We start from the raw sequence: 230,686 nt of genomic DNA on the forward strand, positions 1-230,686 counted from the left end.
GGGACGGCGGCATCGCGTACCTCTTCGTCTCGCCGGACGGCGCCGAGGGCCGCTTCCTGTGGCAATGCTGATTCAGGGCTGATCGAGTTCCTGGTAGCGCAGCGCCATCAGGATGTCGGCGCGGACCAGGGCGGCCGGGGCGTCCGCCTCCAGGGCGTCGGTGATCTGTTTCAGCCGGTAGGCGACGGTGTTCTCATGCAGGCGCAGTTCGGTCGCGGTGATGCGGGTGGAGAGGCCGGAGTGCAGGTAGGCGCGGAGGGTCTCCACCAGGTGGGGCCGGCCGAGCAGCGGGCCCAGGGCGCTCTGCACCACCTGGCGGGCGTCCAGCGGGTTCTCCAGCAGCAGCACGTCGGCGACGACGGTGCCGAACTCGACCACGCCGAGGCGGCCCGCGTGCCGGCCGGCGGAGAGGGCGGCCATCGCCTCGCGGCAGGAGCCGGCCACCTCGCCGAAGCGGGGGCGGGGCAGGCCGACGCCGATCACCATCTCGTCGCGGCGGACGACCCGGTTGAGGGCGGCGATCAGGCCGGGCACCTCCGGGGTGACGATCACCGCCACGTCGTCGCGGGCGCCGGCCACGGTACGGCTGGGCAGGATCGGCCGCAGAGCGTCCAGGACGAGCCTCTGGGCGCGGGGCAGCAGGTGCGACCCGTGGACGGCCAGGGCCCGATGTTCGGCCTGGACGGCGACCCCGACGAGGCGGGCCCGTTCCTCGATGACCTGCGGGTCGAGGCGTTCCGCGCCGGTCAGCCGGGACACCAGGTCGGTGGCGATCTGTTCCAGGTGGCCGGCGACCTCGGTGCGGGCCCGCCGGTACGCCTCGGTGGACGCCGAGATCATCGCGTCGACCGCGGCGGCCAGGTCCCTGGACGACTGCCGGTGCTCGTCCGCGGTCATCGGCGCGTCGACCGTCGCCAGCCAGGAGAAGACCTCACGTTCGGCGCGGTGCCAGGAGGTGACCACGGCTTCGATCGGCACGCCCTGGATGGCGCGGCGTTCGCCCAGCCCGGCGGCGGTGGCCAGTTCGTCCCCGGCGGGCGGGCGGCGTTCGGCGACGCAGATCAGCAGGGTCCGCATGTTCGGGGTGATCGTGCCGACCAGGTCGTCGAGGTCCATGCGGTCCTCGTCATATCCCGGTAACTGCCGCCACACGTCGGTGACCAGGACCCGTGCCAGATCGGTAACACGGCTGAGAAGAAGGTGTGCTCGTTGTGGCACATCCACAATAAGTCGCCGCCCATCTTCTCGTTCACCTGGGTATTTTCGGTCGTGGGACGCCTCGATTATGTGGTGAATCGCTAACCGCGACCAGCCCGGCTATCAGGAGAGCGCGATGCCCGACGACAGGACCCTCGTGGCGGACATGGACGACCATGCCCTCGAAGCCGTACCGGCCTCGCAGCGCAAACCACTGCTGCAGCTGATCGTGGTGCAGGTCGGCTGGAACATCAGTGTGAGCAGTTTCCTGGTCGGCGGCGTGGTCGGCGCCGGCACCACGTTCGGCGAGGGGATGGCCGCGATCGGCGTGGGCAACCTGGTGCTGGCCGTGGTGGCGTCGCTGATCGGCATCATCGGTTTCCGAACCGGCCTGACCAGCTATCTCGCGTCCCGTGCGGTGTTCGGGCGGTCCGGCTCGGTGGTCGTCTCGATCGTGCTCGGCGTGATCGCGATGGGTTTCATCGGTGTGCTGATGGACACCTGGGGCGGCGCGGTCCACAAGCTGATCCCGGCGATCCCGTCGTCGGTGTTCGTCATCGGGTTCGCCCTGGCGATCCTCACCACCGCGATCTTCGGGTTCAAGGGACTGCACAAGTTCTCGATGGTCGCCGTGCCGGTGCAGGTGGCGATCGGCCTGTTCGCACTGTTCCGGATCGGGAGCCTGGAGGGCGGATTCGGTGCGGTCTTCGACGCCTCCCCGGCGGCGTCGATCGGGTTCTCGGCGGCGGTCAGTTCGGTCATCGCCACCTGGGTCACCGGTGCGGCTCTGGTCTCCGACGTGCAGCGGTACGCCCTCAAGGCCCGCGACGTGGTGATCTCCTGCGTGCTCAGCTTCGTGGTCGGCGTCGGCATCTTCGAGGTCATCGCGACGGTCTCGGCGATGAAGGTCGGCAACAGCAACTTCGTGGTCGTCATGCAGGGTCTGGGCCTGCTCGCCCCGGCCGCGGTGCTGCTCTTCCTGGCGCTGTGGAACACCGCCGACAACAACATCTACAGTGCCTCGCTGGCCTTCACCTCCGCGTCGAACCTGGTCAAGCTGAAGATCTCCAAGCCGGTGTGGACCGTCGTCGCCGTGGTGATCGCGGTGGCCATCGCCTTCCTCGGGGTGGCCGGCCAGTTCGGCAGGTTCCTCACCGTGATCGGCGTGGTGGTGCCGCCGTTCGCCGGCCTGCTGATCGCGCACTTCTGGATCCTCGAACGCCGGGTCGAGAACGTGCTCAAGGACCTGCCGGCGGTGCGCTGGGAGGCCGTCGTCTGCTGGATCGCCGCCGCGCTGCTCGCCTACTACACCGACTTCCTGCTGGCCAACGCGATCGAGGGCCTGGTCGCCGGGTTCGTTCTTCACACCCTTGCCGGAATGGCACTCAAGAAGAAGGTCGCCGCCTGATGCGCTACGGACTGGGAGTGCCGACCGGCACCGAGGGCCTGATGTACGCCGTCCCGTACGCCGACATCGACCAGGCGGTCGAACTCGCGATCAAGGCCGAGGAGTACGGGTTCGAGTCGGTGTGGGGCAACGACCACATCACCACCCAGCGGTACGTGCGGGACGGTTTCGACACCCCGCCGCGCTACTACGACCCGTTCGCCTACTTCAGCTATGTCGCCGCCGTCACCGAACGGATCCGGCTGGCTACCGCGATCATGGTGCTGCCGTTCCGCAACCCGGTGGTCGCCGCCAAGCAGGTCGCGACCCTGGACCACCTGTCGCACGGCCGGGCGGTCCTCGGGGTCGGGATCGGCGCGTACCGCGAGGAGTTCCAGGCGATGGCGCCCGGCACCCCGCTGCACCGCGGCGAGCACGCCGAGGAGGCGATCGTCGCGCTCCGCAGGCTGTTCACCGAGCGACGGGCCGGTTTCGACGGCAAGTGGGTGAAGTTCGACGACGTGGAGAGCTACCCGAAACCGGTGCAGACACCGCTGCCGATCCTGTCCGGCGGGAACGCCCCGGGCAGCCGGTCCCGTGCCGCCCGGCTGGCCGACGGATGGCTGCCGGCCTGCCTGTCACCGGCCGAGGTGGCGAGCGGCCTCGGCCTGATCCGGGCGGAGGCCGAGCAGCACGGACGTACCCTCGGTGACGATTTCGACGTGGCTCTTCAGGTGTGTGTGAGCGTGGCGCCCACCCGGGAGGAGGCGTGGCGGCGGTTCGAGTCGTCGCAGCTCTTCCACCACCTGGTGTCGCTGTCCAAGACCACGTTGAAGGACCAGGGCGTCGACGACCTGATCTCGCGCAACCTGATCGGTACGCCGCAGGACATCATCGAGCAGGTCGAGCAGTACCGCGAGGCCGGCGTCACCACGATGGCCGCGCTGTTGTTCGCCGCCGGTTCGGTCGGCGAGACCATCGACATGATGGCCGGATTCGGTCAGGAGGTGATCGCCCGGTGAGCGCCGCGCTGATCACGGCCGCCCTGGCGACGGCGGTGCTGCCGGAACGCCCGCAGGTCGATCTCACCGCCCTGGCCGCCGAGCGCCTGGCCCGGCTGCGGGCCGAGCTGGCGGCCGCGCCCTGCGACGCGATCGTGCTGACCGAGTCCGAGAGTGTCCTCTACGCGACCGGCTACCGCAGCATGCCCGGTCAGGTCTTCCGGGCACACCGGATCGCCGCGGTGGTCACCGCCGACGACCTCTGGCTGGTCTGCGCCGCCTCCGACGCGCCCGCCGCCGCGGCCGCCGGGATCCCGGTCGATCGGATAGTCCCTTTCGGTCGCTTCTACGTCGAGGCCGGCACCGGGGAGGCGGATCACGCGGCGATCACCCGGATGGCGGACCGCCATCCGGATCTGGAGACGGCGGTCCGCGAGGTGGTCGCCCGCCTGCGTCCCGGGACGCGCGTCGCCCACGAGAACGAGACCGGCGTGGCCTCCGCGGCCCGGTCCGTCAAACTGCCGGGCGAGGTGCGTCTTCTGGGGTACGCCGCGCGGCTGAGCGAATCCGCCGTCACCGCCGCGCTGGCCGTGGCCGGCCCCGGCACCACCGAACGCGAGCTGGCCGCGGTCATCGCCGCCACCATGGTCGCCGGCGGTGGTGATCCCCGGTTCGTGGTGGCCACCACCGGCCCGAACAGCGCCCTCGCCGACGTGGTGCCGACGTCGCGCGCGTGGCAGCCGGGCGAGACGGCCCGGTTCGACGTCGGGTGCGTGGTCGACGGCTACTGGTCGGACATCGGGCGGACCGCCGTGCTGGGCGAGCCGGACGACCGCCAGCGCCGGGTGTACGCCGCCGTGCACGCCGGCGAGCAGGCACAGCTGGACGCGGCCCGGCCCGGGATCAGCGCCACCGCACTGTTCAGGCTCGGACTCGAGGGCACCGCGGCGGGCGTGCCGAGCTATCGGCGCCAGCACTGCGGGCACGGCATCGGGCTAGCCGTCTACGAGCCGCCGATCATCGCGCCCGGCGTCGACGTCGCGCTGCGACCGGGGATGACGTTCTGTTTCGAGACGCCGTACTACGAGCTGGGCTGGGGCGGGATGATGGTCGAGGACACCGTGGTGATCACCGAGGACGGACACACGATGCTCTGCGCGGGCTCCCGCGAGCTGACCGTGGTGCCGGCATGAGCGCCTACACCGGGGAACTGCGCTGCGTCCGCTGCGGTGCGGGATATCCCGACCCGTCGATCGGGTTGATCGGCGCCGGCTGTCCGGCCTGCGCGGCCGAGGGGAGCCCGGCCAACGTGCTTCCCGCGTACCGGATGACGGGTCTGACCGGTGTCCCGACCGTGACCGGCGCGCCGGGGATCTTCCGGCACCGGGCCCTGCTGCCCCTGGCCGACGCGACGGTGCCGGTGAGTCTCGGCGAGGGCGGCACGCCGGTGGTCCCGCTGCCCGGGCTGGCCGAGGGGCTCGGACTGGGCGGGGTGTGGGTGAAGGACGAGAGCCGCAACCCGACCTGGTCCTACAAGGACCGGCTGGCCGCGGTGGCCACCACCAAGGCGGTCGAGGTGGGCGCGGAGACCGTGGTGGTGGCCAGCACCGGCAACCACGGCGCGGCGATCGCGGCCTACGCGGCCCGGGCCGGACTGCGCTGCGTGGTGCTGACCATCGCCTCGGTGCCGGCCACGATGAAGACGCTGATGCAGGCCTACGGCGCGCGGGTGGTCGCCCTGCCCCGGCCGGTGGATCGCTGGCATCTGATGCGCGAGCTGGTCGCCGCACGCGGGTGGATGGCCATGTCGGGGTACGCGGACCCGCCGGCCGGCTCGCACCCGTTCGGCGTCGACGGCTACAAGACGATCGCCTACGAGCTGGTGGAACAGTTGCCGTCGGTGCCCGACGTCGTGGTCGTCCCGGTGGCCTACGGCGACGGGCTGGCCGGCATCGGCCGCGGCTTCGCCGACCTGGTAGCACTCGGGGTGATCGGAAAGGTGCCGCGACTGCTCGTCGCGGAGCCGTTCGGCCCGCTCGCGGCTGCAATGGGATCGGGGGAACCGGTGGCCGTCCGGCCGTCGGTGGCGTTCTCCACCGCCTCACCGTTCTGGACCTGGCAGAGCCGGGCGGCGGTAGAGGCGTCCGGCGGGGCCGCGGTGGCCACCCCGGACGACGAGGAGATCATGGCGGCACAGCTGGAACTGGCCCGGCACGCCGGGATGTACCTGGAGGCGTCGAGCATCACCGCCGTGGTGGCCCTGCGGAAGGCGGTGGCCGCCGGGCTGGTGGCGCCGTCCGAGACCGCGGTGGTCATCGGGACGTCCACCGGGCTCAAGGACGTCGGCGCCACGGCGGCCCGGCTGACCGACGTGCCGGTGATCGAGCCGTCTCCCGCCGACCTGGACCGGGTGCTGTCGTTCTCGGGTGGGGCGGTGTCGTGAGGCTCGCGTTCTCGATCTCCGGCCGGCGGGACTCGGCGGGGGCGGTCCGGGCCGCGGTGGCCGCCGAGGAGGCCGGGTTCAACGACGTCTGGCTGACCGAGGACTACTTTGAGCGGGGTGCGTTCGCGCTGGCCGGAGCGGTGGCCGCCCACACCTCGCGGGTCCGGGTGGGCATCGGGGTGGTCAACCCGTGGACGCGGCATCCGGTGCTGACCGCCATGGAGTTCGCCACCCTCGACGAGCTCAGCGGCGGCCGGGCGGTGCTGGGACTGGGCGCCAGCAACGCCCACTGGATGACCGACAACCTGGGGATTCCGTTCGACAGGCCGCTGGCACGGACGCTGGAGGCTCTGTCCGTCATCCGGCAGGTGCTGACCGGACGGCACGTCACCTTCGACGGGGACTTCCATCAGGTGGACACCGGGCTGTCCTTCACCCCGGTCCGGCCGGACCCGCCGATCGTGCTCGGCGTCAAGGGGCCCCGGGCGGTGGCCCGGGGTGGTGCGGTCGCCGACGGGCTACTGCTGTCGATCCTGGCCGGGCCGGGATACGTGCGATGGGTGCGCTCGCAGGTCGGTGCCGGCACCGAGATCTCCGCCTACATAGGGGTTTCGGTGGACCCGGATCCGGCTGTGGCCCGGGACCGGATCCGGCCGATGGCGGCGCAGTACCTCGGTGTGCACGGCGACCACGTGATCACCCGGGAAGCAGGGGTGGACCCGGCGCTCGCCGCCTGGCTGCGGGCGGGATGGCTGGCCGGGGCGCCCCGGGCCGACCTGGTCAGTGACGCGCTGCTCGACGAGGTGGTGATCGCCGGTGACGTGGCCGGGGCCGCTCGTGGGCTCGAACGGTGGGCCGCGGCGGGGCTGGACGTGGCGGTGATTCGGGACGATCCGGCGGTCGACCCGGTCGAGACGTTGCGGGTGGCCCGGGAGATCGCCTGATCTCGGTCTCTACCGCTTGTCGACTGCCGGGTGACGAACACGCCCCGGGCCGGCTCCGCCGCCGACAGCCCGGGCCCTGGCCGAGCAGGTCCAGGCAGGAGAACTGCGGAACGGGCAGTCCCAGCGGTCGCAGCCCGGGCTTCAACCAGTTCTTCCTCTCCGGTCCAGCGGGCCCGAACGAGCGGACTGTTCGGCCTGAATAGCCAACCGTCGTGTTTGATCCGTCGGGGATGGCGTTGACGCTGGTCCGGGACGCGGTGTTCACCTCCACGGTGGCCTGCGTCCCGGCCCTGCTGTTGATCACGTTCCTGTTCACCCGGTGAACCGTTTCATGCGCCGGGCAGAGCTTGTGTCCGGACCGTTGCGGAGGGTGTTGAAAAATCGATTTTGATCTACTCTCGGAGGTGTGAGAACGCAGACGGGAGTGATCACCAGATGAGTTCGCCCGAGGCCGGCCCCTCCGCCGGCCGGCGCCCGACCGTTCAACCGAGATTCGCTTCCGAGCGGGAACTCCGGCGCATGGTCCGCGATATCCTGGGACGTTTCGATATCGGTGTCGACGAGAATCTCTTCACCGCCGGACTGAATTCACTTCAAGTGATCACCTTGACCGCCAGAATTCGATCCCGGTTCGGCGTACGTATCAGTCTGGCTGATGTGGTGCGGGCGCCGACCATCGCGGGGATCGCATTCACCCTGCGCGGAGACATCGCCCCGGCCGCCGACGCCGGCATTCTGGTCGCATTGCAGGTCGCCGCGGGTTCCGTGCCGTTGTACTGCGCTCATCCGATCGGCGGCAGCGTCATCCGGTATTTCGCACTGGCCGCCGCGATCGGCGCTGAACAGGCGTTGTACGGTCTGCAGGCGACCGGGCTCGCCGGGGGGCGGCCGCATCGTGATATCTCCGAGATTGCGCGGGCCGCCGCCGACGCCATGATGTCGCTGACCCCGGACGGTCCGTTCCGGATTCTCGGTTTCTCGTTCGGCGGTGTCGTTTCCGTGGAGATTGCGAGAATCATTCGTCAGCGTACCGGGCAGGCCCCGCTCATCATCATCGTCGATGCGGATGCTTCCATGGCCGGTCAGCCGTCCGATTCCGTCGCCGAGGCCACCGACCGCCTGGCGCGGACGCTCCTCGACAACGGTTCGGAGCGGATACCCCGCGGGCGTACCCTGACCCTCCCGGACCTGCATCGACAAGCTGTCGAGGCGGGTTTGGTAGACGTTTCCTATCCCATCGAGAAATTCGCTGTACTGCGCGACACCCTGGCGGGAAATCTGGAGGCACTCGCGCGCCACGACATCGAACACTATCCGGGCCGGTTGTTCGTCATCCGCGGGAACGAACCGGTGACCGATCCGGCTCTGGGGTGGCGGCGGCTGGCGGACGAGGTCGAGGTCCGCCAGGTGGATCTGCCACATTCCCTCCTTCTGGACGAGCGGGGTTCCCGGCGCATCGCGGACATCGTCCGGCCCCTGCTGAGTGGGGCGGCGGGGGCGTCACCCCTCTCGTGACGAGGCCTCGGGTTCCGCGGCATTCGGTGGATCGGACGGGCTGCCGCCGGACAGCTGCTCCCCGGATGTCTTCGGCCACGGCTTGGCCAGCAGGGCCAGCGTCACCACCACGGTGACGAGGGCGGTCGTGGCGATGGCGGTCGCGGGTTCCGTCACCTGCGCCAGACCTCCGACCATGATGGCGCACAGGGCCTGCATCGTGCTCTGGCCGCTGCCCACCACGCCCATCGCCTGTCCCAGCATCGGTTTCGGTACCAGCGAAACGAAGCGTTCCTGCAGGGAGAGGATGCCGGCGTAGCCGAACGAGGCTACGAAGGCTATCCCGGTGGCCACCGCCAGATTCGGGTGCAACACGAATACCAGATACGGGCACGCGAGCAGGAGGAAGAGCGGCATCGTCAGCCGGGTGCGCGTCTCGGGGCTCGTCCATCGGCCGATGGTCAGGTCGCCGATGAGCATCCCGACCGCGGCGGCGGTCAGGAGGGCACCGGCAGCCTTGCCGCCGTACGGGACGAACATCGACTCGACCCCGACGATGAGGCTGGCGGGCAGCCACAACGCCAGCAGAAGGCGCCGGATCGACGACGAGCTGAACAGTGTCCGGTTGCCGGCCCAGGTGGCGGCCAGGGAGGCACGCCCGGTTGCTCGTGGTTCCCGGTCTTGGAGGCGGAGCCGGAAGACGAGCGAGGCGGCGAAGCCCACGCCCGCCGCGGTCCACAGGGCGCCGATCGGGCTGACCAGTGCGAGGACGATACCGCCGACCGCGTACCCGACGATCTGCATGCTACCGATGCCGACGTTGAGCAGCGAACGGCCCAGGACGTAGGCCTCCTCCGGCAACACGTCCACGACCAGGGCGTTGCTGATCGCCCCCGCCACCGGGTCTCCGAACCCCAGGATCATGAGCAGCGCCAGCATCGCCCAGAGTGGCAGGACGCCGGTCGCCATCAGGACGAGAGCGGTGGCGTGCACGGCCGACCAGGTGGCCAGCGCGGTCCGTGGTCGCAGCCGGTCGGCCACGGACAGCAACGTCATCGCGCCGAGCGCCTGAGGCAGGAAGCCTCCGAGGTATGCGACCGCGGCGAGCAGGGGTGACCCGGTCTTCGCGTACACCAGTGCCGCCAAGCCTAAGGTCTCCATCATCTTGGCGATGACCGTTGCCGAGGTGGCGGTGAAGAGTACGCGGAATTCGCGGATGGCCAGGATCTGACGATAGGTTGTCATCGATCAAACCTCACGTTCTGTCTGCGGCGGCTCCTTTGCCGCGGCGAGCGAAGGTCAGTGGTGGCGTTCCGCGGCGGCGATCGCGAGCGCCCGTACGGCGGCACGATCGATCTTGCCGCTCGGCAGCCGGGGCATCATATCGACGATTGCGAAACTCCGTGGGATGAGGTGCTTGGGAACCCGGCTGAGCAGGAACCGGCGCATGTCGCGGACGTCGGCCACGGTGCCGGGTGCGGGCACCAGCACCGCGACGAGTACGCGATTCAGCGGATCGTCGCCCACCGTGGTCACAGCGACGGCGGACACCTCAGGTGACGTACCCAGGACCGCTTCTATCTCGCCCGGTTCGATCCGGACCCCACGGATCTTGACCTGTTCGTCCGCGCGACCGACGAAGTGATAGATGCCGTCGGCGTCCCTTCGCAGGATGTCGCCCGTACGGTAGCTGCGACTGCGCCCCGGCCCGTCCAGGCCGGCGAAACGCTGGGCGGTGAGGTCGGGCCGGCCCAGGTAGCCGTTGGCGACGAGTTCCCCGGTGACTGTCAGCTCACCCTCGGCGCCGTCGTCCACGGTTGCCCCGTCGCGGTCGACGAGCGTGAGCCGAGCACCCCGTACCGGGGTGCCGACCGACGGAAGACGCGGCCAGGAGCGGTAATCGGTGTCCAACCGGTGACGCAGGACGGCATGGGTCTCGGTCGGCCCGTACTGATTGACCAGTGTGGCACCGGTTCCCTCGAACAGCGCGATGATCTCATCGGTGCACTGCAGTTGTTCTCCGGCCGACACCACCTCCCGCAGAGTGCTGCCGCGCAGGGCGTCTCGGTTCCCGAAGGCGGCCAGCAGTTGCAACGCGATGAACGGTACGAAGATCCGCTCAACTCGGTGTTCGGCGATGACGCGGGACAGCAGATCCGGATCGTTGCGGACGCTGACGTCCGGGCAGACGACGGTTCCGCCGGCGAGCAGGGTGGAGAAAACCTCCTGGAACGACACGTCGAACGAGGCAGGCGCGAACTGGAGCGTGCGGGTGGGTCCGCGACCGTCCAAGATCGAGTCCGCCACCTGCCAGCGAGCCAGGGAGATGAACGAGTCCTCCCGGTACATCACGCCCTTAGGCTGCCCGGTCGACCCTGAGGTGTACAGCAGGTATGACAGTCGGCTCTCAGGGCGTGGCACGCGCCGGCCCAGGAGATCGACGGAGGGCGGCCGGTCGGGGATGCCGTCCAGGTCGATGATCGCGCGGATGGGGAGATCGGCCGGCAGATGCCCGAGTGTACGAGCGTTGCCGACGAGAACCTCCAGTCCGGCGTCCCCGGCGATGAAGGCCAGCCGTGCCGGCGGGTACGAGTGATCCAGCGGTACCGGCACGGCGTCGGCGAGCAGCACGCCCAGGAACACCACGACGACGTCGACGGACCCCTCGACGGCGATGCCGACGCGGTCCTGGCTGTCGACCCCGGTCGCAATGAGTCGCTCGGCCAGCATCGAAGCTCGTTGCCAGAGACGGTCGTAGGTGAGGGTGGTGTTCCCGTCCATTACCGCGAGTTCCGGGCCGTGCCGGCGGACCTGCGCCCGTACCAGGCTCGGGATACCGGCATCGGCCTGGAGGTGTGTAGTCACGAGCAGCCACCTTCGTCGGAGTTCAGGATGGTGAGAGTGGTTCGGTCACCGGGGTGGACCGGTTCGGGACCAGCCCCGTCATCGGCCGGCCCGCCGCGGCCGGCGTCACCGATCGCATGACGCCGGACCTGCTGCTCGGTCATTCCCATGAAGTGCACGACGATCTCGTGATTCGTGGAGGTGACCGCCGCGACCGCCCCGGTCCGGTAATAGAGGTCGACGACCCGTTCCGTCGGCCGGAGATCCGGGTCCCGATCAGCACGCAGGTCGCTGTGGATCCTCGGCACGTCGTGGTCGAGCCGGATACCGTGCCGGACGTGGTAGGTCTCCCCGTACAGCTCGATCACGGGAAGGTCGTCGGCGCGGGCGTCGCCCGCGCCGCCGAGATAGACCGGCTGGGTCACCAGGTCGTACCGGAAGACGTCGTCCAGCAGGGGCGTCATCGCAGTGGGCAACCGTGGTCGGATGGACTCCTGCCACCAGACCTGGAGCAACCGACGGCCCGCCGGGTCGGTGTACAGGTAGGTGATCGCCGCGCCGAACGCCGCGGTGCCACCCATCGCCGTTGCGGCGTGGGATCGCAGCGGGGCCGCGGCCGGATGCGCCGTCTCGACGATCCACGTGTCCAGGTCGAGCAGGACCTGTGACTGGGTGAGCCCGGCCAACTGCCGGAGCGGCAACCAGATGTACCGCAGAACCGCGTTCTCGGCGATCACCCGAGCCCAGAACAGGAATCGCTGCATCTGCCGGTTCTCCGCGAACGTCATGGTGTGGTGCGCCAGTACGTACTCGAAGTCGTCGTGGTCACCCCGAACCGAGGTGATGCCGTATTCTTTCTTCTTCTCGAAGTAGTCGGTGTTCGGCAACAGCATGATCGGATACACCGCGATCCGCGAGACACGCCGGGAGAGCCGGTCGTAGCCCTCCATGAACGACTTCACCGTTTCGCCGGGAGCACCCCAGAGGAGTTCGGCGTAGCAGTCCAGGCCCTCCCGGTCCAGCCAGGCCGACAGTTCCTCCCAATCGTTCAGCTTCATGTTGCGCCGGTTCATGCTGTCGAGCGCCCGTTCGTCCAGAGTCTGTAGAGCGAGCGTGAAGGAGCTGCGCATGCCGGCCTCCTTCATGCGCTTGACGATGCGGTAGAAGGTCTTCGACTTGTTCTTCGCCCACGAGGTCTCCAGCGCCCGGGGGAAACCGAACCGTTCTCTGGTCTCGATCAATGCCTCGACGAAGTCGACATCCCCCGGCAGCAGGCCGAAGTTGGCGTCACACGCCACCACGGTGTGCACCTTCAGGCGACCGAACACCTCCAACTCTCGGCGGAGCCGGTCCAGCGAGAACGCACGGATCTTCTGCCCGACGGCGCCACCCCAATAACAGAAGGCACATTTGTACGGGCAGCCGCGATTGGTCTCCATCAGTGCTACGTCGTAACGGAAGGCGCCGTGTTCGTCGGTGAGATCGATTGCTCCGGTCAGTACCGGAGACGCGATGACCTCAAGGTCTTCGATGCGATCACGATCGGCTGTCGTGACGGTGGTCCCCTCGTGCTGGAAGGAGATCCCGTCGACGTGGTGCAGAGCCCGGCGGTCGTCACCACGGATGCGGGCACTCAGCAGATCGCGAAAGGTCAGCTCACCCTCTCCGTTGACGACCACGTCGACCTCCGGGAACATGCGGAACACACGTTCTGCCTGCCCGGCGACATGAGTTCCGCCGAAGATGACCCAGCCGTCCGGGTTGAGCTGCCGGAAAGAGGCGGCGAGCGCCCCGAAGGCTCGGTAGTTCCAGCCGAGCACCGAGAATGCAATCACGTCAGGCGTACCGTCGGAGAACAATTCGTTCGCCATCGCGGAATTGGTCGTCCCTCCGCGGAAATTCTTGATGTCGATGCTGGCCGAGCGCCGAACGAGATCATCGGTGAGGGCGGTCGCCTTCAGGTATCCGGATGCCAGTGGCATGGACTCCAGGGGCATGTCCCAGACGCCTTGCTGTACCAGGAAGACGCTGATATTCGCACTGTCGTGTGATGCCGGATCAGCCATGCGGATTCCCCCATGCGAAAGAGCAGGTTGACGGAAGGTGACGGAAGCGGTGCGAGGGCCTATGCCGCGACGACCACGAGGCGGGTCCGCCGGCCGAGGGGGCGGCCGTCCAGCCCGCCGAAGACGGACACCTCCCGGAACCCGGCACGGACGAGCATCCGGTCCAGCTCGGACGGGGTGTAGACGCGGATACGGCTCACCGATCGGTGTCCGTCCGTTCGGTCGAGAAGCGACATGTGCATCCATCCTGAGTGAACATCCCAGGTGGTTTCTCCGGCCTGCCCGGCAACGTCCGTCCGATTCTCGGCGGCCAGTTCGCTGATCACCCGGTCACGGTGCGTGGTGTCCATGACCAGCCGGCCCCCGGGCCGGAGCACACGCTGGAATTCATCCAGAACCGCCTGGTCGCCGTCGTCGCCGCAGAAACCGAACGAGGTGAACAGGTTGAGGACGGTGTCGAACGTGCCTGCCCGGAAGGGCAGGTCGCGGTAGTCGGCCCGGACCCATTGGACACCGGCCGGTGCGTGGACGGCCCGAGCGGCGTCCAGCATGTCCTGGGACGAGTCCACGCCCGTCACATGGTGACCGGAGGCTGCCAGCGCGCGACTGTGCCGGCCCGCGCCGCAGGGGGCATCGAGCACATCGCCGTCCGGCGGAGTCCCGGCCAGCGTGACCGCGCCGTCCACCTGGGCCGTCGCGAGCTCGTTGGTATGGGTCTTCTGGTATGCCCTCAGATAGTGGGCCACGTCGGCGGAGGTCCATGCGGATCCTGGCCGGCTCGTACCTTCGGTGCGACTGGGCACATCGGCGCCTTCCGATCGGGGTGAGTGTGACTACTCCTCAGCGAGCATCGGCGGGACGGGCGGTGTCGATCAGGCGGGCCATGGTGCCGAGCGTGGGTTCGGCCAGAAAATCGCGTAGGGAGAGGCGTACACCGAAGGCCCGTCCGGCCAGTGCGAGCGCCTGTGCCGCGCCGAGGGAGTCGCCACCCAGCCGGAAGAAGTCCGCCTGCTCCGGAACCGGTTCTATGCCGAGAATGCCGGTCCAGATCGCGCCGAGCCGGATCCGTACCGGATCGACGGGAATCCGATCGACCGTCTCCGCCCCCGTCCCGATTCGTTCCGGGGTGACGGTGGCGGCGAGGCGGGGCCGGTCGAGTTTCCCACTCGGCAACCGGGGAAGTTCATCGATCGGCAGCACTACCCGAGGCCGCATGTAGACCGGCAACTCGGCGTCGAGTTCCTCCTGGAGTCGCGTGGACAGGGCGGCCGGTACGAGCGTGCCGTCCGGTACCACGAATGCCGCGAGCGCGGCGCGGCCCGCGTGACCGTCGAATCGCACCACGGCGACGTCCCGGACGCCCGGTACCCGGCGGAGGGTCGACTCGACCTCGCCCAGTTCGATGCGGTGTCCGCTGATCTTGACCTGGTCGTCGGCCCGGCCGCGGAGCGACAGCATCGCCTCAGCGGACCAGACGGCCGAGTCGCCGGTGATGTACGCGCGTTCACGGGGGGAGTGGGGAACGAGGTCCGTGCGGAACAGGAGAGCGGTCTGATCCGGCCGGTTGAGGTAACCCTCCGCGATGCCGGTCCCACCGAGCACCAGCATTCCGGGCGTGGCGGGTGGGCATGGTCGATTCCATTCGTCCAGTACCCAAGCCCGGACATGGCGCATCGGCCGGCCGATCGAGACCGGCCCTCCGTGCTCCACCCGCCAGCCGGTGGCCCAGATGGTCGCCTCGGTCGGGCCGTACCAGTTCCAGGCCTGCTCCGCGATCGTGAGCAGCCGGTCCCGTACCTCGGCGCTCATCGTCTCCCCGCCGCACAGGGCGGCTCGTAGCCGGCGAGCCGGTGGGTCGAGGACGGCCCAGACACTCGGAGTCGCCTGGACCACGTCCACCTCCTCCCGGTCGATCAGCCCACCCAGGCTCGCCGGATCCTGGACCTGCTCGTCGTCGGCCATCACCACGGTCGCCCCCGTGACCAGGGGAAGGAGAATCTCGATCAGAGAGATGTCGAACGTGGTCGTGGTCGATGCGAGCATCCGTTCGCCCGCGGTCATGCCGGTCAGCCGGGCCATCTCCGCCATCACCTCGGCGAGGGCGCGATGCCCGACCAGCACACCTTTGGGGCGCCCGGTCGACCCGGACGTATACATGATGTAAGCGGCACCGTCCAGGCGTGACTCATCGACGGGTGGTGCCGGGCCGGCGGTCGCCACCGCGTCGATCAGAAGCGCTCGCGCACCCAGCTGGTGCGCGGACGTAGCGGAACAGAGAACGCGGCGTGCTCCCGCATCGGCGAGGACGGCGGTGAGCCGGGCGCTCGGCCAATCCCGGTCGAGGGGGAGGTAGACCCCGCCGGCCAGCAGGATGCCGAACAGAGCCGACACGAGGTACCGATCGCGTTCCGCGCAGACGCCGACGACATCACCGGGTCGCACACCATCCTCTCGCAGGCGGTGGCAGATCCGCCGGGCCTGCGTGAGGAACTGCCAATAGGTGAGGGTGCCGTCCCGATCCCGGACGGCCACCCGGCCGGGCGTGCGCATGGCGTCCCGAGTGATCGTGGCGGCCAGGGTCCGGGCCGGTTCGGTACGGACGACGTCGTCGTCCGGCCGTCCGGTGGCGACCCACCGCTCGTCCGGCAGCAGGATCGGCAGAGCCGAGAGTGGTGTGTCCGGATCCGCGACCGCGGCGGCCAGCAGCGTGACATACCGGTCGCAGAGACGGTCCAATTCCGGGCGGGCGATGGTGCGGCTGTCGAGACGCACGGCGATCGCCGTGCCGCTCTCCTCCATCTGTACGGCCAGACCGTAGAGAGTGTGCGGTATGTCGACGGGGAATGCCTCGACCTCCACGCCGGGCAGGCTCAGCCGTCCTCCCGGATCGCGCCGATGGGTGAACACCACGTCGGTGAGGGACACACCGTTACCGTCCCCGGCCGTCCGTACCACCCGCAGGACGTCTGCCAGGGGAACCGCCCGGTGTGCCAGAACCTCATCACACCGGCCTTCCACCTGGGCCGCCAGCTCCCGGAAGGTCGGGTCTTCCCGCACGGTGACGCGGATCGGGGCGACATTGGTGAGAAAGGCCACCGTCTGGTCGACGCCGGCCCGGGCCCGGTCGGCGAACGGCATACCGATCACGAAGTCCCGGCTGTTCGCCCAGCGCGCGAGGAGGGCGGCGCAGGCGGTCAGAAATACCTTGGCGTTCGTGAGCCGGTGGACGCGGGCGAAGAGACGGACGTCCTCCGTCAGCACGGCCGGCAGAGCCCGCAGCAAGGTGGACCCACCGAACCCGTCCGGCGTGGGAGTGGACGGCAGATCGAACGAGGTCGGTACACCGTCGAGTCGGTGTCGCCAGTGATCCAGCGCGGTCTGCCAAGCCGGGGTATCCCTCTCGGACAGACATTCCCCGATCAGTTCCCGCAGCGGTCGCCTGACCTGCGGTTTCGGCGGCGAACCGGCGACCACGGCCCGGTAGGCATCAGCAAGTTGCTGCTCTACGAGACCGAGCGACCAGGCATCCGCGACGATGTGGTGCAGGACCATGACGAGTACGTTCTCGTCCGGCCCCATCTGCAGCAGCGTGGAACGGAACAGCGGACCGGTACTCAGGTCGAAAGGCTCCTCGACCAGCCGTTCGACCGCGGCGGTGACATCCGTGCAGTCCGCCGGGCCGGCGATCCGCAGCAGGTCGCTGTCGGGAGGAAGGATGCGGAGCGACGGTCGGCCGTCCCGGTCGTCGAACACGCTGCGCAGTGATTCGTGCGAGGCCACCACCGTGTCCACGGCGGCGGCCAGCGCCGTGACGTCCAGCCGACCCGTCAACCGCCACACGGAGACGACGTGCAGCGCCGTTCGGGAGCCCTCATACCGGTCAAGGTGCCAGATCTCGTGCTGTGTCGGCAGGACCGGTTCGGCGTACTCCGGGTCAGCCACGGCCGGGAACCCTGGAGGCCAGAAGACGTGCCTGATCGGCCACCGTTCGGTGGGTCCTCAGCTCGATCACCGTGACCGGATGTCCACGCTGGGCGAATGCGCCGATCAGCCGCATGAGATGCAGCGAGTCGCCACCCAGGTCGGCGAAGTCGTCGGTGCGGCCGACCGTGGCGATGCCGAGAACAGCGCCCCACAGATCGGCGACGATCCGTTCCCAGGGCGTGGCCGGTGCCGATCCGGCCGGCGTCTGCGGCGTCCCGGTGGTCAGAAGTCGGCGGTCCACCTTGCCGGTCGCCCCGGTGGGAAGCTCGTTCCAGATCACGATGCGGGTGGGCACCATCACCTCCGGGAGCCGCTCGGCCAGGTGACGCCGAAGTTCGCCGAGGGTGACCTCGTCGGCGGCGACGTGAGCTGTCAGCCGACTGCCCTCCGGGTCGTTCGCCACCGTCACGACCGCCTGCCGGACGCTGGGATGGGCCGACAGGGCCTGTTCCACCTCTTCCAGTTCGACGCGTACGCCGTGCAGCTTCACCTGGCTGTCCGCCCGGCCGTGGAACTCGAGCTCTCCGTCCTGGCGGTACCGGCCTCGATCTCCGGTCCGGTAGTACCTCCCATCGGAGGCATCGACGACGAAGCGTTCCGCGGTCAGTTCCGGCGCGCCGAGGTAGCCGCGGGCGACGCACGCACCGCCGATCCAGATCTCGCCCTGTGTGCCGGCCGGCACCACGTGACCGGCCGCGTCCCGTACCTCCACCGTGTAGCCGGGCAGAGGCCGTCCGATCGGGATCGGGCCCGCGCCGTCCGGGTCGCAGCGGTGAAGGGTGGTGTAGACCGCGGTCTCGGTCGGGCCGTAGCCGTTCCAGACCTGGCAACCGCCGTCGGTCAGTTCCCGGACCAGGCTCTGCGGCAGGACTTCTCCTCCGCTGAGTACGAGGGCCGGACCGGTCCAGCCCACCTCGGTCAGCAGGCGGAGCTTCGTCGGTGTCGCCTCCACCACGGTCACGGCTGTTCGGCGGATACGGTCGCGGACCCGAACCGGATCCCGGGCCTCGACGTCACCGACCAGTTCGATGCGTGCTCCGAGGGTCAACGGCAGGACCAGCTCGGCGAACCCCATGTCGAAGACGACGGTGCTCCATGCCAGCACGACCGCCTCCGCGGTCAGCCCGACGCGGTCGACCAGTCCGCGTACCAGGTTGACGAGTTGCGCGTGTTCGAGCGCCACGCCCTTCGGCGCTCCGGTGGATCCCGAGGTGTAGAGAACGTACGCGAGCTGATCGGGAGCCGGACCGTCCGTCCTCGGTGTCGGCGGTGCGGTGCCCGCCCAGTTCGTTGCGGACACGTCCACCACCGTGCCGGCGAAACCCGGCAGCCCGGCCGGTGTGCCGAGAAGCAGGTCCACTCCGGCGGCGGTCAGAATCCGTGCGTTGCGGGCGGCCGGGTGACCGGGGTCGAGCGGCACGACGGCCGCACCGGCCTCCAGAACAGCGTGGATCGCCACCACCAGGTCCGCGGTGCGGGGGAGGAGGACGCCGACCCGCGCCTCGGGCCCGATCCCGGCCGCGCGGAGCGTCGCGGCCAGGATTCCGATCCGGTGGTCCAGTTCCCGGTACGTGAACGTGCTCTCGGGGGTGGCGATGGCGGGCCGGTCCGGGTGGTCGGCGCGAGCCCGCCGGAGCATGTCCACGAGTGTCTTCGGCGTTGCCGGCGCGGGATCCGGCCGGTGCACGGCCGGCTCGTCGAATCCGGTCACCATCGATGCCAGAATGGCTAGAAAATCCGCTACGAAACGTTGTGCACCGGCAGCCGGCCAACGATCGGGGTGGAACTGGAACAGCAGCCTCTGGTCTGTCGTACCGGCGTCCGCGGCGACCTCCACCAGGAGCGGCACACTGGTGTAGACCTCGTTCGTCGCGGATCCCTGCTCGACCAGACCGCGCCGGACCAGGTCGTCGATGCCGTGATAATCGGCGAACGTACAGATGTTCTCGATCTCCACGCCCGTTGCCGCCTGGATGTCGGCTGTTGCCAGTCCGCGATACGGGTAGACCGCCTTCTCCGCGGCGGCGACCGCGTTCGCCGTCATCTCCCATGATCCGGTGAGCGGAATCCGCAGCGGCACGGTGTTGAGGTAAAGGCCGGCTGCGGCGTCACCGCCGGTCCGTTCCGGCCGTGAGTGAACGACAAGGCCGATCAACACCTCGTCGGCGTCCGGCTCGAGGCGGCCGAGAGCCACCGCATGAGCCGCGCGATAGAGCGTCTTCACCGGAACGCCGCGGTCGTGGGCGATCCGGAGCAGACCGTCCGTGACGTCGGTGGGGATGGGCACGGCGACTGTGGTCGGCTCACCACCTGCAGGCGGTTCGACCGGGGACGGTATCCGGCCGGACGGCGCACCGTCCAGGTATCCGGACCAGAACCGGGTCGTCGCCGGATCCTCCCGGGCGGCCCGTTCGGCGGCGACGTACTCGCCGAACGGCGGTGGGGGATCGATGTCGGCCTCGGCCTCCGTGCTGTACCGCTCCACGAGTTCGGTCAGTAGGGCCCAGTTGCTCCAACCGTCGAGCAGGACATGATGCACGCTGCAGGTGAGCAAAAAGGAGTCGGCGGTGAGGGCGTCCGCCCGCCACCGGATCACCGGTACGTCGTGCCAGTCCAGCTTGACCGCCTGTTCCTCGGCCAGCACCCGTTCCCGGCGGTCCCCGATCGGTTCCGTGGTGAGACCGAAGACGCTGAGCGGAGGCTTCGCGGTGCGGTGAACCAGTATGAGCGGTACCGAGAAGTGTTCGATGTCGAACGACGACCGCAGTGCGGCATGCCGGTCGGAGAGGATGGTCAGGCAGTGCAGAAGCCGCTCCCCGTCCATCGGACGCCGGACGACGACGCTGCTGACACTGTGATACGAGTCGGGTGCCGACCCCTCGCTGTGGAACAACATGCCCAGTTGCAGTGCGGTCATCGGATACGCGTCGACCACGTCCGGCCCGAGCCGGCTCCGGTCGTCGCCGGAGAGTTGTGACAACGGCTGGTATTCCGGTTCGGTCGACCGGGCGTCCGCGATCAGACCGTCGGCCAGGACCCGGATGGTCCCAGCCTCGAGCAGCTGCCGGACGCTGATCGACAGTCCCCGCTCCCGTGCGATCGCCACCGCCTGGATGGCAAGAATGGAGTCGCCGCCGATCACGTAGAAGTCGTCGTCCGGTCCCACGACGTCGAGGTCGAGGACCTCACACCAGATGTCGATCAGGGCGGCTTGTGCGTCGAAGGCGGTCACCGGCGGTCACCCGTGGCACCGGTCGGCTCGAGGATCCGCGCGACGGCGGTGGATACGTCCTCGAGGGGATCCGGGGCGTCGGCACCCGCCACGATGTCCGGCAACCAGGCGAGTGACTCAGCTGCGAGCGGGCCCACCAGGTAGGTCGGCGCGGTGACCGGCCGGGCGGCGGTGGTGATCTGCGCGGCGAGGAAGCAGAGCCAGTCGACGTACCTGCCGACGATGTCGTGGGCGACGGTCTTCGCGGTCTCCTCGTCGAGGTCGAGACCGGCTACCCGCTGCATGGCCACCGTATGGAACTTCTCGTCGAGGAAGGCGGACAGCCGGGACGGAGATGCGTCGCCGGGCAGGCCGGCCACGACGGCTCGGGCGAGTTCCTCGTCGCCGCCCAGCCGCCCGACGAGCGCAGCGGCCTCTTCGCCCAGCAGTTCCGGTGTGACCTGTAGCGGGTCCACGATCAGGAGGGCCCCCGGGGGCCGTCCGGCGTCGCTCAGCGCGGCTGCGAGAGAGATGGTGAAGTTTGCCCCCGAACACTGGCCCAGCAGGATGGGGCGTGCGGGCACCCGGTCGAGGATCGACTCCGCTACGGACCGGGCGTTCCGGGCGAGGAGATCCGTGCCGCTCCGCCAGGACAGGCTGAGCGGGTCCACCACGCAGGCCCGGGAAACATAGTCGGTTACCCCTGACAATAGCTCGTCCAACGGGCGTCCTACCCCGACGGAGCCGAAATCAACGGCAACGACGTCATTGAATCCAACGTCGTTGCCGGGTCTGACCTCGGAGTTGAGTCCTGGCATCCGACGGCTCCCCGCTCGAGTTTCATCCTGTCACACGCCGACGATTGATACATACACTCATATCAAACCTCTGAGTGATCGTCTAACCCTTGTAAGGCCTTGCATGTCATCGACGCTCATGCGTAAGCTCGGCGGCGGTGGATCTTCGTGCTTCGCTGTGAAGTGACTCATCCGTTGAACCGGGACTCACCTGACGCGGGGGATTCTGAAAATGGTGTCAGTCCAAGATCTTGGCGAGAAGAAATTTATTCGAGACGTTCTCTCAAGTCACGCTTCAACAGCCTGTGCGGATGCACTGGAAGACTGCGTGGTGATCGATCCGGCAGCGTTGTTCGCTCTTGACGGATCTCCGCTGATCGTCTATTCGATCGACCATCCATCACCGATTGACCGACCGATTCCGGCCGGAATGGAACGTCGTTTCCAAGGCCGCTGGATCGCCGCGTGCACCGCTAACGACGTACTGGCGATGGGCGCGCGCCCCCGTGGGTTCGCACTGGATCTGGCGGTGCCGGGAGCCACCGACGTCCGCGAGGTGGACGAGCTGTGCGCGGGTATCACCGATGTGCTGGACGAGTACGGAGCACGGTTCGAGGGCGGTAACACGGACGTCAATCCGCACCTTGGCACGGTCGCCATGTGCTGGGGAACGGTCGGCGCGGCCGGCGTGATCCGGCGGCGCGGTGCCCGGCCCGGTGACTATCTGGCGGTGACCACCGAACTCGGGCTCGGCTGGGCCAGTTACTTGTTACGCAAACAAGGCGGATGGGACCGGCTCGACGCGGATTCGCAACGGAGACTGGCCGATTACAACCTGATGCCCCTGGCGCCGCACCAGGCGATCGTCGATACCGCCGAGCGGGCACCCGGGGCGATAACCTCCGGGATGGATCTCAGTGACGGCCTCGTCGAATTCCTCTACACCATCATCCGAACTCCCGGTCTCGGCGTCCGCGTCGAGCAGCATCGGATACCCGAACCGCCGCTGTTGACGGCCTGCGCCCAGGCCCTCGGGGTGCCGGCCGCCGCGCTTGCCGTCGAGTACGGCTTCGACATGCCACGAGCACACGGATACACCGTCGCGCCACACCGCTGGGATGAGGTCGCGAGCATCTTCGCCGGGCACGGCACCCCGCTGTTCCGCATCGGTGAGGTCACCGCTGATCCTGAGGTGACCTGGTGCGGCGTGGACACGGCACCCCGCCCGCTCGAGCGGCTGTGGGACGACAAGGCGCGGCGCGGTGACGCCATCAGTGACTGGACAGCCATGGTGGACAAGAACGCCTGGTGACGCGGCGAGGAGGAAGTCATGGCCGGAAGAAGTGATCTGGCGATTCTGGGGGGACGTCCGGTACTGGAGAAGGCGCCGCCGTTCGTCTGGCCGCCGGTTCGTCCCGCGGACGCGGAAATCGTCGCCGACATGGTCCTGCGGGGTGAGCTGTCCTACTACGGCAGGGAGGGGCAGGTCCGCGAACTGGAGGATCGGTTCCGGGACTACCTCGGTGTCCGCCACGCCCTCGCCACCTCGTCGGGCACGACCGCGCTCCATTCAGCGTACTTCGGGCTCGGCCTTCGCCCGGGTGACGAGGTGCTAGCACCCACCTACACGTTCCTGGCCACGGTCATGCCGTTGCTGGTGGCGAACGCGGTGCCGGTGCTGGTCGACGCGGAGCCGGACACCGGCAACCTCGATCCGGTCGATCTGGAGGCGAGGATCACCGAACGTACCCGGGCTGTGGTGGTGACCCACATGGCCGGTAACCCGGTGGACATGCACCGGGTGCTCGATGTCGCCAGGCGGCATCGTCTCAAGGTCATCGAGGACTGTTCACACGCGCACGGCGCCGAGTACGACAATCGCAAGGCCGGAACCTTCGGCGACGTCGCGGTGTTCAGTCTCCAGGGCAAGAAGCTGGTCTCCGCGGGTCAGGGCGGCATTCTCGTCACGAATGACCAGGAGATCTTCGAGCGAGCTGTCCTTCTCGGTCACTTCAACGTCCGCTCGATGCAGGACGTGCACAGCCCGGCGTACCGCGACTACGCCTTCACCGGACTCGGCCTCAACTACCGCATGCACGCTCTCGCCGCGGCGCTCGCCGTCACCCAGATGGATCGTCTCGAGGAGTACATCGCCGGCCGGCGGCACAACATGGGACTCCTGTCCGAGCGGCTCGAGAAGACGCCCGGCATCGTTCCGCCCACGATGGGACGGCTCGTCACCCGGCACGTCTACTACGGGTACCGGCCTCTGTACCGGGCCGCTGATCTCGGTGACCTGCCCATCGACGTGTACGTCGACGCGGTTCGTGCCGAGGGTGTGCCGTTGGAACGCTACGTCAGCAGCCCCCCGCTGCATCTGTTGCCCATCTTCGGCGCGCAGGAGCCACCGCTGATCACACATGGTGTGCCGGAACAGTTCGCGGTCGGCGGACAACGCCGGTCGTACCGGCCCGGTGATCTGCCGGTTAGTGAGGGGTACGCCGACGTGACGCTGTCCCTGCCGACGTACACCGAGCCGGACGACGGTCTGATGGAGGCCTTCGGCGAGGCTTTTCGTAAGGTGGCGGATCATGCCGACGATCTGCATGCCTTGGCGTGTGAAGACCGGGACGACCGGTGACGGTGACGCTGAGCCCGGTTCACACGGGCGACACCCCGATCGCCACGTGCCACTGGCAGGGCATCGCGAACATCGTCGCGGCATCCGGGATGCCCGACGCGGAACGCATGATGTGTCCGTCATGGGGCGCCCGGTGGAAGGGCGACGGCGTCCTGTACGGCGGCGGGCGCTGGCCTATCCTGGTGGCGGATCTCTTCGCGGTCCGGGTGGGGCAGTACTCGTTCGCCGCATCGAGTGACAGTGACCGGTGTGAACAGAACGAGCTGGCGGCCGGCCGGCCGGTGGTGGCCGAGATCGACGCCTACTTCGTACCGTCGCCCTACCACCGCACCGAACACGTCGTGCACACCGTGGTGGTTCTCTCGCGAAGTCCGGTCGGCGCCACCATCCTGGACACCACGAACAACCCGGTACCGGTCACGGTCGCGCCGGCCGATTACCGTCTGATGCGCGATCATCCCTGCGTGGGCCGTGTCGAACCCCGGAAGATCTACACGGTCGATCACGGAACCCCGCGGATGCCCACACCGGTTCAGGTGCTCACGGCGGTGAGCCGCGACATGGCGGCGCAGGCCGATGCCGATCTCCGGCATCTGGCGGTGTTCCTGGACTGGGCCGAGCACACCTCGGACCCGGTGAACGTCTGCCGGGTGGCGGCGGAACGTCACGCAGCGGCTCGCCTGTTCGAGGCTCTGGCCGATGCCGGCGTCGAGGCCGCCGTACCGGTGTCGGCAGCCCTCCGTGACCTCGCCCAGCAGTGGTACACCACACACGTGCTCACGACGCACCCACGGGCGGGAGAGTTCCGGCATCGACAGAGAACCCTGCGGTTGCTCCGGGCGCTCACCGAGAGGGAACGTGATCTCCACGGGCTTCTCCGCGACGTGGTGACGCGATGACGGCCGCACTCGACCCGCCGGTGGTGGCCATCGGCACGGACGTCCTCGGGATCGCCGGAGTGGGCGCGTCTCTCGACCGTTTCGGCGATCGGTACCTACGGCACGTCTACACCTCGGAGGAGATCCGAGCCTGTGAGGCGAAGGGCGTCTTCCGCGGTACGGCGTACGCCGCACGGTTCGCCGCGAAAGAGGCTGTCATCAAGGTCCTGGGCAGCACGGAGGTCTCGTTCCGTGAGGTGGAGATCGATCTCCGTGAGGGGGAGACCGGCCGAGAACCGACCGGGGGCGTCCGGGTCCAGCTGCACCGGAGAGCGGCGGTCCATGCCGAGCGGTGCGCGATAGCGACCATTCAGGTCTGTGTCGGCTACGGCCGGGAGTACGCGATGGCGACGGCGATCGGGTTCGCCGCCGCCCCGGCCGAGGCCGCGCGAGAAGGGAGCAGCTCGTGACCCACCCCGATCACTGCCGGGTACGCCTGCTGGAACAGGAAGAGGTCACCGTCCCGCGGATCAGGGAGATCTACCGGATCGAACAGCAGGCGGGCCGGGTCCGCAATCTCACCCGGGCGACCGCACACTCCGCCGCCGTCTGGCAGACCACCACCAAGGCCCTGCAGATCTACGACGCGTTGCGCTGCGTCGATCGCCGACTGGTCGATCTGCTGTGTCTCTACACATCGCTGCTCAACGGCTGCGACTACTGCGTGGACGACGCTGCCGGCGAGGCGTTGCGGCAAGGATGGCAACCCGGCGAATTGCTGGCGCTGGGAGAGAAACACGCGGACGTCTATCCGGCCGCCACCGTGGCGGCGCTGCGATATGCCGCCGTACTGGTCAAGGGCGGGGACGCCGTTGACGAGGATCTACTCGTCGAGCTCCGGCGGCATTTCAGCTCCGACGAGGCTCTCGTCGAGCTCACGGCTGTTCTGTCGATGAAGAACTTCTGGAATCGATTCGCCACCGCCCTTCGTATTCCACCCGAGGGAAAATGTGCCGATCCGGCACTCAGGCAGTCACTGTTCGACCTGAGTAGGACGCTGGCAGATTGAGGAATCCCATGCGTGACGAACTCCGACAGGTGCTCGACGAATACGCGTTGTTGACAGTCAGCGCGGCGAGCCTCGATCCGCACGACAATCTGTACGAGAAAGGAATGACATCACACGCTAGCGTCAACGTCATGCTGGCATTGGAAGAACGGTTCGACATCGAGTTCCCCGACTACATGCTCACCCGCGCCGCATTCGCCACGATCGCCGACATCGAGCGTTCGGTGGCGGAATTGCTGGGTGTGAACTCGTGATGATCGACAGCGTGGCCCGCGAGGTCGCCGGGATTGCCGCCGAACATGCGGACGACGTCGACCGGCTGGCCCGCTTTCCGTCCGAGGCGATCGGGGCACTGCGCGAAGCCGGCTTGCTCTATGCCGGTGTCTCACTGCGTGAGCTGGTCGCGATCACCGAGACGCTGGGCGCGGCGTGCGCGTCCACCGCGATGACGTTCGCCATGCATCACATCCAGCTTGCATGTCTGCTCCGGCACGGCGAATCGGAAGGGTTGCGCCGATTCACGGAACAGGCGTCCGGAGAGAGGTGGTTGCTGGCGTCGGCCACCTCGGAGGCCGGCGTCGGCGGCGACATCCGTACCAGCATCGCCGCGCTGATCGTGGAGGGCGACGGATACCGGGTGGACAAGAAGGCGTCCACGATCTCCTACGGTGCCCACGCCGATGCCGTTCTCGCCACGGCGCGGCGTCATCCGGACGCGGCTCCCGGCGACCAGGTCCTGGTCGTGGTACCGGTCGGGGGGAGCCGGATGGAGCAGTTGAGCGACTGGGACACGCTCGGGATGCGTGGCACGTGCAGCGCGGGGTTCCGGTTGACGGCCCTGGTGCCCACCGTTAACGTCTTCCCCCACCCGTTCGACCGGATCCTGCGCGAGACGATGCTTCCGTTCTCGCACATACTGTGGGCGGCATGCTGGGTGGGCATAGCCGGATCGGCGCTCTCCCGGGCACGCGTGTTCCTCCGGCGTAGGGAACGCGCGAAGCCCGGGGCCGCCTCCGCGGCGACCGCCCGCCTGGCCCGCGCCTACGGCAGGCTGCAGATGGCCGGGTCGATGGTCGCCGCCGCGGCCGAACAGTTCGATCGGAAGGCGGGCGATCGCCCGGAGCGATGGAGCACGGATCTGCAGCTTGCCAATGTCAAGGTCGCGGTATCCGAGATCGCCGGTGAGGTCACCTTCGAAGCGCTCACCGTCTGTGGGATAGCCGGCTATCAGGAACGCGGACCGGCCAGCATCGCCCGTCATTTGCGCGACGTCCTGTCCGCCCCGATGATGGTGGCCAACGAGCGCCTTCTCGCCACCGGTGCCGGGCTGCTGATGAGCCACAAGGAGGAGGCGCCGATCCTCGGATCGGGCGCGGTGGACCGGGTATGACGCCGGTCCGTACCGACGGAGTCACCGAGACTGAGCCGACGGCGTGGGAGCTGTGCTGGTCGGCACCGGGAGCGTATCCGGACCCCGGATCGCTGCCCACCGAACAGCGGTGGCTCCCGGCCCAGGTGCCCGGAACCGTCGCATCAAGCGCACGGCTCTGGAGCCCCGCCGATGTCCCCGCCGAGACCGCCGACCCCGATCGGTACGACTGGTGGTACCGATGCGGGTTCCGGGCGGACCCGCCGGACGGCGCCATGCTCTCCCTGCATCTCGACGGTCTCGCGACGATCGCCGACGTCTGGCTCAACGGGGTTCACCTGGGACACGGCGAGAACATGTTCCTGGCACACCGGCTCGATGCGGGGGGCGGTCTCGATCCCATCGGCAACGAGCTCGTCATCCGGTTCTCGGCACTGGCGCCGCGGCTCGCCGAGCGCCGGCCACGGCCACGTTGGCGTACCCGGCTGGTGGCAGAGCAGAGTCTGCGCTGGTTCCGGACCACGATGCTGGGCCGTATCCCGGCCTGGTCACGGGGCCCCGCACCGGTCGGCCCCTGGCGCCCGGTCCGGCTGGTCGCCGCGCGGTATCTGGGAGTGACACGGGCGGCGGTGTCGACCGGTTGGGACGGCGTCACCGGGTCTCTCCGGGTCGACCTGTCGTTGCGGCCCGGACCCGCCCGGCAGGTGGTGGTCGCGCACCTGTTCTGCAACGGCCAGGAGTGGCCGATGACCCTGACCGGTCCGGAAGCCATGGCCGATGTGACTGTTGCCGGTGTCCAGCCCTGGATGCCGCATACACACGGCACACCTATGCTCTACCCGGTCAGGGTGGCCGTCGGGTTGAGCGACGGGACGACGGTCGGCATCGACCTGCCGGCCACCGGGTTCCGGACGGTGGACAGCGCGGGCGGCCCCGGCGATCTCGCACTGCGGGTCAACGGCGTCCCGATCTTCTTCCGTGGCGCGTGCTGGACGCCGATCGACCCGGCCGCGCTGACGGCTTCTCCGGGCGACTACCGGACGGCTCTGGAGCAGTTGCGCGACGCGGGTGCGAACATGATCCGAATCTGTGGGCCGATGTACTACGAGTCGGACGATTTCTATGCCTGCTGTGACGAACTGGGCATCGCCGTCTGGCAGGACTTCATGTTCGCCAACATGGACTATCCGTTCCAGGACGACGGCTTCGCCCGCGGCGCCGGCCAGGAAGCCGGACACCAGCTCGACCGGTTGGGTGGTCACCCCTGTCTGACGGTGCTCTGCGGCAACAGTGAGGTCAGTCAGCAGGCGGCGATGCTCGGGCTGCCGCGGGAACGCTGGGCGCCCCCGTGGTTCGAGAAGGACCTGCGGGATCTCTGCCGGGAACGGGTTCCGGCGGTCCACTACTGGCCGTCCAGCCCGAGCGGCGGGTCACTGCCGATGCACCCTTCGGCCGGTGACGCCCACTATCAGGGTGTCGGCGCGTACCTGCGTGACCCGAGCGACGCGGAGATCTGTGGCGTGCGGTTCGCCAGCGAGACGCTGGCCTTCGCCAACGTGCCGGAACCGGCCGCGTTGACCGGTCTGCGGAGGGCCGGTGAGCTGAGCGTGCAGAGCCCGTCGTGGAAGGCGGCGAGTCCCCGCGACCGCGGGGTCGGCTGGGACTTCGACGATATTCGCGATCATTACCTCGGCATGCTGTTCGGCGTCGATCCGATGCGGGTCCGCTACGACAGCGTGGACCGCTATCTGGATCTGGCCCGGGTCACCACCGGCGAGCTGATGCACCGGGTCTTCGTGGCGTGGCGTACCGGAGGCGGGCAGTGCCGGGGCGGTCTGGTGTGGTTCTGGCGCGACCTCGTTCTCGGCTCGGGCTGGGGCGTGGTGGACGCCGACGGACGCCCCAAGGCCGCCTACCACTATCTGCGCCGGGCCTGGCGACCGCTCACGGTGTTCCTGGTCGATGCCGGCCTCAACGGGATTCAGGCCAGGATCGTCAACGACGGTGACGAAGCGCAGGAGGTGGTGCTCCGGATCGCTGTGTACCCGGTGCGTGGCACGGTCCCGATCACCGCGGTGACCACCCTCGCTGTCGAGGCGGCCTCGGTGCGAACGGTGGCGGTGGAGGAACTGCTGGACGGCTTTCGCGACCTCAACCACGCGTACGCCTTCGGCCCGATCGGCTACGACGCGGTGCTCGCCGAACTGGCCGGTCCCGCTTCACCGGAGACGGCGTTCGCGGAGGATGTGTACCTGCCTGGTGGGCTCACCGCGCACGAGACCTTGGACCTGGAGCTGACCGCGACCGTCACCACCGGTCCTCACGGGCCGGTGGTGTGCCTGTCGGCCTCCCGGACCGCCCACGCGGTTCATCTCGACGTTCCCGGCTACACCCCGGACGACAACTACTTCCACCTGGTACCGGGCCGGCGACGACAGGTCTCCCTGCACCGGGACGAACGACATCCGGTCGGTCACGGCACGGTGGGCGCTCTGAACGCCGTGACCCGCACGGCTCTGGTCCTCGAGGAGAACCACGACGAAGGGCGGTACCTCAGGTGACCGGTACGACATCACGACGTATTGCGGCATCGATACCGGAAGGCTTCCCCCCGGCACTTCGCGATCACGGTCTCCTGGTGCCGACCGGCGACGGTCTGTTCGGGTGGGGCGCGGAGTTGGAGGAGGTCTTCACCGGGCTGGACCGGTTGTTGACCCGGGTCGGCCGTGATGCCGGCACCCGGGTCCTCCGATTTCCGCCGATGATCAGCCGGGAGGTGTTCGAGCAGAGCGAGTTCGGCCAGTCCTTCCCGCAGCTCTTCGGTACCGTTCACGCCTTCGCCGGTGACGACCGGGACCACGTGATGCTCAGTCGGGCGATGGCGGAGAGGACGGCTTGGCCGGATGTCGTCCGGCCCACGCGGTACGTGCTGACACCGGCCGCGTGTTATCCGGTGTATCCGCAGTATGCCGGGCGACCCGATGCCGACGCGGTGGTGGACACCAGCAGCTACTGCTTCCGGCACGAGCCGTCCGAGGAGGTCGGCCGGCTCGTGGCCTTCCGTCAGCGGGAGTTCGTCCGGATCGGCACATCGCGCGACGTCGACGCCTGGTTCGGTAGCTGGCGCGACCGTGCCCTCACGGTGATCCGGTCGCTCGGCCTCGTCGCCCGCTGCGAGCCCGCCGCCGACCCGTTCTTCGGCCGGGGCGCGCGGTTGCTGGCGAGCGGCCAGCGGGAACAGGGGCTCAAGTACGAGATCATCACAGAGATCGACGGGCACCCGGTGGCGGTCGCGTCCTGCAACAACCACCGGGACCATTTCGGCCGGACGTTCGGCATCGAGGCCTCCGGCGGTGAGGTGGCCGCCACCTCGTGCATCGGCTTCGGGCAGGAGCGCATCGCCTTCGCGCTGGCCTCCGCCTTCGGGCCCGACCTCACCGGCTGGCCGTCGGAGACCCGGGATGCTCTGTGGGGGTGAGCCGCGGCGACACGGTGCACGTCGTCTACCAGATGGGCAAGGTCGGTTCCTCCAGCCTGTACGAGTCGTTGCGCGCTGCGGGTGTGCCCAACCTCTACAAGATCCACTACCTTTCCGACCAGGGGATCGAGCGGGCTCAACGGTTGTATGCCGGATTCCGTACCGAGGTGGGTGTCCCTCATCTGGCGGCCTCGCGGGAGCTCCGGGAGCTTCGGCGATCACGCCCGGATGTGCGCTGGACCGTCTTCACCCTGGTCCGCGAGGTGATCGCCCGGGACGTCTCGGCATACGTCCAGATGGTTGACCTTCTCAACCCCGCCCTGGTCGACGGGCCCGAGCCGGATGTCGGGCGGATCGCCCGTGGCGCCGCGGCCCAGTTCCTCGGCTTCGACGAGCGACGTAACTACACCTGCCGGTGGTTTGCCGATGAACTCGGCGCGGTGTTCGGTGTGGACGTCTTCGATCACGCCTTCGATCACGCCCGAGGGTGGCAATGGATCCGGACGGCGGGTGTGGACCTGATACTTCTCCGGACCGAGGACCTCACCCGGGTCCTGTCCGAGGCTACGACGGTGGCCGTGGACGTTCCGGTGGCACCGGTGTACGCCAGTGCACGGTCACCCGAGAAGTTGCAGGCCGCGTATGAGGTGAACACCTATCGCCGGGTCCTCGACCGGGTTCGGATTCCGGAGAGGACGTGCCGCCGGGTGTATGACGCGAAGTATGCGCGGCACTTCTACACCGATCAGGAGATCGACGCGTTCACCGACCGGTGGACCAAGCGACAGGAAGGCTGAACGGACATGGACGACGAGCTGAATCAGCGCCTGGAGGATGTGCTTCGCATACATCTTCCGGCGATCGAACCGGACCAGGAGGTGCCGGGTGAGGTCCCGCTCGTCAAGCTGGGACTGGACTCGTTGCGTGCCGTCAACCTGGTGCTCGACCTCGAGGACACCTTCGGCGTGGAGTTCCCGGACGCGATGTTGTCCGAGAGCACGTTCTCGACCCGCCGGTCCCTTCTCGAGAACCTGCACGTGTTGCTCTCCGGTGAGGGGGCGCAGGCGGCATGACCCCACCGACTACGCCTGGCCCGGAGTGGGAACTCCTCGAGATGCTGTGCCGTGAGACGGATCCCGGCGTCCGTACCGCTGAAGTGGGCCGGCTGATCGGCGGTGGCCTGCGCTGGGGTGAAGTGTTCGACCATGCTCTGCGGCACAAGATGCTGCCGATGCTCGCCCACGAGATCGCCGAGTCTGGAATCACCCAGGGTGTCCCGATCCGGGTCCTCGAACACCTGCACAGCGTGCTTGCGGTGAACCGCTACCGCCGCCGGGTGTGGTACGCCGAACTGGGCCGGGTCGCCGAGGCCTTCGCTTCGCGAGGGCTGCCGACCGTGGCACGTAAAGGCGCTGCCTACGAGTCCACGGTCTATCACGGGAACGGCAGCAGGTGGATCGGCGACCTCGACCTGCTGGTGCGGCAGTCGGACGGCCCCGCGGTGACCCAGGTTCTCGAGGAACTCGGATACCAGTGTGGTCTGTTCGACTTCCGCCGTGAGGTCGTCGTCCCGTTCGACCGTGCCGAGCTGATCAAGTACCGGCTGAACCCCGATCATCTCCCGCAGTACACGTTCGTGACCGGTGATCCGCTTGTCCCGATCATCGAGGTCGACTGCGCGACCAGCCTGACCTGGGCCCGGTCTCCCTACCAGGTCGACGTCGACGAGGTGTTGGCCGCCCGGACCGAGGTGACTGTCGACGTCCCGCCCCAGCTTCGGGTGCCGTGCGCTCAGCCGGTCCATCAGTTTCTCGATACGGTGCTGCACCTGTTCCGGGAGGCGTGGTTCGACTGGTGGCTGGAGAAGGAGCAGGACGTCGACCTGATGAAGTTCGGCGACGTCATCCGGCTGTCCCGCCGCTATGCGGACGATCTCGACGGAGGCCGCTTCGTCGAGGTGGTGGAACGGTACGACGTGGTGCAACCGGTGTGCTGGGTGTTCGAGCATCTCGACCGGACGTTCGGCACCGGTCTGATCGATCGATTCGGGCTGGCCGGCCGGGTGAGCGACACCTTCCTGGCCAGTGCGGCGGCGACCGGCGCGGAGGTGGCGGTCTGGGGCGCCGACATGCGTACCCGGTTGTTCGCCCGGGACCGCCGCCCCCTGATGGCCCGGACCTGACACGATCGAGACCTGAGGAGGCGTCACGTGTGGGACTCCGCCCGCCGTCACCTGCGGGAGCAGCTGCGGCTCGAGCGCGGCCTGCCGTCGTTGCCGGGCGAATCGGTGTGCGGACCGATACCTCTGTCGGCGACCCAGATGCGGATGTGGCATCGGGAGCTCACCACTGCCGACGGTCGGTTCGCCAACAACGTGGCCGCACCCGTCGTCCTTCTGGGCGTGCTCGACCGCCCGGCCCTCGAGTACGCCGTCGAGCGGGTGGTGCGCCGGCACAACGCTTTGCGGACGGCCTTCGAGGAAACTCCTGAGGGGCCACGACAGCGGGTCCGGACCGTGGGTGGGGGCGGGCGGATCACGTACGAGGATCTGAGCGGCGGTTCCCCGGAGATGGTGGACCGCCGTCTGGCCGCGACCGTGACCGAGCGTTTCGATTTGACCGCGGGTGTTCCGTTCCGGGTGGTGGTGTTCCGGCGGCGTCCCGACGACCACATCATGCTGGTCGTCGGACATCACCTGGTGCTCGACGGGCGGTCGTTGAGCGTGATCCTGGTCGAGGTGGCCCGCTGTTACACGGAGTATCTCGACGGCGGCCCGGTCCGGGACGACCGGCCGATCGTCCAGCTGGACCAGTTCGTTCGCTGGCAGGGCGACTGGATGCGGTCCGCGGCTGCGGTGCCCTACGAGCGGTACTGGCGGTCGGTGCTCGCCGACCCGGCTTTCCGGCGATTCGGGGCCCATCCGTTCCGTCGGCCTTCGGCGGACGACCACTCCGGTGGGCGCGTCGTGTGCCGTGTCTCCGCCGAGGTGGCCGCCCGGGTGGACGGATTCGCCGCCGCCGAGGGGGTTTCGTCGATATCCGTCTATCTTGCTGCTTACCAGGCGGTGATGGAGGGCTGTCTGGGGCAACGGCACGTGGTCGTCGGCATTCCCGCGGTCAATCGGGGCCGCGCCGAGCTGGCCGACATGGTCGGGCTGCTCGCCAACGTCCTGCCGGTGGCCGTGGTGGAGCCGGCGTCGCGGACCCTGCGATCGGCTGTGTGCCTGGCGGAGAGAAGTGTTGCGGCTGCCTATGTCCATCAAGCCATGCCGATCGAGCACATGACACCCCGGGAGATGCCGTTGCTCGATCCGGCCGAGTCACCGATCGACACCTTCTTTGCCGCGTATCGTCAGGCCGTCCCCGAACCGGTGCTGATGACAGGACTGGAACTGGGCCCATGGCCGCAGCTGCGGGCTAAGGACACCGAAACGCCGGTGATGATGACGGTGTTCATCGATGACGACGGAGCCGACGTCCGCCTCGGGTACGGCGAGTGGGCCCTCAGCGAGTCCGCGGCCCACGACCTGTTGGCCGTATACACCGCGCTGATGGACGCGGGTACACGACGTCCGGACGTCACGCTGGCAAGCCTGCTCGGCACAGTGGGCGCGCCGTGACCGGGCCCGCCGTCCATCCGTCCTTCACCGGTGTCCACCGCAACCATGCTCTGCACCGTGATCCGGACGGCGAGTGGATCGATGCGAACTGCTACACCGACGTCTGGGTCGAACTGCTGCACGGGCTGGGGCTGGATCCGTATCCGGTCCTCGTCGCCGCGCTTCGTCTGGATTTCGAGGGCGATCAGTGGACCTTCTTCAAACCTGCGGTGGCCGACCTGCAGATGCTGTACGGCATCGACGTGATCGAGTTGGCGCCGTACGGGTCGTTGGCCGAACAGGCGGGCCGGCACCTGCGCCGCGGGGATATCATGATCATGGAAGCCGACGCCTATCACCTGCCCGACACCCCGACCACGTACCATCGGACGCACAGCAAGACCACCGTGGCCGTCGTCGCTGTCGACCTGCCCGCCCGTACCGCCCGCTATCTCCACAACGCGGACTGCTTCACGGTGTACGACGAGGACTTCGACGGCCTCTTCCGGCTCGGCGTGGGCGAGCCGCCCGCCGGGCACTTGCCGCCCTATCTCGAACTGGTCAAACTGAATCGGGTACGGCGCCGGCCGGAAGCCGAACTCCGTGCGCTGGCCGGAGGGCTCGCCCTCGAGGCCGGCGGCGCACCGGACCGGGCGGAGGCGATGTCGCGGTTCGTCACCGCCTTCGACGACGAGATCCGTCGTATCGTTGCGGCCGGCCAGACCGGATTCGGTGACTATGCATTCGTCACTCTGCGGCAACTCGGCGCCGGGTGCGCTTTGGCAGCGAAATTCCTCCGATGGCTGGGAGCGGCGGCTCCCGGTGACCCGGAACTGATCGCGGAGGCGTGCGACTCCATATCCCGATGTGCGAAGCGACTCATCATGAAGTCAGCGAGGGCAACGGCCACCGGGCGACGACTCGACGGAACGGCCACCTATGCGGAAATCGTCGCTGCGTGGCACCGAATGTTGATCAATACCGAAAGGAATGTTCGTGAATCAACGACCGATGCTCAGTGATGTCGGCGAGAAGGGATTGATCCGGACGGTTCTCGCCGACTATGCGACAACAGCCCGTGAGAATCAGATCGACGACTGTGTCGTGATCGAACTGAGCGAACGTCTCGGCATTCCCGGACTGCCTAACATCGTCTACTCCATTGATCACCCAGGGCTTATCGACCGGCCGCTTCCACCGAATTCCACCTGGCGATTCCGTGGCCGTTGGGCCGCGGCGTGCACCTGCAACGACGTGATAGCGATGGGCGCCCAGCCGCAGGGGTTCGCGCTCGACCTGGCGTTGCCGAAAGACATCGCCATCGACGACGTGCGGGATTTCTATCAGGGCATGACGGATGTACTCACCGAATACGGTGTGGTCATCGAGGGCGGCAACATCGACGCCAACGACCGTTTCGAGACGGCCGCGATGTGCTGGGGAACGGTCTCACCGGAGGGGATGATCCGCAGGGAGGGCGCCCGGGCCGGTGACGTCGTCGCCGTCACCACGCCCATCGGGTTGGGCTGGGCCAGTCATCTCCTGCACCGCAACGGCCGGTTCGCGGAGCTGTCGCCGGCGATTCGTGCGGAATTGGAGGAGTACAACCTGATGCCCCTCGGTCCTGCCGAGGCGGTGCGGGAGACGGTACGGATGCTACCGGGCGAGATCACCTCCGGTATGGACCTCACCGACGGCCTGATCGAATTCCTGGACACCATACGAGTGCGCAACGGTCTCGGGGCGGTGATCGATGCCCGATCGGTGCCGGTGCCTCCGGCCCTGGCCGAGTGCGCGGCGCTGCTCGGCGTACCCCCGCAGGTGTTGTGCCTGGAGTACGGATTCGACACACCGCGGATGCATGGATACACGGTGCGGGCCGCGAGTTGGGAGAAGGTCAGTGAGATCTTCGCCCGATGCGGATGGCCGCTGTACCGCATCGGGGAGGTGACCGTCGAACCTCGTCTTTCCTGGCGCCGCCTCGACGGGACGGTGCTGGACCTGCCCCGGCTGTGGTGGGATCCCTACGGCGAGGCCGACATCGTAGGCCGGTGGACGTCCGACATCGTCCGCGCCTTGAGCGAAGCCTGACCGTCGGCCCAGAGCGCGTCCGTGGGCAGGCTCTTGCGGCCCGCCCACGCCAGGATCCGCTCCCGGGCCCGGCCGACGTTGATCGACGCGGAAGGGGCCTGGACGGCGTGCTCCCAGTCGGCCAGGCTCACGTCTCCGGCGAGCAGGGCTGCCTGGGTCCGCAGGAAATGCGGGCTCAGAGGGCGCGTGACCGGGTAGAACCGTCGTCCGGAGACGGTTTCGAGGACGAGGTAACCATCCAGTTCACCGGCCAGTTCAGCGAGGTCGGACCAGGACTCCCAGCCGGTTTGCTGGCTCAGCGTCAGGTGATCGGCGAGATCGCCGGGGAGAGGGAGGACGTGCACGTGTGCGTGATGGCAGATCTGCTCGTGCGGGTTCCGGCGGACGCAGTGACCGGTGCGGCCGTGTTCGAACATCGCGAAGGCGCCGTACTCGGCCAGGTACAGGTCGCGCGCCCACGCGGAGGCCTCCTCCAACCGGGCGCTCACCCGGTCGGACAGATCGGCGGCCGAGGGGAAGTGTTCCACCGAGCAGATCAGCGCATGTCCCTCCACGATCGGGGCCGGGTCCAGAAGCATCCACAGGTCGGAACTTCGCCAGAGGGTCAGGTCGGACTGCTGACAGAACACACAGGATGCCGAGAACTGGGTCAAGGCACCTCACTCCCCTTTCGCGAGGTCGGCCACCGCACCGATCGTCGTGTCGATGTCGGCCTCACTCGTCAGATGTGACAGGGCGAACCGCACCGTTCCGCCGTCGATGGTGGTCAGGGTCCGGTGAGCGGCGGGTGCGCAGTGCAGGCCCGCTCGGACCAGTACGTCGTACCGCTCCTCGAGGAGCATGGCGGCGGTGCCAGGCGGCAGCCCGTCGAAGGTAGCGGACACCACCGGCACCGGCGCCTCCGTCGACGGCCAGTCCCGCAGCCGGATGCCGGGCAGCGCCCGGAGCCCGTCGGCCAGCCTGTCTCGAAGAACCCGTTCCCGGGACGCGAGGTTCGCGATGCCTTCGCCGAGGATGTACTGGACGCCGGCTCTGAGGCCCGCGATGCCGACGCCGTTGGGCGTCCCGGACTCGAGGGCGTAAGGCAGCCATCGCGGTTGACGGGGCAGCTCGGAACGGCCTCCGGTGCCGCCGTGCAGGAGCGGCCGGACGGTGACCCGAGGGGAGACGTGCATTCCACCGGTGCCTTGCGGCCCGAACAGCCCTTTGTGGCCGGCGAAGACGACAACCTCGGCGTCCGCGGCCTGGACGGGCAGGTGGCCGGCGCTCTGGCTGGCGTCGAGCACCAACGGGACGCCGTGCCTCGTCGTGATGTCATGGATCGAGGTGACGGGCAGGACTGTGCCGGTCACGTTCGAGGCGTGGGATACGACGACGAGGCTTACGCCGCCACGCCGGAGTTCGTCCTCCAGGCGGTTCAGGTCGAGGGGACAGTCAGGTGCCGGCGGGACGACCGTGGTGGTCACTCCGGTCTCGGCCAGGGCGTGGAGTGGCCGTACTACCGAGTTGTGTTCGAAGGCCGAGGTCAGGCATCGGGTGTCGGGCTGGACCAGGCCGGCGATGGCGATGTTGAGCGCGGTGGTCGCATTGGCGGTGAAGACGACCCGGTCGGGCTGGCCGGCGTGGAGGAGTCCCGCGACGGCTTCACGCGCCGCCCAGATCTCCTGCTCGGCGGCCTGAGCCAGGCGGTGCCCCGAACGTCCTGGGTTGCCGGCTCGCTCCAGATAGTCGGTCATCGCGGCCAGTACGGTGGGCGGCTTCGGATGTGATGTCGCGGCGTAGTCGAGATAGATCACTTCATCAACGTCCCGAGAGGCTCGTGACCTGCCCGTACGCGTCAGCGACGATTGCCTGCGCTGCCGCGTCCAGCGGTACGAGACCGGGCTCGGACCGATTCATCGTCTGTGTCGCACCGGCGAGCATCAGCGCCCGGGTGACCTGGAAGTCCTGCGGGGAGATCGGTTCGCCGGGGAGGTGGAAGTTCGTCGGGAACCCGCCCGCGACCAACACCTGCCGGCTGGTCGGCCCGACCGCGTAGTGGTTGAGCCAGGGCTGGTCCGCCGTCCCGCCCGAGCCGGGCAGGATCGCCGCAGCGGTGCGGTATCGCCACACGGCGAACTCGATGTCCGACGACGCCCCGTTCACCAGGACCAGCGGACGGGTGACCGCGGCGAGGTCGCCGGCATCGAGAATGGGACTGCCCGTGCAACCGATCAGCACGTCGACCTCGTCGAACAGTGCGTCGCGCTCGAGCACCCGGCGACCGTCCGCGCGTGCCGCGGCGAGGTTCTGCGCGGCGGTGTCGTGGACCACGACCGCGTGGTCCGCGGAGAGCAGCCCGGCGAGCCGGGCACCCATCCGGCCGTACCCGACGATGCCGATCCGTTCGGGACGATGGTTCAAAGCCGTCAAGGCCATCGACAGGCCGTCCACCATCGAGGCGGTGACCAGCGGGCCCTCGAGATCCGCCTTGGCGGCCGATCGGGCGACGTCCACGACAGGGAAGGGTGGTGCCGCTGCTTCGGTCCATCTCGCCCCGCGGGTCGTCTGCTCCACGACGTGGACCCGCGACAGGAGATCGGCGTCCCCGGTCTGCAGCAGGGCCTTCGTCGCTACGGCGCCCTCGTCGATGACGAGCAGGCCGGTTCCGGCGCCTAGCCGGGGGCGGAGTTCCGCGATCGTGCTGGTGACCTGAGCCGCGAGCTCGTCCTCGTAGCTGTGCAGTGGATCGGCCATCCGGAGCGGGTCGACCACCCGGGCACCGGCGGCCCGGAGGGCCTCCACGGCCGGGAGTCTCGTCGAGTACGACTTGCCGACCACGGTGACCGATGCGGGGTCGGCGCCGCCGCACCGCAGCCCGGCGAGGAGCGCGAGCATCGAGCTGTGTACATGCTGTACGGCGAGCACGAGACACTTCTGGAACGGTTGATCCTCGGGCAAGCGCAATTCACGGACAACCGCATTGATGACAGGAAAATCCTTGACCGCGACCGTTGTGCTCATTCGACAACGTCTTCCACTGTGGTGGCTGCGGTTAATGAGATGTGCAACAACGGTATAGTGCTGCCGATCGCCACGGCTGTCCCCCCGTAGAAGCGACTCATTCCGGTCTCGGGAGCGAACCTGTCCCAAGGCTGAATGGCCAAATGGCTTGGAACCTTGGTCAGACTAGCACACATAGGATGCACTCGATCTAGGTCCGAGTGTCGATTTTTAAGTTGATCATGAAATGACCGACGTCTACCAGTGTCTTAACCACAGTTCTGGTCCGTCCTCGCGCGTGCGTCAGGAGTGGATCTCGGTCGTGGGCCGGCCGCCCCGCTCCGAGAACTGCGGTTCAATATTTGACGACAACCGCTTTTATTGAGTGTCGTCAACGCTTAGCATGGTCCGGGACGCTCGGCCGAGTAATAGTTGCCGAGACGGCCTAATGGGGGAGTGGACGACGATATGTCGGTGCACGAGTCGATACATGTGGCCGTTCGTGGGTTTCCGGGTCGGGTGGCGGTCGAGTGCTCCGACGCCGAACTGACCTACGCCGAGTTGTGGCACGAGGCAGGTGTGTTCGCGGCGGCGCTGGCCGCGTTGGAGGTCGGCCCGGGCGAGCCGGTGGGCATCGCGCTGCGGCGCGGCCTTCCTCTTCTTCCGGCCCTGCTCGGAGTCTGGCGGGCAGGCGGCTGCTACGTCCCGCTGGACGCGGCGGCCCCGTGTATACGAAATGAACGGATCCTCGCGGAGACGGCCCGCCACGGCCTTCGCTGGGTGTTGGTCGACGACGACGACACGGTGGCGGAGATGAACCTCACCGTGACGCGCAAGGTCGTTCTAGCCGGGGCCCGCTCGTCCGTGCAAGCCTGTCTGATCACCGAGCCGGACGGCGTCGGCCGCCCGGCCCGCGACCTGGCTTACATCATGTACACCTCGGGGAGTACCGGCCAGCCCAAGGGCACCATGGTCACGCACGACAACGTGGTGGCCTTCCTCGCGGCGACGGAACAGGCTATCGGCGCGGTCGACGACGAGGTGACCCTGGCGACGACGGCGCTGACCTTCGACATCTCGGTTCTCGAACTCTTCTGGCCGCTGACAGCGGGGCGCCGGGTGAATCTGCTGGACACCTTCGCCGCACTCGACACCGGCCGGCTTGCGGCGCTGCTCGGGACCGGGCAGCCGACCCTCCTGCAGGTGACGCCGTCCACTGCGGAACTGGTGACACTGCCGTCTCGGCCGAATCGGATTCGCGTGCTGGTCGGCGGCGAGGCACTGCCCGCCGCCACCGCTGCCCGCCTGATCCGGCGTTGTGACCAGCTTTACAACATGTACGGGCCGACCGAAGCGACGGTCTGGTTCACTGCACATCAGGTGCGGCCCGGCGACGAGTTGACCGACCCGGTGAGCATCGGCCGCCCGCTTCCCGGCTGTGAGGTGCGGGTTCTCGACGATCACGGCGACTTGGTGGCCGACGGGGAGGTCGGCGAGCTGTGCCTTCTGGGTCCGCAGGTCGCGGCGGGTTATCTGGACGCCGGCGAGACGTCGAACGCCCGTTTCGGCGTGGACGCGGTCACCGGCCAGCTGTCATACCTGACCGGTGACCTGGTGTGCCGCCGGGCGGACGGCACCCTTGACTTCCGGGGCCGGATCGACAGTCAGGTGAAGATCGCCGGAAACCGGGTGGAGCTCGGCGAGATCGAGGCGGCCATCCGGGAACATCCGGCGGTCAAGGGCGCCGCGGTCACCGTCGGCGGTGCCGCGTCCGCACCTACGCTGTGGGCATTCGTGCAAGTCACCCGCCCGGACGCGGGGAGCGATGCGGAACCGCACACCGGCACTCTGCTGATGGACTGGCTGCGTCTCTTCGAGAACGAGTTCACCGAGATGCCGGAGCCAGACGAGGACGCGGAGCCGGATTTCGGCCTGTGGCGTAGCTTCTTCGACGGTGCACCGATCAGCAAGGCGGAGATGACCGAGTGGCTCGAGGCCTCCGCCGACCTGCTCCGTGGTGTGGGCGCCCGCCGGGTTCTCGACATCGGGTGCGGCACCGGTGACATGTTCTACGCGATCGGCGATGAGCTGGACCGTTACGTGGGAGTGGAGCCGACGCCGGCCGCGATTCCACGACTGCGCCGGATGTTCGCGTCCCGGTCGGACAAAGCGTCCTTCGTCCGGGGCTTCGCCCACGAACTGCGGTCTGCCCATGTCGAGGCCGCGATCGTCCGGGGTTTCACCGTCGACGGAGCACTGCGGTCACCGGACTGCGCGGTGATCAACTCGGTGATCCAGTACTTTCCGTCCCTCGGCTATCTCACCGATGTCCTCACCCAGGGGCTCGGTCTGCTCTCCCCCCGCGGTTCATTGGTGGTCGCCGACGTCCGCAGCCTGCCACTGCTGCCTCTGCTGATGGCCCGTGCCGGTGTCCGTCACGATCGGATGAGCGCCGGCCGCCGGTTGGCCACCAGCACCGAACTCTGTGTCGATCCACGATTCTTCGCCGTGTGGGCCGCGCAGCAGGAGGAACCGGTCGCCGTCTGGGTCCAGCCCAAGCTCCTGACAGCGCACAACGAGATCGCCGATTTTCGTTACGACGTGACGTTGACCAGGGGCACCCCGTTCACCGGGAGCTACCGGATCACCGACTACGTGGCGGCGGGCGGTACCGTGGACGCGGTGGCGTCGTGGGCGGCCGATGCGGCCCGGCGTGGTGCCACGGCTGCGCTGCGCGGCATCCCGAACGCCCGTCTGACACCCGAGACCGGCCGGTCCGGAACACCGATCGCGCCGGTCGACCTCCGGAACGCCGTCGCCGCGTGGCCGGGGACAGCCGTCGCGCTCGACCCGTCGGATCTCGACGGAGGCGCCTTGCTGATCGCCTACCACCCGGATGGCCGGCACGACTGGGCGGCGCTGGCTCGCGACTGCCCCGAACCCGATCTCTTCGCCACCCGTCCATGGATGGCGGTGGCCGAGGAGATGATGGGTTCGGAGATCTGGTCCTTCCTGGCGGCGCGGCTCCCGGCACACATGATTCCGGCCAGGGTTCGGGTGGTCGACCAGCTCCCGTTGACCACGAGCGGAAAGGTCGACCGAGCGGGTCTGTCGCAGGGGCCGCCGACCGGCACCGACGTGACGGGGGCGGCGCACGCGCTCGCCGCCCCGAACACCGGGATGCGGGACTCCCCGCTGGAGTTGGTGATCGAGCTGTTGGGCGGGCTGCTCGACGTTCCGGTCGAGCCGGACGACGACTTCCTTCGGCTCGGTGGCTCCTCGCTCGACGCGGCCCGGCTCGCGGGACTGCTCTGGTCACGGTGGGGGTGGTCGATCACCCCCGGTCAGGTGCTCCGGGCCCGGACCCCGCGTGCGGTCGCCGGTCTCTCGCCGGACGGCGGGCGGGCCGGCCGTCCCGAACTCCCCGATGTCCGCGCCCAGCGGAGGTCCACACCCGAGCTCTCGATCGGGCAACGTGCCATCCTAGCCCAGACCTACCTCGACATCGCCGGCAATGAGCGGATGACAGTGGTCCTTCGTTGGCTGTTCGAGGGGGATCCGGACCCCCGGCGGGTCAGGGCCGCCATTGACCGCGTGGTGGAGAGGCATCCGATCCTGCGGACCACCATCTCACCGACCGGCGCGACGACGGTGCTGCCCGGCACCGAGCCCTGCGACCTGACGGCTGTCCCGCTGGAGCGGGCTCCGGCGGACTGGCCGGATCTGCTGGTACGGCCCTTCGAGCTGGCGGCTGAACCACCGGCCCGGTGGATCCTGCGCCGAACGGGACCGGAGGCCATCGAGGTCTACGGGGTCGTGCACCACATCAGTGTCGACGATTCCGCGATCCGCACCCTGCATGATCACTTCGTGACGGCGTACACGACCGGGGCGGTCGGCGCGGGTGACGCCGCTGCCTTCAGGCCGGCGGCGGCGTTGCTCGCCGAGAGGCGGCTCCAGATGGAGCGGGCAGCCGGTGATCGCGCCTTCTGGTCCGCGCGACGGGGAACCTTCGACGATTGCCAGGGTCTTCCGAGGCCACCGGCGGGCCGCTCCGGGAATCGGCGGACCTCCCGGCACGTCGAGAGCGGCGCCAGCCTGCTGGAGGCACGGGCACGAGCCGTCTCGGTGACGCCGTACACCGTCTTCATCGCGGCCATCGGACAGGCGATGAGTTCCGTTCTGCACGGAAGACCGGTTCTGGCCGGTGTGCCGATGTCAAGCCGGGAGATGGCCGGCGGCCACGGTGAGCTCGGTTGTTTCGCCGGGATGGTCCCGCTGGGGTTGCGGCCCGGGGACGACGCCGTGGCCTATCAGCGTCAGGTGGCGGACGAACTCATCCTCGCGCTTGATCACGGGCTGCTGCCGCTGGCGGAGATCACCAGGCTTGCCGCCCTGCCCACCAGAGGCTGGAACGAGGTGCCGTTCGGTTTTGTCTGTGAGCTCGAGCCGATGCCCGAACCGGTCACGGCGGGCGGGAGCCGGATCACGCTGACCATCCAGACACCCGAACGGCAGCTGTACCCGGTGAACCTGCGGGGCGAGATCGTCGGGAAGGACCTCGTCCTGCACCTCGACGTCGAGGGCGGCCTGCTGGACGACCGATCGGCCGCGAACGTGCTGAACCGGGTGGTCTCGGTCATCGAGCACGACGCGTGGCAGTGACCGCGTGGACGACTGATAACGGAGGAGGCGGCGTGGCGTCAGTCGGGCTCGTCGAATTACCGGCCCTCAAACTCGTTGACGAGAATGGGCTCAACTGGACAGCCTTCCGCAAGACGGAACCGTTGGCCAGCAAGCAGATCCTGGCCGCGCTTCTGGACGCGGCGGGATTCGACACAGCGATCGTCAACATGAAACAGGCCGACGACGCCTACGAGTACGGGCAGGTCCGATGGCGCTCGCGGATGATGTCCAAGATCGCCGTCGGGGCGTCGGTCAAGTCGCTGGACCCGGCCCGGTTCGACGTGTGGGGAGTGACTGTCAACTATCTTCAGGAGCGGGATCCCGCCCTGGAGGTGGTCGCCTTCCTGCACGCCGGGGGTGCGAAGGTCGTGGTCGGCGGTTCCGAGGCGCTAGGTAATCCCCGGCTCTACCTGGATGCCGGTGCGGATGCCGTGGTGATGGACAAGTCGGGTGCTGCCAACATCGACGTGCTCCGGTATGTGCTGGGTCAGCCGGTAGAACGACTCACCGGGGTGATGCTTCCGGACGGAACCGTCCACAAGAATCGACGGCCGCCGATGGATCCGCACGATTGGCCGTTGCCGAAACCGTGGATGGTCTCGCAGACCCTGGGAACCAGCTATTGGGAGGCGCCGATCGGTGACGAGCTCAAACCGGTCGCCGGGGTGATGCTCGATGTCGGCTGCGACCGCCATTGCAGCTTCTGCCAGACACCGACCTATCGCATCGGTTACCGGGCCTCGGGCCCGGAACGGGCACACGACTGGCTGGCGGCGCAGCGGAACGCCGGTGCCAAGTCCGTCATCATCCTGTCCGACCAGTTCCTCGGCCGGGTGTTGTGGCCGAACGGGCGCGACGACGTCCTCGCCATCCTTCGGGACGCCCGTGAACAACAGCTCCCCATCCTGTGGGGCAACGGTATCGAGCTCGGCAAGGCGACGCTGGGCCGTGGCAAGCGCGGCGGCGACCGCCGGCCCGACCTGGAGATGGTCGAGGCCGTGTGGGGGTGGGACGGCCGGGTCGGCTGCGCCCAGGCGTACATCCCGGCCGAGCGTCCGCTGCTCGGCCAGGAATCGTACGAGAAGCTGCTGCCTTGGCAGGAGCACGCGGCGATGATGCGCGCCATCGTGCGAGCAGGGGTGCCGGACATCAACTACGGCGTGATCGTAGGGTTGCCGAGCGACAGCCACGCCACCATGGAGACGCTGCTGGACTCGGTGGGCCGGCTGAGGGACGAACTCCGGGACATCAACCCCGATCTGCGGTTCCGGATCACCCCGTACGCGATCCGTCCGCTTCCGGGAACACCGCAGGCGTCCGAGCTCGAACGGGCCGGGCTGGTGCGGTTCACCGACCCGGCGATCGTCGGCGGCTTCTGGACCGCTTGCGCAGACACCCTCAACATGAGCTACGAGGAGGTCTCGGACTGGCAGATCCGGCTGGTGACCGAGCTTAACGAGCCGGAGCCCGACTGGCAGGGCATCACCGGCCTGCAGGCCGCTCTCGCCTGATCACGGTCGAGGGCGACGGGCCCGTACCACCAGGAAGATGGGCACCGTCCCCCGAGCAGGGTCCGCGTCGAGCCAGTGGGGTGGAGGGAGGGGCTCGGCCAGTCGGTCCACGATCAAACCGTGATCGACCAGTGCGTTGAGATAGGTCGAAAGCGTGCGGTGGTTGGCCCCCACGGCTTGCCGGATCTTGGAGGAGGCCGCCTCGCTCCGCCACCACCCCTCGGTGTGGTATCCGGTCTGCGGCGCCCACGAACTGGACCGACCGGATCCCCAGCCCGGGAAGCACGGGTGCAGGATGGAGAAGACCAGCGCGCCGCCGGGCCGCAACGCACCCACGGTGCCGTCCAGCATACCGTCCAGATCATCGATGTCGGACAGCCCGAAGTTGCAGACGACCATGTCGAAGGAGCCCACCACCTCGGCGGCGTCACCGACGTGGTACTCGATGCCCAGTGGCTCGGCCGCCTCCTGTTTCCTCGCCCGCTCGACCAGCGTGGCGGAGAGGTCGACACCGGTGGGACGGGCGCCCCGCCGGGCAAGCTCGCGGGTGATCCGGCCGTGGCCGCAGGCCACGTCGAGTATGTCCAGTCCGTCGACCTGGCCGGCCAGGTCGAGAAGCCCGGCGGTGCCACCGTCGGTGACTTTCTCACCGACCTCGGCGATGTAGAGATCTGCGGCCTCGTCATATCGAGCTGTGGAGGTCATGGGCCGATCCTATCCATCGATCATGATGATGACCATGAAAGGCTGTGGTCCCGCCGGGCCGGACAGCGTTCCGGGTACGCTGTCCGGCGCCGGTGCGGACGGCACCGTCGTCTTCTGGGACGCCTACGCGTTCCTGCACGAGGTGGAGGTGCTGTGTGGGCAGGTGGGCGAGCTGACCGCCGAGGAGTGGCAGGCGAACGCGGCCTGGGAGACGCCGGTGCCGATCTGTTCCTAGGGCTCCGCGGGTGGGGCGGGGAGAGTGAACCAGACCGAGGTGCCCTCCTCGACCTCGAGGTCCAGCCAGATCTGGCCACCGTGGTACTCGATGATCTTCTTGACGATGGCCAGGCCGATGCCGGTGCCCTCGTAGGCCTCGCGCGGATGCAGCCGCTGGAAGATGACGAACACCTTGTCGGCGAACTCGGCCTCGATGCCGATGCCGTTGTCGCGGACGTTGACCCGCCACATGTCGCCGTCGCGGTCCGCCGTGACGGTGACGACCGGCGGCACGTCCGGTCGGCGGAACTTCAGCGAGTTGCCGATCAGGTTGACGAAGACCGTGGTGAGCAGCGGCTCCTCGCCGTGCACGGTGGGCAGGCCCGACCACCGGATGTCGGCTTCACCGTCCCGCTGCTGCGCGACCACCGCGAGGGTACGACCGAGGTCCACGTTCACGAACCCGGTGGTCAGCCGGCCGATCCGGGAGAAGGCCAGCAGATCCGTGATGAGGCGCTGCATCCGCTGGGCGCCGTCGACGGCGAAGGCGATGTACTGGTCGGCGCGGTCGTCGATCTGCCCGGCGTAGCGGCGCTGCAGCAGCTGGCAGAAGCTGGCCACCTTGCGCAGCGGCTCCTGCAGGTCGTGCGAGGCGACGTAGGCGAACTGTTCCAGGTCCCGGTTGGAGCGGGCCAGTTCGGCGGCCTTCAGCTCCAGTTCCTCCTTGGCGGCCACCACCTGTTCGCGGGCCTCGGTGACCTCGGTCAGTTCGGTGGCGATCCGCCGGCGCATGCCGTCCACGTCACCGGCGAGACTGCGCAGCTCCGGCGACCCGGAACTGAGGATCTCGCGGCCGTAGTCGCCGCCGGCCACCGACCGGACCTGCATCGCCAGGTCCACCACCGGGCGGGTGATCAGCCGGTTGATCAGCAGCAGCATCAGGCCACCGACCACGACCACGATCACCGCGGCGGCGATCTCCAGAGCCACGAGCACCGCTCCGGTACGCCTGGCGTCGTCCGCCGCCTGGTTGCGCAGCACCAGGATGTCCAGCTGCAGCTGGTCCACCGACGCCCGCAGCGTGTCGAAACGGGCGGTGCCGACCGCCTCGTCGACCCCTCCGGCGCCGGAGGCCGTCGCGGCGAACACCGGCTCGGCGACGCTGGTGCGCCACTCGAGTGCTCTGGTGCGTACCGTGGAGAGGTCCTGATCGATGGCCGCCAGGCCGCCGGTGGCGTTCAGGGTCTCGATCTGCTTCAGCAGCCGCTGCTCGTCGGCGACGCCCCGCTCGTAGGGTTCCAGATTGTTCGGTGAGCGGCTCAGCGCATAGCCGCGCACACCGGTCTCCTGGTCCAGGTAGGCGGCGTAGAGCTGCTGCCCGGCCACCCGCATCGGCCCGGTCTTCTCCAGGATCACGTCGAGGTTCCGGTTGCTGTCGGCGGTGGCGACGGCGGCGAGGACACCGATCCCGGTCAGCATCAGACCGGCCACCGTGAACAGCACCGCGACTCGGCGCCGCAGCGTCCAGGTGCGCAGATGCAACCAGGTCATATTCTCTTGTCTCCTCGCCGGAACCCGCATCGGTCCGTCGGTTATACCAGCGGTATGGTCGGGCGGCGAGTTGACGTCCCAGTCCGGCCTGTCTGGCGGCTCGCGGCTTTCCACGCCGTTGGAGTCTCCGTTCTGATGACAGGCCTTTCACATTTCCGTGCCCTTTTCCTGGTGCCCGGCGCTTTACGCTTCTTCCTTCCCGCCGCCCTGGCCCGCTGGGGCGTGGCGATGACCGGCCTCGCCGTGTTCTGGACGGTGCAGGGCACGGCCGGTTCGTTCGGCCGGGCCGGCGCCGCCACCGGTGCGTTCGCCGTCGCCGATGCGCTGGTGGGACCGCAGGTCGGTCGCCTGATCGACCGCTGTGGACAGTTCCGGGTCGTCCCGGTGACGACTGTGGTGTTCGTCATGGCCGCCGTCGCCCTGGTGATGTCACCCGGATGGGCGGCGGTCGGCGTGGCCGCCGTCGTCGGCGCGACGGCCCCACCGGTGGGTGCGCTGGCCGCCGCGCGCTGGCGGTGCCTGCTGGACGGCACCGGGACGGTCCCGGTGGCGATGTCCCTGGAAGCGGTCCTCAACGAGCTGACGTTCCTGGTCGGACCGGTGCTGGTCACCGCCCTCAGCGCGACGGTCGTGCCGTGGGCGGGCCTGGCGGTGGCCGTGACCCTGGTGGCGGGCGGTGTCGCCGGACTGATCACCGCACGTGTCAGCGAGCCGGACCCGGGCGGCATGTCGCCGGGGATGATCGTGGACCGCCGGCTGCTGAACCGGCACTTCCTGGTGTTGTTCGCCGCGAACCTCGCGCTGGGTTTCTTCTTCGGCGGCATCGGGGTGGGGGTGACCGCTTTTGCCCTCGCCCACGACGCGGGCGCGCTCGCCGGCGTGATCACGGCGGCCGGCGGGGTGGTCAGCATGATCGTGGGGATGGTCATGCGGCCCCGGTCGCCGCTGCCGGCCGGTGTGGTGCTCACCGCCGGGTGCGTGGCGCTCGCGGCGGCTCCCGGCCTGCCGGCCATGATCATCGGGTACGCGCTGGTCGGCGGCGCGGTGTGCCTGGTGGTGGTGCCGCTGTCGGTGCGGCTGCAGCAGGTGACCGCCGCCGCGGTCTACACGCAGGCGATGACCTGGATCAACTCGGCGAGCGCCCTGGGACTGGCGGTCGCGGCCCCGCTGGTCGGCGTGGCCGTCGAGCGACACGGCTGGCCGGCCGGATTCCTGACGCTGGCGGCGCTGACCGCATGTCTCCCGCTGGCATCGGTGTTCATGGTCGACGATGAATCGCATGGCAGACCATGACGAGGTGCTCGACCGGATCCGGCGCGGCCACCTCTACACCGAGTCCGAGGCGTCCTTCCAGGATCCGCTGCGCCGCGCCGACCTGATCTTCGAGTACAACAGCACCCGGCCCGGCGACGCGGACCGGCGCCGGGCGCTGCTGGAGCGGATCCTCGGGTCGGCCGGCGAGCGGACCGTGCTGCTCTCCCCGTTCCACGCCGGGTTCGGCAGCAACGTGCACCTCGGCGACGACTTCTTCGGCAACGTCAACCTGACCTTCGTCGACGACGTCGAGATCCGGATCGGTCACGGCGTGATGATCGCCCCGAGCGTCACGCTGACCACCACCGGACATCCGATCCACCCGGCACTGCGGGAGGACTTCCGGCGGTTCTCCCGGCCGATCACCATCGAGGACAGGGTGTGGATCGGCAGCAACGTGGTGGTCCTGCCCGGCGTCACGATCGGGTACGGCGCGGTGATCGGTGCGGGCAGCGTGGTGAGCCGGGACGTGCCGCCGATGACGGTCGCCTACGGCACGCCGTGCCGGGTGGTCCGCGAGATCACCGACGCCGATTCCGCTCCCGCCAGCGGTGAAATTCGGTAGAATTCGGGCAACTTTCTGGGTGGGGGATGACTATGAACGGCGTCGACAGGCGGGCGATGCTGCACATGGCCGCTGGGGTGACCGGGGCCGGGGCGCTGCTGGCCGGATGCGGCTCGGACTCCGGCACCGAGTCGGAGACGACGGCCAGCACGACCACCGGAGCGACGGCCACGACCACGGCGACGGCGTCGGCCGCAGCGACAGCGAGCGCGGCGGCCGGCAGCGACAGCGAGGTCATCACCGCCGCCGCCGACGTCCCGGTCAAGGGCGGCGTGATCACCACCGATTACGTGGTGACGCAGCCAGAGGCCGGGACGTACAAGGCGTTCAGCAACATCTGCACCCATCAGGGGTGCGTGGTCTCCTCGGTCGCCGACAACACGATCACCTGTAAGTGCCACAACAGCACGTTCTCCAGCTCGACCGGCGAACCGACCGGCGGCCCGGCGACGAAGGCACTGGCCGAGATCAGCGTCGAGGAGTCCGGCGGCAACATCGTCAAGGCCTGAGGGTGCGCGGGCCTTCTGCCGAAGTCGGGCGAGAGTGCTGCCGCTTCGGTGGCAGGTAAAATCCTGCTCGGAAGGGTGATCTTTTTCCATCGGATGGGCTGCGCACATATATTTCGATGCGTGGCCGGATACCGGACGGATTGTGGGGCAGGGGACAGTCTTGGGTACCGCCTTGCGTCGTGTTGTCCGTCGGGGACGTGTCGGCCGTGACGCTCCGGGAGTGCGTGGAGACCCGGTGGGAACGTTCATGGCGTAAGGACCCGAAGGCGTGAACGTCAATCGCGGGTATGTTCGCCGTCTGGTCCTGACTTGCGGGCAGGTTGCCGCCCTTGACGAGCAGGGTCATGCCGCGCGGGCGATGTGGAACCTGTTGCACGCCTGGTGGACGTGGGGTGGAAGGAACCGCCGGTCGGCTCTGAAGCAGGCCGATGAGGCGATCCGGCAGGCCCGTAAGGACATCGGCTGGCTGGCCGTTCTCCCGGCTCAGGCCGCGCAGCAGGTCCTGAAGACGTATGTCACGGCGTGGAGGAACTGCTGGAAAGGCCGGGCGTGCGCCCCGCAGTTCAAGAGCCGCATCCGGTCCCGGATGGCGGTGGATGTCCCGCAGGGCGGCGAACTCGCCGTGACCCGCCTGTCCCGGCATGTCGGTCAGGTCAGGATTCCGAAGATCGGCGTCGTCCGGTTCCGTTGGTCCGGTCCGATTCCCGGCGCCGGACGAGAGCGGGGCCGGATCACCGGTGCCCGGATCGTCAAAGACGTCCTCGGCTGGCACATCGTGTTCCGCACCGAGGTCGAGTCGCCGGTGCCCGCCCGGCACGAAGGCCCTGCGGTCGGTATCGACCGGGGCATCAACGTCGCTCTGGCCTTATCGGACGGTGAGGACCAGACCCACGGTGCGTGGATCAGGCCGAAGGAAGCCGAACGGCTGCTCAGGCTGGAACGCAAAGCGGCCAGGCAGAACCGGGAACGTAGTAAGCCGTTCGAAAAGACGTCGAACAGGCTGCGCCGTACGTACGGCCAGATCGCCGGGGCCCGCGCGAGAATCAAGCGCCGCCGCAGCGACTGGCAGCACAAGACCACCACCACGATCGCACAGCGATACGGCATCGTGGTGGTGGAGGACCTGCGGGTCTCCACCATGGTCCGTTCCGCGAAGGGGACCACCCTGACTCAGGGCGTCAATGTACGGCAGAAGGCCGGGCTGAACCGATCGATGTTGAACGAGGCGCACGCCCGAACGGTGGAGATGCTGACATACAAACTGGTGGAACGGGGCGGGCAGTTGTTGAAGGTCCCGCCCGCGTACACGTCGCAGACGTGTTCGGCGTGCGGACATCGAGATCGGCAGTCCCGTAAGGGTGTGGCGTTCGTCTGCACGTCATGCGGCTGGGCCGGTCACGCCGATACGAACGCCGCCGTGAACATCGTGAACGCGGCAGGGCTTGCCGTGTCGGGACGCGGAGCCTGCGAAGTTGCGGGCTGTGAAACGTCAACCACCCAGAGCGCGGCTGACCGTCTTTGGGTATCTGCCCTCTCCCGGGGACAGAGGAGGTCATTCGAAGGACGATGTCGACGTCGACGCGACGTTGATCAGCAGCAGGGTGAGGCCGAGGGTGACCGGCCACAGGATCAGGCCGGCGTAGGCGCCCACCGAAGTGTCCGCCCGCCCGGACCGCCGGTGCCAGGCGCCCAGGATCAGGCAGGCCAGCAGTGCCCCGCCGAGGAACGCGCCGGCCGCGACCGGGTTCGGGACGAGCAGGAGGCCGGCGGCGGCCACGATCCAGATGGCCAGTGCCTGGGTCATGCCCAGGGGAACGCTCTGTTGCATCGGCCCACCCTACGAACCGTGTCAAAACCATGTCAGGATGCTGACATGACTTCTGGGGTGGGCGATCTCGATCTGTCGGTGGGGTACGCGTTGAAGCAGGCCGCGGCGGCCCTGCGGACCGCGATGGACGCGGAGCTGCGGCCGCTGGGACTGTCCGTTCCGCAGTATTCCTGCCTGGAGCTGCTCGGGCAGCGACCGGGTCTGTCCGCGGCCGAGCTGGCGCGGGGCGTGTTCGTCACCCGGCAGTCGATGCACGCGCTGCTGCTCGGTCTGGAGGAGCGCGGCCTGCTGGCCCGGGCGTCGTCCGCCCCGCAGGGCCGGGCGCTGCCGACCCGGCTCACCGATGCCGGCCGGGAGGTCCTCACCGAGGCCAGCCGGACGGTCGCCGCGGTCGAGCGCCGGATGACCGAGGCGTTGAGCGACGGCGGCAGGGAGCGCCTGCAGGCTGATCTGGCGGCGTGCGTGCGGGCACTGAGTTGACGATGTCAGGATCCTGACATAGCGTGGTGCATGTCAGGATCCTGACATACGTACGTCTGAGGAGATCACCATGGCCGTCACCGGACTCGACTTCTACTCCCTGCAGGCCCGCGACCTGGAGGCGACCGCCGCCTTCTACGAGAAGCACCTGGGCCTGCGCCGCGCACCGGTCAGCCCGCCGCACGCCGTGGTCTTCGCGACCGAGCCGATCCCGTTCGCGGTCCGCGAGCCGGTCCCCGGCACCGACCTCGCGGCGGGGCAGCCGGGCCTCGGCGTCGCCCTCTGGCTGCACGCCGACAACGCCCAGGAACTGCACGACGACCTGGCTGCGGCCGGGGTCCGGATCGTCACCGCCCCGATCGACGGACCGTTCGGCCGCACCTTCACCTTCGAAGACCTCAACGGGTACGCGGTGACCGTCCACGACAAGCGCTGAACCGGCCCGGGCCCGGGGTGGCGCCGCCCGCCCTCGGCTCGTCCTCGTCGGGCCGCGTGGCGTCCACGGTGACGGCGCCGGCGTGGCCCGGCGCCGCCCGTCGTGCTCAGCTGTGGTCGACCGCCGCCTGCTGGACCGGCAGCGCCGCGACGTAGCGCGTCATGAACGCGTCGAAGCCGGCCACGTCGGCCGCGTCCGGCGCCACGGTGTCCAGGCGGGCGTCCGCGAACACCGCGGTGGTGAGGAAGTCGTCCAGGCTCTGGCCCGCGGAGCGCTGCGTGACGAAACCGGCGAGCACCGCGATGCCCCACGCGCCGCCCTCGGCGGCCAGGTCACCCACCGACACCGGGGTGTCGATCGCGGCGGCCAGCAGTCTCTGCGCGACGCCCTCGGTCTTGAACAGGCCGCCGTGCGCGAACATCCGGTCCAGCTGCACGTTCTCCGACTTCTGCAGCACGTCCATGCCGATGCGCAGGGTCGCCAGGGCGGCGTACAGCTGCACCCGCATGAAGGAGGCCAGGCTCAGCGTGCTGCCCGGCTCGCGCAGGAACAGCGGACGGCCCTCGTGCAGCTTGGTGATCGGCTCGCCGGACAGGTTGTTGAACGCCATCAGGCCGCCGCCGTCGGGGGCACCGTTCAGCGCCGCCTTGAACAGGGTCTCGAAGACGGTGCCGCTGTCCTGCTCGATGCCCAGCGCCGCGGTGAACTCGGCGAACAGGCCGGCCCACGCGTTCAGCTCGCTGGCGCCGTTGTTGCAGTGCACCATCGCCACCAGGTCACCGGCCGGCGTGGTCACCAGGTCGATCTCCGGGTGCACCCGGCTCAGCTCGCCGTCCAGCACGATCATGGCGAAGATGCTGGTGCCGGCGCTGACGTTGCCGGTGCGGCGTGCCACCGAGTTGGTCGCCACCATGCCGGTGCCGGCGTCACCCTCCGGCGGGCACATGGTCGCGCCCGGCGCCAGCGTGCCGCTCGGGTCGAGCAGCGCGGCACCCGCCGCGGTCAGCTCACCGGCCGCCTCACCCGCGGGCAGCACGGCGGGCAGCAGCTCGGCCAGCTTGTGCGGCACCCGCCCGGCGGCCAGCTCGTCGAACTGCGCGAGCATCCGCGCGTCGTACGTGCCGGTGGCGATGTCGATCGGGAACACGCCGCTGGCGTCGCCGACACCGAGCACCTGGCGGCCGCTGAGCTTCCAGTGCACGTACCCGGCGAGGGTGGTGAGGTGGGCGATCCGGCCCAGGTGCTCCTCGCCGTTCAGCACGGCCTGGTGCAGGTGCGCGATGCTCCACCGGTGCGGGATGTTGAACCCGAACAGGCCGCTCAGCTCCTCGGACGCCGCACCGGTGTTGGTGTTGCGCCAGGTGCGGAACGGGGTGAGGATCTCGCCCTCGGCGTCGAACGCGAGGTAGCCGTGCATCATCGCGGAGACGCCGAGCGCGCCGACGGTCCGCAGCGCGACGCCGTGCTTGGCCTGCACGTCGGCGGCGAGCGCGGCGAAACAGCCCTGCAGACCCTCCCAGACCGCCTCCAGAGAGTAGGTCCAGACCCGGTCGACGAATTGGTTCTCCCAGTCGTGACTGCCGACCGCGATCGCCTCGTGGCCGGGGCCGGTCAGGACGGCCTTGATCCGGGTCGACCCCAGCTCGATCCCGAGGGCGGTCCGGCCCTGTTCGATGGCCTCACGCACACCGGTTTCTGTGTCAGTCATCGTCATGTTGTACCGCACCCGGTCAGAAGTGATCCTTCGGGATCACCGCGTGCACCCCGACGGTGCGGTCCACGACCTGGGAGACCTGGAAATCGGCGGCCGCGGACAGGTACGCGTACGCGATCGCCCGGTGCATGCCGAGGTCGTGCTCGAGGAAGTCGAGGGCGTTGACCACCGCCCGCCGCATCGCCACGTCGAGGTCGGTGCCCTGTCCGCCGCCCAGCGAGCCGTCCGGGTCGGAAAGCCCGATCGGCACCCAGGCGTCCGGCGTCTCGGCGAACGGGTACCCGAACGCCACCGACGGCGCGCCCTTGCGGCCCCTCTTGACCACCGTCAGCCGGTAGGTGGCCCGCAGCGACCCCTCCATCGCGGTCAGCGCCACCTCGCCGTTACCCATCGCCATGTGCGGGTCGCCGACGTAGAACAGCGCCCCTTCGGCGAAGACCGGCAGATAGAAGGTGGCGCCCCGGCCCAGCAGGTTGATGTCGATGTTGCCGCCGCCGAGGGTGGGCGGGATCGAGTTGAGGGCCGGGTCGGTCAGTCCGGGCGCGTCGGTGAAGGCCACCCCCATCATCCCCATGAACGGGTTCAGCGGGAACGCGGCGCCGGGCAGGACGCCGGTGAGCGCGCCCTTGCGTGTGGTGCGGACCGGGGTGAAGACCGAGACGTTGCCGTAGCGGCGGGGGTCGCCGGTCGCCCGGCCGTCCGACTCCACCGGCGGCATGATGTCGGCCTCGGTGATCCCGGCGGGCACCGCGCCGCCGGCCAGGCGGGGGAGGGCGCCCTTGCCGTGGCGGCTGGAGATGACGCCGTACGGCACGCGGGGCAGTGCCGACAACACCTCGATCTTGAGTACGTCGCCCGGCGCGGCGCCGTCCACGTGGATCGGCCCGGTGACCACGTGCGGCCCGTCGACGTCGAAGTTCCGCGTCGTCCGGTCGTAGTCACGGGCGATCGCGATCGCGTCGGTGAGCACGCTGTCCCGGTTCACGCCCTGCCGCCGGAACCACTCGACCGGGTCGCGGCCCTGGTCCTCGAGGATGCCCTCGTGCGAGACGGTGTCGACGGTGACGGTCTCGCCGGACCGCATCCGCAGGACCGGCGCGCTGCCGGTGGACGGCACGTATCCCCAGCGCACCTCGTCCGGCCGGGACCGCAGGTAGTGCTTGCCGTCGATCGGTCCCTTCCCGGGTTGCAGGATCCCGGCGCTCCGGCCGCCGGCGATCGCCGGTCCGGACCCCGCGGTGACGCCGGCACCGAGCGCCGCGACAGCCGTGATGAGGGTACGCCGCCCGAGCGCCGCCACCAGTGCATCCTTGATCTTGTCCATGCCCGTCAGTCCTAAGGTGACCGTGTGTCGCCCGCGTCGCGCGTCGATGACGAGCCGGTGAACCGGGTGGACGGCCGTCCATATGTGAAATTGATTTCCATGAAGGCTGGCGTCCGTAACATTTCGCGGGCAAACTCCATGATCGGATCGACCTGCGGCGATGACCATTCTGGATGGTCGGCGGCGGGGAGAGCTCTGTCCTGAGGGAGGCGCGCGGCGCCCGGCCCGCGCCACCGCGCCCGGCCGGACGCCGGCGTGCGGCATGGAGGAGGCAGCCCGCGTGGGCTCAGTTAATTTCAGCAGGCGGCTCGCCGCCATGGCCGGCATCGGCGTCCTGATGGGCGTCACCGGTGTCGGCAGCGTTCCGGGGGCGGCTGCCGCCCCGGGGCTCCGGGATGCGTTCGAGCCGGTCCCGGCCGGATCCAAGATCACGAACCTGCCGGCCGGGATGCGGGACCGTCAGGTCACCGTGATGGTGGAGCTGGACGCGGACCCGGTGGCGGTGGTCGACGCCGAGGCGGCGACGCCGCTGACGACCGCCCAGAAGAAGCAGCGCCGGGACCGGATCCGTGCGGACCAGGCGCCGGTCGAGAAGAAGGCCCGCCAGCTCGGCGGCACCGTGCTCGGCGCGTACCAGCACGCGTACAACGGCATCAAGGTCCGGGTCGCCGCCGGTGAGCTGGCGACGCTCGCCGCGGCGCCCGGCGTGGTCGAGGTGCACGCGCTGCAGCTGGTCAAGCCGGACAACACCCGGGGTGTGCCGATGATCGGCGCGCCGGCGGTGTGGAGCGCCCCGGACAACCTCCGCGGTGAGGGCATCAAGGTCGCGGTGCTGGACACCGGCATCGACTACACGCACGCCGACTTCGGCGGTCCGGGCACCTCCGCGGCGTACGAGACCGCGCACGCCACCGAGACCGCGGCGGCCGACCCGGCGCTGTTCGGCCCGAAGGCCCCGAAGGTCAAGGGCGGCATCGACCTGGTCGGTGACAGCTACAACGCCGACCCGGCCAGCGCGTCGTACCAGCCGGTGCCGAAGCCGGACGCGAACCCGCTGGACTGCGGCGGCCACGGCACCCACGTGGCCGGCACCATCGGCGGTTACGGGGTGCTCGGCGACGGGTCCACGTACCGGGGCGCGTACGACACCACCACGATCAACGCCCAGTCCTGGCTGGTCGGGCCGGGCGTCGCGCCGAAGGCGGACCTGTACGCGGTCCGCGTCTTCGGCTGCGACGGCTCCACCGACATGACGGTGGACGCCATCGAGTGGGCCGTCGCCAACGACATGGACGTCATCAACATGTCGCTCGGTTCGCCGTTCGGCACCGCGGACGCCCCGGAGTCGGTCGCCGCGGACAACGCCTCCAAGGACGGCGTGATCGTCGTCGCGTCGGCCGGCAACTCGGGCCCGGCGCCGTACATCACCGGCAGCCCGGCCGCCTCGACCAGCACGATCAGTGTGGCGGCCAGCGACCCGACCCCGGCGTTCCCGGGCGCCACGCTCGGCGGCCTGGGTCTGAACGCGATCAACGCCAACGGCGCCACCTTCGCCGACGGCCTGTCCGCGCCGATCAAGGTGGTCGGCAACGGCGCCGGTGGCATCGCGCTGGGCTGCAGCACCGCGGAGTTCGCCGCGGCCGGGGTGTCCGGGGCGATCGCCGTGGTCGCCCGCGGCACCTGCGCCCGGGTCGCCAAGGCGATCTACGGTCAGGCCGCCGGCGCGGTCGCGGTGATCCAGGTGAACAACGTGGATGCGCTGCCGCCGTACGAGGGCCCGATCGCCACCAACCCGGACACCGGTGAGGCGGCGATCGTCACCATCCCGTTCCTGGGTGTGCCGTCGACGGCGGCCGCCGCGCTGCTCGCCGCGGACGGCTCGACGATCACGCTGGACAACCTGAACCTGGAGAACCCGGGCTACAAGGGCACCGCGAGCTTCTCCTCGGGTGGCGCGCGGACCGGTGACAGCTGGCTCAAGCCGGACGTCACCGCCCCGGGTGTCAGCATCTTCTCGGCCGCGGTCGGCACCGGCAACGGCACGGTCGGCATGTCCGGCACGTCGATGGCGGCCCCGAACACCGCCGGTCAGGCGGCCCTGGTCAAGCAGGCCCACCCGGACTGGCGCAAGGTCGAGTACTGGAAGGCGGCGATCGTCAACACCGCCGACCCGGCGGGCGTCTCCGACTACACCACGCGGGTCGACGGCGCGGGCCTGATCCAGGCGCCCGGTGCGGTGAACACCCAGGTCGTCGCGCTCGGCGACAAGGGCACGTCCACGCTGAACTACGGCTTCGCCGAGCTGGACAAGAACTACACCAAGCGCAAGGTCGTCAAGGTCAAGAACCTGGGCAAGGCCAAGCAGACCTTCACCGTCTCGGCGACGCTGCCGTCCGGCAGTGCGCACAAGGTCAAGCTGTCCAAGACCACCGTGACGCTGGCCGGCAAGGGCGAGACCGAGGTCGGCGTGACCCTCGAGGTGCCGGCCGCGACCGCGGGCGACGCCAGTGCCTTCCGGGACGTCGCCGGCCTGATCACGCTCACCCCGGTGGGCAAGGCCAACGACGGTGTCGCGTTGCGGGTGCCGTACTACCTGGTGCCGCAGGCCGTGTCGAAGATCAGCACGGCGGTGGACGCGAACGCGCTCAGCCGCAAGGGTTCGGCCACCGCGACGGTGACCAACAAGAAGGGCGTGGTCGCCGGCTCCGCCGACGTGTTCGCCTGGGGCCTGTCCGACGGTCGGGACGCGGCCGGTGCGGCGGACCTGAAGGCGGTCGGTGTGCAGAGCCTGCCCGCCGACGGTGCCGTCTCCTTCGCGATCAGCACCCACAACCGGCTGTCGAACGCCGCCCGCAACGAGTTCGACGTGTACGTGGACGTCGACGGCGACAAGACGGACGACTACCTGGTCGTCGGCGCGGACTACGGCCTGCTGACCACCGGGGACCTGACCGGTGAGCTGGTCACCGCGGTGTTCGACCTGCGGACCGGCGGCGGCACGCTGGAGTTCTACGCCGATGCCCCGTACGACAGCAGCACGATCGTGCTGCCGGTGCTGGTCTCGCAGCTCTGCGAGGACGGCTCGCCGTGCCTGTCGGCGGACAACCCGCGTCTGACGTACCACGTGGAGAGCGTCGGCATCGTCGACGGCAACGACGACGTGATCGCCGGGTCGGCGAGCTTCAACGCGTTCGCGCCGGCGATCACCACCGGCGCGGTCGGTGAGGTGGCGCCGAACCGCAGCGCCACCCAGAAGATCACGCTGAACCGTGCCGAGTTCGCCACGACTCGGGCCCTGGGCCTGATGGTCGTCAGCCACGACAACGCCAGTGCCACCGAGGCTCAGCTGATCCCGGTGCGCTGACCCGCGGCGTCACGAGACGCGGCCCGGAACCGTTTAACGGTTCCGGGCCGCTTTTCGTATGTTCCGGACATGTGACAGGGGCTTAAAGATTTATAGCCATCAATTGAAGTGACAAGCTCAAGCACCTATCGTCAGCGGAACGTTCCCCAACGTTACATCGAGGAGTCTCAATGTCCGAGCGTTTCGCCCCGATCGTGTGGCCCCTGTTCCGCGCCACGGTCGGCCTGCTGTTCGCCTGTCACGGGCTCGCCAGCCTCTTCGGCGTCCTGGGCGGCAGCCGCGGCACCGGCGAGCCGGTCCCGGTCGGCACCTGGCCCGGCTGGTACGCCGCCGTGATCCAGCTCGTCTGCGGCCTGCTCGTGCTGGCCGGACTCCTCACCCGCCCCGCGGCGCTGCTCGCGTCCGGCTCGATGGCCTACGCCTACTTCGTCGTGCACCAGCCGGACGGCCTGATGCCGATCCAGAACGGCGGGGTCAACGCCGCCCTCTACGCCTGGGCGTTCCTCGCCGTCGCCGCCCTCGGCGCCGGGCAGTGGTCACTCGACGCGCTGATCGCCCGCCGCCGCGGCGCCACGCCGGACAGCGCACGCGAGCCGAACATCACCCCGGCGGTGTCCAGCAAGGTCTGACCCGGCGCCGGTCCCGGCCGGTGCCGCCACTGGCGCCTGCTTTTCGCGTACGCGACGAAGAGCGCGCGTGACGCACCGGCCCGGGCCACCGTGGAACGACACGGACATCAATCCTCCGCGGGGAAATTCCCGGAAGCAACTATCATGGCCGCCATGGCTTCCTTCAACGACACGGTGATCGAGAACTTCCGCGCCAACGACGGCGTGCTCGGCGAGTACTGGGAGGGCAAGACCACCCTCCTGCTGCACACCCCCGGCCGCAAATCGGGCAAGAACTTCGTCAACCCGCTCGTCGCGGCCCCCGACGGTGACACCTACCTGCTGTGCGGCAGCGCCGCCGGTGCGCCCGCCGACCCGCAGTGGGTCGCCAACCTGGAAGCCCTCGAGGGCCCGGTCACCATCGAACTCGGCGCCGAGACCCTGACAGCCGGCCACAAGGTCGTCCGCCCCGGCGACGAGGGCTGGGAGCGGCTCTACGGCGTGTGGCGCGAGTACTGGCCGGCCGCCGCCGAGTACGAGACCAAGACCGACCGCAAGTTCCCGGTCGTCGTGATCACCCCCAACCGCTGACGTGACACCGCGCGGTGAGCCGGCCCACCCGGCTCACCGCGATGAACCCGCCGGGTGCACGCGCCCGTACAGTCCGGTGTCCGGCACTTTCCCGGATCTCGTACCGTGAATCATGGGTTTCCTGAATTCGGCCGGGAAACTGCCGATCTGCGGTACCACAGGGCCGGACGGGAGGTGCGTGTGCCGATCGAGGTACTCCGATTGCCGCTGCGGCACGGCGATCCGTCGGCGCCGGTCCGGCACCTGGTCCGTGACCTGCTCGACCCGTGGTGCCCGCCGGAAGCACTCGGCGACGTCCTGGCCGTCGTCTCGGAACTCGTGCACAACGTCACCCGGCACACCCCCGGCGGCGGCGAACTGGTCCTCACCGTCGCGGCGGGCGACCTGCTGATCGAGGTTACCGACGGCGACACCGCCCTGCCCGTCGCCCGGCCACCCGACCCGCGCCGCATCGGCGGCCGCGGCCTGCTGCTGGTCGCCGGACTCGCCCGGGAATGGGGCGCCCGCCCGATCCTGGACGGCAAAGTGGTGTGGGCACGACTCCCGCTGCCCGGCGTCTGCGGTTCCGGAACCGCCGCCTGACGGTTGTTACTCTTCAACCGTTCTCTCGACGGCGAGAGGCCGGCCGGGAGGGAAACAAGTGCAGCAGAACGGTGACCTCGACCGGCTCGACGCCGTGACCCGCACCGGCCTCAGCGCGACACCCGACCCGATGTTCGACCGTTTCGCCGACATGGTCCGCGCCATCCTGCGGGTCCCGGTGGCCCTGGTCTCCCTGGTCCAGCACGACCGGCAGGTCTTCCCCGGCGCCCGCGGCCTCGCCGAACCCTGGCTCGGCCGCCGCCAGACCCCGCTGTCCCACTCGTTCTGCCGCCACGTCGTGGCCACCGCGGAACCCCTCGTGGTCACCGACGCCCGCACCGACCCGCGCGTCGCCGGCAACCTGGCCATCACCGACCTGTCCGTGGTCGGCTACGCCGGGATGCCCCTCACCGACACCGACGGGCACGTCCTCGGCTCCCTGTGCGCCATCGACACCGCACCCCGGCAGTGGACCGGCGCCGAACTGGACCTGCTCGCCGACCTCGCCGCGGCCTGCTCGGACAGCCTGCGCCTGCGGATCGCCACCAGCGCCGCCCTGCACCGGGCGCGGGCCGCGGCGGACGTGGTCGACCGCAGCCAACTCCTGCTGCGAGCCAGCGTCACACTGGCCGACACCAGCACCGTCACCGACGTCGTCCAGGCCGTCCGCGACCTGATGACCAGCACCCTGGACCCGGACTACGTCGGCGTGTCCCTGCTCGACGACGACGGGCGCGTCGGCCTGCGATCCGGCGAACTACTACCGGAAGCGGTCGCGGACCGCTGGCACCGGTACCCGGGCACGGCCGCCACGCCGTCGGCGCTCGCAGCCCGCACCGGCCGGCCGATCCTGCTGCCCGACCTCACCACAGTCGCCGCACTGACCCCGGACGCCGCCGGCACCTTCCGCGAGATGGGCTGGCAGTCCGGCGCAGCCCTGCCACTACCCGGCCCGGCCGGACCGGTCGGCGCGCTGACCTTCGTGTGGAAACAGCCCCGCCGGCTCGACGAAGCCGACCAGGCGGTCCTCGCCGCCCTCGCCGGATACGTCGCGCACGCCCTGCACCGCGCCGACTACCTGCACTCCCGGGAACAGGTCGGCGAACAACTCCAGCGCGCACTACTCAGCGACATCCCGGCGGCACCGCCGTTCGAACTGGCCGCCCGGTACGAACCGGCCGCCCGCGGCGAACACGTCGGCGGCGACTGGTACGACGCGGTCCGGCTCGCCGACGACCACCTCGCCCTGGTCGTCGGCGACGTGGCCGGCCACGACATGCACGCCGCGGCGCGCATGGGACAGATGCGCAGCATGCTCCGGGCGTACATCGCCGACCGGCACGAACCGCCGTCCGCCCTGCTGCGCCGCCTCGACGGGGCCATGCAGATCCTCGGCGACCGGACCCCGGCCACGGCGATCCTCGCGTACGTGCAGCCCGGCCGCACCGGACACCGGGTGCAATGGGCCAACGCCGGGCACCCGGTGCCACTGCTCGTCGAAGCGGACGGGACAGTCAGCCCACTGCACGGCCGGGACGTGATGCTCGGGGTGGTACGCCACACCCCGCGGAACAACCACAGCCACGACCTGCCGGCGGGCGCGACCCTGCTGCTCTACACCGACGGACTGGTCGAGAACCGGACCGAGGTCCTCGACGACCGGATCGACCAGCTGGGCGGGGCGTTACGGGGACTCGCGGGAGCGCCGCTGCCGGAACTGCTCGACGAAGTGCTCACCCGGTTCGCCGGAGACGACCACGAGGACGACGTCGCGTTGCTCGCCCTGCGTACCCCCGGCTGATCGTTTTCCGCCCTCTTCGCCAACCTGAGCGCGGCGCTACCGGCGGCGCGTTACGGTCCCAGGGTGGTCACACCGGAACAGGCCCGGCCCGCCCCGGAGATGGTGGACCTCGCCTCCTGGACAGTCGGCGACGCCACCGGTCTGAGCAGCATGCGGGCGTCCCTGTTCGAAGCGGTGACCGGGCAGGTCATGGCCTCCAGCTTCACCCTCGGCGGGGTGGCCGACCGGATGGTGCTGGTCGCCTCGGAACTCGCCACCCACATGCTGAGCAGCGGGACACCGCCGGCCACCGTCCGCCTCTGCCGCGACGGCGCCGACTTCGTGCTGGACGTCGCCGCCGGTCAGTCACCACCCCCACCCACCACCGGTCCCACCGTCTGTGATGCGTGCGGTGCGGTCGGGGCGGACTTCGCGCCGGACATCGCCCACCGGGCCGTCCGGGAACCACCACGCCCCGAGCCCCCCGACGCCCCCGCCGAGAGCCGCCTCTGGCTCCGGCTCGCCCAGCGGCTCTCCACCCGGGTCGGCGCGTACACGACCGGCGACACCCGGCACGTGTGGGCCCTGTTCGAACCGGAACCCGCCACGGAGCAGGCCGGCCGCCCGTGACCCCACCCCTCGGCGCCACCGGCACCGTCGTCGACCATCGCACCCTCATCGCACCCGCCCGGCTGGCGGCCGTAGCGGGCGCCCGCGACAGCCTCCCCACCATGCCGGTGTCCCCGGACACCATCGCCCGGATGGCCGCCCGTCTGCTCGGCGCGCCGATGGCGGTCTGGTCCCTCGTCGACGGCGACGCCGAGGAACCGCTCGGCACGTACGGCGTACCCGAACGCTGGTTCGGCCCCGGCCCGCTGCCGCTGACCCGGCTCGTCGGCGCCACGGTCGTGTCGGCGAACCGCCCCCTGATCGTCGCCGACGCCGCCGGAACCCTGCCCGGCCACCCCCTGATCCGCGACCACGGCATCCGCGCACTGCTGGCGGTGCCGGTTCGCGACCGGACCGGCACCCCACTGGGATCGTTGACCGTGCTCGGCACCCGCCCCCACCCGTGGACCGACGCCGACCTGCGGATGCTCACCGAACTGGAAAGCCTCCGACAATCGGCGGAACGCCCGGACCACTCCGCCGAGGCGGCACTGCACCGGGTGGAACAATTCCGGGCCTGCCACCGCCGGGTGGACGCCGCGATGCGGGCAGGCGTGGCCACCACCCGCGCCGTGCCGGAGATGCTGGCCGCGGTCGGCGCCACCCTGGGCTGGCCGGCCGCGGAACTCTTCCTGGTCGACGAGGCAGCCGGCGAACTGTGGTCCGCCGGCAGCTGGAGCGCGGCCACCCCCGCGCCGGACGGGCTCTTCGACCACCGCCCGGTCCGCGGACGCGGGGCGACCGGGCGGGCCTGGGAAGACGGCGTACCCGTCTGGATCCCCCGACTGACCGAGATCATCGCCCGGGGTACGGCGTACGAGCGGGACCGCGCCCGGATCTGCCTCGGCCACGGCATCAGCACCGTCGTGGCGGTGCCGGTCCGGGACAGCCACGACGTGGTCGGTGTACTGACCTGCTACGCCGGGGCGGCGGAGAACGACGAAGACCTGCTGGTCGTACTCCTCGAAGGGGTCGCCGCACAGATCGGCGCCTTCGTGACGTTGCGCCGTGCGGAAAGCCTGTCCCGGGAACTGGCCCGCGTCCAGAACGACTTCGTCTCCCTGGTCAGCCACGAGATCCGCACCCCGCTGGCGGCCATCACGGCGCACGTCGGCATCCTCGCCGAGGACTCCGCCGACTTCGACCCGGACAGCCGCGTCCTGATCGAGGCGATGGCCCGCAACGTGGGAGAGTTGCACACCATCGTGGGTACGCTGCTGGACCTGGCCGGACTCGAATCGGGTCACCTGCCCCTGGCCGCCCAGCCCGTGGACCTCACCACGCTGGTGACCACTGCCGCCGGGCAGGCCGGATCTTCTACCGCCGGGCAGGATGCGGTGGTGTCCGGTGGCGGTGGCGCGTCGGGGGAGCCGGCCCGCCTCTTCGTCGCGGTGTCGGGCGTGGTGTCGGGCACGGGCGTGGTGTCGGGCGCGGTGGCGGGCATGGTGTCGGACTCGGCGTCTGGCGCGGTCTCGGGTGTGGCGTCGGGCGCGGTCTCGGGCGTGGCGTCGGGCGCGGTCTCGGGCGTGGAATCGGGTGCGGTCTCGGGTGCGGTCTCGGGCGCGGGGGAGACCGGCCGGCTGGCCGTCGCGACGCCGGACACGAGGGCCGGCCGACTGGTCGTCGCGGCCGGGCCGGACATGGTGGTGGTCGGAGACGAGCGACGGCTACGGCAGGTGATCGACCAGTTGCTCGCCAACGCGATCCGTTACAACCGTCCCGGAGGCAGCGTCCGCCTGACCCTGACCGGCGACCGCGATGCCGTGGAGTTGCAGGTCAGCGACGAGGGCATCGGCATACCGGCGGCCGAGCGGGACCGGGTCTTCGACCGTTTCTTCCGAGGCGGCGCTGTCCGTCACCAGGGGGTCGAGGGCTCCGGCCTGGGCCTGAGCATCGTCCGCACGATAGTACGGCTGCACAACGGAACCATCACCTTCCACGACAACCAGCCGGCCGGCACCCGAGTGGTGGTCCGCATCCCACGAGGCCCTGCCTCTCAATAACCGCCCGAGGCACCCCAGCACTCAACAACACCCCCCGCCGAATCCGGTAACCGCCTGCGGCAGCATTCAGTAACCGCCTGCGGTAGCGTTCAGTAACGGTATCGGCAGCGTCCAGTAACGGCGTGCGTCAGCGTCGAGGCAGCATCGAGTAACGGCATGCGGTAGCTTCGAGTAACTCCATGCATCACGTCCAGTAATGGCTTGTGTCAGCGTTGAGTAACGGCCCCGTCCGAGTGGAGTCCAGCAACCGCCCGCGGCAGCACTCAGCAACCGTCCTGTAGGTACCCGATCTCCGCCCCGATCTCCGCCCCGGTCACCGCCCCGGTCACCGCCCAGCCGGCACTCGATGATCGATCGCCAACGCAGAACCCGGTGATCATTTCGGCGGCACCCGTTGATCGCCCAGGCGGAGCCCGGCAACGGTTGTAGCTCCTCCAGCGACGGCGGTGACCGCACCCGATCAAGGCACCGGGAGCACCTACAACCCCAAATGAGACGGTGCCAGCCCCCAAAACCGCGCTCGGGTGCGCCCACCCATCTGCCGGGCGCTGGCAGCACCCGATCAAGGCATCGGGGGTACCCGCCGTCCCCAAAGTGCCGGTGACCGCACCCAGTGCCTTGATCGGGTGCGCCAGCCACGAAGAACGGAGGTGACCGCACCCGATCAAGGGATCGGGAACGGTCACCGTCTCGAAGGGGATGGTGACGATCCGCGAAACCTTGATCGGGTGCGGTCACCGTCCTGGCGGGCGGTGGGCTCACCCAGTTCGCTGTCGGGTGCGCCCGCCTCCTCAAAGTGCTGGTGGCCGCACCCGATCAAGGCGTTGGGGGTGCCTACCATCCTCAAAGTGCTGGTGGGCGTCCCCGAAACCTTGATCGGGTGCGGGTGCCGTCTTGGCGGGTGGTGTTGGTACCCAGTGTGGTGATCGGGTGCGTTTGTCGTGGTGAGCGGTGGTGGCTGCTCCCGATCATGAGACTGGGTGCGCTTACCGTCCCGAAGGGGATGGCGACGGTCCGCGAAACCTTGATCGGGTGCGGGTGCCGTCTTGGCGGGTGGTGTTGGCACCCAGTGTGGTGATCGGGTGCGGGTGGTGTTGGCACCCAGTGTGGTGATCGGGTGCGGGCGCCGTCGCGGTGGGTGGTGGGTGCGCCCGATTCGCTTTCGGGTGCGGTCGCCGTCTTCGAGGTGCTGGTGGGTGCACCCGGTGTCTTGATCGGGTGGGGTTGCCGTCCTGGCGAGGGAGTCACTGCACCCGATCATGGTTTTGGGGGCGGCTGCCGGCGGGGTGAGTGGTAGGAGCACCCGATGACGCTTCGGGTGTGTTCGCCAGCCCGGAGGCAGCGATGGGGACACCCGTTCACGGGACCGGGTGTGGGTGCCGTCTTGCGGGAGGGCCCGAGGGGCCTGCGTCGCTGGCAGGACCGTGTCGGGCTACCGGGGGCACGGTGGGGCGTGACTGGCGGGGGCTACTGGCGGAGCGGGAGTCCCGCGGCCTGGTAGATGTCGTCTATCAGGGACATCGTGGTCACCGAGTCGGAGGGTGGGGTCAAGTTTGCGGGGGAGCCGTTGACCGCGGCGGCGAATGCCCGCAACTGATGCGTGTAGGAGGAGGGGCCGGTGAACTTCTCGTGGACGCGGCGGCCCGCCAAGGTCAGCGTGAAGCGGTGGAACAGGTGGGGCAGGATGTAGTTGTCGACTACGAGGGAACCGCGGTCGCCCAGGACCCGGGCCCTCATGCTCAGGATCGTTGTCGACCATATCGAGGTGCGGATCAGGCCGGTTGCGCCGTCGCCCAGGTCGAGACGGGCGTCCATCGCCCGGTCGATGCGGGGTTCGGACCTCAGGGTGCGGGCGCGGGCGCCTGTCACCCGGGGTGTGTTCGGGGAGAGCAGGCGCAGGCAGTGGACGGCGTAGCAGCCCGCGTCCATGAGGGCGCCGCCGGCCAGCCCGTAGTCGTAGCGGATGTCGGAGAACGACGGCAGTGGGAAGCACATCGACGTTTCGACGCGGCGGATCCGGCCCAGTTCGCCGCCGTGCACGATCGCGGCCATCCGGGCGGCCAGCGGGTGGTAGCGGTAGTGGAATGCTTCCATCACGACCAGCCCGCTGTCGGTTGCCGCGGCGGCGACCGCGCGGGCTTGGGCGGCGTTCGCGGTGGACGGCTTTTCGACCAGTACGTGTTTGCCGGCCGACAGCGCGGCGAGGGTCCACCGCGCGTGCCGGCCGTTCGGCAGCGGGATGTAGACGGCGTCCAGGGTGTCGTCGGCGAGCAGGTCGTCGTAGGTTTCGTGGATGACCGGGATGCCGTTTTTCCCGGCGAACGCGGTGGCTCTCATGCGCAGGCGGGCGGCGATCGCGGCTACTTCGACGCCGGGGACGTCCCGGGCCGGGCGGATCAGGGCGGCCGGGGCGATGCGGGCCGCGCCCAGCACACCGATCCTCATGGTGACGATCCTACGACTGCGGGTAGTCGACGTAGGCGAACCGCGCGCCGTCCGGCGACCAACTGTTGACGTTGATGGTGCCTTGACCGCCCGGGAGGGTGACCAGGGTGCGCGGGTGGCGCCAGTCGCCGCGGGTGACGAGGCGTAGTTCGACGGTCAGGTCGGCCGGGTGTCCCCGGGTGCCGGGCGGGTAGCTGAGGTAGACGACCGCGTCTCCGGCCGGCGGCAGGTGCGGGAACCAGTTGACCCGGTCGTCGGTGGTCAACTGTTCGAGGCCGGTGCCGTCGGGGTGGATTCGGGCGATCTGCGCGTTCGGCGAGAACCGTTCGGTGTTGAAGTAGATCCAGTCGCCGTCGGGGGAGTATTCGGGTCCGTCGTCCGGGCCCGGTCCGGTGGTCAGCGGCGTGTTGCCGGTGCCGTCGGCGCCGATGGTCCACAGCGTGCCGGAGGACCAGGCGCCGGGGGTGAGCCCGACGTAGGCGAGGGTCGTCCCGTCGGGGCTGATCCCGTGCAGGAAGTGCATCCACTGCGAGGCACTGGTGATCTTTGTGGCGGCGCCGCCGGTCAGGGGTGCCCGGTAGAGGTGGCCGTCGTTGGCGGACAGGAACACGTCGTCGCCGTAGACCACGTGGTCGTTGTTCAGTTCCGGCACGTCCGGCAGCGGGATCTGCCGGGGCGGCGCGGATCCGTCGGCGGGCAGGTTCCAGAGCAGGCCGTCACCGTTGACGATCAGGTTCCCGCTCGGCGTCCAGTTCGGGGCCTCGAAAAGCACGGTGCTGCTCGTGTGCAGGATCTTCTGAAGACCGGTGCTCATCTCGTACGAGATGACTCGGCATTCCTGGCCGGCGGCGAGTGTGCGGGCGTGACCCATCATCGTGCTCCGATCTGTCGGCGGGCTTCGTCGATGGTCGCGAGGATGCTGACGGTCTCGTCGTGGGTGTGCAGGGGGGATTCCTGCCGTCCCTCGCCGACATACCGGGCGAGCGCGGTGGCCTCCCAGCTCAGCCCGCCGAAGAACGTGATGCCGGTCGGGTCGGTCCAGGTGATCGTCTCGGCGAGGTAGTCGTTGGGGGCGAGCCTGAACCCGCCGGGCACGTGGAACGGGGTGGCGATCTCGATGCGGGCCTCGGAGCCGGCGATCAGGGCTGCCGCCGGTGTCCGGGTCTGCAGGGACGTCGTCAGTACCGACGGTTCACCGGTGCCGTGGTCGGCGAGCAGGATGGCGTGTGCGTCCACGCCGGTGCTGGTGAGACCGCCGGACGTGACGAACGATCGCGGGGTGCCGCGCACCATCGAGTCCAGCTGGATCGGATAGATGCCCATGTCGAGCAGCGCCCCGCCGCCCAGGTCCGGGCGGAACAGCCGTCCGTGCGGGTCCGGGGCGACGGCCTGTCCGAGGTCGGCGTGCACGGTACGGATGTCGCCGAGCACCCCGTCCCGCAGGAGTTCCCCGATCACCAGGGCCTGCGGCTGGTAGCGGCTCCACATCGCCTCCATCAGGAACACCCCGGCGGCGCGGGCCGCCGCGACGAGGGTCCGCGCGTCGGCGGCGCTGGTGGCGAGCGGCTTCTCCATCAGCACGTGCTTGCCGGCCGCGATGGCGCGCAGTCCCTGGGCGAGGTGTTCCCCGGGCGGCGACGCCACGTAGACGACGTCGACGCCCGGGTCCTCGATGAGCGCGTCCTCGGTGCCGTGGGCGCGGTCGATGCCGTGCTGCCCGGCGAACTGCCGGGCCCGTTCGTCGCTGCGGGAGCCGACGGCGGCCACCTTCTGCGCGGTGTGCGCCTGGACGGCATGGGCGAATTCGCCGGCGATCCAGCCGGTGCCGAGGATTCCCCAGCGCAGGACGGGTTCACCGGCGCCGGGAGTGAAGAAGGTGGGTTCGGGCAGCAGCACGGGTGTTCTCCTAGTATTCGGGGAAGTGCTTGCGGACCTGGGCGACTACGCCGGCGGCCTGTTCCCAGGGGTCGCCGAGCACGCCTTCCCATTCGACGCCGAACGGCCCGCGGTAGCCCGCGTCCCGGACCAGCGTCAGGGCCCGGTCCAGGTCGAGCAGCGGGGTGCCGTCGCTCGCCGGGTCGAACGCCTTGGCGTGCACCGCCGCGGCGTGCGGGGCGAGCCGGGCGATCCGCTCGTACACCGGGGTGGTGTCCAGCCCGGTGTCCGGCACGTCGGCGCCGGCGAACCGGCCGTGCGACACCCCGACGAGCGGGTCGAAGTTGCCGAGGTCGAGCAGGATCCCGAGCCGGTCCGCGCCGACCTCGGCGCGCAGTTCGAGGAGGAAGTCCGGGTCGGACGACACGCCGCCGTGGTTCTCCACCAACAGCTGCAGATTCTTCGATGCAGCCGTGTCGGCCAGCCGATCAAGCACCCTGGAAAGCGATAAATCCGGATCCGTTCCTAGATTCACCCGCGCCGCCGAGGACCCCAACCGGGCGGCGACGTCCAGCCAGTACTCGACCCGGTCGGCGTCCGCCCTCCGCGTCGCCTCGTTCCCGGCACCGAGATCACCCACGTCGATGGGCATCCCGGTCACTTCAACATCATTCTCATCGAGTACGTCTTTGAGCCGGCTGATCCTGGCGGGGCTGCTGTCGGCGAGCTGGAGCTGACAGATCTCCACCGCGCTCACCCCGAACCTCGGCCGGACCGCCGCGACGAACTCCTCCAGGGTGTGCGCTGCCGGCATCGGGATCTCCAGCGGGGCCAGTTCCCCGTCCGGGCCGCGCTTCTCCATCACCAGGGGACCGAGACGCTGGAAGAGGCTGAAACTGGAGACGGCGAGCGTACTCATGAGAGCTCCTTGATCCGGGCGTTGCGCCACCGGCACTGCGCGCCCTTGCCCCAGCGGGCGTCGCCGAACATCGCGTCGTTGTCGTGCACCTCGAGGGCGAGGTGGCCGCGGTCGCCGAGCAGGCCGTGGATCGCCTGCGGGTCGTAGTCCGGCCACACCAGGGCCGCGGTGTCCAGCTCGGCGATCTTCAGGCCGTTCACCCAGGTGGTGATGGTCGGCATCGGTCCCACACAGCGGATCCGCAGCTCGTTCCAGTCGCCCCACCGCCACACCTTCAGGAAGTCCTGGACGTCGGCGGCGTAGCTGAGCGCGGCTCGCTTCTCACGGGTGACCGGTTCGGCCGAGGTCGCCGGGTCGTCGGCGCGCAGTCCGATCGGTGTGCTGTTCTCGTCGAGCACCGCGTCGACCGCGAACGGGACGGCGAAGAAGTTGGCCAGCCCGTTGCCGAAGAAGCCGCCGATGCCGCCGGACGGCCGGTGGTCGCAGAGCACCTGGAAACCCTCCCAGGTGTCGCGCTGCCGGCGCAGCATGATGCCGGTGTCGGCGGGCCAGTCCGGGCGGGCCTCGATCACGAGTTCGAAGTCGCCGTAGGTCTGCTCGCTGAGCAGGTAGCCGCCGTATCCGGGGGTGCCCTGCTCGCCGATGACGACACCGTCCTCGACGTACCAGCGGGCGGGGTGCTTCTCCGGCTCGACCGGGGGCTCGATGTTCCACTGCTTGAAGAGGTCCTCCAGCGGCGGGCCGCCGGGGTAGGACGTCCCGTAGACCCGCGGGATCGCCCGCCAGCCGGCCAGGCTGTGGCCGTCGAACAGGTCGACGAAGTCGGACATCGTTCCTCCTACTTGGCGTTCTTGACCGGGCCGAGGACCAGGGCGCCGGCGATCGCGAAGACGGTGCCGGCGATGAACACCGCCGGGTAGTTGTCGCCGCCGGCGCCGATGGCCAGGAAGACCGGGGCGAGGATCGGGGCGAGGGATTGCGGCAGGCTGTTGGCGATCTGGAAGACGCCCATGCCCTTGGCGGCCTCCTCGTTGCTGGGCAGCACGGCTGCGGCGAGGGCGATGTCGACCGCGTAGTACAGGCCCTGGCCCAGGCTGACCAGCGCGGCGCCGACCATGAACTGGGTGAAGTCGTGCGAGAAGCCGATCACGAGCAGGCCGGCGCCGGCGATCAGGGCGGCGACGAAGACGAACGGCTTACGGCGGGAGAACCGGTCGGAGAGCCAGCCGCCGAGCAGCGACACGATCACGGTGATGATCGCGGTGACGAATGTGGAGAAGAACACGAACCGGGCCAGTTCGCCGGCGCCCACCTTAAGATGATCAGTGAGGAAGTAAGCCTGGTACGTCATGAAGAACGCCGTGCCGAGGAAGAGCAGAAACCTGCTGAGGAAGGCCCAGCCGAAGTCGCGGTGCTGGACCGGGTTGATCCAGAAGGACAGGGCGAGGTCCTTGAGGCGGAACGCGGGGACGGCGTTCCGGTCGGCCGGCGAGTCCTTGAAGGTGGCGAGGAACATCCCGAGGGCGATCGGGATGAACAGCCACGGCACCAGGAACATCGCGACCGTGTTGCCGGACGTGAACTGGGTGATGAAGGTGCCGACCAGCATCGCCACGGTGACCGAGAGGCCGAGCAGGCCGGACATGATGCCGCGCTGACGTTCCGGGACGACGTCCGGCATGACCGCGTTGAGGGCGGCCTGGTTGGCGTTCGAGCCCACCTGGCAGATCAGCCAGCCGGCGCCGAAGACAACCATGTTCGGCGAGAACGCCATGATCACCAGGCCGAGCAGCAGCAGGCCGGCGCCGACGATCATCCACAGTTTGCGCTTGCCGATCCGGGCGGTGGTCCGGTCCGAGACGGCACCCCAGATCGGGGCGGCCAGCATCGCGCCCAGCGCGCCGATGGACAGGACCGTGCCGAGCTGCGCGGCCTTCTGCGCCGGGGTGGTGATGTCGGCGACCCGGATCGCGATCGTCACGACGACCGGGGTCAGGATGCCGATCCACGCCGCCACCTGGGCGAACCAGTAGACGAACATGAACCAGGGGGTGACCGGGTCCTGGTGGCCGGTGGTGGTCTTCACGGGTGTGTCATTGGCTATCGATGTCACCGGGGGCTCCTATGAGGGACGCGACCGTGCGAAGGTCGGCGAGGAAGCAGGAGAGGACGTCCGGGGTGGCGACGCCCTGGGTGTACGCCTGATGAGCGCGCCGCCACGCGTACCGGTCGGCGCTCTCGTAGTGGGTGGGGAGAGTGGTCGCGCCGTCCGGCCGGGTGACGGTGGCCAGGACCGGGCGGGCGTCGGAACCGTCGGGTACGGTGAGTGCGGCGACCGTGTCCGTGGTGAAGAACTGCAGCGTATGGGTGGCCGGGCGGGCCGTGGTCAGCGCGACGGTGAGGCCGAGCGGGACGCGGCGGCCGCCGATCAGGCCGGTGCCGTCGGCGAGGGCACTGCCGGCGGTGGTGCGGAGGTGGTCGAAGCGAAGGTCGGTGACACCGGTGACGCGCAGCAGGCGGACCGCGTGCAGGATCGCGGTGTTCAGGTCGTCGCCGTGTTCGAAAGCGGTCACCAGGATCGAGTCGGCGGCGAAGGCCGGGAGGCTCGCGAGACCGGGGGCCCCGCTGAACGGCTCGGCGAGGGTGATGCGGCCGGTGAGCGAAGCATCGGTTGTCTTGGTGAATACAGGGTCGAAAACCAGAATGTCGGAAAAATCATGAGAAAACCACTCGGTACTGCCGTCCAGAACGGTCAATTCTGGAGAAGCGGCAGGGGAGTACCAATCCGGGAGGGTGGCGGCTACCCGGTGGGCGCGATCGGCCACGGAGTCCTGGGCGGTCCAGCGGAGAGTCATGCGGTGGCCCCTACGGCGATGTCTACGGCGAAGGAGATGTCGTCCAGGACCTCGTCGAGCGGGGGCAGGGGCGCGCCGGTGGCCAGCGCTCTCCATTCGGCTTCATAACCGTTCATCGGGTACGGGCCGAATACCCTGACGCCGGATTTATCCGCCAATGTGGCGACTGCGGAACCCGCGTGGACGAACGACGGGGTGAAGTCGACGTGCAGGGACGCGTCCGCGGAGACCGCCTCGAAGGTCCACCGGGGCTGCCAGTGCGGCTGCATCAGACCGTGCAACTCGACGACCGTGTCGGGGGTGCTGAGGTTTATCGCGTACCCGAAAGGCTCCAGGAACCGGGCCGAGAAAAGCGACGGACGCCGGGGTAGAAAAGCGCGGACCAGGGGCAGGTCGTGGATGGCCAGCCCCAGCACGGCGGCCTCGAGCATCGCGCGGCGGGCGGCGTCGTCCAGTTCGCCCATCGCGAACGCCGGCCGGGGCAGCAACTGCGTCGCGGCGTCCTCGAAGCGGTCGTTGAACGGCAGCACGATGCTGGACCGGACGGTGTGCGCCGCGAAGAGGTGCGGCTTGACGGCGGTCCACGCCGGATCGTGGACGTGCATGGCGCCGACGGCGAGCCGGACACCCGCGTTCGCGGCCTCCCGGATGGCCGCGATGCCCTCGGGCGAGGAGGCGAGCGGCTTCTCGCACAGGATGGTCCGCTTGCCGGCCCGGATCGCCGCGACCACCTGCGCCGCGTGGAACTCCGGCGGGCTGCAGATCGCCACGATGTCCACCGACGTATCGGCGAGCAGATCACTTTCGGACGTGGTGGCACGGGCACCCGCACGGGCGGCGACCGCGGCGGCGGTCTGCGGGTTCACGTCCATCACCACGCGGGTTTCGAGCCTGTCGCGCAGCCGGGCGAGGGTCGGCAGATGGATGGTCTGCACCACCGCCCCGGCGCCGAGGAAACCGACGCCGAGCGGGCGGGCGCTCATCCGCGGACCGCGCAGAACGGCTGGGTGGTCAGCCAGTCCCAGGACGCCCGGGTGCTCTCCACCGGCGTGGCCAGGTGCGGCACGTCGACCTCGAGGATCGTCCAGCCGGACCAGTCCGCGGGCAGGGCGGCGAACACCGCGGCGAAGTCGATCGAGCCGCGGCCGGGTTCGATCCAGACGTGATGCTTCAGGGTGGCCGACATGTAGTCGGCGCCGCTCTCCAGCGCCGCCGCGCGTCCGGCCGGGTCGACGTCCTTGACGTGCAGGGCGATGATCCGGTCGGCGTAGTCGGCGATCACCGTCTCCGGGGTGGCGCCGGCCCAGCGCAGGTGGCCGGTGTCCGGGCCGAAACCGAGCGGGCTGCCGGCCGTGGCGTCCAGCACCGCGCGGGTCTCCTCCTCGGTCTCCACCAGCGAGCCGACGTGCGGGTGCAGGCCGTACCGGACACCGATCGCGGCCGCGGCCTCGGTGGCCGCCGCCATGCCCTCGGCGATGATCGCGCTGATCTGCGGGTCGCCGCCGGCGCCGACGGCCGGCGCGGCGATCCGCTCCGGGACCAGGTCGTTGGCGATGAACGCGGTGGAAAGGCCCAGCTCCACGTGCGCCTCGGCGTGCCGGCGGATGCCCTCGACCGCGGCGGCGTGCTGCCGGCGGTCGTGGAACGCGGCGGAGAAGTAGCCGGGGGCGAAGCCCATGCCGGCCTCGTCGAAGTAGGTGCGGTACTCCGCGGTCGGCATCCCCTCGGGGATCTCCACGGTCATCGACCGGAAGCCGACACCGCGCACGTCACGCAGCGCCGTCCGGATCACGTCGGGGTTCAGCAGGTAACCCATGTCGCCGAGGATCCAGGGCAACGGGTTGACGCCCAGCCGGGAAATGGTGGCCATCGGTTTCTCCAAAGGGGTGTCAAGCGACGAGTAGGGGGCGAAGCGTGCGGTAGGCGACCTCGAGTCCGGTTTCGATCTTCGGTTCGGTGCCGCCCCAGACGGGGTCCTCGTGCTCGACGGAGAGCACGCCGTCGAAGCCGCCCTCGTAGAGCGTGTCGACGACGCGGACCCAGTCGACCTGGCCGAGGCCGGGCACCCGGTACCGCCACCAGCCGGTGTCCCACGGGTCCTCGCGGACGACGGCCTTGCCGGGCCAGCCGTACCGGTTGCGTTTCTCCGGGAACAGCTGGATGTCCTTGGCCTGGGCGTGCGCGACCCTGTCCACGTACGGGCGCAGCGCCTCGACCGGGTCGATGCCCATCCACACCAGGTGCGACGGGTCGTAGTTGAGGTAAAGGCCGATCGAGAACATCCACTCCCAGAGCTCCGGGGAGTACGCGAGGTTGCCGGGGTATCCGTCCGGGTGCCAGCCCTCCATCACGCAGTTCTCGATGACGAGCTTGACGCCCCGCTCGCCGGCCCGGTCGACCAGCGGGGCGAACACCCGTTCGGCCTCGCGCAGGTTCTCGGCGACGCTCTGCCCGGGGTGCCGTCCGACGAACGTGCCGACGGTCGGCACGCCCAGCTCGGCCGCGGCGTCGATCAGTTTCAGCACGTGGGCGTTGACCGCGGCCCGCTCGGCCGGGTCCGGATGCAGGTTGTTGTCGTAGAACGCCAGCGACGACAGGGTCAGCCCGTGTCCCGCGAACAGATCTTTGATCTCATCGGTACGCAGCGCGTCCGGGTCGACGTGGGTGGCGGTGAACGGGCGGTCGCCCAGGTTCGGCCAGGCCGCCACCTCGAGGGCCTCGTACCCGTGTCCGGCCGCCCAGCTCACGATGTCGGAGAGCGTCCGGTCCGGCAGGCACGCGGTCAGGAATCCGAGCTTCATCAGGGGACCTCCACCCAGTTACCGGTCTTCGCGGCGTCCAGCACCGCGTTGGTGATCGTCGCGGCGCGCAGGCCGTCGGTGAACGTCGGCAGGCCGTCGACCGCCTCGCCGCGGACCGCGCGGTGCACGTCGCCGACGAACGCGGTGAAACAGTCCTGGTAGCCCATCGGGTGCCCGACCGGGATCGGGTTGTACGGGGCGGCGTCCGGGTGGGACGCCTCGGCGCCTCGCGGAACGATCCTGCTCTCGGCACGGCCCCCGACCCACAGGGAATCCGGATTCTCCTGGTCGAACTGCAGGGACGCGGTGTCGCCCTCGACGGAGAACCACAGCCGGTTCTTGCGGCCGGGGGAGACCTGGCTGATCACGGCCGAGCCGAGGACCCCCCGGTCCGTCTCGAACATCAGCGTGCCGCCGTCCTCGGTGAGCACCGGACCGCCCGGGCGGTCGATGGTGAACAGCTTCGCGGTGAGCCGGGCGATCCGCTGGCCGGTGACGAACTCGATCAGGTCGCACCAGTGCACCCCGATGTCGCCGAACGCCCGCGAGCTGCCGCTGGTCGCCGGGTCCACCCGCCAGTTGCTCTCCTGCGGGCGGGACAGCCAGTCCTGCAGGTAGGTGCCGTGCAGCAGGCGCAGGTCGCCGGCCTCGCCGTGGGCCACCCGGGCCCGGGCGTCGCGGACCGCGCCGTAGAAGCGGTAGACGAACGGGACCGCGGCGACCGCGCCGGCCGCGCCGGCCTGCTGTTCCAGTGCCGCGGCCGAGCCGAGGTCCATGGCCAGCGGCTTCTCGCAGATCACGTGCTTGCCGGCGGCGATCACCGCGGCGGCGATCTCGGCGTGCAGGTGGTTGGGGGTGCAGACGTGCACGATGTCGACCGCGGGGTCGTCCAGGACTTCGCGCCAGTCGGTGACGCCGCGGTCGGCGGCCAGCCGGCCGGCGGCGCTGCTTGCGGTCGCGGCGTCCCGGGTGACCACCGCGACCAGGTCACCGCCGGCGGCGCGGACGGCCCGGGCGTGGATCTCACCGATCATGCCGATGCCCACGATCGCTGATCCGAGTCGTCGTTTCATGGCACTCTCCGAACTCTGTTTCCGGCTCGTTTCGCTCCGGTGCGGCAAACTTATGTGCGCGAGATCCATAAGTCAATGCTCTGGGAACCTGGAGTGGGAGGTGGGGAACAATGGGGGAGTGTCCGTTCTCGATCCCCGCTTGACGACGCTCTCCGCGGTCCTCGACCTGGTACGCACGGGACGAGCCGCGACCCGCCCCGAACTGGAGACACTCACCGGGCTCGGCCGCAAACTGGTCGCCCAGCGGGTCGGCGAACTGATCGAGGCCGGGCTGCTCCGCGAGGACTCGTTCGGGCCCTCCACCGGCGGCCGGGCGCCGCGCCGGTTGCGGTTCGCGGCGGACGCCGGGTGCCTGCTGGTCGCCCACTACGGCGCGACCGGCGTCGGCGTCGGCATCGCCGACCTGTCCGGCGCCGTCGTCGATCTGGTGCACCGCGACCACCACATCGCCGACGGCCCCGAACCGGCCCTGGCCCTGGCCGTGGATCTCTGGGAGATGCTCCTCGAGCGCCGTGCGCAGAAGCCGCCGGTCTGGGGCGTGGGCATCGGGGTGCCCGGGCCGGTCGAGTTCTCCACCGCCCGCCCGGTGTCGCCGCCGATCATGCCGGGCTGGCACGAGTTCGACATCCGCGACCGCGTCCACCAGCGCTTCGAGGTGCCGGTCTGGGTCGACAACGACGTGAACGCGATGGCCCTGGGCGAGTTGCGGGCCGGCGAGGCACGCGGCGTCCAGGACTTCCTCTACCTCAAGATCGGATCCGGTATCGGTGCCGGCCTGGTCTCCCGGGGCAGCCTGCACCGCGGGGCTCAGGGCGTGGCCGGCGACGTCGGGCACACCGCCACTCGCGAGCAGCGCGGCGTGATCTGCCGCTGCGGCAAGACCGACTGCCTGGAGGCGGTGGCCGGCGGCGCGGCCCTGATCGCCTCGGCGGGCAGGAGCGGCATCCTCGCCCGGCGCCTCGCGGAGAGGGGGCGGCTCGCCGTCGACGACCTGCGCTACGCGGCCGAGCACGGCGACCCGGAGATCATCGCCCTGCTCACCCGGTCCGGCCGCCTCGTCGGCGAGATGCTGGCCAGCGTGGTCAACCTGTTCAACCCGTCCCTGGTGATCGTCGGCGGGCACGTGGCCGAGGTGGGTGACGCCCTCCTGGCCGGGGTGCGCCAGACCGTCTACGAGCGGTCGCTTCCCCTGGCCACCCGTGACCTGCGGATCGTCCGCTCCATGCACAGCGACGTGGTCGGCGTGACCGGCTCCGCCTTCACCGCCATCGACGAACTGTTCGCCCCGGCCGCCCTGAGCCAGTGGATGGACCGGGGCTCCCCGGCGGGCCTGCGCTCGCTCTGATTTCGCCTTTACGTAATTACGTTATGGTGGGTGGATGAGCGATGACGACCGTCTCGCCGCGCTCGAAGCACGCGTGGCAGCCCTCGAGAAGAAGATCCAGCACGCCGCCACCCCCGACCCCGACACCTTCTGGGCACTCGAAGGACTCATCGAGCGGGTCGGCGACCCCGGCGCGGTGATGATCACCGGGCATGCCGCCCTGCCCGACGGCCGCGTCGCCCGGTGGCAGGAGGGCGCCGCCGTCGCCGAACTCCTCGACTCCGACTGGTCGCCGCACGCCGCCGTGCTCGCCGCCCTCGCCCACCCGGCCCGGATCGGCCTGCTCGCCCGGGTGCTCCAGGGCGCCTGCACCGCGCAGGAGCTGGTGCGGATCGACGGCATGGGCACCAGCGGCCAGGTCTATCACCACCTGCGCCAGCTCGTCGCCGCCGGCTGGCTGCACACCGTCGGCGGGGGACGTTACGAGGTGCCGGTCGCCCGCGTCATCCCCCTGCTCACCACGATCCTGGGAGCCCGCCGATGAAACGCGCCATCGCCCGCCTGCAGACCTGGTGGCTGCGGCTGTTCGTCCTGACCGTCGTCGCCACGATCGTTCTGGACGTGCCCCGGCCGTACGACCTGATGGCGGCCGCCGTTCCGTTCGTGCTCGCCTTCGTCCGCGCGCCCCGGTCGGAGCGCCCGCCGGTCGACCTCGCACCGCCCGTCCGGGGCCGCTGGGTGGCGATCAACAGCCCCGGCTCGGCCGTCCCGAGCCATGGCGTCAAGGCCTACGGGCAGATGTACGCGGTCGACCTCCTCCAGGCGTCCGCCGACGCCCCGGCGAAGGTCGGCTGGTCGGTGCGTACCCAGGCGCCGGAGACCTTCGCGTGTTTCGGCGAGCCGGTGCACGCCATGGCGCCGGGCGCCGTGGTCCACGCGTCGGGGACCCAGCGCGACCACCGCAGCCGCGACACCTGGCCCACCCTGCTCTGGATGATGATCGTCGAGGCGTTCGTCCGCGAGTTGGGCGGCGCCGCCCGCATCCTCGGCAACCACGTGATCGTCGAGCATGCGGACGGCACCTGTGCGGCCTACGCCCACCTGCGCCGGGGCTCGGTCCGGGTGCGCGCCGGCGACCGGGTGGCCGCCGGCGAGCAGCTGGCCGAGGTGGGCAACACCGGCAACACCTCCGAACCGCACCTGCACGTGCAGTTGATGGACGACCCGCGGCCGGTGGCGGCGGCCGGCGTCCCGATGCGCTGGCCGGACCTCACCGTCGACGACGGCGAGACCGATCCGCGCTGGTCCACCGGTGATCCGAAACCCACCGCCATGTCCGGCTTCCCCCGTAACGGCCAGCTCTTCGACGCCGGAACAAGCCGTTGCCACCCCGGCCCCGAGGTGCCATAGTCCACTCAAGACGCCGTACGGGGGAGCTGATCGATGAGTGCTGACGTGCCACCACGTGTCCAGGCCCGGGCCACGGAACTCGGTTTCGATCCGCTGGTGGCCCGGATCCGCCACCCCAACGGCGGCGTCTACGCGGCCATCTACGCCGGCTATCTCCTGTTCGCCGTCGGCCTGGTGCTGGCCGGCGTCGCGGGGCTGGTCACCGGCAACAGCCGCCTCGACGATCCGGGTTTCTGGCTGGTCTCCGCCCCGATCCTTGTGCTCAGCGCCGCGGCGGCCGTCTGGCTCTACCGCGGCATGGTCGGCTCGGTCACCCGGCGTGCCTTCTACCTCTACCCGCAGGGCTATCTGTACGTCGCCCCCTCCGGCCGGGTGGCCCGCGAGAGCCGGTGGGACGGCGTCGCGATGATAGAGGGCATGGAGGGGGTCGCACTCCAGGTGCAGGTCGCCGGGCGCCGCACGGTGTTCGTGATCAAGCACTTCAGTGGGCGGTCGATCCGGTTCACCGAGCGGCACGGGCGGGAGGTGCTCGGCCCGATGGCGTACGAGTTGCGCCAGGCGGCCGCGGCGGCCAGCCGGGACAGTGGGACTGTGCTCTGACTCGTACCCTATGAAAGGTCTCTGCTCCAGGCGGTGAGGGCGGGGACGCAGCGCTCGGCGAACGACTCGTAGTCGGCCGGGGTGTTGTAGGCGTGGGCCGAGAGCCGCAGATAGCCCTGTCCGCCGAAGGTGGAGAAGGCGCACTCGGCGTTCAACTCGTCCAGGACGCGGGCGCGCAGGGCGTCGGGAGCGCCCGGTGCCGCGCCCAGCGAACCCGGGAGGCGGATCAGGCGCATCGGCCCGGTCGGCATGCCGACGTCGACGGCGTGGTCCTCACCGGTGATCGCGGTGAACGCGGATGCCACCAGCGCGGCGGCGTCCGATGCCACCTTTTCCGTGTATTTCCGGACCTGATCCCAGCCCCAGAGTCCCTCGATCTCCGCCAGCGCGCGCGGAGCCACCAACTGGGCCGTGGCGTCCAGCGTGCCCTGGGTGTCGAAACGGGACGGGAACGGCTCCGGCGAACCCCACGAGTCGATCGTCGGGAAGAGGTCTCGACCGTCCTTCGTGACCAGGACCGCGGCGCCGGGCGGGGCGCAGGCGAACTTGTGCAGGTTGCCCACCCAGTAGTCGCAGTCCAGCCCGTCGAGGGGCCGGTCGATCAGGGCCGGCACGTGCGCGCCGTCGACCAGGACCGAGATGCCCCGCTTGCGGGCGGCGGCGCTGATCGCGGCGACCGGCAGGAAACGGGCGGTCGGCGAGGTGACGTGGTCGATCACCACGAGGGCGGTCCGTGCGGTGAACCTGTCGATCACCGCCGCGGCCGCCTCCTCGGGGCCGGCGGCCAGCGGGACGCGTGCCCGCCGCAGCGGCCCCCGCCGTTCGGCGCCCATCACGACCGCGCCGTACCCGTGGTCGGTCACCAGGATCTCGCCGCCCGTGGGGAGGTTCAGGCTCTGGAAGACCGCGCTCGCCCCCGCGCTGGCGTTCGGCACCAGGGCCAGGGTCCCGGCCGGGACGCCGAGGAAGTCGGCGATCGGGGTACGCGCGGATGCCACCCGGGACGGCAGGCCGGCGAACCAGCGGACCGGGGCCGCGTTCATCTCGGCGCGCAGGGCGTCCTGGGTGGCGAGCACGCGGGCCGGTGCGGCGCCGAACGAACCGTGGTTGAGGTGCAGGAGGTCGTCGCTGAGGGGCCAGGCGGCGCGGGCCGGACGCCCGTCGGGAAGAAGAAGCACGGTGAAATGTTACAGGCAGGCTACCGACGTGAGTTGATTGCACCCTTTGTCCAGGTAAAAGACCGAACTTGCCGCGAGTGGCCGCGAACTATTCCCTGCCGGTGAAAGCATGTGACATAGTACAGCGGTGTTCACCACTCCTCAGGTTCTCATCGTCGGGGCCGGCATCGTCGGCGCGGCGATCGCCCGGGTCATGGCCCGGGCCGACTGCGACGTCGTCGTGGTCGACCGGGGTGCCACCGCGGGCGGCACGTCCGCGAGCGGGGAGGGCAACATCCTCGTCTCCGACAAGGGGCCGGGCGCCGAGCTGCGCCTGACCCAGCGCTCCCTGCGGTCCTGGGAGACGATCCGGGCCGAGCTGCACCACGAGCTTCCCGGCGACTTCCCCGGTCTGGAGCTCGACTACAAGGGCGGCCTGGTGGTGGCCACCACCGACGCCGGCGCGAAGGCCCTGCTGGAGTTCGCCGAGACCCAGCGCGACGCCGGCGTGATCGCCGAGGTCGTCGACGACGCCCGGGCCCACGAGCTGGAGCCCGACCTGACCCGCGACCTCACCGCCGCCGTCTTCTATCCCGAGGACGCCCAGGTCCAGCCGGTGATCGCCACCGAGGCGCTGCTGGCCGCGGCCCGCCACCACGGCGCGCGGATCCGCCAGCAGGTCGAGGTCACCGGCGGCATCGTCGAGAAGGGACGCCTGGTCGGCGTCGAGACCACCGCCGGACCGCTGCGCGCCGACCTGGTGATCGTGGCCGCCGGTCCCTGGTCGGGTGCGGTCGCCGAGCGGCTCGGGGTCAGCCTGCCGGTCCGGCCGCGCCGCGGCACCGTCCTGGTCACCTCGCGGATGCCGCACCGGATCCACCGCAAGGTCTACGACGCCGACTACGTGGGCGCGGTCGGCTCCGGCTCGGCGGACCTGCAGGTCTCCAGCGTCGTCGAGTCCACCGCGGCCGGCACCGTCCTGATCGGCTCGTCCCGCGAGCGCCGCGGGTTCGACGAGCGGATCGAGGCGCGGGTGCTCGGCGCCCTGGCGTCCAAGGCGCTGCTGCTCTTCCCCTTCCTGGCCGACGCCCAGGTGATGCGGGCGTACGGGGGGTTTCGCCCGTTCGTGCCGGACCACCTGCCGATCATCGGGCCGGACCCGCGGCTGCCCGGCCTGTGGCACGCTACCGGGCACGAGGGCGCCGGCATCGGCCTGAGCCTGGCGACGGCCCACCTGCTGGCCGAGCTGATCTTCGAATCCACTGAGGGCAACGAGTTCCGGCTGGACCGGCCCGGCCTGGAGGGGGAGCTGTGAGCATCCACGTGAACGTGGCCGGGGAGCAGGTCGAGGCGCAGGTGGGCCAGACCGTCGCCGGCGTGCTGATGTCCGGGGGCCGGATCTCCTGGCGGACCAGCCGCAGCGGGCAGCCGCGCGGGGTGTTCTGCGGCATCGGCGTCTGCTTCGACTGCCTGGTCGTGGTCAACGACCTGCGGGACGTCCGCGCCTGCCAGCGCCGTGTCGTGGACGGCGACCGGATCGAGTTCCAGGAGGACGACCATGCCTGAGGGCTCGGCGACAACGGTCGTGGTGATCGGTGGCGGGCCGGCCGGGATGGCCGCGACCCTCGCCGCGCGCCGCCGGGGTGCCCGGGTCGTCCTGATCGAGGCCGGTGACGACGTCGGCGGGCAGTACTGGCGGCACCTGCCGGAGACCCGCGCCACCGCCGACGAGCACACGTTCCACCACGGCTGGGAGAGGTTCCGGACCATGCGGTCCGCGATCGTGACCGACCCCGAGGTGGAGTTGATCCTCAACGGGCACGTCTGGTCGGTGGATCGCCGCGACGGGCGCCCGCCGCTGGTGCACGTGATGATCGGCGCGGCCGACGGTCGACGCCGCCAGGCGCGAACGTTCGACCCCTCGTCCCTGGTCATCGCCACCGGGGCGCACGAGCGGACCCTGCCGTTCCCCGGCTGGGATCTGCCCGGCGTGTTCACCGCGGGCGCGGCCCAGGCCCTGGCCAAGGGCGAGCGGGTCGCGGTCGGCACGAACGTGCTGGTCGCCGGGGCGGGCCCCTTCCTGCTGCCGGTGGTGTCCAGCCTGCTGAAGGTCGGTGCGACGGTGGCCGGCGTGGTCGAGGCGGCCGGCTGGCCGCAGATCACCCGCGGTTGGGGCGCTCGTCCCTGGCGGTTGGCGAAAGCGAGCGCCAAAGGTGTCGAGCTAAAGGGATATATCGCCGAGATGGCGAAAAATCGGATTCCTTACACCGTGGGGTCCGCCGTGATCGCCGCGCACGGCATCGACCGTGTGGAAGAGGTCGTTGTCGCGCGGCTGACCCCCGACTGGTCCCCGATCCCCGGCACCGAGAAGACGATCACCGTGGACGCCGTCTGCGTCAGCCACGGCTTCGTCCCCCGGACCGAACTGGCGATCACCGCCGGCTGTGCCCTCGACAAGGACACGGTGAAAACTGATCAGAACCAGCGGACCACCGTGCCCGGAGTGTTCACCGCCGGCGAACTGACCGGCATCGGCGGCGTCGACCTGGCGCTCGCCGAGGGCGAGATCGCCGGAGCCGTGGCCGCCGGCGGCGCACCCCCGCCCGCCGCCGTCCGGAAACGGAAGACCTTCCGGGAGTTCGCCGGCCGGCTGGACGCCGCGCACGGCATCCGTCCCGGGTGGCAGACCTGGGTGGACGACACCACGCTGGTCTGCCGCTGCGAGGACGTCACCGCCGGAGAGCTCCGCGACACCGCCCGGATGACCGGGTCCCGCGGACTGCGCTCCCTCAAACTCACCACCCGCGCGGGCCTGGGCATCTGCCAGGGCCGCACCTGCGGACGCGCCGTCGAGGACATCCTCGCGGCGGCCGTGGGACCGGACGGCCTGCTCGACGCCGGCCGGACCGCACATCGCCCCCTCGCGGTTCCCCTCAGACTGGGGGAACTCGCCACCACCGGAGAGGACGCCGGATGAGCCCCGAGCCCACCGATCTTCGCGGAGTCATCGTCGCCACCGCGCTGCCCTACAAGGAGAACCCGTCCGCGCCGGCCGGTCTCGAGGTCGACTACGACAAGTTCGCCGAACACTGCGACTGGCTGATCAGCAACGGCTGCCGCGGCGTCGGGCCGAACGGCTCGCTCGGCGAGTACTCGTCGCTGACCGATGCGGAGCGCCGCAAGGTCATCCAGGTCGCCGTCGAGACGGTCGCCGGCCGGGGCGTCGTCGTCGCCGGTGTGCACGGTCCGGGCTGGCACCAGGCCAAGCACTGGGCCGAACTGGCCGCCGAGGACGGTGCGGACGGTCTGCTCGCGCTGCCGCCGACGATGTACCGGGCGAGCAACACCCAGGTCGTCGAGCACTACGCGAAGCTCAGCGAGGTCGGCCTGCCGATCATGATCTACAACAACCCGATCGACACCAAGGTCGACCTGGTGCCCGAGCTGGTCGCCGAGATCGCCCAGCTGCCGAACATCTCCGCGATCAAGGAGTTCAGCGGCGACGTCCGCCGGCTCTTCGAGATCAAGGAGAAGTGCGACATCGACGTCGTCGCGGGCGCCGACGACGTGCTGTTCGAGCTGATGGCCGACGGTGCGGTCGGCTGGTTCGCCGGTTTCCCGAACGTCTTCCCGCGCGAGTCGGTGGAGATCTACGAGCACATGCTGGCCGGCCGGTTCGTCGAGGCCCGCGAGCTGTACAAGCACCTGGTCGCGGTGTTCCGCTGGGACTCCCGGGTCGAGTTCGTGCAGGCCATCAAGCTGAGCATGGACATCGTCGGCCGGTACGGCGGCCCGTGCCGTCCGCCGCGCGGACCGCTGACGCCGGAGCACACCGCCCAGGTCACCGCGGACACCGAGCGGGCGGTCGCCGCTCTCGAGGCGTACCGAGCGGTGGCGGTCTGACATGCGGGCGGCGCGGCTGTTCTCCGCCGTCGACTCGCACACCGAGGGGATGCCGACGCGGGTCGTGACCGGCGGTTTCGGCGTCATCCCCGGGGCGACCATGAACGAGAAGCGGCTGCACTTCATCGAGCACCTGGATCATCTGCGCCGCCTGCTCGTCACCGAACCCCGCGGGCACGCGGCGATGAGCGGGGCGATCCTGCAGCCGCCGACACGCCCGGACGCCGACTTCGGCGTGCTCTACATCGAGGTGTCCGGGCTGCTGCCGATGTGCGGGCACGGCACCATCGGGGTGGCCACCGTGCTGGTGGAGACCGGCATGGTCGAGGTGGTCGAGCCGGTCACCACGATCCGGCTGGACACCCCGGCCGGCCTGGTGATCGCCAAGGTCGCGGTCACCGACGGGCACGCCGACAGCGTCACGCTGGAGAACGTCCCGTCGTACTGCGAGCGCCTCGACGTGACCGTGGACGTGCCCGGGTACGGCACCGTCCCGTACAGCCTGGCGTTCGGCGGGAACTTCTACGCCATGGTCGAGCTGGACGCGCTCGGCCTGCCGTTCGACCGGTCTCACCAGGACGAGATCCTCAAGGCCGGTCTGGCGATCATGGACGCGATCAACACGACCGCGCCGCCGAAGCACCCGAGCATCGACGGCGTGGACCAGTGCCACCACGTCGAGTTCCTCGCACCCGGTTCGGACGCCACGCTGTCCCGGCACGCGATGGCGATCCACCCGGGCTGGTTCGACCGTTCGCCGTGCGGCACCGGCACCTCGGCGCGGATGGCCGAGCTGCACGCCCGCGGTGAGCTGCCGCTCGGCGTGGATTTCGTCAACGAGTCCTTCATCGGCAGCCGGTTCACCGGCCGGCTGGTGGGGGAGACCACCGTGGGCGACATCCCGGCGGTGCTGCCCACCATCACCGGCCGGGCGTGGATCACCGGGATCGGGCAGTACATGCTTGATCCGACCGATCCGTACCCGGCGGGTTTCGAGTTCTGAAGGAGTCCTCATGACGATCGCGGCTGCGCACGCCGCCCGTGTCCCGATGCGCCGGTCCACCCCGGAGCAGCGGGCGGACTGGCTGGAAGCGGTGGCGGCGGCGCTGGACGCCGCGGCCGAGGAGCTGATCGGCATCGCGGCGGGGGAGACCCACCTGCCGCTGCCGCGGCTGACCGGCGAGCTCAAGCGGACCACCTTCCAGGCACGCCTGTTCGCGCAGGGCCTGCGGTCCGGCGAGCTTCTTCCGGTACGCGTGGACCCGGCCGACCCGGACTGGGGCATGGGCCCGCGTCCCGACCTGCGCCGGACCGTCGTGCCGATCGGTCCCGTGCTGATCTTCGCGGCGAGCAACTTCCCGTTCGCGTTCAGCGTGTTCGGCGGTGACACCGTCTCGGCGCTGGCCGCGGGCTGCCCGGTGGTGGTCAAGGCCCACCCCGGCCACCCGCTGCTCTCGCGTCGCACGGCTTCGCTCGTGACCGGGGCGCTTGTCGAGGCGGGCGCTCCGGCGGGCGCGTTCGCGCTGATCGAGGGCGTGGAGGCATCCCTCGACGCGCTGCGCGACCCGCGGATCAAGGCGGTCGGTTTCACCGGTTCGACCAAGGGCGGCCGGGCGCTGTTCGACATCGCCGCGGCCCGTCCCGAGCCGATCCCGTTCTACGGCGAGCTGGGCAGCGTCAACCCGGTGGTGGTCACCCCGGCCGCGTGGGCCGAGCGGGGTGCCGCGGTGGCCGAGGGCTGGGTCGGGTCGCTCACCCTGGGCGCCGGGCAGTTCTGCACCAACCCGGGCGTGGTGCTGGTGCCGGACCCGGAGGGCTTCCTCAAGGCGGTCGACCTGCCGGTTCCCGGCCGGATGCTCACCCCGGGCATCGAGGAGGGCTTCGCCTCGGCGGTGGTCCAGGTCGGTTCCCATGCCGGGGTACGGGTGGCGGCCGAAGGTCCCGCCAACGACCAGGGTGTGCGGTCCACCGTGCTGAGCGTGGACGCCGGCGACGTGATCGCCGACCCGGGAGTGCTGGACGTCGAGATGTTCGGCCCGGCCGGGCTGGTGGTCGGTTACGCGTCCCAGGACGAGCTGCTGGCGGTGCTGCGGCAGGTGCCCGGCCAGCTCACCGGCACGATCCAGGGCCACACCTCGGGCGACGACCCGGTGGCGGTGGAGGCGGCCGACGTGCTCGCCGAGACGGCCGGCCGGATCGTCTGGAACGACTGGCCGACCGGGGTGACGGTGTCCGGCGCGCAGCAGCACGGCGGTCCGTACCCGGCGAGCACCTCGCCGGCGTCGACGTCGGTCGGGCTGGCCGCGATCACCCGGTGGCAGCGGCCGGTCGCGTTCCAGGGCGCGCCGGATTCGGTCCTGCCGCCGGAGTTGCGGAACCACTGAGTGCCGTACTCTGTGGTCCCTGAACGCTTCTGCGCAGTGTGACATTTTATAGAGGAGGGGTCGCCGGTGAGTTCGTCGGTCATCGGGCCGGTCGATGTGGGCGTGAGCCTGCGGGGCACCGTCGAGGATGCGGTCGCGGCCGCGATCGTCTCCGGCGAGCTCGCGCCGGGCACCCTGGTGACCGCGCCGACGCTTGCCGCGCGGTTCGGCGTGTCCGCCACGCCGGTCCGCGAGGCCATGCTCAACCTGCAGAAACGCGGGTTCGTCGACGTGGTGCGCAACAAGGGTTTCCGGGTCACCGACGTCAGTGAACAGGACCTGTGGGAGATCGTGCGGATCCGGCAACAGCTGGAGAGCCCGCCGATGCGCGAGATCGCCCGCACCCTGCAGCCGGAGCAGGCCGCCGAGCTGCGGGTCAAGGCGCAGGTCATCGTGGACGCCGCGGCGGCCGCCGACCTGTCCGGATATCTGGCGGCGGACCTGGACTTCCACCTGCGCCTGCTCGAGCTGCACGGCAACCGCCGGCTGGTCGAGCTGGTCAGGGACCTGCGTCAGCAGACCCGGATGATCGGGCTGGCCGACATGATCGGCACGGCCGAGCTGGCCCGGTCGGCGGCCGAGCACCACAGCCTGATCGACCTGCTCGAAGCGCGGGACGGCCGGGGTGCCGAAACACTGATGAACGCGCATATCGGGCACGTCCTGGGCTGGTGGAGCGGTCGCGCCGAGGACTGAAAGAGCTGCTCACAAGGCCGGTCGCCAGCGTGGTGACCGGCCTTTTCGCTGCCCTGGCATGTCCGCGCCGAAGAAATATGATCTCCAGTTTGTAAAAAGTTGCTCGGGACCTTTCCCATGCGATGTGTGACATACTACTGTTCCCTCAAGTGACCGGGGTCGCAATGAACCGGCACTGCCGCAGGTCGGCGATATGACCGCCGCGGACGGTCCGACCCCGCATGGTGCGCACACCGTTCGCCGTCACGGCGAACGCCTGACTGCGCCCTCTGAGGAAGGCAGAACCTCTTGAAACGAACCACACCCCGGATGGCCCTGGCTGGGCTGACCGTTTCCGTTCTCGCCCTGCAGGCATGTTCCGGCGGCGGCTCCGCCTCCACCAGCAGCAGCTCGGCCGGTGGCACCGCGGTGAAGGGCGGCACGGTCACCGTCCTGCAGAACACCGACTTCTCCTACCTCGACCCGGCCCGCGGCTTCGACGGCGGCGTCAACGCCTTCTACCGGCTGGTCTACCGCACGCTGATCACCAAGGCCGCGAACGACGCCGCCGACCCCAACGCCATGGTCCCCGACCTGGCGCAAAGCCTCGGCGAGGTGTCGGCGGACGGGCTGACCTGGACGTACAAGCTCAAGGCAGGCGTCAAGTTCGACACCGGCGCGGCGATCACGTCCCAGGACGTCAAGTTCGGCATCAGCCGCGAGTGGGACCCGGAGATCGGCATCGGCGCGCCGTACCTGCGGCAGCTGCTCGCCGCCCCGGACACCTACCAGGGCCCGTACAAGTCCGGCGAGAACCCGGCCATCGAGACGCCGGACGACACGACGATCGTCTTCAAGCTCAAGGCGCCGTTCCCGGAGTTCGACGCGGTGCTCTCGATGCCGAGCGCGGTGCCGTTCCCGGTCGGCACCGGCGCGGGCAACGAGTTCATCAACGACATCGTCTCGTCCGGCCCGTACGACCTGGACACCTTCACCCCGGGCAGCGCGATCAAGCTCAAGCGCAACCCGAACTGGGACGCCGCCACGGACACCGAGCGCAAGGCGTACCCCGACGCCTGGAATTTCGCCATCGGCATCGACGGCGCGACCATCGACGAGCGGCTGATCGCCGGCCAGGGCGCCGACGTCAACGCCCTCGCCGGCTCGGTGCAGACCGCCACCATCGCCCGGCTGCAGACCCCGCAACTGGCGGACCGCGTGGTCAAGGCGCCGTCCACCTGTCTGACCTACGTCGGCCTGAACACCACCAAGAAGAACCTGAGCGACGTCCGGGTCCGTCAGGCGATCAACCTGGCGGCCGACAAGACCACGCTGCTCAACGCGACCGGCGGCACCCAGTTCGCCACCATCGCCTCGACGATCATCCCGTCGAACGTCTCCGGGCACGCCGACTACGACCTGTACCCGAGCACCGGCAACACCGGTGACATCGAGAAGGCCAAGGCGCTGCTCACCGAGGCCGGTGTGCCGAACGGCTTCACGATGACCCTGGACATCCGCAACCGCCCGGCGGCCCAGGCCCAGGGCGAGGCGCTGCAGCAGAGCCTCAAGCGGGTCGGCATCGACGTGAAGCTCAACGTCATCGACGCGGCCACCTACTACGAGACGATCGGCACCCCGTCGCAGCAGAACGACGCCGCGATCACCGGCTGGTGCCCGGACTGGGCGTCCAGCGCCTCGACGTTCCTGCCGCCGCTGTTCGACGGCCGGCAGATCACCGCGAAGGGCAACCAGAACCTCGCCCAGCTCAACGACGCCACGATCAACGCCGAGATCGACCGGATCAAGGCGCTCACCGACCTGACCGAGGCCAACAAGGCCTGGGGCGAGCTGGACAAGAAGATCATGGAGCTGGCGCCGATCGTCCCGGTCAACGTCGAGAACCGGATCTACCTGCCCGGGTCGAACATCGCCGGCCTGGTGGCGCCGCAGGGCGACCAGGACTACGGCATCGTCGGTCTCAAGGACGCGTCGAAGGGCTGACCTGACCGTGTCGATATCGTCCACCGAACTGGAAGCCGCGGGAGCGCCGGAGACCGGCGCCCTCGTGGCGGCCACGGACCCCCGGCGCAGCGTGTGGCACACCCTGCTGCGCGACCCGTCGGCCATCGCCTGCCTCGTCTACATCGGGCTCGTCATCGTGATGGCGCTCGCCGCGCCACTCATCGTCAAGGTCAGCGGCTGGGACCCGTACGAGTTCGACCAGACCGCCATCGACCCGAACCTGGGCGGCATCCCGCTCGGGTCGTGGGGTGGCATCTCCGCGGAGCACTGGCTCGGCGTTGAGCCGCAGAGCGGCCGGGACATCTTCGCCCGGATCGTCTACGGCGCCCGCGCCTCGATGCTCATCGCGGTGAGCGCGACGGCGCTGACGACAGTGCTCGGGGTCGTGTTCGGCCTGCTCGCCGGATACTTCGGTGGACGGACCGACATGGTGATCTCGCGGTTCATGGAGTTCCTGATGGCGTTCCCCGCCCTGATCTTCATGATCGCGGTGCTCTCCGCGCTGCCCGCCGACAACCGGCAGTACCTGCTGGTGCTGGTCATCTCGGTGTTCGGCTGGCCGTACCTGGCCCGGATCGTACGGGCGCAGACCATGTCGCTGAAACAGCGCGAGTTCGTCGAGGCGGCCCGCGCGTCGGGCGCCTCGCGGACCCGGCTGGTCTTCACCGAGATCCTGCCGAACCTGCGCTCCACCATCCTGGTGATGGTCACCCTGGCGGTGCCCGGCTACATCGGCACCGAGGCGGGGCTCTCCTTCCTCGGCGTCGGCGTGGTGCCGCCCACCCCCTCCTGGGGACAGATGATCTCCAGCTCGGTGAGCTGGTACTCGGTCGTCCCCACCTACTTCCTGGTGCCGGGCACGTTCCTGGCCCTGCTCGTGCTCTCCTTCATGGTCCTGGGTGACCGTGTGCGGTCAGCCGTCGACCCCGGAGGCCGCTGATGGCGCGTTACCTCGTCCACCGGGTGTTCGGGATGCTCGTCGTCCTGTTCCTGGTGAGTCTCTTCACCTACATGGTCTTCTTCCTGCTCGCGCCGGATCCGGCGGTGCAGATCTGCGGCAAGACCTGCACCCCGGAGCGGATCGACCAGATCCGCGCCAACCTCAGCCTCGACGATCCGTTCCTGGTGCAGTTCCTGCACTTCCTGCAGGGCCTGTTCCTGGGCCGGGACTACGGCACCGGCGCGTCCGCGGTGCACTGCTCGGCGCCGTGCCTCGGTTACTCGTTCCAGAGCGCGCAGAGCGTCACCGACATGATCGTGCAGCGCCTGCCGGTCACCGCGGTCGTTGCGATCGGCGCGGCGGTGCTCTGGCTGCTCGCCGGCGTCGTCGGTGGCCTGATCAGTGCGGTCCGCGAGGGCCGGTTCACCGACAAGTTCATCACCTCGCTGACCCTGGGCGGCATGTCCGTGCCGAACTACGTGCTGGCCCTGGTCCTGCAGTACGTCTTCGTCGTCTGGCTGCAGTGGCTGCCGTTCCCGCAAGCCGTCCCGTTCGCCGACGACCCGGCACAGTGGTTCCTCAACTTCATCCTGCCGTGGACGGTGCTTGCCGTCGGGTACGCCTCCTCGTACACCCGCCTGACCCGGGCCAACGTGATCGACACCCTGGGCGAGAACTTCGTCCGGACCGCCCGCGCCAAGGGGCTGCGCCCGGACCTGGTGTGGCGGCGGCACGCGCTGCGCCCGGCGCTCACCCCGATCGTCACCATCGCCGGGATGGACTTCGCCGGCCTGCTCGGCGGCGCGCTGATCACCGAGTCGGTCTTCGGCATCAACGGTGTCGGCAAGCTGGCCGCCGACTCGATCACCAAGAACGACCAGCCGGTGATCATGGCGGTCACGCTGCTTGCCGCATTCTTCGTGGTGGTCGGCAACATGGCCGTCGACCTCCTATACTCGGCGATCGACCCGCGGGTCCGGGTGGGAGCGGCATCATGAGCCTTCTCAGCGTGAAAGACCTGACCGTCACGTTCGGCGACACCGCCGTGGTCGGCGGGATCGGCTTCGAGCTGCCGCGGGGCGGATCGCTCGGCATCGTCGGCGAGTCCGGCTCCGGCAAGTCGATGACCAGCCTGGCCGTGATGGGCCTGCTGCCCAAGGGCGCGACCCGCGGCGGCAGCATCGTCTTCGACGGCACCGACCTGTGTGCCCTGACCGAACGCCGGATGCGGGCGATCCGAGGCGACCGGATCGCGATGATCTTCCAGGACCCGCTGTCGTCGCTGAACCCGTACTACACGGTCGGCACGCAGATCGCCGAGGCGTACCGGTCGCACCGCTCCGGGGTCAGCCGCCGGGCCGCCCGCAAGGTCGCGGTCGAAGCGATGGAACGGGTGCACATCAAGGAGGCCGGGCGGCGCGTCGACGACTACCCGCACCAGTTCTCCGGCGGCATGCGCCAGCGCGTGATGATCGCGATGGCGCTCAGCACCGAACCCGAACTGATCATCGCGGACGAGCCGACCACCGCCCTGGACGTCACCGTGCAGGCGCAGATCCTCGACCTGCTCGCCGAGGTACGCCGGGACACCGGCGCCGCCCTCATCATGATCACGCACGATCTGGCAGTGGTCAGCGAGGTCGCCGACACCGTCGTGGTGATGCGCCACGGCGACGTGGTGGAGACCGGCAGCACCGAGCAGATCTTCTCGGATCCGCAGCATCCGTACACACAGGCGCTCCTCGACGCGGTGCCGCGCATCGATGATGAGATCGGTGACCTTCGCTTGCTCTCCGGAGGTGAGGCATGACCGGCGAACCGCTGCTGCGGGCCCGAGACCTGGTCAAACAGTTCCCGGTGGCGGGCACCGCCGGACTGTTGCGGCCGGCCCGGCTGTTCACCGCGGTCGACGGCGTCTCGTTCGACCTGCACGCCGGGCAGACCCTGGCCCTGGTCGGCGAGTCCGGCTCCGGCAAGTCGACCACCGCGCGGCTGGCCGCCCGGCTGATCGACGTCACCTCCGGCACCGTCCACCTCGAGGGCCGGGACATCACCGCGCTGCCCGAGAAGGACCTCGGCGAGGTGCGCAGCACGATCCAGGTGGTGTTCCAGGACCCCTTCTCGTCGCTGAACCCCCGGCACACGGTGGAACGCATCGTCACCGCGCCGCTGATCTACCAGAAGCGGCAGATCCCCGGCGGCTCCCGCGCGTTCGCCCAGGCCCTGCTGGAGCGGGTCGGCCTCGACCCGGACTGGGTCGGCCGGTACCCCGCCCAGTTCTCCGGCGGGCAGGCCCAGCGGATCGGCATCGCCCGCGCCCTCGCCGTCGGGCCGCGTGTGCTCGTCTGCGACGAGGCGGTCTCCGCGCTCGACGTGTCGGTCCAGGCGCAGATCATCAACCTGCTGCGCGACCTGCAACGCGAAGAGGGCTTCGGCTGCCTGTTCATCGCGCATGATCTGGCCGTGGTCCGGCAGATCGCCACCTCGGTCGCGGTCATGACAGCCGGCAAGGTCGTCGAGGCGGGGGAGCGGGACGCGGTCTTCGGCGACCCGCAGCACGAGTACACCCGCAGACTGCTGGCGGCGGTCCCGCGGATCCGCCCCGAGTGGGAGGCCGCGCGGCGGCGGAAGGCGGCAACCCGATGACCGTGGAATACCCGATCCCGGGCGCCTGGGTCCGCGAGTTCACCGTGCCCGTCCCGCTGGACTGGGACGACGAGACGGCCGGGACGATCGAGGTCTTCGTCCGGGAACTGTCCGACCCGGACCGCCGGCACGACGACCTGCCGCTGCTGACCTATCTGCAGGGCGGGCCGGGCGGGGCGAACCCACGCCCGCTCGCCGTGGACGGGTGGCTCGGTGAGGCGCTGCCGGACTACCGCGTCGTGATGGTGGACCAACGCGGCACCGGCCGCAGCACCCCGGTCGACGGCGAGGTGATCGCCGCATTCCCGACCGGCGCCACGGCCGCCTCCTACCTGCTCAAGTTCCGCGCCGACTCCATCGTGCGGGATCTCGAGCACGTCAGGCGTACCCGATATGGGGCTCAGAAATGGGCGACGCTGGCCCAGAGTTACGGCGGCTGGCTGACCCTCACCTACCTCTCGGTCGCGCCGGAGGCGCTGACCGCCTGCTACGTCTGCGGCGGCATCCCCGGCACCCCGCCCGACCCGGACGAGGTCTACCGGCGCACCTTCACCCGGGCCGCCGCCAAGACCGCCGGGTTCTACGCCCGCTACCCGCAGGACGTCGACACCGTGGCGGCCATCGCCGACCGGCTCGCCGACGGTGACGTGCTGCTGCCGGACGGCTCGCCGTTGTCGGTCCGCCGCTTCCAGACCCTCGGCGGCGACCTCGGCTTCGGCCCCGGCCACCTGCGCCTGCACTGGCTGATCTCGGAGGCGTTCCACCCCGCCGGCCACCTGACCGGCGGCTTCCTCGAGACGGTCCTGACGAAGACCTCGAACGCGTCGAACCCGCTGTTCTGGACCCTGCAGGAGAGCATCTACGGCGACGGCGCCAACGGCCCGTTCCGCTGGTCCGCGCAGCGCGAACGCGACCGCCGGCCCGAGTTCGGCACTGACCGCCGTCCGCTGCTGTTCACCGCCGAGATGGCCTTCCCGTGGATGTTCCAGGAGGTCAGGGCGTTGCGCCCGTTCGCCGCCGCGATGGCCGAACTGGCCGCGCTCCAGACCTGGACACCGCTCTACGACACCCGGCGGCTGGCGGACAACGACGTCCCGCTGGCCGCCGCGGTCTACTTCGACGACGTCTTCGTCGACGAGGGACTGCAACGCGACACCCTCGCCCGTCTCGGCAACAGCCAGGCCTGGGTGACCAACGAGTTCGAGCACGACGGCATCGGCAGCGGCCGGGTCTTCACCCGCCTGCGAGCGATGGTCCGTGATCGAGGAGGAGAACGACGGTGACGCAGCCCCGCCCGGCCTGGGCCGGAACCAAGCCGCCCCGCCTTGCCGACGACAGCCCCGGCTTCCTGGCCGCGATCGGTCAGGGCTGGGCGACCCGCGACGTGCCCGCGCCGGTGGACACCGAGGCCGCGAAGGCCGCCGCCGACCACCGGGAACGGCTCAGCGCGGCCCTGCCCGGCGAGACGATCGTGCTCGCCGCCGGCAGCGCGAAGAACCGCAACGGCGACGCCGACTACGCGTTCCGTGCCGACAGCGACTTCGTCTGGGCGACGTCGTGCCAGGTCGAGGGCTCGGTGCTGGTGATGACGCCGCGGTCCGGCGGCCACGACGCGGTCCTCTACATGCCACCGCCGGCGCGTCCGGGGGAGCGCGACTTCTTCGCCAGCGCCGCGTACGGCGAACTGTGGGTGGGACCGTCGGCCGGACTGGACGCCTGGTCGTCGGCGCTGGACCTGCCGGTGCGGGCGCGGGACGCGTACGCCGAGCCGTCCTCCTTCGTCACCGGCACCCCGGTCGTCTCCGACCTGCGCATGATCAAGGACGACTGGGAGATCGGCCAGATGCGGGCGGCGATCGACGCCACCGTGGGCGGGTTCGCCGCGGTCGCCGCCGAGGTGCCCCGCGCGATGACCGACGGCCTCGGCGAGCGCTGGCTGCAGGGCACCTTCGACCGGCACGCCCGGACGTTCGGCAACGGCCCCGGGTACAGCACCATCGTCGGCTCCGGGCCGCACGCCCCGATCCTGCACTGGGTGCGCTGCGACGGGCCGATCCTGCCCGGCGAGACGCTGCTGCTGGACATGGGCGTCGAGGCCCGGTCGCTGTACACCGCGGACGTCACCCGCACGATCCCAGTCGGCGGGGGATTCACCCCCGCGCAGCGCCAGGTGCATGATCTGGTCGAGGCCGCCCATCGGGCGGGCATGGATGCTGTACGCCCCGGAGCCCCGTACTCGGACTTCCACTTCGCCTCGATGGAGGTCCTGGCGAAGGGTCTCGCCGACTGGGGCCTGCTGCCGGTCTCGGTGGACGAGGCGCTCGCCCCGACCGGGCAGCAGCACCGGCGCTACATCGTCTGCGGCGTCGGCCACCATCTGGGACTCGACGTGCACGACTGCGGCAGTTCGGTCTACGAGAAGTACCAGGGCGCCACGCTGCGTGAGGGCATGGTGCTCACCGTGGAGCCGGGGATCTACTTCCACGCCCACGACGAGACGGTTCCGCCGGAGCTGCGCGGTATCGGAGTGCGGATCGAGGACGACCTGCTGGTTACCTTGAGTGGCCATGAGGTACTGTCCGGCGCGTTGCCGATCGATGCGGCCGGCCTGGAACAGTGGACCCTGGAGCAGACTCGATGACCGCTACGCCCGCCATACCCGGCGCTGTGAAAGCACGACCGTTCGCCTTGAGTGATGTCGCTCTGCGTGACGGAGTGCATTCCCGGGCCCAGGATCAGATGCTGCACCTGGCCCGGGTGTACCCCGTGGACCGGGTGCTCGCCGTGTTCCGGGCCAACGCGGGTCTCGACACCCTCGGGGCGCTGCCCCCGGGCAACTGGGAGGACTTCGGCCACCTCGAGGAGGAGCCGTGGTCCGGGTCGGACTATCCGGGGGCGGGCGTCGCGCAGACCGCTTCGTTGCTGCGCGGACACTATGCCGGACATTTCCTATCCATGCTGGCCATGGCCCATGCCGCCACCGGCGAGGAGATATTCCGGGAGAAGTCGGACTTGATGGTCGCCGGGCTGGCCGAGGTGCAGGAGGCGCTGGCGGCCACCGGGCGCTTCAGCCATCCCGGCTTCCTCGCCGCCTACGGCGAGTGGCAGTTCACCCGGCTCGAGGACCTCGCGCCGTACGGCGAGATCTGGGCGCCCTGGTACACCTGCCACAAGATCATGGCCGGGCTGCTCGACGCCCACCAGCACACCGGCAGCAAGCAGGCCCTCGACGTGGTGACGAGGATGGGCCACTGGGCGGCGCGGAGCATCCTCGCCGTCGACCCCACCCGGCGCCAGCGCATGTGGTCGCTCTACATCGCCGGCGAGTACGGCGGCATGAACGAGAGCCTGACCGTCCTGCACCGGATCACCGGTGAACAGACGTTCCTCGACGCCGCCGCGGCCTTCGAGATGGACGACTGGCTGGCCGGCGCGGTCGCCGGGCACGACGTGCTCGACGGCATGCACGCCAACCAGCACCTGCCGATGCTCGTCGGTCACCTCGCCCAGTACGAGGTCACCGGCGACCGGCGGTACCTGGACGCGGTGCTGAACCTGTGGGACCAGATCGTCCCGGGCCGCACCTTCGCCCACGGCGGCACCGGCGAAGGCGAACTGTGGGGACCGGCCGGCGCGGTGGCCCGGTTCATCGGCCGCCGCAACGCCGAGTCGTGCGCCACGTACAACCTGCTCAAGATCGCCCGTGGGCTGTTCACCCACACCCTGGACGCCAAGTACGCCGACTACGCCGAACGGGCGTCGCTGAACCACATGGTCGGCTCCCGCGCCGACGTCGTCTCGGACACCAGCCCCGAGGTCGTCTACATGTACCCGGTCGACCCCGGCGCGGTCCGCGAATACGACAACGTGGGCACCTGCTGCGGCGGCACCGGCCTCGAGACGCACGTCAAGCACCAGGAGTCGGTCTGGTTCTCGGCGCCCGGCGAGCTCTACGTCCTGCAGTACGTCCCGTCCGTCCTGACCTGGGCCGACGTCGACGGTGACGTGGTGCTGGAGACCCGGTACCCGCGCGACGGCCACATCACCCTGACCATCGGCTTCACCGCCACGATCGCCCTGCACCTGCGCATCCCTCCGTGGGCGCGGGACCGGGCCGTGGTCCTGCTCAACGGACTGTCCCGGCGCAGCACCGTGGACGACAAGGGCTTCGTGACCATCCACCGGGAGTTCCACGCCGGGGACACCGTCTCGCTGATCCTGCCGATGCCGCTGCGCCTGGTCCCCACCCCGGACGACGCGTCCCTGGTCAGCCTGGAACACGGGCCGACCCTGCTACTCGCCCGCGACGACGCCACCACCACCCTGTCGGTGGCGCCGGCCGGCTCGCGGCTGCTGGACGGCAGCATCACCGGGGTCACCGTCGAGGACGACCTGGTCACGGTTCTCGGCCACACCTTCGAACCGGCCTGGTCCGGCGGCGACCACCGCTACCACGCGTACCTGCGGCTCGACGACGCGGACATCAGGTTCCTGGGCAGCGACCCGGGCGTGCCGAACCGGCGCGACCAGGACGGCTGGTCGTTCCTCGGCGCGCTCTGGGGCGACGGCGGGTACCCCACCGTCGAGGAGTTCTTCCTCGCCGTCCACCGGCACGTGGTCCGCGCCGCCCGCAACGGCCTGCTCAGCCGGGCCGAGGCCGAAGCGGTGCTGCTCGCCGCCTCGGAGAGCACCCTCGACGGGTCGGACGTCCGCCGCAAGGGTCTCGTGCAGCGCACGCTGCCGCCGGGCGGACCGGGCGCGACCGAACGCCGGGCCCTGCCCGGGGTGACCATCTGGGAGTCGCCGGAGGGCGGCGACCTGGTCATCTGGGAGCTGCCGCCGGACGCGGGCGCGGAGTCCGCGGCGCCGGTGATCCGCATCGACGTGACCGGGTCGCGGGCGTCGTCCGGCTGGTACACCTCGCTGCCGTCGTGCACAATCACCGTGGTGTCGGCGGGGGCGGGCGTCGCCTCCCTGGAGATCTCCCTCGCCGACGGCGAATGGCGGGCCGTGGACGGTCCGGTGGCCCTCGGGGCGGACGGCCGACACCTGCTGCGTGCCCGCGCCACCGACGTGTCCGGCCGGACCGTGCACACCGCCCGCGAGATCGACGTCGACACCGTCCCGCCGACGGTGTCGGCCCGGGTCCGGTCGCTGGGCCGCAGCGTCGAGGTGACCCTGGACGCGACCGACGAGGTGTCCGGCGTGGACCGCATCCAGTGGCGGACGGCCGAGACGTTCTGGGGCGTGTTCCAGGAGCCGTTCACGCGGGCCCTGCACGCCGAGCCGCAGACGCTTGAATTCACCGCCACCGACCGGGCGGGCAACACCACGCCGGTCCAGACGGTGACACTTCCCGCGCTGACCGACTGAGTCGTCTATCCGGGTGCGCCGGCTGTCCTTTCGAGGGCGGCCGGCGCACCCTTTTGTTGCCATTGTCATCCTGGTAGCAGCCGACATACTGGCCGGTGTGAATTGCGTTTTCTGTGATCTCGTGGCGGGGCGGGCCCCTGCCAGATGGGTGGGCCGCGAGGAGGGAGCCGCCGCTTTCCTGACGCTCCCGGAGCGGGCTCTAGCTCCAGGACATACCTTGGTCATCCCCACCGAGCACGCCGTGGGCCTCCAAGACGTGAGTCCTCAAGCGCTGATGCGCGTGATGGCGCTCGTCCAGAAGGTTGCGCACGCCATGGCGGTGGGCTTGGGCGCAGCCGGGGTCAACGTACTCAACGCCAGCGGCCCCGGCTCCGAGCAGTCGGTGCCGCACCTGCATTTTCACGTGGTCCCCAGGTGGCCGGACGATGGCTTCACCACGTGGCCGAGGGAACGGTCCCGTCGAATCATCACTGGCGATCCAGGCGCCGCCCTGGCAGCCGCTGTAGGGATCTTGCCGTCGGCTGAGTGACTGTCTCCGCAGCTGGCGCGAGTACCGGTCAGCTGATTTCCAGGACCGGATCACTTGGCCGCTTTCACACCCTGGGAGTCCATGATGGTGGCGCCCGGGTGGGGCCACCGGCCGCCAAGCACATCGCCGAGCGTAGAACCGGCTCTACCTTGATCTCTGAGATAGCGAGACAGGCACCTACGGGGTTCCTGTTACAACGGTTGCCCTTACAGCAGCTCGGCGAGGAGCTTCTCCGGGCGCAGTGCGTGGTAGGTGGCCTCGTCCGACGTGCCGAACGTGATGGTGGCCTTCGCCGGGTCGTCGACGAGGGTGGCGCCGCGGGCCCGGACGTGCCGCTGCGCCAGGTCGTCGATGCTGACCTTGGTGTTGCGGCGGCCGACGACCGCGGAGACCAGCGTGGCGATGTCGTGCCCGGTGCCCTCGACGCTGGACCGCGGATAGCCGTTGACGTACACGTCCACGTAGAGGATCTCGTCGGCCCGCAGGTCGAGCAGCATCGGCACGGCGTACCGCTTGCCGCCGGTCAGGGCGAACGCGTTCGCCACGGTGGCCGGATCGAACACCCGGTGCTCCCGGGACGCCTCGTCGCGCAGCATCCATCCGGCCGACGCCTCGGCGAGCGCGTCGAACGTGGCCCCGGCGTAGCGGTAGATCACCGGCACCAGGTAGCGCCAGCGCTTCTGACGGCCCACCTCGGCGGCCTTGGCCAGGTCGACGTCGAGGAACTCCTCGGCGCCGTCCGGGGCGGACGTGAGGTCACCGGAGTGGACCATCGGCCCGTTGCTCAGGTTGGTCCAGGAGACCTGGTCGACGACCCGGAAGTCCGCGTCGAGCGCGATGCAGGACAGATCCAGGTCGGTGGTCACACCGTCCTCCCGCCAGTGCACGAACAGCCGTGCCACCTTCGCCTCGCCGATCGGCAGGCGGCTGCCCCGCTCGACCTGCACCAGGCCCTGCGCCGTGGACCGCAGCTGGTCCGGCAGCAGAAGACGGTCGAGGCCGGGCTCGACGAACACGGTCTCCGCGGACCAGTCGCCCTTCGCCGCGATCTGTGCGTCCGCCGCCGCGTCGACCGCGGCGAGCAGTTCGGCCTTGAAGTCCGCGGGCACGGCGAGATGCCCGGCCGGGCGGGCGATCGGCAGCGACGAGCCGTCCTTGCCGAAAACCACCCGGGGGTACGTGTGACCGTTGTCAGCGAGCTGCGCGCGGGCCGCGAGCAGCACCCGCAGCGGAATCCGCTCCCCGGCGCCGGTGATCGCGGCGATCAGCGCCGCCCGCTTCTCCGCCGTGGTGACGCGCTTGCCGACGCCGCGCTCGCCGGCAGCAGTGGCGTGCTTGCCGCCGGCCGCGGCGTGCTCGGCGGGGGAAGCGGCTGCGGTCAGGGCGGCCAGGCGGCGCAGTCCGCGACCGAGCAGGCCCGGCGCCTCGGCCGCGGCCAGGTCCACCGCCGCGATGAAGTCGTCGGCGAGCAGCCGCTCGAACCGGGACGGGAACGAGGTGTGGTCGTGACGGCTGTCCCGCAGCCGGGCGAACGTCTCGCGGACCCGGGGCGCCCGGAACTCGCCCACGTGCAGGCCCCGGTCGACGGCCAGCCACAGGCCCCGCTTGCGGAACACGTCACCCAGCCGATCACTGGCCTCCAGGGTGTTCACCACGACCCGGCGGTCGCCGCGGGACAGGCGCGGGAAACGGACCGGCTCGGTCAGGCTGATGTCGCCGCCGGTCAGCCGGGCGAACAGCCGCAGCAGGTCGTCCGGGGTGGCGCCAGTGGCCGGCAGGCTCGGCCGGTCGAGCGCCCAGAGCAGCTCGAACAGCAGGGTGCGGTTCTCCCGGAAGCGGACGTCGGCGAACTCCACACCGTCCACCCCGAGACGCTTCGCCAGCACCCCGAGATCGTTCTGCACGTCCTCGCGCAGCGACGCGGCACTGGTGAAACAGCCCCGCATCCAGGCGCGCAGGCGCGTCTCCAACTCGGTCGCGCCCACCAGCCGCACGGTCAGCCACTCGATGCGACTGTCCCGGGGCAGCATCTCCTGGGCCCGGCGGTCGGCACGGGCCCGCTCGGTGTCCTGCGGGATCGAGGAGGCCGGCCACCAGCCGATGTCACTGAAGTCCAGCGCCTCCTGCCAGGCCTTCTCGTCGGGGGTGCCGATCACGCGGACCCGGGCCACCAGGAACCGGAAGATCGCGTCGTCGAAGGCGGGCAGCTTGTCCGGGAACCCGGCGAACAGCGGCGCGAACGGCGTGGTCTGCCCGCGCCGGGCCCGGACGTGCCGGATCAGGTCGCGATGCGGCCCGGCCAGCCCGTCGGTGATCGCCCCCGGATTGGCGAACCGGACGCCCACGTGCGCGAACTCGGCGAGCAGCGGCGCGGACACGGCCGGCGTGGCGGTGCCGTCCGGTGTGACGACGAGTCCCAGCCGGTCGAATCCGATGCGCTCCAGCGCGTCCACGAGTGCCCCTCCAGGGTCTTGAGAATGACGATCGGCGCCGCGCAGCGACGCCGAAGTGAGGAGAGTGCCCGGGCGTGGATTCTTAAGAGGAAGTCGTCGAAGTATGCCCAGGCTAGGCCTCGTGCCGGAATCCTAACGGCGCGCTCACCGCCGGCGCACCCGGATTATCCGGGCCCGGATCGCGGCGACAGCGGAATGAGAATCGGCGCCGCATCGCGGCGCCGATGTGAGGAGAATGCCCAGGCGATTTCCCCAAGAAGTGTCGAAGTATGCCCAGGCTAGGCCTCTGACAGCGATCCTACTCCGCCGTCCCCGGCCGGTCGAACCCGATCCACTCTCCCTCGGAGACGACCTCGACGACCCCGTCGACGACCGTGATGGCGGTCTGCTCGTCGATCGCGTAGGAGGCGACGTCCAGCCCGGCAGCCCACCGCCGTGCGTGCTCCGGCTGGTTGGTGGGGAAGAGGTTCAGGTGCGGGAAGATCGAGAAATCGACCACGCCGAGGGTACGGTCGTCGGCCGCCCCCGCCCACTCGACGAAGTAGTCACCGATCCGGGGCGTCAGCACCATGCTCCCGGCGCTCACCCCCACCCACACCGTGTCGTCCAGTTCGGGTAGAAGGCCGGCGAGCCCGGACTCCCGCATCCAGTGCCCCAGGTAGGTGGCGTCACCGCCGTCGACCAGCAGCACGTCGGCTTCTTCGACCCACGGGACCCACCGTTGCGCGCCGATCGTCGGCAGCGCGGTGAGTTCGAGCAGCCCGAGAGAGGCCCAGCCGAGCCCGCTGTGGTTCTTCCAGCCGTCGCCGGCGGCGACGAACCCGCGAGCCGACTCCGGCCCGCACATCGGATGCCCCCACTGCGCGGTCGGGATGCACAGCGCCCGGCTCTCGCCGATCGGTTTGCCGAGCATGTCGACGAGGGCGGCCCGGATGCTCGGGTTGGTGACCCCGCCGGACGTGAGCAACAGCTTCACAACGCCTCCGCAGTCGAGCTCATGAACGCCTCATCGTAGGCCGGTCCGGGCCGCCCACGACGTGTTCGAGCGGTCGAGTGGTCCCGGCGCACCGGTTCGGCAGAAGACCACTTCCGGGGTCCCCGCGCCGCTGGACCCGGAGGGAATCGCGCTGCCGGCGGGTCCTGCCCGCGAGGTGGCGGCGTGAGCCGGTGGCCGATCGCCGGGGATACGGCGTCGCCGCCGCGGTCATCGACGACTGGCCGCCGCCCGAGTGGTCAGGAGGCGGGCTGCGGGGCGGCGGCCGGGCTGCGGTAACCGGTGGTGCCCACCGCGCGTACCCCGAACAGGACGTTGTCCTTGGAGATGTCGACCGTGACCGTGGTGACCTTGCCGACCGGCTTGGTGTGTTCCCAATCCGGTGCTGTCGTCTCGCGCCACACGATCTCGTAGCCCGCCAGTCCCGGCTCGGTGCTGGGCTGCCAGCGCAGGGTGGTCTCGTTCGTCAGCCGGGTCGTGTCGATGACCACGCCGCGTGGGGTGCCCGGCGCCTGCGACAGCGACCATATCGCCGCGGCGTTCACCCTCGCCACCCTGGTGATGTAGGCGAAGTCGCAGAATTCGACGAGGTCGCCGTACTGGACGCCGTCGACCTCGCGGACGTCCTGGTGTTCGTGGGCGAAGTTCTCGCGCGGCTCGGTGAAGCGGGCGGCCGGGTAGCCGCGCAGCAGGAACGACACGTGGTCGCTGCCGCGCAGGTAGCGGTCGCGGCGCCACACCACGCGGACGTCCATGCCGGCCGGCCCGGTCACCGACGGGACGAAACGGCCGAGTTGGCGCGACGGGCCGTCGTTCTCGCCGCCGATGCTGCGGCGTACGTTCGCCTCGGCCGGGGTCTCCGCCGTGGGCACGCCCTCGACGAACAGGCGGACGGTGCGCGGGTCGGGCCGGCTGCCGTCGCGAGGGTCGCCGGTGCCGACGATGTCGTTGCTGAACATGGCCTGGATGTCGGCGTCCGTGTCCTTGAAGCTCTGCGCCAGGTGGTCCGAGCCGTACAGGCCCTGTTCCTCGCCGGCCACCGCGGCCAGCACGATGGTGGCGTCCGGGGCTCTGCGGGACAGCACCCGGGCCAGTTCCAGCACCACCGCGACGCCGGACGCGTCGTCGTCGGCGCCCGGGGCGTCGCTGACCGCGTCCAGGACGTCCGAGGCCCGCGAGTCGTAGTGCCCGGTCACCACGTAGATCCGGGACGGTGTGACCCGGCCGGGGATGGTGGCGACCACGTTGGTGATGGTGGTGGGGACCGGGATGCGGGGCGACACCGGCTGCACGAACGACTGGAGTGCGACGGTCGTCGGGGTGTTCTCCGCGTACCCCCGGAGCTGTTGGAAGATCCAGTCCCGGGCGGCGCCGATGCCGCGGACCGGGTCGGTCTGCGAGGAGAGGGTGTGCCGGGTGCCGAAGCCGGCCAGGGTGCGGACCGTCGCCTCGATCCGGGCCGGGTCGATCTCCGCGAGGATCCCCCGCAGGCCGGGTGCCGCGGCGGCGGGGGCGGGGGACAGCGCGGCGGCTGCCGGGAGAGCCAGGACCACACGCCTCTTCATAGACGAAACTCTATGTGGTACGCGAGGGGCCTGTCGAGTGATCGACGGCGAAGGGCCTGCCTACGATGCATGTCATGATCACTGGGGCGTTCGGCCGGGCCGGCGCGCGGGCCGGGGCGGCGGTGGCCCGGCGCGACGGCGCTGACGCGGTCGCCGGACCGCCCGGCACACCGCGGCGGCCTCCGGGGTGTGCCGGCCGGGCGGCGGTGATCTCGCCGAGGTTCGGATCGGGGCGGCCGGGTCCTCTGACCAGGCGCGACGGCGCGGTGATCCCGGTCCGGACGTGACCCGCCGATCTACACAGGACGTTGACAGGTGACGGGTTCCGGTATTAAGTCACCGCTGATATCTTACGGTTGCTTTTCGAGATGCATTCCCCACTCGAAACCCGAACGATTCCATTCTTGATGCTGGAGCAACACTGTGACCGCTGTGCCCGGCTGACGCCCGCTGTTTCCTCAGGACGCTGTTACAAGCTGATACACAAGAGGGCACAGCATTGAGGAATTCCCTTTCCGCCGACATGGCATTCCGTTCCGACGCCCAGCAACTCGCCGTCGTCACCCCCAACAGAATGATGACGTTGTGGAACACCGCCGACCCGGCCGAGCCGCGCCGCCTCGGCCGGTTCCGCTATGGCCGTGGCATCTACGCCGCGGCCTGGAACCCGGTCGCGGTGAGCCTGCTCGCCACCGCGTCGGTCGACGGCATGACCACGGTCTGGCGGTTCCTCGACGACCGCCAGCCGGAGCAACTGGCCGCCTGGCAGTCACCGGTGACCGCCCAGCACATCGGCTGGTCGCCGGCCGGCCAGTGGGTGTTCAGCGTGGCGCCGTCCGGGGTGGCCAGCGTGTGGGACATGCGCAGCTCGTACAACGTGGGCCAGGCCGACCTGACCGGCGGCCGGCAGGTGGTCGCGGTCTACGGGGTGGACGACACCATCGTGGTGATCGCCGAGGACGGCTGGGCCCGCTGGTGGAGCCCCCGGACCCGGACCGGCGAATGGGTACGCCTCACCGGCGCCCCCGTCCGGGCCTGCGCCCACGCCGGGGGTCTGCTCGTGGTCACCGGCGTGGACGGCACGCTCGCCTGCTTCGACGCGCGCCTCGACCCGGCCGGGGAACTGCGGGTCGACCACACCCAGACGTACGCGGTGGCCTGCACCGGTGACGGTCGTCTCGTCATCGCGTTCGGCTCCGGGAACGTGGTGGCGATCGGATCCGACGGCGACATCCTGTGGCAGCTCGACGCCGGGCCGCTGACCATGGTGGGAGTCGCCATCGCCGGGGATCTGGTGGCGATCGGGAGCGGCACCGCCCGGCCGTACCTGGTGTCGCTCGCCACGGGCGCGGCCCTCGGCGGCACCGGGTCCGGGCTGTGATGATCATCGGGGCGGGAATACCGCGGGGAGGCGCAACAGCTCACCTGAGGGTCCGCCCCGTACCGACAAGGAGCCCGCACTGATGGAGTACGCGGAAGCAGCGCTGTCCGACGCCGAGGCCGTACGCCTGCTCGGCGCCGACGGCGACGAGCTGGAGGACCTCTGCGCCCGGGCCGACGCGCTGCGCCGTGAACTGGCCGGCGACGACCTCACCTTCGTGGTCAACCGCAACCTCGACACCGCGAAGGTGGGCGCCGGCACCGACGAGTCCCGCGCCCGCCTCGCCGCGCTCGCCCGGGAGGCCGTCGCCCTCGGCGCCACCGAGATCTGCGTGCAGGGCCCGCTGCCGGCCGGCGCCCCCGACGACGGATACCTCGACCTGATCCGGACCCTGCACACCGCCGCCCCGAGCCTGCACCTGCACGCCTTCCGCGCCCCCGAGTTCGCCGACGCCGCCGCACGCCAGGGCGTCACCGTCGCCGCGTTCCTGCGCCAGGCCCGCGACGCCGGCCTGGGTTCGGTGCCCGGCACCGCCGCGAAGATCCTCGACGACGACGTGCGGGCCCGGCTCAACGGCGGCCCGGACATGCCCGTCACCCGCTGGGTCGAGCTGATCACCACCGCGCACGAGGCCGGCCTCACCTCCACGGCGACCATGCTCTACGGCCACGTCGAGACACCCGCCCAGCAGGTCGCCCACCTGCGGCTGCTCGCCGGGATCGCCGCGACGACCGGCGGTTTCACCGAGTTCATCGCGATGCCCGCCCCGGGCTTCCCCCACCCTGATCTGGTACGCGAGACGCGCGCACTGACCGCCGTCGCCCGGATCCTGCTGGCCGGACGGATCGCCAACATCCAGGCCCCGTGGCCGAAACTCGGTACCGGTCTCGCCGTGCGGCTGCTGCGCGGCGGTGCGAACGACCTCGGCGGCCTGCTCCTCGACGGTGACCTCGACCCGTCCGCCGGCCAGGAACAGGGCATCACCCTGACCCGTGACGAGGTGACCCGGATCGCGGCCGGGCTCGGCCGCCCGGTCCGCCAGCGCACCACCCGGTACGGACGGGTGGAAGCCGCCGCATGACCGACGTGGACGTCGTGGTGGTCGGTGCGGGACTCGCCGGGATCGGCGCGGCGATCGCGCTGGCCGGCCGCGGCGAATCGTTCGTCGTGCTGGAACGGGCCACGGAGGTCGGCGGCACCTGGCGGGACAACACCTACCCCGGGGTGGCCTGCGACGTGCCGTCCCACCTGTACGCCTTCGCCCACTCACCGAACCCGGCCTGGTCCCGCCGGTTCGCCCCGGGCCACGAGATCCAGTCCTATCTGCGCGCTCTGGCCGCCCGCCCGGGCGTCGCCCCGCACCTGCGACTGGACCACGAGGTGCTGTCCGCGGAGTACGACGGTCTCTGGACGGTCACCACCAACCGGGGCGTGTTCCGCAGCCGGGTGCTGGTGCTGGCCGCCGGCCGGCTGACCGAACCGCGAATCCCGGACGTGCCGGGACTCGCCGGCTTCGACGGCCCGGTGTTCCACTCCGCGCGCTGGGACCACGGCGCCGACCTGGCGGGCAAACGGGTCGGCGTCGTCGGCACCGGCGCCTCCGCCATCCAGATCATCCCGGAACTGGCCGGTCACGCGTCGCGGCTGACGGTGTTCGCGCGCAGCGCCCCCTACGTGGTGCCGCGCAACGACCACGCCCTGGACTCGACCGCCGACCCGGCCGCGATCACCCGCATCCGCGAGGAGATCTTCACCGACATGGAACGGGGCATCGCCGCCCGCCGCCGCGAACAGACGGCACTGGACGCGTTGCGTACCCTCGCCCTGGACCATCTGGAATCCCAGGTCCCGGACCCGGAACTGCGCAAACGGCTGATCCCGGATTACGAGGTCGGCTGCAAGCGGGTCCTGCTGTCGGACACGTTCTACCCCGCCCTGGGCCGGCCGGACGTCGACCTGACCGGCGCCCTGGACCGTCTCGAGGGCCGGGTCGCGGTGTCCGCCGACGGCAGCCGCACCGCACTCGACGCCCTGGTGCTGGCCACCGGCTTCCACTCCACGCAGCAGCCGTACGCGCACCGCGTCACCGGCCGCGACGGCCTGCGCCTGTCCCAGGCGTGGGAACAGGGCATGGTGTCACACGCGTCGACGGTCGTGCACGGGTTCCCGAACATGTTCGTGCTGGACGGCCCGAACGCGAGCCTGGGCCACAACTCGGCGGTCCACGTGATCGAGAGTCAGCTGTCGTACCTGACCGGCGCCCTGGACCACCTGGCCGGTCACGACGGCCCGCTGGAGGTCACGGCGCGGGCGCAGGACGCCTACACCCGCTCGATCGACGCGATGGCGGCCGGCACGGTGTGGCTGCGCGGCGGCTGCACCAGCTGGTACGTGGACTCCCGCAGCGGACGCCTCACCCTGCTGTGGCCGGGCACCGCGTCGGCGTTCCGTGCCCGCAACGGCCGGTTCGACCCCGAGCCGTTCCGCTGATGAGATGCCCCGTCCCCATCGCCCGCGCGGACGGGAGCGACATCGGTCCGTGAGTCCACCCGGTCAGGCGTAACTCTTGACGATCGTCACCGTCTCCTTCCAGTCCGCGACGTAGAAGTGGTGCTCCGGGCAGGAGACGATGCCGCGTTTGCGGACCTCGGTGTGGGTCAGCGGGCCGAGGAACACGATGCCCACGATCGGGGTCGCCGCGTGCGCGTTTCGTTCGCAGAGGCGCCGGCCCAGGGCGAGGTTGTCGTCGATGACGATCACCTGTCCCGGGCCGGTGGTGAGGAGACGCTCCAACTCGCCGGTCTTCCAGTCGACGGTGCGCGCGCGATCCACACTCTCCGGCCGGGCGACGACCGGTGCCACGGGGAACCCGAGCCGTCGCAGGTCCGCGGCGGTCGCCGCCGCGACCGGGGCCGGGCGGGTGGTCAGGTAGCAGCCGACCCGCACACCGGGCAGATCGCCGAGACTCGTCAGCGCCTCCACGGCGCCGTCGATGGGGTCGAGCCCGGAGTTGAACTCGGGGTCCGCCCGGAGAGTGTCCGCGAACACCGAGAACGCGGGGTAGTCCGGATGCGCCGCCAGATAGTTGTCCCATCCGCCGGCCGGCTCCACCTGCGACGACGCGATGTCCCAGCCGAACCGGCGGTTCACCCGTTCGGCCCATCGCGGCAACGGGTTCAGCAGTGTCTCGTCGATGTCGACGACCAGGTTGACCCCCGCGGGGGTCGCGTCGCGGTGGCCGCTCATGGATGGCCCTCCCTCAGGTAGGCGGTCGGTTTGATCTGTCCGAAGTACTTGCCGTGATACGGCCGTTCACAGGGCGCCGACAGACGGTGGACGAAGATCTGGCAGAACCGGATTCCCGGCCGGATGACCACCGGCCGGGAATTCAGATTGGTGACCTCCAGCGTGATGGTGTGATCGGAACCGGGGTCGACATGACCATCACCGTTGTGCACCTGGATCCCGGCCCGTGCGATGTCCCCTTTTGTTTCGAGGAATCCCTGATAGCCGTTCGGCATCCTGATGCGTTCGAGTGTTCGGGCCAGGACGAAAGCCCCTGGGGCCAGGCGGAATCCGGCGTCCGCGTCGATCTCGAATTCCTCGGTCTCCGGGTCGGACCGGCCCAATTCGATGACCTCGCAGCGGTACGTCACGAGAGTGGGCCCGAGCCGCAGGTCGATGCTGGTGGGGCCGATGGCGTCATCGTCGAACGGGTCAATCGACAACTCTCCAGACTTCACCAGGTCACGCAGTTGCCAATCCGGAAGAATCATGAATCCGGCTCGCCGATGATTGCGGATTCGTCGAGATTCCGTGCCGAGCTTAAAGTATCCGGATGGTCGGATCCAAGGACCCGCTGCCGCCGCGAAAGAGTGTCCTCGTCCATCTTCCGGGCTTCGCCGGTCAACCCCAGCAGACGCAGATCAGCGGCGAGACTGTGCGCCGATTCCAGCGTGTCGGGGTGCTCCTCACCGAGGACCCGGCGGCGTCGTTCCAGGGTGTCCTCGTCCCTGAGTCGCGCCTCACCCACAAGGCCGAGAAACCGGAGATCGTGGGCAAGGTTATGGGCGGAGAGAAAAGTGTACGGATGGTCCTCGCCGAGGATCCGTCTCCGCAGGGACAGGATCTCCTCGTCCATCCGGCGCGCCTCGTCCACCCGGCCCAGGAGCCGTAACCCCTCGGCGAGGTTGTTGGCGGAACTGAGCGTGTCCGGGTGCTCCTCGCCGAGGACCCGGCGGCGCCGGGCCAGGGTGTCCTCGTCCATCTGCCGGGCCTCCTCGACCAGACCGAGACGGCGCAGGTCGATGGCGAGGCTGTGTGCCGAGGCGAGGGTGGTCGGGTGGTCGTCACCGAGCCGGTTCCGGCGCCGCTTCAGCGTGTCCTCGTCGACCTCCCGGGCCTTGACGTAGGCGCCCAGTACCCGGTGGATGACCCCGAGGTTGGTCGCGGCCACCAGGACGTACTCGTCGTCCCGGGAGTACCGGCCCGACCAGGCGGCGTACAGCTGCTCCACGATGGCCAGCGCAGTTCGCGCGTCGCCGCGGGCATGCAGATGCCACACCGCCTCGCACGCCAGTAACCTGATGGCGTCACTCGTCGTGGTGTCGGGTCCGATGGCCAGGATGTGCGCCATCAGCTGACTCCACCGCGGCCAATTCGACGGCACGCGGGGATTGCCCGGATTGCCGAGGGCGAGCACCCCCTCCGCCGCGGCCCGCCCGGCGGCCCGGCCGGCCTCGCCCAGGTCGTCGCGGATCACCGCCTGGGTGAGACGGTGCATGACCACCGAGTCCCCGCCGATCTGCAGCAGCCCGAGACCGGCCGCACGGGCGAGGCATTCCCGTAGCGCCAGCGGGTCGCCCGCGACCTGGCCGAGCTGTTCGCTGACCACCTCGGCCCCCGCAGCCAGCAGCCACAGGGGTAGCGGTTCCGGGCCCATCATGGCGAGCAGGGAGACCAACGGCCCGCCGGCCGGATCGGCCTCGGCCAGATGCGCGACCGACACGTGCACGGTTGCGGCGAGTGAGCCCGGATAGCCGACCGGTGCGCGAGTGGCCAGGATCCGGGACGCCGCCGACCCGAGCATGGCGAGATACTCGGTCGCGGGCATGCCGGTGCCGCTCATCACCCCGACCGCCTGGGCCAGCGCCAGCGGCAGATCGCCCAGCGCGTCCGCCAGCCGGTCCGCGTCGCCGGCGCCCAGACCGGGCACGTGGTCCTGCAGCAGGGCCGTCGATTCGGCGCGGTCGAAGACGTTCACCGGCAGCGGCACGGCGACACCGACCCATTCCGGACTGCGCGAGGTGATCACCAGGTCGCCCGGTCCCTGCGGGAGCCAGTCCAGCACGTCGGCCACGAAGGGGACGTTGTCGAAGACCATCAGCCATCGGGCCCGGCTGCGGAGCAGTCCGCGTGCTGCCTGGACCGCGGCCGGTGTGGGCGCGCCCGCGTCGGCGACTCCCGCGGCGACCGCGAACGCGGCAAGTTGTTCGCCGATCAGGTCGGGACGCTCGGCGTTGATCCACCACACCAGGTCGTAGTCGTCGGCGAAGCGATGGGCGTACTCGGTCGCCAGCAGCGTCTTGCCGACGCCGCCCCAGCCGTGCAGGGCGTGCACGGCGGTGCGGTGACCGCTGCGCAGTGACCTCCGCAGCCGGATCAGGAGATCGTCGCGGCCAGTGAAGGTCACGGACCGTGCAGGTACGTTCCACACCGCCGGCAGCACACCGGGGACGCGGACGGCCCGGTCGTCTCCCGGGAACGGCACCCTGGCCGGGGTGCCGCCGGCCTGGGCGACGGCATCCACCAGCACCCGGGCGGCCCGGTCGTCGTCGAGACCGAACAGGTCGTGCCGGATCAGCGGCCGCCAGAACGGGGGCGGTACGACGTCCTCGATCCGGAGCGGGACGATGCGTTTCTTGGCGGCGGAGGCGGCCCGGAGCTCGCGGATGGCGTACCCGTCCGGTTCGAAGTAGGCCGCCGACCAGAGGGAGAGGATCACGTCGGCCCGTTCCAGGGCGCCCTCGATGCGGGCCAGGAAGTCGTCGCCCGCGGGCCAGTCGCGACTGTCCAGTTCGACCCGGTAGCCCGCCTTGTCGAGCAGCCAGGTCGCCCATTCCGCCCAGGAACGGTCGCGTCCGGCGTGACTGACAAAGATCGTGACCCTGGATTCCATCACACCGACAGTGTGCGGCCGGAGCAGCGGACGTGCCTAGCGCTGATCGATCTGCATCAGTGAGTGCACGGTGTGGTCATGAGTGGTGGTGATTCGGACCGGCCACTGCCACCGAGCTGTGGGCGGTTGTTCCGGGCTGTGAAGGCGGCTGCGGGTGGTGTATCGCATCTACGCGGTCGCCGGCGAGACGGCGAGCTTCTCCTGGCTGTCGAGGGCTACTACTCCGACCGCGCGGAGGAGATCGCGGTCCGGCTCGCTGCGGCGCTGGGCACGCGGGTTCAGGGCGTCGACGAGGACTGATCGTGCTTGGTCGTGCTTGACCGTGCTTGATCTGGCTTTGATAGTGCGCCGGTGGCTTCGACCGTGCGTCAGTGGCGGAGCAGGCCGGTCACCGGGATCGGGTCGACGTGACCGGTGGCCGGCTTCTCGCGCGCCAGAGCCAGGCCGATGTCGACGAGCGACGACCGGGCGAGCCGTTCGACGGCGTCGAGCGGCGTCCACACCGACTCGGAGGTCTCCCCGTTGGGTTCGGGCCGCAGCTCACCCTCGACGATCCGAACCTGGTAGAACACGCCGACGCTGTGCAGATCGGGTCCGCCGTAAAGGCGTTCGGCGGACCGCACGACGCGGGCGTCCACACCGAGGAGACGCTCGGCGACACCGGTGCAGCCGGTCTCCTCGGCGACCTCCCTGATGACCGCGTCGACGGGATCCTCACCGTGCTCGACGCCGCCACCCGGCAGCGTCCAGTGCGTGTCCCCTTTCGGCGACACGTAATGCGCGAGCAGCACACGATCGCGATCAAGACAGATGCCGTACGCGGCAAGCCGGAACTCCGTCGTCACCCCGGTGAGAATGGTCCAGAACGCGGACCCTCGTCAACGCGGGCTCGCCGCTCGCCGCAATCGGCCCGCCTGATCGCGAGGGCCGCAGCACAAAGTCCCTGTTCGGCGTGTGGGTGGACCGTGGACGACGGCCGGTGGCTCCGGGCGGTGCCCGGCTCGGCCGTCGTCTGCGGTTCCTGCCCTCGTCGACTGCGGCGGACTCGGGTCACGCCGACAGCGGCCGATGACGAATGACCGGGTAAGCGTCGGAGATGGCATCCCATGACCATGGATCCGTCGTCGCTGGATCCGCATCGCCGAAAAGGCTCACGACTCCCGCCGGACCGGCTGTGAAGACGAACGCGACAGCCCCGGCGCCGGGGAACGGGGCCGGGGCTGTCGTGCGGTGCGGGTCAGCTGGTGGTCGTCACCAAGGGAGCGTCGTCCTCCTCGGACGACGGGGTCTGCGGGGCCACCGGGTGGCTGCGTTCCAGGGCGGCGCCCTCCACGTCCACGTTCGGCAGGATGCGGTCGAGCCAGGCGGGCAGCCACCACGCCGAGCGGCCCAGCAGGTGCATCACCGCCGGGATCAGCAGCATCCGGACCAGGAACGCGTCGGTGAGCACGCCGAACGCCAGGCCGAAGCCCAGCGAGCGGATCATCGCCGAGTTGGAGAAGACGAAGCCGCCGAAGACCGCGATCATGATGATCGCCGCGGCGGTGACGACCGTGCGGCCGGCGTGCAGGCCCTGGCGGACGGCGAGGCGGGCCGGGGCGCCGTGGGCGTACGCCTCGCGCATGCCGGAGACCAGGAACAGCTGGTAGTCCATCGCCAGGCCGAACAGGATGCCGATCAGGATGGTCGGCAGGAAGCTCAGGATCGGGCCCGGATCGTGCACGCCGAAGATCGCGCCGAGCCAGCCCCACTGGAAGATCGCGGTGATGCCGCCGAAGGTGGCGAACAGCGACAGCACGAAGCCGAGTGTCGCGGTCAGCGGGACCAGGATCGAGCGGAACACGAAGATCAGGATGATCAGGGACAGGCCGAGGACGACGGCCAGGTAGGTGGGCAGCGCGTCGGCGAGCTGTTCCGAGATGTCGATGTTGCCGCTGGCGCTGCCGGCCACGCCCAGTGTCACGTCGCCGTCCAGCGGGGACAGGTCGCGCAGGTCGCGGACCAACTGCTCGGTGGATTCGCTGGTCGGGCCCTCGGCCGGGATGACCTGGAAGGCGATCAGGGTCTTGTCGGTGGAGACGCCGACCGGGGCGACCGCGACGACGTCCGCCTGTTCCTGAAGAATGGTGCCAATCTTGACTTGTTCTGAAATGTCGGCATCAGGTGTCGGCAGCGACGCCACCACGAGCAACGGCCCGTTGACACCGGCACCGAACTTGTCCTCGATCAGCTGGTAAGCCTGGTACTGGGTGGAGTCCTGCGCCTCCGACGACCCGTCCGGCAGGTTCAGCCGCAGGTCCAGGGCCGGCAGCGCGATGACGATCAGCGCGGCGAGCCCGGCGACCACGGTGATCACCGCACGGCCGGTGCTCATCGGTTGAGTGGGTACGGTGCCGTGCTGCTGACCGATGGTGGCCCGGGCCTTGCGGCTGAGGACACGCAGGCCCAGCAGGGACAGCAGCGCCGGGGTCAGCGTGACCGCGATGATCACCGAGACGGCGACACAGATCGCGCCGACCGTGCCCATCATGCCCAGGAAGCCGATGCCGGTCAGGTTGAGAGCCAGCAGGGCGACCAGGACGGTCGCGCCGGCGAACACCACCGCGTTGCCGGAGGTGCCGTTGGCCAGGCCGATCGACTCGTGCAGCGGCATGCCGGCCAGCAGCTGGCGACGGTGCCGGTTGAGGATGAACAGGCAGTAGTCGATGCCGACCGCCAGGCCCAGCATCACGCCGAGCACCGGGGTGATCGAGAGCATGTCGACGACGCCGGACAGGGCGAGCGCCGCGGTGACGCCGACGCCGACCCCGGTCAGGGCGCTGACCAGCGGCAGCGCTGCGGCGATCAGGCTGCCGAGCATGACCAGCAGGGTGATCGCGGCGATCAGCAGGCCGATGACCTCACCGACGCCGAGGACCTCCGGCACGTTCTGGGTGATCTCGTTGGAGAAGTCGGCCTCGACGCCGGCCGGGACACCGTCGGTGACGTGGTCGACGACGCCCTGCTTGGTCTCCGGGGTGACGTCCAGCTGAGCCTCGTCGAAGATGACCGCGCCGACGGCGGCGCTGCCGTCCTCGGCGACGGTGCGGATCCCGGACGCCATGGTGAGCAGCTGCTCGGAGAGCTCCAGCTGCCGGCTCTGCGCGTCCAGTTCGGCCTTCTGCTGCTCGATCGCGGCCTTCTGCGCGGCGGGCAGGCCGCGCTGGGCGAGCGCGGCGTCGATCTGCGCGAGACCGCCGGTCACCTGCTCCTTGCCGGCGGTCAGCTGGGCGGTCTGCTCCGCGATCTGTGCCGCGGTGGCGAACGGGTCGGTGGTGGAGGACACCCCGTCCAGGTCGGCGGTGCCGGTGAGCAGCGCGCCGACGGCGGTCCGCTGCTCGTCGGTGAACGCCGAGCCGTCGGTGGTGTGGAAGACGATGGTGCCGGTGCCACCGCTGGCGCTCGGGAACTTCTCCGCGAGCTGTTCGGTGACCTGGGCGGTCTTCGTGCCGGGGATGGTCACCTGCGACGACAGGGTGCCCCCGGCCACGAAGTACGCGGTGACGGTGGCGCCCAGCACGACCAGCCAGGTGATCAGCACCGTCCAGGCGCGCCGGGCGCCGAAGCGTCCGAGGCGATACAGCAGTTCAGCCACAGTGTTCCGTTCTCGTGGGGTGGTCAGTAGCCAGTGCGGATGCTGGTGATGAGGTGGTCGAGCAACCGGTCCCATGCGGCGCGGGTGCCGTCGTCGAGGACGGCACCGGTCGCCGCGATCCAGTGGTGGGCGATCACCTCGGTCCCGTGCATGAGCGAGCTGACCAGCAGCTCCGCCTCGAGCGGGTCGAGGTTCGCGTTGCGGACGGCCAGTTCCCGGGCGAATTCGTCGGTCGCGCGGGAGAAGGTCGCCTGGAAGATCTGCTGCGGGCGGGTGTCGGTCGTGCTGAAACCGCCCAGCGCCTGCCAGAGGAAGGCGATGATGCCGGGGACGTCGGCGGCGCGCAGGGCGGCGGTGATCGTGGCGAACATGGTCGCCCGGCTGCCCGGACCGACCGGTCCGGCGGTGACCTGCGCCCGGAAGGTGTCGATCACCACGGCGAGTTCCTCGGTGCAGACGCTCGTCACGACGTCGTCGACCGACACGAAGTGGTTGAAGATCGTGCGCCGGGCGACGTCGGCACGCTCGGCGAGCTGGTCGACCCCGAACCGGGTGCCGTCCTCGGCGATCAGTTCCTTGGCGGCGTCGAGGATGGCGCGCCGGTGCCGGGCCTTGAGCGCCGCCCGGCGGTCCAGCGGCGCGGGTTCACTCTTCACACGATTACACTAAGTGCATCGTTGCACTTCGTGCAAATACATGCCTCGCTGTGTACGAGTACGCAGCACAACGTGACCAGGACATCCTTCCGACGAGCCACGAGCATGCTCAGCTCGTACCCCTGGAAAAGGAAACGGCTGGGAGGTGCACTGTGAACAGTGCGTGGCGGGGCAGCGGGGCAGCGCCGGTGATTTCTAGGCTCCGCGCATGCGACCACACCTCAGGCCCGCTCTGGCGGCGGGCATCCTCGGCGTCCTCTCGGCCGGACTGGTGACCACACCGGCTCAAGCGGCGGCACCGAACCGGGTCTACACCGAGATCAACGGTGGCGGCACGAACAGCTGGTATCTGATGTTTCAGGCCGGGGCCGGCAACCGCAACACGCCCGTCTTCACCCGCTCCGGCAACACCATCACCATCGACGACCGGGTGCCGTTGCAGGCCGGCGCCGGCTGCACCGCGGTCACCGGCGACCGCACCAAGGTCCGCTGCACCCGGGCACTCTGGTACGACGTCATCGCCAACCTCGGCGACGGCGATGACACCCTCACCAACAGGACCACCCTGCGGTTCTGGGGCAGCGGCGAAGCCGGCAACGACGTCCTGCACGGCAGCGCCGGCTTTGACCTCTTCCACGGCAACGACGGCAACGACACCCTGTACGGCAACGGCGGCGACGACCAGCTCGACGGCGGCGCCGGCGTGGACAAGCTGTGGGGTGGCACCGGCGCGGACGGCCTCGTCGGCGGCCCCGGCAACGACGTCATGCACGGGCAGAGCGGCAACGACCACCTGATCGGCCAGGCCGGCGCGGACCTGCTCTACGGCGAGGACGGCAACGACAACCTCGAGGGCGGTAGCGGCAACGACAAGCAGTACGGCGGCGACGGCGCCGACCTGCTGCGCTCCCGGCCCTACGGCGGTGCCGACGCCGACTACTTCTCCGGCGGCACCGGCACCGACGTCGTCTCCTACGAGGAGAAGACCACCGCGGTCACCGCCGACGCCGACGGGGTCAAGGGCGACGACGGCGTCAAGGGCGAGAAGGACACCATCGCCACCGACGTCAACGTGATCGTCGGCGGATCGGGCGACGACCGGCTCTCCGGCGTGTACGGGCGCGCGGTGCGCCTGGTCGGCGGCCCCGGTAACGACACCCTGCGGATCACCGGCAGCACCGCCGGACGGTCCGGGCGCAACATCCTCGACGGCGGCGCGAACCGGACCGCCGCCGGCGACCTGTGCACCACCGTCGCGCCGCGGACCGACGAACGCGTCAACTGCGAACGGTAGGCGTGGCCGCCCACGAGGCGAGCAGCCCCAGCGCGTCGGCGGTCGGTGAACCCGGTTCGGCGGTGTAGACGGTCATCCGCAGGCCCTCCTCGGCGACCAGGGCCATCGTCTCGTACGCCAACGACAGATCACCCACCACGTGATGGTGGAACTGCTTGATCCCGGCGCCGTGGATCCGCACGTCGTGCGACCCCCACCGTCGCCGGAACTCGTCGCTGCGGGTGGACAACTCACCGACCAGGTCGTGCAGGCCCTTGTCGTGCGGGTCCACCCCGGCGGCGGTCCGCAGGTTCGCCACCGTCATCTCGGCGAACCGCTCCCAGTCCGGGTAGAACCGGCGGGCCGCCGCGTCCAGGAACGTGAACCGCGCGAAGTTCGGCGTGTGTACCGGGTCCGCGAACAGGTCGCTGTGCATGGCCCGGCCGAGCAGGTTCGCGGCCAGCAGATCCGACCGGTTGTTGACCACGATCGCCGGGGCGGTGATCGCGTCGAGCGACCACTGCAGGCCCGGCCGGACCGTCCACTGCCGGGCCCGGCGGCTCGGGCGCAGCAGCGCACCACTGCCGTTCGCCTCCTGCGCGAGACGCATCAGGTGGGCGCGTTCCGCGTCGTCCAGGCGCAACGCCCGGGCGATCGCCTCGAGCACCCCGGCGGACACCCCGGCCAGGGCGCCCCGCTCGAGCTTCGCGTAGTACTCGACGCTCATCCCGGCCAGCGCCGCCACCTCGCCCCGGCGCAGCCCCGGAACCCGGCGCGTCCCGCCGGACGGGATGCCCGCCTCGGCCGGCGTGACCTTGGCGCGGCGCGAGGTGAGGAAGTCGTGCACTTCGGCTCGGTTGTTCACTCCCTCGACGCTACGACAGGTTCCGGGAGGCAAGGGTGCACTGCCGGTACACCCCTCGGCAGGGACTCCCTGCGGCACGCCCACCGGGGTTCTCTGGGATGCGGAAACCGTTCAGCAAGGAGAACCCTCATGCGTGGTGCAGTCCTGCACGCCCCCGGCGACGTCCGCGTCGAGAACCGCGACGACCCGCGGATCGAACTGCCGACCGACGCCGTCATCCGCCTCTCCGCCACCTGCGTCTGCGGGTCGGACCTGTGGCCGTACCGGGGGATCCAGACCGTGGACGGCCCGACCCCGATGGGCCACGAATACGTGGGCATCGTCGAGGAGACCGGCCGGGACGTCACCGGCGTGCGGCCCGGCCAGTTCGTCGTCGGCTCGTTCTTCGCCTCCGACAACACCTGCGAGATCTGCCGGTCCGGGTACCAGAGCGGCTGCGTGCACCGGGTGCCGGTCGGCGAACTCGGCGCGCAGGCCGAATACCTGCGGGTGCCGCTGGCCGACGGCACCCTGGTCGCCACCCCCGAGGTGCCGTCCGCCGACCTGGTCCCCGGCTACCTGGCCGCCTCCGACGTGCTCGGCACCGGCTGGTTCGCCGCGGTCGCCGCCCAGGTCGGACCGGGCAAGACCGTCGCGGTGGTCGGGGACGGCGCGGTCGGCCTGCTCGGTGTCCTCGCCGCGAAGCAGCTCGGCGCCGAACGCATCATCGCGATGAGCCGGCACACCGACCGCCAGAAACTGGCCCTCGAGTTCGGCGCCACCGACGTCGTCACCGAGCGCGGCGACGACGGCGTCACCCGGATCAAGGATCTGACCGGCGGGTACGGTGCGCACTGCGTCATCGAGGCCGTCGGCACCCAGGAGTCGATGATGCAGGCGGTACGGTCCACCCGGCGCGGCGGTCACGTCGGTTACGTCGGTGTCGCCCACGACGTCACCCTCCCCGGCATGGAGATGTTCTTCTCCCAGGTGCACCTGCACGGCGGCCCCGCCCCGGTCCGCCGTTTCCTGCCCGAACTGATGGCCCTGATCGCGGACCGGACCATCGACCCGGGCAAGGTGTTCGACCTGCGGCTCCCCCTCGAGGAGGCCGCCGAGGGCTACCGCGCGATGGACGAACGCCGCGCGATCAAGACCCTGCTGACCGTCTGAGTCCACTGGGAAGCTCCTGACAGTTGCGTCAGGAGCTTCCCAGTATCCGGTCAGGACACCGCCAGAATCCGGCCAGGAGACGCGTTTTCCCAGCTCAGAGCCGTCCGGGCAGTCGGTTACTGTTCGGCCCGTGGGTGGTTTCGGATGGCAGATTGTCCTGGTAGTGGTCCTGGTACTCCTGAACGCGGTGTTCGCGGGCAGTGAGATGGCCCTGGTGTCGTTGCGGGAGAGCCAGCTCCAACGACTCGAACGCGAGACCCGTACCGGCCGCACCCTGGCGAAACTCGCCCGCGACCCGAACCGGTTCCTGGCGACCATCCAGATCGGCATCACCCTGGCCGGGTTCCTGGCCTCCGCGTCCGCCGCGGTCTCCCTCGCCCAGCCACTGGTGGAACCGCTGCGCGGGGTCCTCGGCACCGCCGCCGACGCGGTCGCGATCCTCATCGTCACGGTCATCCTGACGTTCTTCACCCTGATCGTCGGTGAGCTCGCCCCCAAACGCATCGCCATGCAGCGCGCCGAGAGCTGGGCGCTGCTCGTGGCCCGGCCTCTCGACATGCTGGCCACCGTCTCCCGGCCGGTGATCTGGCTCCTCGGGAAGACCACCGACCTGGTCGTCCGGCTCACCGGCAACGACCCGCGGGCCGCCCGCGAGGAGGTCAGCACCGAGGAGATCCGCGACATGGTCGCCCAGCAGCAGGAATTCTCCGCCGAACAGCGCACCATCATCTCCGGCGCCTTCGAGATCGCCGACCGGATCCTGCGGGAGATCCTGGTGCCCCGCCGCGACGTGGTGGTCCTGCCCGCCGGCCTGCCGGTGCCGGAAGCCCTGGAACGCCTGGTCGCCGGCGGTCACTCCCGGGCGCCGGTGGTCGGACCGGCCGGTCTGGACGACGTCCTCGGCGTGGTCCACCTGCGCGACCTGATCGGCGCGACCGGCACGGTCCGCGACCACATGTTCACCGCCCTGTTCCTCCCGGAGAGCCTCAAGGTGTCCGACGCGATGCGGCAGATGCGGACCGTCCGGCAGCAGTTCGCCCTGGTCGTCGACGAACGCGGCGCCATCGACGGCATCGTGACGATGGAGGACCTGGTCGAGGAGGTCGTCGGCGAGATCTACGACGAGACCGACCGCGACGTTCCGTCCGTGCAGCACGAAGAGGACGGTGCGCTGCTGCTCCCCGGCACGTTCCCCATCCACGATCTGCCCGACCTGGGCGTGGACGTGACCACGCTGGAGGACGGCGACTACACGACGGTCGCCGGTCTGGTGCTGGCCCGTCTCGGTCACATCCCGACCGGCCCCGGCGAGGTGGTCGACGTCGACGGGCACACCGCGGAGGTCACCCAGGTCACCGGGCGGGCCATCACCCAGTTGCGCTTCCGTAAGGCGGCCGCCGCCCCCTCCGTTTCCTGACCCGCGGGTGGCCGCCGTCGGAGGGGGCGGCGGCCACCCGCCGGGCGCCTACCGCGCCGGGGTCAGTGCGGCGGTGAACCGTTCGGCGATGTCCCGGTCGATGGTGTCCGGGACCGGCTGCACGCCCGGCGCCAGACCACCCCGGGCGACCGCGGCCAGCGACGCCGCCTGCAACGTCAACCCGAGATCCATCGCCTCGATCGGATTCCCGCCCGCCGCCACCAGATTGATCATCTGGGTTTCGGCGAGCACGACCACCCGCCGCCCGTCGGCGAGCAGATGCACCCGATGATGGGTTCCGGACACCGGACCGGCCTCGCCCAGCAGCCGCAGATCCACTTCGTCCCCGCGGTGCCCCACCCCGGCGAGCACCGTGCCGTCCCGCAGCTGCCCGATCTCGTCAGGCCCGAGCACCCCCGTGCGCCCGGTGGCCAGGAACACCAGATCCGCTCCGGGCAGCAAGTCGACCAAGTCCCCGGTGACATGCCCTTCCAGAAGAGCTTCAAGCCGGCGGTACGCGTCGACCTCGGCGACCGCCACCCGCGCCCCGAGCAGCCGCAACGTCTGCGCCACACCGCGCCCGCACGGCCCGTACCCGACCACCACCGCATCCGCGCCGGGCAGCATCCGGTTCGTGGCGTTCATGAACCCCTGCACGACACTCTGCCCGACCCCGAACCGGTTCTCCACCAGCTGCTTCAGCGGACTGTCATTGATCACGACAACCGGGAACGGCAGCCCGCTGTGCCCACCTTCGCGCAGCCGCAGACCACCGGTGGTCGTCTCCTCAGTCCCACCGAGGAAGTCCGCGGGCGGATTCCGCAGCAGCCCGAGGGTGAGGTCGGCGCCGTTGTCGAGCAGCAGATCCGGTTCCAGGGCGAGCACCTCGTCCACGTGCGGCGCCCCGTCCCCGGCGGTCACCTCCACCCCGGCGCCGGTCAGGGCCGCGGCGACGTCAGGCTTGGTGGTCCCCGGAGACCCGGTCAGCCGTACGCGCGCGCCGTGCCCCACCAGCAGCGAGGCGAGCACAGCCGTCTTGGGTTCGATATGCAGACACATCCCGATCCGCAGGCCGGCGAACACGCCCCCGTCACGGGCCATCGTCTCGTGCAGCAGCGGCATGTGCGCCGCAGCCCACCGAATCCCCGGATGCCCATATGCGGACAGCATCGACTCAGGAATCATTCTTTTCTCTTTTCCAGCGGTGTTCTCACAATGGTCGACAGGCGAATGCCGACCCACCTACTGGTAGAGGTCCTTGCGATACGAGTGGTCCCCGAACACGGCCGTGCCCCGCTCCAGGCGAAGGCAGCAGGTCCGGCTCACCCCCGCACGCTAACACCACCCGCGGACCGCCGGTCAACAGCGAGCCGGTTTCCGATAGACGGTGACGTGTGACGGGGATTCGGCGGTGAAGGGGGTGCCGGACCATTCGGCGTGCCGGGACTCGCGGTCGAGGCCGGCGAGTCGAGCCATGAGATCGAGTTCGGCGGGCCATATGTACCGGTGCGGGCTGCGAAAAAGCCTGGCCTGCTTGCCATCGTCGAACCGGAAGTGGTGGGAGACGAGGTGCTGGTTCAGTACGTCGTAGGTGTCCACCCCGAGGTAGCCGGGTTCGGTGTGGAAGACGGAGGCCTGCCGTCCGGGCGGGAGCCGGCGCAGCTCGGGCACCTCCAGCTCCACGGCGAAGCACCCTCCGGGGGCGAGGTGCCGGGCGGCGTTGCGGAAGCAGGCGACCTGCTCCTCCTGGGTGAGCAGGTTGGAGATGGTGTTGTAGACGATGTAGACGAGCGCGAACGTGCCCGGCGCCGTGACGGTGGCCATGTCACCGCGGATGACCGGGATGCTGGTGTCGCCGACCTTCGCGTGCAGCCGGTCGATCATGGGCTGGGAGAGTTCGATCCCGGTGACGGGCACCCCTCGTGCGGCGAGCGGGATCGCGACGCGGCCGGTGCCGATGGCGAACTCCAGCGCGGGCCCGCCGGCGGCCAGCTCGTGGAGCCGCTTTACGGCCGGTTCCAGCACATCGGGCGCGAACATGCCGGTGCCCGGAGTGTCATAGCTTGCGGCGGCCTCGGTGTCCCAGACGTCCTCTTGGCGCATGCCCCAACGATTTCCGCGCCGGCCGTCGTTGTCCACTCATATCGGTGGTTCGGCGTCCTCGATGCGGTCGCAGCGCAGGTAACGGAGGAAATGCTCCTGATCGGGCAGGGTGGCGAAGGCCGCGTACGCCGCGGCCCGGGCATGCGGCGCCTGGGTCTGCAGCAGGGCCACGATCGCGGCCCACGCCATCGTCACCAGGTGGAAGCGATCGTTCTGCAACTCCGGCGTCTGCGCCAGTTCGCCGAGCGTGGCCGCCGCTTCCGGGGAGGACGCGGACCGGTCCGCCAGCTCGTAGACCGCCCGGCCGCGGAACAGGTTGCTGTGCCGGGCCAAGTCGGCCAGTTCGGCGATACTCATCCCGGCCACCGCGGGCCCCGGCGGAAAATCCGTCACCGTGCCTCCCAAGATCCTCGGTTACTGTATGCGCCGTCCGGGCGGCGCTGGTGGGAGGTGGCATGCGGTTCTTCGTCGGTTCCCGCGTCGGGATCGCCGCGTGCGCGCTGGTGATCCTGGGCGTGGCCGTCTTCTCCACGGTCACCGACCCGCACGGCGGGATGAGCCCGACGCTGCTCGCGGTGATGGTCGTGCAGGCCGCCGCGCTGGTGGTGCGGCCGACCGCACCCGTACCCGTGTGGATCATCTGTCTGGCCGGTTACATCGCCGTCGGGGTGGCCGGTGAGTGGGCCGGTGGCGCCGCCGCGATGTGCCAGGTGGCGCTGCTCAACCTGGCGCTGGCCCGGGGTGGCCGGCCGCTCGCCGTCGCCGCGGTGATCACTTTCCTGGTCGTCTACGCGGTGGTGCTCAGCTACGAGCCGCCCGGCAGTCTGCCCGGCATCGGGTTCACGATGATCGCCTGGACGATCGGCGCGGCCGGGTTCGGGGTGGCGCTGCGGGCCCGCCGTGATCAGGTGGCCGCCGCGGAGGACCGCGCCCGCTGGGCGGTGGAGACCCGGGAGGCCGAGGCGCAGCGCCGGGTCGCCGAGGAACGTCTGCGGATCGCCCGTGACCTGCACGACGTGCTCGGCCACCACGTCGCGGTGATCCGGCTGCACACCGGTCTGGCCCGGCGCAGTGTCCGATCCGATCCGGACCGGGCCGAGACCGCGCTGCGCGAGGCCGAGTCGGCGGGCCAGGCCGTGTTGCGGGAGATGGCCGGCATGCTGCAGGTCCTCCGCGAGCCGGGACAGGGTGACACCGCCGGTCCCGCGCCCGGTCTCGCCGACCTGGATCCGCTGGTGGCGACGTTGCGCAGCGGTGGGATGGACGTGACCGTCGAGCGGGACGGCGACCCGGGCCGGGTGCCTGACCTGGTGGGCCTGACGGCGTACCGGGTGGTGCAGGAACTGCTCACCAACGCCCGCCGGCACGGCAGCGGCCCGGTGGCGCTGGCGGTGCGGGTCACCGGCGACGCGGTGGTCATCCGGTCGTCGAACCCGGCCTCCGTCGACGGCAGGCTCGCGACGTCCGGTCACGGTCTGATCGGCATGCGGGAGCGGGTACGCGCGACCGGCGGTCACCTGGAGATCCTCGAGGGGGACGGCACGTTCACGGTGTGTGCCACGCTCCCTCTGCAACCGGAAGGAGCCACACCGCGGTGACGGTACGTGTCCTGATCGCCGACGACCAGGCGCTGATCCGGGTCGGACTGCGGGGTGTCCTCGACTCGGAGCAGGGCATCGTCGTCGCGGGTGAGGCGGCCGACGGCGCCGCCGCGGTCCGGGCGGTCCGGGCCGGCGGTGTCGACGTGGTGTTGATGGACCTGCGGATGCCCGGCACCGACGGTATCGCCGCGACCCGGCAGATCACCGAGGACCCGGGTGCTTCGCCGGGGGTGGCGGTGCTGGTGCTGACCACGTTCGAGACGGACGGGAACGTACTCGACGCGGTGGCCGCCGGTGCCCGCGGTTACCTGGGCAAGGACGCCGACCCGGAGGCGGTGGTGGAGGCGGTCCGGGTGGTGGCCCGCGGGCATTCGCTGCTGTCTCCGAAGGCGATGGCCGCTCTGGCCGCCCGGGCGAGCGCGGTGTCGGTGCCCGCGCCGCGCCCGCGTGTCGAACTCGCCGCCCTGACCGACCGGGAGCGGGAGATCGTGCTGCTGGTCGCCACCGGTCTGAGCAACGAGGAGATCGCCTGCCGGCTGTCCATCTCCCCGCACACGGTGAAGACCCACGTGAACCGGGCGATGGCGAAGCTGGGCACCGGCGACCGGGCGGCACTGATCGTCGCCGTGTACGACAGCGGCGTACCGCGGCTGCGGTAGTCGCCGCCGTATACCGCCGCTGCGGTACGCCGATATGCCGCGGCCAGGCGACGACACGGGAGGAATCGCCTGCCACAATAAAGAAAAGAATCTTCATGGAATGCGATTCACAGCTTATTCAAATGTGTCTGTGAATGTCCGATGATGCGTTGATTTTCCTTTCCGGAACTGTCGAGAATTGCCTTGCAGGTAATTCTCAGCATCCGTTCTCAAGGAGAATCCGTGAAGGAAGAAAGCAAGCCGGCGCCCCGGCGCTGGCGTGGCCTGGCCATCGCCACCGCAGCCGCCGCCGTGCTCAGCGCCGGTGTCGTGGCCGCCAACGCCGCCACCGTCGACCGCAACGGCGGCGCGAACGGAACCCGGGCCGCGGCGGTCAAGAACCCGACCGGCGGCGCGAAGGGCGTGCAGGGCCTGGTGAACGCCGCGACCGCGTTCCTGGCCGCCCTCGACGAGGACCAGAAGAGCGAGGCGCTGCTGGAGTTCACCGAGGAGAACGCCACCGCCTGGTCCAATCTGCCGTGTGCGGACACCTGCCGTCCGGGCGTCGGCCTCGGTGACCTCGACGAGGATCAGCTCACCCTGGCGAAGGCCGTCCTGAAGGCCGCCACCGGCACCGGGACGGGCACCGGCTTCGACCAGATCCAGAAGATCGTCGCCGCGGACGAGGTCCTCGCCGCGGACGCCGGTTCCGCAACGCCCGGTGGTGGCGCGCCGTCCGCGGACCCGTCGGCGAGTGTCCCGGCCGACGCCCCGTCCGGCGGTCCCGGTGGCGGCGGCGACATGCCCGGCCTCACCTACGGCAGCGACTACTACTACCTGGCGTTCCTCGGCACCCCGTCGGCCACCGGCACCTGGGAGCTGAACTTCGGCGGCCACCACCTGGCCGTGCACCTGACGTACGAGAACGGCAAGGTCACCAGCGCCAGCCCGTTCTTCCTGGGCGTGGAGCCGATCAGCTACACCGCCGAGGACGGCACCGTCGTCGAGGCGATGGCCGCGCAGAAGAACGCCGTCGCCGCCCTGGCCGACAGCCTCACCGACGCGCAGGTGACCGCCGCGACGCTTCCCCAGTCGTTCACCGACGTGCTGGTCGGACCGCAGAAGGACGGCCAGTTCCCGGAGACCAAGACCGGCCTGGCCGCCAAGTCGCTGTCGGCCAAGCAGAAGAAGCTGGTCATGAACGTGGTCAAGCAGTGGGTCGGCAACGCCGACGACGCCACCACGGCGCAGCTGCTCAAGACGTACGAGTCCGAACTGAACCAGACGTTCGTCGGCCTGTCCGGCGGTACCGGGTACGACACGCAGGGCGACTACCTGCGCATCGACGGCCCGGGCGTGTGGATCGAGTTCGTCTGCCAGAACGGCGTCGTCTACAACACCGAGATCCACTACCACACGGTGTACCGCGACCACGTCCGTGACTACGGGGCCGAGTTCTCCTTCTGATGACCCTCCTCCGCATCCTTCGCGTGCCGGCGGGGATCGCGGTGGCGGTGACGGCGGCGCTCCTGTTCGGGGCGTCGCCGGCCGCTGCCCACCCCATGCCCCATACGGTGGTCCTGCTCGACGTGCACGAGACGTCGGTGACCGCGCACCTGGAGATCCCGCTCAGCGACCTCACCCTCGCCAGCGGTCTCGACGGTGACTTCGGCCCCTATCTGTCGGAGCACATCAAGCCGGCCACTCCGGACGGCACACCCTGGACCGTCACCGTCGGCGAGACGACCGTCGGCGAGGCCGAACAGACCTCCACCGGCCCCTACCGGGAACTCGGCGCCGAGGTCACGCTCACCCCGCCGGCCGGGGCCGACATCCGGCACTTCACCTTCGGGTACGACGTGGTCGTGCACCAGGTGGTCACGCACACCGTGCTGGTCTCGGTCCGCGAGGACTGGGCCGCCGGTCAGCTCGCCGAGAACGGCGGTGAGGCCGTCCAGGTGGGCACCATCGCCATCGACAACCGGACGCTGACCGTACCCGCGATGGACGTCGACCTCGACGAGGGAAGCACCTGGTCCGGGTTCCTGGCGATGGTCCGGCTCGGCGGCGACCACATCCTCGAGGGCACCGACCACCTGCTGTTCCTGCTCATCCTGCTGCTCCCGGCGCCGTTGCCGGCGCGCGGCGGGCGGTGGCGCGAGGTCAGCGGGCCGGGCACGGCCGTCAAACACATTCTGCGTACGACGTTGGCGTTCACTCTCGGGCACTCGGTGGCGCTGGCGGTCACCGCGCTGACCCGGGTGGACGTTCCGGCGTGGCCGGTCGAGGCGTTCATCGCCGCGAGCATCCTGCTCGGGGCGGTCCACGCCATCCGGCCGCTCTTCCCCGGCAGGGAGGCCGCGGTCGCCGGGTTCTTCGGGCTCGGCCACGGCATGGCGTTCTCGTTCACGCTGGCCGCGATGCAACTGTCCACCGGCCGGCTGGTGCTCAGCCTGTTCGGCTTCAACCTGGGCATCGAACTGGTACAGCTGATCATCGTGGTGCTCGCCCTGCCCGCCCTGGTGGTCCTCGCCGGAACCCGGATCGGCCCGGCCGTCCGGATCACCGGCGCGGCCCTCACCGGTGTGGCCGCGACCGGATGGCTGGCCGACCGGCTGGGCCTGGCGAACCCGGTGGCGACCGCCGCCGACGCTCTCGGCGCGCACACCACGCCGATGCTTGCGGTGCTGGCGGCCGCGTCGCTGGTGACGCTCGGGTACGCGTACACCGCGAAAAAGAGCACGGCCGGGACGGGCGCCGCGGTGGCCGAGAAGATCGGGGGCCGGCCGTGATGCCGGGCCGCGGAACGCTGCGGCGGGGACTGCTGGTCGCGGTGGCGGCGCTGGCCGGTGGCATGCTGCTGCCGGCCGCACCGGCCGTGGCGCACCCGCTGGACCAGGTGGTGCACGAGGTCACGCTCTACCCGGACGGCGGCGTCCTCGGCATCGAGGTCGACCTGCTTCCCGGCGCGCTGATCGCCGGCGCGTTCGCCCGCACGGTCGACACCGACGGTGACGGTGCGCTCAGTGCCGCGGAGATCTCCGCCCACGCCGCGACGGTCGTGAGTGCACTGTCGGTCACCGCGGACGGCGTGCCGGTCGTGGTGGAGGTGGGCCGGACCAGCTATCCGGACTACCCGGTGATGGCCGCCGGTGGGGGAGTGACCGCGATCCTCGCCTCGATCACGCTGCCCGCCGGGACCGGGACGATCACGTTCACCGACGGGTACCGCAGCGGCCTGAGCGAGACGGCGCAGATCGGTGTGGAGGTGGCCGCCGACGCCACCGTCGCCGCCGAGGAGATCGTGACCAGCGACGACGCCCGCACGGTGTCGTTTCGGACCGCGGCCCGCCAGGCGGTGGCGGCCGGCGACCAGAAGGAGTCCGGCGGTTTCACCGAACGTGCCCTGACGGCGTTGCGGGAACCGCTCGCCTCACCGTGGACGCTGGTGCTGCTGATCGGCGTGTGCGCCCTGCTCGGTGGCTTCCACGCGCTGACGCCGGGGCACGGTAAGACGCTGATGGCGGCCTACCTGGTCGGCACCAGGGGCACACCCCGGCAGGCGATCACGCTGGGTGGCATCATCACGGTCACGCACACGGCGTCGGTGATCCTGCTCGGCACCGCGGTGGTGCTGCTCGGCGACCGGGTGATGCCGGGCGTACTGGTTCCGGCGCTGGAGTTGACCGCCGGCGCGGTGGTGCTGGTCCTCGGCGTCCGGCTGGCCGTGGGCCGCTGGCGGGGCCTGCGATCCGGCGGGCACACGCATGACCACTCCCATGAGCACACGCATGACCATGACCATGCCCATGGGCACAGCCACAGCCACAGCCATCACGTTCCGCGCAGCCGGCGGGAGATGCTGGCGATGGGCCTGACCGGCGGCATGATTCCGTGCCCCGAGGCGCTGAGCATCCTGATCCTCGCCGTCGGCCTGCACCGCACCGGCCTGGGCCTGGCCATGATCGTCGCCTTCAGCGTGGGCCTGGCCGCCGTGCTGGTCGGCCTGGGCCTGTTCCTGGTGACGGTCCGCGGCGCACTCCAGCGGGTCCGCCCGGCCGGCGACGGCGTGCTGATCACCCGCCTGCCGCTGGCCTCCGCCGCCGTCGTGGTGGTGCTGGGCGCGGTGATGGTCTCCACCGGACTGGTGCACGTCGCGGACGCCACCGCCCTGTGACCGCTGGGGGCCGTCAGCTCACTGCGGGCCGCTGAGGTCCCGTGGCGGCCGGTACCGGAAGTCCCTGTCCTTCTCGGTGATCTCTCGCAGCACCCGGGCCGGCACGCCTGCCACCACCACACCGGGCGGCACGTTCCCGGTCACCACCGCACCCGCCGCGACCACCGAACCGGCACCGATCGTGACGCCCGGCAGGATCACCGCGTTCGCGCCGATCCACACGTCGTCCTCGATCCGCACCGGATCCGAGAACTGGGAACCGTCGCGGCGCAGGTCAGGGTGCACCGGATGCCCGGTGACCGTGATCGTCACGTTCGGCGCGATCATCACCCGGTCGCCGATCGTCACCGGCACGTCGTCGACGAGCACCAGGTTGACGTTGATGAAGACGTCATCGCCGAGGAAGACGTTCTTCCCGTAGGACACCTGCATCGGCGGTTCGACCCACACCCGCTCGCCGACCGCCCCGAGCCACTCCCGCAGCAGACGCTGCCGCTCGCCGGTGTCGGCGGGCCGGCTGGTGTTGAAGTCGTAGGCCAGTTCCTTGGCCCGGAGCCGCTCGGCGTCCAGCCCTTCCAGACCGGGCAGTGCGTCGGTGTACAGCTCGTGCGCGGCCATCCGGCGGCGCACCTCCTTCTCAGCCTCGCTCATGATCAACACGCTACTCCCGATCGGTGTTCCGGCATGCCCGGCTGAACGAACCCGGGGAGCCCACTCGTCGCAGTGGGCTCCCCGGGTGGTGCGCGACGGTCAGGACTCGACGGCGGGCGGTGTGGCGGTGGTCAGCCGGCGGGCGACCAGGAACAGCGCGTACCCGATCATGATGAAGATGACGCCCAGGCCGGCGGCCATCGCGGCGATGCCGAAGGAGACCACCGAGGTGAACAGCGAGGCCCGCAGGAAGCTGCCGTTCATCACGGTCTCCCGCTTCGGGTCCTCCTTGTCCAGCTCGGCGTAGGTCTTGCCGCCGCTGGCCGCGAGGGCGTGCTTCTCGATGACCTGCGCCTCCTGGTAGGCGCTGAACGGGCCGTTGATGTCGTCACCGGCGAGCCAGCCGGCGTCCTCCGAGACGGTGATCTTCTCGTCGGCGAGCTGGCCCTGCACGGTGAACCAGGTCGCCGCACCCGCGACCACCATGATCACACCCGCGGCGGCGACGGCGAGGGAGAGCAGGCGGACGAGACGCCCGATACGGGAGACGGTGTCGGTGGGGGCGGTGGCCTGTGCCATGGTGAACTCCACTAGCGAAACGAACGAGGTTGTTTCTTCGCCATGAAAGTCCCATCCCGGGGCCCCTCCCGCCCAAGGGCTAAAGTCCCGACCTGCCGGGCCTGGCGGCGGGGGAGGACAATGGCGGCATGTATGTGATCAGGGAACGGTTCTTCTCCGTCGGCGACGACTTCGACGTGATGGACGAGAACGGCGAGAAGGTCTACCACGTCGACGGCAAGGTGCTGAGCCTGCGCGACAAGGTGATCATCGAGGATCTCCACGGCGACGAGGTCGCCACCGTGCACCGCCATCTGATCTCGCTGCGCACCACCTACGAGGTGCGCATCGGCGGGGAGAAGGCGGCCGAGGTCCGCAAGAACCTGTTCACCCCGTTCCGCGACAAGTTCACCATCGACGTCCCCGGCCCCGACGACCTGGAGATGAAGGGTGACCTGCTCGACCACGAGTATGTGATCGAGCAGGGCGGCGTGGAGGTCGCGTCGGTCTCCAAGCGCTGGCTGACCATCCGTGACACCTATGCGGTGCAGGTCGCCCCGGGCGTGGAGCCGCTGCTCATCATCGGCAGCGTCATCGCCCTCGACCTGGCGCTGGAGCGCGCCGAGGACAAGAAGGACAAAGACAAGGACAAGGACGACGACTGACGGGTACGGGGGCCCGCGGGCCCCCGTGGTCAGCGCAGGCCGTCCAGGTAACGCTTGCGGACGGCCCCGAGTTTCTCCCCGGTCTGCTGGACACTCCAGAACGTCCAGCCGTTCTTGGCGACGCCGACCAGGTCGGTGACGGCGGGGGTCGGCGAGGCGAAGACCCGGCCGGTGGTCGTCTGGATGTGTCCGTCCGCGAGCACCTGCGCCTGGATCGTCTGGTTCTGGTGCCTGCCGACGAGTTGGGCGTTGGCGCCGATCAGGCCGTTGCGTACCAGGTGCTTGACCCGCACGGTGTGCATTCCCGGCCTCGGGGCGGGGATGATGCCGGACGGTGGGAGCAGGCCGAGCGCCTGCAGGCTCCACACCCGTTTCGCGATCTCCAGATAGAACTGGTTGCGCGCCTCCAGGAACGGCTGCATCGGAGTGTCCGCGGTGTAGGTCGGGACCAGCCCGATCAGCCCCTGCGCGGTCAGGAACAGCCGGAGGTGGGCGTTGCCCCCGGCGAGGAAGTCCGGGTTGAGCAGCCCGGCGAGCAGGGTGTCCGACCGGTACTGGTTCAGCTTCTGGGCCAGGGGGACACCGCCGTAGGTGCGGTTCTCCTTGCCGTCCAGGAGCAGCAGCCCGCCGATCTGGTGACGCAGGTGGCCGTAGTAGCGGGGATCCACACCGGCCGGCGGGGTGCTCGGGAAGAGGTGTTCGATCTCGAAGCCCAGGTCGCCGGGGCGCCGGGTCAGGAACCGTTCGGTCGGATCCTCCCTGCCGCCGCCGGTCTCCACCCATGCGGTGAGCCGGGCCAGCACGTACCGGACCAGCTTCTTCTTCCCGGTGTACGCGAGATCCGGGATCCGTTTGAGGCGCGCCGGCCAGGCCGCGGCGTGCGCCCCGAGAACCCGCCGCAGGTCGTCCTCGGAGGCGGCCTGCCGGACCGCGGGCAGCACCTCGGCGACCAGTTCGTCGACGGTGCCCTGGTCGGCCGGCTCGTCGTCGAGCGCCTGCGCCACCAGGAACAGGTCGAGGAATCCGGCGACCAGGGCGGCCTTGTTCTCCTGGACGCTCTTCGGGTCGCCGGGGCGGACCGCCGCGAACGTCAGGTCGAACTGGTCGGCGATCCCGTTGACCGCGGTGAAGCGGACCGCCCGCAACGACGGGTGCAGGCGGTTCCTCGCCCGCAGCAGCGTCACGTAGAGGCCGTGCAGCGGGTACAGCACCTCGGTGAACAGCCGGGACCGGTCACCGTTCTTCCGGTCCGGCCAGATCTGCGCGGCGTGCGCGTGCATCCACTCGTGGGTGGCACCGTTGATGCCCGCCGCCGACCCCGGGAAACGGGACCGCAGCACGGTCCGCACGTACGCGAACGCGGCACCCCGCTCGACGCGTTCCAGGTTCGCGACCATCGCACCCCACGAACCCTCCAGCATCCGGGGGTCGCACTCGGCGTCACTGAGCAGGTAGCGCTTGAGGTGATCCATCGGGGACAGGTGCACACCCCGGTCGTTGATCGACTGGAACATCTCCACGGCCCGGTCCGGGTCGCCGGCGTCCATCGCGACCAGCGACACCCGGTGCAGCAGCCAGTCCACGAACAGCCCGAGCACGTCACCGTGCAGGTCGTCCGGGAAGTGCGCGCCGATGTGCCGGTACGCCTCCCACACCCGCCGGATGTTCGGCGGTGCCCCGTCGGCGTCGAACTCCCGGCCGTGCAGCAGAGCGTCGAAACAGTCGGCGTAGTCGTTGACGTCCACCCGGAACGTACGGCGCCCGAACTGTTCGGACAGGATCAGCGTGGAGAGCAGGCCCGAACCGGTCCGCCGGCGCAGGAAGATGAGCAGCAGAAGCAATGTGATGATCCGCTGCTGGCCGTCCGCGAGGAATGTCCTGCCGTTCTCCTGATAGACGATGAACGGACCCAGGAAATAGGGGTCGTAACCGCTGACGTCGCCCGGTGAATGCTCGGCCCGCCACTGTTTCAGGAATTTGCCGGACAGGTCGGCCATCAGTTTCTCGACCTGCGGCTCCTCCCACACGTATTCGCGCTGGAAGTAGCCGAGTGCGAACGACGGCGGCTGGAACAGGTCGTGCACCGAGTGCGCCGACGCGTTGACCAGACTCTTGGATTCGCGATTCACGGGCCCTCGCTCACCGTCACGAGGGCCTTGGCGGCGACGACCGGTTCGCCGCCGCCGTGCCAGACGTAACCGGAGCGGACCACGGTCGCGGACGAGCCGGTCGCGGGCGACAGGCCGTCGGCCGCGTGGGCCTGCGGATCGAAGGCGACCGTCTCACCGGGGGTCCCGATCGGCCACAGACGCTTACGCTGCGTCTCCTCGGCGAACAGGGTGCTCACCTCGGTGATCGTCGCGCCGGCGGCCCGCAGCGCGTCCACCGCCACCGCGAGGTCCGCGACCAGCCGCGCCTTCTCGAACTCCTTGCCGGCCCAGGCGGACCCGGACCCGGCCGGCTCCTGGACGACGGCCGTCTCCACGAACTCGTACCGGTTGGCCGCGCAGCGGATCCGTGAATCCGCTTTCAGGCTCCGTTGATGCCTTTTCCACTGTCGATCGACATCGGTCCGGTCCACCCCGGCGCCGATCACCGCCCGTTTCACGTCGGCCGCCCGGACCGGCGCCGCGGCGATGCGGATTATCTCCAGGAACACCTGTCCGGGATCGCTGCCGAACTGCTGGAGAAGAACCTTCGCATCCACCGAATTCCACCTTCCGTCTGGTCCTGGGAATGGTAGAGGCGGATACCCCGATCCCGGCTGTCGGCAGATTGACAGGGGGACACCCCCGGGCGGTATCCCGGCCCGGCCCGCGATGCGATCATCGCCGATGACCCCCGCTCCCGTTCGAGCTTGGAGACACCACCGTGGAACAGCGCTACGCGACGAGCCCCGACCAGCTTCCCCAGTTCGACACCGCCGAGCTGCGCCGGCGGTACCTGGTCGAGGAGATCTTCGTCCCCGGCGAGGTGACCGCCGTCTACACCCACCACGACCGGATCGTGCTCGGCGGCGCGGTCCCGGCCGGCGCCCGGCTGCCGCTACCGGTCTTCGACGAGCTGCGCGCCGAGTACTTCCTGGAGAACCGGGAGCTGGGCATCGTCAACGTGGGCGGCACCGGCACGGTCACCGCGGACGGCGAGGAGTACACCCTGCCCAAGGGCGCCTGCCTCTACATCGGCCGGGGCACCCGCGACGTCGTCTTCGCCGACGCGGACGGCGAGGCGCAGTTCTACCTGTTCAGCGCGCCGGCGCACACCGCGTACCCGACGAGCCTGGTTCTGCGGGGTGAGGGCACCGTGCGGGAGCTCGGCGACCAGCTGACCAGCAACCGGCGGTCGCTGAACCAGTACATCCACCCGAACGGCATCCGGTCGTGCCAGATCATGATGGGCGTGACCGAGCTGCACCCCGGCTCGATGTGGAACACCATGCCGGCGCACACCCACGACCGGCGCACCGAGTGCTACCTGTACTTCGACGTGCCGGCCGACGCCCGCGTGATCCACCTGCACGGCGAGCCGTCGGAGACCCGGCACCTGGTGGTCGCCGACCGGCAGGCGGTCATCTCCCCGTCGTGGTCGCTGCACTCCGGCGTGGGCACCGCCGCCTACTCGTTCATCTGGGCGATGGCCGGCGAGAACCAGTCCTTCGACGACATGGACGCCGCCCCGGTGACCGCGATGCGCTGACCCGCGGACAGCGCGGTGGATCGCCCGCCCGGTGATCCACCGCCGCTGATCTCTACGGTGGGGTGGTGACCGCTCTTCCCCACGCTCAGGACATCGCCCGCCGGTGCGGCGACTCCGGTCCGTTGACACCGGCGCCCAGCCTGTCGCACCAGGTCTACCTCGGCGCCCGCGTCGTGGTGAAACTCATCGACAGCGTTGGCCACTCCCGTCTGGACCGCGAACTCGCCCTCGCCCCGCACCTGCCGCCCGGACTGACCGCGCCGCTGCTGGCGAGCGGCCGGCACACCGTGGACGGCCGCGAGATGCGGTACGCCTGCTACACCCGGATGCCCGGGGTCAACCCGGAACCGGACGCCGCCACCGTCCGCTCGTACGCCGAGCAGGCCGTGCACCGCCTCCACATCCTGCACACCTGGACCCCGCCGCACGCCGTCGTCGGCACACTCGGCGAGACCCTCGACCACGGCGGGTTCACCACCCGGGAGGCGCTGCTCGCCGGCATCGAGGAGCTGGCGGCGACCGGCCGGGTCCCCACCTGGCAGACCGGCGTGCTCCAGAGGATCGCGCAGGAGGCCCCGGTGGCGTCGCCGGTCACGGTCCCGGTGCACGCCGACTGCCACTGGGGCAACTGGCTCGCTGACGGCGGACGGCTCACCGCGCTGCTGGATTTCGAATGGGCCCGCTTCGGCGACCCGCTCGACGACTGGTTCTTCCTGATCGGCGGTCCCGGGCCCCATCAGGACGCGGCTTGGGACGTCGTCGCCCGCGAGACCGGCATCGCCCCGGACGTGCTCGCCGCGCAGTGCGAGGTCCGGCATGCCGCGTACCTGGTCGCCGACATCCTGCTCGGCGTCACCGGTTCCGGCCTGCCAGAGACGATCTTCCAGCAACGATTGGAGAGTCTCGCCGGTCTGACGGCCGCACGCCGATGATGTCGTACCCCCTCGCTACGGTCTGCGGGTCGGGAACGCGGGGAGGCGGGGACCACGGTGGCAGGCAGGGCAGTGGGCGGGGCACGGAAACCGGTCGTGATCGAGGGGCTCGTCTGTGACGACCCGGCCGTGATGGCGTGGGCCGACGGCGAGCGGGACCGCTGGCTGGCGCGGGCCGCCGTCCTCGACGCAGGGCCGGCGCAACCCGACTGGCCCAAGGCCGTGACCTCGGCCGACAAGCTCGGCGACCTGACCGGCCCGCAGCGGGTCTGGCTGATCGCCGAGGGCCCCGAGGGTCCGGCCCGCGCGCTGGTCGCCGGGTCCGGTGATGCCGGCCGGCACCAGGCGATCGACGTGGCCCGGGTCGCCGCCGCCCGGTTCGAGGTGGACGCCCTGCGGATGATCCTCGGCTATGTGGACTACCACCCCGACACGATGGGCGCGCTGGTGCTGCCGTTCCGCAGTCCGCAGGTCGCCCTGGTGGTCGCCGGCTGGCTGCGCCATCTCGGGTCGGCCCGTCTCTGGGCCCGTCTCTGGCTGACCCGGCATCCCGGTTGCGCGGCCCGGGCGCTGCTCCCCGTCGCCGCCGGCCGTCCGGGCAAGGCACGGCAACAGGCCGAGGAGGCGTTGCTCTTCCTCGCTGCCACCGGCGCCGGGCCGTTGATCCTGACAACCGCTGCGGGGTACGCGCCGGAGCTTTACCAGCTGGCGACCGGATTGCTCGAACCCCGTTCGCCGGGGAACGAGTCGACTGCGCCTTCCGGCGTACTCAGGAAGGGCAGTGTGCCGCAGTGGTCGCAACCGGACGCCCTGCCGGAGATCCTCCTGGCCGGTGGGGGTGTGATGCCGGAGGACGAGGTGATGTCCCTGGTGGGGGCGTTGACCCGGTCGCGTCTGGCGGATCCGCCGGAGCCCGCGCCCGGCGACCCCGACCCGCGCGACGGTGGCGTCCCGGTGGCGGTGGAGTCGTCGGCGGCGGTGCAACCACTGGTCGCGCCCGCCGAACCGGAGGCGGCCAAGCTCATCGCGCGGGCCGACCCGGCGAGTGTCGCGCGGTTCGGGCGGGCGCTGCTGGACGGCTGGCTGACCGACGAGATGCCGGCGGCCAGTGCCTGGGTGGTGCTCGCCCAGGCCCACCTCGGCGACGAGGCCACGATGGAGCAGCTCGGTCCGCTGGTCCGGTCCTGGCCGGGGCGCAGTCGCTACGCGCGGGCGATCGACGGGTTCGCGGTGCTGGCCACGGTCGGCGCCGACGCCGGGCTGCGGCACATGCTGGCGATGGAGGAGAACATGACGGGCGGCGCGATGAACGATCGTGCGCTCGACTACCTCCGGCAGGCGTGCGAGCGTCGCGGGCTGACGGTGACCCAGCTCGCCGACCGGCTGGCGATCACGCACGGGCTGGACACCGGGGTGACCGTCGACTACGGCGGCCGGACGTTCACCGTGGCCGTCGACGAACACCTGACCGCCTCGGTGGTCGCCCCGGACGGCCGTCGTCTGGCTCGGCCGCCCAAACCCGGGGCCAAGGACGCCAACCCCGGCGCCTATCAGGAGTTCCTGCAGTTCAAGAAGGATCTGCGGGCGACCGTCGTGGCGCGGGCCGCCCGGTTCCAGCAGGACATGCACCGGCGTCGTCTGCGCCCGGCCCGCGACGTGCCGGCGGTCCTGGTGCCGCACCCGATTCTGGGGCCGATCGCCCGGCGCCTGCTCTGGGGTGAATACCGCGACGGCCGGCTGCTCCGGGCGGTGCGGATCGCCGAGGACGGCAGTTTCGCGGACATCGACGACGCGACCGCGGCGGTCGACGGTGACGCGTGTCTCGGCGTGGTGCACCCGGCGGACCTGCGTGGCGACCTCGGCACCTGGGCGCAGATCTTCGCCGACTACGAGATTCTGCAGCCGTTCCCGCAGGTGCACCGTCCGGTGGTGATCCTCGGCGAGGAGCAGCTCACGGCCACCTCGCTGCCGGGCCTCGGGCTCGGCCCCGGCTCTGCTCCGGTTCCGGCAGAGGCGATCGAGGGCCTGCTGAGCGGGCCCGCCTGGTACGGCAACGGCGACGGCAATACGCGCTACCTGCACACCCGGATCCACCGGCAGCTGGCCGGCGGCTGGACGCTGCTGCTGGAGCTCGACCCGGGCATGCGGACGCACAGCGGCGCGCCCGACCAGCGGATCACCGAGATCTGGCTCGACGAGGCCGGCTCGGAGCACTGGCAGCCGGCCCGCCGCATCCCGATGGGCGCCTGTGACCAGGGGGTTCTCTCGGAGGCGCTGGTACAGGTGCACGCTCTCGCGCACTGATTCGTCATCTGCCGGCAACCGATCCGAGAATGTCTGAAACAAGAACGTCTTGCCTCAGACATTCTCGGCCCATAGGATCGGATCATGTCGCCCCATGCCGAGCCCACCGCCCGGACGGCCGCCCCGCCTCTGCCCGAGGCGAGCCCGCCGGCCGAGATGGCCATCTACCACCTACCGACCGGCACCTTCGAGAAGCGGGCCGGCTTCGCCGTCAAGGGCGGGTCGTTCCGGGACAAACGACGCTTCGCCGCGTCGTCGGTCCTGGTGCGGCATCCGCACGGCGATCTGCTGATCGACGCCGGTTTCGGCACCGGCATCGCCGAACACGTCTCGATGCTGCCCTGGCTGACCCGCCCGCACTACCGGATCGGCCGGACCGTGCGCGAACAACTCGACAGCCTCGGCTACGACCGCGGGCGCCTCCTCGGGGTGCTGCTGACCCACACCCACTGGGACCACGTCAGCGGACTCGATGGCCTGCGCGGCGTCCCGATCTGGATGACCGCCGCCGAACGCCGGCACGCCGCCACCGACCCGTCCGGCAAAGTCTTCCGGCACGTCGCCGCCGGCCACGACATCCACGAGTACGGCTTCACCGGCCGTCCCCACCTGGGCTTCCCGAGCAGCTTCGACGTGTACGGCGACGGCTCCGTGGTGGTCGTCCCGGCCGGCGGCCACACCCCCGGCTCGGTGGTCGTCTTCGTGACACTGCCGACCGCGGAACGGTACGCGTTCGTCGGCGACCTGACCTACGAGATCGGCGACCTCCGCCGCGCCGCCGACCGCCCCCGGCTGGCGAGCCGCTTCACCCACACCGACTTCGAGCAACTGCGCCGCGACCTCTGCCGGATGAGCACCCTGGACGGGCCGGTGCGTATCGTCCCCGCCCACGACCTGGGCACCTATGCGAGCATCCCGAGGCTGACGCCCGAAGCCGCCACCTCACGACGGTAAGGCTACGGTTCACCCATGCACAGCCCCTCGATCGACTCTGAGGTCACCTGGCTCCTGCATCGCGCGGCGCAACGGATGCGCTGCGCGAGCGGTGAGCAGGCCGAGAAGCACGGGCTCGCCCTGCGCGACTACATCGTGTTGAACGCCCTCAGCAAGACGCCCGGCCTCACGCAGGGCGAGCTGGGCAAATCCCTCGGGCTGGACAAGACCACCCTGATGAGCCAGCTGGACGGGCTGGAACGCCGCGGCCTGGTGGTCCGCCACAACGACCCGCGTGACCGGCGCCTGCGCATCCCGGTGATCACCGAGGACGGTGAGGCGTTGCGGACCACGGTGGCGGCGGCCTGCGTCACGGTGGAGGCGGACCTGTTGGGGGCGTTCACGGCGGACGAGGCCCAGTCACTGCGCCACATGCTGGTCACGATCATCGGTGCGACGCCGGACCGGGGCTCCTGCCTCTGAGGGGCCGGCCGGTCCCACCGGCCGTCGTCGTGTGAGCGGTCGGCTCTGTCCTGTCGGCCGTCGTCGTGTGAGCGGGCGGTCCTGTCCTGTCGTCTCGGTCCTGTCGGCCGTCGTCGTGTGAGCGGTCCCGTCCTGTCGGCCGTCGTCTCCAGCGTGGTCCGGGCCGTTGCCGCTTCGTATGCATGTGGCTGTTGCAGGCCGGGTCTCGCTGACCCGCTTTATCATCTTGTTTCGTCGAATGCCGCGCTTCGAACACTTTGCGTGCCCCGGACTGCGGCCGCGCCGTGACTCCCCTTGTCGCCGGAACCGTTTCGTGCGACGCGTGGCCGTAGCGGGTTGCGGTGCCGGCCGTGCGGCCGGGATGTTGTCAGGCTGAGCGTCTGTGCGGCTGGGCGGCGAGAGCCCGGTGCCGGCGGACGGCATCGCGGTTGGCGCATCGCGTCGAGCAGTACCGTTGGCGGCCCGTCCGCGACACGTCCGCGAAGATCAGTGTGCAGGGGCCGACCGCGCACCTTCCGAGCCGGTGCATGCCGCGACCGGCCAGGTGCAGGGCGGTTCCCACCGCGAACAGTGAATGCAGCACCTCTCCGAGCGGCCGCCCCGGATCCCGGTAGTGCAGATGCCACCCACCAGCATGATCGGTCAACCGTGGATAGGCGGCGGCGACCGCGAGCATCCCGTTGAGCAGCCCGGCCCGTGCCGTGTCGTCGCCGGCGTCGACGATCGCCTCCCAGGTGTCCAGAACGTGACGGAGGCGTACCACATCGTGGTCTGTCACCGGCGACTCGAGGACCAGGCCCGCCTCCTGGCAGCGCCGCGCCAGGTCGGCGGCGTCGCGGGGCCGCCGGTTCGCCAGCGCCGCCGCCAACGTCACCGCGGCCGCGCCGTAAGGGTTGAGATGCATAAGACCATTACACCAGTCTGGGTCGCATGTATCGATGGACGGTTCTGGCCGTGGCGACGTTCACGCAGGTCACCGCCGCTTTCTTTGTCCAGGGGCTGGGGGCGCTCGGCGTCGTACTCCGCGACGACCTGGACATCAGCGCCGCCCAGCTGGGGTTGCTGGTCTCGGCCGCGCAGCTGGCGCCCCTGGTCGGGCTACTGGTGGCGGGCGTGCTCCTGGACCGCTTCGACGAACGTTGGGTGGTCGGGATCGGCGCTGCCCTGGTGGGTGCCGCACTGCTGACCGGCACGCTGGCGCCCGGCTACCCGGCGTTGCTGATCGTCCTGCTGGTGGTCGGCGCGGGCTACAGCACCATCCAGCCGGGCGGCAGCAAGTCGGTGGCGTCCTGGTTCGACGATTCCCGCCGCGGCCTGGCGATGGGCATCCGGCAGGCCGGACTTCCGCTCGGCGCGGTGGCCGCGGCGGCCACCCTGCCGCTGATCGCCGCCGCGGCGTCCTGGCGGGCCGCGATCTTCGTGGGCGGAGCGGTGGCCATGAGCGGGGCGATCGCCTTCATGCTGGTCTACCGCTCACCGGCATCCCCGTCGAACCTGCCGGTGCCGCCGATCGTTCCGAGCCCATCGAGCCCATCGAGCCCATCGAGCCGGTCGGTCCCGTCGAAGCCGCCGAGCCCGTTGCCCGTGTCGAGCCCGTTGACCGCAGCGGGCGCGTCGAGTCCGCCGAATTGGTCGACTACGTCGAACCTGTCGAACTCGTCGAGTCCGCTGAGCGCGGGGGAGGGAAACCGCGCCGGCTCTCAGGCCGGCGTTCGTGGCGACCGCCGGGAGGTGCCCATGCGGTTCGCGGTCGTCACCGGCACTTGCATGGTCGCCGTGCACAGCGGCATCGGCCTGCTCACCGTCCTGCACCTGCACGAGCAGGCCGGCATGACGGCCGCCGCAGCCGCCGCCGCACTCGTGGCCGTTCAGTTCGCCGGTGCCGCGGGCCGGATCGGACTCGCCGCCCTCAGCGATCGTTCCCGGTCACGCGCCACGGTGGTGACCGCCAGCATGCTCGCCGTCGCCGGAGGCCTCCTGGCCCTGGTCACCCCGGCCGGCCGTCACCCGGTCACCGCGGTCCTGCTGTTCGTGTGGCTCGGCTTCTTCGGTATCGGCTGGTACGGACCATGGATCGCCATCGTCGCCACCCCCGGCAGCACCGGCTTCTCCATCGGCCTGGTGATGGCCGTCAACCAGATCGCGGTAGTGATCGCCCCGCCGCTGCTCGGCCGTCTCCGCGACGTCAGCGGCGGCTTCACCGCCGGTTGGGTCCTTCTGATCGCCCTGCTCACGCTCTCTTGGGGGTACGCCGTGAAGCACTCCCGAACAGGACGCCTTCGACGAACAGCTTGTCGAGCTGCGCAACCCCGCCCACCGGGCCCGCACCCCCGCCCATGGGTGACGGTCTCTCCTCGGCACGGGCGATGACCGCGACATGTGTCCATGGCTCTGTGAGTCGAAGTGGGGCGAGGTGAGGCCCAGGTGTCGTGTGGACCACGCCGCAGCACGTCTCCCACTTCTCTGCGAGCTTCAGGTCAGCCGGCCGTCACCAACTGGGCCGCGGCTACCGTGACCAGCCCAGCACCGAACAGTGTGATGCCGCCGGCGGCGATCAGCGGCGTGACCCGGCTGGCCAGCCGCAGCGTGGACTGGGTGCGGACACTCTTGGTGACCAGCGAACTGCCGGCAACCGCGAGTACGCCGACGCCGAACAGGACGACGGCCATGCCGATTCCGAACGTGAGCACGAGCAGCAGCGCGAACCCGGCCCGCCCCAGGAACAGCCCGGTGGCCAGCACCAGGAAAGCCGCCGGGGAGGGCGTCAAGCCGCCGGAGATGCCGAGGAGGAGGAGTCCCGGTTTCCGTACATGATCATGGTCGTGTCCGTGATCTTGCCCGTGACCATGGTCGTGCTGGTGACCCCTGTCGTGTTCCTGATCGTCCGCGTGCACCTGGTCGTGTCCGGTTCCGTGGTCGTGTGAGCGGCCGTGGTCGTGACCATGGCCGTGTGAGTGCCCGTGGGAGTGGCTGTGTCCGTGCAGGTGACGGCGCAGCATCCAGACGCCGGTGCCCAGAATGATCACGCCGGCGATCACCTGCAGCCAGCCGGTGAGCTGCTCCATACGTACGAAATCAGAGAGTGAGAAGAACGTCCAGGCCACGCCGATGACCAGAACGGAGAAGGTGTGCATGACCGCTACCGAACCGCCCAGCCAGGCCGCGTCCCGGATCCGGCCGCGCGAACCGGCCAGGTAGGCCGCGGCCAGGGTCTTGCCGTGACCGGGAGTGACCGCGTGCCAGGCGCCGGCCAGGAACGCGATCACGAAGGCCGCCGGGGCGATGCCGGGCGTGTGGATGATGTCCTGCAGGCGGTCGGAGAGTTCGGTGACGTTCACGCGGTCACCGCCCGGCGGCGGCGCTTCGCGGTGGCCAGGATTCCGGCCAGGGTGCCGGCGACGAGAATGACGGCGAGCAGGATGCCGCCGATCTGCAGCAGGGCGCTGCGTCCCCTGCCGACCGATTCGGCGGGGGGCGCGCCGGTGAGGGTCCACTCGTGGGTGTCGTCACCGCCCTCGTAGACGGCCCGCTGCCCGGACGGTCCGGTGGCCAGGGTGCGGTAGGCCGGGTTCAGGTCGGTCAGCGTCCGGACCGCGACCGAGGCGGTGGTGACCGGGCCCGGGCAGGTGAAAGCGGCGGTGGCACCCTTCAGTGCGAGCGCGCGGATCGGCTCGACGGCGCCGGTGCATTCCTGGGCGCCGGTACGCACGGTGATCCGCTGCAGGAGATAACCGGTGAACTCGGCGGACGCGCCGACGACGCCGGGATCGGTGTAGCGGTAGTCGACCGTACCGTCGGTGGCGAGCCGGTCGGACGGCAGCAACCCGAGCGAGACGCCGAGCAGGGTGAGGTCGTCGGGGCCGCCGACGCGCCACTTCACGTGGACGACGTCGGGATGCTGCGCGTCGACGGCGATGTCGACGGTCTGCGGGTCGCCGAACGGGTGGGCCGAGGCGGGGCTCGGCATGAGGACGGCGGCTCCGGCGGCCACGAGGGTCACCAGCACGCGAGTGCCTGGGAGGGACACGGTTCAGAACTCCTGGAGCTGTCGAGCACACCAACGGCGTTCAGTCTCCGGGTAGTGGGTGGGCGGTTCATGATCTTGAAAAGGCCCGCATGTGAACACTGCATGGCTCGCAGCGGCAGGCCGGTGCCACGGGCGGGAACGGGGCATCCCGCCCCCGGCCGAGCCGCCGTCCGGGATGCTGGGGGGTGACCGTGGTCGTACCGTCCGGCTGGCTGGTCGTACCGTGCTGGTGGGGGTGACCGCGCCTGCACCCTCCTACGGGGGGAAACGCGGCTGTACCGTCCGGCTGGTGGGATCGCAGTCGGACTGTTCGGCTGGCGGGCCGCGGTCGGACTGTTCGGCTGGTGGGCCGCGGTCGGGCCGTCCCGCTGGGGACTTCGGTGGCGGCGGGCCGCGTACCAGAGCATGATCGTGTTTTGTCGGTTGATCTTCTCGTGTTCCCGGAGGACGTCATTCTCACTGTCAACGCCATCGCCGCGACCTCGGCCACCGAGCCGCTCGTCCGCACCACGCTCGAACGCCGGGACGTCGGGCCGCACGACATTCTGATCGACATCGCGTACGCGGGTATCTGCCACTCGGACATCCACACCGTGCGGGGCGAGTGGGGGCCGGTGCCGTACCCGCTGACCGTCGGCCACGAGATCGTCGGGCACGTTGCGGAGGTCGGATCCGCGGTGACCCGGCACGCCGTCGGCGACCGGGTCGGCGTCGGCTGCATGGTCAACTCGTGCCGGACCTGCGACAACTGCCAGGCGGGGTACGAGCAGTACTGCGCGCAGGGCAACATCGGCACCTACGCGGCGACGGACCTGGACGGGACGATCACGCAAGGCGGCTACTCCACGCACGTGGTGGTCAACGAGGACTTCGTGCTGCGCGTGCCGGAGTCCCTGCCGATCGAGGCCGTCGCGCCGCTGCTCTGCGCGGGCATCACGACGTACTCGCCGCTCGCCCACTGGAAGGCCGGCCCGGGTACGAAGGTGGCGGTCGTCGGTATGGGCGGCCTCGGGCACATGGCGGTCAAGTTCGCCGCGGCGATGGGCGCCGAGGTGACGGTCCTGTCGCAGACCCTGAGCAAGAAGGACGATGGCTTGGCGTTCGGAGCGGCGCACTACCACGCGACGAGCGACCCGACCGCTCTGGAAGGCTTGAAGAACACCTTCGACCTGATCATCAACACCGTCAGCGCGTCCCTGGACATCGGCGCTTACCTGCGTCTCCTCCGCCTGAACGGCACCCTGGTCGCGGTGGGCGCCCCGCCGGAGCCGCTGCCGGTCCAGGTGTTCACGCTGTTCGGCAACCGCCGCTCGTTCGCCGGCTCCAGCATCGGCGGCATAGCCGAAACCCAGGAGATGCTGGACTTCTGCGCCGAACGCTCGATCGTCTCCGAGGTCGAGGTGATCAACGCTGACGCGGTCAACGAGGCGTACGAGCGTGTCCTCAAGTCCGACGTCCGCTACCGCTTCGTCATCGACGTGGCCTCCTTGCGCTGAATACTGTCCGCACGGAGGCCTTCGTCGGCCCTCCCGCGCTGGTCCTCGTCGGTCCTCGTTCGCAGTGATCTGCGTCTGCACTGAGTTCTGTCCGTTCTGGGCGATGTCCATCCGTTCTGAGTTCTGTCTGCCTTGAGAATCTCTGCACCGAGGTCGACGACTGTGCAGAGGTCCGTTGGCGTCGATGGCTCTGGCCGGGCCCTCCCTGGGTCCGGCCCGTCTTCGAGTTCGGTCCGAGCCGGCTACCCGGTCACCAGCCCACCTCGAGCCGCTTCCCGGTTCTCGGCCCAAGTTGACCTTCCCATCCTCGGTTCAGCCCGAGCCTGCCTCCCCGTTCCCGGTGGGCAGCTTCTTCCCATCGGCGCCGGTCGCAGCCAGGTCGCTGACAGCGCCCGCCCCGAGGTCGAACCAGAACAGCACAACGGTGTCCCCGCCGACGCTGAGCGTGTGCTGCCGAGCGATGAAGCTCTTGCCCCCGACCTTCCCGGTGATCTGGGTAGCCGCCCCGGCGTAGTAACCGAACTCAGGAACCAGGACCCCACTGTGATCCGCCAGCGCGTGCACAGCATGGAACCCGGGCGAGACGTCCGGCGCGTTCACCTCGTTGATCCCGACCAGCCTCTTGACCTGCCCCGACGGAGCCCGCAGCCCGGCATTGACGCCGAACCGGATCCCGGGCAACGCCGAGCTGTTGAGCGGACTCAGGAACAGCACGATCTCCCCGCCCGCATGCATGACCCCGGTAGGCACCACAGTCCCCGGAATCTCATCGATCGATGAACTGCTCACAGATCCCTGTGCTGAAGTCCCGTCGTCCGCCGAAACGCCGCCCCTTCGACCGCCGCTCGCCGACCCGACGTTCGTAGTCCCGCCGACCGCCTGGCCGCCGGTTGCCGCCTTGCCGTCCTTCTGGTTGCCGCCCACCGGTCCGCCGTTCCATCGGGCGCCGTTCGCCGAAACGTCAGTCGATCGGGTGCCGTATGCGGTTCCGCCGTTCGCGCGGCTGCCGGTTACCGACATCCCGGTTGTCTGGCCGTTGGCTGCTGGGTCGTTGCTCATCGGCCTACTGTTCGCAGCGTGGCCGGTTACTGGATCACTATTCGTGTGCCTACCGGTCACCGATATTCCGGTCGTCTGCGTGCCGGTCGCCGAGTTGTTGCTCGCCGGCCCGCCGTTTGCCTGGCGGCCGCTTCCCAGTTCGCCGCTCATAGACCCAGCGGTCGACGGCTCACCATTGACCGAATTGCCGGCTGCCCCGTTGCTGACAGCCGGGTCGTCGGCCGTCGTGTTGCCGTTTGCCAGGCTGCCGTTCGCCGGGATGCCGCTTGTCGGCCCGTCCGGCTGGCCGGTCGTCTCAGCCCCGGCGGTACCACCGGCCACCAGCGCCACGAGCGCACCGGCGACCACAACGGTCGATTTAACCGTCCTCATCAGGCCACCTCCTCCTCCCTTCGATCCTCGCGGAGAATCCCTTACTCGTCCCCGAACTCACCGTTCTTCCTTCGACGCGACTCGGAGGAAGAGGCACATCCAGGTGGTTGTCCACCGAGTTCGTCACACGGTGAAAGTCAGCCGTAGCCGAGTGGAAGTCAGCCGTAGGAGAATCGACCGGGACGTCGCGTTCCGGTTTTCCGAGGCGAATTCCTAGTTGCGGGACGACCGGGCGGAGTGCCGCGGTCCGTGACAGGGAAATTCGACCTTGATCCCCGCTGCCTCGGTGATCAAGCCGTGACGGGGATTCGGCGTCATTGCCTTCTCCCGTCTGACGCCTCAAACCCTCGGGCCTGTTCTCGGCCGGGCCCTGTTCTCGAGTGGGTTCGACCGCGGGTGGGTTCGACCGCGGGCGGGCATGTCCTTGATCCGACCGCGGGCGGGCCTGTCCTGGGGCGGGCTCGACCGTAGGCAGTGAGACGAGCGTGTCCCCGTGCGAGCCCGGCGAACCGGCACCGCGGGCTCCGACCTGTGAGGCTGAAGTCGGGGGTGAGGCGGCGGAGCGCTGTGGTTTCTGGCGAGCGGACGAGGCTCGGCGGCATCGTCGTTGCCCCGGAAGCCCGAAGATCAGTGCGGCGCCGACCGTCACGTGCATGGCGATCAGAGCCAGGCACCCGCCGGTGGTGGTGGCAGCGAATGGGCCGACCAAGCAGAGCAGCAACATGGTCACCGCGATGAGCCGGAAGGCACGGGCCGGGCGATGCAGGCGGCTCTCCAAGAGGGCGAGAAGAGCCCACGCGGCGAGCCCGGCGAGCAGGGCCGTCAGCACGACGACCGCCGGCCCGACCTCACGGACGTCGTCGCCCTGGCGGACGGTCAGGTCGGTGCCCGTGCCGACGACGTCGACGGTCCACAGGAGCAGCGCTCCGCCGGCTCCCGCGACAACGGTGAGGGCCCGGCGGGAGCGTCGCACGGTGGCGCGGGTTGCGGGGCGGGTGGTGGTGTCCGAGGACTGTCGCGGCTCGTTCGTCATGCCGATGAGGATTGCGCTCCGGCGTGGGCGCGCACATCCTTCTCCCGGTCTCGCGGGGCCCTTCCAAGGAAGGGGGGTGAACCCCTACTTTGGATGGTGTTCCCGCTCTGCACCAGGCGGTTAGCCTCGCCCGGTGACCAGCTTTCCCCCTGCCTCGACGGACCGAGTCGGCCGCCCCGGCGCTGCCGCTGTCGCCGCCGTCATGACCGGTTCCGCCGTCATGATTGCGATCACGGCGCTGGCCTGGTGGAGCGACCGCACACCCAGCCCGTTGCTTGTGCTCGACCTCGTCACCGCTCTCCTCGCGCTTCTGCTGGCACCGCTGACGCTGTGGCGACCGGCCGCCACGACCGCCGTGTCGACGGTGCTGGCGGCTCTGTCTCCGGTGGCGACATCGCAGGCGACGATCGGTGCCCTGCAAGTGGCGTGGCGACGACGGTTTCCGGCCGCGGCGGCCACCGGAACGGCCGACCTTGGCCTCGCCGGCTGGGATCACCGGTCTGGTGAGGACGCCCTGGTGAGGACGGTTCGGTGGGCGCGGCGGCCGAGGCGGGTCTATGCCATGTCGGGTCAGCTGGCTGGCCGACTGCGGATGCGGCTGTTGCGGGTGCTACTTCGGCCGGTTGGCTGGGCCGTGGGTGGTGTTGACCTTGGAAAGAAGGTGACATCTGGAACGATCGGTTGGGACGGGATCGGGCCTATCCTGTTTCGGTGCTTCTGGAGGTAGGGGATTCACGGGTCCTGGGTGACGCTGCGCCGCGACTTCGCTTCGTCGAAGATAAGTCCGCGGTGCAGGGAGTCGATGAGGCGAGAATCGAGGCGCGGCGGGTTGGCCGGCGGGTGCTGGCTGTTGATGACAAGCCCGCGTTCGAGCTGAGCTACTGGTGTGGGACCTGCCAGTTTCTGTTCGAACGCCTTGAAGGGGCTACGGCCACCTTCTCGCCCGATGACGCCGATGGGCTTGCCAGCGGAATATCCGGGATCGACCACGCGGTGATCTCTCGGTTCGGCACGTTACTCCCTGAGGGCGGCTACCGGCCTCTGCTGCTGGAGGTCACGCCCCGCCTGGTGTTTCCATCGGCGCCCGGTGACTATTTTGCCGAGGATCAGGTCGCCACCTGGGGGCCTGAGTCGTTCTGGGGGCTGCCTGTTTATCCGCGGACACCCTACTACCGGACGTTCGAGACTCGTGTTGATGATGGTGCGCACTTCTACGAGTTCGTTGTTCCGATGGTACCGCCGTCGTGGAACGAGCCGGACCGGGTTGCCGCCTACACCGCTGCGCTGGGCTCCGGGGTCACCCCGACCGCTGTGGCGGTCTCGATCTTGGACGTCTGTAACCCGGCCGAGGAGCACGGCGTTGATGTCTACGCGCATTGGGCCCTTACCCATTTTCTGCTCGACGGCCACCACAAGACTCAGGCCGGAGCCGAGGCGGGACGCCCGATCCAACTGCTGTCCCTGCTGGCTGTCGACCCGGGGTTGTCGACGCCGGAGCAGGTTGCCCGGGTGCCCGCTTTGCGTGCCGCCGAGGAGCAGACTCGGCTTCGGCCCCGCTCCTGACTGACCCACTCCTCGGCGGTCCGCTCTTGACTGACCCGCTCCTGAATGACCCGCTCCTGAATGACCCGCTCCCGGGCGGTCCGCTGCCGACTGACCCGCTGTTGGCCGGCCCGGCGCGACTTCTGATCGACCGGCCGTCGCAGCGCGGATGTCGGGCTGCCTCTGATCGGCGTCGGGTTGGAACCGTCTTCGCGGCTCGGACGCGGGACTCTTTCTGGACAGTCGTGGTTGCTGAAGTGGTGACCGTACCCATACTTTTTTAGTGCACGCCCCCGATCACGGTTTTGGGTGCTGTTGCCGTCTTGTTGGGGTTGGTGGTTGCACCCGATCGCATGATCGGGTGCCCTTGCCGCCCGCCGCCCGCCGCCCGCCGCCCGCCGCCCGCCGCCCGCCGCCCGCCGCCCGCCGCCCGCCGCCCGACAGGGCGTGGACTCGACAGCCCGCGGGGCTGAGGGTGCGTGATGGCGGTGAGTTAGCCCGGTTGGGTGATCGGGTGCGCCTGCTGCCGCGTGGCGTTGGGGACGGGATGGGGGACCGAACCTGCCTGGTTGATCAGGTGCGGATGCCGTCGGGCTGGGGTGCGCCGGGGTGGTGATGGCACCCATGCTTCTTTAGTGCACGCCCCCGATCACGGTTTTGGGTGCTGTTGCCGTCTTGTTGGGGTTGGTGGTTGCACCCGATCACATGATCGGGTCGCCTTGCCGCCTTGCCGCCTTGCCGCCTTGCCGCCTTGCCGCCTTGCCGCCTTGCCGCCTTGCCGCCTTGCCGCCCGGGCTGCCCGGGCTGCCCGGGCTGTCCGCACGCCGGGCGTGGTGTGGACTCGGCTGCCTGCGGGTTGAGGGGCGGGAGGACGGCGAGTGAACCCGACGGCATGATCTGGTGGATCCATTGCCGGATCGGGGCGCAGCAGGGTGGTGAGTGCACCCGACCGTTTGATCGGGTGCGACCGGTCCGCGCGGCGAGGCGTGGCGCGGCGAGGCGTGGTGCGGCGAGGCGCGGCCAGGTGCGGCGAGGCGCGGCCAGGTGCGGCGAGGCGCGGCCAGGTGCGGCGAGGTGCGGCCAGGTGCGGCGAGGTGTGGGCCTGGGGCCGGTTAATCGGCTGCGGGCACCGGGGGGACCGGGACCACGGGTGCCTGGCGGGACCGGCGGTCCAGGGTGAAGCTCAGGGCTGCCATCGCCAAGCCGACGACGCTCAGGGCCAAGCCCGTCCAGGCCGGGGCCAGGTAGCCGAGACCGCGGGCGATCACCACGCCGCCGAGGGCCGCACCGAGGCTGTTGGCGACGTTCATCGCTGACTGGTTGACGGCGGCGCCCATCAGTTGCGCCCCGGGCGCTACCGTGATCAGTCTTGCCTGCAGGGCCGGCCCCAGGAACATGCTGGTGGTGCCGACCAGGAACGCGCCGAGGAACAGGCCGGGCGTGGTGTGCGCGGTCAGGGCGAAGAACAGGATCGCGGCGATCACGCAGCCGAAACCGATCAGTAGGGCCCGTCGCAGGTCCCGGTCGGCGAACCAGCCGCCGAGTGCGTTACCGATGGTCATGCCGAGGCCGAAGGCGACCAGCACCCAGGGGACGGTGCCGGCGGACAGGCCGGTGACCTCGGTGGTGACCGGGGCGATGTAGCTGTTCACGGCGAAGAAGCCGGAGAAACCGATTGCGACGGTGGCGGCTACCAGCCACACCTGCGGGCGGGCCAGGGTGCGCAGTTCGGATCGGGCCGAACCGCTGGCCGCGGCGGGGGCCTCCGGGACGCTGGCGGCGATGGCGAGCAGGGTGAGGGCGAAGACTGCGGCGATCACCAGGTAGGAGGCCCGCCAGCCGGCGGCCTGTCCGAGGCTGGTCATGGCGGGGACGCCGACGAGGTTGGCGATGGTCAGGCCGCTGAGTACTGCGGCGTACCCGCGCGCTTCGCGGCCCGGGCCCATCAGTGATGCCGCCAGCAGTCCGGCCGCGCCGAAGTAGGCGCCGTGCGGTAGTGCGGCGGCGAAACGTGCGACCAGGACCAGGCCGAACGTGGGGGCGAGCGCGGATGCCGCGGTTCCGGCCACGAACAGCACGAGCAGGGCGAGTACCAGGCGTTTGCGGCGCCAGCGTGCGGTCAGTGCGGCGATCAGGGGGGCTCCGGCTACCACGCCCATCGCGTACGCGGTGATGGTCCACCCGGCGCGGGCGACCTCGTCGGTGCCGGTGCCGCCCAGCAGGTCCCGGGCGATTTCGGGCAGCAGGCCCATGGCGGCGAACTCGGTGAGGCCGATCGCGACGCCGCCGAGTGCCAGGGCCAGCAGGGCCGTCCAGCGGCGGCGGGTACTGAGATGTTCCATGGCCGGGACTTTAGCAACGGCGTTGCGAAACTCTCCAGCGTGCGGCGGATAGGGTGATCGAATGCACCAGACGTTCCTGCGCGGGTACAACGAGGCACTGGTCATCGCACTCGCGCGGAGCACACCGACCTTCGAACGCGGCGACGTCTCGCAAGCCACCGGACTGACGCCGCAGGCCGTCTCGAAAGTGCTCGGCCGGCTGCTCGACGAGGGCGTGGTCGCGCCCGCCGGGGTGCGGCGCCCGGCGATCGGGCGGGCGGCCGGGGTCTACGAACTCGTGCCGGGGAGCCGGTACGCGATCGGCGCCCACGTGACCCGCCGCGGGCTGCGCCTGGTCCTCACCGATCTGGCCGGGCGGGTGCTGTCCGTGTCGGTCACGCCGCTGCCCGGTGACTTCACGCCCGCCGAACTGCTGGACGTGCTGGCGGAGCGGGTGGGCGACGTGCGGGCCGCGTTCGACCTGGGTGACCGGCTCACCGGCGTCGGTGTCGGCATGATCGGGCCGCTGGACCAGGCGGCCGGTACGGTCCGGGGCGCCCACCGGCTGCGGCACTGGCACGACGTCCCCCTGGCGGCGCTGGCCCACGAGGTGCTGGACCTTCCGGTGCACGTGGAGAAGGACGTCACCGCGGGTGTGACCGCCGAGGCGTGGCGGCGCGGTGCGGCGTTCCGGGACGCTGCCCTGATCATGGTGGAGTCGGGGCTCGGGGCGGGCCTGTGGCTGGGCGGCGCGGCGCACCGGGGGGCGCACACGAACGCGGGGGAGTTCGGGCACAGTGTGGTCCAGCTTGACGGGCCGGTCTGCGCGTGCGGGCGGCACGGGTGCCTCGAGGTGGTGCACGACCGGGCCTTCGAGGCGGGGGACGTGGCGCTGGCGGCGCGGGTGCTCGGGGTCGGCGTCGTCAACCTGCTGCAGACGCTGGACCTGGGACATGTGGTGCTCGCCGGTACTGATCTGTTGCGGCACGGTGCGGTCTATCTGGAGGCGGTGACGTCGGCGGTCCGGACGCAGGTGCCGCGGGCGGACTGGCTGACGGTGGACGTGTCGTTGTCGTCGCTGGGGGTGGACGCGATCGCGGCGGGCGCGGCGATGCAGGTCCTGGACGCGCGGTACGGGGTCCCAGGACTGGCGCCGCGCTTGTAGAACGGGACTGCTGCCGGGGCTGTAAACGGGACCGACGCCGTATCGATGACGCGAAGGGCGTGCCGGACCGCATGGGCCCGGCGGTCGCGCAGCGGCCGGGACGTCGCACCTGGCCTGCGGATCGCCGGAATGTGGGAGCCGTTGTCGCGTACCCCAGAAAAGGCGAAAGAGAAATCTCCTGGCCGGACCACCTGTGCTAACTTGAACGCGTTCAGTTGAACGCGTTCAAGGAGTGTGGCGGCATGGACCGGTTGAGCGACACCGGATGGACCGGGCTCCACCTGGTGGTGGCGGTGTGCGTGGTGCTGTTCGTGCCGCTCGGTCTCGGCGTCCTGGGCCGCGGCCGCACGCTGGCCCGCGCCTGGCTGCTCGTGGCGGTGCCGGCGGTGATCGCCCTGGCCCTGCCGCGCGGGGTGGTCGCCGGCGCGTTGAGCGTGCCCTACCTGGCGGCCTGCTGCCTCGTCCCGGTGGTGCTCCGGCGCGACCGGCTGACGGCGTTCGCGGCGGCCTGCCTGCCGGTGGCGGCGATCGGGCTGGTCGCCGAACGGGCCGGGGTGGAGCTGCTGGGGTTCCCGGCGGGGGTGCTCGGGCTGACGGCGGCGCACTTCCACGTGGCGGGCTTCGGCGCGATGCTCCTGCTGTCCCTGAACCGTGCGGCGGGCAGGGCGCCCGGCCACGCGAGAGAAGGGAAGGCGGCGGGCACGGCGAACGTCCTGGGACCGATCGGGGTGGCCGTCGTCGGCGTCGGCTTCCTGATCGGCCGCACACCACTGGGGGAGCAGGCCGGCGACCTCGTCGAACTTCTCGGGGCCGGCCTGCTCAGCGCCGCCCTCTGGCTGGCGATCGCCACCCGGACCGGCCGGGCCGCCCGTCTGCTGCTCGGCCTGAGTGTGCTGACCATGGGGCTGGCGCTGCTCTACGCGCTCGGCCAGCTGATCACGATCCCGCACCTGAACCTGACCTGGATGGTGCTCACCCACGGCGTGCTGAACGCCGCCGCCGTGCTGACCGCCCTGGTCGTGGCCGGGGTGCACCGGGAGCAGCCGTGGTCGGAACACCGCTGGTCGCACCGGATCGGGCACGGGCGGGAGCGGTTCGAGGCGGCCTCGGCGGCGCTGCTCGGCTGGGACATGCACCGGGGCGCGGGCGCCTGGGTCGACCCGGCGACACCGCCGGCGTTCGTGGGGCAGCGGATGCGGTCGTCGCTCGGCGTGTGGCGGCTGCGGGTGCCGGAGCCGTGCGAGGTGCTCGACGTGGCCCGCGACGACTCACGAACGGTCATGCACTACCTGGCGCTGCCGGGGCACACCTTCGACGGGGACGAGTCGTTCGCGGTGGTGCTCGACCCGGACGGGCAGGTGCGCCTCGAGGTGTCGGTCCGCTCCCGGCCGGCCCTGCTGGTGGCCCGGCTGACCGAGCCGGTGGTGCCGGTGGCGCAGTGGACGTTCATCGCCCGGTGCGCGGCGGTCCTCAGAACAGCGCCCGTAACTGCGAGCGCGCCCAGTCGTACTGGTCGGTCGTAGTGTGGCCGCGGTACCTCGTCTCGACCACCATCGCGACGAGCAGATAGACGCTGTACAGCCACCGCCGGTCCCGCTGCACCGCGGTGAGGGGCGGCTGGCCGTACCCGCGCATGTACGCGGCCGGATCCCCGAACTCCGCCGGCAGGTCGACCCCGACGAGACCGTGTTCGATCAGCGGATCGCCGTAGAACGCCCGCTCGTGGTCGATCACGCAGACGATCTTCCCGTCGGCGACCAGGACGTTGCCGCTCCACAGGTCGGTCTCGACGAACCGGGGTTCGCTCACCTCGTCGAGGCTGTCGAACCGGGCCGCGGTCAGGGCACGGACCCGGGCGTAGGGCAGTCCCAGGTCGACGTCGCGGCGCTCGCCGTCGGCCAGCAGTTCGGCGAGCTTACGGGTGAAGCAGGCCCGCCACGTCGGCTCGCCCGGTCCGGCCAGGTCACCGAACCAGCCGCCGCGGATCCCGTTCAGTTCCCGGTTGACCGCGCCGATCGCCTCGTCGTACGCCTGAGTCTCCGCCGGCGTCCTCTCCAGCAGGGACAGGTTGTCGGCCTCGATGAACGGCATGACGAACCAGTCCGCGTCGCACAGCTCGTGACTGAGGTCGGCGAAGTCGACCGGCGGCACCGGCACCGTGGTCCGTTCCCGGATCAGCTCGAGGGCGGCCAGTTCGGTGCGCATCGCCCCGCGCTCGTGGCTGAGCACCTCCACCCCGGCCGGCGGCGCGATCTTCAGGACCACCCGGCGGCCGTCGGTCAGGTCCAGCCGGTACGCCACGTTGAACCAGCCGTGCCCCAGCTCGCTCCACCAGCCCTGGTCGGTGCCGGGCGCCAGCCCCGGACCGTAGGCGCGGGTGACCATCGCCCGCAGCGTCGCCGGGGACTGCCGATTCTTGGTGATGCTCTCCATGGAATGGCAGGTTAGCGAGCGGCGAGGGCCAGTGCGCCCTCCACCGGCGCCTCGGTCAGCACGCGCAGGGTGACGCCCGGTTCGAGCCGCTCGGCGAGCAGATCCTGCAGGACCCGCTGCGCGGTGAGCACACCCCCGGCGCCGACGACCACGTCACCGAGCGCGCCGCGGCGGCGGAGCGCGGCGACGTTGCCGGCCAGGACGCCGGCGGCCTCCTCGACGACGGTCCGGGCGATCCGCGAGCCGGACTCCAGGGCCTGGAAGATCAGCGGGGCGTGCCGGCCCCAGGCGTACGGGTCGTCGTGGGAGACCTCCACGGCCAGGTCGGCCGGGGCGGGCACGGCGTAGGCCGCGCAGAGCAGCGCCACCACGGGGTCGGCGAGGGCGGCGTCCGGGCCCGCGGCGTCGGCGAGGCGCAGCCCGGCGCGGACGGCCTCGCGGACCAGGGCGGGTGCGCTGCCGTGGTCGGCGAGCAGCGCGCCGTGCCCGTCGGCGACGAGGGTGCCGCCGTCCGCGGTGGTGCCCAGGGCGATCGCGCCGGTGCCGACGATCAGCCGCAGGCACGTGGTGAGCCCGGCGGCCGGGCCGAGCAGTTCGGCGTCGTTGACCACCCGGAGGCGGCCGGGCACCAGGGCGCCGAGCGCGGCGTCGGCGATCCTCTGCTGGGCCGGGGTGTCCAGGTCGTGCAGGCCGATCACGGTCGTGGTCCGGGGGCCGGCGGCGGTCAGCAGGGCGGCCAGCCGGGCGAGGTTCTGCGGGTCGGCGAACATCGCGCCGTGCCGCCAGCTCGCCGAGGCGACGATCGTGTCGTGGCGGGTGCCGTCGGGCGCGACGACGGCGAGGTGGGTCTTCGTGCCGCCGACGTCGACGCCGATCATGGAGGCCGACTTTGTCATCCGGGGACGATAGATCCGCGCTGACCGGCCTGGCAAACGTGCTGACAAACGGGGTGGGTGTGCTTGACGGCCTTCGAAAGCCCCTGGTAGCAAGTGGTCTCATGATCGGGAACACGCGTGACTGGCTGATCGAGCTGCGGCGGCCCGCGCGACGCTGGACCGATGCCCTGCCGGTGGGCAACGGCCGTCTCGGTGCGATGTGCTTCGGCGGCACCGCCGTCGACCGGGTGCAGATCAACGACGACTCCTGCTGGTCCGGTTCGCCGTCGACCGCCGACGGTGACCCGCTGCTCGACGACGGGGAGGCGCGGGCCGCGATCGGCCGGGCGCGCACCGCGGCGCTGGCCGGCGACGTCCGGACCGCCGAGGCCGAGGTGCGCCGCGCCCAGCAGGGCTACACGCAGTCGTACCAGCCCCTGGTGGACCTGATCCTGGAGCAGCCGGGCAGCGATCCGGCGGTGGTCCGGACCCTTGATCTGGGCCGGGCGGTCGCCGCCCACGAGTGGACCGCCGCCGGGAGCCGGATGCGGCAGGAGACCTTCGCCTCGGCGCCGGACGACGCGCTGGTCGTGCACCGCCGGGTGCGCAGCGGCGACCCGGTCACGGTTCGCCTCCGGCTCACCTCGCCGCACCCCACCCTGACGGTCCGGCACGTGGCGGGAGATCTTCACGCGGGGGTACGCCTACCGTCGCACGTCGAACCGTCGTACGTGCCGTTGCCCGACGCCGAGGCCGTCCGTTACGCCCCCGGCGAGGCTCTCGAGGTCTGCGTCGCGGTCGCCGTCACCACCGACGGCCGGGTCGGACCGGACGGACCGGACCTGATCGTCGCCGGCGCCACCGACCTGCTGATCGTCGTCACCACGTCACCGTCGCCGCTCCCACCGGACGCCGCCCGCGAGGTCGCCGCGCAGCCCCCGGCCGCCCTGCTCGACCGGCACGTCCGGGACCACCGGGCCCTGTTCGACCGGGTGCACCTGGAGTTCGGCGCGCCCGTCGCGCTGCCCACCGACGACCGGATCGCGGCCGAGGACCCGGCGGACCACGACCTGGCGGCGCTGGCGTTCCACTTCGGCCGCTACCTGATGATCGCCGGTTCCCGGCCCGGCACCCGCCCGCTGAACCTGCAGGGCATCTGGAACGACCAGGTCCGGCCGCCGTGGAGCAGCAACTACACCGTCAACATCAACACCCAGATGAACTACTGGCCGGCCCTGGTCACCGGCCTGCCCGAGTGCACCGAACCGCTGCACGCCTGGCTGGCGCGGATCAGTGTGCCCGGTGCGCGGACCGCCCGCCGCCTGTACGCCGCCGACGGCTGGGTGGCGCACCACAACGTGGACGCCTGGGGCTTCACCGGCCCGACCGGCCGTGGCACCGACGACCCGTCCTGGTCGTTCTGGCCGCTCGGCGGTGTCTGGCTGGCCCGCCACCTGGTGGACCACTACGACACCACCCTCGACCGCGACCGCCTGCGCGCCGACTGGCCGGTGCTGACCGGCGCGGTCCGGTTCGCCCTCGACCTGCTCGCCGACCTGCCGGACGGTTCGCTGGGCACCGCGCCGTCGACCAGCCCGGAGAACACCTACCTGGCCGGTGACGGGCGGCCCGCCGCGGTCTCGGTCTCCACCACCGCCGACCGTGTCCTGATCCGTGACCTGCTCGCCGCCGCCCGCCGTCTCGCCCCGGTGGCCGGCGACGACCTGGCCGCCGGTTCGCTGGGGGACCGCATCGACGGGGCGCTGCGGCGGCTGCCGGCGGAGCAGGTCGGTGCCGACGGCCGGATCCGGGAGTGGCTCACCGACCTGCCCGACGCCGAACCCCTGCACCGCCATCAGAGCCACCTGGTCGGGCTGTTCCCCGGGTCGTCGATCGACCCGGACGTCACGCCGGCGCTCGCGGACGCCGCCCGCCGCACCCTCGACGCCCGCGGACCGGAGTCGACCGGCTGGTCACTGGCCTGGCGGATCGCCCTCGGGGCCCGCCTGCACGACGCCGAGCGGGTGGCCGCGACGACCCGGATGTTCCTGCGGCCGGCCGGTGACGAGTTCCGCGGCGACGAGCACCGTGGCGGTGTCTACCGCGGCCTGCTGTGCGCGCACCCGCCGTTCCAGATCGACGGCAACTTCGGGTTCACCGCCGGGGTCGCCGAGGCGCTGATGCAGTCGCACGGCCGGGACCCGGACGGCTTCCGGCGGCTGCGGCTGCTCCCGGCCTGCCCGTGGCCGGCCGGCAGCGTCCGTGGCCTGCGGGCCCGCGACGGCCTGACCGTGGACCTGAGCTGGGTGGACGGCCGGGTGACCGGGATCCGCCTGGCCGCCACGGCCGCTGTCCGTCTCCGGGTCCTGGCGCCGGGCGTACCCCCGCGGGAGATCGACCTGGCCGCCGGCGACGTCCGGACCTGGTGATCGGGATTCGTTTCCGTACCCGCCTGGCATGATCAACATGTCTTCATCGTCCTGAGGAGTTCCCATGGCTCGCGCCCGCCTCGTCCTCGACCCCGCCTTCCGGGTCGGACCGGTCCACCGGAGGCTGTTCGGCGGTTTCGTCGAACACCTCGGCCGTCACGTGTACGACGGGATCCACGAGCCCGCCCACCCCAGCGCCGGGCCGGACGGGTTCCGCCGTGACGTGATCGACCTGGTCCGCGAGCTGGGCGTCTCGACGATCCGCTACCCGGGCGGCAACTTCGTCTCCGGGTACAACTGGGAGGACGGTGTCGGGCCGGTCGCCGAGCGCCCGCGCCGTCTCGAACTGGCCTGGCATTCGACCGAGACCAACGAGGTGGGCCTGCACGAGTTCCACAGCTGGCTGGAGCAGGTCGGCTCGGACATGATGCTCGCGGTCAACCTGGGCACCCGGGGCACCGAGGCGGCCATGGCCCTGGTGGAGTACGCGAACATCCCGGAGGGCACCGCCCGCACCGAGCAGCGCACCGCCAACGGCCGGGCCGAACCGTTCGGCGTGAAGATGTGGTGCCTGGGCAACGAGATGGACGGCCCGTGGCAGCTCGGCCACCGCAACGCCGAGGATTACGGCAAGCTCGCCTCCCGGACCGCGAAGGCGATGCGGCAGATCGACCGGGACCTGGAGCTGGTGGTCTGCGGGTCGTCGGCCCGGGACATGCCCACCTTCGGCGAGTGGGAACGCGTCGTGCTGGAGCACACGTACGACGACGTGGACTACATCTCCTGCCACGCCTACTACCAGGAGCACGACGGCGACCTGGCGAGCTTCCTGGCCTCCGGCGTGGACATGGACGCGTTCATCGAGTCGGTGGTGGCGACCGCCGACCACGTCCGGGCCCTCAAGCGCTCCGACAAGAAGATCATGATCTCGTTCGACGAGTGGAACGTCTGGTACCTGACCAAGTGGAAGGAGCGGGAGGCGGAGTTCACCCTCGACGAGTGGCCGGTCGCCCCGCGCCTGCTCGAGGACGTCTACTCGGTCGCGGACGCGGTGACCTTCGGCGGTCTGCTGATCAGCCTGCTCAACCACGCGGACCGGGTCACCTCGGCCAGCCTGGCGCAGCTGGTCAACGTGATCGGCCCGATCATGACCGAACCGGGCGGCCCGGCCTGGCGGCAGACCACGTTCTTCCCGTTCGCGGTGACGTCGGCGGCGGCCCGCGGCGACGCGCTGCGGGTGGCCCTGGACGCCGACACCGTGACCACCGAGCGTTTCGGTGAGGTCCCGGTGGTGGCGGCCGCGGCGACCACCGACGGCGCGACCACCACGGTGTTCCTGCAGAACCGGCACCTCACCGAGACGACCACGCTGACCGTCGACGTCACGGCGTTCGCCGCGGCCGGCACGGTCACCGCCCGCGGCATCTGGGACGAGGACGTCTACGCCGTCAACGACCTGAAGGACACCCAGCGCGTCGCTCTGCGCACCAACGACACCGCGACGCTCGACGGCGGCGTGCTCACCGTCGAACTGCCCCCGGTCTCCTGGACCGCTGTCACGATCGCCTGACCCCCGATCGCCCGGGCCGTCGTCGTGGCGGCCCGGGCGGCGGCCCGTCAGCGGATCCCGGAGAAGAACGCGACCAGATCCTCCACCAGCAGATCCGGTGCCTCCAGCGCCGGGAAGTGACCGCCGCGGTCGTGCTCGGCCCAGTAACGGATGTCCGGGTAACGCCGGGCGGCCCACCGGCGCGACGGTCTGGGCAACTCGGCGGCGAAGATCGACCCGCCCACCGGCACCCGCACCGGGTCGTCGGCGGCACCGTCGATCCACCCGGCGACCTTCGTGATGCTCTCCGCGTAGAGCCGCGCCGACGACGCCCCCGTGCCGGTCAACCAGTACAGCGCGACCTGGTCCAGGATCTGGTCCCGGGTCAGCCCGCCGTCACTCCAGCTGATCATCTTTTCGGCGATCCACGCGCACAGCCCGGCCGGCGAGTCCACCAGGGAGTATCCGAGGGTCTGCGGCGCGGTCCGGTGCACCTCGGAATAGGCCGACGACGACTGCCCGCGCTCGCGCATCCGCTCCAGCGCCTCCCGCTCCCGGACGGTCGGCTCACCGAGATCGCTCAGGGCGGGACCGGCGAGCGGCGGGACCAGGTGGACACCGGCCACGTGCTCCGGATCGCGGGCCGCCAGCACACTCGACACGCTCGTGCCCCAGTCGCTGCCCGCCGCGCCGTACCGCCGGTAGCCCAGGCCGTCGACCATCAGCCGGGCCCACGCGTCCGCGATCCGCTCGACGCCCCAGCCCGGCTCGGTGGGCTTGCCGCTGAACCCGTAACCCGGCAGCGAGGGCAGCACCACGTCGAAGCCGCGGGCGGTCAGCGGCGCGACCAGACCGGCCAGCTCGAGCACCGAACCGGGCCAGCCGTGCGTGATCACCAACGGAAACGCGCCGGGCGACGCCGACCGCGCGTGCAGCACGTGGACCGTCAGCCCGTCGATCGTCACCAGGTACTGCGGGACCGCGTTGAGCCGCGCCTCGGCCGCCCGCCAGTCGTAGCCGGTGGCCCAGCGGCGGCACAGCTCACGCACGGTCTCCAGCGGCACGCCCTGCGCCCATCCGGGCACGGGCGCGGGTTCGGGCCACCGGGTCCGTTCCAGCCGGTCACGGAGCAGGACCAGATCCTCGTCGGGTACGCACACCCGGTACGGCCGTAGCTCGACAGCCATCGCACCTCCCGTTGTCGTGCACGCATCCTGCCCGTGACACGTGTCGTCCACGCATCCCGCCGGCGCCGGGGTCGCCGGCCGCGGGGCCCGCGTGGGGGCGCTCCGGCGAGGGCGGTATCCACCGAAGGGTAGAGGCCGGTTCTGTCCCCGGGCCGAGGCGCGAGGTCGACATGCGCGCCTACCTTCAGTTCATGACCGTTGATTTCTCCGCCGACCGGCGTACCGGCCGGGTCCTGGCCGTCGCCCGTACGCTCGGGGCGGGCACCATCGGCACCGAACATCTGCTGGCCGGGCTGGCCGGCGTCGACTCCGGCGCCCGGGCGGTGCTCGACGACGTCGACCTGACCCGGCCGGTCGTCGAGTTCCTGCTCAGCGGGCGCGGGGGCCGCTGGACCGGACCGGACGGCGTCGAAGTGGTGGACATGCGGGTCGCCGTCGCCGGCAGCGCCCTGACGCCGGGGGCGAACACGGCGCTGGCCCGGTTCATGCAGCGGCCGGCTCCGGCGCGTACCCCGGAGAATCTGCTCGTGGCGCTCCTGGACGACGAGAAGGCCCACGCGGCGGCCATGCTCCGCGCGTGTGGCGCCGAGGTGGCGCGGGTGCGGCGCGCGGCACGCGGCGGGCAGCTCGTGCGGCCCGCGGACCGGGTGGCGCCGGAGTTGCGGGCCGCGCGGGACGTGCTGATCGGCCGGAGCCGCTACCGGGGGAACGGCCTGCGCGACCGGGCGGTGGCGGTGCTGGCCCGAAACCGGGCCGGCCGGGCGGTCACGCCGGTGCCGGCGCGGGCCCGGACCCGGATCGACTACGCGGCGGCGCCGGTGCTGTGGGCGCGGGCGGAGGCGGACGCCATCGCCGGGCGGCGGGGCGGGCGGGCGCGCACCGACGACCTCCTGGTCGGTCTACTCGCCGCGTACCAGGTCGCCGAGGCCTACCCGCACCTCGTGCACGGCCGGGTGGAGCAGTACGACGGCGTCCGCGACCTGGTGGAGTCCGGTCTCGACTACCGCAGTGCGGCGACCGGCTCGGCGACCCTGGCGCTGGGGGAGGACGCGGTGCCGCCGAGCCGGCTGCTGCGGCCCGGAGCGGACTGGCCGCGGGACACCGCCGAGCTGCTCCGGCGCCTGATGCAGCACCAGGACAACCGGTCCGCGCGGCTGATCCAGGCCTTCGTCCGGGTCTGATCAGAGGGTCGTCAGCCACTCGCGGAACGTCTGCTCGCCGCGAGGCCCCGGGCCGGTCGGCAGCAGGCCGCCGTTGCTCATCGGCCCGGGGACGGGCAGCGGCAGCACCGGGCGGCGGCGGGCGCCACCCGCGGCGACGAGCTGCCGGGCCATGTCGACCAGCGACTCCTCCCGTGGCCCGGCCAGCTCGGGCGCCATCCCCTGCGGCGGCTGCAACACCATGTCGGCGAGGGCGGCGGCCACCTCGGCGACCGCGATCGGCTGCACCCGCATGGTGGGGACGAGCGCCACCGGTCCGGGGAGGCGGCTCAGGATCTGCCCGGCGAACTCGTGGAACTGGGTCGCCCGCAGGATCGTCCACGGCACCGTGCCGGCTTCGACGAGGGCCTCCTGGCGCAGTTTGCCGGCGTAGTACGGGTTCGGCACCCGGTCGACGCCGACGATCGACAACGTCAGCAGGTGGCGCACCCCGGCGCGGGCGGCGGCGCCGGTCAGGGCCCGCCCGGCCCGGTCGAAGAACTCCACCGACACCGACTTGCTCATCGTGGTCACGTTGCTGACGTCGACGACCGCCTCGGCACCCTCGAGCGCGGCGTCCAGGCCGGTGCCCTGGACCAGGTCGACGCCCCGGGACCGGGAGAGGACGACCGCCTCGTGCCCGCGTGCCTCGACCGCCTCGACGACCAGTCGTCCCGTCAGTCCCGTACCACCGGCGACCGCGACTCTCATGACCTGCTCCCTCACTCGTTCCCGTGGCTGGTGCCATCAGGACGAGGCGCCCGCCCGGCGTGTGACACCGGGGAGGGTGAGCTGGGACACGGCTGTCCACCCGTGTGCCCGGTGCGGACGTCACGGCCGGCGGCGGCCCCGGAGCAGGTAGGCGACCGGGCCCAGAGGCTGGACCAGGAGCAACGGCCACCACACCGCCTTGTGGCCGCGGATGTTGGACGGATGGCGGCGCGTCAGGTCGACCGCGGCGTAGACGGTGAGTGCCAGCTCGACCGGCGCCACCACCAGGATCGTGGTGCGCTGCCAGCGGGGGAGTTCCTGCCACGAGGTGCGGGTCATCGCCTCACCGTAAACGCGTCCGGCCCCGGAGCGGGGAAAACCGGAGCCGCCGGTTCCGAAGGTCCCGGCGCGGGCCGGTCCGCCCTGCCGAAGGTCCCGAGCGGGCCGGTCCGCCCCGCCGAAGGTCCCGGCGCGGGCCGGTCCGCCGCGCGGGGCCGGGCGGGACCATCGGCCGCCAACCGATGCCAACCGGCTGTGCCGGAACAGTCACCGCCCGGCATAACGTCCGGTCATGGACAGCGCCGTGACGATCGAGAAGGACCTGCCCGTGGTGGTCGGCGTCGACGGTATGCCGACCGGGCTGCGGGTGGTGGACGTCGCCGCCGCCGAGGCGGCGAGCCGTGGGGTGCCGCTGGTGGTGGTGCACGCCTGGCCGGGCCGGTACGGGCCGTCCCACCGGCGACGGCCGGGTGTGCCGGACCGCGCGCAGGGGCACCACCTGCTGGAACTCGCGGTCATCCGGGCCCGGAACGCGGTGCCGGACCTGGAGGTGCGGGCCGAGCTCACCGACGAGAGCCCGCCGGAGGCGCTGCTGGCCGCCTCCACCCGGGCCGGGCTGCTGGTGGTCGGGCACCGCGCGGACGCCGGGCACGGCTGGGGGCCGACGGCGGCGTACCTGGCACACCACAGTGCCTGCCCGCTGATGGTGCACCGGGGGACGACGCCGCGCCGCGGTCCGGTGGTGGTCGCCGCGTCCGGGGTGCCCAGCGTGACCGTGGGCTGCGGGTTCGCCGCCGCGGCGCGGGCCGGGTCGGCGCTGGTGGCGGTGCATCTGTGGGACGACCCGGAGAGCGGGCGGGGCCGGGCCGCGGCCGACGAACGGCTGGCCGGTGCGGTGGCGCCGTGGTCGTCGGCCTGGTCGCAGGTGCCGTCCCGGCGGCTGCTGATCGGGGCGGTCGACGTGCCGTACACGGTGGACCGTGCCGCCCAGCGGGCCCGTCTCGTGGTGGCCGGCATGGGGCACAAGGGCTGGGTGGTGGAGGTGCTCTACCACACCGGCGCGGCGGGCTCCGGGCGTACGGCGTGCCCGGTGCTGCTGGTTCCGCCCGCCTGGCCACGGCGCCGTGCTCTCCCGCGTACCACCGAGGAGGCCGACGCCCGGCAGAGAGAGCGTGTGGGACACCGGGGTTGAGGCCCGCTGTTAGCATGATCATCGATCACTGCTGGCAGCGCAGAGCCCCGGAGCACGCTTGCTGTACGTCGGACTCGCCGCTCTCGTGACCGCCGTTCTCGTCCCGGTGGTCACGATGGCGATCAATATCAGTCAGATGGCCTGGATCCGTCACGTCATCCCGGTCCCGCAGAGTCCACCACCGCGCGGGCACCTGATCCGCGGCAATCGCCGGAACCCGTCCCGGATCACCGTCGCCGTGGTGGGCGACTCGTTCGCCGCGGGCTACGGCGCGTCCCGGCCCCGGGAGACCCCGGCCGGCCTGATCGCCGGACGGCTGGCCCGGCGTCTCGGCTGCCGGGTCGACCTGGAGTGCCTGGCCGTGATGGGTGCCCGCACGCCGGACCTGACCCCGCAGGTGGACCGGGCCGTCGCGCTGCGCCCGCACCTGGTCCTGCTGTTCGTCGGTGGCAACGACATCACCAACCTGTCCCCGCCCGGCCGGACCGGCCGGGAGCTCGGCGAGCACGTCCGGCGGCTGCGGGCTGCGGGCGCCCGGGTGGTGGTCGGCGGCTGCCCGGACCTGAGCGTGCCGCCGCTGGTCACCCGGCCGCTGACCTGGCTGATGGCCGGCCTGAGCCGGCGGCTGTCGCAGGCCCAGGCCGCGCACGTGCGGGCGGCCGGCGGCGTGTACGTCGACCTGTTCACCGCGCTGAGCCCGGCGTTCTCGGCCTGGCCGCAGCGGATGCTCAGCCCGGACGGCTTCCACCCGTCCGCCGACGGCTACGTGGTCGCCGCCTCCGCGGTGCTGCCGGCGGTGATGGACGCGTGCACGGGCCTGGTTTCTCCGGTTGAGCTGAGTCCGGTGGGGTGAGGATGCGAGGCTGGGCCGATGGCCCGGTTCCGTCTGCTGACCGACCGTCGCGTCGGTACGAAGATCATCCTTGTGGTGCTGGTGGTCGCGGTGCTCAGCGTGGGGGACGGGCTGTTCGCGATGAGCAGCCTCGGCACCATCAACGACCAGGTGAAGGCCGGCTATCAGCACAGCCTGGAGCTGGAGACGATCGGCAACCTGCGGGCCTCGGTGAACCGGGTCTGGCTGGCCGTCGGCGACGACCTGCTGGCCTCCACCACGGACGCCCGCACCACCGCGACCGAGGCGGTCAGCACCGCCGAGGGCCAGGTCCAGGAGTACGCCGACAGGTACGCGGCCTACCCGCTGACCAGCGAGGCAGCCGGCACCCTGGCCGCGTTCCGGACCGCCTGGTCCGACTATCTGAAGGTCCTGGAGAGCAGCCTGTTGCCGCTGGCCGGCACCGGAAGCGCGACCCGGATCAGCGCGGTACGGGCCGACCAGATCGCGCCGCTGATGACCGAGGTGCGCACCCAGCTGACCGCGCTCGCCGAGATGACCGTGCAGGTCACCGCGGAGCAGGAGGAGGCCGCGCAGAGCCGGTACCGGTCCACGGTGTGGCTGGTGCTGGGCATGCTGATCGTCAGTGCGGTGGTCGGTGTGGTCCTGGCGGTGCTGGCCAGCCGGATGATCGTCCGGCCGTTGTCGCGGTGTGTCGCGGTGCTGGACCGGATCCGCGACGGTGACCTGACGGCCCGCGCCGACGTGGACGGCCGCGACGAGGTGGCCCGGATGGCCGGCGCGCTCAACGACACCGCCGAGGCGATGGCCGGCATGGTGAGCCGGGTGCACGTCAGCGCGGACGTGCTGGCCTCGGCGTCGGAGGAGTTGTCCGCGGTCTCCGGGGAGCTGTCGAAGTCGGCCGAGGAGACCGCCGGTCAGGTCGGTGTGGTGTCCCACTCGGCCGACCAGGTGTCCGAGGGTGTGCAGGCGGTGTCGGCGGGCGCGGACCAGATGGGCGTGTCGATCCGGGAGATCGCCGACAGTGCCAACGAGGCGGCGTCGGTGGCGGCCGAGGCGGCCCGCACGGCGGAGAGCACCAACAGCAGCGTGGCCCGGCTCGGGGAGGCGTCCGCGCAGATCAGCACGGTGGTCGCGTTGATCACCAGCATCGCCGAGCAGACCAATCTGCTGGCCTTGAACGCGACGATCGAGGCGGCCCGGGCGGGGGAGATGGGCAAGGGGTTCGCGGTGGTCGCCGCCGAGGTCAAGGATCTGGCGCAGGAGACCGCGCGGGCCACCCAGGAGATCACCTCGCAGGTCGGGGCGATCCAGACCGAGACCGACGGCGCGGTGGCGGCGATCGGGGAGATCGCCACGGTGATCGCGACGATCAACGACTACGCGACCACGATCGCCGCGGCGGTGGAGGAGCAGACCGCGACGACGGCGGAGATCGCCCGCAGCGTGGGGCGGACCGCGGAGGGTTCGGCGGCGATCGCGGGCACCATCGCCGGGGTGGCGCACGCGGCGCAGCAGGTCACCGCGGGCGCCGGCGAGACCCAGCGGACGGCGGCGGATCTGGCCCGCACCGCGTCCGAGTTGCAGGCCACGGTGGCGGCGTACCGCACCTGAGTGTGACCAGGGTGACCATGGCGTGTAATCCTATCGAAAGAGTAGGGTTGGTCCGGCGATCATCAAGATCAAGTTAAGGACCGACCATGACGGACGAGCATGCCCGCTGGCGGGAGGCGCGCCGCCGTGCCGTCACCGCGCCGACCGGAAACCTCGCACTGATCGAGACCCGGTGGGGCACCGACGACGCGCAGGCCGCTCTCGTGGGGCAGCCGGAGACCGTGACCAGCAGCACGCTGCGGCGCACGGACCCGCACACCGGCGCCGAACAGCACGGGATCCGGCTCTGGGACGCGGCGTCCCCGGCGATCCGGGACTTCGAGGACATCGACGTCTACCCGTACGACGAGAAGTGGGTCCTGACGGCCCGCTACCGTGACGTGCCCGGCGAGCGCCGGATCCCCTTCGCACACGCGCAGGACGTCGGGTTCACCCGGGACCTGCCGGTGCCGGGCGATCTGCACCTGACGCTAGCGGGACAGGACTACACGCTCAGCGCGTTCGACGACGACGGCCGGCTGCTGCTGGTCTTCGGCGACCCGACGAACCGGACCGAGACCTACGGCTCGGGGCGGTTCCTCTTCGTCGACCGCGAGCCGGGCCAGGAGACCGTCACCCTGGACTTCAACCGGGCGTTCGTGCCGCCGTGCGGCTTCTCGGAGCACTACAACTGCCCGCTCCCGCCCGCGCAGAACCGCCTGGCCGTGCCGGTCGAGGCGGGCGAGAAGCGCCCGATGTTCCGCCCCTCCCTGGAGATATAGAGACATGCAGAGAAGGACCCTGATTCGCGCGCTGGCGGCGGTCACCGCCCTCGGCACCCTGGCGGCCTGCGGCGACTCCTCCGATTCCGCCGCTTCCACGTCCGGCGCCGACGCGATCATCCAGATCGGTTCGCTGTACGAGCCGCAGAACCTGGACAACACCGCCGGCGGCGGCCAGGGCGTGACCGAGGCGCTCAACGGCAACGTGTACGAGGGCCTGTTCACGCTCACCGACAGCGGCAAGGTCGAGCCGCTGCTCGCCAAGGAGAACACGGTCAGCGCCGACGGCCTGACCTACACCTTCACCCTCCAGCCGAACGTGAAGTTCCACTCCGGCAAGGCGCTGACCTCGGCCGACGTCAAGGCCAGCATCGAAGCCGTGACCGCGGAGAACTCCAAGTCGGCCCGCAAGAGCAGCCTGCCGGAGATCAAGGAGATCGCCACCCCGGACGACGCCACGGTCGTGGTGACGCTCGGCGCGCGGTCGATCTCGTTCGTCTACAACCTCAGCTACATCTGGATCGTGAACTCCGCGGCCACCGACCGGACCACGGCCGCCGACGGCACCGGTCCCTACAAACTGGGCGAGTGGAAGCGGGGCTCGACGCTCACGCTGACCCGCTCGGACAGCTACTGGGGTACGGCCGCGAAGAACGCCGGTGTGGTGTTCCACTACTTCACCGACGCGACGGCGCTGAACAACGCGTTGCTCACCAACGCGGTCGACGTGGTCACCAGCGAGCAGAGCCCGGACGCGCTGGCCCAGTTCACCGGCAATGCGGCGTACACGGTGAACAACGGCCAGTCGACCACCAAGCTGCTGCTGGCGTACAACGACAAGGTCGAGCCCTTCAACAACGTGAAGGTGCGCCAGGCGCTGAGCCAGGCGATCGACGACGAGAAGCTGCGCACCTCGATCTGGGGCGAGTACGGCACCGCGATCGGCTCGATGGTCCCGCCGAGCGACCCGTGGTACGAGGATCTGACCGCCGTCAACGCCTACAACGTGGATGCGGCGAAGGCTCTTCTCACCGAGGCCGGGTTCCCGAACGGTTTCGCGTTCACGCTGGACACCCCGAACTACGACCCGCACCCGACCGCGGCCACGTTCATCAAGACCGAACTCGCCAAGATCGGCGTGACCGTCACGATCAACACGATCACGTCCGACGAGTGGTACACGAAGGTCTACAAGGAGCGGAACTTCCAGGCGACGCTCCAGGAGCACGTCAACGACCGCGACGTCGTCTGGTACGGCAACCCGGACTTCTACTGGGGCTACAGCAACACCCAGGTCACCCAGCTGATCGAAGCGGCCGAACAGGCCACGACGACTGACGAGCAGACCGCCCTGCTCAAGCAGGCCAACAAGATCATCGCGGCGGAGGCGGCCAGCGACTGGCTCTACCTCTACCCGCAGATCGTGGTCGCCTCGTCGAAACTCCAGGGCTACCCGGTCAACGGACTCAACGCCCAGTTCTTCGCCTACGGGATCACCAAGAGCTGATGATCCCGTACCTGCTGCGACGGACGGCGATCCTCATCGGATCGCTCGTCCTCGCGGCGGTGGCGCTGTTCGTGCTGCTCCGCCTCCTGCCGGGCGACCCGGCCAACGCCCTGCTCCCGGTCGGCGCGACCGCCGAGCAGATCGAGGCCGCCCGGCAGGCGCTCGGCACGGACACCCCACTGCCCACCCAGTTCCTCACCTGGCTGGCAGACGTCGCCACCCTGGACCTCGGACAGTCCCTGATCAGCACCCTCCCGGTCGGCCCCGAGATCGCCGCGCGGCTGCCGGTCACCGTGCCGCTGACCCTCGCCGCCTTCGTGCTCGCGGTACTGGTCGCGGTCCCGGTCGGGGTGTTCGCCGCAGCCCGCGCCGACCGCTGGTACGGCCCGGTGATCAACGCGGTCGCCCAGTTCGGCATCGCGGTGCCGGCGTTCTGGGTCGGCCTGCTGCTGATCACCACCTTCGCGCTACGACTCCAGGTGCTCCCGGCCGGTGGCTTCCCCCCGGACGGCTGGGCGTCACCGGACCTCGCGATCGAGGCACTGATCCTGCCGGTGGTCACCGTCGCGCTGGTCATGTCGGCCTCCCTCATCCGGTACGTACGAGCCGCCACCCTGGACGTCCTCGACGCCGACTACCTGCGCACCGCACGGGCGCTCGGCGAATCCCCGGCCGAGGCGTTCCGGCGGCACGGCCTGCGCAACGCCTCCGTCCCGGTGATCGCCGTCCTGGCCATGGAACTCGCCACCACCTTCCTCGGCGCGGTCGTGGTCGAGAGCGTGTTCGCGCTGCCCGGACTCGGCGGGATGCTCACCAAGGGGATCAGCCAGCACGACTACCCGGTCATCCAGGGCGTGATGCTGGTCAGCACCGCGACGGTCCTGCTCGTCGGGTTCGCCGGGGACGTCGTCCAGCGGCTCGTCGACCCCCGGCTGCGGCAGCGGGCCGCGTCGTGAGCCGCCGGTCGTTGCACCTCGGCATCGGGCTGACACTCGTGCTGGTGGTCACGGGGGCGGTGCTCGTCTCGTACCTGCACCTGCCGTTCTCCCCGGACGACACCTCCGGCGGGCGCCTCGCCCCACCCGGCGGCGACCACCTCCTCGGCACCGACAAACTGGGCCGGGACCTGCTCACCCAACTGCTGATCGGCGGCCGGGTCGCCCTCGGCACCGCGCTCGGTGCGGTCGCGGTCGGCGGCGTGCTCGGCGTCAGCGCCGGCCTGCTCGCCGGGTTCGCCACCCGCTGGCTCGACGACACCGTCGCCGTGGTGCTGGACATCCTGATCGCGTTCCCCACCCTGCTGCTGGCGATGCTGCTGGTCGCCGGTGCGGGCGCCTCCCTGGGCACGGCGATCCTGGCGATCGGGCTGGCCATGGCGGCGATCGTGGCCCGGCTCACCCGGGTGCTGGTCAAGCAGGTGCTGTCCCGCGACTACATCACCGCGGCCCGGGTCGCCGGAGTGTCCTGGCCGCGGATCGTGGCCAGCCACGTGCTGCCGAACATCGGGCCGGTCGTCCTGGTCAACCTGGCGCTGCAGGCCGGCCTGGCGGTGCTCGCCGAGGCGAGCCTGTCGTATCTGGGGCTGGGCACACCACCGCCGAACGCGTCCTGGGGGCGGATGCTCTTCGAGGCGCAGGCCAGCGTCCTGACCGCGCCGGTGGCCGCGCTCGCCCCCGGGATCGCCCTGGTCATCCTGGTCATCGGCATCAACCTCACGGCGGACGGGCTACGCAGATGAGTCTCCTCACCGTGGACGGCCTGACCGTCCGCGCCCCCGGCGGCCGGGTCTTGGTGGACGACGTCTCCTTCACGGTGGCGCCGGGCGACCGGGTCGGCCTGCTCGGCGAATCCGGATCCGGCAAGTCGCTGACCGCCCTCGCCGTGATCGGCCTGCTGCCCCGCGGCATCACCGCCACCGGCGAGATCCGCCTCGACGGCGCCGACATGCTCCGCAAACCGCGGGGCCGGGGAAGCGTGGCGGCGACCGTCTTCCAGGAACCGCTGACCGCGCTCGACCCGCTGATGACCGCCGGCAAGCAGATCGCCCTGCCGCTGCGCCGCTTCCGGGGACTGCGCGGCACCGCCCTGCGCGACGGCGTGCACGCCGCACTGGACGAGGTGCTGCTCACCGACACGGAGCGGATCGCCCGGTCCTATCCGCACCAGCTCTCCGGCGGCCAGCGGCAACGCGTCGCCATCGCGATGGCCCTCGCCTGCCGCCCGAAACTGATCATCGCCGACGAGCCGACGACGGCACTCGACGTGACCGTGCAGGCGGAGATCCTCGACCTGCTCGACCGGATCGTCGCCACCCACGGCACGTCGCTGCTGTTCATCACCCACGACCTGCCGGTGGCCGCCCGCATCGTCCGCGACAGCCACGTGCTGCGCGCCGGCAGGATCGTGGAATCCGGTCCGATCGCCGCCCTCGTCGAGAACCCGGCCCACGACTACACCCGCACGCTCGTCGCGAGCGCCCGCCGCTTCGACGAGGCTCTGGAACGGACCCGCCGATGATCCTCTCCGCAGACGGCGTCGGTTTCGGGTACCGCCGCGGCGCGCCCATCCTCACCGACATCTCCCTGGACATCCAGGCCGGCCGCAACCTCGCCCTGGTCGGCGAATCCGGCGCCGGCAAGAGCACCCTGCTGCGCCTGCTCCTCGGCCTGGCCCGCCCCACCACCGGCGTGATCCGCTTCGACGGCGCACCGCTGACCGTCGGACGCCCGTTCCGCCGCGCCGTCCAAGCCGTCTTCCAGGACCCGTACTCGTCCCTCGACCCCCGCCACCGCATCGGCCGCATCGTCGCGGAACCCCTGCGCGGCCTCGGCCTCGGCGCCGACCCGGCGAAGGTGACGGCCGCCCTCGACGCGGTCGGCCTGCCCGCCGACACCGTCGGCCGCTACCCGCACGAATTCTCCGGCGGCCAGCGGCAGCGCATCGCCATCGCCCGCGCGATCGTCGGCAACCCGCGCCTGCTCCTCGCCGACGAACCGGTCAGCGCCCTGGACCTGACCACCCGCGTCCGCATCGTCGACCTGCTGGCCTCCCTCTGCGCATCGCACGGCCTGACGATCATGCTGGTCTCGCACGACCTCGGGGTGGTCGCGGAACTCTGCGCCTGGACGGCGGTCCTGGAGAGCGGCAGGCTGGTCGAGCAGGGCGAGACCGCGGCGGTCCTGGGCCGGCCGTCGCACCCTTACACCCAGCGGTTGCTGGCCAGCGTGCCCCGGTTGCCGCTTTCTTAGAGGTACGAGCAAGGCGGGCTCCCGCGGTGGCACTAACCTATCGGGCGCTCGCCGGGAGGCGGGTGCCCGGCGGGGTCACCGCTGCGGTGTGGCCCACTCCGTGGTCCCGGGGTGCGGCTCGACGCTCTCGGCGGCGGTTCCGCTTTCTCCGACCGTGGGTTCGGTGCTTCCGACCGTGGGTTCGGTGCTTCCGGCCGCGCCAGGACGGCCAAGCCGTGGGCGGCGGGGGGAAGGCCGCCGATGAGCAGGGACACCGGCCAGGAGAGGCCCAGCACCAGAACCCCGAACACAGTGAACGTCACGGCGATGAGTGCCGACATGAGCGCGTAGGCCCGGTTGCTCATCCCATCCCGATTCCCTCAATCGATCGGCAGTAATCAGTCAGCCACCCGGTCCCCGAAATTCGAATCTTCTCCCCATATTTCATCCCGTTCCGTCGCCATTTGCGGAATCCCCACCGAAGTAGTCACCCTGGCCCCTGATCTTCTCTACTGCCCTCCCACGCACTCCAGCCGTCGCCAAGGTCGCTGTCAGCTCCCGAATGGACCACAGCCGTCGACCGGACCCGCAACGACTACGCCGCCCTCAACGACGGCTCGAATCCTCCAGCCGTCATCCAGGGCCGTTTCCGGTGTCCGGAGGAACCATTGCCGACGGCTGGACTTGCGGGGCCGTCGTCCATGGCTGTTCGGGCCGCGCTACTAAGCCCTCGACGACGGCAAGGACGGCCTGGCTGTCGGCTGTTGGCCTGTGCGGCGGGGTCCAGCTCCGGCCCCGGATTCTCGGCGGCGTACGGCCTGGGGGACAAGCTCGGGCCCTCACGGCCGGCGACTGTCGGCGGGTCAGAGTTTTTCGGGTCGGCCGGGGCGGGGTGCCGGGATCACGGAGAGCTCCAGGATGTCCGGCAGCGCCGCCCGTCCCGGCCCGCCGTCGCGCACCCAGTCGACGATGTCGCCCAGCACCGTGTCGTCGAGGACCAGGCCGAACCATACCGGCCGCGCGCCCCGCCGCCGGGCTTCCGGCGCCGGGTGCACCACCAGCACGTTCGACTGGGCGCACACGTCGAGGCACAGGCTGGTCCGGACCCGATGGCCGGCCGGTAACGCCTCCCGCAGCCGTTCGATCTGGGCCGCGTGGTCCACCCCGGGATGTTTGGTCAGGCTGCCGCAGCAGCAGTCCCGGCACACCGTCAGCGTGCATCCTTGCTTTTCACTGTCCGCCACGCCCCCACCGTAGCGACTCCATGATCAACTACGCTGTCCCGGTGTCACCCCGCGCAGCACGTCTGACCGCTCTGCCCACGGCCCTTCTGACCTTCGGTCTCGTGGTGTTCAGCAAGTTCGTCCTAATGCAGTACACCTTGCGGCTCCCCTCGGCCGACCTGTCCCTCATCGCGTTCCTGGGCGTCATGGTCGTGAGCTTCGCGCTGCCGGCCGGTACCTGGTTCGTCCTGACGCGGAGCGCCCGCCGCCGCCCGGCCGCCTGGTCGATCGAGCAGGGTCGTTTCGTGGTCCCGGCCTCGCCGGACGTGTACGGATACCAGGCCATCGTCGCCTGTTTCTGGACAAGCCGTTCACCTTCCCGGGCCGTTCGCTCCACATCACCCCGGAGTTCCTGGCCTTCACCGCCGCCCACTACCGCGACGTCCCGGACTCCCGTGAGCTGATCGGCACCCCTGAGGGGCTGGCCGCGTTGCAGGCCGCCCACCAGCCCTGACCGCTGGCGAGAGCGGGCGAACGTCAGGAAGGCGAGCCCGGCCGGGCGGTAGGCGGCCGCACCGACCGGCTTCGAGGTGACGCCCGGCTCACGCGTACCCGGAAGAGGATCAGGCCGCGGGCCGGCAGCCGCGCCCAGAAGGTATGCGCCACTGCCGGCCCGCGGCCCGCGACCACTGGTCAGTTGACCAGTGACCAGCGTCAGTCCTGGACGCGGATGGCGACCGCCGGGCAGACCGCCGCCGCGTGGTGCACGTCGTCCGCGTCGGTGTCGCCGGGGGTGGCCGTGAGCAGCACGGCGATCCCGTCCTCGTCGCGCTGGTCGAACACGTCGGGGGCGGCCATCACGCACTGGCCGGAGGCGACGCACTTGTCCTGATCGAGTGTGATCTTCATGGTTTCACCAGCTCACCGGGAGTTCGTAGACGCCGTAGACGGCGCCGTCGTGTTTGAACGGGATCGCGTCGAGCTCGGTGGCGCGGCGCAGCGTGGGGATCCGGCGGTAGAGGGTGCTGTAGACGACCTGCAGCTCCAGCCGGGCCAGCGGCTGGCCGAGGCACTGGTGGACGCCGAATCCGAAGGCGACGTGCCGCCGGGCGTCCCGGGTCAGGTCGAGGTCGTCCGGCGCGTCGAACATCGACGGGTCGCGGTTGCCGATGTCGTTGGCCATGATGACGCCCTCGCCGGCCCGGATGGTGACGCCGGCGATGTCGATGTCCTCGAGGGCGGCCCGGCGGCGCCCGGTGTGGGTGATGTTGAGGTACCGCAGGAGTTCCTCGACCGCGGACGCGACCAGTTTCGGGTCGTCGGAGTCGCGGAGCAGGGCGAGCTGGTCCGGGTGTTCGAGCAGCGCCAGGGTGCCGAGCGCGATCATGTTGGCGGTGGTCTCGTGGCCGGCGACCAGCAGCAGCACGCCGATCCCGGCGGCGTCGGAGCGTTTCAGTTCGCCGCCGCGGACCCGTTCGGCGAGTTGGGAGAGCAGGCCGTCGTCCGGGTGGTCGAGTTTGCTGCCGATCAGGTCGTCCAGGTAGTCGTGCAGTGCCGTGAAGGAGGCGCTGCGTTCCTCGATCGGGACGGACCGGCTGATCAGGTTGCGGCTGTGGCCCTGGAACAGGTCGTGGTCGGTGTACGGGACGCCGAGCAGTGCGCAGATGACCAGGGACGGGACCGGAAGGGCGAACGCCTCGACGAGGTCGACCGGGCGTGGTCCGGCGAGCATCTCGTCGATCAGGTCGTCGACGATCTTCTGGATCGCGGGGCGCAGCGCCTCGACCCGTTTGATGGCGAACGGGGCGGTGACCATGCGGCGCAGCCGGGCGTGTTCGGGGTCGTCCATCAGGATGAACCCGATGCTGCCGCGGCGCTCGTCACGGGGCCGGGCCGGTCCGGGCAGCGGGTAGCCGGGGCTGTCGATGGCGGCGCTGAGCCGCTGGTCGGCGAGCAGGGTGCGCTGTTCGGCGTGCCGGGTGACCAGCCACGGGGTGGAGCCGTCCCACAGTCGTACCCGGGTCAGTGGCGCCTGGTCCTGAAGGTCGTGCAGTGCGGGTGGTGGGTCGAACGGGCAGGCGGCCGCTCGCTCCATGGGGAAGAAGGGGGGAGCGGTGTCGTTCACCATCGGGCGGATTACCTCCTCGAACAGGGCCGTGTGCCGCGGCCGTTTCGGGTGGATTGGTGCCGTTCTTCGCCGTCGAGTCAACTCCTGTCACGACTTTCAGTCAAGTGACTGATTTTTCATGATCGACTGCTCCGAGTGAGTGTTCCCACAGCGCGGCGACAGACCTGCAGCTGACCGCGCTGCCATCGACGGACACCACCAGCCAGTCACTTGACTTAAAATTGGCCCGACGCTTAGCTACGGACGAAACCCCCGGTACCGCTCAGAAAGGTACGACGTTGGATCTCCAAGCGCTGCGTTCCAAGTACAAGGCGGAACGCGACCGCCGCATCCGCCCCGACGGCGCGACGCAGTACCAGCGGACCACCGGCGAATTCGGCTACTACGCGACCGACCCGTACACGCCCCGGACCGAGCGGGAACCGCTCACCGACCGCGTCGAGGCCCTCGTGATCGGCGGCGGCTTCGGCGGCCTGCTCACCGGCGCCCGGCTCCGGCAGGCCGGCGTCGGCAGCATCCGGATGCTCGACGAGGCCGGCGACTTCGGCGGCACCTGGTACTGGAACCGCTACCCCGGCATCCACTGCGACATCGAGTCGACCGTCTACATGCCGCTGCTGGAGGAGGTCGGCTACGTCCCGAAGTGGCGCTACGCCCCCGGCGAGGAGATCCGGCAGCACGCGGTCGCCATCGCCGAGCGCTTCGGCCTCTACGACGACGCCGTCTTCCAGACCCGGGTCACCGAGCTGCGCTGGGACGACGAAGCGGCCGAGTGGACCGTGCGCACCGACCGCGGCGACGTGATGCGCGCCCGCTGGGTGATCGTCTCCTCCGGCACGCTCACCCAGCCGAAACTCCCCGGCATCCCGGGCATCGAGTCGTTCCGCGGGCACACCTTCCACACCAGCCGCTGGGACTCCGGCTACGACCTGGCCGGCAAGCGTGTCGGCGTGGTCGGCACCGGCGCCACCGGCATCCAGGTCATCCCGCAGATCGCCGGGACCGCCGAACACCTCTACGTCTTCCAGCGCACCCCCACCTCGGTCGACGTCCGGGACAACCGCCCGATCGACCCGGAGTGGGCGGCGAACCTGGAACCGGGCTGGCAGCAGAAGCGGATGGACAACTTCCTCGCCGTGGTCACCGGCGCCGAGACCGACCAGGACATGGTCGGCGACGGCTGGACCAGCACGCCCGCCCTGCAGCGCACCTTCCTGGTCGGCACCGGCAGCGGCCTCAGCGACGAGGAGCTGGAAGAGGCCGACGCCGTCAAGATGGACGAGATCCGCGCCCGGGTGGCGACCGTCGTCGACGACCCGGCCACCGCCGAACTGCTCAAACCGTGGTACCGCTACATGTGCAAGCGTCCCGGGTTCAGCGACCTCTACCTGCAGACGTTCAACCGGCCCGACGTGACCCTGGTCGACACCGCCGACGTCGGCGGCATCACCCGGATGACCGAGAACGAGGTCGTCGTCGGGGAGACCGCCTACCCGGTCGACTGCGTCATCTTCGCCACCGGCTTCGAGGTGGGGGTCTCCGGCGTCGTCTCCGGCACCCTCCCGGTGTACGGGCGCGACGGTCTGCCGCTGCTGCACCACTGGGCGAAGGGACCGCGTACCCTGCACGGCTTCTACAGTCACGGCTTCCCCAACCTGTTCCACCTCGGATCGATGCAGAACGCCGCGTCGGTCAACTTCGTCCACGTGCTGCAGGAGCAGGCGGGACACATCGCCGCCGTCGTCGCCGAGGCCGGCAAGCGGGGTGTCCAGCGCGTCGAGCCGACCGCGGAGGCCGAGGAGTCCTGGGTGGCCACGATCCGCGAGACCGCGCCGGACACCTTCACGTTCCAGGCCGAGTGCACCCCGGGCTACTACAACAACGAGGGCCGTCCCCGGCCGGTGAGCCACTCCTACGGTCCCGGGCCGGTCGTCTTCCACGAACTGCTGCGCCGGTGGCGTACCGAGGGCGGCATGGACGAGGTGCTGTGGAACGCCTGACCGGACACAGCCCGCTGCGCGGCGCGAACGGGGTCGCCTTCGGCCCCGACGGTCGCCTGCACGTCGCCGAGTTCCTGGCCGGCCGGATCAGCGCGGTCGACCTGCGGACCGGCGACGTGCAGACGGTGGTCGACTCCACCGGTCCGATCCAGGCGCCGGACGATCTCGCGTTCGGCGCGGACGGCTCGATGTACGTCACCGACCTCGTCCCCGGCCGCGTCTGGCGCCGCGACCCGGCCGGCGTGTTCACCCTGGTCGCCGAGGGACTGTCCGCGCCGAACGGGATCACCTGCGTCGGTGACCGCCTGTTCGTCAACGAGATGGTCCCCGGCGGCCGCCTGCTGGAACTGTTCCCCGGCGGCGGCGAGCCGCGCGTCCTGACGAGCTCGCTCGCGATGGGCAACGCGATGCAGACCGGCCCGGACGGCCACCTCTACTACCCGCACATGCTCACCGGCGAGGTGTTCCGGATCGGACCCGCGGGCGGTGAGCCCGAGCTGGTCGCGGCGGACGTGCACCAGCCGGTGGCGGTGCGCTTCGACCGCGGCGGCACGCTGTTCGTGCTCTCCCGGGACGCCGCCGGCACCCTCACCCGCCTCGACGGCGACCGCCGGCACGTGTCCGTCACCGGGATCGCCGGGATGGACAACGCCGCGTTCGACGAGGACAACCGGATGTTCGTCTCCAGCTACGCCGGCGGTGGCATCCACGAGGTCACCCCGGAGGTCCGGACCCGCGCGGTCGTGCCGAGCGGGCTGGCCGGGCCGTTCGGCATCGCGGCCGGTCCGGACGGGACGCTGCACGTCGCCGACCACTACCGGGTCGACGGCACGCTGACGTCGTTCGCCCACGCGATCACCGCCGACGGCGACCTGCTCCACGTCACGTCCCAGTTCGGGCACGTCAACACCATCGAGCGCGGGTCCGGCCAGGTGCGTTCCCGCGCGGCCGGTCTCCAGAGGCCGACCGATGTGATCGTACGATCGGACGGCGCGATCGTGGTCGCGGAGAGCGACGCGGGCCGCGTCCTGGCGATCGGTCCCGGCGACGACACGGTCACCGTGCTCGCCGACGGACTCGGCCGGCCGGCCGGTCTGGCCGTGGACGGCGACGACGTCCTCTACGTCAGCGACGAGGAACGCGGTGTCGTGTACCGCCTCGGCGACGGCCCGTCAGCGACCGTCGACCGCGTCGGCGAGGGGCCGCCGGTGATCGTCGCCGAGGGCCTGGACCGTCCGCAGGGTCTCGTCGTGCACCGAGGCGAACTGCTCGTCGCCGAAACCGGGAAACGCCGTGTCGTCGCCCTCGGCCCGCCGCTGCGGGTCATCGCCGATGACCTGCCGATCAGCCCGCCGGACCGGACCGCACCCGCGCTGTTCGTCGGGCGCCTGCCCGGCGTGCCCCGCCCGTTCGCCGGGCTGGCCGTCACCGGCGACGGCATGCTCGCCGTCTCCGGCGACGGGACCATCCTGCTGCTGACCGTCCCGCTCCCGCCCGTTCCGTCCGACCCCGCGTCACCCGTTTCGCCTGACCCTTCGTCCCACTCTTCGTCCCACTCTTCGTCGCACCCTTCGTCGCACCCTTCGTCGCACCCGGAGAACACCGCATGAGCGCCGACCGCCGAGTCCTGCGCGCACTGACCGGTCTGCTGCTCGCCCTGTTCGTGTCCACGCTGGCCAGCACGGTGGTCTCCACCGCGCTGCCCCGGATGCTGCACGACCTGCACGGCTCGGCCACCCAGTACACCTGGGTGGTGACCGCGACCCTGCTCGCCGCCACCGCCGCCACCCCGATCTGGGGCAAACTCGCCGACCTGATCAGCAAGAAGGTCCTGATCCAGGTCGCCACCGTGGTCTTCCTGGCCGGATCGGTCGCGTCCGGCCTGGCCCAGAACGCCGAGCAACTGATCGCCGCCCGCGCCGTCCAGGGCATCGGCGTCGGCGGTCTGCAGGCGTTGGTACAGATCGCCATCGCCGCGATGATCCCGCCCCGGGAACGCGGGAAATACAGCGGCTACCTCTCCAGCGTCACCTCGGTCTCCACGATCGGCGGTCCGCTGCTGGGCGGCTTCATCGTGGACACGTCCTGGCTCGGCTGGCGGTGGTGCTTCTTCATCGGGGTGCCGTTCGCGCTGCTCGCCCTGGTGATGCTGCAACTCACGCTGCGCCTGCCGGTGACCCGCCGCGACAATGTGAAGATCGATTACTGGGGCGCCACGCTGATCACCGGCGGGGTCAGCCTGCTGCTGATCTGGGTGTCGTTCGTCGGCGACGCCTGGCCGTGGGTGTCCTGGCAGACCGCGGCGATGGTCGGCGGCACCCTGCTCCTGCTGGGCCTCGCCACCTGGGTGGAGACCCGGGTGCCCGAGCCGGTCGTCCCCCCGCACATCCTGCGGCAGCGCACCACCGCCCTGGCGATCCTCGGCAGTCTCGCCGCCGGCACCGCCATGTACGGCGCGGCCGTCTTCCTCAGCCAGTACTTCCAGATCAGCCGGGGTCACACCCCCACCGAGGCGGGCCTGCTGACCATCCCGATGATGGCCGGCATCCTGGTCGCCTCCCTGGTGGCCGGCCGCATGATCAGCCGGTCCGGCCGGCTCAAGCCGTACCTGATCACCGGTGCGGTCTCGCTGACCGCCGGCTTCGTCATCCTCGGCTTCGTGACCGCGACCACGCCGCTCTGGCTGATCAGTGTCGCCATGGTCGCCATCGGCGCCGGGGTCGGCATGACCATGCAGAACTTCGTCCTCGTCGTCCAGAACACGGTGGCCCTCACCGACATCGGCGCCGCCAGCGCCACGGTGGCGTTCTTCCGCTCACTGGGCGGCACGATCGGCGTCGCCGTCCTGGGCGCGGTCCTGGCCCGTCAGGTCGCCGACGGAACCGCTGCGGGGGTGCCGGCCGCCACCGCGTACGGTGACGCCACGGGTCTGATCTTCGCGGTGTCGGCGGGGGTGGCCGTCCTCGGCATCGTCGCGGCCGTGCTGCTCCCGTCGATCACGCTGCGCACCAGCCTGGACCGCGCCGACGCCCTGAAGGCCGCCGCGGTGGCCGCCGACACGGCGGACGGCGCCCCACCCCTGGACGCGGTACGCCTGGACGACACCCGCCGCACCTGACCCGCCGGGAACCGCCCGGCCGAGCCGTTGTCGGCGGTGGGGTTTCGTCTCCGGGGTGGCCGTGGACGGTGATGGTCACTCTGCGTTCCCGGACGGTTCGTCGTTCTTGATCGGTGCCGGCGGCAGTGGGTGCCTGATTCCGGTGACACCGGGACAGTGTTGTTGCACATGCCGTAGCGGCATGTGGTGGGGTCGGGACACCACAGCACGAAAGGCTCCGTCTGCGATGTACCACTCCCTCACGCCTCCCCGGCAGGTCAAGATCGGTGATGCCGCTGCGTTCGCCGGGATCACCCCACGCGCCATCCGCCACTACCACCAGATCGGTCTGCTGCCGGAGCCCGAGCGCGGCGGGGACGGCCGTCGCCGCTACGGCTATGGCGACATGATCCGCCTGCTGTGGATCCGCAGGATGGCGGATGCCGGTATCAGCCTGGACGACATGCGGGCGGCCTTCGGCGAAGCCGGAGACCAGGCCCTGGACCAGGCCCCGGACATCGAGTCGGTTCTGAGCAGGCTGGAGGAGACCTTGGCGGCGCAGGAGGCCGCCGTCAAACGTCGGCGCGCGGCTGTCCAGCGCCTGCAGGCGGTGGGCAGCCCGCTGGGACTGCTCTCCGAACCGGTCACGGACCGGCTCAGGCACCTGCCTCCGGGTGCCTTGCGCCCCTCCGATCTGGACGCCCTGCTGGTCACCGAACGGATCTTCGGGCCGCTGGGCGCCGTCATCCAGGCCGGCACGTTCGTCGTGCTGGCCACCCACCCCGACCTGCGGGCCGAGGAGGACCGTCGTGAGGCGGCGGAGGCTGCTCTCGACGACGGCGTCGAACCCGACGACCCGCGCGTCGAAGAGCTCGCCGTGCAGCGATGCGCTCACCAGATGGCCCTGAATCGGGCCATCGAGGCAGCTGGTCTCGACGCGGACGAGGAGAAGATCTTCGAGGTCCACGACGCCGACCGGACAGGGGAGGAGAGCGCGAAGTTGATGAGTGCCGCCACGGCGATCACCAAGATGCCTTACGGCTTCTCTCCTGCCCGGATGCGCTGCCTGGAACTCGCCGGAAGGCTCTTCGGTGAGGCCCTTGCCGCAGCGGGCTCCGCGGACGGCTGCTCGCCGGTGCCTGGCACTGACGCGGTCCGGTAACCGGTCGCGGTCACCTGCATGGAACCACCACGGCCGGGACCCGAGGGTCCCGGCCGTGGTGTCAGTGCGGGTAACGGGGCGGTGTGGCCTATTACGCCGCGGCGGAAGGTGCGGCCGCAGCGGCAGCGGGAGCAGGACGGGCCGGGGCTACCAGGGCGGCGAAGGCCAGGCCCAGCACCGTCCACAGCACCGTCTGGACGCCCAGCGAGGTGATCCGGAAGTTCCAGAGCAGGCTCGGCGGGAACGTCGTGGGCACCTCGTCGATGCTGGGGAGCATCAGGTAGGCGACGGTCACCACCACCAGGAAAGCGGCCGCGCCGGCGGCGGCGCGGCGCCACTCGGTGTGCTGGGTGCGGGCGGCGATGACGGCGGCCCAGACGGCGATCAGGCCCAGGACCAGGGCGGCCAGGTAGCTCCAGGTGCGCTGGTCGATCGTGGACGGGTCGCCGACGGCCGGCGGGTTGGGCGGGTATTTCAGGAACGGGACGACCACGGCGCCGAGCAGGGCGGCGCCGGCCAGGGACAGGGCGGCCCGGCTGTCGTTCGGGGTGCGCAGGCGGCGGCGCAGCAGTGCGTACGCCGTGGCCAGGATGCCGCCGACGGCGATGCCGTACAGCGAGGTGGCCAGGACCAGGCCCGCCTTCTGGCCCTCGCGGCTGACCAGCGGCTCCTCCTCGGCGACGGCCGCATCGACGGCCGCACCGGCGTCCGGAGTGGAAGCGGCCGCTGCGGCCTCCTCGATGGCGATGGCCGCGTCGACGTGTGTCTCGCCGAACGTGAACGCGAACGCGCCGGCCAGCAGGCCGGCGATCAGTCCGGCCAGCAGACCGCGCAGGAGCAGCGAACCGAAGCCCCGGGTGACCGGGGCGGCGTCGGACGGCGTGCCGGGACGTGCGGGGGTGGTGGTCAGTGGCACGGGACACCCAGCAGGTGGCGGCCGTCGTGCATCAGCTCGTGGAGATACATCCCACCCTGGGAGAGGGCACCCTGGTCGAAGGCGACCAGGTAGGCGAGCAGCAGCATGACCGCGACCACGCCGGTCGCCGCGGCGATCAGCTGCGGGGAGACGACCGGGGTGCTGGTGGGCTGAACGGACTGAACATCGGACATGAGAGATCACAACCTCCTGCGGGATGACGCGTCCCGCTCGTGGGGCTGCGGCGGACGAGCTCCCTGGCTCCCGGACCCATGATCAGGTCCGGTCACAGTGGCGCGACCGCACCGGGTTCTCACCGGTTTCCCTCGCGTCGCCGCAGTTGGCTGCTCTCAACCTAGTGTCACCGCGTGGACGCGCACAACCGCATGTGCTCCAGTCGATCCGATGATCAGCGGGTGGAGACCACGAGGGGATCACCCGGACGCGCGGGCCTGCCACTTCTGGTTGTCGGCGCCGGTGCACGGCCGCAGCCGGATCTCGCCCTTGCCGTTCTTCACGGCGACCTCGGTCAGGCAGTCACCGTTGCGCCCGAGCCGCAGGGTGGTGTTGAACCACCAGTCCTGGTCGTCGGTGAAGGTGCACTTCGCCACCACGATTCGCGGCCCGGCGGAGCCGTCCTCGGATCCGGAGGGTTCGAAGCAGTGCTTGAAGTTGGTGATGGTGCCGTCGCTGGCCTGGAAGAACTCCTGGTGCTTGTCGTCCGGGTCGCACGGCGTGGTGATCAGGACGTCGCCGTTCGGGCCGCCGGTCAGACAGCGGGCGGGGTCGCTCCCGGTGACGAGCCAGCCCTGCAGCAGGGGCGGCGGGGCGGGCACTGCGGCCGCCGGGGATCCGGCCATGCCGAGGACGGCGGCCGTGGCCAGCAGCGCAACGGAACAGCGATGAGGCATTGCCTCACTGTATCGGGAAATATCGTGACAACGGAGGTTTTCAGGTGCGCAGGGTCCGGTTCGGCGACCGGCCGAACGCCGCGCGATAGGCGACCGAGAACCGCCCCGGCGAACCGAACCCCCACCGGGCCGCGATGGCGGCCACCGTGTCACCGCGTACCCGATCAGCGGCCTGAAGTTCCCGGTGGGCGCTCTCCAGCCGGACCCGGCGCAGGTAGGCGGTCGGCGTCACGTCACCGTGCCGGGCGAACGCGGCCTGCAGCCCGCGCACCCCGATCCGGGCCGCGACCGCCACGTCCTCCACGGTGATCGGATCGGCGGCGTGGGCTTCGATGTACGTCATCGCCCGCCGTACCGCCACCGGCGGGACACGTCCGGGGCCGGGCGTGTAGGCGACCCGCATCGTGGTGTTCGGGAAGACCGTCACCGCCGCCGACGCGATCAGGTTCAGCAGGCTCGCGTACACCAGAGGGTTCTGGACCGTGGGGTTCGGGCCGGTGAACGCCTGCACCGCGTAGGCGACCGTGGTCACCCAGTGGCGCCGCATCGCCGGTGACACCGGTGCGGGGCCGTCGAAGCGGAAGTCCGCGGCGTCGACCCCGAGCCGGGGTGCGAGCCGGGCCACCGCGTCCAGGGGGAACCGGATGTTCTGCAGGTCGACGGTGTCCCAGCAGACCAGCAGCGGCGCGCCCAGCGGCACCAGGAACGCGTCTGAGGCGCCGAACCGGTGCTGGTCGCCGTCGTCCACGCTGAACCACCCGGAGCGGACCACCGTGGTGGTGACCGAGTCGAACGGTGCCGCGGACGCCTCCACCGCGCCCCGGTAGCGCAGACGTTCGGTGGTGAGCCGCCCGGCCGCCGCGACGCTGGACCGGAACCGGAATCCGGCGCGGACCGGCCGCAGCCGGGGCTCGTGGTCCACGTAGGCGCGGCTGAGCAGTTCGTGCGCACCGGCGATGTCGGTGGTCTCGACGTCGGAACGGTGGACGCGGACGACGGGGGACGTCACCCTTCGAGCCTACGGCCGCGCCGGCCCGGGAGGCACGGACAGGGACAGCGCGTCAGGCGTACGGTCCAGGAAACGCCGGGTCAGGTCGGCGGCGGGCACCGGCCGGGCGAAGTGGTAGCCCTGGGCGGTGTCGCAGCCCAGCTCGGCGAGGGCGGCGGCGGTCGCCGGATCCTCCACCCCCTCGGCGACCACGGCCAGCCCCAGGTTGTGGGCCAGGTCGACCGCCGAGGCGACCAGGGCGTGACTGCTGCTGTCGGTGACCATGTCGGCCACGAACGACCGGTCGATCTTCAGTTCGTCGACGGGCAGGAGTTTCAGGTACGACAGGGACGAGTACCCGGTGCCGAAGTCGTCGATCGACGCCTTCACCCCCAGTTCGCGGAGCCGGTTCAGCGCGTCGATGGTGGTCGTCGGGTCGGACATCACGGTGTGCTCGGTGATCTCGATGCAGAGCAGCTCGCCCGGCACCCCGACGGATTTCAGCAGGGTGGCCAGCCGGGGCGGGAACGACTCGTCGAGCAGGCTGCGGGTGGACACGTTGACCGCGACCGGCACCCGGTGCCCGGCGTCCAGCCAGTCCCGGGCCTGGCGCAGCGCGAGGACCAGCACCCGGTCGGTGAACCGGTGGATCAGGCTGGTCGTCTCCAGGACCGGGATGAACTCGCCGGGGGAGACCGGACCGCGGGTGGGGTGCTGCCAGCGGGCCAGCGACTCCACCCCGGCCAGCGTGCCGTCGCTGAGCCGGATCTTGGCCTGGTAGTGCAGGGTGAGCTGCTCGTCGTCGGCCAGCCCGCGGCGCAGGTCGCCGAGCAGGCCGAGCCGGGCGGTGGTGTCCTGCGCGGTGCTCGGGGTGAACCGGCGGAACCCCTCGTGCTGTTCCTTCGCGTCGTGCATGGCGCTGTCCGCGTGCCCGAGCAGGGTGGCCACGTCGTCGCCGTCCACGGCGGTCGCCGCACCGATGCTGATCTCCAGGTCGAGGGTGATGTCGTCGAGCTGGAACGGCTGGTCGAAGGCCTCGCGGAGCCGGTCGGCGACGGTCTCCGCGGTCTCCGGGGCCATGCCGTGCAGCAGGATGGCGAACTCGTCGCCGCCGAGCCGGGCGACCATGTCGGTGTCGCGGACCGCATCGGCCAGCCGCCATCCGGCCTCGGCCAGCAGCCGGTCGCCGATGTGCGGCCCGAGCTGGTCGTTGACGTGCCGGAACCCGTCGATGTTGACGGTGAGCACGGTGAGGCCGCCGGAGTCGCCGGGGACGTCCGGGGCGGTCAGGGCCCGCTGGGTACGGGCGGTGAACGCGGCCCGGTTCGGCAGGCCGGTGAGCGTGTCGGTGGCGGCCATCCGTTCCACCTGCAGCCGGTGGGTGCGGGTGGACCAGGCGAACAACGCGATCACCACCATGCTCAGCCCGAAACTGATCATGCTGCCCCAGAGCAGGCGCTCGGAGTCCTGCTGGGCGGTGAGCTGGTGGTCGTCGTACCGGGCCTGGTGGGTGTCGCGCAGCGCGATGAGACGGTTCATGTTGTGCTGGTAGGCCGGTTCGATCACCGTCTCGAGGTTCTCCCGGGCGGCGGCGGTCTGCCCGCGGTCCAGCAGGGTCAGGAAGTAGAAGATGCTCTGCCGGATGTTGACCTGGCGCTGGGCGATGGCCGCGGTGTCCAGCCGGTCCTGGTCCTCGACGTCGCTCGCCGAGATACGCAGGGTCGCCTGGTACGTCTGAGCGTCCACCCCGAGCAGCTGCCGGCGTTCCGGCCCGTTCGGGTCGTTCACGGTGGCCTCGATCAGCATCATCTCCCACGCCGACAGATACACCGCCTGCTCGTACGCCGAGACCTCCGCGCCCAGTTCGACGATGTCCCGCACGATCCGGCCGTGCTGCCGGCTGTCGAGCAGCGAGTACCCGGAGAGCAGGGCGAGGGTGATGACCAGCAGCGCGATCATCAACTGCCGGGTGCGGCGCAGCTTGACGCCGGCCGACGACGACAGGCGCAGGTTCATCCGCTCACCACCCGGTTGCGCCCGGCCCGCTTCGCCTCGTACAGCGCCTCGTCGGCGAGTTTGGTGAGCTGCTCCGGGCCGGTGTGCACGGTCGGCGTGCCGGCGGTGACGCCGACGCTGACCGTGACGAAACCCTCGTCGGCGAGGGCGTGCGGCTCGCGCAGGGCGGCCACCGTCCGGCAGGCGCGTTCCGCCACGAGCAGCGCGTTGACCGGCCCGGCACCGGGCATCACGATGCAGAACTCCTCGCCGCCGTAGCGGGCCACCAGGTCGGTGCCGCGCACGCTGCCGCGCAGCGCCTCGGCGACGGTCCGCAGGCACTCGTCGCCGCCCTGGTGCCCGTAGTGGTCGTTGTACTTCTTGAAGTGGTCGATGTCGATCATCGCGACGCCGATCGGGGCGCCGGACCGTTGCGAGCGCAGCCACTCGTCGGCGAGGAACGCGGTCAGTTTGCGCCGGTTCGGCAGGCCGGTCAGCGGGTCGGTGACGGTCAGCAGCTCGAGTTGCCGGTTCGCCTCGCCCAGTTCCTCGGTGCGTTCCGCCACCTTGCGTTCCAGCGACGCGTACACCTGGGCGTTCTCCAACGACACGGTGAGCTGCCCGGCGATCAGCTCGACCGCGTTGAGTCGCCCGGTGGAGAACGCCCGCCGGTTCAGCCGGTTCTCCAGCAGCAGCATGGCCCGCGGCTGCCCGTGGCCCAGCACCGGCACCGCGAGCAGCGAGCAGTGGTCCAGCCCGGCCAGGTACGGGTCGCGGCTCACCCGGTCGTCCAGGGTCACGTCCTCGACCAGCATCGGCTCGCCGGTGCGTTCGGCGTAGCGGACCACGGTCAGCGGCAGCTGCTCGGCGGTGGGTGCGGTGCCCTCGCCGGGCAGGATCCAGCCGTCGCCGCGGTCGTCACGCACGATCATGTGGACGGCGGTGGCGCCGGTCAGCTGGCTGAGCACGTGCTGCACCCGGATCCGCAGCCGTTCCAGGGAGGTCTCCGAACTCAGCGCCCGGGCCGCGTCCAGCACCGCCATCAGGTCGATGACCTCGCTGGACAGGGTCAGGCTGTGAGCGCGGCCCTGGGTCGCGGCGCGCGGTGTCCACGCCCCGGACAGTGCCGTGGCGAGCACCGGGTGCTCCCGTTTGAGCTGCTGCACCTTGCCGGTCGCGCCCCACGCCGCGTACCCCTGGCAGGCTTCGGCGATCAGCCGGGTGCCGACGTGTTCCAGCCCGTACGCCAGGTGGAACAGCGCCGCCCGCTCGGTGATCAGCGGACCGTGCCAGGAGCGCCCGCCGGCATCCACGATCGCCGCGTCGTAGGCGAGCGCCGCGGCCGCGTAGTCGCCGTGCGCGGCGGCCCGGGTCGCCTCGGCGAAGTGCTGCAGGTGCCGGAAGTTGGCCGGCTGGTCGGCGGCCCGGGCGGCCAGGAAGTCGCGGCACCGGTCCACCTCGGCCAGCGCTGCCTCCCGCTCGGCGCCGGTGCTCCGCCGGGCCCGGGCCGCGGCGCCGAGCACCCCCACCACGTGGGCCTGGGTGTTCGGGTAGCTGCCGGGGATCGACGGCAGACCCCGTACGCCCTGATCGCTGTCCCGGATCAGGGTGTCGTCGTCGCCGAAGATCGCGGCGGACAGCGCCCGGATGATCGCGTGGAACGTCTGCCCCGGAGTGTCGGTGGCGAATCCGGCGAGGAAGCCGTCCTCGCCCTCGCCGAGGGTGCCGGGCGGTGAGGTCTCGCCGTGCAGGGCCCGGATCAGGCGGCCGATGCTCTGGAACATCGAGGTGGCGCCGCTCGCGCCGACCCGTTCGGCGAACGCCTCGGCGTCCCGGCGCTCCCGGTCCACCGTGGCCAGGTCGGGTGCCCGGTCGAGCAGCTGCGGCAGCGCCGCGAAGTAGGTGTACAGCGCGTTGCGCAGGTCACCGCCGCGCAGCAGGCCGTCGCGGGCCTCGTGGGCCAGCCGGATGGAGTTCTCCAGCGGCTCGAACCAGTGCACGACGCCGAGGGAGTGCAGGAACCTCACCTGTGAGGTCTGCGGCTCGTATCCGTGTGCGTCGCCCACCGCCAGCACGTGCCGCATGGACCGGTAGGCGTCGCGCCGGTCGCCCCCGGCCGCGATGATCGCCACGCCGAGGTTGCCGAGTGTGCCGGTCAGCGGCGCGCAGACCCCGTGCCCGGTCCACAGCGCGGCAGCCTCGACCACCAGCCAGGCCAGGGTCTGCTTGTCGGAGTAGAACGCCGCCGCGAGCATCCTGTTGATCAGATGGGCGGGTGCGAGCAGGGCCGGATCGGTGACCTCCGGAAGGTCCGCGCCGTCGCCCGCGGTGTCGAGCCAGCGGTGGAAGGCGGCCATCCCGGCACCGATGCGCGGGCCCATCGCGGCCCGGTCCGGCACGTCGACGCCGAGCCGGGCGAGCATGTCCCGGCCCAGGTCCAGGGCCTCGGCCATCCGCAGCCTGCTGCTCAGGGCGCCGACCTGCTCGGCGACCGGGCCGGCCAGCCACACCGGCGCCCCGCCGGTGGCCATGATCTCGCCGAACACCCGGTCGGCGTCGTCGAACCGGCCGAGCGCGCACAGCGCCGCATGCCACTCGGCGGTCGTTTCCGCGTACCCCGCATCGGTTGTCGTCAGCAGACGCAGCGCGGCCGCGAGATGAAGCTCGGCCCCCGCCTGGTTCGCGACCAGCCGGGCGGCGGCCGAGGCCCGCCGCAGGAGATCGGCTGCGGCCACCCGCTCTCCGGGCAGAGCCTTTCCGGGTACGCGGAGAAGCTCAGCGGCCGCAAGATACTGTGGCGCCGCCGCGGCCGCGTGCCGGGGATCCGCCGCGAGCCGGCGCGCCAGTGCGAGCCCCCGCTCGGCGCGCGCCTGATCGTCCAGCCGCCCGTACGCCGCCTGCTGCACCCGGTCGTGCCGGAACCGCACCACGGTCGCGTCGCGGACCAGCAGACCGTCCGCCACCGCCGGCAGCAGCAGCGCCGTCACCCGTTCCCGGGGCAGCCCGCCGGCGACCCGGAGCAGGTTCAGGTCCACCTCGCCGCCCAGGCACGACATCACCTCGACCAGGTCGCGGGTCGGCGCCGGCAGCGCCTCGATCCGGGCGCCCAGCAGATCCACCACGTCGCCGTGCCCGACGAAGCGGCGCACCGTGTCGTCGTCCCAGGACCAGCCGGCCCCCGCGGGCACCAGGGCACCCTGCCGGCGCAGCGCGTTGAGCAGTTCCATCGTGTCGAACGGGTTCCCGCCGGTCCGCATCGCCAGCAGTGACGCCAGCGGCGCGGCGTCGGACTCCGGCATCCGCAGCATCGCCGCGATCAGCGCGGCCAGTTCGGCGTGACCGAGATTGGCCAGCCGCACCTCCCGGCTGTCGCCGCGTTCGCGCCGTATCCGGGCCAGGATCGCGGAGAGCGGATGCGTCTCGTCGACCTCCTCCTCCCGGTACGCGCCGAGCACCAGCAGGCCGGGCAGGTCGGCGTCGAGCACGTCGTCGAGGAACCGGAACGCCCCCGGCGACGCCCACTGCAGGTCGTCGAGGAAGAAGACCACCGGGCTGTCGCTGCTCGCCAGGGTCCGCAGCAGGGTCAGCGCGGCCCGGCGCAGCCGGGCGAAGACCGACCGCGGATCCTCGCCGGCCGGTTCGGACGGCTCCACCCCGAGCAGCGCCCGGAACGGCGGCATCATCATGCCGACCAGGCCGCTGTCCGCGCCGACCGCCTCCTGCAGACGTTCCCGCAGGACCGCGACCACCTCGTCCGGTTCGGCGAGCAGCTGGTTGCCGAGCAGGTCGAACGCCTCCCGGATGGCGTCCCCGCCGATGTCGTGACCGAACTGGGCGAACTTGCCCGCCACGAACCGGCCGCCGGCCCGCGCCACGGCCGGTCGCAGCCGGTCGACCAGGGCGGTCTTGCCCACCCCGGGCGGGCCGGTCACCACCGCCAGCACGCTGTGCCCGGAGACCGCCTCGCTGAGCAGGCCGTTCAGCGCGGCCAGCGGTTCGGCCCGGCCGATCAGGCGGGCCGGTGGGGGCAGCCGCAGCGGGAAGTCCCGTTCGCCGAGCGGGAACACGCCGGGGACGCCCCGGGCGTACCGGTCCCGCAGCACCGCCAGGTCGTGGGCCAGGCCCTCACCGCTCTGGTAGCGCCGGCCCGGCTCCTTGCTCAGCAACCGCAGGATGATCTCGGACAGTGCGGCCGGGACCTGCGGGTGCGCCTCGGACGGCGGATCCGGCACCCGGGCCAGATGATCATGGGTGAGGCTGAGCGGATCGCGGTCCCGGCCGAACGGCGGAGCGCCGGTGGCCAGCTCGTACAGGGTGGCGCCGAGGGCGTACAGGTCGGCCCGGTGGTCGACCGGCCGTCCGGTCCGCCCGGTCTGCTCCGGCGCCAGGTAGGGCAGCGTCCCGGCCAGTTCGATCCGCTCGGCCGCCGCACCGTCCTGGACCGCGGTGGTGGCCAGCTCGTAGTCGAGCAGCACCGGCTCGTGCCCCTCGTCGGCCGGGATCAGGATGTTCGCCGGGCTCACGTCCCGGTGGATCACCCCGTGCCGGTGCACGCCGGCCAGGACCAGGGCCAGGCGGTGCGCCAGCTTGATCAGCGGCCCGGCGGCCCAGGGGGAGGGGATCTCGGCGAGGGTACGCCCGGGAATCGCCACCAGGAGCAGTTCGCCGTCCTCCGCCTCCACGTCGGCGAGCCGGGGCGTCCCCGGGACACCGGCCAGGCGTCCCAGGATGTCGCGTTCGGTGCGCAGGCGCTCGGCGGCACCCGGCCCCAGCGGCTGTTTGCGGACCACCCACGTGCCGTCCGCCGCGCGGATCCGGGTGACATGGGTGCGGTCGCTGTCGTAGAGCAGTTCTCCCGGGCCGTCGGACCTCACCCCCTGACGATCGGCTCCGGCGGGCCCGCGTTGAGGATTAGGAACTCGCCGGGACCGCGCAGGCGGGTGCGCAGCCCGGCGGTGGTCCGGGTGCTGTCGAGGCGGACCTCCCGGCCGCCGGGCAGGGCCGTCTCCGCCCGCAGCGCCGGGCGCAGCCGGGTCTCGTCCAGGCCGTCCCGGCGGGCCACCAGCACGCCCAGCCGGTGGCGGCTGATCGCGTCCGGGCCGGCCAGGTGGTGTACGCCGTGGCGTCCCGGGTCGGCGGCCAGTTCGAGGATCGCGGCGGCCAGGTCGGTGACGTGCACCGGGCAGCGGATGTCGTCGGTGAACAGGGCGCCGTCGCGCACGCCGGTGGCCAGCGCGTGGACGAGGCGCTCCTGCGGCGAGTCCCCGTCCCCGATGATCAGCGAGGTGCGGGCGATCACCGCGTCCGGGGTGAGTCCGCGGACGGCGGTCTCGGCGGCCGCCTTGGCGGCGCCGTACGCGCTCGTCGGGCCGGGCAGGCTGTCCTCGTCGTAGGGCTCCGGGCGCCCACCGAAGATCGCATCGCTGGAGACGTGGACGAGCCGGGTCCCGGTGCGGGCCGCCGCTGCGGCGACGGTCGCGGCGCCGTCGGCGGTGATCGCCCAGTCGTCCTGCCGGTACGCGGCGTTGACGGCCACCGCCGGCCGCAGCCGTTCGAACAACGCGAACACGTCGTCGCGGCGGCGGATGTCGAGGCTGCGGCTGTCGGTCGCGGTCGTCGCCCGGCCGTCGCGCTGCCGCACCAGCTCCCGGCCGAGGAGCCCGCTGCCCCCGATGATCAGAAAGGTCATCGCAGACCCGCGCTCCACGCCCGGACCGTGGTGCCGGCAAGCGTTCCGACGTCGGTGGTCAGGTAGCGCAGCCGGTCCTCGGTCGCCAGCGCCGCCACCCCGTGCGCGATCGACCAGAACTCGGCGGCCCGCCGCTCCCGGTCGCCCGGTGCCAGGCCGCCCACCGCGTCCAGGAGCATCTGCTGGACGCGGTACGCCTGCGCGAGCACGTCCGGATGGTCGTCCTTGTCGACGCCGGACGCGAACATCACCTCGAAGCGGGCCGGGTCGGCGCGGGCGAACGCCACGTACGCGTCGGCGACGGCGACCAGGCGTTCCACCGGGTCCTCCTCGGTGCGCTCGGTGAACGCCTCCTCCAGCTCGGTGAAGCCGCGCAGCGCGACCGCCGCGAGCATCGCCTCCCGGTCGGCGAAGTGCCGGTAGGGCGCGGTGATCGACACCCCGGCGCGGCGGGCCGCCTCGGAGACGCTGAAGCCCCGGGCGCCGCGTTCGCGGACCAGCGCGATCGTCGCCTCCAGCAGCGCGTTGCGCAGGTCGCCGTGGTGGTAGCCCGCACGCTTCACGGTCACTCCTCGTATTCGATGTTGCAGTCTCTCACATTCTCCCATACTGTCGATGTGTAAGCCTCTAACATTGGAGTACCGATGACCCTGATCAAGGGCGGTCTCGTCCTGTCCGGCGCGACCTTCCGCCGCATGGACCTGCTCATCCAGGGAGACCGCATCGCCGCCGCCGGCACGGGCCTGCCCGCCGGCGACGGTCCGGTGATCGACGCCCGTGGCATGTTCGTCGCACCCGGCTTCGTCGACACCCACCACCACCTCTGGGAGACGACGCTACGGGGCGTGACCGCCGAGTGGTCGATAGTCGACTTCCTGTGGGGCGTGCTGCTGCACCACCGGGCGGCGCACACCCCCGACGACGTCTTCGCCGGCAGCTACGCCGGGGCGGTGGCCGCACTCGACGCGGGCATCACCACCACCATCGACCACGACCACGCCGCCGTCACGCCCGAACACGCCGCCGAGGCACTGCGCGCGGTGGGGGAGTCCGGCATCCGCGCGGTCTGGGCCTACGGACTCGGCGACCCGGCCACCCGCGACCACCTACTGACCCTGCGCCCGCCGAACCCGCTGGTCGAGATCGGTGTGGCCGCCAATGACACCGGCTCGGTCCCCTGGGAACAGACCGTCGCCGAGTTCCGGTTCGCCGCCGAGAACGGCCTGCTCCTCACCCAGCACTCCCGCTCACTCGCCGACATGCCGCCCGACCTCACCTGGCTCGGCGACGCCCGCCTGCTCGGCCCCCGCCAGCTCTTCTCACACGCCAACCAGGCGAGCGACGACGAACTACGGTCGCTGGCCGAAGCCGGGGCGGCGCTCGCCTCCACCCCGGAGACCGAGTCGCAGATGGGCATGGGCCACCCGGCCTGGAACCGGGCCCGCCGCCTCGGCGTGACCGTCGGCCTGGGCACCGACATCCAGACCAACAACCCGGCCGACCCGTTCCGCACGATGCGCCTGGCCCTGCGCCTCACCGAGGCCCACGAGCAGGACGGCACGATCGCCGGCGCCATGGCCGGGCGGCCGGCGGGCCTGGCGGACGTGCTGCACGCGGCCACCCTCGGCGGCGCCGCCGCGCTGGGGCTCGCCGACCGGATCGGCTCCCTGGAGGTGGGCAAGCAGGCGGACGTGCTCCTGGTCCGGCACGACGGCCTGCACCAGGCGCCGCTGACCGACCCGCTGGCCGGGTACGTGCTCAACGCCCGCGCCGCGGACGTCGACACCGTGCTGGTCGCCGGCGAGGTCCGCAAACGCGACGGCCGTCTGGTGGGCGACGCGGGCCGCCGGGCGATCGACCTGGTCACCGCGGCCTGGCAGCGACTCGAGCCGGCCATCGCGGCCCGGGGCGGTCTGCTGCCCACCATGCCGGACGGGTTCCTCGCCCAGTTCGCGCAGTCGATGGCCGCCAACGCCCCGGCTGCCCCGCGCTCATAGCCGGCTGCCCCGCGCTCATAGCCCGGCGGGCCTGCGCTCATAGCCCGGTGGCCACCCGGATCAGCGTGGCCAGAGCGCGGGAGCGGCTCTGCGGGGGCCAGGCGATCACCGTGGTCACCAGGGGGGCGTCCGGGACCGGGACGGCCACCACGCCGCCGCCGATCTGGGACCGCACCGAGTCGGGCAGGACCACGATCGCCCGGCCCAGGACCACCAGCTGCAGGATCTGCGCCGGGTCGCGGACCTCGGGGCCGGGGCCGGGCGGGTACGTGCCGTCGCGCAGCGGCCAGCGGGGCAGCGGCAGGTCCAGGGCGGCCACCTCGGCCATGGTCAGCGAGCCGCGGGTGCTCATCGGATGGCCGGCGGGCAGCAGCACCACCTGGGACTCGGTGGTCAGCTCCTCGACGTCGAAACCGGACAGCGAGTCGAACGGCCGGTGCAGCAGGGCCACGTCGGCCCGCCCGTCGCGCAGGCGTGGTTCCTGCTCGCCGACACCGCACAACTCCACCTCGAGTTCGATGGCGCCGGGCTCTGCCGCGTACCCGTCAAGGATCTTGGCAAGAAGCTCGGCCGACGCGCCTGCCTTGGCCACCAGGACCAGCCTGGCATCGGTCTTCGCGGCCCGGCGGGCCCGGCGCGCGGCCGCATCGACCGCGTCCAGCGCCGCCCGGCCCTCGCGCAGCAGCACCGCACCGGCCTCGGTCAGCGCCACCGACCGGCTGGTGCGGGTCAGCAGGTCCACGCCGAGCCGCCGTTCGAGCTGCTGGATCGCCCGGGACAGCGGCGGCTGGGCGATGCCGAGACGAGTCGCGGCCCGGCCGAAGTTCAGCTCCTCGGCGACCGCCATGAAATAGCGCAACTCCCGCGTCTCCATGACCCATACCCTACGGGTATCGGTCACGACCCAGACGGTGTTGGAGCCCCCGGCCGATCACCGCGAGGCTTACCGGCATGAGCGAACAGAAGATCGTGCTGATCAGCGGAGCGAACAAGGGCATCGGGTACGAGATCGCCGCCGGCCTGGGCGCCCAGGGATACCGGGTCGGCGTCGGCGCGCGCGACGACACCCGCCGTGACGAAGCCGTCGCGAAACTGCGGGCCGGTGGCGCCGACGCGTTCGGGGTGCCGCTCGACGTCACCTCCGACACGAGCGTCACCGCCGCGGCCGCGCAGATCGAGGAACAGTGCGGCCGGCTCGACGTGCTGGTCAACAACGCGGGCATCACCGGCGGCTTCGACCAGCAGCCCACCACGGCCAACCTGGACACCATCCGGACCGTCGTCGAGACCAACGTCATCGGCGTCGTCCGGGTCACCAACACGATGCTGCCCCTGCTGCGCCGCTCGGCCTCGCCGCGGATCGTGAACATGTCCAGTTCGGTCGGCTCGCTGACCCTGCAGAGCACCCCGGACGGGGAGACCGGGCCGATCGCGGTCGCCTACGCGCCGTCGAAGACGTTCCTCAACGGCGTCACCGTCCAGTACGCGAAGGAACTGGCCGGCACCGGCATCCTGATCAACGCGGGCTGCCCGGGGTTCACCGCCACCGACCTCAACGGCTTCCGGGGTACGCGCACCGTCGAGCAGGGCGCCGCGATCGGCATCCACCTGGCGACCCTGCCCGACGGCGGGCCGACCGGCGGCTACTTCAACGACGCGGGCGTCATCCCCTGGTGAGCCGCGGGTAGCGCGGTCACCAGCAGCACACCCAGGACGGCGGCGACCATCGACCACAGCGGGGCGCTCTCCCGGGTCGCCGCCAGCCAGACACCGACCGGAACGCCCAGCGCGACACCCGGCAGGGCGGGCAACAGTTGGGACGCAGCCAGTCCCAGACCGGTCTGCCCGGGCGTCGCCCCGAGCGCCCGGGCCACCGCGAGCGTGTGCCGGGCGTCCAGCGCGGACGTCCAGGTGCTGACCAGCGTGTTGAACAGCGCCAGCACGACGACCATGCCGAGGACCAGCATCAGCGCGTGGGTCAGCCGGTCGTCGCGCATCGCCGAGTAACCCGGAACGTCCAGATCGGGCTCCCGCGCCATCACGGTCAGCGCCGCGGCCAGGCCGGCCGTGGTGACCAGCGAATTGACCGTGACCAGACGGGACCGGCGCGGCCGGCCCGGCGCCGACCACTCCCGATCGAGCGGTTGGGTGTGCTGACCCTGCCGAAGGCGGGGGTGGGGGTTCCCGATCTTGGTTTTGGGTGTGTGCACCGCATGGTGTGAGGGGTTGGGGCGGTAGCGGCTCCCGATCAAGGGGTTGGGTGCGCTGATCGCCCTGCCTGTCGCTGGCCGTACCCGATCAAGGGGTTGGGTGCGTTCACCGTCCTGGAGAGGGTGACGGCCGCACCCGATCGCGGGTTCGGGTGCGGCCGCCTGTCCGGGTGCGGCGGTGGGGGCTCCTGATCTCGGTTTTGGGTGCGGGTGCCGGCCGGTCCGGGGTGCTGGGGCGGTGAGGGCTCCCGGTCGAGGGGTTGGGTGCGGGCACCGTCTTGGAGGGGGGTGGGTGCACCTGATCACGGTGTTGGGTGCGGCCGCCCTTCCGATCACGGGGTTGGGTGCGGCCGCCCTTCCGATTGCGGCGGTGACCGCACCCGATCACGGTTTCGGGTGCGTGTTTCGGCTGGGCTGGCGTGTGGGGTGGGGACTCCCGATCAAGGGTTCGGGTGCGGTTACCTCTGTGTAGGACTCGGTGGGGTCGGCCTTGTCACCGGGTCGGCCTTGTCACCGGGTCGGCCTTGTCACCGGGTCGGCCTTGTCACCGGGTCGGCCTTGTCACCGGGTCGGCCTTGTCGCCGGATCGGTTTGGTCGCCGGGTTGGCCGCTTTGTCACTGGGTCGGTCTGGTCGTCGGGTCGGCCTTGTCGCCGGGTCGGTTTGGCCGCCGGGATGCTGCTCGCGGACGGCGTGGCCTCCGGCTGCCGCGACCGTCTCCGCGCGTGCTCGCCGCGGTGGCGGTGGCGGTGGCCGGAGGTGGCGGTGGCGGTGGCGGGTGCGCCTGACGAGGCGTCACCGGTTGAGGGTGGCGTCCACCAGGGTCAGGTACCAGTCGGAGTCGGTGAAGCCGGGACCGGTCTCCGGCCCGATGTACGCGTCGATGTGGTGGTTGCCGCCCAGCCCGGGCGTGAACTCGTCGGTGATCAGCCAGGACGCCTGGGAGAGGCGGTCGCAGACCGTGTCCGGTGGGGCCGAGCCGTCTTCCTGGGTGCCGCAGTCGGCGATGGTGAACCGGGTGCCGTGTGGCAGGACGTTCGGGTCGGCGGCGGCGGAGACGAACGGCTGCAGGGTCGTGCCGTCGCTGCTGCGGGGTTCGGTGTCGAGCCAGTATCCGATGTCGTAGGACCAGTTCAGGTATTTTCCGGACGTCGTCTGCCCGGTGCCCTCGTCTTGGACCGCCTGCACGAAACCGGACGGGTAGCTGCCCAGGTCGTCGTCGCCGTGTGAGCAGTCCAGGGTCAGGCAGCCGGTGACCTGCTCGTCCTCGTCGTCGTGGAAGCGTTCGACGGCCGTGTAGTACACCGTGATCTCCCAGCCTTCCGAGATGCGGGACGGGGTTGTCGTGCGCGGTGCTGCCGGAGTTCCCGCTGCGGGGGACGGTGTGCTCACGCGTACCCCGGAGGAGGTCGACGGGGAGGGGGCCGCGCCGGACGCGCCGGACCACGACAGGGCCGGCGTCGCGGGGGCGCGGGCCTCCGGGTCGGTGCCGCACCCTGCCGCGAGCGCGGCGACCGCCACGACGGCAACCGTGGGGGTACGCATCAGCTGAGCATCCCAAGATCCCCGCGCGGTCACACCTCGTTCAGGGCAGGATGACGCACCGCCTGCATCGGGCCTCGTAGGTGTAGGTGCCGTCGTCGGGCAGCGCGGTCGACGGGGCGAGTTCGCGGATCATGGGTTTGCCCAGTTCCAGGACCTGGGTGTGGGTGGCCTCCAGGGACCGGCACACGTCGCAGACCGCGCGGCGGTAGATCACCTTGGCGGGGGCGAGTTCGAACAGCGCCCGGACCGGGGCGAACAGCTGTCCCCGGTGGTCGAGGTCGATGCCGGCCACGACGACCTTGACGCCGGAGCGGACGGCGACGCCCAGTTCGGCGATGTCGGCGACGGTGAACATGTGGATCTCGTCGACGCCGATCACCTCGACGCCGCCGTCCGCCGCGCCTGCCAGGGTGTGCACCTTGACGGTCTGCAGGCTGCCGCCGGAGCGGGAGGTCACCGCGGTGTCCCGGCCGTGCCGGGCGTTCTGGTAGATCCGGTGCGGGATGCCGGCGTGCTGCAGCGGGGACAGCAGGCTGATCATCTCCAGCGACTTGCCGCCCTTCATCGGGCCGAGGATCACGGTCAAATCCATCCCGAGAAGATGTCACGCCGGTTCGGGCGCGGTGACAACGGCCTTCGCGGAGTGATCCCCGGCTCAAAAGAGGACTTTGAGATTCTTCTTTTAGTAGGGTCGGTCTGTGCGACTCAACCGCTCGACCGACATCAGCCTCCGGATCCTGATGCTGGCCGCCGCCCGCGACGACCTGCTCACCATCGACGAGCTGGCGTCCTCGCTGGCCGTACCCCGCAGCCACCTGGCCAAGGTGGTGCAGCGGCTGCAGCACTCCGGTCTCCTCGACACCGTCCGCGGCCGCAACGGCGGGGTGCGCCTGGCCCCGCAGGCTGTCGCCGCCTCGGTCGGCGCCCTGGTCCGCGACCTGGAGGGGGAGACCGAGGTGGTGGAGTGCGGCGGCGACCAGCCGTGCCCGCTGAACGTGGGCTGCCGGCTGCGCGGTGCGCTGCGCGTCGCACAGGAGGCGTTCTACGCCTCACTCGACCCGATCACCATCGGCGACCTGACCGCGCCACCCATGCGCGAGACGTTGCTGAGCATCGGCCGCCACCCCTTCTGAAGGAGGACCCGTGCTGTCCGCATCCAGCGCCCCGATCATCGAGGCCACCCTGCCCGTCGTCGGCGACCACCTCGAGGCGATCTCCGGGGTGTTCTACCAGAGCATGATCGGTGAGAACCCCGAGCTGCTGAACCTGTTCAGCCGCAGCGCGCAGGCCACCGGCGAGCAGCGCAGCGCCCTGGCCGGGGCGGTCGCCGCCTACGCCGACCGTCTGCTGCACGGCGAACCCGAATCCCACCTGGTCGAGCGGATCGCGCAGCGGCACTGCGCGCTCGGCATCCGGCCCGCCCAGTACACGATGGTCGGGCGTTACCTGCTCGGCGCGGTCAAGCAGGTGCTCGGCGACGCGGTCACCCCGCCGGTCGCCGCCGCCTGGGACGAGGTCTACTGGCTGTTCGCCGCCCAGCTGATCGGCCGGGAGGCCCGGCTGTACGCCGAGGCCGGCGTGGACGGCTCCGACCCGTGGCGACGGTACACCGTCGCCAACAAGATCCTCGAGGCGCAGGACACCGTCTCGTTCGTGCTCACCCCCGCCGACGGCCGGCCGGTCCCGGCGTTCGCCCCCGGGCAGTACGTCACCGTCGCCGCCGACCTGCCCGGCGACGGCACCCAGCTGCGGCAGTACTCGCTGTCCCAGGCGTCCACCGGCGGCACCCTGCGGATCACCGTGCGCCGGGTGCCGGGCGGCGCCGTCTCCGGATACCTGCACGACACCGTGGCGGCCGGCGACACGCTGCGGATCAGCCAGCCGTTCGGCGACCTCACCCTGCGCCCCGGCGACGACCCGCTGCTGCTGATCAGCGCGGGCGTCGGCATCACCCCGATGGCGTCGATCCTGGAACACGTGGCACGCACCCAGCCGGCCCGCGAGGTGATCGCGGTGCACGCCGACCGCAGCCCGGACCGGCACCCGCTGCGCGTCGACATGAGCGCCACCGGCGCCCGGCTGCGCTCGTTCCGCAGCCTGGTCTGGTACCAGCAGGCGCTGCCGGCCGCCGAGCCGGACACCTACGCCGGCCGGGTCGACCTGGACCGGGTGCCGGTCCACCCGGACGCCGACGTGTACCTGTGCGGGCCGGTGCCGTTCATGCAGGGCGTCCGGGCCGGTCTGCACCTGCGGGGCATCCCGGACGACCGGATCCACTACGAGGTGTTCGGCTCCGAGCAGTGGCGCCGGCCGGTCCCGGTGGCGGTCTGACCCGTTGCGTCAGCGCGGCGTGCAGGACCATCGTCCGTCGTGCCAGCCGCAGGTCTGCTCGTACCCGGAACGGAACGACCCGAGCCAGGCGATGGCGTCGTCGTAGCGGGTGGGCGGCGACGCCGGGGTGAAGTTCGCCGCGTCGTCGGTGCTGCCGCTCCCGTCGTAGCGGGCGACGAGGGGATAGGGGTGGACCGGCCGGGTCCGGACGACCTCGTCGCCCTCGCGTTTCGTCACGACGAGCCGGTCCGGGGCGACACCGTCCTCGACCCAGGCCAGGGTGGGCGTGAGCGCGTCGAACGCGTCCGGCCCCTGCCCGCCGCCGCAGTGCGCGACGCCGGGCAGCAGGAACAGCCGGGCGAACCGTTGCGTGGCGGCCGCCCCGCCCATCCGCTCGGTGACGGCGTGGTGGTAGGCGATCGTCCCGTACGGCGAGATCGCCTGGTCCGCCCAGCCGTGCCAGAGCAGCAGCTTGCCGCCGGCGGCGCGGAAGGCCGTCAGGTCGGGGTTGCTCGCGTCGTAGATGCCGGCCTGCCGGGAGACCTCGCGGAACGTCGCCGCGTCGTAGCGCAGGTCGTGCAGGGTCGTCGACGGCCGGGCGCCCGGGAAGACGAGGTACTTCAGGGCGTTCGTCGTGTTGCCCTCGGCCACGGCGGGCGCGCCGGTGGCGGTCGGGGTGACCCAGCGGGCCCAGTTCGCCTCCGAACCCACCGGCTCCCCGCCCGGGTACATCCGCCGGCCCTGCTCGTCGCGGGGCCCGTCGTACAGCTTGCGGACGGCCTCGACCTGCGCGCCGGTGAGGCAGTCCGGGCTGTCGCCGGCCGGGCAGCGCAGGGTTCCCGGATCGAACCGGCAGGCCCGCGGGTCGTCGATCTGGCCGTCGGCCAGGCCGTCGCGCGCATCGCACTCGCGCAGGACCGCGGCGTGCAGGGCGGGGAGCTTCGCGGCGGTCAGGATCGGCCGGCCCTGCGCGTCGGTGTTCGCGGTGGCGTGCCAGCCGGTGGACCACACGATCAGTGACGTGAACAGCGACGCCGGGGCGCCGGCGACGATGCCGTCGAAGTCGTGCGGGTACCGCTGCGCCTCGGTCAGCCCCTGGTGGCCGCCCTGCGAGCAGCCGTCGAAGTATGACCAGCGCGGCCCCTGCCCGTAGTAGAGCGTGATGAGCCGCTTGGCGACGAGCGCGACCACGTGGTCGGAGCGGTACCCGAAGTCGACCCGCAGCTGCGGGTCGGCGCCGAAGGTCGCGTCGAAGCCGGAGACACCGGCATGCCCCTGATTCGTGGTGGCGATGACGAAGTCGCCGCGGTCCAGCGGCACGCACCCGTCGGTCGCGTCGGCGTAGAAGTCGACGACACCGCAGAACGCCCCGCACCCGGTCTGCAGGTACCGCTGCCGCCACGTCTCGGTGGGCAGCTGCACGTCGAACTGGATCTGCGGCGCCACCGTCCCCTTGACCTCGCAGACCGGCCAGCCGCCCGGTGAGGTCGCCGGGGCCGCGGACCCGATGACCGCCGGCGCCTCGGGAACGCCGGACAGGTCCTGCCCGGCGAGTGTCGCGCAGTCGACCTCCGGCAGCACCACGGCCGGGCCGGCGACCGCTGTCTCCGCTGCCCGGGGTGCGGCCTGGCCGCCGCCGGCCGTCAGGAGGACGGCGAGCACCACCGGCAGCGTCCAGACCCATCCGCGCATGTGCATGCGTACCCCCGTCGACGTGACCAGGCACAAGCCAAATCGGAGCGGGTACGAGTGTCAATACCGACCCCGCCATCCGGAGATCACGGCGTCGCGCCGTGCGGTCAGGCGCGCTCCTTGCGGACGGCCTCCCGGGTGGCCGGGGCGACCTCGGCGGCGAACCGGGCGGTCGTGGCGGGGTCGTCGGTGGCCAGGACGACGCCGGTGATGCCGTGCGTGCGGGTCAGGTCGGTGAGCTGCTCGACCCACTGGGCGGGCGGGCCGTTCAGGAAACCGCGGGCGGTCGGGGCGAAGCTGGTCCGGCCCACGTTGAGCAGGCGGCGCACCGCCGACGGCGGCCGTCCGGCCTGCTCGGCGGCGGCGTCGATGCGGGCGTTCAGGGCGGGCAGCGAGTCGATCCCGTCCGGCAGGTAGTCCGCCGACGGGAGCCAGCCGTCGGCCAGGGCTCCGGTCAGGGCCAGCATCCGCGGCTTGTAGGCGCCCACCCAGATGCCGATGCCGTGCGCCGGCCGTGGGCCCCGCTTGGCCCCGCTGACCTGGTAGTACTCGCCGTCGTGGTGGACCCGCTCGCGGGCGTCCACGTCCCACACGTCGCGGATGATCGCGATGGCCTCGGCGAGCGCGTCCACGCCCTGGGCCGGGGTCAGCCGCCGGCCGCCCATCGCCTCGATCGCGTCCCAGAACGCGCCCGCGCCCAGACCCAGCTCGACACGGCCGCCGCTGAGCACGTCCAGCGACGCCACCGCCCGGGCCAGCACGGCCGGCGGGCGCAACGGCAGGTTCAGGACGTTGCCGGAGAGCGTGATCCGTTCGGTGCGGGCCGCCGCGTACGCCATCAGGGTCCAGGTGTCCAGGAACGCCGGCTGGTACGGGTGGTCCTGGAAGGTGACCAGGTCCAGCCCGGCGCGGTCGGCGGCGACGGCCAGCTCGACGGCCTGCGCGGTCGGGGTGACGAACGTGCCGAACAGCAGCTCGTGTCCGTAGTCGGTCATCGGTCTGCCTCCTCGTCCTTGATCAGGGGGAAGTTGTCGCGGAACAGGCCGGTCGGGTCGTACTGCCGCTTGAGGGTGCGCAGACGCTCCAGCACCGGCGGCGGGAACGCGTCGTGCAGCCGTTCCGGCCGCGGGTCGGTCTCGAAACTCAGGTACAGGCCGTCGAAGTGGTGGGCCAGCCGGTCCCAGGCCCGGTCCAGGCCCTCGCGGGACGCGCCCAGGGCGGTCACCTGGAACTCCGGGGTGCGGTGCGAGAACGCCATCGCGTCCGGCGCCACGTCGGCGATCGCCCCGCCCATGTGCCGCAGCTGGAAGAAGTAGACCTGACCGGAACGGATCAGTGCCGCCGCGTCCCGGGCGAACGCGTCGGTGAGCACCGGCAGGAAACCGGACCGGGTGACCGGCTCGCCGCGGCCCTGGTGCCCCTCGGCGCCGACGTCCGACGCGCCGGCCATCGCCCCCGCGTACGTCGTCAGCACCACCTGCTGCTGGGCGAGCAGTCCGGTCTGCGCGAACGGGGTCAGCCGCTCGACCACCACGTCCGGGTCGGCGCTGTCCACGATCCCGTACATCTGCAGCACCGACTGTCCCTGCCGGGGCGGGCCGGTGACCAGGAAGACCGTGGTGTCGCGGGGCGCCTTGCGGGCCACCTCACCGAAGTCCCGCAGGGTCCGCTCGATGTCCGGGCTGACCAGCACCAGCTGTGCCCAGCCGACCTCGTGGACCTCGTCGACCTCGAACTCGAACGCGGTCGCCACCCCGAAGTTGGCTCCGGCGCCGCGGACCGCCCAGAACAGGTCGGGATGCTCGGTGTCGCCGGCCCGGACCTGCGTGCCGTCGGCCAGGACCAGCTCGACCGCGCGCAGGTGGTCGACGGTCAGCCCGTACGCGCGCCCGAGCAGGCCGATGCCGCCCGCGGTGGCCAGTCCGCCCACGCCCACCCCGCCGTAGTCGCCGGAGCCGAGCGCCCAGCCGTACGGGTCGAGGGCGGCGGCCACCTGCTTCCAGGTCGCGCCGGGGCCGACCCGGATCAGGCGGCGCCGTTCGTCGAGGATCTCGATGCCGTTCATCGCGCCGACGTCGAGGATCAGCCCGCCGTCGTTGGTGGACCGTCCGCTCACGCCGTGTCCGCCGCTGCGCAGCCCGAACGGCAGGTGCCGGTGCCGCCGGGCGACCTCGAGGGCGTCGGCGACCTCGTCCGGGGTCCGGGGCCGCAGCACCAGGGCGGGTTTGCCGCCGCGCATGTAGGTGGAGCGCCGGGCGGCGTAGCCGGGGTCGCCGGGCCGCAACGCCACGTCGGCGAGCGAGGCGGGCAGGGCGTCGTCGCCGATCGCCCGGGGGCCGCGGTCGCCACCCAGCTCGGCGAGGCTCTCCCGCATCTTGGCGGCCATCGCGGGGGAGGCCGCCGCGATCTCGCCGGGCGGTTCGATCGCGATCGTCCGGGTGCGGGCGGTGAGCCAGACCGCGGTGGTCCACGGATCGAGGTCCCCGTCGTCGTCCAGCGGGAACGTCTCCTGGCCGTCCGCCTCGGCCTGTACGGCCAGGGCGGTGAGCTCCTCGGGTGTCATGCGGCCCTTCCCTCTATCGTCTTCTGAGAAGACGATATTCCAATCAGACGGTATTCCCAAGAGATAGCATGGCCGGGTGAGTGACGTGACACCGGCCGACGACCTCGGGGCCGCCCTGGGGCAGCTGCTGCGCGCCTACGCCGACGTGGTCGGCCCGAAACTCGCGGGCTTCCCCCAGGGTGCCCGCGGATACCAGACGATGTGCGAGGTCGTCGGCGGACGGCAGCCCAGCCAGGCGGCGCTCGCGGCGCAACTGGGCATCGACCGGACGATGATGACGTACCTGATCGACGATCTGGTCGCAGCCGGGCTGGTGGAACGCCGCCCCGACCCGGACGACCGGCGTCGCCGTCGCGTGGTGGCGACCGGCAAGGGGACCGCCGCGGTGTCCGAGCTGTGCGGCGAGGTGACCGAGGCGGAACAGTCCGTCCTGGGGGCTCTCGACGAGCAGGAGCGCGCTCTTTTCCGTACCCTGCTGCGCAAGGCCGCGGGAAACGGCCCGGCACATACCGCCGAGGCCTGTTCGATCGTGACCGGCGCGCTGGGGATCTAGGGCTGCCCGGCGGCTCGTCGGGCGATCAGGGAGACGCCGAGGGCGGCGAGCAGGAAGACGACGGCCAGGACGGCCCAGCCCGCGGCCTCCCGGGACACCGTCGCCGTGATCACCGCCGGGGCGGCCATCGCGCCCAGGGCGAACCCCGTGCCGTACATGCCCTGGTAGGCGCCGATCCGGTCCGGGGCGGCCAGTTCGAAGCTCAGGCTCCAGCCGGCCGCACTCGAGGTGATCTCGGCGAGGGTGTGCACCACCGCGGCGACCACCAGCGTGACCGCGGCGGCCAGGGCCGGGACCTCGCCTGCCGCGGCGTAGAGCAGACAGGCCAGGGCCATCAGCCATCCGGCGTACGCCATCACCCGCCCCGCACCCCGCACGTCCCCGGTGCCGCGGCTGAGCCGGACCTGTAGCGCGATCACCAGTGCCGTGTTGACCAGCAGCAGCGGGGAGACCAGCACGTCCGGGGCGTCGGTGTGCCGCACCACCCACAGCGGCACGCCCACCTCGTACAGTCCGAACTGCATGCCGAAGATCCCGCTCAGCACGGTGACCGCGACGAACCGCAGGTCCCGGTACGGTTTCGCCGGGCCGGCGGTGGTGGCCGCGCCGACGTCGACCCGGTCGGCGGGCAGCCCGAGCAGCATCACCGCCGACGCCAGGTAGAGCACGCCCGCCGCGGCCATCGTCACCCGGTACGCGCCGCCGGTGCCGATGGCGAGCGGAATCGCGGCGACCGCCGTACCCACGGCGATGCCCGCGTTGGTGACGGTCCGCATGGTGGCCCGGATCCGGACACGTTCCGGCCCGGGGAACGCCCGGCCGATCACCGCCGACCGCACCGACGATCCGCCCTGGTGGGCGAGGGTGACCAGCGAGGCGACCAGCACCAGCGACACCAGATCCCGGACCAGCACGTACGAGATCAGCGCGACCCCCTCCGCCAGGTGCAGGCCGACCATCAGCCGCCGGGAACTCCACCGGTCGGCCAGGTGACCGAACCCGAAGGAGGAGAGCACCCCCACCCCGCCCGCCACGGTCAGCCCGATGCCCGCGGCCACCGCCGGGATGCCCACCACCGTGATCAGGTAGAGCGTCGTGAGCGTGAAGAACGCACCCCGCCCCACGGTGTCCACCGCCGTCACGATCAGCAGACGGCGGAGAACGGGATCGGTACGGACGATGGCGCGCAGCGGAACGGTGGTTGTCACGGCTCCGTTCTCCCGGATTCCGCCTCCACAGCCAATGGATTTAGCATGAGGCTTAATGATTCGGTACGTGCTGGAGCCCACCGACGTCTCGGCGATCCGGTTCGGGATCTCGCCGTTGAGCGAGCTCGGCCTCGGCCTGCGGGCGATCCGGTTTCCGGACGCCTACCCGTTGCAGCGCCCCTGGCGGGACCGGATCGACCCGGTGCTGCCGTTCCTGGACCTGGAGTTGCTGCACGCCTTGGTCGACGACCGCCGGTTCGTCGCCGACTTCGTCAACCCGCGCCCCGCGTCGCCACTGGCCGTCCTCGACGACGAACTGGCCGTGCTGCGCCTGATCACCCCGCGGCGTCTGCGCCACGACCTGGAGAGCGTCCACGGTCACGTCCCCGAGCCGTTCCGCGGTGACCACGACCGGGTGGTGCGCCGGCTGGTCGACGCGCTCGCCGCGGCGTGGAAACTCTGCTTCGCCCCGTACTGGCCCCGGATGCGCGCGGTCATGCAGGCCGACATCCTGCACCGGGGCCGGGTGGCGTCCTCGTCCGGTCTGGGCGCGGCGATCGGCGGGCTGTCCCCGCACGTCTCCTTCGACGGCCGGCACCTGGACGTGCGGCTGCGCAGCCCACTGGCCCGGCTGCGGCCGGTCCGCGGCGAGGGCGTCACGCTGGTCCCGTCGATGTTCGTCACCCGGGCCTCCAACCCGGTCGACGACGACCTCCCGCCGACGGTCATGTACCCGGCCCGCGGCCAGGGCGCCATGTGGTCACCCGCCGAACGGCCGGACGCCGGTGCGGTCCGTGACCTGCTCGGCGCCGCCCGGGCGGGCCTGCTGGCGGCGCTCGGCGAGCCGGCGTCGTCGACCGAGCTGGCCCAGCGCCTGGGCGTCACCGCGTCGGCGGTCACCCAGCATCTGCGCCTGCTGGAGCGGGCCGGGCTGCTCACCAAGGCCCGGTACGGCCGCAGTGTCCTCTATTACCGCAGCGATCTGGGCGAAGCCCTGGTCACCGTCCCCGGCGAACCCGGGCGGTGATCGCGGCGACGGCCAGGCCGGTGCAGACGACGGTCGCCACGGCCAGCAGGAAGATCGCCGGGTTGACCCAGATCGGGATCGTGTCGAAGGACGCGTTGCACCGGTTGTGCAACGGGAACAGCTGCCCGGGCTCCTGCCAGTTCTCCGACCGGTACGCGTTGTCGTAGGGCTGCCCGAGACTGGCGCACGTCTCCTTGATGTCCCAGGGGTGGGACATCAGGCCGTACACGTAGACGAGGAACGTCGCGATCGCGGCGAGGACGGCGAGCGGTAACCAGATTCGGATCTTCAGCACCACGAGATCCAAACAGTCCTCGTGTACGCGAGTCGACCCTGGACCGCGCTCCTGCACAGCATCTCCACAGGATTGTTCTGGCCGCGCCGAAATTCGGTGGTGGTGCCGCGGGGGAGTGGTTAGTCTCCGGGTTCCGGCTCGGTCAGGAGGTTTTGATGATGTGCATGGTTCTCAGCGAGGTGGCCATCACCGCTACGACCCGTGAGTTCGCCGCGATCTGACGTCGGCGTCTCCCCTCGTAGCGGTTCAGCCGGCCGCGGTTCCTCCGCGCCGGCAGATCCTTGGCGCCGTCATGCGGCGCCGACACCTACCGCGCTGACACGAGGAGAATTCGTGGTTTCCGCATCGTCCTTCGAGCCGCTCACTGCGGCTGAAGGCGGACCCAGCCATGTCATCCGTTCCGGCGAGACGATCAAGCGTCCCGCCCGACCCTGGACCGGCACCGTTCACGCACTGCTGCGCCACCTCGAGGACGTCGGGTTCACCGGCGCCCCGCGGGTGGTCGGCATCGACGGCGACGGCAACGAGGTGCTGACCTACGTCGACGGCAGCATCGTCCACCCACACGCGTGGTCGGACGACAATGTCGGGCAGGTCGGCAGACTGCTCCGCGACCTGCACACCGCCACGGCCAGTTTCCGGCCCGCGCCGGACGCGGTCTGGCAGCCCTGGTGGATGCACCAGCAGGGACCTGATTCGGTGATCGGCCACTGCGACGCCGGACCGTGGCACACCGTTGCCCGGGACGGAAAACCGGTGGCGTTCATCGACTGGACCCTGGCCGGGCCGGTCGACCGTCTCGACGAGGTCGTCGCCACCGCGTGGTGGAACGCGCAACTCCACGACGACGACGTCGCCGACCGTCACGGCCTGCCGGACGCGGCCACCCGCGCCCGGCAGCTGCGGCTGTTCCTCGACGGATACGAGTTGCCGAGGACTGACCGGCACCAGGTGGTCAGCCGAATGATCGAGTTCGCGATCCGGGACTGTTCCGCCGAGGCGGTCCGGGCCGGGATCACTCCGGACTCGACCGATCCGGCGCCGTTGTGGTCGCTGGCCTGGCGGGCCCGTTCCGCCGACTGGATGATCCGTCACCGCACCTTGCTCGAGCGGGCCGTCACGGCCTGACAGGAGCACAGCCGGGGCCGTCGATTCGTCGGCGGCCCCGGTCGGTGAGGCATCCGGGGCTGCCGGTCACGCGTACCCCCGTAGGGGAGTGACCGGCAGCCCCGGGTCTCAGCTGAGCGTGAAGACGGTGGCCTTGTCGGCGACCGTCAGCGCGCCGGCCGCGCTCTGCCGCAGGTAGCGGCCCGGTGCGACCCGGATCGTCACGCCGCCGCGGGTGGCGACGCGGGTGACCGGGGTGGGTGTGGTGCTCAGGGTGACCGCGGTGCCGGAGACGGCCAGGTACTTCGTGGGCTCGTCGACGGACTGGACCGTCTCCGTGCCGTCGGCGGCGGCCACGAAGCGGAACTGGGTCTGCTCCAGTTCGCGCGGGGCTCGGTCGACCCGGACCGCGTCGTCCACATGGCGGACGAAGCTGCGCGGGGTGTCGGCGGGGGAGAGGCGCACGATCGGGCCGCCGTCGCCGACCGGGATGCCGAACAGCGGGGTGCCGTCCTCGTGCCAGTGCAGTTTCTGCACCCGGGTGTGCCGGTTCGGGTCGTAGAGCGGGTCGCCGGTGATGTCCCGGTAATCGCGGGCGTGGTAGACGAGGACGTCGGTCACGCCGTCCTCGGCGACCGTGAACGAGTTGTGGCCGGGGCCCCAGCGGTTCGTGGCCTCGGACGTCACGAAGATCGGGTCGGGGGTCTTGACCCAGCTGGAGCGGGCCAGCAGGTCCGACGACGCGGATGCCGTCAGCAGGCCCATGCAGTAGCGGGCGTCCGTTGCGCTGGCCGAGAAGGTCAGGAAGACGCGACCGTTACGGATCAGCACGGCCGGACCCTCGTTGACCTTGTAGCCCTGGATCTCCCAGTCCTTCGTGGGGGTGGTGATCCGGGTCGGCTTGGTCTTCAGCGTCCACGGGTTCGCCATCTCGGCGATGTAGAGGCTGGTGTTGACGGCGATCTCCGGCTCGCTCTGCGCCCACACCAGGTACTGCCGGCCGCGGTGCGTGAAGCTGGTGGCGTCGAGTGTGAAACCGTCCCACTCGGTGAGCAGCTGCCCCTTGAGGGTCCAGCCCGCCGGGTCCCGCGGATCGTCCAGCGACGACTCCAGCACGTACGTGCGGATGTGGAAGACGTCGCCGGCGTTGCCCGCGGCGAAGTAGATGTACCACCGGCCGCCGATGCGGTGCAGCTCCGGTGCCCAGATGTGCCCGCCCATCGTGCCGCTGGTGGGGCGGCGCCAGATCACCGTCTCCTCGGCGGTGGACAGGCCCTCGATGGTGGCCGAGCCGCGCACGATCAGCCGATCGTATTCGGGCACCGACGCGGTGAAGTAGTAGGTGCCGTTCACCGGCCGGGTGATGAACGGGTCGGCGCGCTGACTGATCAGCGGGTCCTTCGTGGTCACGCCGTAGATCTCCGCATCGGTGCGCGCCGCGGCCGCCTGCGGGGCGCCTTCCGCGCTGGAGGCCGCCACGGAGCCGAGTGCGCCGGCCGCGGTCACCCCCAAAGATCCTTTGATGAGGGTACGGCGAGAGAGTGCGAACGTCATTTTCCGCTCCCTATCGGGTCTTGATGCGCAGGAAGGTGACCGAGTCGGCCGGGAACTCGCGGGTGAACGTCGACGCGATGCCGCTGACGGTGCTGGTGACCGGCAGGATCGGCTCGGCGGAGCGGGTGTTCTGCTCACCCGGGTCGCCGGTGATCACGGTCTGCTTCGCGGTGCGGGAGACCTTGCGGTCCCCCAGGTCGATCTTGGTGACCGCCGGGGTGTCCTGCGCGTTGACGACCTTGACGATCAGCTCGCCGGCCTCGGTGTCCTCGGTGACCACCTGCGCGAACGGCTCGCTGACCTTGTCGTCGTCGAAGCTGCCCCACTCCACGCCGTCCAGGAACAGCGTCACCTTCGTGCCGCGGACCTGGACCTTGAGGTCGTACGTCCGGCCGGTGGTCACCGTGTTCGCCTTGGTGAGGATCTGCTCCTTGGCGGAGGTGATGCCCTTCTCGACCGCGCCCTGCGTGTTGTTCCAGCCGCCCAGGTTCCACCAGTAGAACTGGCCGGTCTCCTGGATGCCGAACGCGACCAGGAAACCCTCGTCGCCGGCCGTCTTGGTGGCCTTCAGCGAGTAGTCGTAATCGGTCTCGGTGATCGTGGCCGCCTTGACCATGGTGTCCTCGGTGTTCGTGGTGGTCTGCGCGTAGGCGCCGTTGGTGACCGTCCACGTGCCGCGGGGCTGCACGGCCGTCCAGCCGTCCGCGTCGCCGTCGTTGAAGTCGTCGGCGAAGATCACGCTGCCGTCCGGGCGGGTGACCTGGACGTCGTCGTAGACCGCGGCGGTCCGCCAGGTCGACAGGCCGACCGCGCCGGTGATCGGCTTCGGCTGCACCACCTCGCCGGTGACCTTGGTCGGCACCACGCGATCGCCGACGTTGTTCATGAACAGCTTCTGCACCTGGTAGCTGGTCGAACCCCAGGACTCGTCGTTGTCGAACCAGATCATGTCCGGTTTCCACTGCACGTTGTCGATGTTGGCGAGCAGCGGCGCGTACGACGCCATCTTCACGACGTCGGCGTTGCGCTCCAGGCCGGTCATGTACGCGGCCTCGGCCAGCGAGTTGTACAGCTTGTTGTCCAGCGACGCGTACTCGCCGAGGAACACCTTCGGGCCGTTGCGGTCGTAGGTGTCGTAGCGGGCGTTGTTCTGCAGGAACCAGGACGGGCTGTTGTAGTAGTGCTCGTCGACCATGTCGGTGTTCGCGGCGCGGTTCTTGGCCCACAGATTGTCGAAGGTGGCGCCGGTGTCGTCCGGGCCGGAGTTGGAAATAACGGAGATGTCCGGGTATTTCTGGTTAATGGCTGCCCGGAACTTCACGAAATTAGCCCAGTACTCCTCGGGCAGGTTCTCCTCGTTGCCGACCGCGACCGCCTTCAGGCCGAACGGCTCCGGGTGGCCCATGTCGGCCCGCAGCTTGCCCCAGGTGGTGGTGGTCGCGCCGTTGGCGAACTCGATCAGGTCCAGGGTGTCCTGGATGTGCCGCTGCAGCAGCGCCTCGTCGACGGTCGCCCGGTTCTGACCGCACCCGGTCACCAGCGCCGGGACCACGGGCAGCGGGGCCGCGCCGATGTCCTCGGAGAACTGGAAGTACTCGTAGTAGCCGAGCCCGTAGGACTGGTTGTAGCCCCAGAAGTTCTTGTTGGTGGCGCGGGTCTCGACCGGTCCGACGGTGTCCTTCCACTGGTACGACCGGGCGCGCGGGTAGTTGTTCGCGGCGTCGTACGCGTACATGCTCCCGGTGTTGACCAGGCAGCCGCCGGGGAAGCGGACGAAGCCCGGCTCGAGGTCGGCGATCTTCTGGGCCAGGTCCTTGCGCAGCCCGTTCGCGCGTCCCTTGTAGGTGTCGCGGGGGAAGAGGGAGACCTCGTCGAGGCTCGCGGCGCCCTCGACGGACAGCCGGGCGACGTCGCTGGTGGCGGTGGCCTTGAGCGAGCCGGTGTACTTCGTCCAGGTGTCGCCGGCGACGGGGATCGTGATCGGTCCTGCCAGGGCGGTGCCGGCCGAGGTGTGGAGCGAGACGGTCAGCGGTCCGTTGCCACGAGCCCAGACCGAAAAGTCGTAAATTCCGGACTTTTTAACGGCGAGGCCAGTGTTGAAGCCGTTGTTGGTGATTTTTCCGGATAGAGCGAGGTAATTGCGGTTCCGGTCGTTCAGGCGTTGACCGTCGTTGACCACGGTGGCACTGCCCGACGTGGTCCAGCCGGTCAGGCCGGTGAATCCCGCCGCGTCGGTGGCGTTGAACTCGAACGACCGGTTACGCACCAGCTCGGCGTAGAGGCCGCCGTCCGCCGCGTAGTTGATGTCCTCGAAGAAGACCCCGTACATCGAGCGCGGGATCGAGGCGCCGGTGGCGCCGCTGTCGACGGTGATCGTGTAATCCGGCTCGACCGCCTGGGCGGCCACCGGCGGGGAGACGGCGAGCGGGAGCGAGGCCAGAACGGCGGCCGCGCCCGCGATGCGGGTGTTTCGGGGCATGAGGAGTCCTCCGGTGCGAAGGCAGCGGTGTGTCGGGGATGTTTCCGGTGGACGGGACTCAGCAATGTGTACGCAAACATCGATCGCCCTGTCAAGAGGCGATCGTCGATGTCCGCGCTGGTCCGGAGGAGTTGTTAACGTTAACCTGCGGTAATGCCGAGAGCGGTACGCAGTCGTTCGACGTCCTGATAGCGGGCCGTCTCCACGAGCGCGAGCGCCTCGGCCCGCACCGACCCGGCCGCCGCGGTGTCCCCGGTGTCCGCATACACCCGGTACAACCCGATCAGCGCGTCGATCTCCAGCTCCGGCAGGTCGTCGTGCAGGTCGAGACAGCGCCGGAACGCCGCCGAGGCACCGGCCGGATCACCGGACGCGTGCCGGAACCGGCCGAGATGGATCAGCGTGTCGGCCACCCCGTCGGCGTTGTCCAGACCCTCGTGCAACGCCAGCGACTCGTGCAGCAGACGGTCCGCCTCGGCGCGCCCGCCCGGTTGGAAGAAGTGGTACCAGGCGATCGGGACCAGGGCGCGCGCCACGTCGTTCTCGCCGCCCGGGAGACGCCGGTAGTTCTCCAGAGCCTCCCGGGCGTACGGGAAGGCGGCCTCCGCGTCCGCCCGGTCCGGCGTGCCGGTGGCACCGATGGTGGCCAGCGCCCAACCGAGCAGACCGTGCGCCAGCCGCAACGGGTCACCGGTGGCCCGGCCCGCCGCGATGGTCAGCTCCAGGTAGTGCCGGGCCTGGTCACGCTGCCCCAGCCGGATGTGCCCGCGACCGAGCAGGTAACTCAGGAACCCCGACCACCAGCCCTGCCCCTCCCGCTCGGCCACCTCCAGCGCCCGGCCCACCAGGTCGAACGAGTCGTCCAGGTGGTACCGGATGTCCTGCTGGTAGTTGGCCAGCACGTACGCCCACGGCCCGAGCAGCAGCGGATCACACACGCCGGTGAGCGCCATGATGTTGCGGTACTCGGCGTGCTTCCAGGCCAGCGCGTCCTCCGGAGTGGCGAAGACCTCCGGGGTGACGTCCGCGGGCACCGGCCCGACCCGGTCCGGCCGGGGATACGACACGTACCGGTTGGCCGCGGCGGTCGCCGAGTGCAGGAAGTGCGCGACCAGACGGTCCAGCACCGAGGCGTCGCGGTCCGGCAGCTCCAGGGCGTACGAGCGGACCAGATCGTGGTACGAGAACCGCGCCGGCTCCCGCTCGGTCAGCAGATGCGCGTCGCACAGCACCCGCAGCAGCGCCCGCGCCGACGGCCCGGCGACGCTGGTCACGGCGTTCTCCGGCAGGTCCGGTCCGGGATGCGCGGCCAGCCCCCGGAACAGCGCCGCGGCCGGCTCCGGAAGCCGTTTGTACGACCAGGACAGGACGGCCCGCAGGTCGTACCCCGGGCCGGCGAAGGCGTCCAGACCGTCCTCCTCGGTCAGCTCGGCGGCGACCGCGGCGAGCGGGAAACCGGCCGCCCGCGCGCAGACCATCGCCAGCGCGAGCGGCAGGCCGCCGCACCGGGCCACGATCACGTCCCGGGCCCGCGGATCCGCGTCGGCGCCCGGTCCCAGCCGGTCCCGCAGATAGGCGCGGGACTGCTCGTCGTCGAACCCGGACAGCGTGACCGGACGGGCCCCGGCCGCGGTCAGCGCGCCGAGCCGGTCCCGGCTGGTCACCACCACCGCACTGCCGGGCGTGCCGGGCAGCAGCGGGCGGACCTGCTCGTCGTCGCGGGCGTTGTCCAGTACGATCAGCATCCGCCGGCCGGCCACCAGGGAGCGGAACAGCACGGCACGACCGGACTCGCCGGGCGGCACCCGGTGCGCGGGCACCCCGAGCGCCGCCAGGAACCCGAGCAGCACGTCGCCGGGCGCCGTCGGTGCGTCCTGCGGACCGTACCCGCGCAGGTCCGCGTAGAGCTGACCGTCCGGGAACCGGGGCGCCACCTGATGCGCCCAGCGGACGGCCAGGGTGGTCTTGCCGACCCCGCCCGCACCGGTGATCACGGTGAGGCCGCCGGTGTGCCGGGTCAGCGCGTCCAGTTCGGCGTCGCGCGCGGCGAAACCGGCCGGCGACCGCGGCAACTGGGCCGGGCGCACCGTCCCGCCGGCCGTCGCACCGCGGGACTCCCGTTCCAGGACGTCGCCGCGCTGGTCGAGAATGGCCTGTTCCAGTGCGGCGAGGGCCGGTTCGGGTTCCAGGCCGAGCTCCTCGGCGAGGCGCCGCCGATGCTGCCGCAACGCGTCGAGGGCCTCGGCCGACCGGTGACCGGCCCACAACGCGAGGGCGAGCAGCCGCCAGGCCGGCCCGCGCAGCGGCTCCTCGTCGGTGAGCTGCCGGGCGGCCTGCACCGCCTCCCCGTTGCGGCGCAACGCCAGCAACGCCGCGACCACCCGCTCCTGGGCGGCCCGCCGCGTCTCGGTGAGCCGCTCGATCGACGGCCGGGCCCACGCCTCGTCGGCGAACTGCTCGAACGGCCCGCCCCGCCACAGCTCCAGCGTCTCGCGCAGCGTCTCCAGCGACGGGCCGGCCTCATGCAGGCGCCGCTCGAACAGCCACGCGTCGACCGCCTCGACGGGCAGGCGCAGCGCGTATCCGGCGGATTCGCTGACCAGGACCTGCGGCGCGGCGCGGGGGGCGCGTCGCGGTTCGAGCGTCCTGCGGAGCCGGGAGACGTACGCCTGAAGCGACGCCAGCGGCCGCGGCGGGGGAGCGCCGTCCCACAGCTGGTCCACCAGACGGTCGACGGAGATCACGCGGCCGCGCGCGGCGACGAGCAGGGCCAGCACCGCCTGCTGCCGGCGGCCACCCAGCGGCACCGGTGTCCCGCCGACGAGGACCTCGACCGGCCCCAGCACCCTGACCTCGATCATCGGTCCACCCCCAGTACCCGCAGCAACGGCTGCCGGTAATCCCGGCCCCAGTCCTGGCGGCACAGCTCGGCCACCGCGGTGATGTTCTCGTGCTCGCCGTCGAGCCAGGCGACGGCGGCGGCCCGGTTGGCGAACCGTTCCGGCCGGATCCCCGGCGGCGGGCTCGGCATCCCTGATCTCTGCGCACCCGCACCCGCACCCGCGCCCGCGCCCGCGCCCGCGCCCGCGCCCGCGCCCGCGCCCGCGCCCGCACTCGCGCCCGCACTCGCGCCCGCACTCGCGCCCGCACTCGCGCCCGCACTCGCGCCCGTTCGCCCGGGCGGCTCGCCGGTGAGCACCCGGATCGCGTCGTGCCCCGAGAGCAGGTAGTGCTCGGCGAGCCGCCGCAGCACGTCCTCCCGGGCGCCCGCGCCGTCGAACCGCCGGCCCAGACCGGCCGCGTAGCTGCGGATCAGATCGTGGTAGGCGTACCGGCCCGGCCGGCGCTCCACCAGCAGGTGCGCGTCGCAGAGCATCCGCAGCCACGACCGGGCGGCCGGCCGGTCCCAGCCGCAGATGCTGACCGCCGCCGCCAGCGTCACGTCCGGCCCGGGATGCAGGGCCAGCTGCCGGAACAGCAGTGCCGCCTCGCCCGGCAACCGGCGGTACGACCACGAGAACACCGTCCGCAGATCCTGGAAGGCGTCCAGGCCCTGCTCCCCGGCCAGCTCGGCGGCGACCGCGGACAGCGGGAAACCACTGTGCCCGGCCGCGCGGGCGCACACCATCGCCAGGGCCAGCGGCAGGCCGCCGCACCGGGCCACGATCGCGTCCCGGGCGGCCGGGTCGGCGTCCACCAGCGTCGCGCCGAGCCGGTCCCGCAGGTAGTCGCGGGCCTGCTCGTCCCGGAAACCGTCCAGGCGGACCGCGTAGGCCCCGTCGGACACCACCAGACCGGTGAGCCGACTGCGGCTGGTGACGACGACCGCACAGCCCGGCGTGCCCGGGAACAGCGGACGCACCTGGTCGGCGTCCCGGGCGTTGTCGAGGAGCAGCAGCATCCGCCGGCCGGCGAGCACGCTGCGGAACAGCGACACCCGGTCGCTCTCGCCCGGCGGCACCCGGTGGTCGGGGACACCGAGGGCGGACAGGAAACCGAGCAGCACGTCGGCCGGTGCGGCCGGGGCCTCTTCCGGGCCGTGGCCGCGCAGGTCCGCGTACAGGATCCCGTCCGGGAAACGGCCCGCCGCCTGATGCGCCCAGCGCACCGCCAGGGTGGTCTTGCCGACCCCGCCGATGCCGCTGATCACGGTGAGGCCGCCGCTGTCCGCGCCCTCGACGTGCCGGGAGAGTTCGCCGAGTTCGTCCTCGCGGGCCGCGAAGCCCGCCGGAACCCGCGGCAGCCGGTGGTTGCCGGCCGTCGACGTCCCGGTGCCGGACGGCCCCGCCGCGGCGCCACCCGGCACTGCCGCGCCGCCGGGCGGCGCCGCCACGGACACCGCCGGGCCGACGCCGAAGGTCAGCTCCTCGGCCAGTTCCCCGGTGCGCTGCTCCAGCACCGCCCGCTCCAGATCGGCCAGGGCCGGCTCCGGTTCCAGGCCGAGTTCGTCGGCGAGGTGACGGCGGTGCCGGCGCAGCGCGTCGAGCGCGTCCGCCGACCGGTGACCGGCCCACAGCGCGACGGCGAGCAGCCGCCACGCCTGACCGCGCAGCGGCTCCGCGGTGGCCAGCGCCTGCGCCGCCGGGACCGCCTCCCCGGGCCGGCCCGCCACCAGCAGCGACACGATGATCCGTTCCTGGGCGACCCGCCGCGACTCGGCCAGCCGGGCGATCGCCGGCTGCGCCCACGGCTCGTCCGCGAACGCCTCGTAGGCCCGGCCCCGCCACCGCCGCATCGCGGTGTACAGGATGCCCAGCGCGGTCTCCGCCGCGGCCGGCGACAGCCCCTGCGGGCGCATCTCCTCGACCCGGCGCAGATCCTGTTCGAACCGCCAGGCGTCCACCGCCGCGTCGTCCAGCCGCAGCGCGTAACCACCGGCCTCGCTGACCAGGACCTCCGCCGCGGCGCGGGGCGCGCGTCGCGGTTCGAGCAGCCTGCGCCACCGGGAGACGTACGCCTGAAGCGACACGACCGCCCGCGGCGGCGGATCACCGGCCCACAACTGGTCGACGATCCGGTCCACCGGCACGACCCGTCCGCGTGCCGCCACCAGCATGGCCAGCACCGCCTGCTGACGGCGCCCGCCGACCAGCACCGGCACCCCGCCGACCCGCACGGTGACCGGGCCGAGCACACCCACCTCGATCGCCACGTCGCTCTGCATCGGTCGGTCCTTCGCTGGCCGGGGCGGTCCGTCACGGCGCCGGCGTCGGCGTCCGTGGCGGTGTCACGCGACACGGCCGGCACCTGACGCACGGTAACCGCGTCCCGGTTCGCAGGGAGATCCTAAATGGAGTTCCGAGCCGAATCCGCTTCCGGAGCGGCCGGAGTCGGTAACGCGACACTCCCCGCTCCACGCCCTGTTATGCCGATGTCAATCACGTGTCAACGGCCCTGTCGGGCAATGGACGGCAGCACCGCGCGGGCCGGTACCGGCCGTCCCGCCGCGGTCGACGCCGGGAGTCCACGCGATCACGCACGGTGGTCACATGGTCGACGCTTCCGGTGGCGTCGTGGCCGGCCCGTGGGGGGCCCGGTCGCGGCGGCCGGTGCCGCCGGGCGGGTACCCGGCGGCACCGGCGTCCCGGTCGACGCGGCCGCGGGAGCGACGAGACGCGAGCTGATCCCGCCGCCCGGCACGGGCGGGCCGGACGGCGCAACGGGTCAGGAGGCGGGGGACCGCGGGGTGGCGAGGGCGGGGAGCGGATCCGGGGAACCCAGCAGGATGCGCTGGTGCAGGTCGCGCAACTCCGCGGTCGGCTCCACGCCCAGCTCGTCGGCGAGGATCCGGCGCACCCGGCGGTAGTGGGCCAGCGCGTCGGCCTGGCGCCCGGCCCGGTACAGCGCGGTCATCAGCAGGGCGTGGCAGCGTTCGCGCAGCGGGTCGGCGGCCACCATGGCGCGCAGGTCGGCGATCGCCTCGGCGTACCCGCCCAGTTCGACGGTCAGCGCCACCAGGTCGACCGCCGCGGTCCGGCACAGCTCCTCCAGGCGGTCGCGCTGGCCCTCCACGTAGGTTCCGGCCGCGCCCGACAGCGGCGTGCCGCGGTGCAGGTCGACGGCGGTGCGCAGCTCCAGGGCGGCGAAGGGCAGGTCGCCCCGCCGGACGGCCTCGGCGGCCCGGCCGGTGTGCTGGTGGAAACACTGCACGTCGATGGAGCCGGGTGGCGTGGTGAGGACGTACCCGCCGCCGATCCAGTCGATGCGGGCGCCGCCGGGCGAGGCGACGATGCGGCGCAGGCGGGACAGGTAGGTGCGGACCGTGGCCACCGCGGAGACCGGCGGGTCGGCCGGCCAGATGGCGTCGACCAGCTCGTCGACGGTGGTGAGCAGGCCCTCGCGGAGCAGGAGCACGGCCAGGGTGGTGCGCTGCTGCGGCGACCCGAGAGGCACCTCCTCGCCGTCGCGCCAGGCGCGTACCGGGCCGAGCAGGGCGAAGGTGGTCGTGACGGGCACGGTGATGGCTCCTCGGCGTCTTGCTGGATGCGTGAGGCGCCAGTGTCGCGGAGTCCACTTGCCCCGGACTTGCAAAACCACGGGACCGTGCGCGGACGCGTACCCCCGAAGGAGCGTGAGCGGGCCGATCAGGCCGTGCGCAGTCTGTGACCGGACGGTATACATGCGATAAACGTGCCGGGACGTTCACGCTGCGTTCACCCTCGGGGGGTGGTCGCCGGACATCTGCGCTCCTTAGCGTCCGGGCAGCCCGTCGCCAATTCTTGGTGACCGGAGACCGAGGAGACGACCACATGCCCGACAAGATTCGCCGCCTGTTACCGCTACTGGGCCACAGTGGCGGCAGCCGGGACGCGATGACCTGTCTGTATCGCTGCGGGAACGCCTGTGACCACCCCGTGCCGAACACCTCCGACAACGACTACCTGGGTGACGTCGTCAACGCCGGGATGAGCCGTCGCGGCGTCATCCGGGCCGGCGCTGTCGGCGGCATGGTTCTGGGCTTCGGCGGGGCACTCACCTCCTCCGCCCCCGCCCTGGCCGGCGGCACGTCGCACGGGGGTTCGCACGGCGGCGGCAAGCCCGTCAAGGCCGGCAGGCTCACCTTCGAGGCCGTCGCCCCGAACACCGCGGACGCCGTCACCATCCCGAAGGGCTACCGGAGTTCGGTGGTGATCCGCTGGGGTGACGCGGTGGTGCCCGGCGCGCCCGCCTTCGACGTGCACAACCAGACGGTGGCCGCGCAGCTCAAGCAGTTCGGATACAACAACGACTTCGTCGGTGTGCTGCCGGTTCCCGGCGAGAGCGACCGGGCGCTGCTCGTGGTCAACCACGAGTACACCAACGAGAACCTGATCTTCCCGGGGTTCACCACGCTGGACGCGCTCACCGTCGACCAGATCAAGATCGCGATGGCCGCGCACGGCCTGTCCGTGGTCGAGCTGGAGCGGGTCAAGCGGACCGGCGAGTGGAAGCCGGTGGAGGGCAAGCGGCTGCGCTACAACCGGCGCATCACCGCCCTGGAGACCAGGTTCAGCCTGACCGGCCCCGCCGCCGGGCACGTGCTCCTGCGCACCGCCGCCGACCCCGAGGGCCGGACCGTCATCGGTACGCTGAACAACTGCGCCGGCGGCGTGACCCCGTGGGGCACCGTGCTCTCCGGCGAGGAGAACGTCAACCAGTACTTCGTCGGTGGCGACCAGGCCCCCGAGGAGCTGAAGGCCAAGCTGACGCGGTACGGGATCACCACCACCGCCCGGTACCCCAGCGACTCGCGCAAGTGGGAGCGGGCGCAGGAGCGGTTCGACCTGGCGAAGCACCCCAACGAGGCGCACCGGTTCGGCTGGATCGTCGAGGTGGACCCGTTCGACCCGGAGGCCCCGCCGCGCAAGCACACCGCGATGGGCCGGTTCAAGCACGAGGGCGCCAACGTCATCGTCGCGGACAACGGCAGGGTCGTCGCGTACATGGGTGACGACGAGCGGTTCGACTACCTGTACAAGTTCGTCTCCGACAAGAAGTTCCTCAAGGGGAACTCACCCGCCGCGCGCCGGCACAACCTGTCGCTGCTGGAGTCCGGCACCCTGTACGTCGCCAAGGTCACCGGCGACAGCCCGGCGTCCGAGATCGACGGCACCGGCAAGCTCCCCACCGACGGTAGGTTCGACGGCAAGGGCAAGTGGATCAAGCTGGTGTCCGGCAACACGTCGTTCGTGCCCGGGATGACCGCCGCCGACGTGCTGATCTTCACCCGGCAGGCCGGCGACGCGGTCGGCGCCACCAAGATGGACCGGCCCGAGGACGTCCAGCCGAGCCTGCGCACCGGCAAGATCTACGCGGCGATGACCAACAACACCAACCGTGGTGTCGGCACCAACGCCGCCGTGGACGAGGCCAACCCGCGCAACGCCAACAAGCACGGCCACATCTTCGAGATCACCGAGGACCGGGGCGACCACACCGGCACCGGCTTCACGTGGCAGCTCCCGATCGTCTGCGGCGACCCGGCCGCCGCCGACACCTACTTCGGCGGGTACGACAAGACGGCCGTCTCGCCGATCTCCTGCCCGGACAACGTCGCCTTCGACAGCGCCGGCAACCTGTGGATCTCCACCGACGGCAACGCGCTGGGCAGCAACGACGGCCTGTTCGCCACCCCGGTCGAGGGGAGGGAACGCGGCCACCTCAAGCAGTTCCTGACCGTGCCCCGCGGCGCCGAGACCTGCGGCCCGTTCGTCACCGGCGACGACAGGTCGGTGTTCGTCGCGGTCCAGCACCCCGGCGAGATCACCGGGGCCACCGTGGAGAAGCCGGCCTCGGTCTGGCCGGACGGCGACTTCGCCAAGCCGGCCGTGATCGTCACCTGGCGCCCGGACGGCGGCCCGATCGGCAGCTGATCAGGTCCGGTCATCGACGGCCGCGGCACACTTGCCGCGGCCGTCTAACCTGAGCCGGTGATCGACGTGTTGTCCCGGCACCGGCTGTGGTACCTGCTCGCGACCCTCGTCCTGGGCATCGGCGCCGGACTCGCCGATCAGCTGCTGCCCGGGCCGCTGGGATACGTGCTGCCCCTCGGTGCCCTGCTGCTGTCGGTGATCCTGCTGGTCGCCGTCGTGACCGTGATGGGCCGGCCGATGCCGCTGGTCGCCCGGCCCGCCGTGCCGTCGTTCGACTTCCTGCCCGGCCCGGCCCAGGTGCTGCTGACCGGGGCGCTCACCCTGCAGCAGGGCTCGCAGACCACCAAGGCGATCGTCGGGTCCATCACCGGGGCGCCGCAGCCGTGGGAGGCGTTCGACCTGATCCTGCGCCCGTTCGCGCTGGCCGTCCTGATCGTGCTGTGGACCGTCGTGCTGCGCGGCATGGGTCTGCGGCTGCGCCCGGACGGCGTGCACGACCGCCGCCTCCTCGGCTCGGTGTTCGTCCCGTGGGACGCGTTCGGCCCGGACGTCGTCACACCGGCCACCGCCACCAAACTGCCGCTGCAGGTCGCCCGGCCCGACCGGGTGGTGCGCCAGGGCTACTACCGCGGCGAGCCGTCGGCGCGGGTGTCCGCCGCCGACCGGGGCCGGATCGGTGCGCTGCTGCGGATGTACGCCGCGGACCCGGCCGCCCGCACCGGCATCGGACACCCGGACCGCCTCCCGGTCCCGGCGGGCGACTGACGCTACTGTCGGCGGGATGAGCGATCACGGTGCGGACGTGTGGACCCTGCATCGGCGCGGCGACGGCCGGCTCCTGGCCCGCCTCGCCGTCACCGACACCGACTTCCCCTGGCTGTACGCCCGGGTCGAGGCGGGCGACGACGACCTGACACCGCTGCGGCCGCTCTTCGCCGACGAACTGCACCTGCTGAACGACGTGGGCACGGACGTCCCGGCCTGGGAGCAGGCCTACGAGCTGATCCGGGACGCGGTGACGCTGCGCTCCCCGGAGGGGGTGGACGTGCCCGAGTTCCTGCTCCACGTTGAGGGCGACGAGGCGTGGTGGCGCTGGAGCGACGAACCGTTCGACGAGCCGCCCGCGGAGCCGTCGGGCGGTGTGCCCGGGCGGGCGTGATCGTGCAGCCGTTCGCCGTTCGCCGGACCCGTGGGACGGGTCTACGCGGCGCTCTGAGAAGGGCCGGTTCAGGCCAGCTCGCGGGCTGCGGCGACCCGGTCGGGGGGAAGGCCTTCGGCAGCCAGCGCGTGGCCGAGCAGGACCTTGCGGTAACCGTCGTGGGGCAACTCGGGGGCCAGCGTGATCAGCAGGTCCAGATCGGCGGGGGAGCCGTGGGCGCGTACCCGGAAAGCGGCGTTCGCGGCCCGCAGGGTGACGTCGCCGGGCTCGTGCCGCAGGCCCTGGCCGGTCAGGGCGGCGGCCTCGGTGAAGTCGCCGGATTCGGCGGCCAGGTCGGCGAGGTCCAGGTACAACGACCAGTTGTCCGGCTCCAGGTCCAGTGCGCGCCGGAGTGCCGCCATGTTCTGCGCGCGGTCGCCGAGGAGCCGCCACGTGCCGGCCCGGACGACCTCGGTCAGCATCACCCGCGCCACGGCGTCGGCGCGGTCGCACAGGGCGAACGATTCCTGCGTACGCGCGGAGAAGCGCAACAGGATCGCCATGCGCGCCATGGCTTCGGGGTCAGGGTCCCGGTCGACGACCGTGTCGAGCAGCCGCAGCCAGGGCCCGAGCGTCTCCTGGGCCGGGCCGGTGGTGAGGTCGGAGCCGTAGTCGGTGATGTTCAGGCACGCGTCGGCGAGCCCGGCGGCGGTGACCGCCGCGGTGAACCGGGCGTCGCCGAACCAGGGCGCGGACGTCCAGGCGATCTCCGGGCGAGTGCGAGATCCGCAGTGCTGGACATCCGCGCAGACTACCGGCGGGCGGTCAGGCGGCCAGGGGCTGGTCGGGGGCCTCGACCGGGGACCACACCGCCCACCGGGTGGCCGTGCCGGCCGCCTTGGCGCGGCGCATCGCGTTGCCGGCCCGCTGGACGGCCGTGTCGTAGTCGAGCTCGCCCGGGGCGGACACCGCGACGCCGATCGCCGCCGCGAGGGTGACCAGGGTGCCGGCGATCAGGACCGGGCCGAGGGCTGCCGCGACCCGGCCGGCCATCTCGTACGCCCCGGCCGCCTGGTCCAGTCCGGGGAGCAGCACCGCGAACTCGTCGCCGCCGGTTCGCGCCGGCAGGCCGTGGCCGCCCACGGTGCGGCGCAGCACCTCGGCGAACTCGGTCAGGACCAGGTCGCCGGCGTGCTGGCCGAGGGTGTCGTTGACGCCGCGGAAGCCGTTCAGGTCGATCATCAGGACGGCGGTGGGCCGGCCGGTGCGGGCGTCGTGGGACAGCGCCTGAGTGGTGGCCGCGGCGAACAGCGAGCGGTCGGCCAGTCCGGTGAGCCGGTCGGTCAGCGCCTGTTCGTCGTGGTCGCGGCGGACCAGATCCTGCCGGGCCAGCAGCAGGCCGCTCAGCACCGTGCCGCCCAGGACCAGGCCGGTCCAGGGCAGGAAAGGCGGGGTGGTGGACAGCAGCAGGCCGTGGATCAGCGCGACCGCGCCGAGTGGCAGGTACCGTCCGGTGTCGTGGTGCCGTACCGGTGGGGGAGGGTGCCGGCGCTGGTCGACGGCGGCGATCGCGAGCAGGGCCGTCGCGGCGACACCGGCCAGTGCCGGCAGGCGGCCGCCGGGCAGGGCGCCCGCGAGGAGCAGGATCAGGGCGCCCGCGCCGAGCAGGCGGACCGGGCGCTGGGCGGTGCCGTCGACGCCGCGCAGCACGGCCAGGGCGACGGCGAACAGCAGCACCAGGGCGGGGAGCAGCGCAGCCAGGGCGGGGAGCAGGGCCGGGCCGGGACTGTTCGGGAGCCGGGCGGCCGCGGCCCAGCCGAGCAGCATCACGCCACCGACCAGCACGATCGTCGCGTCCAGCGCGGTCGTCGACCGGGTGTGCCGGTGTGCGGGCAGCAGCGGGAACCGTTGGAACGCCACCAGCAGCAGCACCACGACCACCACGTGTGTCACCGCCGGGACCAGCGGCCCGGCGGCGACCAGCGCGACGAAGGCGGCGGCCATCGCGGCCCACGCCTGGCGCAGCCGGATCGGCAGGATCGGCTCGCGGGCCGCCCGGACCGCGGCGACCAGCCCGACGATGCCCAGCGGCAGCACCGCCGGCAGGCCCGGGACCAGCCCGGCGACCAGCATCGCGCCGAGGGTCAGCAGCCCGACGGCGAGCAGCGGGCCGTGCCCGGCGCGGTGGTCCGGGCCGTCGTGGTGGTGCCGGGCGAACCGTGCGGCCTGCGTGTGCCTCGTCCGTGTGGACAACGCCCCTCCTCAGCCCGAACGGTCGTGCTGTTGATCGGCTGACAGAGAAACGAACTTGAGGATGCGAGGTCCTAGGATCAGCGGATGACGCATGACGAGGCGGTCGCGGCCGCCCACCGGCTCGCCGCGGAACTCGCCCCGGGCGCGGCCCAGCGTGACCGCGACGGCGCCACGGTGGTTCCGCACGAGGCGCTGGCGGCGCTCGACGCCTCAGGTCTGCTGGCGATCACTGTTCCCGCCGCGGACGGGGGACCCGGGCTCGGTCCCCGTACCCTCGCTGACGTGGCCCGGATCCTGGCCGCCGCCGACCCCGCCCTGGCCCAGGTGCCGCAGGGGCATTTCCTGATGGTCGACGTGCTGGCCGTGCACGGCGGACCGCAGGCCCGCAAACGCCTCTACGCCGACGTGCTCGCCGGCCGCCGGTTCGGCAACGGCCTGGCCGAACGCGGCGGCAGACACGCGCAGGACCTGCGGACCCGGATCAGCGGCGGCCGGCTGGACGGCGTCAAGTACTACACGACCGGGGCACTGACCAGCGCGTGGATCGCGGTCAGCGCCCTGGGTGAGGACGGCCGGCTGGTGCTGGCGTTCGTGCCCCGCGACGCGGACGGCGTGCGCGTCGACACCGACTGGGACATGGTCGGCCAGCGGGCCACGATCAGCGGCACGGCCACCTTCACCGGCGTGACCGTCGATCCGGCGCTGCTGATCCCCTACGCGTCGGCGTTCGAGGTGCCGCAGCAGCTCGGCGCCCGCGCGCAGCTCTTCCACGCGGCCATCGAGGTCGGCATCGCCGGGGCGGCGCTCGCGGACGCCCGGGATTACCTGCGGGACAAGGCCCGGCCGTCGACCGAGGCGGTCCGCGCGGGGGCGTCCGCGGCGGCCGACGACCCGCACGTCAAGCATCGTTACGGCCGTCTGGCCAGCCGGGTCCGCGCCGCCGAGGCGTTGCTGGAGTCGGCAGCGCGGACCCTGGAGGAGGTCGGTCTGGTCCCGGCGGACGCCGAGGCCGCGGCACGGGGATCTCTCGCCGTCGCGGCGGCGAAGGCCTTCGGCAGCGAGGTGGCGGTGGAGGCCGGGTCGGAGCTGTTCGCGCTCTGCGGCACCAGCTCGGCGGCGGCGAAACACAACCTCGACCGGCATTGGCGCAACGCGCGCACCCACAGCGTGCACGACCCGGTCGATTGGAAATACCACCACATCGCGGCTTTTGAGCTTTCCGGCACGCTACCGCCCAATCACGGGCAGATCTGACTTTTCTGGTACGCGGTCACGGCTGATCCCACACGACGGCGTCGAAGGACACGGTGTCCTGCCGGCTGTCGATCTTCGTGATGGTGAGGCGTGCGGTGCGGTACTCGGTGGTGCGCACGCACAGCACGGTCTTGGTGGCGAGATCCTGGACGGTGGCGACGCCCTGCGAGGACACCGCGAGCCGGCACTCCTCGGCCCCGGGAGTGCCGTCGCCGTCCCACACCGCGAACGAGGACTGGGCGAACGCCGCCCGCCCCACCTGGGCCCGGCCCTCGATGATGCTGACGATGACATCCGCGCGGGAGCCGCTGTTGCTGATCTTCTGGGCCGGACGGGTGTCGAGTTCGGCCGCGGCGTCCAGGCCGAACGTCTCCACCACGACCCTCCCGGCCCAGGAGCCGGGTTCCGGTGCGGCCGCGGGGCTGCTGGGCGTGGCCGGCTCGGCGTCACCCACGGCCGGTGTCGTGGTCTGCCGCGGTGACGTGCGTGACGTCGCCGGGGTGGTCGCGGACGCCTCGGGCTCGTCGTCACCGCCGGACGCGACGATGGCGAACACGCCGCCGATCAGCGCCGCCAGGATGGTCCCGGCGAACGTCACCCAGATGTTGAGCCGGGTGTGGTCGGTGTCCTTCTGCTGCCGCTGTTCCGCCGTCATCGCCCCCGCCAAGCGCCATCCATCGATGAAAGTGCGCCCAGTGTAGTGACGGCCCTCGTGGTGTTCGCGCCTATTCGGGCCCGGTGTGCCGGAACGACGTGAAGACGACCTCGCCGGCGTGTTCGAACCCGAGACGCTCGTAGAGCCGGATCGCGTCCGCGTTGTCGTGCACCGCGTGCAGGAACGGCAACTCGCCCCGGGCCAGGATGCCCGCCGCGACCGCCATCGTCAGCCGCGCGCCCAGCCCCCGGCCGCGGAACGCCGGGTCGGTGCAGACCGCGCTCACCTCGGTCCAGCCGGGCAGCCGGAACCGTTCGCCGGCCATCGCGATCAGCCGCCCGTGCTCGTTGCGGATGCCGAGATAGCGGCCCATGTCCACGGTGCGCTTACGGAACGGCCCGGGTTTGGCGCGGGCGACCAGTTCGAGCATCTCCGGCACGTCGGCCTCGGTCAGCGGCACCGCCTCCGGGTCGTCGACGCCGGTCATGCTCTGGCCGACCATCTGCACGCCGTGACCGGTCGCCACGGTCTCCCAGCCGGATCTCGGGGTCAGCGCCGGACCGGTGAGCAGCGCCGTGGCGGTCAGCCCGGCGAGGTCCCGCCAGGCGGCCGGGTCGGCGGGGTCGCGCAGTGCGGCGAACGGGGCGATCTCGGGACGGTAGCGGGCGGCGTCACCGGCCGCGTCGGCGAAACACGCCTGCGGCCCGGACAGGGCGGCCCACACGGGATTGTTCAGCACACCTGCGACCCTGCCCGGTGCCCGCGGCTCGCGCCAGTCGATATCGTCCCGACCACCCGCGCGTGATCCGTGCCGCTTGTCGGATTTCTGCTAACCGTGGCGTGGTGGGGCCGCCAGCGCGGCGGCGCCGGTCGTCAGCGCCGGGATCTCGCCCGGCCACAGCGGCTTGGCGAACAGGTAGCCCTGACCGTACTGGCAGCCCATCGCGTCCAGGGCGGTGTGCTGGCCGGTCTCCTCGATCCCCTCGGCGACCACGGCCAGGTCGAGGTTGCGGGCGAGCGTGACGATCGCGTCGACGAGGGCGTGCTGCTGCCGGCTGTGCAGGACGTCATCGATGAACGATTTGTCGAGTTTTAGCACGTCCACCGGCATCTGCCGCAAGTAACTCAACGACGAGTAGCCGGTGCCGAAGTCGTCGATCGCCACGCGTACCCCGAGGGCCCGGAGACCCTTGAGATCGGACAGCACCTTGTCGGTGTCGCCCAGCACCAGACTCTCGGTGATCTCCAGCAGCAGCCACTCCGGGCGGGCGCCGGACTCGGCGATCGCCCGGCGCACCTGATCGGCGAAGTCACCGCTGCGGAACTGGCGCGGCGACACGTTGACGCTCACGTACCGCAGGGTGCACTCCGGGTCGTCCATCCGCCACCGGGAGAACTGCTCCAGGGCGGCCCGCAACACCCACTCGCCGATCCCGACGATCGCCCCGCTCTCCTCAGCGGCCTCGACGAAGTGGTACGGCCCCAGCAGCCCCCGCATCGGATGCTGCCAGCGCACCAGCGCCTCCAGACCGGAGATCAGGCCGGTGCTCAACTCCACGATCGGCTGATACTGCAGGACGAACTGCTCCTCCTCGATCGCCTCCAACAGTTGGGTACGCGTCTCCAGCCGCTGGACCATCGCGGTGTGCAGGTCGCTCTGGTACCGCTGCCAGGCGCCCTTGCCCAGCCCCTTGGCCAGGTAGAGCGCCAGGTCGGCGTGGCGCAGCAGCTCGGTCGGGTTCTCCGCCTCGCGGTTGGTGGCCAGCCCGACGCTTGCGGCGCCACTGACCAGCCGGGTCATCCCCTCGGTGTCGATCACCTCGATCGGCTGGCTCAGCGTGG

The 230,686-nt window shown here is 70.9% G+C and carries 196 protein-coding genes, 1 pseudogene and 1 riboswitch (2 of these 198 only partly in view); of the genes and pseudogenes, 111 read left to right on the forward strand and 86 right to left on the reverse strand.

Translation table 11 applies throughout. The features are described 5' to 3' along the window. Positions 1-71, forward strand: the 3' portion of a protein-coding gene (locus tag QSK32_RS15185) for a hypothetical protein (protein WP_045743828.1). Its footprint begins 550 nt before the window's first position; the window shows 71 of its 621 coding nt (coding positions 551-621); the start codon falls outside the window, past its left edge; the stop codon is at positions 69-71. Between the two features lies 1 nt (position 72). Here QSK32_RS15185 and QSK32_RS15190 read toward each other — a convergent pair whose 3' ends face one another. Beyond that, positions 73-1,224: a PucR family transcriptional regulator gene (locus QSK32_RS15190; protein WP_502872534.1), complete on the reverse strand. Its 1,152-nt coding sequence runs from the start codon at positions 1,222-1,224 to the stop codon at positions 73-75. 109 nt (positions 1,225-1,333) lie between these two features. Between QSK32_RS15190 and QSK32_RS15195 the strand changes: the two genes are divergently transcribed. The 6 genes from QSK32_RS15195 to QSK32_RS15220 all read left to right on the forward strand — a co-directional run bounded on the left by QSK32_RS15195 (position 1,334) and on the right by QSK32_RS15220 (position 8,487). Next, complete coding sequence (locus QSK32_RS15195) at positions 1,334-2,605, forward strand: purine-cytosine permease family protein (RefSeq protein WP_285472278.1); 1,272 nt, start codon at positions 1,334-1,336, stop codon at positions 2,603-2,605. After that, positions 2,605-3,606: an LLM class flavin-dependent oxidoreductase gene (locus QSK32_RS15200; RefSeq protein ID WP_045743825.1), complete on the forward strand. Its 1,002-nt coding sequence runs from the start codon at positions 2,605-2,607 to the stop codon at positions 3,604-3,606. The genes QSK32_RS15195 and QSK32_RS15200 overlap by 1 nt, the downstream gene beginning before the upstream one ends. Next, positions 3,603-4,778 (forward strand): M24 family metallopeptidase, encoded by a 1,176-nt coding sequence (locus QSK32_RS15205; RefSeq protein ID WP_285472279.1) that lies wholly within the window; start codon positions 3,603-3,605, stop codon positions 4,776-4,778. Before QSK32_RS15200 ends, QSK32_RS15205 begins: the two co-directional genes overlap by 4 nt. Next, entirely contained in the window at positions 4,775-6,028 is a 1,254-nt protein-coding gene (locus QSK32_RS15210) for a threonine synthase (RefSeq protein ID WP_211275419.1), read from the forward strand. The genes QSK32_RS15205 and QSK32_RS15210 overlap by 4 nt, the downstream gene beginning before the upstream one ends. Continuing rightward, a complete protein-coding gene (locus QSK32_RS15215) occupies positions 6,025-6,972 on the forward strand; it encodes an LLM class flavin-dependent oxidoreductase (RefSeq protein WP_045743824.1) in 948 nt (315 codons plus the stop codon). Before QSK32_RS15210 ends, QSK32_RS15215 begins: the two co-directional genes overlap by 4 nt. A gap of 435 nt (positions 6,973-7,407) precedes the next feature. After that, positions 7,408-8,487: a thioesterase domain-containing protein gene (locus tag QSK32_RS15220; RefSeq protein ID WP_045743823.1), complete on the forward strand. Its 1,080-nt coding sequence runs from the start codon at positions 7,408-7,410 to the stop codon at positions 8,485-8,487. Here the strand turns inward: QSK32_RS15220 and QSK32_RS15225 are convergent. The 7 genes from QSK32_RS15225 to QSK32_RS15255 form a co-directional block, all read right to left on the reverse strand. Continuing rightward, positions 8,473-9,711 carry an MFS transporter gene (locus tag QSK32_RS15225; RefSeq protein WP_063775534.1) on the reverse strand — a complete coding sequence of 413 codons (1,239 nt, stop codon included), beginning with the start codon at positions 9,709-9,711 and terminating at the stop codon, positions 8,473-8,475. The genes QSK32_RS15220 and QSK32_RS15225 overlap by 15 nt on opposite strands. 54 nt (positions 9,712-9,765) lie before the next feature. Beyond that, complete coding sequence (locus tag QSK32_RS15230; RefSeq protein WP_052720652.1) at positions 9,766-11,331, reverse strand: amino acid adenylation domain-containing protein; 1,566 nt, start codon at positions 11,329-11,331, stop codon at positions 9,766-9,768. Further along, positions 11,328-13,376 carry a KedN5 family methylcobalamin-dependent radical SAM C-methyltransferase gene (locus QSK32_RS15235; protein WP_285472280.1) on the reverse strand — a complete coding sequence of 683 codons (2,049 nt, stop codon included), beginning with the start codon at positions 13,374-13,376 and terminating at the stop codon, positions 11,328-11,330. The genes QSK32_RS15230 and QSK32_RS15235 overlap by 4 nt, the downstream gene beginning before the upstream one ends. 59 nt (positions 13,377-13,435) lie before the next feature. Beyond that, positions 13,436-14,122, reverse strand: coding sequence for a class I SAM-dependent methyltransferase (locus tag QSK32_RS15240; protein WP_285472281.1), 687 nt, complete (start codon positions 14,120-14,122; stop codon positions 13,436-13,438). 94 nt (positions 14,123-14,216) lie between these two features. After that, complete coding sequence (locus QSK32_RS15245) at positions 14,217-17,318, reverse strand: non-ribosomal peptide synthetase (RefSeq protein WP_045743822.1); 3,102 nt, start codon at positions 17,316-17,318, stop codon at positions 14,217-14,219. Then, the gene (locus tag QSK32_RS15250) at positions 17,311-20,592 is read right to left on the reverse strand and encodes a non-ribosomal peptide synthetase (RefSeq protein WP_285472282.1); all 3,282 of its coding nucleotides are present in this window, start codon (positions 20,590-20,592) and stop codon (positions 17,311-17,313) included. The genes QSK32_RS15245 and QSK32_RS15250 overlap by 8 nt, the downstream gene beginning before the upstream one ends. Beyond that, positions 20,589-21,293 (reverse strand): alpha/beta hydrolase family protein, encoded by a 705-nt coding sequence (locus QSK32_RS15255; RefSeq protein WP_285472283.1) that lies wholly within the window; start codon positions 21,291-21,293, stop codon positions 20,589-20,591. The genes QSK32_RS15250 and QSK32_RS15255 overlap by 4 nt, the downstream gene beginning before the upstream one ends. A gap of 403 nt (positions 21,294-21,696) precedes the next feature. On the opposite strand from QSK32_RS15255, the gene QSK32_RS15260 reads away from it, so the two are divergent. From QSK32_RS15260 to QSK32_RS15330, 15 genes are all read left to right on the forward strand, one after another. After that, a complete protein-coding gene (locus tag QSK32_RS15260) occupies positions 21,697-22,680 on the forward strand; it encodes a thiamine-phosphate kinase (protein ID WP_045743819.1) in 984 nt (327 codons plus the stop codon). Between the two features lie 18 nt (positions 22,681-22,698). After that, on the forward strand, positions 22,699-24,009 hold the full coding sequence (locus tag QSK32_RS15265; RefSeq protein ID WP_045743818.1) for a DegT/DnrJ/EryC1/StrS family aminotransferase: 1,311 nt from the start codon (positions 22,699-22,701) through the stop codon (positions 24,007-24,009). Beyond that, the gene (locus QSK32_RS15270) at positions 24,006-24,908 is read left to right on the forward strand and encodes a hypothetical protein (RefSeq protein WP_045743817.1); all 903 of its coding nucleotides are present in this window, start codon (positions 24,006-24,008) and stop codon (positions 24,906-24,908) included. The genes QSK32_RS15265 and QSK32_RS15270 overlap by 4 nt, the downstream gene beginning before the upstream one ends. Beyond that, positions 24,905-25,357, forward strand: coding sequence for a holo-ACP synthase (locus QSK32_RS15275; protein ID WP_052720648.1), 453 nt, complete (start codon positions 24,905-24,907; stop codon positions 25,355-25,357). The genes QSK32_RS15270 and QSK32_RS15275 overlap by 4 nt, the downstream gene beginning before the upstream one ends. Beyond that, a complete protein-coding gene (locus QSK32_RS15280; RefSeq protein ID WP_285472284.1) occupies positions 25,354-25,956 on the forward strand; it encodes a carboxymuconolactone decarboxylase family protein in 603 nt (200 codons plus the stop codon). The genes QSK32_RS15275 and QSK32_RS15280 overlap by 4 nt, the downstream gene beginning before the upstream one ends. Before the next feature lie 8 nt (positions 25,957-25,964). Beyond that, on the forward strand, positions 25,965-26,210 hold the full coding sequence (locus QSK32_RS15285; protein WP_045743815.1) for an acyl carrier protein: 246 nt from the start codon (positions 25,965-25,967) through the stop codon (positions 26,208-26,210). Further along, positions 26,210-27,346, forward strand: a complete 1,137-nt coding sequence (locus tag QSK32_RS15290) for an acyl-CoA dehydrogenase family protein (protein WP_045743814.1) — start codon at positions 26,210-26,212, stop codon at positions 27,344-27,346. The genes QSK32_RS15285 and QSK32_RS15290 overlap by 1 nt, the downstream gene beginning before the upstream one ends. Then, complete coding sequence (locus tag QSK32_RS15295; protein WP_045743813.1) at positions 27,343-29,886, forward strand: glycoside hydrolase family 2 protein; 2,544 nt, start codon at positions 27,343-27,345, stop codon at positions 29,884-29,886. The genes QSK32_RS15290 and QSK32_RS15295 overlap by 4 nt, the downstream gene beginning before the upstream one ends. A gap of 77 nt (positions 29,887-29,963) precedes the next feature. Next, positions 29,964-30,803 carry a class-II aminoacyl-tRNA synthetase family protein gene (locus QSK32_RS15300; protein WP_245674042.1) on the forward strand — a complete coding sequence of 280 codons (840 nt, stop codon included), beginning with the start codon at positions 29,964-29,966 and terminating at the stop codon, positions 30,801-30,803. After that, positions 30,800-31,600 (forward strand): putative capsular polysaccharide synthesis family protein, encoded by an 801-nt coding sequence (locus QSK32_RS15305; RefSeq protein WP_157411147.1) that lies wholly within the window; start codon positions 30,800-30,802, stop codon positions 31,598-31,600. Before QSK32_RS15300 ends, QSK32_RS15305 begins: the two co-directional genes overlap by 4 nt. A gap of 6 nt (positions 31,601-31,606) precedes the next feature. After that, the gene (locus QSK32_RS15310) at positions 31,607-31,876 is read left to right on the forward strand and encodes a phosphopantetheine-binding protein (protein WP_063775532.1); all 270 of its coding nucleotides are present in this window, start codon (positions 31,607-31,609) and stop codon (positions 31,874-31,876) included. Then, positions 31,873-32,985 carry a nucleotidyltransferase domain-containing protein gene (locus tag QSK32_RS15315; protein ID WP_083449167.1) on the forward strand — a complete coding sequence of 371 codons (1,113 nt, stop codon included), beginning with the start codon at positions 31,873-31,875 and terminating at the stop codon, positions 32,983-32,985. Before QSK32_RS15310 ends, QSK32_RS15315 begins: the two co-directional genes overlap by 4 nt. A 27-nt stretch (positions 32,986-33,012) precedes the next feature. Beyond that, positions 33,013-34,422, forward strand: coding sequence for a condensation domain-containing protein (locus tag QSK32_RS15320; protein ID WP_285472285.1), 1,410 nt, complete (start codon positions 33,013-33,015; stop codon positions 34,420-34,422). Further along, the gene (locus QSK32_RS15325) at positions 34,419-35,423 is read left to right on the forward strand and encodes a DUF1839 family protein (protein WP_052720646.1); all 1,005 of its coding nucleotides are present in this window, start codon (positions 34,419-34,421) and stop codon (positions 35,421-35,423) included. Before QSK32_RS15320 ends, QSK32_RS15325 begins: the two co-directional genes overlap by 4 nt. Beyond that, complete coding sequence (locus tag QSK32_RS15330; RefSeq protein ID WP_285472286.1) at positions 35,392-36,492, forward strand: thiamine-phosphate kinase; 1,101 nt, start codon at positions 35,392-35,394, stop codon at positions 36,490-36,492. The genes QSK32_RS15325 and QSK32_RS15330 overlap by 32 nt, the downstream gene beginning before the upstream one ends. Here QSK32_RS15330 and QSK32_RS15335 read toward each other — a convergent pair. The 3 genes from QSK32_RS15335 to QSK32_RS15345 are packed head-to-tail and all read right to left on the reverse strand — an operon-like array spanning position 36,426 to position 39,399. Further along, complete coding sequence (locus QSK32_RS15335; protein WP_157411146.1) at positions 36,426-37,145, reverse strand: HIT family protein; 720 nt, start codon at positions 37,143-37,145, stop codon at positions 36,426-36,428. The genes QSK32_RS15330 and QSK32_RS15335 overlap by 67 nt on opposite strands. A gap of 6 nt (positions 37,146-37,151) precedes the next feature. After that, positions 37,152-38,288, reverse strand: coding sequence for an aminotransferase class V-fold PLP-dependent enzyme (locus QSK32_RS15340; RefSeq protein ID WP_045743806.1), 1,137 nt, complete (start codon positions 38,286-38,288; stop codon positions 37,152-37,154). 4 nt (positions 38,289-38,292) lie between these two features. Further along, entirely contained in the window at positions 38,293-39,399 is a 1,107-nt protein-coding gene (locus tag QSK32_RS15345) for an NAD-binding protein (RefSeq protein ID WP_045743805.1), read from the reverse strand. A 543-nt stretch (positions 39,400-39,942) separates the two neighbouring features. Here QSK32_RS15345 and QSK32_RS15350 point away from each other — a divergent pair. Both QSK32_RS15350 and QSK32_RS15355 read left to right on the forward strand, forming a co-directional pair. Continuing rightward, positions 39,943-44,139: a non-ribosomal peptide synthetase gene (locus QSK32_RS15350; protein ID WP_285472567.1), complete on the forward strand. Its 4,197-nt coding sequence runs from the start codon at positions 39,943-39,945 to the stop codon at positions 44,137-44,139. Between the two features lie 32 nt (positions 44,140-44,171). Then, complete coding sequence (locus QSK32_RS15355; protein WP_045743803.1) at positions 44,172-45,671, forward strand: B12-binding domain-containing radical SAM protein; 1,500 nt, start codon at positions 44,172-44,174, stop codon at positions 45,669-45,671. Here QSK32_RS15355 and QSK32_RS15360 read toward each other — a convergent pair whose 3' ends face one another. Beyond that, a complete protein-coding gene (locus tag QSK32_RS15360; RefSeq protein ID WP_052720645.1) occupies positions 45,672-46,376 on the reverse strand; it encodes a class I SAM-dependent methyltransferase in 705 nt (234 codons plus the stop codon). Positions 46,377-46,398: 22 nt separating this feature from the next. Between QSK32_RS15360 and QSK32_RS15365 the strand changes: the two genes are divergently transcribed. Continuing rightward, positions 46,399-46,611, forward strand: a complete 213-nt coding sequence (locus tag QSK32_RS15365) for a hypothetical protein (RefSeq protein ID WP_045743802.1) — start codon at positions 46,399-46,401, stop codon at positions 46,609-46,611. On the opposite strand, the gene QSK32_RS15370 is transcribed toward QSK32_RS15365, so the two are convergent. Beyond that, positions 46,608-48,143 carry a sensor histidine kinase gene (locus QSK32_RS15370; RefSeq protein ID WP_045743801.1) on the reverse strand — a complete coding sequence of 512 codons (1,536 nt, stop codon included), beginning with the start codon at positions 48,141-48,143 and terminating at the stop codon, positions 46,608-46,610. The genes QSK32_RS15365 and QSK32_RS15370 overlap by 4 nt on opposite strands. 171 nt (positions 48,144-48,314) lie before the next feature. Between QSK32_RS15370 and QSK32_RS15375 the strand changes: the two genes are divergently transcribed. From QSK32_RS15375 to QSK32_RS45505, 4 genes and pseudogenes are all read left to right on the forward strand, one after another. Then, positions 48,315-49,436 carry an MFS transporter gene (locus tag QSK32_RS15375; protein WP_285472287.1) on the forward strand — a complete coding sequence of 374 codons (1,122 nt, stop codon included), beginning with the start codon at positions 48,315-48,317 and terminating at the stop codon, positions 49,434-49,436. Continuing rightward, complete coding sequence (locus QSK32_RS15380) at positions 49,423-50,022, forward strand: sugar O-acetyltransferase (protein ID WP_045743800.1); 600 nt, start codon at positions 49,423-49,425, stop codon at positions 50,020-50,022. Before QSK32_RS15375 ends, QSK32_RS15380 begins: the two co-directional genes overlap by 14 nt. A gap of 26 nt (positions 50,023-50,048) precedes the next feature. After that, on the forward strand, positions 50,049-50,531 hold the full coding sequence (locus tag QSK32_RS15385; RefSeq protein WP_045743799.1) for a Rieske (2Fe-2S) protein: 483 nt from the start codon (positions 50,049-50,051) through the stop codon (positions 50,529-50,531). Positions 50,532-50,799: 268 nt separating this feature from the next. Further along, positions 50,800-51,951 (forward strand): annotated as a pseudogene (locus QSK32_RS45505) (RNA-guided endonuclease InsQ/TnpB family protein); the annotation flags it as partial. A gap of 132 nt (positions 51,952-52,083) precedes the next feature. Here QSK32_RS45505 and QSK32_RS15390 read toward each other — a convergent pair. Further along, positions 52,084-52,359: a hypothetical protein gene (locus tag QSK32_RS15390; protein WP_285472288.1), complete on the reverse strand. Its 276-nt coding sequence runs from the start codon at positions 52,357-52,359 to the stop codon at positions 52,084-52,086. A gap of 45 nt (positions 52,360-52,404) precedes the next feature. Between QSK32_RS15390 and QSK32_RS15395 the strand changes: the two genes are divergently transcribed. Continuing rightward, positions 52,405-52,839 (forward strand): MarR family winged helix-turn-helix transcriptional regulator, encoded by a 435-nt coding sequence (locus tag QSK32_RS15395; protein ID WP_052720640.1) that lies wholly within the window; start codon positions 52,405-52,407, stop codon positions 52,837-52,839. 70 nt (positions 52,840-52,909) lie between these two features. Next, complete coding sequence (locus tag QSK32_RS15400) at positions 52,910-53,275, forward strand: VOC family protein (protein ID WP_285472289.1); 366 nt, start codon at positions 52,910-52,912, stop codon at positions 53,273-53,275. Between the two features lie 106 nt (positions 53,276-53,381). On the opposite strand, the gene QSK32_RS15405 is transcribed toward QSK32_RS15400, so the two are convergent. Together QSK32_RS15405 and QSK32_RS15410 are read right to left on the reverse strand one after the other, a co-directional pair. Then, complete coding sequence (locus QSK32_RS15405) at positions 53,382-54,983, reverse strand: xylulokinase (protein WP_285472290.1); 1,602 nt, start codon at positions 54,981-54,983, stop codon at positions 53,382-53,384. A gap of 22 nt (positions 54,984-55,005) precedes the next feature. Continuing rightward, positions 55,006-56,313: an acetamidase/formamidase family protein gene (locus QSK32_RS15410; protein WP_045743795.1), complete on the reverse strand. Its 1,308-nt coding sequence runs from the start codon at positions 56,311-56,313 to the stop codon at positions 55,006-55,008. Between the two features lie 280 nt (positions 56,314-56,593). Between QSK32_RS15410 and QSK32_RS15415 the strand changes: the two genes are divergently transcribed. From QSK32_RS15415 to QSK32_RS15445, 7 genes are all read left to right on the forward strand, one after another. Then, positions 56,594-59,677 (forward strand): S8 family peptidase, encoded by a 3,084-nt coding sequence (locus QSK32_RS15415; protein WP_285472291.1) that lies wholly within the window; start codon positions 56,594-56,596, stop codon positions 59,675-59,677. Positions 59,678-59,847: 170 nt separating this feature from the next. Then, positions 59,848-60,306, forward strand: coding sequence for a DoxX family protein (locus QSK32_RS15420; RefSeq protein WP_285472292.1), 459 nt, complete (start codon positions 59,848-59,850; stop codon positions 60,304-60,306). 153 nt (positions 60,307-60,459) lie between these two features. Beyond that, positions 60,460-60,876: a nitroreductase/quinone reductase family protein gene (locus QSK32_RS15425; protein ID WP_045743850.1), complete on the forward strand. Its 417-nt coding sequence runs from the start codon at positions 60,460-60,462 to the stop codon at positions 60,874-60,876. A gap of 180 nt (positions 60,877-61,056) precedes the next feature. Next, positions 61,057-61,458 carry an ATP-binding protein gene (locus tag QSK32_RS15430; protein WP_045743849.1) on the forward strand — a complete coding sequence of 134 codons (402 nt, stop codon included), beginning with the start codon at positions 61,057-61,059 and terminating at the stop codon, positions 61,456-61,458. 58 nt (positions 61,459-61,516) lie between these two features. Further along, complete coding sequence (locus QSK32_RS15435) at positions 61,517-63,259, forward strand: GAF domain-containing SpoIIE family protein phosphatase (RefSeq protein WP_045743793.1); 1,743 nt, start codon at positions 61,517-61,519, stop codon at positions 63,257-63,259. Between the two features lie 63 nt (positions 63,260-63,322). Further along, a complete protein-coding gene (locus tag QSK32_RS15440; protein WP_045743792.1) occupies positions 63,323-63,868 on the forward strand; it encodes a hypothetical protein in 546 nt (181 codons plus the stop codon). Beyond that, on the forward strand, positions 63,865-65,910 hold the full coding sequence (locus tag QSK32_RS15445) for a sensor histidine kinase (RefSeq protein ID WP_285472293.1): 2,046 nt from the start codon (positions 63,865-63,867) through the stop codon (positions 65,908-65,910). Before QSK32_RS15440 ends, QSK32_RS15445 begins: the two co-directional genes overlap by 4 nt. A 1,467-nt stretch (positions 65,911-67,377) precedes the next feature. Here the strand turns inward: QSK32_RS15445 and QSK32_RS15450 are convergent. From QSK32_RS15450 to QSK32_RS15500, 11 genes are read right to left on the reverse strand one after another with little or no spacing between them, the layout of a single operon-like run. Continuing rightward, positions 67,378-68,355 (reverse strand): Gfo/Idh/MocA family protein, encoded by a 978-nt coding sequence (locus QSK32_RS15450; protein ID WP_285472294.1) that lies wholly within the window; start codon positions 68,353-68,355, stop codon positions 67,378-67,380. 10 nt (positions 68,356-68,365) lie between these two features. Continuing rightward, positions 68,366-69,169 carry a TolB family protein gene (locus QSK32_RS15455; RefSeq protein ID WP_285472295.1) on the reverse strand — a complete coding sequence of 268 codons (804 nt, stop codon included), beginning with the start codon at positions 69,167-69,169 and terminating at the stop codon, positions 68,366-68,368. Between the two features lie 56 nt (positions 69,170-69,225). Then, on the reverse strand, positions 69,226-70,251 hold the full coding sequence (locus tag QSK32_RS15460; RefSeq protein WP_285472296.1) for a Gfo/Idh/MocA family protein: 1,026 nt from the start codon (positions 70,249-70,251) through the stop codon (positions 69,226-69,228). Positions 70,252-70,261: 10 nt separating this feature from the next. Then, the gene (locus QSK32_RS15465; RefSeq protein ID WP_285472297.1) at positions 70,262-71,149 is read right to left on the reverse strand and encodes a sugar phosphate isomerase/epimerase family protein; all 888 of its coding nucleotides are present in this window, start codon (positions 71,147-71,149) and stop codon (positions 70,262-70,264) included. Next, the gene (locus tag QSK32_RS15470) at positions 71,146-71,979 is read right to left on the reverse strand and encodes a 3-keto-disaccharide hydrolase (protein ID WP_285472298.1); all 834 of its coding nucleotides are present in this window, start codon (positions 71,977-71,979) and stop codon (positions 71,146-71,148) included. The genes QSK32_RS15465 and QSK32_RS15470 overlap by 4 nt, the downstream gene beginning before the upstream one ends. Before the next feature lie 8 nt (positions 71,980-71,987). Next, the gene (locus QSK32_RS15475) at positions 71,988-73,235 is read right to left on the reverse strand and encodes an MFS transporter (protein ID WP_285472299.1); all 1,248 of its coding nucleotides are present in this window, start codon (positions 73,233-73,235) and stop codon (positions 71,988-71,990) included. Between the two features lie 7 nt (positions 73,236-73,242). Further along, complete coding sequence (locus QSK32_RS15480) at positions 73,243-74,004, reverse strand: hypothetical protein (RefSeq protein ID WP_285472300.1); 762 nt, start codon at positions 74,002-74,004, stop codon at positions 73,243-73,245. Next, positions 74,001-74,987 (reverse strand): Gfo/Idh/MocA family protein, encoded by a 987-nt coding sequence (locus QSK32_RS15485; protein WP_285472301.1) that lies wholly within the window; start codon positions 74,985-74,987, stop codon positions 74,001-74,003. Before QSK32_RS15485 ends, QSK32_RS15480 begins: the two co-directional genes overlap by 4 nt. Next, positions 74,984-75,874, reverse strand: coding sequence for a sugar phosphate isomerase/epimerase family protein (locus QSK32_RS15490; RefSeq protein ID WP_285472302.1), 891 nt, complete (start codon positions 75,872-75,874; stop codon positions 74,984-74,986). Before QSK32_RS15490 ends, QSK32_RS15485 begins: the two co-directional genes overlap by 4 nt. 19 nt (positions 75,875-75,893) lie before the next feature. Next, positions 75,894-76,805 (reverse strand): sugar phosphate isomerase/epimerase family protein, encoded by a 912-nt coding sequence (locus QSK32_RS15495; RefSeq protein WP_285472303.1) that lies wholly within the window; start codon positions 76,803-76,805, stop codon positions 75,894-75,896. After that, a complete protein-coding gene (locus tag QSK32_RS15500; RefSeq protein ID WP_285472304.1) occupies positions 76,805-77,878 on the reverse strand; it encodes a Gfo/Idh/MocA family protein in 1,074 nt (357 codons plus the stop codon). Before QSK32_RS15500 ends, QSK32_RS15495 begins: the two co-directional genes overlap by 1 nt. 118 nt (positions 77,879-77,996) lie before the next feature. Between QSK32_RS15500 and QSK32_RS15505 the strand changes: the two genes are divergently transcribed. From QSK32_RS15505 to QSK32_RS15520, 4 genes are read left to right on the forward strand one after another with little or no spacing between them, the layout of a single operon-like run. Beyond that, positions 77,997-79,223, forward strand: a complete 1,227-nt coding sequence (locus QSK32_RS15505) for an ROK family protein (RefSeq protein ID WP_045743786.1) — start codon at positions 77,997-77,999, stop codon at positions 79,221-79,223. A 34-nt stretch (positions 79,224-79,257) separates the two neighbouring features. After that, complete coding sequence (locus QSK32_RS15510) at positions 79,258-79,746, forward strand: helix-turn-helix domain-containing protein (RefSeq protein WP_285472305.1); 489 nt, start codon at positions 79,258-79,260, stop codon at positions 79,744-79,746. Continuing rightward, positions 79,743-80,612 carry a M23 family metallopeptidase gene (locus QSK32_RS15515; RefSeq protein ID WP_285472306.1) on the forward strand — a complete coding sequence of 290 codons (870 nt, stop codon included), beginning with the start codon at positions 79,743-79,745 and terminating at the stop codon, positions 80,610-80,612. The genes QSK32_RS15510 and QSK32_RS15515 overlap by 4 nt, the downstream gene beginning before the upstream one ends. Before the next feature lie 33 nt (positions 80,613-80,645). Continuing rightward, positions 80,646-81,212 (forward strand): hypothetical protein, encoded by a 567-nt coding sequence (locus QSK32_RS15520; RefSeq protein ID WP_045743784.1) that lies wholly within the window; start codon positions 80,646-80,648, stop codon positions 81,210-81,212. Between the two features lie 8 nt (positions 81,213-81,220). On the opposite strand, the gene QSK32_RS15525 is transcribed toward QSK32_RS15520, so the two are convergent. After that, complete coding sequence (locus tag QSK32_RS15525; RefSeq protein ID WP_285472307.1) at positions 81,221-82,390, reverse strand: aminotransferase class V-fold PLP-dependent enzyme; 1,170 nt, start codon at positions 82,388-82,390, stop codon at positions 81,221-81,223. Positions 82,391-82,517: 127 nt separating this feature from the next. Between QSK32_RS15525 and QSK32_RS15530 the strand changes: the two genes are divergently transcribed. From QSK32_RS15530 to QSK32_RS15605, 16 genes are all read left to right on the forward strand, one after another. Then, a complete protein-coding gene (locus tag QSK32_RS15530) occupies positions 82,518-83,684 on the forward strand; it encodes an NAD(P)/FAD-dependent oxidoreductase (RefSeq protein ID WP_045743782.1) in 1,167 nt (388 codons plus the stop codon). Further along, positions 83,681-83,935 (forward strand): (2Fe-2S)-binding protein, encoded by a 255-nt coding sequence (locus tag QSK32_RS15535; protein ID WP_285472308.1) that lies wholly within the window; start codon positions 83,681-83,683, stop codon positions 83,933-83,935. Before QSK32_RS15530 ends, QSK32_RS15535 begins: the two co-directional genes overlap by 4 nt. Beyond that, on the forward strand, positions 83,928-85,346 hold the full coding sequence (locus QSK32_RS15540) for an FAD-dependent oxidoreductase (RefSeq protein WP_285472309.1): 1,419 nt from the start codon (positions 83,928-83,930) through the stop codon (positions 85,344-85,346). The genes QSK32_RS15535 and QSK32_RS15540 overlap by 8 nt, the downstream gene beginning before the upstream one ends. Beyond that, on the forward strand, positions 85,343-86,272 hold the full coding sequence (locus tag QSK32_RS15545) for a dihydrodipicolinate synthase family protein (RefSeq protein WP_045743780.1): 930 nt from the start codon (positions 85,343-85,345) through the stop codon (positions 86,270-86,272). The genes QSK32_RS15540 and QSK32_RS15545 overlap by 4 nt, the downstream gene beginning before the upstream one ends. Position 86,273: 1 nt before the next feature. After that, on the forward strand, positions 86,274-87,275 hold the full coding sequence (locus QSK32_RS15550; protein ID WP_045743779.1) for a proline racemase family protein: 1,002 nt from the start codon (positions 86,274-86,276) through the stop codon (positions 87,273-87,275). A gap of 10 nt (positions 87,276-87,285) precedes the next feature. Beyond that, complete coding sequence (locus tag QSK32_RS15555) at positions 87,286-88,656, forward strand: aldehyde dehydrogenase (NADP(+)) (protein ID WP_045743778.1); 1,371 nt, start codon at positions 87,286-87,288, stop codon at positions 88,654-88,656. 66 nt (positions 88,657-88,722) lie between these two features. Next, positions 88,723-89,391, forward strand: coding sequence for a GntR family transcriptional regulator (locus tag QSK32_RS15560; RefSeq protein ID WP_083449160.1), 669 nt, complete (start codon positions 88,723-88,725; stop codon positions 89,389-89,391). A gap of 288 nt (positions 89,392-89,679) precedes the next feature. Beyond that, positions 89,680-91,374 (forward strand): ABC transporter substrate-binding protein, encoded by a 1,695-nt coding sequence (locus tag QSK32_RS15565; protein ID WP_285472310.1) that lies wholly within the window; start codon positions 89,680-89,682, stop codon positions 91,372-91,374. A gap of 7 nt (positions 91,375-91,381) precedes the next feature. Then, positions 91,382-92,335 (forward strand): ABC transporter permease, encoded by a 954-nt coding sequence (locus QSK32_RS15570; protein ID WP_052720628.1) that lies wholly within the window; start codon positions 91,382-91,384, stop codon positions 92,333-92,335. Next, positions 92,335-93,333 carry an ABC transporter permease gene (locus QSK32_RS15575; RefSeq protein ID WP_045743776.1) on the forward strand — a complete coding sequence of 333 codons (999 nt, stop codon included), beginning with the start codon at positions 92,335-92,337 and terminating at the stop codon, positions 93,331-93,333. The genes QSK32_RS15570 and QSK32_RS15575 overlap by 1 nt, the downstream gene beginning before the upstream one ends. Continuing rightward, positions 93,330-94,145: an ABC transporter ATP-binding protein gene (locus QSK32_RS15580; protein WP_285472311.1), complete on the forward strand. Its 816-nt coding sequence runs from the start codon at positions 93,330-93,332 to the stop codon at positions 94,143-94,145. Before QSK32_RS15575 ends, QSK32_RS15580 begins: the two co-directional genes overlap by 4 nt. Then, positions 94,142-94,981, forward strand: a complete 840-nt coding sequence (locus QSK32_RS15585; RefSeq protein ID WP_045743775.1) for an ATP-binding cassette domain-containing protein — start codon at positions 94,142-94,144, stop codon at positions 94,979-94,981. The genes QSK32_RS15580 and QSK32_RS15585 overlap by 4 nt, the downstream gene beginning before the upstream one ends. After that, positions 94,978-96,264: an alpha/beta fold hydrolase gene (locus tag QSK32_RS15590; RefSeq protein ID WP_045743841.1), complete on the forward strand. Its 1,287-nt coding sequence runs from the start codon at positions 94,978-94,980 to the stop codon at positions 96,262-96,264. Before QSK32_RS15585 ends, QSK32_RS15590 begins: the two co-directional genes overlap by 4 nt. Then, complete coding sequence (locus QSK32_RS15595; RefSeq protein WP_045743774.1) at positions 96,261-97,622, forward strand: aminopeptidase P family protein; 1,362 nt, start codon at positions 96,261-96,263, stop codon at positions 97,620-97,622. Before QSK32_RS15590 ends, QSK32_RS15595 begins: the two co-directional genes overlap by 4 nt. A 47-nt stretch (positions 97,623-97,669) precedes the next feature. After that, positions 97,670-100,354 (forward strand): glycoside hydrolase family 127 protein, encoded by a 2,685-nt coding sequence (locus QSK32_RS15600; protein ID WP_211275416.1) that lies wholly within the window; start codon positions 97,670-97,672, stop codon positions 100,352-100,354. Positions 100,355-100,451: 97 nt separating this feature from the next. Next, on the forward strand, positions 100,452-100,883 hold the full coding sequence (locus QSK32_RS15605) for an HIT family protein (protein ID WP_285472568.1): 432 nt from the start codon (positions 100,452-100,454) through the stop codon (positions 100,881-100,883). Between the two features lie 206 nt (positions 100,884-101,089). Here QSK32_RS15605 and QSK32_RS15610 read toward each other — a convergent pair whose 3' ends face one another. The 3 genes from QSK32_RS15610 to QSK32_RS15620 all read right to left on the reverse strand — a co-directional run bounded on the left by QSK32_RS15610 (position 101,090) and on the right by QSK32_RS15620 (position 105,895). Beyond that, positions 101,090-103,336, reverse strand: a complete 2,247-nt coding sequence (locus QSK32_RS15610) for a TerD family protein (RefSeq protein ID WP_285472312.1) — start codon at positions 103,334-103,336, stop codon at positions 101,090-101,092. A gap of 298 nt (positions 103,337-103,634) precedes the next feature. After that, positions 103,635-104,312 (reverse strand): Type 1 glutamine amidotransferase-like domain-containing protein, encoded by a 678-nt coding sequence (locus QSK32_RS15615; RefSeq protein ID WP_045741707.1) that lies wholly within the window; start codon positions 104,310-104,312, stop codon positions 103,635-103,637. 257 nt (positions 104,313-104,569) lie between these two features. Beyond that, the gene (locus QSK32_RS15620) at positions 104,570-105,895 is read right to left on the reverse strand and encodes a M20/M25/M40 family metallo-hydrolase (RefSeq protein ID WP_045741708.1); all 1,326 of its coding nucleotides are present in this window, start codon (positions 105,893-105,895) and stop codon (positions 104,570-104,572) included. A 74-nt stretch (positions 105,896-105,969) separates the two neighbouring features. On the opposite strand from QSK32_RS15620, the gene QSK32_RS15625 reads away from it, so the two are divergent. From QSK32_RS15625 to QSK32_RS15640, 4 genes are all read left to right on the forward strand, one after another. After that, positions 105,970-106,182 (forward strand): hypothetical protein, encoded by a 213-nt coding sequence (locus QSK32_RS15625; protein ID WP_045741709.1) that lies wholly within the window; start codon positions 105,970-105,972, stop codon positions 106,180-106,182. 236 nt (positions 106,183-106,418) lie between these two features. After that, a complete protein-coding gene (locus QSK32_RS15630) occupies positions 106,419-107,276 on the forward strand; it encodes a WD40 repeat domain-containing protein (protein ID WP_045741710.1) in 858 nt (285 codons plus the stop codon). Positions 107,277-107,358: 82 nt separating this feature from the next. Continuing rightward, the gene (locus tag QSK32_RS15635) at positions 107,359-108,357 is read left to right on the forward strand and encodes an FO synthase (RefSeq protein ID WP_045741711.1); all 999 of its coding nucleotides are present in this window, start codon (positions 107,359-107,361) and stop codon (positions 108,355-108,357) included. Next, positions 108,354-109,766 (forward strand): flavin-containing monooxygenase, encoded by a 1,413-nt coding sequence (locus QSK32_RS15640; RefSeq protein ID WP_285472313.1) that lies wholly within the window; start codon positions 108,354-108,356, stop codon positions 109,764-109,766. Before QSK32_RS15635 ends, QSK32_RS15640 begins: the two co-directional genes overlap by 4 nt. Positions 109,767-109,829: 63 nt before the next feature. Here QSK32_RS15640 and QSK32_RS15645 read toward each other — a convergent pair whose 3' ends face one another. From QSK32_RS15645 to fxsT, 3 genes are read right to left on the reverse strand one after another with little or no spacing between them, the layout of a single operon-like run. Beyond that, the gene (locus tag QSK32_RS15645) at positions 109,830-110,522 is read right to left on the reverse strand and encodes an HAD family hydrolase (protein ID WP_045741713.1); all 693 of its coding nucleotides are present in this window, start codon (positions 110,520-110,522) and stop codon (positions 109,830-109,832) included. After that, positions 110,519-111,052, reverse strand: a complete 534-nt coding sequence (gene dcd, locus QSK32_RS15650) for a dCTP deaminase (protein WP_045741714.1) — start codon at positions 111,050-111,052, stop codon at positions 110,519-110,521. Before dcd ends, QSK32_RS15645 begins: the two co-directional genes overlap by 4 nt. Then, positions 111,049-113,454 (reverse strand): FxSxx-COOH system tetratricopeptide repeat protein, encoded by a 2,406-nt coding sequence (gene fxsT, locus QSK32_RS15655; RefSeq protein ID WP_052720311.1) that lies wholly within the window; start codon positions 113,452-113,454, stop codon positions 111,049-111,051. The genes dcd and fxsT overlap by 4 nt, the downstream gene beginning before the upstream one ends. Positions 113,455-113,532: 78 nt before the next feature. Here fxsT and QSK32_RS15660 point away from each other — a divergent pair, with 78 nt between their 5' ends. Beyond that, entirely contained in the window at positions 113,533-113,754 is a 222-nt protein-coding gene (locus QSK32_RS15660) for a hypothetical protein (protein WP_285472314.1), read from the forward strand. Positions 113,755-113,822: 68 nt separating this feature from the next. On the opposite strand, the gene QSK32_RS15665 is transcribed toward QSK32_RS15660, so the two are convergent. The 3 genes from QSK32_RS15665 to QSK32_RS15675 form a co-directional block, all read right to left on the reverse strand. After that, complete coding sequence (locus QSK32_RS15665; RefSeq protein ID WP_285472315.1) at positions 113,823-114,299, reverse strand: NUDIX hydrolase; 477 nt, start codon at positions 114,297-114,299, stop codon at positions 113,823-113,825. A gap of 392 nt (positions 114,300-114,691) precedes the next feature. Beyond that, positions 114,692-117,088 (reverse strand): MMPL family transporter, encoded by a 2,397-nt coding sequence (locus tag QSK32_RS15670; protein ID WP_285472316.1) that lies wholly within the window; start codon positions 117,086-117,088, stop codon positions 114,692-114,694. Positions 117,089-117,111: 23 nt separating this feature from the next. Next, positions 117,112-117,744: a TetR/AcrR family transcriptional regulator gene (locus QSK32_RS15675; protein WP_285472317.1), complete on the reverse strand. Its 633-nt coding sequence runs from the start codon at positions 117,742-117,744 to the stop codon at positions 117,112-117,114. A 208-nt stretch (positions 117,745-117,952) separates the two neighbouring features. Here QSK32_RS15675 and QSK32_RS15680 point away from each other — a divergent pair, with 208 nt between their 5' ends. After that, entirely contained in the window at positions 117,953-119,038 is a 1,086-nt protein-coding gene (locus tag QSK32_RS15680) for a calcium-binding protein (protein WP_285472318.1), read from the forward strand. On the opposite strand, the gene QSK32_RS15685 is transcribed toward QSK32_RS15680, so the two are convergent. Further along, positions 119,022-119,882, reverse strand: coding sequence for a helix-turn-helix transcriptional regulator (locus QSK32_RS15685; RefSeq protein WP_045741719.1), 861 nt, complete (start codon positions 119,880-119,882; stop codon positions 119,022-119,024). The two genes, QSK32_RS15680 and QSK32_RS15685, sit on opposite strands and share 17 nt — an antisense overlap. Positions 119,883-120,011: 129 nt before the next feature. On the opposite strand from QSK32_RS15685, the gene QSK32_RS15690 reads away from it, so the two are divergent. After that, positions 120,012-121,034, forward strand: a complete 1,023-nt coding sequence (locus QSK32_RS15690) for a zinc-dependent alcohol dehydrogenase family protein (protein WP_285472319.1) — start codon at positions 120,012-120,014, stop codon at positions 121,032-121,034. Positions 121,035-121,164: 130 nt separating this feature from the next. Beyond that, positions 121,165-122,451 carry a hemolysin family protein gene (locus tag QSK32_RS15695; RefSeq protein ID WP_285472320.1) on the forward strand — a complete coding sequence of 429 codons (1,287 nt, stop codon included), beginning with the start codon at positions 121,165-121,167 and terminating at the stop codon, positions 122,449-122,451. A gap of 48 nt (positions 122,452-122,499) precedes the next feature. Here the strand turns inward: QSK32_RS15695 and QSK32_RS15700 are convergent, their stop codons facing one another. The 3 genes from QSK32_RS15700 to QSK32_RS15710 form a co-directional block, all read right to left on the reverse strand. Further along, complete coding sequence (locus QSK32_RS15700) at positions 122,500-123,636, reverse strand: adenosylhomocysteinase (protein WP_285472321.1); 1,137 nt, start codon at positions 123,634-123,636, stop codon at positions 122,500-122,502. A 174-nt stretch (positions 123,637-123,810) separates the two neighbouring features. Then, positions 123,811-124,554, reverse strand: a complete 744-nt coding sequence (locus tag QSK32_RS15705; RefSeq protein WP_045741723.1) for a class I SAM-dependent DNA methyltransferase — start codon at positions 124,552-124,554, stop codon at positions 123,811-123,813. A gap of 36 nt (positions 124,555-124,590) precedes the next feature. After that, positions 124,591-124,947 (reverse strand): hypothetical protein, encoded by a 357-nt coding sequence (locus tag QSK32_RS15710; RefSeq protein WP_245673899.1) that lies wholly within the window; start codon positions 124,945-124,947, stop codon positions 124,591-124,593. Between the two features lie 62 nt (positions 124,948-125,009). Between QSK32_RS15710 and QSK32_RS15715 the strand changes: the two genes are divergently transcribed. The 5 genes from QSK32_RS15715 to QSK32_RS15735 all read left to right on the forward strand — a co-directional run bounded on the left by QSK32_RS15715 (position 125,010) and on the right by QSK32_RS15735 (position 130,970). Beyond that, a complete protein-coding gene (locus tag QSK32_RS15715; protein ID WP_285472322.1) occupies positions 125,010-126,152 on the forward strand; it encodes a sensor histidine kinase in 1,143 nt (380 codons plus the stop codon). Then, complete coding sequence (locus QSK32_RS15720; RefSeq protein WP_285472323.1) at positions 126,149-126,814, forward strand: response regulator transcription factor; 666 nt, start codon at positions 126,149-126,151, stop codon at positions 126,812-126,814. Before QSK32_RS15715 ends, QSK32_RS15720 begins: the two co-directional genes overlap by 4 nt. 222 nt (positions 126,815-127,036) lie before the next feature. Beyond that, positions 127,037-128,260, forward strand: a complete 1,224-nt coding sequence (locus QSK32_RS15725) for a DUF3500 domain-containing protein (RefSeq protein ID WP_285472324.1) — start codon at positions 127,037-127,039, stop codon at positions 128,258-128,260. Then, the gene (locus tag QSK32_RS15730; RefSeq protein WP_285472325.1) at positions 128,260-129,585 is read left to right on the forward strand and encodes a HupE/UreJ family protein; all 1,326 of its coding nucleotides are present in this window, start codon (positions 128,260-128,262) and stop codon (positions 129,583-129,585) included. The genes QSK32_RS15725 and QSK32_RS15730 overlap by 1 nt, the downstream gene beginning before the upstream one ends. After that, positions 129,585-130,970, forward strand: a complete 1,386-nt coding sequence (locus QSK32_RS15735; protein ID WP_285472326.1) for a HoxN/HupN/NixA family nickel/cobalt transporter — start codon at positions 129,585-129,587, stop codon at positions 130,968-130,970. Before QSK32_RS15730 ends, QSK32_RS15735 begins: the two co-directional genes overlap by 1 nt. An 18-nt stretch (positions 130,971-130,988) precedes the next feature. On the opposite strand, the gene QSK32_RS15740 is transcribed toward QSK32_RS15735, so the two are convergent. Together QSK32_RS15740 and QSK32_RS15745 are read right to left on the reverse strand one after the other, a co-directional pair. Continuing rightward, positions 130,989-131,621 (reverse strand): sugar O-acetyltransferase, encoded by a 633-nt coding sequence (locus tag QSK32_RS15740; RefSeq protein ID WP_045741727.1) that lies wholly within the window; start codon positions 131,619-131,621, stop codon positions 130,989-130,991. A 99-nt stretch (positions 131,622-131,720) separates the two neighbouring features. Beyond that, complete coding sequence (locus tag QSK32_RS15745; protein ID WP_285472327.1) at positions 131,721-132,200, reverse strand: aromatic ring-opening dioxygenase LigA; 480 nt, start codon at positions 132,198-132,200, stop codon at positions 131,721-131,723. Between the two features lie 128 nt (positions 132,201-132,328). Between QSK32_RS15745 and QSK32_RS15750 the strand changes: the two genes are divergently transcribed. Then, complete coding sequence (locus QSK32_RS15750; protein WP_285472328.1) at positions 132,329-132,844, forward strand: LURP-one-related/scramblase family protein; 516 nt, start codon at positions 132,329-132,331, stop codon at positions 132,842-132,844. Between the two features lie 29 nt (positions 132,845-132,873). Here QSK32_RS15750 and QSK32_RS15755 read toward each other — a convergent pair whose 3' ends face one another. Both QSK32_RS15755 and QSK32_RS15760 read right to left on the reverse strand, forming a co-directional pair. Continuing rightward, on the reverse strand, positions 132,874-134,973 hold the full coding sequence (locus QSK32_RS15755; RefSeq protein WP_285472329.1) for a GmrSD restriction endonuclease domain-containing protein: 2,100 nt from the start codon (positions 134,971-134,973) through the stop codon (positions 132,874-132,876). Continuing rightward, positions 134,970-135,551: a hypothetical protein gene (locus QSK32_RS15760; protein WP_045741730.1), complete on the reverse strand. Its 582-nt coding sequence runs from the start codon at positions 135,549-135,551 to the stop codon at positions 134,970-134,972. The genes QSK32_RS15755 and QSK32_RS15760 overlap by 4 nt, the downstream gene beginning before the upstream one ends. 164 nt (positions 135,552-135,715) lie before the next feature. On the opposite strand from QSK32_RS15760, the gene kduI reads away from it, so the two are divergent. From kduI to QSK32_RS15785, 5 genes are all read left to right on the forward strand, one after another. Then, positions 135,716-136,540 carry a 5-dehydro-4-deoxy-D-glucuronate isomerase gene (kduI, locus tag QSK32_RS15765; RefSeq protein ID WP_045741731.1) on the forward strand — a complete coding sequence of 275 codons (825 nt, stop codon included), beginning with the start codon at positions 135,716-135,718 and terminating at the stop codon, positions 136,538-136,540. A gap of 65 nt (positions 136,541-136,605) precedes the next feature. Continuing rightward, positions 136,606-137,472, forward strand: coding sequence for a phosphotransferase family protein (locus tag QSK32_RS15770; RefSeq protein ID WP_285472330.1), 867 nt, complete (start codon positions 136,606-136,608; stop codon positions 137,470-137,472). A 96-nt stretch (positions 137,473-137,568) separates the two neighbouring features. Then, the gene (locus tag QSK32_RS15775) at positions 137,569-139,776 is read left to right on the forward strand and encodes a DUF4132 domain-containing protein (protein WP_285472331.1); all 2,208 of its coding nucleotides are present in this window, start codon (positions 137,569-137,571) and stop codon (positions 139,774-139,776) included. A gap of 84 nt (positions 139,777-139,860) precedes the next feature. Beyond that, entirely contained in the window at positions 139,861-140,730 is an 870-nt protein-coding gene (locus tag QSK32_RS15780; RefSeq protein WP_045741734.1) for an MBL fold metallo-hydrolase, read from the forward strand. A gap of 15 nt (positions 140,731-140,745) precedes the next feature. Continuing rightward, on the forward strand, positions 140,746-141,192 hold the full coding sequence (locus QSK32_RS15785) for a MarR family winged helix-turn-helix transcriptional regulator (RefSeq protein ID WP_045741735.1): 447 nt from the start codon (positions 140,746-140,748) through the stop codon (positions 141,190-141,192). A 367-nt stretch (positions 141,193-141,559) separates the two neighbouring features. On the opposite strand, the gene QSK32_RS15790 is transcribed toward QSK32_RS15785, so the two are convergent. Next, complete coding sequence (locus QSK32_RS15790) at positions 141,560-142,096, reverse strand: CGNR zinc finger domain-containing protein (RefSeq protein ID WP_285472332.1); 537 nt, start codon at positions 142,094-142,096, stop codon at positions 141,560-141,562. A gap of 26 nt (positions 142,097-142,122) precedes the next feature. On the opposite strand from QSK32_RS15790, the gene QSK32_RS15795 reads away from it, so the two are divergent. Continuing rightward, complete coding sequence (locus tag QSK32_RS15795) at positions 142,123-143,562, forward strand: MFS transporter (protein ID WP_285472333.1); 1,440 nt, start codon at positions 142,123-142,125, stop codon at positions 143,560-143,562. Between the two features lie 107 nt (positions 143,563-143,669). On the opposite strand, the gene QSK32_RS15800 is transcribed toward QSK32_RS15795, so the two are convergent. Both QSK32_RS15800 and QSK32_RS15805 read right to left on the reverse strand, forming a co-directional pair. After that, a complete protein-coding gene (locus QSK32_RS15800) occupies positions 143,670-144,530 on the reverse strand; it encodes a nickel/cobalt transporter (protein ID WP_285472334.1) in 861 nt (286 codons plus the stop codon). Continuing rightward, a complete protein-coding gene (locus QSK32_RS15805) occupies positions 144,527-145,198 on the reverse strand; it encodes a hypothetical protein (RefSeq protein WP_045741737.1) in 672 nt (223 codons plus the stop codon). The genes QSK32_RS15800 and QSK32_RS15805 overlap by 4 nt, the downstream gene beginning before the upstream one ends. A gap of 473 nt (positions 145,199-145,671) precedes the next feature. Here QSK32_RS15805 and QSK32_RS15810 point away from each other — a divergent pair, with 473 nt between their 5' ends. Beyond that, the gene (locus QSK32_RS15810; RefSeq protein WP_045741823.1) at positions 145,672-146,715 is read left to right on the forward strand and encodes an NAD(P)-dependent alcohol dehydrogenase; all 1,044 of its coding nucleotides are present in this window, start codon (positions 145,672-145,674) and stop codon (positions 146,713-146,715) included. A gap of 312 nt (positions 146,716-147,027) precedes the next feature. Here the strand turns inward: QSK32_RS15810 and QSK32_RS15815 are convergent, their stop codons facing one another. Then, positions 147,028-148,146, reverse strand: coding sequence for a hypothetical protein (locus QSK32_RS15815; protein ID WP_285472335.1), 1,119 nt, complete (start codon positions 148,144-148,146; stop codon positions 147,028-147,030). Beyond that, on the reverse strand, positions 148,133-149,179 hold the full coding sequence (locus QSK32_RS15820; protein WP_285472336.1) for a DUF6069 family protein: 1,047 nt from the start codon (positions 149,177-149,179) through the stop codon (positions 148,133-148,135). Before QSK32_RS15820 ends, QSK32_RS15815 begins: the two co-directional genes overlap by 14 nt. A gap of 133 nt (positions 149,180-149,312) precedes the next feature. On the opposite strand from QSK32_RS15820, the gene QSK32_RS15825 reads away from it, so the two are divergent. Continuing rightward, the gene (locus QSK32_RS15825) at positions 149,313-149,906 is read left to right on the forward strand and encodes a hypothetical protein (protein WP_285472337.1); all 594 of its coding nucleotides are present in this window, start codon (positions 149,313-149,315) and stop codon (positions 149,904-149,906) included. Further along, on the forward strand, positions 149,891-150,742 hold the full coding sequence (locus QSK32_RS15830) for a hypothetical protein (RefSeq protein WP_285472338.1): 852 nt from the start codon (positions 149,891-149,893) through the stop codon (positions 150,740-150,742). The genes QSK32_RS15825 and QSK32_RS15830 overlap by 16 nt, the downstream gene beginning before the upstream one ends. 1,091 nt (positions 150,743-151,833) lie before the next feature. On the opposite strand, the gene QSK32_RS15835 is transcribed toward QSK32_RS15830, so the two are convergent. Beyond that, a complete protein-coding gene (locus tag QSK32_RS15835) occupies positions 151,834-153,063 on the reverse strand; it encodes an MFS transporter (protein ID WP_285472339.1) in 1,230 nt (409 codons plus the stop codon). 61 nt (positions 153,064-153,124) lie between these two features. Here QSK32_RS15835 and QSK32_RS15840 point away from each other — a divergent pair, with 61 nt between their 5' ends. Then, complete coding sequence (locus tag QSK32_RS15840; RefSeq protein ID WP_285472340.1) at positions 153,125-154,207, forward strand: ROK family transcriptional regulator; 1,083 nt, start codon at positions 153,125-153,127, stop codon at positions 154,205-154,207. A 242-nt stretch (positions 154,208-154,449) separates the two neighbouring features. Continuing rightward, a complete protein-coding gene (locus QSK32_RS15845) occupies positions 154,450-155,730 on the forward strand; it encodes a YndJ family transporter (RefSeq protein ID WP_285472341.1) in 1,281 nt (426 codons plus the stop codon). On the opposite strand, the gene QSK32_RS15850 is transcribed toward QSK32_RS15845, so the two are convergent. Both QSK32_RS15850 and QSK32_RS15855 read right to left on the reverse strand, forming a co-directional pair. Further along, positions 155,678-156,640, reverse strand: a complete 963-nt coding sequence (locus QSK32_RS15850) for a phosphotransferase family protein (protein WP_285472342.1) — start codon at positions 156,638-156,640, stop codon at positions 155,678-155,680. The genes QSK32_RS15845 and QSK32_RS15850 overlap by 53 nt on opposite strands. A gap of 11 nt (positions 156,641-156,651) precedes the next feature. After that, positions 156,652-157,536: a BadF/BadG/BcrA/BcrD ATPase family protein gene (locus QSK32_RS15855; RefSeq protein ID WP_045741743.1), complete on the reverse strand. Its 885-nt coding sequence runs from the start codon at positions 157,534-157,536 to the stop codon at positions 156,652-156,654. A gap of 101 nt (positions 157,537-157,637) precedes the next feature. Between QSK32_RS15855 and QSK32_RS15860 the strand changes: the two genes are divergently transcribed. Together QSK32_RS15860 and arfA are read left to right on the forward strand one after the other, a co-directional pair. Continuing rightward, complete coding sequence (locus tag QSK32_RS15860) at positions 157,638-159,944, forward strand: glycoside hydrolase family 95 protein (protein WP_285472343.1); 2,307 nt, start codon at positions 157,638-157,640, stop codon at positions 159,942-159,944. A 64-nt stretch (positions 159,945-160,008) separates the two neighbouring features. Beyond that, positions 160,009-161,514, forward strand: coding sequence for an arabinosylfuranosidase ArfA (gene arfA / locus QSK32_RS15865; protein ID WP_285472344.1), 1,506 nt, complete (start codon positions 160,009-160,011; stop codon positions 161,512-161,514). A gap of 47 nt (positions 161,515-161,561) precedes the next feature. Here the strand turns inward: arfA and QSK32_RS15870 are convergent, their stop codons facing one another. Further along, the gene (locus QSK32_RS15870) at positions 161,562-162,680 is read right to left on the reverse strand and encodes an epoxide hydrolase family protein (RefSeq protein ID WP_285472345.1); all 1,119 of its coding nucleotides are present in this window, start codon (positions 162,678-162,680) and stop codon (positions 161,562-161,564) included. 191 nt (positions 162,681-162,871) lie between these two features. On the opposite strand from QSK32_RS15870, the gene QSK32_RS15875 reads away from it, so the two are divergent. After that, the gene (locus QSK32_RS15875; protein WP_285472346.1) at positions 162,872-163,861 is read left to right on the forward strand and encodes a Clp protease N-terminal domain-containing protein; all 990 of its coding nucleotides are present in this window, start codon (positions 162,872-162,874) and stop codon (positions 163,859-163,861) included. Here the strand turns inward: QSK32_RS15875 and QSK32_RS15880 are convergent, their stop codons facing one another. Further along, complete coding sequence (locus QSK32_RS15880; protein ID WP_285472347.1) at positions 163,862-164,590, reverse strand: SDR family oxidoreductase; 729 nt, start codon at positions 164,588-164,590, stop codon at positions 163,862-163,864. Positions 164,591-164,710: 120 nt separating this feature from the next. Beyond that, on the reverse strand, positions 164,711-164,929 hold the full coding sequence (locus QSK32_RS15885; RefSeq protein WP_045741749.1) for a PLDc N-terminal domain-containing protein: 219 nt from the start codon (positions 164,927-164,929) through the stop codon (positions 164,711-164,713). Between the two features lie 232 nt (positions 164,930-165,161). Between QSK32_RS15885 and QSK32_RS15890 the strand changes: the two genes are divergently transcribed. The 9 genes from QSK32_RS15890 (at position 165,162) to QSK32_RS15930 (ending at position 174,044) form a co-directional block, all read left to right on the forward strand. Beyond that, the gene (locus tag QSK32_RS15890; RefSeq protein ID WP_285472348.1) at positions 165,162-166,061 is read left to right on the forward strand and encodes a universal stress protein; all 900 of its coding nucleotides are present in this window, start codon (positions 165,162-165,164) and stop codon (positions 166,059-166,061) included. A gap of 58 nt (positions 166,062-166,119) precedes the next feature. Next, positions 166,120-166,914, forward strand: coding sequence for an SGNH/GDSL hydrolase family protein (locus QSK32_RS15895; RefSeq protein WP_285472349.1), 795 nt, complete (start codon positions 166,120-166,122; stop codon positions 166,912-166,914). An 18-nt stretch (positions 166,915-166,932) separates the two neighbouring features. Next, positions 166,933-168,528: a methyl-accepting chemotaxis protein gene (locus tag QSK32_RS15900; RefSeq protein ID WP_285472350.1), complete on the forward strand. Its 1,596-nt coding sequence runs from the start codon at positions 166,933-166,935 to the stop codon at positions 168,526-168,528. A gap of 86 nt (positions 168,529-168,614) precedes the next feature. Next, positions 168,615-169,289: a DUF1684 domain-containing protein gene (locus QSK32_RS15905; RefSeq protein ID WP_045741751.1), complete on the forward strand. Its 675-nt coding sequence runs from the start codon at positions 168,615-168,617 to the stop codon at positions 169,287-169,289. A gap of 4 nt (positions 169,290-169,293) precedes the next feature. Further along, complete coding sequence (locus QSK32_RS15910; protein WP_045741752.1) at positions 169,294-170,796, forward strand: ABC transporter substrate-binding protein; 1,503 nt, start codon at positions 169,294-169,296, stop codon at positions 170,794-170,796. After that, positions 170,796-171,752: an ABC transporter permease gene (locus QSK32_RS15915; protein WP_285472351.1), complete on the forward strand. Its 957-nt coding sequence runs from the start codon at positions 170,796-170,798 to the stop codon at positions 171,750-171,752. The genes QSK32_RS15910 and QSK32_RS15915 overlap by 1 nt, the downstream gene beginning before the upstream one ends. Next, complete coding sequence (locus QSK32_RS15920; RefSeq protein ID WP_045741754.1) at positions 171,749-172,534, forward strand: ABC transporter permease; 786 nt, start codon at positions 171,749-171,751, stop codon at positions 172,532-172,534. The genes QSK32_RS15915 and QSK32_RS15920 overlap by 4 nt, the downstream gene beginning before the upstream one ends. Beyond that, a complete protein-coding gene (locus QSK32_RS15925) occupies positions 172,531-173,313 on the forward strand; it encodes an ATP-binding cassette domain-containing protein (protein ID WP_045741755.1) in 783 nt (260 codons plus the stop codon). The genes QSK32_RS15920 and QSK32_RS15925 overlap by 4 nt, the downstream gene beginning before the upstream one ends. Beyond that, positions 173,310-174,044: an ABC transporter ATP-binding protein gene (locus QSK32_RS15930; RefSeq protein WP_285472352.1), complete on the forward strand. Its 735-nt coding sequence runs from the start codon at positions 173,310-173,312 to the stop codon at positions 174,042-174,044. Before QSK32_RS15925 ends, QSK32_RS15930 begins: the two co-directional genes overlap by 4 nt. A gap of 842 nt (positions 174,045-174,886) precedes the next feature. Here the strand turns inward: QSK32_RS15930 and QSK32_RS15935 are convergent. Next, entirely contained in the window at positions 174,887-175,237 is a 351-nt protein-coding gene (locus tag QSK32_RS15935; RefSeq protein ID WP_045741829.1) for a hypothetical protein, read from the reverse strand. 50 nt (positions 175,238-175,287) lie between these two features. On the opposite strand from QSK32_RS15935, the gene QSK32_RS15940 reads away from it, so the two are divergent. Then, entirely contained in the window at positions 175,288-175,710 is a 423-nt protein-coding gene (locus QSK32_RS15940; protein WP_285472353.1) for a hypothetical protein, read from the forward strand. Between the two features lie 250 nt (positions 175,711-175,960). Here the strand turns inward: QSK32_RS15940 and QSK32_RS15945 are convergent, their stop codons facing one another. Both QSK32_RS15945 and QSK32_RS15950 read right to left on the reverse strand, forming a co-directional pair. After that, positions 175,961-176,155 carry a ferredoxin gene (locus tag QSK32_RS15945; RefSeq protein ID WP_285472354.1) on the reverse strand — a complete coding sequence of 65 codons (195 nt, stop codon included), beginning with the start codon at positions 176,153-176,155 and terminating at the stop codon, positions 175,961-175,963. 4 nt (positions 176,156-176,159) lie between these two features. Beyond that, a complete protein-coding gene (locus tag QSK32_RS15950; protein WP_285472355.1) occupies positions 176,160-177,341 on the reverse strand; it encodes a cytochrome P450 in 1,182 nt (393 codons plus the stop codon). A gap of 311 nt (positions 177,342-177,652) precedes the next feature. On the opposite strand from QSK32_RS15950, the gene QSK32_RS15955 reads away from it, so the two are divergent. From QSK32_RS15955 to QSK32_RS15970, 4 genes are all read left to right on the forward strand, one after another. Next, the gene (locus QSK32_RS15955; RefSeq protein ID WP_285472356.1) at positions 177,653-179,374 is read left to right on the forward strand and encodes a flavin-containing monooxygenase; all 1,722 of its coding nucleotides are present in this window, start codon (positions 177,653-177,655) and stop codon (positions 179,372-179,374) included. Beyond that, on the forward strand, positions 179,362-180,984 hold the full coding sequence (locus QSK32_RS15960) for an NHL repeat-containing protein (RefSeq protein WP_285472357.1): 1,623 nt from the start codon (positions 179,362-179,364) through the stop codon (positions 180,982-180,984). Before QSK32_RS15955 ends, QSK32_RS15960 begins: the two co-directional genes overlap by 13 nt. After that, entirely contained in the window at positions 180,981-182,492 is a 1,512-nt protein-coding gene (locus QSK32_RS15965; protein ID WP_285472358.1) for an MDR family MFS transporter, read from the forward strand. The genes QSK32_RS15960 and QSK32_RS15965 overlap by 4 nt, the downstream gene beginning before the upstream one ends. 226 nt (positions 182,493-182,718) lie before the next feature. Next, complete coding sequence (locus QSK32_RS15970; protein WP_285472359.1) at positions 182,719-183,633, forward strand: MerR family DNA-binding transcriptional regulator; 915 nt, start codon at positions 182,719-182,721, stop codon at positions 183,631-183,633. Between the two features lie 91 nt (positions 183,634-183,724). On the opposite strand, the gene QSK32_RS15975 is transcribed toward QSK32_RS15970, so the two are convergent. From QSK32_RS15975 to QSK32_RS16010, 8 genes are all read right to left on the reverse strand, one after another. Further along, complete coding sequence (locus tag QSK32_RS15975) at positions 183,725-184,549, reverse strand: CbtA family protein (protein WP_245673901.1); 825 nt, start codon at positions 184,547-184,549, stop codon at positions 183,725-183,727. Next, positions 184,540-184,743, reverse strand: a complete 204-nt coding sequence (locus QSK32_RS15980; RefSeq protein WP_045741762.1) for a CbtB domain-containing protein — start codon at positions 184,741-184,743, stop codon at positions 184,540-184,542. The genes QSK32_RS15975 and QSK32_RS15980 overlap by 10 nt, the downstream gene beginning before the upstream one ends. Positions 184,744-184,800: 57 nt before the next feature. After that, positions 184,801-184,876, reverse strand: a riboswitch (cobalamin riboswitch). Between the two features lie 107 nt (positions 184,877-184,983). Next, entirely contained in the window at positions 184,984-185,460 is a 477-nt protein-coding gene (locus QSK32_RS15985) for a ricin-type beta-trefoil lectin domain protein (RefSeq protein WP_045741763.1), read from the reverse strand. 40 nt (positions 185,461-185,500) lie between these two features. Next, the gene (locus QSK32_RS15990) at positions 185,501-186,469 is read right to left on the reverse strand and encodes an AraC family transcriptional regulator (RefSeq protein ID WP_052720323.1); all 969 of its coding nucleotides are present in this window, start codon (positions 186,467-186,469) and stop codon (positions 185,501-185,503) included. 9 nt (positions 186,470-186,478) lie between these two features. After that, positions 186,479-188,464, reverse strand: coding sequence for a putative bifunctional diguanylate cyclase/phosphodiesterase (locus tag QSK32_RS15995; RefSeq protein WP_285472360.1), 1,986 nt, complete (start codon positions 188,462-188,464; stop codon positions 186,479-186,481). After that, positions 188,461-193,317, reverse strand: coding sequence for a diguanylate cyclase (locus tag QSK32_RS16000; RefSeq protein WP_285472361.1), 4,857 nt, complete (start codon positions 193,315-193,317; stop codon positions 188,461-188,463). Before QSK32_RS16000 ends, QSK32_RS15995 begins: the two co-directional genes overlap by 4 nt. After that, entirely contained in the window at positions 193,314-194,132 is an 819-nt protein-coding gene (locus QSK32_RS16005; RefSeq protein ID WP_285472362.1) for a sugar nucleotide-binding protein, read from the reverse strand. Before QSK32_RS16005 ends, QSK32_RS16000 begins: the two co-directional genes overlap by 4 nt. Next, the gene (locus tag QSK32_RS16010) at positions 194,129-194,695 is read right to left on the reverse strand and encodes a TetR/AcrR family transcriptional regulator (RefSeq protein WP_169792434.1); all 567 of its coding nucleotides are present in this window, start codon (positions 194,693-194,695) and stop codon (positions 194,129-194,131) included. The genes QSK32_RS16005 and QSK32_RS16010 overlap by 4 nt, the downstream gene beginning before the upstream one ends. 81 nt (positions 194,696-194,776) lie before the next feature. On the opposite strand from QSK32_RS16010, the gene QSK32_RS16015 reads away from it, so the two are divergent. Further along, the gene (locus tag QSK32_RS16015) at positions 194,777-196,129 is read left to right on the forward strand and encodes an amidohydrolase family protein (protein ID WP_285472363.1); all 1,353 of its coding nucleotides are present in this window, start codon (positions 194,777-194,779) and stop codon (positions 196,127-196,129) included. Between the two features lie 37 nt (positions 196,130-196,166). Here the strand turns inward: QSK32_RS16015 and QSK32_RS16020 are convergent, their stop codons facing one another. After that, positions 196,167-197,003, reverse strand: coding sequence for a LysR family transcriptional regulator (locus QSK32_RS16020; protein WP_285472364.1), 837 nt, complete (start codon positions 197,001-197,003; stop codon positions 196,167-196,169). A 77-nt stretch (positions 197,004-197,080) separates the two neighbouring features. Between QSK32_RS16020 and QSK32_RS16025 the strand changes: the two genes are divergently transcribed. After that, positions 197,081-197,806, forward strand: a complete 726-nt coding sequence (locus tag QSK32_RS16025) for an SDR family oxidoreductase (RefSeq protein WP_285472365.1) — start codon at positions 197,081-197,083, stop codon at positions 197,804-197,806. On the opposite strand, the gene QSK32_RS16030 is transcribed toward QSK32_RS16025, so the two are convergent. The 3 genes from QSK32_RS16030 to QSK32_RS16040 form a co-directional block, all read right to left on the reverse strand. Continuing rightward, positions 197,773-198,339 (reverse strand): ABC transporter permease, encoded by a 567-nt coding sequence (locus tag QSK32_RS16030; RefSeq protein WP_285472366.1) that lies wholly within the window; start codon positions 198,337-198,339, stop codon positions 197,773-197,775. The genes QSK32_RS16025 and QSK32_RS16030 overlap by 34 nt on opposite strands. Positions 198,340-199,133: 794 nt before the next feature. After that, the gene (locus tag QSK32_RS16035; protein WP_285472367.1) at positions 199,134-199,883 is read right to left on the reverse strand and encodes an RlpA-like double-psi beta-barrel domain-containing protein; all 750 of its coding nucleotides are present in this window, start codon (positions 199,881-199,883) and stop codon (positions 199,134-199,136) included. 40 nt (positions 199,884-199,923) lie between these two features. Beyond that, on the reverse strand, positions 199,924-200,475 hold the full coding sequence (locus QSK32_RS16040) for a thymidine kinase (RefSeq protein WP_045741770.1): 552 nt from the start codon (positions 200,473-200,475) through the stop codon (positions 199,924-199,926). 106 nt (positions 200,476-200,581) lie between these two features. Between QSK32_RS16040 and QSK32_RS16045 the strand changes: the two genes are divergently transcribed. Together QSK32_RS16045 and QSK32_RS16050 are read left to right on the forward strand one after the other, a co-directional pair. Next, positions 200,582-201,016 carry an RrF2 family transcriptional regulator gene (locus QSK32_RS16045; protein WP_045741771.1) on the forward strand — a complete coding sequence of 145 codons (435 nt, stop codon included), beginning with the start codon at positions 200,582-200,584 and terminating at the stop codon, positions 201,014-201,016. Positions 201,017-201,026: 10 nt separating this feature from the next. Next, positions 201,027-202,214, forward strand: a complete 1,188-nt coding sequence (locus QSK32_RS16050) for an FAD-binding oxidoreductase (protein WP_285472368.1) — start codon at positions 201,027-201,029, stop codon at positions 202,212-202,214. Positions 202,215-202,223: 9 nt separating this feature from the next. On the opposite strand, the gene QSK32_RS16055 is transcribed toward QSK32_RS16050, so the two are convergent. The 3 genes from QSK32_RS16055 to QSK32_RS16065 all read right to left on the reverse strand — a co-directional run bounded on the left by QSK32_RS16055 (position 202,224) and on the right by QSK32_RS16065 (position 206,469). Next, positions 202,224-203,912, reverse strand: a complete 1,689-nt coding sequence (locus QSK32_RS16055; RefSeq protein ID WP_285472369.1) for a tannase/feruloyl esterase family alpha/beta hydrolase — start codon at positions 203,910-203,912, stop codon at positions 202,224-202,226. A 101-nt stretch (positions 203,913-204,013) separates the two neighbouring features. Then, a complete protein-coding gene (locus QSK32_RS16060; protein WP_285472370.1) occupies positions 204,014-204,901 on the reverse strand; it encodes an LLM class flavin-dependent oxidoreductase in 888 nt (295 codons plus the stop codon). Continuing rightward, the gene (locus QSK32_RS16065) at positions 204,898-206,469 is read right to left on the reverse strand and encodes an FAD-binding oxidoreductase (RefSeq protein WP_285472371.1); all 1,572 of its coding nucleotides are present in this window, start codon (positions 206,467-206,469) and stop codon (positions 204,898-204,900) included. The genes QSK32_RS16060 and QSK32_RS16065 overlap by 4 nt, the downstream gene beginning before the upstream one ends. A gap of 76 nt (positions 206,470-206,545) precedes the next feature. Between QSK32_RS16065 and QSK32_RS16070 the strand changes: the two genes are divergently transcribed. Further along, positions 206,546-207,022, forward strand: coding sequence for a MarR family winged helix-turn-helix transcriptional regulator (locus tag QSK32_RS16070; protein ID WP_045741775.1), 477 nt, complete (start codon positions 206,546-206,548; stop codon positions 207,020-207,022). Here QSK32_RS16070 and QSK32_RS16075 read toward each other — a convergent pair. Then, positions 207,019-208,230: an MFS transporter gene (locus QSK32_RS16075; protein ID WP_285472372.1), complete on the reverse strand. Its 1,212-nt coding sequence runs from the start codon at positions 208,228-208,230 to the stop codon at positions 207,019-207,021. The genes QSK32_RS16070 and QSK32_RS16075 overlap by 4 nt on opposite strands. Positions 208,231-208,285: 55 nt before the next feature. On the opposite strand from QSK32_RS16075, the gene QSK32_RS16080 reads away from it, so the two are divergent. Next, positions 208,286-209,257: a helix-turn-helix domain-containing protein gene (locus QSK32_RS16080; protein ID WP_285472373.1), complete on the forward strand. Its 972-nt coding sequence runs from the start codon at positions 208,286-208,288 to the stop codon at positions 209,255-209,257. On the opposite strand, the gene QSK32_RS16085 is transcribed toward QSK32_RS16080, so the two are convergent. Then, positions 209,229-209,552: a hypothetical protein gene (locus QSK32_RS16085; protein ID WP_211275336.1), complete on the reverse strand. Its 324-nt coding sequence runs from the start codon at positions 209,550-209,552 to the stop codon at positions 209,229-209,231. The two genes, QSK32_RS16080 and QSK32_RS16085, sit on opposite strands and share 29 nt — an antisense overlap. Before the next feature lie 333 nt (positions 209,553-209,885). Between QSK32_RS16085 and QSK32_RS16090 the strand changes: the two genes are divergently transcribed. Next, positions 209,886-210,680, forward strand: coding sequence for a protein kinase family protein (locus tag QSK32_RS16090; protein ID WP_285472374.1), 795 nt, complete (start codon positions 209,886-209,888; stop codon positions 210,678-210,680). A 108-nt stretch (positions 210,681-210,788) separates the two neighbouring features. Here QSK32_RS16090 and QSK32_RS16095 read toward each other — a convergent pair whose 3' ends face one another. The 5 genes from QSK32_RS16095 to QSK32_RS16115 form a co-directional block, all read right to left on the reverse strand. Continuing rightward, positions 210,789-212,213, reverse strand: a complete 1,425-nt coding sequence (locus QSK32_RS16095; RefSeq protein WP_285472375.1) for a family 43 glycosylhydrolase — start codon at positions 212,211-212,213, stop codon at positions 210,789-210,791. A gap of 10 nt (positions 212,214-212,223) precedes the next feature. Further along, positions 212,224-214,692: an alpha-L-arabinofuranosidase family protein gene (locus QSK32_RS16100; RefSeq protein WP_285472376.1), complete on the reverse strand. Its 2,469-nt coding sequence runs from the start codon at positions 214,690-214,692 to the stop codon at positions 212,224-212,226. Between the two features lie 140 nt (positions 214,693-214,832). Beyond that, positions 214,833-217,553 (reverse strand): AfsR/SARP family transcriptional regulator, encoded by a 2,721-nt coding sequence (locus tag QSK32_RS16105; protein WP_285472377.1) that lies wholly within the window; start codon positions 217,551-217,553, stop codon positions 214,833-214,835. Further along, on the reverse strand, positions 217,550-219,856 hold the full coding sequence (locus tag QSK32_RS16110; protein WP_285472378.1) for an AfsR/SARP family transcriptional regulator: 2,307 nt from the start codon (positions 219,854-219,856) through the stop codon (positions 217,550-217,552). The genes QSK32_RS16105 and QSK32_RS16110 overlap by 4 nt, the downstream gene beginning before the upstream one ends. A gap of 500 nt (positions 219,857-220,356) precedes the next feature. After that, entirely contained in the window at positions 220,357-221,148 is a 792-nt protein-coding gene (locus QSK32_RS16115; protein WP_045741780.1) for an AfsR/SARP family transcriptional regulator, read from the reverse strand. A 293-nt stretch (positions 221,149-221,441) separates the two neighbouring features. On the opposite strand from QSK32_RS16115, the gene QSK32_RS16120 reads away from it, so the two are divergent. From QSK32_RS16120 to QSK32_RS16130, 3 genes are read left to right on the forward strand one after another with little or no spacing between them, the layout of a single operon-like run. Then, entirely contained in the window at positions 221,442-223,544 is a 2,103-nt protein-coding gene (locus QSK32_RS16120) for a PhoX family protein (protein WP_285472379.1), read from the forward strand. Between the two features lie 57 nt (positions 223,545-223,601). After that, positions 223,602-224,309, forward strand: a complete 708-nt coding sequence (locus tag QSK32_RS16125) for a hypothetical protein (RefSeq protein WP_157410936.1) — start codon at positions 223,602-223,604, stop codon at positions 224,307-224,309. A 16-nt stretch (positions 224,310-224,325) separates the two neighbouring features. Beyond that, positions 224,326-224,703: a hypothetical protein gene (locus QSK32_RS16130; RefSeq protein WP_045741783.1), complete on the forward strand. Its 378-nt coding sequence runs from the start codon at positions 224,326-224,328 to the stop codon at positions 224,701-224,703. Positions 224,704-224,771: 68 nt separating this feature from the next. On the opposite strand, the gene QSK32_RS16135 is transcribed toward QSK32_RS16130, so the two are convergent. After that, complete coding sequence (locus QSK32_RS16135; protein WP_285472380.1) at positions 224,772-225,245, reverse strand: tetratricopeptide repeat protein; 474 nt, start codon at positions 225,243-225,245, stop codon at positions 224,772-224,774. 262 nt (positions 225,246-225,507) lie between these two features. Beyond that, the gene (locus tag QSK32_RS16140) at positions 225,508-226,935 is read right to left on the reverse strand and encodes a GGDEF domain-containing protein (protein ID WP_285472381.1); all 1,428 of its coding nucleotides are present in this window, start codon (positions 226,933-226,935) and stop codon (positions 225,508-225,510) included. Positions 226,936-227,019: 84 nt separating this feature from the next. Between QSK32_RS16140 and QSK32_RS16145 the strand changes: the two genes are divergently transcribed. Continuing rightward, positions 227,020-228,189, forward strand: coding sequence for an acyl-CoA dehydrogenase family protein (locus QSK32_RS16145; protein WP_285472382.1), 1,170 nt, complete (start codon positions 227,020-227,022; stop codon positions 228,187-228,189). Positions 228,190-228,205: 16 nt separating this feature from the next. Here QSK32_RS16145 and QSK32_RS16150 read toward each other — a convergent pair whose 3' ends face one another. From QSK32_RS16150 to QSK32_RS16160, 3 genes are all read right to left on the reverse strand, one after another. Further along, entirely contained in the window at positions 228,206-228,856 is a 651-nt protein-coding gene (locus QSK32_RS16150; protein WP_285472383.1) for a hypothetical protein, read from the reverse strand. Positions 228,857-228,914: 58 nt separating this feature from the next. Next, positions 228,915-229,583, reverse strand: a complete 669-nt coding sequence (locus QSK32_RS16155) for a GNAT family N-acetyltransferase (protein WP_045741787.1) — start codon at positions 229,581-229,583, stop codon at positions 228,915-228,917. Between the two features lie 90 nt (positions 229,584-229,673). Further along, positions 229,674-230,686 carry the 3' end of a putative bifunctional diguanylate cyclase/phosphodiesterase gene (locus QSK32_RS16160; protein ID WP_285472384.1) on the reverse strand. 2,050 nt of this gene lie beyond the right edge of the window, so only the last 1,013 of its 3,063 coding nucleotides appear in the window; its start codon lies beyond the right edge, outside the window — the gene reads right to left on this strand; the stop codon is at positions 229,674-229,676.

Origin of the sequence: Actinoplanes sp. NBRC 101535 (genome assembly GCF_030269225.1) — a bacterium.
Taxonomy (GTDB): Bacteria; Actinomycetota; Actinomycetes; order Mycobacteriales; family Micromonosporaceae; genus Actinoplanes; species Actinoplanes rectilineatus.

Bases quoted from the DNA above. Each gene is read 5' to 3' on its own strand.
- QSK32_RS15220 (WP_045743823.1), top strand. From the start codon at position 7,408: ATGAGTTCGCCCGAGGCCGGCCCCTCCGCCGGCCGGCGCCCGACCGTT.
- QSK32_RS15910 (WP_045741752.1), top strand. From the start codon at position 169,294: ATGCAGAGAAGGACCCTGATTCGCGCGCTGGCGGCGGTCACCGCCCTC.
- QSK32_RS15225 (WP_063775534.1), bottom strand. From the start codon at position 9,711: ATGACAACCTATCGTCAGATCCTGGCCATCCGCGAATTCCGCGTACTC.
- QSK32_RS15860 (WP_285472343.1), top strand. From the start codon at position 157,638: ATGATCGGGAACACGCGTGACTGGCTGATCGAGCTGCGGCGGCCCGCG.
- QSK32_RS15890 (WP_285472348.1), top strand. From the start codon at position 165,162: ATGGACAGCGCCGTGACGATCGAGAAGGACCTGCCCGTGGTGGTCGGC.
- QSK32_RS15210 (WP_211275419.1), top strand. From the start codon at position 4,775: ATGAGCGCCTACACCGGGGAACTGCGCTGCGTCCGCTGCGGTGCGGGA.
- QSK32_RS15905 (WP_045741751.1), top strand. From the start codon at position 168,615: ATGACGGACGAGCATGCCCGCTGGCGGGAGGCGCGCCGCCGTGCCGTC.
- QSK32_RS16065 (WP_285472371.1), bottom strand. From the start codon at position 206,469: ATGACACCCGAGGAGCTCACCGCCCTGGCCGTACAGGCCGAGGCGGAC.
- QSK32_RS15850 (WP_285472342.1), bottom strand. From the start codon at position 156,640: ATGGAGAGCATCACCAAGAATCGGCAGTCCCCGGCGACGCTGCGGGCG.
- QSK32_RS15365 (WP_045743802.1), top strand. From the start codon at position 46,399: ATGATGATGACCATGAAAGGCTGTGGTCCCGCCGGGCCGGACAGCGTT.
- QSK32_RS15235 (WP_285472280.1), bottom strand. From the start codon at position 13,376: ATGGCTGATCCGGCATCACACGACAGTGCGAATATCAGCGTCTTCCTG.
- QSK32_RS16135 (WP_285472380.1), bottom strand. From the start codon at position 225,245: ATGGCGATCCTGTTGCGCTTCTCCGCGCGTACGCAGGAATCGTTCGCC.
- QSK32_RS15295 (WP_045743813.1), top strand. From the start codon at position 27,343: ATGACGCCGGTCCGTACCGACGGAGTCACCGAGACTGAGCCGACGGCG.
- QSK32_RS15840 (WP_285472340.1), top strand. From the start codon at position 153,125: ATGCACCAGACGTTCCTGCGCGGGTACAACGAGGCACTGGTCATCGCA.
- QSK32_RS15465 (WP_285472297.1), bottom strand. From the start codon at position 71,149: ATGAGTACGCTCGCCGTCTCCAGTTTCAGCCTCTTCCAGCGTCTCGGT.
- QSK32_RS15985 (WP_045741763.1), bottom strand. From the start codon at position 185,460: ATGCCTCATCGCTGTTCCGTTGCGCTGCTGGCCACGGCCGCCGTCCTC.
- QSK32_RS15480 (WP_285472300.1), bottom strand. From the start codon at position 74,004: ATGACTCTCCGCTGGACCGCCCAGGACTCCGTGGCCGATCGCGCCCAC.
- QSK32_RS16120 (WP_285472379.1), top strand. From the start codon at position 221,442: ATGCCCGACAAGATTCGCCGCCTGTTACCGCTACTGGGCCACAGTGGC.
- QSK32_RS15575 (WP_045743776.1), top strand. From the start codon at position 92,335: ATGGCGCGTTACCTCGTCCACCGGGTGTTCGGGATGCTCGTCGTCCTG.
- QSK32_RS16060 (WP_285472370.1), bottom strand. From the start codon at position 204,901: ATGACCGACTACGGACACGAGCTGCTGTTCGGCACGTTCGTCACCCCG.
- QSK32_RS15540 (WP_285472309.1), top strand. From the start codon at position 83,928: ATGCCTGAGGGCTCGGCGACAACGGTCGTGGTGATCGGTGGCGGGCCG.
- QSK32_RS15555 (WP_045743778.1), top strand. From the start codon at position 87,286: ATGACGATCGCGGCTGCGCACGCCGCCCGTGTCCCGATGCGCCGGTCC.
- QSK32_RS15360 (WP_052720645.1), bottom strand. From the start codon at position 46,376: ATGACCTCCACAGCTCGATATGACGAGGCCGCAGATCTCTACATCGCC.
- QSK32_RS15945 (WP_285472354.1), bottom strand. From the start codon at position 176,155: ATGAAGATCACACTCGATCAGGACAAGTGCGTCGCCTCCGGCCAGTGC.
- QSK32_RS15470 (WP_285472298.1), bottom strand. From the start codon at position 71,979: ATGTCCGACTTCGTCGACCTGTTCGACGGCCACAGCCTGGCCGGCTGG.
- QSK32_RS15410 (WP_045743795.1), bottom strand. From the start codon at position 56,313: ATGGACAAGATCAAGGATGCACTGGTGGCGGCGCTCGGGCGGCGTACC.
- QSK32_RS15815 (WP_285472335.1), bottom strand. From the start codon at position 148,146: ATGAGGACGGTTAAATCGACCGTTGTGGTCGCCGGTGCGCTCGTGGCG.
- QSK32_RS16105 (WP_285472377.1), bottom strand. From the start codon at position 217,553: ATGATCGAGGTCAGGGTGCTGGGGCCGGTCGAGGTCCTCGTCGGCGGG.
- QSK32_RS15510 (WP_285472305.1), top strand. From the start codon at position 79,258: ATGAGCGATGACGACCGTCTCGCCGCGCTCGAAGCACGCGTGGCAGCC.
- QSK32_RS16035 (WP_285472367.1), bottom strand. From the start codon at position 199,883: ATGCGTACCCCCACGGTTGCCGTCGTGGCGGTCGCCGCGCTCGCGGCA.
- QSK32_RS15660 (WP_285472314.1), top strand. From the start codon at position 113,533: ATGAGTGGTGGTGATTCGGACCGGCCACTGCCACCGAGCTGTGGGCGG.
- QSK32_RS15585 (WP_045743775.1), top strand. From the start codon at position 94,142: ATGACCGGCGAACCGCTGCTGCGGGCCCGAGACCTGGTCAAACAGTTC.
- QSK32_RS15265 (WP_045743818.1), top strand. From the start codon at position 22,699: ATGGCCGGAAGAAGTGATCTGGCGATTCTGGGGGGACGTCCGGTACTG.
- QSK32_RS15750 (WP_285472328.1), top strand. From the start codon at position 132,329: ATGTATGTGATCAGGGAACGGTTCTTCTCCGTCGGCGACGACTTCGAC.
- fxsT (WP_052720311.1), bottom strand. From the start codon at position 113,454: ATGGAATCCAGGGTCACGATCTTTGTCAGTCACGCCGGACGCGACCGT.
- QSK32_RS16145 (WP_285472382.1), top strand. From the start codon at position 227,020: ATGACGCATGACGAGGCGGTCGCGGCCGCCCACCGGCTCGCCGCGGAA.
- QSK32_RS15940 (WP_285472353.1), top strand. From the start codon at position 175,288: ATGATCAACTACGCTGTCCCGGTGTCACCCCGCGCAGCACGTCTGACC.
- QSK32_RS15590 (WP_045743841.1), top strand. From the start codon at position 94,978: ATGACCGTGGAATACCCGATCCCGGGCGCCTGGGTCCGCGAGTTCACC.
- QSK32_RS16055 (WP_285472369.1), bottom strand. From the start codon at position 203,912: ATGCACATGCGCGGATGGGTCTGGACGCTGCCGGTGGTGCTCGCCGTC.
- QSK32_RS15845 (WP_285472341.1), top strand. From the start codon at position 154,450: ATGGACCGGTTGAGCGACACCGGATGGACCGGGCTCCACCTGGTGGTG.
- QSK32_RS16100 (WP_285472376.1), bottom strand. From the start codon at position 214,692: ATGCCCCGAAACACCCGCATCGCGGGCGCGGCCGCCGTTCTGGCCTCG.
- QSK32_RS15880 (WP_285472347.1), bottom strand. From the start codon at position 164,590: ATGAGAGTCGCGGTCGCCGGTGGTACGGGACTGACGGGACGACTGGTC.
- QSK32_RS15620 (WP_045741708.1), bottom strand. From the start codon at position 105,895: ATGAAGAGGCGTGTGGTCCTGGCTCTCCCGGCAGCCGCCGCGCTGTCC.
- QSK32_RS15995 (WP_285472360.1), bottom strand. From the start codon at position 188,464: ATGAACCTGCGCCTGTCGTCGTCGGCCGGCGTCAAGCTGCGCCGCACC.
- QSK32_RS15900 (WP_285472350.1), top strand. From the start codon at position 166,933: ATGGCCCGGTTCCGTCTGCTGACCGACCGTCGCGTCGGTACGAAGATC.
- QSK32_RS16015 (WP_285472363.1), top strand. From the start codon at position 194,777: ATGACCCTGATCAAGGGCGGTCTCGTCCTGTCCGGCGCGACCTTCCGC.
- QSK32_RS15715 (WP_285472322.1), top strand. From the start codon at position 125,010: ATGCGGTTCTTCGTCGGTTCCCGCGTCGGGATCGCCGCGTGCGCGCTG.
- QSK32_RS15790 (WP_285472332.1), bottom strand. From the start codon at position 142,096: ATGCATCTCAACCCTTACGGCGCGGCCGCGGTGACGTTGGCGGCGGCG.
- QSK32_RS15745 (WP_285472327.1), bottom strand. From the start codon at position 132,200: ATGGCACAGGCCACCGCCCCCACCGACACCGTCTCCCGTATCGGGCGT.
- QSK32_RS15400 (WP_285472289.1), top strand. From the start codon at position 52,910: ATGGCCGTCACCGGACTCGACTTCTACTCCCTGCAGGCCCGCGACCTG.
- QSK32_RS15455 (WP_285472295.1), bottom strand. From the start codon at position 69,169: ATGAGCACCGGTCTTCAGAAGATCCTGCACACGAGCAGCACCGTGCTT.
- QSK32_RS15195 (WP_285472278.1), top strand. From the start codon at position 1,334: ATGCCCGACGACAGGACCCTCGTGGCGGACATGGACGACCATGCCCTC.
- QSK32_RS15450 (WP_285472294.1), bottom strand. From the start codon at position 68,355: ATGAGGATCGGTGTGCTGGGCGCGGCCCGCATCGCCCCGGCCGCCCTG.
- QSK32_RS15835 (WP_285472339.1), bottom strand. From the start codon at position 153,063: ATGGAACATCTCAGTACCCGCCGCCGCTGGACGGCCCTGCTGGCCCTG.
- QSK32_RS15735 (WP_285472326.1), top strand. From the start codon at position 129,585: ATGCCGGGCCGCGGAACGCTGCGGCGGGGACTGCTGGTCGCGGTGGCG.
- QSK32_RS15680 (WP_285472318.1), top strand. From the start codon at position 117,953: ATGCGACCACACCTCAGGCCCGCTCTGGCGGCGGGCATCCTCGGCGTC.
- QSK32_RS15275 (WP_052720648.1), top strand. From the start codon at position 24,905: ATGACGGCCGCACTCGACCCGCCGGTGGTGGCCATCGGCACGGACGTC.
- QSK32_RS15200 (WP_045743825.1), top strand. From the start codon at position 2,605: ATGCGCTACGGACTGGGAGTGCCGACCGGCACCGAGGGCCTGATGTAC.
- QSK32_RS15870 (WP_285472345.1), bottom strand. From the start codon at position 162,680: ATGGCTGTCGAGCTACGGCCGTACCGGGTGTGCGTACCCGACGAGGAT.
- QSK32_RS16095 (WP_285472375.1), bottom strand. From the start codon at position 212,213: ATGACGTTCGCACTCTCTCGCCGTACCCTCATCAAAGGATCTTTGGGG.
- QSK32_RS15350 (WP_285472567.1), top strand. From the start codon at position 39,943: ATGTCGGTGCACGAGTCGATACATGTGGCCGTTCGTGGGTTTCCGGGT.
- QSK32_RS15625 (WP_045741709.1), top strand. From the start codon at position 105,970: ATGATCACTGGGGCGTTCGGCCGGGCCGGCGCGCGGGCCGGGGCGGCG.
- QSK32_RS15545 (WP_045743780.1), top strand. From the start codon at position 85,343: ATGAGCCCCGAGCCCACCGATCTTCGCGGAGTCATCGTCGCCACCGCG.
- QSK32_RS16005 (WP_285472362.1), bottom strand. From the start codon at position 194,132: ATGACCTTTCTGATCATCGGGGGCAGCGGGCTCCTCGGCCGGGAGCTG.
- QSK32_RS15490 (WP_285472302.1), bottom strand. From the start codon at position 75,874: ATGGCCACCATTTCCCGGCTGGGCGTCAACCCGTTGCCCTGGATCCTC.
- QSK32_RS15635 (WP_045741711.1), top strand. From the start codon at position 107,359: ATGGAGTACGCGGAAGCAGCGCTGTCCGACGCCGAGGCCGTACGCCTG.
- QSK32_RS15795 (WP_285472333.1), top strand. From the start codon at position 142,123: ATGTATCGATGGACGGTTCTGGCCGTGGCGACGTTCACGCAGGTCACC.
- QSK32_RS15645 (WP_045741713.1), bottom strand. From the start codon at position 110,522: ATGAGCGGCCACCGCGACGCGACCCCCGCGGGGGTCAACCTGGTCGTC.
- QSK32_RS15315 (WP_083449167.1), top strand. From the start codon at position 31,873: ATGACCCCACCGACTACGCCTGGCCCGGAGTGGGAACTCCTCGAGATG.
- QSK32_RS15915 (WP_285472351.1), top strand. From the start codon at position 170,796: ATGATCCCGTACCTGCTGCGACGGACGGCGATCCTCATCGGATCGCTC.
- QSK32_RS15425 (WP_045743850.1), top strand. From the start codon at position 60,460: ATGGCTTCCTTCAACGACACGGTGATCGAGAACTTCCGCGCCAACGAC.
- QSK32_RS15550 (WP_045743779.1), top strand. From the start codon at position 86,274: ATGCGGGCGGCGCGGCTGTTCTCCGCCGTCGACTCGCACACCGAGGGG.
- QSK32_RS15875 (WP_285472346.1), top strand. From the start codon at position 162,872: ATGACCGTTGATTTCTCCGCCGACCGGCGTACCGGCCGGGTCCTGGCC.
- QSK32_RS15785 (WP_045741735.1), top strand. From the start codon at position 140,746: ATGCACAGCCCCTCGATCGACTCTGAGGTCACCTGGCTCCTGCATCGC.
- QSK32_RS15385 (WP_045743799.1), top strand. From the start codon at position 50,049: ATGACTATGAACGGCGTCGACAGGCGGGCGATGCTGCACATGGCCGCT.
- QSK32_RS15950 (WP_285472355.1), bottom strand. From the start codon at position 177,341: ATGGAGCGAGCGGCCGCCTGCCCGTTCGACCCACCACCCGCACTGCAC.
- QSK32_RS15740 (WP_045741727.1), bottom strand. From the start codon at position 131,621: ATGAGCGAGGCTGAGAAGGAGGTGCGCCGCCGGATGGCCGCGCACGAG.
- QSK32_RS15630 (WP_045741710.1), top strand. From the start codon at position 106,419: ATGGCATTCCGTTCCGACGCCCAGCAACTCGCCGTCGTCACCCCCAAC.
- QSK32_RS16080 (WP_285472373.1), top strand. From the start codon at position 208,286: ATGATTCGGTACGTGCTGGAGCCCACCGACGTCTCGGCGATCCGGTTC.
- QSK32_RS15700 (WP_285472321.1), bottom strand. From the start codon at position 123,636: ATGATTCCTGAGTCGATGCTGTCCGCATATGGGCATCCGGGGATTCGG.
- QSK32_RS15380 (WP_045743800.1), top strand. From the start codon at position 49,423: ATGGCAGACCATGACGAGGTGCTCGACCGGATCCGGCGCGGCCACCTC.
- QSK32_RS15390 (WP_285472288.1), bottom strand. From the start codon at position 52,359: ATGCAACAGAGCGTTCCCCTGGGCATGACCCAGGCACTGGCCATCTGG.
- QSK32_RS15495 (WP_285472303.1), bottom strand. From the start codon at position 76,805: ATGAAGCTCGGATTCCTGACCGCGTGCCTGCCGGACCGGACGCTCTCC.
- dcd (WP_045741714.1), bottom strand. From the start codon at position 111,052: ATGATTCTTCCGGATTGGCAACTGCGTGACCTGGTGAAGTCTGGAGAG.
- QSK32_RS15820 (WP_285472336.1), bottom strand. From the start codon at position 149,179: ATGACGAACGAGCCGCGACAGTCCTCGGACACCACCACCCGCCCCGCA.
- QSK32_RS16110 (WP_285472378.1), bottom strand. From the start codon at position 219,856: ATGCAGAGCGACGTGGCGATCGAGGTGGGTGTGCTCGGCCCGGTCACC.
- QSK32_RS15965 (WP_285472358.1), top strand. From the start codon at position 180,981: ATGAGCGCCGACCGCCGAGTCCTGCGCGCACTGACCGGTCTGCTGCTC.
- QSK32_RS15500 (WP_285472304.1), bottom strand. From the start codon at position 77,878: ATGAAACGACGACTCGGATCAGCGATCGTGGGCATCGGCATGATCGGT.
- QSK32_RS15310 (WP_063775532.1), top strand. From the start codon at position 31,607: ATGGACGACGAGCTGAATCAGCGCCTGGAGGATGTGCTTCGCATACAT.
- QSK32_RS15370 (WP_045743801.1), bottom strand. From the start codon at position 48,143: ATGACCTGGTTGCATCTGCGCACCTGGACGCTGCGGCGCCGAGTCGCG.
- QSK32_RS15780 (WP_045741734.1), top strand. From the start codon at position 139,861: ATGTCGCCCCATGCCGAGCCCACCGCCCGGACGGCCGCCCCGCCTCTG.
- QSK32_RS15520 (WP_045743784.1), top strand. From the start codon at position 80,646: ATGAGTGCTGACGTGCCACCACGTGTCCAGGCCCGGGCCACGGAACTC.
- QSK32_RS15970 (WP_285472359.1), top strand. From the start codon at position 182,719: ATGTACCACTCCCTCACGCCTCCCCGGCAGGTCAAGATCGGTGATGCC.
- QSK32_RS15730 (WP_285472325.1), top strand. From the start codon at position 128,260: ATGACCCTCCTCCGCATCCTTCGCGTGCCGGCGGGGATCGCGGTGGCG.
- QSK32_RS15580 (WP_285472311.1), top strand. From the start codon at position 93,330: ATGAGCCTTCTCAGCGTGAAAGACCTGACCGTCACGTTCGGCGACACC.
- QSK32_RS15925 (WP_045741755.1), top strand. From the start codon at position 172,531: ATGAGTCTCCTCACCGTGGACGGCCTGACCGTCCGCGCCCCCGGCGGC.
- QSK32_RS15855 (WP_045741743.1), bottom strand. From the start codon at position 157,536: ATGACAAAGTCGGCCTCCATGATCGGCGTCGACGTCGGCGGCACGAAG.
- QSK32_RS15930 (WP_285472352.1), top strand. From the start codon at position 173,310: ATGATCCTCTCCGCAGACGGCGTCGGTTTCGGGTACCGCCGCGGCGCG.
- QSK32_RS15980 (WP_045741762.1), bottom strand. From the start codon at position 184,743: ATGTCCGATGTTCAGTCCGTTCAGCCCACCAGCACCCCGGTCGTCTCC.
- arfA (WP_285472344.1), top strand. From the start codon at position 160,009: ATGGCTCGCGCCCGCCTCGTCCTCGACCCCGCCTTCCGGGTCGGACCG.
- QSK32_RS15690 (WP_285472319.1), top strand. From the start codon at position 120,012: ATGCGTGGTGCAGTCCTGCACGCCCCCGGCGACGTCCGCGTCGAGAAC.
- QSK32_RS16025 (WP_285472365.1), top strand. From the start codon at position 197,081: ATGAGCGAACAGAAGATCGTGCTGATCAGCGGAGCGAACAAGGGCATC.
- QSK32_RS16040 (WP_045741770.1), bottom strand. From the start codon at position 200,475: ATGGATTTGACCGTGATCCTCGGCCCGATGAAGGGCGGCAAGTCGCTG.
- QSK32_RS15640 (WP_285472313.1), top strand. From the start codon at position 108,354: ATGACCGACGTGGACGTCGTGGTGGTCGGTGCGGGACTCGCCGGGATC.
- QSK32_RS15405 (WP_285472290.1), bottom strand. From the start codon at position 54,983: ATGACTGACACAGAAACCGGTGTGCGTGAGGCCATCGAACAGGGCCGG.
- QSK32_RS15290 (WP_045743814.1), top strand. From the start codon at position 26,210: ATGATCGACAGCGTGGCCCGCGAGGTCGCCGGGATTGCCGCCGAACAT.
- QSK32_RS15515 (WP_285472306.1), top strand. From the start codon at position 79,743: ATGAAACGCGCCATCGCCCGCCTGCAGACCTGGTGGCTGCGGCTGTTC.
- QSK32_RS16130 (WP_045741783.1), top strand. From the start codon at position 224,326: ATGAGCGATCACGGTGCGGACGTGTGGACCCTGCATCGGCGCGGCGAC.
- QSK32_RS15705 (WP_045741723.1), bottom strand. From the start codon at position 124,554: ATGCGCCAAGAGGACGTCTGGGACACCGAGGCCGCCGCAAGCTATGAC.
- QSK32_RS15395 (WP_052720640.1), top strand. From the start codon at position 52,405: ATGACTTCTGGGGTGGGCGATCTCGATCTGTCGGTGGGGTACGCGTTG.
- QSK32_RS15420 (WP_285472292.1), top strand. From the start codon at position 59,848: ATGTCCGAGCGTTTCGCCCCGATCGTGTGGCCCCTGTTCCGCGCCACG.
- QSK32_RS15285 (WP_045743815.1), top strand. From the start codon at position 25,965: ATGCGTGACGAACTCCGACAGGTGCTCGACGAATACGCGTTGTTGACA.
- QSK32_RS15885 (WP_045741749.1), bottom strand. From the start codon at position 164,929: ATGACCCGCACCTCGTGGCAGGAACTCCCCCGCTGGCAGCGCACCACG.
- QSK32_RS15485 (WP_285472301.1), bottom strand. From the start codon at position 74,987: ATGAGCGCCCGCCCGCTCGGCGTCGGTTTCCTCGGCGCCGGGGCGGTG.
- QSK32_RS15330 (WP_285472286.1), top strand. From the start codon at position 35,392: ATGTTCGTGAATCAACGACCGATGCTCAGTGATGTCGGCGAGAAGGGA.
- QSK32_RS16020 (WP_285472364.1), bottom strand. From the start codon at position 197,003: ATGGAGACGCGGGAGTTGCGCTATTTCATGGCGGTCGCCGAGGAGCTG.